This is a genomic window from Nitratireductor rhodophyticola (genome assembly GCF_019891355.1).
Classification (GTDB): Bacteria; Pseudomonadota; Alphaproteobacteria; order Rhizobiales; family Rhizobiaceae; genus Nitratireductor; species Nitratireductor rhodophyticola.
The window spans coordinates 970,499-1,135,733 of the sequence record NZ_JAHSSF010000002.1 but is presented as its reverse complement, the minus strand read 5'-3'; the positions used below and the strand labels follow the sequence as shown (position 1 = coordinate 1,135,733).

The following is a 165,235-nucleotide window of genomic DNA, read 5'->3' as shown; positions in this document are numbered from 1 at the left end:
ACACCATGACCCTGAACCATCAGCAGCCGCCCATTTCCAAGGGCTTCCGCGTGGACATTTCGCGCGGCCAGAACATAAGCCGGATCTCATCAGAATGGTTTTCGCGCCCGGATGATGAGCGGTATCTGTCGCTGACCGAGCTTTATGACGCCGTGAAGTCCCGAGCGGATCGAGCCAAGGCCCGCACCGTGGAGATCCGCGCCGTGCGCGTGGAAGCCAGCCGCGACGATGCGGAACGGCTTTCGCTGATCGTGCCCGGACAGGAGCAGCCTGTCGCCCCGACGCATTGGAGTTTCGGTCAGCTTTGCAACCTTGTCGGCGCACCCGCTCGCTACCTGCGCGATCTTCCCGCACCGCTGGCGGGCATCAACCTGCAACATGGCCTTGTCAGCCATCGCGGTGAATTGGTGAAAACGCTGGAAACCGAGGACGGGCGCGTTGAGCTTCGCGCCGTGACCGGCCCGGACTATGGCCGTATCTGGGACCATGAGCTTGTCGCCGCCGTCATGAACATCGCGGGCGATGGCGTCGGCGATACCATGTGGAAGGTGCCCGGCGTGCTGGATTGGGCGACGATGACGCACAATCCCATTGTGGACGTGACCAAGGATACGACCACGCTTTACGCCAGCGACCGCGACGTTTTCCTGTTTCTGGTGGACGATACGCACCCCATCGAGGCCGGACGCCTGCCGAACGGCGACCCCGACCTTTATTTCCGGGGCTTCTATTGCTGGAACAGCGAAGTCGGATCGAAGACCCTCGGCATCGCCTCTTTCTATCTTCGGGCGGTTTGCATGAACCGCAACCTTTGGGGCGTGGAAGGGTTCGAGGAAATCAGTATCCGCCACAGCAAGTTTGCCGCGCAGCGCTTCGCCCACGAAGCGGCCCCGGCGCTGACCAGCTTCGCCCATTCCTCACCCGCGCCCTTCGTCGCCGGGATCAGGGCGGCGCGGGAGCGGATCGTCGCCCGCACCGACGAGGACCGCGAAACCTTCCTGCGCAAGCGCGGGATCAGCAAGGCCGAGACCGGCAAGATCATCGAAACCGTCTTGCAGGAGGAAGGCCGCCCGCCCGAAAGCATCTTCGATTTCGTGCAAGGCATGACAGCCCATGCCCGCAGCAAAGCCCATCAAGACAGCCGCCTTGAACTGGAGGCGAAGGCCAAGGCCTTGCTGGAGAAGGCCGCATAGCCAGCAGAGCCGCGCAGCCGGAAACCCGGTTGCGCGGCTTCCCGGTTTTCAGGCTTTCAGGGCTCCCAAATTTTCCGCCGATCCGGCGTCGCGGATCGGCGTTGCGGCCATGCCAGAAAACATGGCCGCGCTCGCCGGGCTGCGCCCGGCTCGCAAAATCATGCAAGCACTGTTAATAAGAAAATAACTATAAGTGTTCTGGATATACGAACAACGTTTCAGATCATACAGACTATTTCCCGCATAGGTAGAGACCGAAACTCTTTATTCCGGGTGCCTGCCCAAGCACCTGCGAGTAAAGAGAGGGTGCGCCATGCTGAAGATCAATTGGCGGGCGCCGGCGGCCTACAGGCACACGCAAAAGATTCCTGCCGCCGGATTCGCCTGGGAATATCTCCGTCGTAACGACGATTACCGAGAGGATTTTCAGCTTCTCGTCCGCGCGAAACGCCCGGATGCGACCGAGCTGGAAGCCTTCGCCCGACGCTGGGGTTTGCGATTTCCCGCACGATCCCGACGCCGCGCCTGATCTCGATCCGCTGTTCTGGTCACCGCGGGTCCAGCCGCAAGCCATCAAACTGGTACCGGCCAGTCCAGATGAGACGACAAGCGAGCCGACCGTCGTTCTCGCCCATCTCGGCGGCCTCGATTTGCGCCCGGCCGCCGATGGCTGGCATGGCATCTGGCAGGCAGATGGGTTCGAACACCAATTCTGGCTGTCCGAATCCGTGCCGGATGCGGCGGCGTTCTACGCAGTCAAACTGCCTCTGGACGACTTCATGGAGCTTCGCGCACATGCCGCACGGCGTTTCTGGCGATCCCTCAAAGGCCGAAAGCCTGGCCCCGACTTCCGCAACATGCCCGCCCAACTCCGGCAATGGCATATCCTGTCTCTGCGCGCGCTTGATGCCCGGCTACGCGGCGAGAGCTATCGCACTATCGCCGAAGTCCTGCTTGGCTTTCGGGGCAACAAGGAGGATTTCGAGAGCGACCCGAGCAAGAACAAGGCGCGTCGCCTCGTCGCCCACGGCATCAGGATGATGCGCGGCGGCTACCGGCTTCTGCTGCACTATCCGATCAAGACCGGCAGCGATGGTCTCTGACAGGCGTAGACTCAAAACGACGGTACTGCGACCACCACTTGGCCTACAACTCGTGGACCAAACGCCGAGTCGACCCCCTAGCCGCCATTCGCTCCTGACCGCCCCCTCGTTGCTTCCCGCTTGACCTCACGGAAATAGCGGATAAGCGCTCCGTCGATTTTGGGCTTGTTAATGGCATTGAATAGCCGGTTGATTTCGGCGACGCCAGAGTCCTCAGCCGCCATCCGCAGCGCGTCTTTCCGCATCTGACGATAGTGCTCAAGCAACTCCTGCCTGTCCTCTTCGCTCGCATCGTGAATATCCTCGACGCCCATGAAAAGAGCCATGCAGTGAACCGTGAGGTCTTCGTTCAGATAAAGTCGGTTCTTCTCAGTGAATTCGGCCATTCCGTGAACGACGGTGCCAATTACGTCGTGACGTTGTTCCTCCGTAAAATCGTCTCTTTCGATAACCTCGTTCGCGACTTTGCTGCCTTGATGAATTTGCTCTATCAGTCCTTCATAAGCCGCTAGGCGCTTCTCGAAAATCTTCGGCGCATAGATTTCCCGCCGGTTACGACGACGCATGAATTCGTTGAGCAGCACGCCGACGACCACGCCGACAATGCCGATGACAGGCGCAAAAATTGGGAAGTATTCGTTCATCCGGCGTTCGAATCGGTGGGAAGTGGGTTCCGAGAAATGAGAGACCACATTTCCTTCTCGGTCTTCATAGACCCTCGGGCGTCGATTTCGATCAACAAGGCGCGTGTGGTATCAAGGTCCGCGCCGATGATGTGCGCCAAGGTTTCGACGGACATCCATCCGGTTTTCTCGGCCTCCGCCAGAGTTTTCTTCAGCAAGTCCTTTCGAGCTTTATCTATTCGGGATTGCTTTCGACCGTTGAGATGATGAGTCAGCCATGTGCTTCCCAGTGTCCCCAAGATACCTATGGCCGCACCAGCCACTACCGCCCATTCACCGCCAGCCATACCTAGCCCCTTAGAAACTCAATCAAGAGAACCTTACCATAGTTGGGGCGTTCTTAGTCACTGTTCGCGGGTGACTTGTTGCAATGCACCGCCAACCCAAAAGCCCGGAAGGTTCGCATTCGGGGCCTTGATCGTACACTGGCATCACGCCCTGTTGGCCGCAGCCTGTTCCAGTATCCGCTTGTGACCCTCACGCGAAAGCCATTGCGCCCGTTCGAGATGGCGTTGCCAGCATCGACGTGTCCTGAACTCGTCGCCGACCGGATCGCGGTGCAACACGATCTCGGCCACTTCCTTCCAGTCCGCGCCTTCCGCCTTCGCATCGAGCAGCCGCAGATAAGTCACGAAATGCTGTTCGTCGTAGGGCGTTATGTCGTTTCCCGTTGGCGCTTCATCGTCCACATCGGGATCGAGTTCGACGGGCGTTCGCATCGTCGTTCCCCTCCTACCCGGAAGAGCCGTGGCTTGCGGTGCGCCCCCGCAATTGGCCCCTCTGACCTGGTGATCGGGGAGTTAGTAACCGTGACTAGACGGCCCTATGACCTTTAGGCGAGAAGCCCTGGACATATGCCATAGGCTCCCCGACCATAAGGTTCGAGGATCGTGGTGCTGTCACGGTCGGCACCAACCGCTAGTCAGGGGTTACTAAGCCCCAGAGCAGCGCGTCTGCTCCGTGTTCAGTCTTAACCGACCCGCACGGAATTGTCTTCGCCGAATTGGCGCGACACCGCTGACACGCTGAATCTCTCCGTCTTTTCAGCCTGATCCCGTCCCGAAGGGGGTGCCGCCAGCGCGAGAGCGCAAATGCGGCACGCTACAGGGCGCCGGTCCCTCGCCATGGTTCGCCATAGCGCGCCGCCGTCTTCGGCAGCGCCATCCATTGACGAACCGGAGGTATTCCATGGCAAACCGCCGCAATGCGGACCTGCCGCCGCGCCTTCTGCGCACACAGGAAGCGGCACGCTTCCTCGGCATTTCGATCCGCACCCTCGAAAAACACCGCACCTACGGAACCGGCCCGCTCTATCGAAAGATCGGCGGTCGCGTCCTCTACACACTGCGCGATCTGGAAGCCTGGAGCGCCGTCGGCGCGCGCAAATCCACCAGCGACACAAGTGCCGGCACCGTCTTCGCCGCGCGCCCACTCACCCCCGAAGAGCGGGGTGAGTGCTGAATGCTGTGCGACGACGATGACTGCCCCGCGCAGCCGACCGACACCAGCGAGCGCAGCCGCCTCGACCCCTTCGTGGTCGCGACCGGCGACGCCGCGCCGCGCGATCAACGCGACCTGATGGAACGGCCGTTCTTCTCACTGGCGAAACGCCCGCGCACCACGCCAATTCTCTACCAAGCCGCCGATGTGGAGGTGCAGGTGTTCGCCATGCCCGAGCACGGCATGGCGACGATCTGGGATGCCGATGTGCTGATCTGGGCCGCCAGCCAGATCGTCGCGGCGGAGAATGACGGCTTCGCCACATCGCGCTTCTTCCGCTTCATGCCCTACCAGCTCCTGCGCGCCATCGGGCGGGCGACGGGCAACCGCGACTATCTGTTGCTCAAGGCCGCGCTCACACGCCTGCAATCCACCGTCATCGCCACCACGATCCGCAACGGGAAGCATTGGCGGCGGCGGCAATTCTCGTGGATCAACGAATGGGAGGAAATGACGACGCGCGCCGGCCGCGTCGAGGGCATGGAGTTCGTCCTGCCGGAATGGTTCTACAACAGCGTCATCGACCGCTCGCTGGTGCTGACCATCGACCCAGCCTATTTCCGGCTGACCGGCGGCATCGAGCGATGGCTGTATCGCGTCGCCCGCAAGCACGCCGGACGCCAGCCCGAGGGCTGGGCGTTCGAGGTTTCTCACCTTCACCGGAAATCCGGCAGCGCGGCGCGGCCGTCCGACTTCGCGCTCGACCTGCGCCGACTCGCGGCCCGCCAATCGCTGCCCGGCTACAGCCTCCAAATCGAATGGGAGGACGGGCGCGAATTGCTGCGTTTTCTACCCGAAAACTTATCCACAGTGCCTGTGGAAACCCCTGTGAATCCTATCGGGACATTAGGCGCACGCAGTATCGGGACATTAGGCGCAAATCGCGCGCCTGACTCTATAGAAGAATCTAACAATAAAACTAACTCTTCTTCTTTGACGCGCGCGCACGCGATCCATGGTGCCGGTGCCAGGTCTCCCGGATCGGGGCGAGGTGCGTCGTGATCGTCGCGCTTTTGAACCAGAAGGGCGGCGTCGGCAAAACCACCCTGGCGCTGCATCTCGCGGGAACCTGGCCGGCGCAAGGACGGCGTGTGGTCCTGATCGACGCCGACCCGCAAGGCTCCGCGCTCGACTGGTCGCAGCGGCGCAGCCATGAAGGGTTGCCGAGGCTGTTCAGCACCATCGGCCTGGCCCGCGACACGCTGCACCGTGAAGCCCCGGAGCTGGCCCGCGATGCCGACATGATCGTCATCGATGGGCCGCCGCGTGTCGCCAGCCTCATGCGCTCGGCGCTGCTCGCCGCCGACCTGGTGCTGATCCCGGTGCAGCCATCCCCCTTTGACGGTTGGGCTTCGGACGAGATGCTGGCGCTTCTGAATGAAGCGCGCATCTACCGGCCCGAGTTGGCGGCCCGCTTCGTTCTCAACCGTTGCGGCGCACGCACCGTCATCGCCCGCGAGACCGCCGAGACGCTGGCCAACCATGATCCGCCCTTGCTTGCCGCCACCATCGGCCAGCGCGTCGTCTTCGCCGAGGCCGCGCAGTCCGGCCGGTTGGCATCCGAGATCGACGGCGACAGCCCCGCCGCACGCGAGATCACGGCGCTGGCCGTCGAGATCGACCGGCTGCGTATCGGGAGGGCCGCGCCATGACCGGACGCACCCGCAAGCGCGGTTTCGCATCCCGGCCAGGCAATCCCGAAAGCTGGATCAGGGCGGCCGAAACGCCACCGAAAGGCAAACCCATCAGCGAAGCGTTCACCGCCCGCCTGACCATCGACATCACGCCCGCGCTGCGCGGCCGCATCAAGGTCGCGGCCTTCCGGCGAGGGATCACCGTCACCGACATGCTGCGCGACCTGCTGGCGCGCGAATTTCCACCCTCCGAGGGAGATCAACCATGACCGGCAATGCGGCGCACCGCTTGCATGGCCGTCCGCTACCGGACGGACCCGCGCCTTTCACCACATTGGTCGAACTGACCTTCCAGAAACGCAAGATCGAGCACTGGATACGCTTCGGCCGCAAGAGCTACGAACAGATCCTCGACCGCCGCCGCAGCATCGTCGGCTTCGCGCCGGACAGCATCTTCGCCTTCGTCCGATGGGCGGCCGGCGAGCATGGCACGATCATTTCCCGTATCGACATCGTGCGTGCCATCGGCCGCGGCGAGCCGTTCCAGACGCTGCCTTTCGTCCGTCCCGGCGGCGACGTCCTGTTGCGTCTTGATAGCTGGGCGAAGGTGCAGCGCGCTTTGCAGGCTATCGACGCCGTGGAAGCGCTCGGCCTCGATCCGGCCGACATATCCCCGGAGCACTGGCGGCACGTCCACAACCGTCTGACCGCCGGCCTGGAGCCTCACGCCTATACGCCTGAGCGGCACGCCGCCTGGCTCGGTCGCCAGAAGATCGACCCATAATGCGCTGCCGCATCCTCACGGTAACGGCGCTCGCCGTCACGGGCATTACAGCCGCCAGCGTTGCCGATCTTCCGACAAATCTGATCTGGAACGCTACCGCCAGCGCGCCGGTCGGCTTCTACACCGTCGAACCGGCCGATGCGCTCGACGTGCCGGAGCTGGTCGCCCTCATGCCGCCCGAACCGCTGGAGCGATTCATGGTCGAACGCGGCTATGTCGGGCGCGGCGTGCCGCTCCTGAAGCGCGTCCTCGGCCTGCCGGGACAACGGGTTTGTCGCCTGCGATCCACCATCACGGTGGATGGGATCGAGATGGGCGACGCGCTGGAGCGCGACCGGATCGGCCGCGATCTGCCCATCTGGCAAGGCTGCCGCGTCATCGGCGACGGCGAAATCTTCCTCATGAATTGGGACGTCCCCGACAGTCTCGACGGCCGGTATTTCGGACCCATCCCCGCAAGTTCCGTCATCGGCCGGGCGGTCCCGCTCTGGACCGATGAGGACGGCGACGGCCGCTACGAATGGTGTGCGCCGACGCAATGACCGCTTCCCCATCGGTGGGACCGGTGCCCGCCGATGGTTTTTCCAACCTCACCGCCAAGGAGACTGTCATGCCCCAGATTGGTGAATTCACGCGCGACGAGGCCGGCTTCATCGGAAACCTCGGGACGCTCTTACTGCATCAGGACATCATCATCGTGGCAAACCCGCCCGATGCGGAGAACGCACCAGATTATCGCGTTCACCTCTTCGACGGCATGAACAACGAGGCAGGCCCGGAGGTCGGCGCAGCCTGGAAACGCACCGGCGAGAAGGCCGGCGAATATCTTTCCGTCCTGCTGGACGATCCCACATTCCCGCATCCGATCCGCGCCAACCTGTTCCGCGACGACGATGCGGGCGCGTCGTGGTCGCTGCACTGGAGCCGCCCGAAGCCGCGCGACGAGCGGGACTAAGGCCATGCGATCCTGCGTCATCCTTGCGCTCAAAACCCTCATCCCGTTGTTCGCGGAAAAGCCGCCTCATCCCGTCGTCCCGCTCAGGCGCGAGACGGTCGGGGCGCGCAGCGAAGGTCAGGGGCGGCCATCGGCCGGCGCTTGCGCCTTGCCCTTGACCGCAGCGAGCACGCTGGCAGGCTGGCGGCGTGGCGGAGACAGGGCGGTATGGCGCTATGTCGTTCTGATACTGACCGGCGTGCTGTCGTTCGGCGGCGGATCGGCGGTCGCGGTCGCGCAATCGACGCCGGCCGTTCAATCCGCCGCCCATCCTCGTGCCACTCACATTGCCGAGGCGTCGCAGCGCTTCGGCATCCCCGAGCATTGGATTCGCGCCGTGCTGCGCACTGAGAGCGCGGGCGACGTGCACGCGATGTCATCGGCCGGCGCGATGGGGTTGATGCAGGTCATGCCCGACACCTGGGCGGGCCTGCGTAGCCGTCATCGGCTCGGTCGCGATCCCTTTGAGCCGCGCGACAACATCCTCGCAGGCACGGCCTATCTGCGCGAGATGTTCGACCGCTATGGCAATGTCGCGGCGATGCTGGCGGCCTACAATGCCGGGCCCGGTCGCTACGACGAATACCTTGCGACTGGCCGCGCCTTGCCCGCCGAGACTCGCGCTTATGTCGCCGCGCTCGCGCCGATCCTTGGCGGCGAGAGTTCTCCCGATGCAGCGCGGCCATCGCCCGACTGGCGCGAAGCTCCGCTCTTTGTCAAGCGACCAACCGACACGCAGACTGTCGCCGCGCCGCCATCCGGGGTGCAATCCGGCGACGGAGACGCAGCTGTTCCGGTGCGCGGTCCTGTCGGTGCGGAGCCGGAAATCGGGGGCATTTTCGTGGCCCGCGCCGAGGACGGGGGAACGCCATGAGGACGGCGATCCAGCGCACGGCGCGATCCGTTCCGGTGTCCAGTCGGGCAGGTTTGCGCCTGGCTGGAGTCCCGGCGGGAAGGACGGAAAGTGCGGTAAGAAGGGAGGGCAAGATTGAAGGAACCGGCACCACAAGGGGCCAGTTCTGGAAATTCTTGTTGTCTGCACACTGGCTGGCGGGCCGAATTCGGCACCATGGCCTTGAGCGGCTGAGTGCCGCGATTTCGCGCAACGCCTTGGTCTTTCGGGGTTTCGACCGGCACCATGGCCGCCGATTGCCCGATTTTCCGCGATTTGGGCCGGAGGCGCATCCATGACCGCCGATGACGAAAACCGCTTCCGGCCGAAGCCCGGCCGCATCCGCTCGGACACGCCGCGCGCGGGCAAGACCAAGAGCTTTCTCACGCAAGCCAAGAAGATCGCCCGGCAGCAGCGCCGCACCTCGCCCCGCGTCGGTTTCGGGACGGCGGCGTTCACGCCCGCACCCCCCGCCGGTTCGCATGTGGTCCTGTCGAGCGGCAAGGGCGTGAAGCGCGGGCGTGGCGCGGTCTTCGTGCGCACCCGCAATCTCGGTGGCGGCTGGCATCACCGGCAGCCGGGCGCGCGCCGCGTCATGGTCCAGCAGCGCTACATCCTTCACCCCGGAAAGGGCCGGAAGGCGCAATCCCACCTACGCTATATCCAGCGTGACGGAACCTCGCGCGAAGGCGAGCGCGGCCAAATCTACTCGGGCACCGAGGACCGCGCCGATGGCGACGCTTTCCTTGATCGCGGTCAGGACGACCGCCACCAGTTCCGCTTCATCGTCTCGCCCGAGGACGGCGCCGAGTTGTCGGACCTCACGGCCTATACCCGCGACCTCATGGGCCGGACGGAAGCCGATCTTGGTACTCGGCTCGATTGGGTCGCGGTCAATCACTACAACACCGGTCATCCCCATGCGCATGTCATCGTCCGGGGCAAGGACGAGCTGGGGCAGGATCTGGTCATCAATGGCGACTACATCGTTCATGGTATCCGCGAGCGGGCCAGCGAGTTGGCGACGCTGGAACTCGGTTCCGTCAGCGAGATCGAGCAAACCCGAAAGCTCACCGCAGAGATAGACCAGGATCGTTTCACCCGCATCGACCGGGCCATGGCCGGGGAAGCCGATGGGCGGTTCCTCGACCTGCGCCATGAACCCGGAGAGCCGAAGCGGCAGTTTGAGCGCACGCTTCGCCTTCGCCGGCTGTCCAAGCTGGGCCGGATGGGCCTCGCCACCGAGCACGCGCCCGGCGTCTGGGAATTGAACGAGCGGCTGGAGCCGACCCTGCGCGAGCTGGGCGAGCGCGGCGACATCATCCGCAACATGCAAAGATCGCTCGCCGCCGATGGGATCGAACGCGATCCCATGACCTTCCGTATCCATGAGGGCGCACCCGCAATGCCCGTCACCGGCCGCGTCCTCGACAAGTATCTCGCCAACGAGCTGGGCGACAATCTCACCGTCGTCGTGGACGGGATCGACGGGCGGACGCACCACATCACCAATATCGACCCCATGCAGTTGGAGGATGCCCGGATCGGGAGCGTCATCGAGATCGGCCGCGCCGAGGCGACGGCCCGGCCGTCCGACCGCACCATTGCCGCCATCGCCGAGGACGGCATCTATCGGCCGAGCCGCCATCTGGAGCAGGCGAAGTTCGAGGGCCGCGTTCCGGGCGGCGACTATGAAGGCCATGTCGATGCGCATGTGCGCCGGCTGGAGGCGCTACGCCGCGCGGGGATTGCCGAGCGGATCGACGCCGATCAGTGGCGTATCCCCGAGGACTTCGAGAGCCGCGCCGCCGCCTATGACGCCGGCCGCACCCGGCAGGCGAGCGTTCGCGTCCTGTCGGCCTTCGATCTGGAAAAGCAGATCGGCGCGGACGGCGCCACCTGGCTCGACCGGCGAATGATCCACGGCAAGACCGCCGACTTTGCGCCGACCGGCTTCGGGCAACAGGTCCGCGAAGCCATGGACCGGCGACGCGAGCATCACATTGCACAGGGTGACGCCACAGGCAGCCGGGATGGCCGCATCTTCTATCGGCGCAGCCTTCTCGCCACATTGCGCGAGCGGGAGGTTGCCCGCGTCGGCGCGGAGATGGCCGAGGGCAAGGCGCTGCTGTTCCGCACCGCCACGGACGGAGAGACCATCAGCGGCAAGTTCACCGGCACTAGGCAGCTATCGAGCGGTAAGTTCGCCATCGTCGAGAAGAGCCACGAGTTCACCCTTGTCCCATGGCGGCCAGTCATCGACCGGGAACTTGGCCGCGAGGTCGCGGGTATCGTGCAGGGCGGTTCGGTTTCCTGGCAGTTGGGGAGGCAGCGGGGTCTCGGGCTGTAAACTGTCACCTCCGATCCAGTATCTTCGTTCTGGGCGGCACCGGCCAACTATAACGATGCCGCTAAGACGAACGTGATACGGTCTGTCGAGGCTCTGTCGTCTCGCGACATTCAGGTGTCGTAGCTAGACTCGCCCCGCCTCCCGCACATCGCGAAGTAGCCTCGCTGCATCGCGCGAGGGCGGCAGACCGAAGAAACGGGCGTATTCCCGGCTGAACTGCGTGGCGCTCTCATAGCCAACACCGAAGGCTACAGATGTCGCGTTTCCCTCTCCCGCGATGAGAAGTGCGCGTGCCTGAAGCAGGCGGACGCGCTTCTGATATTGAAGCGGGCTGAGGGCAGTGACAGCCTTGAAATGCCGGTGGAATGCCGACACGCTCAGCGCAGCCATCTCTGCAAGGGATTCCACTCTGAGCGGCTTGGCGAAATTGTGCCTGATCCATTGGATGGCGAGGCTGATACGCGCCAGCGCGGTGTCGGGTGTCGCGATGTCGCGCAACATCCAACCATGAGGGCCTTGCAGAACGCGGTAGAGGATTTCCCGCTCATAGGCGGGAGCGAGCACCGGAATATCGGCGGGCTGCTCTATCAAGCGCAGCATGCGGACCCAGGCGTCAAGGAGTTCTGGCGTAACCGAGGCGACGGAGAAGCCGCTGTCGTAAATACATCCTCCGACAGGTTTGGGCACCTCTGCCAGAAGCGTGGCGACAAGAGTCGGATCGAGTGTCAGGTTGACCGCTAGATAGGGCTCTCCTGATTTGGCCGGATGAACGGCACCGACCGCCGGAAGATCAATGGACATGACGAAATAGGTAGCGGGATCATACCGCAGTGTATGATCGCCAACCGTCATCGTCTTGCTGCCTCGCAGGATCAGGTTGACCATCGGATCATAGACAGCAGCAAGCTCGTGCTCGGGAATCGGTCCCTGCACCATGGCCACACGTGAAATGCCGGTTTCCGTCCGCCAGTTGTTGGCCCGCGACGCGAGCTTCCGGAGTTCGTTGAGTTGCTCTTCCATGAGCGGTCATTTGATACGATCGCTCGCCTTCGCGCAAGGAAGAAGGCAGAAATAGGCAATAATTGAGCAGGATCGGGCGAGTCATCCGCTTGGCCGGGGAATAGGTTCGTGCCAACCCGCAAACGGAGAAGCACATATCCCCATCATCGCCAGCGGAATCGCCCACACGCGGATCGTCAATCTCTGACATCCGCCTTTCCCCTCCGTCCGAACGGCTGCGACCTCGCGATCAGCGGTCTGGGCGCGCGCCCAACAACAAGAATAGCAAGGAACCCGTCATGTCCAACACGCTCACCGAGCTTGACCGACTTCTCGCCGAGCGCGCGATCGAGCGTCTGCTTTCGATCTACGTCCACAATCTCGACGATGGAAAATTCGCCGAGAACGCAGAGCTGTTTTCACACGGCACATTCGAGATTCCGGCGGTCGCCGCGGAGGGACGCGAAGCAGTGGCGCGGTTTCTGGAAAGCAACGTCCAGCGGCATGGCGACGGCACGCCGCGGACTTGGCATTCGGTCTCGAATCCCTTGATCGACATCGATCCGTCCGGCGAGCGCGCTACGTGCGTCTGCTATTTCACGGTGCATCAGGAGTTGGAGGGACTGCCGCTCCAGCCGATCGTGACCGGCCGCTACCATGACGCATTCGAGCGTCACGATGGGAAATGGCGCTTTGCTTCGCGCAAAGTCGTGCCGCACCTGACCGGAGATCTGCGCTTCCACGTTGCCTCTCCCGCCGCCGGGGAGGTGGCGGAATGACGCTGCCCAGGCGAACCGCGCTGATAACCGGCGCCAACAAGGGGATTGGCTTCGCTATCGCCACGGGGCTTGCGCGGGAGGGATTCCAGGTCTGGCTCGGATCTCGCGATCCGGCACGGGGAGAAATCGCCGCTGCGGCTCTCGTCTCGAAGGGCCACGATGTCCGCCCGATCGAGATCAACGTAGCCGATGACGCCAGCGTCGCCGCCGCTGCCGCCCGGCTTGGCGAGGACGTCGAAGCGCTGCATGTCCTCGTCAATAACGCTGGCATCATCGGCAGCCAGACGGCGCCCCCCAGCCTGACAAGCATCGACGATATGAAGGCTGTGTACGAGGTCAACGTCTTCGGCCCGGTTCGCGTCACACAGGCTTTCCTGCCGCTGCTGAAACAGGCTGGTAGCGCGCGAGTGGTCATGATGAGCAGCGGATTGGCGTCGCTCGGGCTCGTGACCGACCCGACATCGATCTACTCCAGCGCCAACCTGCTCGACTACAACTCGTCCAAGACGGCGCTCAACGCCGTGACCGTCTCGTTCGCAAAGGAACTGGAGGATTTCGGCATCAAGGTCAACGCGGTTGAGCCGGGCAACGTCGCGACCGCTCTCAACGGTCATACCGGCGCACTTTCGCCCGAGAAAGGCGCCGAGAGCGCGATCCGGCTGGCCCTGATCGACGATGCCGGGCCGACCGGTGGTTTCTTCGCCGCCCACGGTCGTCAGCCGTGGTGACTCCTGCAAAATCCGATGACCGTGGAAGGAATTAAGATGCGACATGTCCTGTTTTCAAAACTGGGTGGCCCAGAGGTTCTAGAGACCTTGCCTTTCGCATTGCCGCAGCTGGCGCCGGACGAGGTGCGGGTGAAGATCAGCGCGATCGGTCTCAATCGGTTCGACGCCTTGTTCCGAAGGGATCATTACGTCGTATCGCCTGAGTTTCCTTCGGCGATGGGCTCGGAAGCAGTCGGCGTCGTGACTGATGTCGGCGCCAACGTCCATGATTACGCTATCGGTGAGAGGGTGACGATCCTGCCGAGGGTCTCGCCGATCGTCGGGACCGGCACCTATGCGACCCATGCCGACGTGCCGACCTCGGCGCTGGTCCGGTCGATCGACCGCACGTCCGACACAGAAGAGGCCGCTTTATGGATGGCGAGCCTGCAAGCCTACAACATGCTGACGAAACACCCGGTAAAGGCAGGCGATATCGTATTGCTGACGGCAGCGACGTCCGCTGTTGGAACCGCCCTCGTTCAGATCGCCCGCGATTTCGGCGCAACCGTCATTGCAACGTCTCGCCGGAGTAACCGGACCGAGCAACTTCTCACGCTGGGAGCGAACCACGTCATCGCGACCGATGAGGAAGATCTTACCGACCGCGTCCGTGTCATCACGGATGGGCGGGGAGCCTCTCTGGCTTGCGATACGGTCGGAGGACGGCTCCTTGAGAAAGTGGTCCTGTCCGTGGCTGAGGGCGGCCACATCCTGAGCTATGGCGCGCAGACATCGCCGGATATCAAGGCCGCACGGGTCGATGTCCAGTTGGTTGCCCTGGATCGGCGGACGCTGACGTTCGTTGACCTGTTCGAGCTGACGGATGTTCCGGATCGGTTTGCCGCAGCCAAAGCCTATTTTCGGGATGCCGTGGCGCGGGGCGCATTGAAGCCGGTCATCGACCGCGTATTTCCCTTCGATGAGATCGTGGAAGCTCACCGCCACCTTGAGGTCGGAAGCCTGTTCGGAAAGGTCGTTGTAACCGTGGGCTGATCTTTGTGTCGACGGTCTCGGTGCGACAGATCATGCCAAGTGATCGGATGAGACTTCGCGATCCGGTAGAGCTTTTTCTAATCATGGACTGACATATATTGGCATGAGGCGATATTAGACTTGGCATGGGAGCAGGAGAATGCTTTGGGCCGATCCACCCGTCTTCTCGCCCTGCTGCAAGCCCTGCGGCGGCGCCACCAACCGGTAACGGCCGCAACCCTCGCCCGTGAAATGGAGGTTTCGGAGCGCACGATTTATCGCGACCTGTCGGAACTTGCGGCGCAAGGTGCGTCCATTAAAGGAGAGGCTGGGGTAGGTTATGTGCTCCGCTCCGGCTTCTTCCTGCCACCACTCATGCTGACCCAGGACGAGACGGAAGCCGTCCTGTTGGGATTGCGTTATGTCAACCAACGCGGCGACGACGTTCTGAACAAAGCCGCCGAGAACGCCCGCGCCAAGATCGGCTCCGTCCTGTCGGAGGACATGCAAGCGGTTGCGATAGCGCCGATGACGATCCCGGGTCCTGACGGGAAACCGTTTCCCGAGAACAAGGTGTCCCTCACCCTCTTGCGATCTGCGATCCGGATGCAGAAGCGGCTCTTGATCGAATATGTCGATCAGGCCGGGCAGCATTCCCGCCGCGTCGTCTGGCCGATACAGATCGGTTTCATGGATACCGCCCGTGTGCTCTCGGCTTGGTGCGAGTTACGCGATGACTTTCGGTTCTTCCGCACCGATCGGATACTCATCGCCGAGTTGCTTGAACGTTACCCGATACGACGGGACGACCTCGTGCGCACTTTTCAGGACCGGATGCAGGAACGAATGTCTGGGGACCCATCCGTCACGGCTGACGGGAAGGATCGCCGAGTATGAAATACGCGCATGCGGATTTTACACGGTCGGAATTGTGCCGCCGTCGAGGACATAGTCGACGCCGACCGCAAAGCTGGCGCGGTCGGAAGCCAGGAACGCCACCAACTCCGCTATTTCTTCCGGCCGTCCGCCTCGACCGATTGGTATGCCGCCAATCATGCCCATGATCTGCTGACGTGCTGCCTCGGCCGTGCCCCCCGTGTCGTGCTGAATTTCCGCTATCAGCTTCTTTGCGCCGGCGGTCTCGATGAAGCCCGGCGACACCATGTTCACCCGGACACCGCTCGGGGCGACGGCACGGGCCAGGCCCTTGCTGTAAGTCCGAAGCGCTCCCTTCGCGGCGGAATAGGCGAGGATGGACGTGGACGGTGGCATGAGATGTGAGATCGAGCCGATATGGATGACCACACCGTTTTTTCGGGAGATCATCCCAGGAATGAAGGCACGGTCCAGGCGAACCGGAGCAAGCAGGTTCACGTCGAGAATATTTTGCCAGAACTCATCCGTCAGCGCCTCAAAGCCACCTGGGGGAGCGTCGCTGGCGCCAAGGTTGTTGATGAGAACATCAATTCCGCCCCAGGCCGCCTGAATACTGCTCACAACGGCATCCACGCCAGCCCGCGAGCCGAGATCTGCCTTGATGGCGAGCATCCCTTCGACCGGCCTCTCCGGCAACGAGCGGGCCGTGATGGCCACCGATGCGCCAGCCTCACGGAAGCGGTGCGCGATGGCGGCACCGATGCCACGCGTCCCGCCGGTTACGAGCAGACGTTTCCCCCGAAATTCATCGGAGGGGAGTATTGATATCTCGGTCATATTCTGATCGACCTCTTTAATTGGGCATTCAAATCTTCTGGGGTTCCCAGATCGTCTTGTTTAGCAAAATAATCAGTTGGGTAATCTTGCCCGATGTGATGCAGAAGTAGTTGGTCAGGATCAGAGGGTCGGGCAAATTCGTCTTGTCGAAGTCACCCTCATATTTCGCATGCAGGACAATCCCGCCCGGGTGCTCCCACGCGCGCCGGGGTTCGATTTTCAAGTTATCGCCAAAGACCTCCTTGTCGGCCCAAGTCCGAATAGCGTCGTGTCCAATGAACTCCCGCTGCCCGTCGTTCAATAGTGCGTCGGGCGCGAACGTGTCCAGAAAGGCTATCGGATCAGGCTGATTATGAGCCGCGATATAGTCAGCGATGACTGGTGGCAATTCGTTCGTGATGTCTCTCATATTCTGGTCTCCGTTCAACGACGAAAACCTACTACCGCATCGCTCTGACAGTTTCTGTCGGGAGTGTTTGCCGATGTTCCTTCCTTGATACTTGGAAATTGCAGGCCCCGGTCAAGTAAGCGCGGCGAGCAGGTCTGCGAGATCGCGTTTGGTGTTGCGCGCATGTGAAAGGCAGAAACAGGCAAGATTCGAGGAGGATCGTGAGAGCGCCGGCCGCTCGCTCGGCCTATCTCCCCTGTAAGCAATCAACAAAGGAGACGGCCATGAAGATCGTCATCATCACTGGCGGCAGCCGAGGCATCGGCGCCGCGACCGCCAAACACTGCGCGGCGCGCGGCATGGGCGTGATCCTGACCTACAACACTAATCCGCAATCCGCAGAAAAGGTGGTCGAGGACATCGCAAGCAACGGTGGCAAGGCGGTCGCGCTGAAGCTCAACGTCGCCGACAGTCATTCTTTCCCGGCATTCCGCGATGCCGTGCAATCGGCTTTGCAACAGAGTTGGAACCGTGCGGACTTCGACTGTCTGGTCAACAATGCCGGTTACGGCCTCTATGCCCCGATCGCCACCGTCACCGAGGAACAGTTCGACGGGCTGTTCGCCGTGCATCTCAAGGGGCCGTTCTTCCTGACCCAGGCCCTGCTGCCGCTGATGGCTGATGGCGGCCATGTGGTGAACATGACCAGCGCCACGACGCGCGTGGCGACGGCGGGCGTCGCACCCTATGCCGCCTTCAAGGGCGGGCTCGAAGTGCTGACCCGCTACATGGCCAAGGAATTCGGCGAGCGGCGTATTCGCGTGAACTCCATCTCTCCCGGTGCGATCCGCACGGAGCTTGGCGGCGGACTGAACGACGAATTTGAAGCGTTGCTCGCCGAACAAACGGCGCTCGGCCGCGTCGGCGAACCTGAGGAGGTCGGCAGCGTCATCGGCAGCCTGCTTTCCGACGAGAACCGCTGGATCAACGCCCAGAACATCGAAGTCTCGGGCGGCTACATCATCTGAATCCGACGAGGCAGGAGAAACGCCCATGCTCGACCATATCTTCCTGACCGTGAGCGACCTCGCCCGGTCGATCGCCTTCTATGAGGCGGTGCTGCCGAAGCTCGGTATCACCGGGCGGCACGACTACGACGGCAAGGACGGTCCTCCCGGCCACCCGGACCTGAAGGGCTTCGGCACCAACGGGCGGTTCTTCTTCTGGCTGCGGCAAGGCGTGCCACACCCTGATGCGGTCCATGTCGGCTTCATCGCGGATTCCGAGGAAGAAGTCCGCGCCGCCTATGACGCGGCCATCGCTTCGGGCGCCACGGACAATGTAGCGGCAGGTGGCGCACCGGGTGCGCGGCTCCACTACGATCCCCGCTACTATGCCGCCAACGTCCTCGACCCGGACGGCTACAGCCTCGAATTCGTTTACAAGAACTGGCAGCACTGACGATGAAAACCCTGATGATCTATGGGGCGGCGGGCTATACCGGCCGAATGGTCGCCGCGCATGCGAAGGCGGCGGGTCTGAATGTCATCCTCGCCGGACGCGAAGCTACGAAGCTCGCAAAACTCGCCTCGGAACTTGGCATCGACCATCGTGTGTTCGCCCTCGATGACGCCGCAACGGTGGATGCGGCGTTTGCGGGTGTTTCCGTCCTTCTCAACTGCGCCGGTCCCTACATCCGCACTGCCGACCCCCTGATGCAGGCGGCCATTCGAACCGGCACCCATTATCTCGACATCGCGGCGGAGCTGGACAGCTATCGCCTTGCCGAAGAGCTGGATGCGGAAGCGAAGGCGGCGGGCGTGATGCTGCTGCCCGGCAGCGGCGGCAGCGTGGCGATGCTGGGATGCCTGGCCGGCCATGTGGCCGAGCGTGTCGCGGAGCCGCGCGGTATCAGCATCGCGCTGCATGTCTCCGGCTCCATGTCGCGGGGTTCGGCGGTCAGCGCCAGTGAGAACCTGACTACGGAAACGCTTGCCCGTGCAAACGGGACCCTTCAGGGTCGAAGCTCGGAAGACATCCGGAGCTTCAACTTCGGGAAAGGTCCGGTCGACTGCTTCCCCGTCACGCTGCCCGATCTGATCACTATCTGGCGGGCGACGCGCATCCCGGATATCGAGACCTTCGTGCATATCTCCGGCGACGCCTTTCCGGAAGGCGATCTCACGACGCTGCCCGACGGCCCGACCGAAGCGCAGCGGGAGGCCAACCGCTATCAGGCGGCAGTTGAAGTAACCGGAGCGGACGGTTCCGTCGCCCGCGCCATCCTCGATACGGTCAACGGCTACATCTTCACGCCGCTCGCCGCGGCCGAGGCTGCGCGCCGGGTGCTCGGTTGCGAGGTCCGTCCCGGCTTCCAGACGCCGGCTGGTCTCTTCGGCAACGGGTTCGCCGAAACCATCGCAGATACGCGCGTCATAGATCTGTAATAGCCTGGAAGGAGACCGGACATGGGCAGCAAACTCCACTGCTTCCCGGCGGAATGCTATCCGCACATATGGCAATGCCAGGGGCCTCACAGCCGCGCGGGCGCGGCAGTTCAATTCATGGGAGGCGCTTGATCGATGCGGCGGCGATCGCGTCAACGTCTGGAAGCCCGGAAGCCACCCGCATTATTGGGTTCCCGCATTCCCCTTGCGGCGTTGATCCAGACACTGGCTGTCGCCGAGTATCTGAACTTCCGTCACGCGGCGAACGCGCTCGGCATCAGCCTGTCGAGCGTTAGCGCGCGTGTGAAGACGCTGGAGGAAGACCTTGGTGTACGCCTGTTCGAGCGCCATGCGCGAGGCGTCCGGCTGACAGAGGCCGGACGTCTCTTCGTTGAGCAGGTGGCGGCCGGCGTCGAGCAACTGGACCATGCCGTGAAGACGGCCGGCATGGCTTCATCGGGAGAGTGCGGCCGCCTTCGCATTGGCGTGCATGGTATCATTCCCGGCAGCTTTCTCGCGGAGTTGATCGAGCGATACAGGGAAAGCCATCCCTGCATTGAAATCGAGATTATGGAAGGCACAGCCCGCAATGCGCTCATGCAGCTTCGCGCTGACCGGCTAGACATCGTTTTCGCGGCAGGCACGCATGATCTACCCGATTGCCATTCCAGACAGATATGGAGCGAACCACTCGTTGCCGTTTTGCCGGATCGGCATCCGCTGGCCGGTCAGTCAACCGTCACATGGCCTGATCTGGCGGGCGAGACCTTCCTCGTGCGCCACAGCAGCACCGGCCCGCAGGTCCACGACCATATCGTTCTGCGCCTCGCCGGACGCTTGCCGCCACCCTCGATCCAGCGCTTCGTTGTGGGGCGGGGCACGCTATTGTCCATGGTCGGGCAGGGTTTCGGCATCACCATCGTCGGGGCGGCCACCGCGTTGCTGCCGACGACCGGCATCGCGTTCCTGCCGTTCGCGGACGAGCCGGAGCCGGTTCCGTTCTCGGCCATCTGGTCGCCGTTCAGCCAAAGCCCGGCCGTCCGCAACATACTGGTCCTCGCGGGTAAGCTGGGGCGCATCTGCGATTCGGCTCAGGGTGGCATCCAGCACGAGCGTCGCGGGCGCCGGCAATGATGTGACCCGTCCTATTTGCCGCCGATAGTATCCAGCAGCCCTCCCGCATCCGTTTTCCTGTTGCGTATCGTCGATTTGCCTATTCTCTGATCGGCTCCGTCTCTCTTGCCGACTGGAGCCCGTATGCGCGGAGGCCGAATTCTTTGGGGTCAGATTGCTGTCGTCTTCACCATCGTTCTGGTGATGACCTGGGCCGCGACGCAATGGGTCGCCTTTCGTCTCGGCTTCCAGCCCCAGCTTGGCAATCCATGGTTCGCGCTGGCCGGCTGGCCGGTCTACTACCCGCCGGCCTTCTTCTGGTGGTGGTTTTCCTTCGACGCCTATGCGCCGATGATCTTCGTCGAAGGCGCCATCATCGCAGCGTCGGGCGGTTTCATTGCCATCGCCGCCGCCATCTTCATGTCGATCATCCGGGCGCGCGAGTCGAAGAACGTCGCGACCTACGGCTCCGCACGCTGGGCTGAGGATCGCGAAATCCGCAGCGCCGAATTGCTCGGCCCCGACGGCGTCGTGCTCGGCCGCTACGAACGCGACTATCTCCGGCATGACGGGCCGGAGCACGTCCTTTGCTTCGCCCCGACCCGCAGCGGCAAGGGCGTCGGCTTGGTGGTGCCGACGCTGCTGACATGGCCGGGAAGCTGCATCGTCCATGATATAAAAGGCGAGAACTGGACGCTGACAGCGGGCTTCCGCGCGAAGCATGGCCGTGTGCTGCTGTTCGATCCGACCAACGCCGGATCGTCCGCCTACAACCCGCTGCTGGAGGTGCGGCAAGGCGAATGGGAAGTCCGCGACGTGCAGAACATCGCGGATATTCTGGTCGATCCCGAAGGCAGTCTCGACAAGCGCAACCATTGGGAAAAGACTTCCCATAGCCTGCTTGTCGGCGCGATCCTGCATGTTCTCTATGCGGAGAACGACAAGACACTGGCGGGCGTCGCCAACTTCCTGTCCGATCCCCGCCGTCCGGTCGAGGCGACCTTGCGCGCGATGATGGACACATCGCATCTTGGCGAAGCCGGCGTTCATCCCGTCATAGCCTCGTCGGCCCGCGAGCTGCTGAACAAATCCGAGAACGAACGGTCGGGCGTGCTCTCTACCGCCATGTCGTTTCTCGGCCTCTATCGCGATCCCGTGGTGGCGCGGGTGACGGCGCGCTGCGACTGGCGCATTGCCGATCTGGTCGGCAGCAAGGAGCCGGTCAGTCTCTACCTTGTTGTGCCGCCATCCGACATCAACCGCAGCAAACCGCTCATTCGCCTGATCCTCAACCAGATCGGCAGGCGGTTGACGGAAGATTTGAACACCTCCGGCAAGCGCCATCGCCTGCTTTTAATGCTGGACGAGTTTCCCGCGCTCGGCCGGCTCGACTTCTTTGAATCGGCGCTCGCCTTCATGGCGGGTTATGGCCTCAAGTCCTTCCTGATCGCGCAGAGCCTCAACCAGATCGAGCGCGCCTACGGGCAGAATAATTCGATCCTCGACAACTGCCATGTCCGCGTCAGCTTCGCGACCAACGACGAACGCACGGCCAAGCGCGTGTCGGACGCGCTCGGCACTGCGACCGAACTGCGCGATTCCACCAACTATGCCGGCCATCGCCTCGCACCCTGGCTCGGGCATCTGATGGTGTCGCGGCAGGAGACGGCCCGGCCGCTGCTCACGCCCGGCGAGATCATGCAGCTTCCGCCCACGGACGAAATCGTGATGGTCGCGGGCACGCCGCCGATCCGCGCCACCAAGGCGCGCTACTTCGAGGATTCGCGGTTCACGGAACGCCTCCTGGCTCCGCCCGATCCGGCTTCCGATCCCGCTACGAATCCGTCATCCGATGATTGGTCGAGCCGCGTTGTCGCAGCGACGGCCGATACACAGTCCACGGCCGGCGGGACAGAAGGTGATCCGGCCAATGCCGGCATCCGCCGCGAGCCGGAATTGCCCGAGCATGAGGAAATCGTTCCGCCGCCGCCGTCTCCGGCGCGGGAGTTCGACATCCTTGACGACGAACCGGACCTGGACGCGGCCAAGGCCCGCGCCCTACGCCAGCGTATGCGCGCGGTCGCCCGGCAGGCGTCGATGAACCCCGATGACGGGATCGAGCTTTGAGGAAAATGCCCATGACCACACGAACCCGCATGAACGTCTATTTCGATCCCGAGTTGCTGCAACAGGTCGAGATGCTGGCGCTGCGCCGCAATGTCTCCAAATCCGCCATCGTGGAGGCGTCCGTCGCCTCCTTCCTGTCCGGAGACGCGGCCGATCGGCTGGAGGCGGCCATGACGCGCCGTCTAGACAGGCTCGGGCGACAGATGGACGGGCTCGACGAAGATCTCGCCGTGCTCGGTGAGACGCTTTCGCTGTTCGTCCAGTTCTGGCTGACGATCACGCCGCCGATCTCCGACACCGCGCAATCATCCGCCCGCGCGAAAGGCGTGGAACGGTTCGAGGGCTTCATTCAAACCCTCGGCAAGCGGCTCGCCACCGGAGACAGGTTCCTCAAGGAACTGTCGCGCGATGTCGATTCGCTTGAGGACAGTCCCGCGCAGCGGCCGTCCGACGCCGATGGCGGCCGACCCTGAATTTTCAAACCGTCCTATTTGCCGCCGATCACCGCCGATGGCCGCACGCGCGTAAATAGTTGTTGAGTCGGCCAAAAATCAAGTTCTCTTAATCGACCCCGATGCGGGGATCGACTGTCGCGCGCCCCGTCGAAAGCGGGGCCGACATGACTGCCACACATCACAGACCGGAGGCAATCCAGCGCGGCGCGCGGATGTTGCGCACCGCGCTCGGCCCGGCCATTGCCCGGTTTCTGGAAGACCCGGCCGTGGTCGAGGTCATGCTGAACCCGGATGGCCGCATCTGGATCGACCGTCTTTCCGAAGGGCTGGCGGATACGGGCGAAACGATGTCGCCGGCCGATGGCGAGCGCATCGTGCGCCTGGTCGCACACCATGTCGGCGTCGAGGTTCATGCCCGCAGTCCCCGCGTCTCGGCCGAACTTCCCGAGAGCGGCGAACGCTTTGAAGGCTTGCTTCCCCCGGTGGTTTCCTCGCCAGCCTTCGCCATCCGCAAGCCGGCTGTCGCGGTGTTCAGCCTCGATGACTATGTGGCGGCCGGCATCATGTCTGCCGACCAAGCCGCGACGTTACGCGCGGCCGTTTCTTCCCGCGCCAACATCCTCGTGGCGGGTGGCACCAGCACCGGCAAGACCACACTGACCAACGCGCTTCTGGCCGAAGTCGCCAAGGGCGCGGATCGTGTCGTCATCATCGAGGACACCCGCGAGCTGCAATGCGCCGCGCCCAACCTTGTCGCTATGCGGACGAAAGACGGCGTGGCGACGCTTTCCGATCTGGTCCGTTCCTCGCTGCGCCTGCGCCCCGACCGCATCCCCATCGGCGAGGTGCGCGGATCGGAAGCCCTCGACCTTCTCAAAGCCTGGGGAACGGGACACCCCGGCGGCATCGGCACCATCCATGCAGGCACCGGCATCGGTGCGCTCCGCCGTCTTGAACAGCTCATTCAGGAGGCCGTCGTCACCGTCCCGCGCGCGCTGATCGCCGAGACCATCGACCTTGTTGCCGTCCTTTCCGGGCGCGGTTCCGCGCGCCGGCTGGCCGAACTCGCCCGCGTCGAAGGGCTCGGGCCGGACGGCGACTACCGCATCACGCATCTCAGCCCCTTGGCAACCCCCACCAGAACTGGAGACCCCGAATGATCCGTCATGCCATGCGCATCCGTCGCCACGTCGCCACGGCCGCGGCCGTCACCTATGTCAGCCTCTTCATGGCCCCGGCCGCCCACGCCTCGGGGTCGTCGATGCCCTGGGAAGCGCCGCTGCAATCCATCCTCGAATCCATCGAGGGGCCGGTCGCGAAGATCATCGCCGTCATCATCATCATCGTGACCGGCCTGACGCTGGCCTTCGGCGACACCTCGGGCGGCTTTCGCCGCCTGATCCAGATCGTGTTCGGCCTGTCCATCGCCTTCGCGGCCAGCTCGTTCTTCTTGAGCTTTTTCAGCTTTGGCGGCGGGGCGCTCGTCTGATGGCGGGCGGCCTCGAGCAACTCGACGCGGTGCCGGGCTTCACCGTCCCCGTCCACCGGGCGCTAACCGAGCATATCCTGCTCGGCGGCGCACCGCGCTCCATCGCCATCATGAACGGGACGCTGGCCGGGGCCGTGGGCCTTGGCCTGCGCCTCTGGCTGGTCGGCCTTGCGATATGGGCCATCGGTCATTTCGCGGCGGTATGGGCGGCCAAGCGCGATCCCCAATTCGTCGAGGTCGGGCGGCGGCATCTGCGTATCCCGGCTTTTCTGGTGGTGTGAGGGCGCGGCCATGATGAACCTTGCCGAATACCGCCGCACCGCCACCCGGCTCGCCGACTATCTGCCGTGGGCCGCGCTTGTCGGCTCCGGCGTCGTCTTGAACAAGGACGGCTCGTTCCAGCGCACCGCGAAGTTTCGCGGTCCCGATCTGGATTCCGCCGTCGCGGCCGAGCTGGTCGCCGTTGCCGGTCGCATCAACAACGCCGTGCGCCGTCTCGGCTCCGGCTGGAGCATCTTCGTCGAGGCGCAGCGCAGCGAAGCCGCTACCTATCCCGACAGCACCTTTCCCGATCCCGCATCGGCGCTGGTCGATGCCGAGCGCAAGGCCGGGTTCGAGGAGGCCGGCACGCATTTTGTGTCGGGCTATTTCCTGACCTTCCTCTGGCTGCCGCCGTCCGAGGAAGCCGCGCGGGCGGAAAGCTGGCTCTACGAGGGCCGGGAGAAAGCGGGCGTGGACCCGTGGGAGCTGCTACGCGGCTTCATCGACCGCACCGACCGCGTGCTGGCTTTGCTCGACGGCTTCATGCCCGAGTGCCGCTGGCTCGATGACACCGGCACGCTGACCTATCTCCATTCCACGATCTCGACCAACCGCCATCGCGTGCGCGTGCCCGAGGTGCCCATGCACCTCGACGCGCTGCTCGCCGACCAGCCGTTGACCGGCGGGCTGGAGCCGCGCCTTGGCGACGCGCATCTGCGCGTGCTGACCATCGTGGGATTCCCGACCGCGACGACGCCGGGCCTGCTCGACGACATGAACCGGCTGCCGTTCCCCTACAGGTGGAGCACGCGCGCGATCCTGCTCGACAAGACCGATGCGACCCGGCTGCTGACCCGCATCCGTCGCCAATGGTTCGCCAAGCGCAAGAGCGTCGCCGCGATTCTGAAAGAGGTGATGACCAACGAGGCGTCCGCCCTTGTGGACACCGACGCCGCGAACAAGGCGCTCGACGCCGATATGGCGTTGCAGGAGCTTGGGGCGGACGTGGCGGGCATGGCCTACGTCACGGCGACCGTCACCGTATGGGATGCCGACCCGCGCGTGGCGCAAGAGAAGCTGCGCCTGGTCGAGAAGATCGTTCAGGGCCGCGACTTCACCGCCATGCCCGAGAGCGTCAACGCGGTTGACGCATGGCTCGGCAGCCTGCCCGGACACGCCTACGCGAGTGTCCGCCAGCCGCCCATCAGCACTTTGAATCTCGCCCACATGATCCCGCTTTCGGCGGTGTGGGCGGGGCCGGAACGGGACGAGCATTTCGGTGCGCCCCCTTTGCTCTTTGGAAAGACCGAAGGCTCAACCCCGTTCCGGCTAAGTCTTCATGTCGGCGACGTAGGCCACACCCTTGTCGTCGGCCCCACGGGCGCGGGCAAGAGCGTGCTGCTCGCCCTCATGGCCTTGCAGTTCCGGCGCTATGCGGGATCGCAGGTTTTCGCCTTCGACTTCGGCGGTTCGATCCGCGCTGCGTCGCTCGCCATGGGCGGTGACTGGCACGACCTTGGCGGCGGGCTGACAGAAGGGGCCGAGGCGTGCGTCTCGCTCCAGCCGCTTGCCCGCATCCACGACATCTATGAACGCGCATGGGCGGCGGACTGGATTGCCGCCATCCTCATGCGCGAAGGCATCGCCATCACGCCCGAGGTCAAAGAGCATCTTTGGACGGCGCTGACTTCGCTCGCCTCCGCGCCGGTCGAGGAACGGACCATCACCGGCCTTGCGGTGCTGTTGCAATCCAACGATCTGAAACAGGCGCTCCGTCCGTTCTGCGTCGGCGGCGCCTATGGCCGGCTGCTCGACGCCGAGACAGAGCATTTGGGATCGGCGGAGGTGCAGGCGTTCGAGATCGAGGGCCTTGTAGGGACCGGCGCGGCCCCGGCCGTGCTCGCCTATCTGTTCCATCGCATCGGCGACCGGCTCGATGGGCGGCCGACGCTGCTCATCATCGACGAGGGTTGGCTTGCGCTGGACGACGAGGGTTTCGCCGGCCAGCTCCGCGAATGGCTGAAAACGCTGCGCAAGAAGAACGCCAGCGTCATCTTCGCCACGCAAAGCCTGTCCGACATTGACGGCAGCAACATCGCGCCCGCCATCATCGAGAGCTGCCGGACGCGGCTTTTGCTGCCGAACGAGCGGGCCATCGAGCCGCAGATCACGGCCATTTATCGCCGCTTCGGCCTCAATGACCGCCAGATCGAAATCCTCGCAAGGGCCACGCCCAAGCGGGACTATTACTGTCAGTCGCGGCGCGGCAATCGCCTGTTCGAGCTTGGCCTGTCCGAAGTCGGCCTCGCGCTCTGCGCCGCATCCGCCAAATCCGACCAGACGCTCATCGCGCAGATCGTCGCCGAACACGGCCGCGACGGCTTCCTCGCCGGCTGGCTACGCCATCGCGGCGTCGAGTGGGCGGCCGACCTGATCCCGAACCTCACCAATCTTGCCGACCGGCCAGAATCCGCCACGCCGGCCGTGCCGGATACCCACCCCACGCAGGAGATTCTTCCATGACCCATCCCAAGATCGTTGGGGCCTCGGCCCTTGCGCTGGCGCTCGCCGTTCCGGTCGCGCTTTCGCCCATGCTGGCAAGCCCGGCCCATGCGCAATTCGGCTTCGGCCGCATTGTCTATGACCCGAGCAACTATGCGCAGAACGTGCTCACGGCAGCGCGAACGCTGGAGCAGATCAACAACCAGATCACCAGCCTCCAGAACCAAGCGCAGATGCTAATCAACCAGGCGAGGAATCTGGTGAGCCTGCCATACAGCGCGCTCCAGCAGATTCAACAGAACGTCAGCCGCACGCAGCAGCTTCTCGCGCAGGCGCAGAACATCGCGTTCGATGTGCAGAACATCGACCAGGCGTTTCAGCAGCAATACGGCAACGTCTCGCTGTCGGCGACCGACGCCCAGCTTGTCGCCGATGCGCGCGACCGTTGGCAAAATACGGTCGGCGGCTTGCAAGACGCCATGAAGGTGCAAGCCGGTGTCGTCGGCAATATCGACAGCAACCGCACCGAGATGGCCGCGCTCGTCGGCCGGAGCCAAGGCGCGACTGGCGCATTACAGGCCACGCAGGCCGGCAATCAGATCCTCGCCCTCCAGTCGCAGCAGCTTTCCGACCTGATCGCCATGCTCGCCGCCAATGGCCGGTCGGAAGCGCTGATCGAGGCCGAGCGTGCAACGGCCGCCGAACAGGGCCGCGTTCAGCGCGAGCGCTTCCTGACCCCCGGCAGCGGCTACCAGCCGGGCAATGCGCAGATGTTCAACGGCAACAACTGACTCACCGGAGGAGCCGCCCATGGACGGCAAGATGCTGGCCCGGCTCGGGGCTGTCGTATTCGTCGCCATCGCCATCACGGCCACGGTGATCGAGATGACCCGCAAGGACGATCCCGCGCCGGCCAGCACCGCACCGGCGCTGCAACCGCCGGCCGATCCGCTCCGCGCGACGCTTCGCCGGTGCCAGCAGATTGGGGAAGCAGCGACGAGCGATACGGCCTGCCTTTCCGCATGGGCCGAGAGCCGCGACCGCTTTCTTGGCCGGACGCCCGCGCAGACCGCTCCGCGACAGAACGAGGAACAGTGATCCATGGGCGGAACCGGCGTCATCGACTCGTTTCTTGGGGTCTTCGCCAGCTACATAGATTCCGGCTTCGGCCTGCTCGGTGGGGAAGTGGCGTTTATCGCCACCACCCTGATCGTCATCGACGTGACGCTTGCCGCGCTCTTTTGGGCCTGGGGCGCGGATGACGACATTATCGCAAGGCTGGTCAAGAAGACCCTGTTCGTCGGTGTCTTCGCCTACATCATCGGCAACTGGAACAACCTCGCCCGCATCGTCTTCGACTCATTCGCCGGTCTCGGTCTCATGGCGTCGGGCACGGGCTTTTCCGCTGCCGACCTCATGCGGCCAGGCCGGGTGGCACAGACCGGCCTCGATGCCGGCCGACCATTGCTCGATTCAATTTCCGACCTGATGGGCTACTGGTCGTTCTTCGAGAACTTCATCCAGATCGCCTCCCTGCTGTTCGCCTGGGCGCTGGTTATCCTCGCCTTCTTCATCCTCGCCGTGCAGCTCTTCGTCACGCTGATCGAGTTCAAGCTGACCACGCTGGCCGGCTTCGTGCTGATCCCCTTCGGCCTGTTCGGCAAGACCGCCTTCATGGCCGAGCGTGTGCTTGGCAACGTAATCTCTTCCGGCATCAAGGTTCTGGTGTTGGCCGTCATCATCGGCATCGGCTCGACGCTGTTCTCGCAATTCACGGCCGGTTTCGGCGGCGCGACCCCGACCATCGACGACGCCATGGCGATTGTGCTGGCGGCCCTGTCGCTGCTCGGCCTGGGCATCTTCGGCCCCGGCATCGCCACCGGCCTTGTCTCGGGCGGCCCCCAGCTCGGCGCGGGCGCGGCCGTGGGCACCGGCCTCGCCGCCGGCGGCATGGTGCTGGCGGGCGGTGCGGCGGCGGGTGGCGCGGCGATGCTCGGCGCAAAAGGCGGCGCTGCCGCTTTGTCCGGCGGGGCCGCGGCCGTTCGCGGCGGCGCGACGGCCGCAGGAGCCGCTTCCGCAGCCTACAGCCTCGGCTCGCTCGGCCAGACCGGCGCGACCGGCGTCGCCTCCGGCGTTGGCGGCGTCGCTCGCGCGGCAGGATCGGCAGCCGTCTCACCCTTGAAACGCGCTGCCTCCCGCGCGTCCGAAAGCGTCAAGACCAGTTTCTCCGAAGGCGCGAAAGCCGGCTTCGGCGCGAGTGGTGGCACGTCCACCATGGGAACGGTCGGTGGGGCGGCGGAAGCATCCGCCCCTGCCGCGTCCGCCTCGGCCACAGGCGCACCGCCTGCCTGGGCGCAGCGGATGCGGCGCTCGCAGGCCATGAACCACGGCACGACCATGGCCGCGCACGCCGTCCGCTCCGGCGACAGCCACGGCCCCGGCTCTTCCGTCAACCTTTCCGAAAGTGACCGCTCATGAGCATCTTCAAACGACCCGCAGCCCATTACGGCAAGACGCCGGAACCCGAGACCCCGTATCAGAAGGCCGCGCAGGTCTGGGACGAGCGTATCGGCTCGGCCCGCGTGCAGGCCCGCAACTGGCGCTATATGGCCTTCGGTTCGCTGATCCTTTCAACGGGTTTCGCTGCTGCCCTCGTATGGCAATCGGCGCGCGGGACCGTGGTGCCGTGGGTGGTGCAGGTCGATGCGCTCGGCGAAGCCCAGACCGTCGCACCGGCGAACGCCGACTATCGCCCGACTGATCCGCAGATCGCTTTCCATCTCGGCCGCTTCATCGAGCAGGTCCGCGCAATCCCGGCCGACGCGATCATCGTCCGCCAGAACTGGCTTCGCGCCTACGAGTTCACCACCGACCGGGGCGCTGCGGCCCTGAACGACTATGCCCGCGCCAACGATCCGTTCACGCGCGTCGGCCGCCAACAGATCGCCGTCGATGTTTCCAGCGTCATCCGGGCATCGCCGGGTTCCTTCCGCATCGCCTGGACCGAACGCCATTACGAAAACGGCCAGCTTTCCGGCACCGAGCGATGGACCGCGATCCTGACCATCGTGATCCAGCCGCCGCGCACCACCGAGAGGCTGCGCGCCAATCCGCTCGGCATCTACGTCAACGCAATCTCATGGTCGCGGGAGATGAGCCAATGACCCGCACGACGTTCCGTAAAGCCGGGTTTCCGGTTTTCCGTAAACCCGTATTGGCGGCGTTGCTGCTTTCCGCGACCGTGCTGACCGGCTGCGCCACCAACCGGACGCCGCAATTCTCCTATGACGACGCCGTGCCACCGCTGCCGTCGCCGCCTGCCGCTTCGGCAGAGGACACGCCCCGGCCGCTGCATGTTCCGCCCGCCTGGACCGTCGCGCGCGGCGGCGAGAGGGCGGGCACACCGACCGGCCGCGTCGAGAACGCCACCGCCGCCGCCCGCGTCGAGCCGCGCCGCGAAGGCTATTACAACGCCATCCAGATATACCCGTGGTCGGAAGGCGCGCTCTATCAGGTCTATGCCGCCCCTGGTCAGATCACCAATATCGCATTGGAGCCGGGCGAAAGCCTGACCGGCGCAGGACCGATCGCCGCCGGCGACACCGCCCGCTGGATCATCGGCGATACCGAGAGCGGCAGCGGCGCCAACCGGCGCGTCCATATCCTCGTGAAACCGACCCGCGACGACATCTCGACCAACCTTGTCGTGACCACCGACCGGCGCACCTACATGATCGAGTTGCGCGCGCGGGAAGCCCTCTACATGCCTGCCGTCGCCTGGGCCTATCCAGCGCCACCGGCAGGCCAGCGCCGGGCCGTCCCGTCCGCGCCGGTCATCCCGGCCGAGGCGGCGCGGAACTATCGCTATGGATTGCAGGTGCAGGGCGACAGCCCGCCATGGCGGCCGGTTTCCGTCTTCGACGATGGCCGGCGCGTCTATGTCGTCTTCCCGCGCGGGATCGTGCAGGGCGAAATGCCGCCGATCTTCGTGCTCGGATCGGACGGCGAGCCGCAGATCGTCAATTCCCGCATCTACCGGAACGTCCTGATCGTGGACCGTCTGTTCGGGGCGGCCGAACTGCGCCTCGGCAGTGGCAACCGCCAGCAGGTCGTCAGGATCGTCCGTATCGAGCAACGACAGGCCGCCGCTCAGCCCGCAGCCACCGGAGATTCGCCGACATGACAGACAACCCGATCACCGACACCACAGCGCCCATGCGGCTGCGCGCAGAACCGCCTCGCGTCACCCGCCTGTCCCGCAAGATGCTGGCAGGCATTGGCGCTGTCGCGCTTCTCGGCATTGGGGGCGCGCTGATCTACGCGCTCCAGACCCGCGAGGCCGGACCGGGCGGCGAAGAACTCTATTCGACCGAAAACCGGCCCACTGCGGATGGGCTCACGGGTCTGCCCTCCGATTACACCGGCCCGGTGCTCGGTCCCGCATTGCCCGGCGATCTTGGCCGTTCAATCCTCGACGCCGAGAGGCGGGGCCATTCGGTCGCCGCGCCTGCGATCACCACACCCGCCGTCGATCCCGAGGAAGAACGACGCCGCGCCGAGGAGGAAGCCGCGCGCCTGAGCAATGTGTTCTTCCAGACCGGGCCACGCCCCGGAGCGACGCCGGGAACGGCCATGCCCGGCCTAGCCGGTCTCGGCGGGCAACCAGAAGGAACCGCAGGGCAGAATCGTCATGCCGCTTTTCTGAGCGGCCCGGTGGACCGGCAGACCGTCGCGCCGGATCGTGTCACGCCGCCCGCATCGCCTTACATCCTTCAGGCCGGGGCCGTGATCCCGGCCGCGCTCATCACCGGCATCCGCTCCGACCTTCCGGGCCAGATCACCGCGCAGGTAACGGAGAACGTCTATGACAGCCCGACCGGCAGCCTGCTCCTGATTCCGCAGGGCACGCGCATCATCGGTCAATACGACGATGGTGTGACCTTCGGCCAGCGCCGCGTGTTGCTGGTGTGGAATCGCCTCATCCTTCCGGGCGGCCGCTCCATCGTCCTTGAGCGCCTGCCGGGCGCGGACGCATCGGGCTATGCCGGCCTTGAGGATGGCGTCGATTATCACTGGTGGGATCTGATGAAGGCGGCTGGCCTCTCCACGCTGCTCGCGGTCGGCACGGAGCTGGCGACCAGCGACGAGGACCGGCTGATCCGCGCCATCCGCGACGGGGCGCAGGATACCGTCAATCAGGCGGGACAGCAGATCGTCCAGCGCCAGTTGCAGGTCGCGCCCACGCTGACCATCCGGCCCGGCTTCCCGGTCAGGATCATCGTGACCCGCGACCTTGTATTCGAGCCGGCAGGAGGTTGACCATGACCAAGCTGAAACTCGGCCCGCTGCCCGACGACAAGCCGGTGAAAGTGACCCTGGAGCTGCCCGCGCCGCTCCACCGCGATCTGGTCGCCTATGCCGAGGTGCTGGGGCGCGAGACGGGGCAAGCCGTTGCCGATCCCGTCAGGCTGATCGTGCCCATGCTGGAGCGGTTCATCGCCACGGACCGCGGCTTCGCAAAGGCGCGGCGCTCGGCCAGCTAACTCACTGGCGGCATCTCCGCAAGCGAGGGGTGCCGCCAGCGCATCAACGCAAATGCGGCACGCTACAGGCCGCCGATCCCCCTCCATGCTTCGCCTGATCCGGGGCTTCCAGCCCCCGGAAAATCCCGCGAACCACGGAGGATTCCATGTCCACGAAACGCCGTCACAGCAGCGGGGGGCGCCCACGCCAGCCGGTCCCCAATACGCTCCCCGACGATCTCTACGACTATAGCAGCGATCCGACGCCGCGCGTCAGTCCGCGGCGCGGACGCCCGCCCCATATCTTCGATGTCGAGCGGCTGCCGGTCATCGACGACTGGCCCGAGGACGTGCCGATCACCGAGGCCGAGATTCAGGTGTTCGAGCGCTGGTTCGCCGACGTGTTCGATGAGTTGTTCGGCTCGGTCGATCTGCCCGACGACTTGAAAATATTATCTCGTGATGATAAGGATAGGCCATGACGTGAACGACAGGAATTGCCATGACGACGTTGAAAGTCGGGATCGCCGGCCCCGAGGAAATGAAGGCCCGCACCCTTCGGATCGCCACCGGCGAGGAAACACCCAAGCCCGGCGATCCAGCCGTCTGGTTCGCAACCACGGAATCGTTCGCCCGGCTTTTGTCTGCAGGCAATCGTGAGTTGTTGCGCGTCATCCATGAGCAGAAACCCGACTCGCTGGAAGAACTGGCCCAACTCACCGGCCGCGCCACACCTAACATCTCACGCACACTCAAGAAGATGGAGAGTTTCGGCCTCGTTCGCATGGAAAAAGGCCGGGGTCTGAGACTGATCCCCAAGCTCGTTCATGACCGCGTGGAACTGGTCTTGCCCCTGATCGAGCCTCGCAGGAAAGGAACCCGCAAATGAACATCCAAAATCCCAATGTCGCCCTGCGGGCTGCCCTATACTTGCGCGTCTCGACCTCCCGGCAGGCCGAGCATGACGTGTCGATCCCCGACCAGCGCAAGCAGGGCCAAGCATGGTGCGAAGCGAGGGGCTATCAGCTTGTCGAGACCTTCGTGGAGGCCGGCGCGTCGGCCACCAACGACCGCCGCCCCGAGTTCCAGCGCATGATCGAGGCGGGCACGTCCAAGCCCGCACCGTTTGACGTTGTGGTGGTCCACAGCTTCTCGCGCTTCTTTCGCGATCACTTCGAGCTTGAGTTCTATGTCAGGAAGCTGGCGAAGAACGGTATTCGCCTCGTCTCCATCACGCAGGAAATGGGGGACGACCCCATGCACGTCATGATGCGGCAGATCATGGCGCTGTTCGACGAATACCAGTCCAAGGAGAACGCCAAGCACGTCCTTCGCGCCTTGAAGGAAAACGCGCGGCAAGGCTTCTGGAACGGCTCGCTGCCGCCGGTCGGCTATCGCGTCGTCGCAGCCGAGCAGCGCGGCGCGAAGGTCAAGAAGAAGCTGGAAATCGACCCGCTGCACGCCGACACCATCCGCCTGATCTATCGCCTCGCACTGGAAGGCGACGGCGATTCCGGCCAGATGGGCGTCAAGGCCATCGTCAAGCATCTGAACGGCAAGGGCATCTTCACCCGTGACGGCGGCCGTTGGGGCGTCGGCCAGGTTCACCGCATCCTGACCCGGCGCACCTATATGGGCGAGCATCAATGGGGAAAGAACCGGAAAAACAAGACGGACAAGGACGCCGATGAAATCGTCATCGTGCCGGTGCCGCCGATCATCGACCGCGAGACCTTCGACGCGGTGCAGAAGCTCTTGCAGGCCCGCAACCCGAAGACCGAACTGCCCGCGCGCGTTGTGATTGGTCCCACGCTTCTGACCGGCATCTGCTATTGCGGCAATTGCGGGGGCGCGATGACCATCCGCACCGGCAAGAGCGGTCGCTATCGCTACTATGCCTGTTCGATCCGGGCGCGTCAGGGCGAAACCGGCTGCAAGGGGCGCGCAATCCCCATGGACAAGCTCGACACCATGGTTGCCGGTCATATCGAGGAACGCCTGCTTGATCCCGACCGGCTGGAGAAGCTGCTTGGCAGCGTCCTCGGTCGCCGAGAAGATCAGGCCGAGCGCCGCCGCCAGCACATCGCCGAATTGCAGCGCCGGGCCTCCGAATCGGAACTACGCCTCAAGCGTCTCTATGACGCCATCGAGGCCGGGGTTGCCGATCTGGACGATCCGGCGCTGACCGAACGCATCGCCGGCCTAAAGGTCATCCGCGATCAGGCGCGGGCGGACGCCGACCGGGCGCAAGCGCTGCTCGACAGCCCCGGCCACAGCGCTGTCAGCCCGGCGATGATCCGGCAATTTTCGCAGATCGCCCGCGACCGTATCCGGGACCGTGAGGGCGGCTATCGGCGGGATCACCTGCGCGCCCTGGCGCAGCGTGTCGAGGTCGCAGACGACGCAATTCGCATCATGGGATCTAAAACGGAACTGCTGAGGACGCTCGCGGGCGGCCAAGTGCGGCAATCGGCGGCGATTGGCGTGCCCAGAGGCGGACTGAAGTGGCGGAGAGGATGGGATTCGAACCCACGAGACCCTTTTGAGGTCTACTCCCTTAGCAGGGGAGCGCCTTCGACCACTCGGCCACCTCTCCGGCGAAAGGCTGGATAAAGAAAACCGGCCGCACAATCAATACGGCATTCGCGATTCCGTGCTTTATTATAAGGAAATTCTGCATCCCGTCCGGCCCACGATGGGCGGCTGCGTGAATCACCGGAAATCGCGGCAGGGAATCGCCAGGCCCAAAACTGGTGATTCCGTTTCAATTTGACTCGATTCGTCCCCAGACTACCGTAAAACCAACATCCAGAACGCGTTTGTTATGCCGCTATCCGGCTTCCAAGTGTTAAGAAAGACTTACCCGGCGGCTCAGATCGTGTCATTTGTGCAACAGCCATTCCGGATAGACGACCGTCAGGGGGGCTTGCCGCGTAATCGCGGTTGAACCCGGCGCCCCCATGAGTAATGTCAGGCTCGGAAAGGGGGCGCGAAAGCGCGAACTTTTCTTTTCTTGGGGATGGGGCAGGGAACGCTGTCCTTCAGCAAAATACCCAGACCCGCATTTAGAACTTTGACTGGAGGTCAGAACATGAAACTCAAGAGCCTTCTGATTGGCTCCGCAGCTCTCGCAGCTGCTGCAACCGGCGCCAAGGCGGCCGACCCGATCGTCGTCCCCGAGCCGGAGCCGATGGAATATGTGCGCGTTTGCGACGTCTACGGCGCAGGCTTCTTCTACATCCCCGGCACCGAGACCTGCCTGAAGATCAGCGGCATGGTCCGTTACCAGATCGGTTACTCCGACGGTGATTTCGGCGACTCCGAAGGCTGGGACAAGTACGCTCGCGGCGAGCTGAACATCGACGCCCGCTCCGAGACCGAGTACGGCACGCTTGGCGCATGGATCAAGTTCCGTGGCACGAGCGGCAACACCGGCGCTCTTCCCACGGTCGGCCTGAACGACGGCGACGCTTACTCGCACGGCGTGACCAGCTCGGGTGTGAACCTGCAGCAGGCAGTGATCTCGCTCGGCGGCCTCTCCATGGGTATGTCCGACTCGATCTGGGATACGGGTCTCCACGGCGAGCAGGACCGCGGCTTCTTCCCGTACTCGCGCGTTCACTTCATCGGCTACAACTTCGCAGCAGGCAATGGCGTCACCTTCGCCGTCATGCTCGAAGAAGCTGATGACAACTACGACTGGACGCCGAATGTTGTCGGTAAGGTCGGCATCGCTCAGGGCTGGGGCTCCGCAGACCTCTATGCCGCTTACGATGCAACGGCTGAAGAATTCGCGATCAAGGGTATCGTCAAGGCGAACCTCACCGACCGCTTCTTCATCCAGGGTCTTGCCCAGTACGAAAGCGGCGTGAGCTTCTACTCGGCCAACCCGTTCGACGGCATTGCTACCGTGACCTACGGTGGCGTGGCAGTCATGCCAGGTGCAGAATGGTCGCTCGCTGGCGTTATCGGCTTCAAGGCCACGCCGAAGCTGACCGCTTCTATCGGCGCCGCGTACTACAGCGAAGTCGGTCATAACGTTGTCTTCACCGACACCGACGCTTGGAATGTTGGCACGACCATCGACTACGAGATCGTCGAGAACTTCAACGCGAAGCTCGCAGTCAACTACACCCAGTTCGACACGCCGGCTGGCGATGCCGATCAGTTCCACGGCTTCCTGCGCTTCCAGCGCGACTTCTAATCAGAAGAGCCGTATAGCTTGAAGCGGGGCCCGGCAAATGCCGGGCCCCGTTTTTTTGTATTGCGTGTCGCGGTCGAAGACCGCAAAGCGATTTCACACTTGCCGGGCTTGATGTAGGGTCGCCGCGTTCAATCAGAGAAAGCACAGACCAGACACGGCCCATGACACGACGCCCACCGCTTACCCCACTTGCACAATCCCTCCCTTCCACCGTGCCCTTCGTGGGGCCGGAAACGCAGGAGCGCGCCGCGGGGCGCCCATTTCGCGCCCGTCTCGGTGCCAATGAGAACGGCTTTGGCCCCTCGCCCCGCGTGATCGAGGCCATTGGGCGCGCGGCGCATCATGTCTGGAAGTATGGCGACCCGGAGAGTTCCGACCTGCGCGCGGCGCTGGCCAGCGAGCATGGTGTAAAGCCGGAGAACATCGTCGTCGGAGAGGGCATTGACGGGCTTCTGGGCCTGGTCGCGCGCCTTTACATCGAGCCTGGCACGCCCGTCGTGACCTCGCTCGGTGGCTATCCCACCTTCAACTATCATGTCGCCGGCTTCGGCGGCCGGCTGGTGACGGTGCCCTATGCGGGCGATTACGAGAATCTCGAAGGTCTGCGCGAGGCGGCCATCGCCGAAAACGCGCCCCTCGTCTATCTCTCCAACCCAGACAATCCGATGGGCACCTGGTGGGAGGCGGACGAGGTGCAGCGCTTTATCGAATCGCTGCCTGAAACAAGCATGCTCATCCTCGACGAAGCCTATGGCGAGACCGCGCCGGCAAGCGCCCTGCCCCGCTTCGAGCCGGACCGGCCCAATGTCCTGCGCATGCGCACCTTCTCCAAGGCCTATGCGCTGGCCGGCATGCGCTGCGGCTATGTGATCGGCGAGCCCGAGATCATCCGCGCCTTCGACAAGATCCGCAATCATTTCGGCATGCCGGGCGTCACGCAGGCAGCAAGCCTCGCCGCGCTGCAGGACAAGGCGTATCTTCATACAACACTCGAGCGGGTCAGCGCCTGCCGGGATCGCCTCGCGGCAATCGCCGCCGCGAACGGGCTGACCTCCATCCCCTCGGCGACCAATTTCGTGGCCATCGACTGCGGCAGCAGGGCCACTGCCGAGGCCGTGATGCAGGGGCTGCTCGAGCGCGATGTCTTCGTTCGCAAACCGGCAACGCCGGGGCTCGACCGCTGCATACGCGTCAGCGTCGGCCCGGACGATGAAATCGATGTGTTCGAGGCGGCTTTCGCCGAAGCGCTGGCTGCGGCACACAACCGGCGCTGAGGATTGGGGGGCAGGCCGGCGTCGGCACTTCGCGACGCTTCACCGCCCCTCACCACAGCCTCTGTCACGCAGCCAGTGCAGCACGCGTCCTGCCGATCATCAGGGCGGCTTTTGCTGCTTCGCGCCCCTTCTCGACGAAATGCCCGCGATAGATTGCCGTGTGGTGCTCGGTCGGCTGGAAATGATGCGGCGTCAGCGAGACGGAAAGAACCGGAACGCCCGTATCGAGGCCCGCGCGCATCAGCCCGTCGACAACGGCCTGCGCGACGAAGTCATGGCGGTAGATCCCACCATCCACGACGAAAGCGGCGGCAGCGACGGCTGCATAACGGCCAGAGGCTGCAAGATCGCGCGCGACGAGCGGCATCTCGAAGGCGCCCGGCACGTCAAACACGTCAACCTGATCGGCCGGGATAAGCTCGCAAAAGCCTTCGAGCGCGCGGTCGACAATGTCGGCGTGCCAGTTGGCCTTGATGAATGCATAGCGGGTGTGTGTCATCGTGATCTCCTTTCGCAACGGACACGTCACCCAAGGCGATCACGGGCGATGGGCCGCCGCCGAAGAACCGGTACACGGACACCGCGCGTTCTCTTCCATCCGGACTTTCACCGTCGGCCCAGGAGTTTCACCTGATCTGCTGACCCTCTCCGCAGTCTCGCGAAAAGGCGCTCGCGGGCTTGCGGCCAGTGCCGCTTACCGCCGGTGGGGAGTTTCACCCCGCCCTGAGAACGAGGCGAAGATAAGCACGGGACCGGCCCGGGGCAAGACGCAAAATGCGGGTTGACGGTGTGTCTTCAAATGCGGCGGAGATGGTTGTCCCAGGCAGGAGCGGCCGGATCGACGGCGCGAACATTTTCGAGCGGCGCATCCGGGCCGGTGCGGACGATTGCGCCCCGCCCGCTGGTGCCCAGAAGACGATGACTGGAAAGCGGTGCGAGCCCGCAGCCATCCTTCAACGGGCGTTCGCCAAGGCACCGACCTGTTCCGGCATCCCAGAACACGGCGAGCCCGCCGCGCGGCGACGAAGTGGCGACGATCTCGCCGGAAGCATCGGTTGCAACGGAGCCCACGTAATTGTCGAGGGCCTTCAGGGTCGTCTCCGGACCCGTGAAAAGCTCGATCGCCCTGCCGCGGCGGTGACGGCCGACCAGCGGCGGTCGTGCTTCGTCCTCGCCCTGATACTGGGCGCCGAACCAGACGGCGCCGAACCGGTCGAGCGTCATGTGGCGGATGGAGAGTTTGTGCAGCTCGGGTGCGAGCTCCGCCTGCTCGATCATCTCACCGGTTTCAAGGTCGACATAGGAAAGGCTCGGCTTCATCGTCGCCAGATTGAGTTTGACCCGCTCATAGTCGGGATGGGTGAGAATGCCGCCATTGGCGATGCAAAGCGTCCTGCCGTCCGCCAGGAGGATCACCTCATGTGGGCCGATGCCACCGGTCTCGAACTCGCCGATGCGGCGGAACTCGGCAGTCGCGTCGTAAAGACCGGTGATGCCGCGTTCGCCTTCGTAGTCATTCTCCGTGGCCAGAAGCAGCCTGCCGTCCGGGGTAAAGACGCCGTGCCCGTAAAAATGGCGGTCAGGGGGTGGAGCGAAGGCCAGCGGCTCGCCCTTGCCGTCGACCGAGAAGGCAATGGCAAAGCGGCCCGGCGAACGGGCAAAGGCGACGGCGCGGCGGCGCGGTGCATCGATGGCAAAGGAATGCCCACGCGCCTCCAGCGGCAGGACAAGCCGGTCACGCCCGCTCGCGTCGATCACCGCCGCCTCAAAACCGCCCGCGTTGAGCCGGGCACCCAGAAACAGCGCCTCCTCATCCGCCCTGGCGTGCTTTGGGCCGAAAGCCGCTGCAGCGCCCGCCAAGGCCAGAAATGTCCGCCGATCAATCTCCATCGAGCGCATTGAACCCCATCACCAGTCCGAGTGCGCCGGAAAGCTCGCCGTTGAGCGTGTGCTTCGCCCCTTCCATGGCGATGGTCGCGTAGGAGATGCGGCCGCGGTCCGGTTCTTCGGAGAAGGCCTCTTCCGGTGCCGTTTCGACCGCAAGCACGGCCTCCCGGGCGTGCGAGAGATCGAAGTCCATGCCATGACCGTAGGTATTGACGAGGTCGGACGGGCCATCGACAAAGCCTGCCGCGGCGATGAGCTTCTGCACGCCTTCGATCTGGGCTGCGGCGAAGGCGAAGGTCTGGCCGCTGCGCCAGAACGGCGCACGTTTGCCACGGGCTTTCTCGACGGTTTTGCCGAGTGCCGGCAGAAGTTCGGCATTGCGGGCAAATTCCAGCGCCGTGCCGGCGGCCTTGACGATCTCGCCGGCCACTTCCGCGCTCGAACGGTATGGGTCGCGGTCGGCGGCGGGCGCGGTGAAGGCCGCGCGGAAGCTGGTGCCCTCGGCCCATGCCTCCTCCAGCTCCGCGGCAAGATCGGCGATGTTGGCGGAAATTGCCTCAGCGTATGCGCAGCGCCTTGCGTCAGTCGGCAGCGCATCTCCGCCCGCTCCGAAGAGCACATAATCGAGTGCCGGCAGGCCCTGCAGTGCAACGCTCTGGCTGGTAAGATCGTCCGGCAGGGGCTCCTCGGAGGCGAGCAGTCCCTGCACCTGACGCAGGGTGACGCCGCGCGGATCCGGCCAGAAGAAAATGCGTTCGAACCGATTTTCCGCCACCAGTGGCCCGAAGCGCAGGACCGAGACATGCGCAAAGGCCGAAAGCGTGTTGGCAAAGCCCGCATGAACGGCATTCAGATCATCTTCAGGCGTGCCGCTGCAGGCCTTTTCGAGTGCCTCGGACAATGCGCCGCTCGTCTCGCGAAAGCGGGTCAGCGCCGGGGTTACATAGCCCTCAACAACCCTGCTTCCAATGTCGGGGGCGATCGTGTCCGGCGTGTCCTGCGCAAAAGCCGGGACCGTCGAAAGACACAGGATCAGAACAGATCGGGAAAGACGGGCATGCATCAAAGGTCTCCATAGCCGAGTTCTTTGTGCTGGCTGTCGCACCGAGGGGAGAGGAGATGTGCGAGGGCTGGCCGGAAGCCGGAGCTGGCTCCCTTGCTTCCGGCTTAACCCCGACAGGGCGCAGGGACAAGGGCATCAGCCCCTGTTTGGCAAAAGTTGATCGCGCAGGACGGGGAGCCTAAGCCCGTCATAGCCGGTGAGAGGCTCCGCGTTCCAGAGTCCGTTCAGCACCGCCTCTTCCGCCGCCTCCACGGCGGCAAGGAAAAACGGATCGAGCTGCGCCTCGGCCAGCCGCTCGACAGTCTCGATCTCGCTGTCGATGGAAAGCCTGTTGGTAGTGGAAAAGGCCAGAGCCACATCGCCGCTCTGGTCGCCCCAATAGCTTCCAAGCCGACCCAGCGCCGCACCCGCCCGCCGCGCGATGCGGGCAAGCTGGCGTGAATCGAGTGGCGCATCGGTGCCATAGACGATGATGACGGAGCCCCTGTCCTGCGGATCGGCCCGACCTGGATCCGGGGTCTCAATGCGGTTTCCCAGAAGCCTGAGATCGCCCGGCCGCCCGAAATTGGAAAGGACGAGAGCGCCCAGGGTGTGCGTGCGACCGGAAGGCAGCGCGACACGCCGCGACGCGCTGCCTATGGCGCCGGCAAAGCCGAACGTGCGCATGCCGGTGCCGGCTCCCACCGTACCCTGCGCGAATTTCATTTCTGCTGCGGCCATCGCGTCATTCGCCATGGCTTCTGTGACGGCCAGCGCCTGTATGTCGCTGACACGCCCGTCATTGCACTCCAGAACCAGCGGGTTGACCGTCGGGCGGCTGCGGCCGATTTCAGGGTTTTGCGCAATTGCCCGGCGGATCAGCGCCGCGGTGCAGGCGGCAACGCCGAATGTGTTGGTCAAAAGGATCGGCGTTTCAATGCGGCCCAGTTCGGCAAGCTGCATCAGGCCGGTGCTCTTGCCGAAGCCATTGAGCACCGCAAGGCCCGCCGGCACCGGGTTGCGGAACAGGTCGCCATCGTGGGGAAAGATCGCGGTAACGCCGGTGCGCGCGGTCTTCTCCCGATGGGTCCGGTGCCCGACGGTCACGCCCGGCACATCGGCGATGGTGTTGGCGGGGCCCGCCGGCAGGTCCCACCATGAGCCTGCCCTGTCGAAGATGCGATCCGTCATGCCAATGCCGCCGCCATCAGTGAGAAGCCTGAGAGGATGCCAATTGCCTCGGCATGGCTCCCGGCGCCAAAGCGTATATCCAGCGCGCCGGTGCGCTCCGTAAACGGCATGAGCGCTGCAGCGTCCGCAAAGAGCTGCTTGCTGAAACTCACATCAATGGTGAGCGGCGGCCTGCAGGGCGCTTCCACAACGGCATCTGCCGCCCGTTCAACGGCCCCGCACACCTCCTGCTCGATCTTCTCACGCGCCTCGCCCGGCGAAAGGCTTTCGGTGGCCGTCGCGTTGATGCAGCGTTTGACAGTGATCGAGCGGGCGGCGGGAAACTGCTCAGCGATCTCGGTTTCAAGCCGGTCATCGCCGCTGACGGCAAGCAGCGGCACGCCGATTTCAGCGGCATGACCGGCAAAAAGCGTCGGCTCGCCCGCCCGCACACCGTTCACCTCTATGCGGCGGAAAGCAAGACCGCTGATCGTGTGCGCGAGAACACCGAAATTGTCGGCTGCCGCGTGGTAGCCGATCAGCACGGCGCCGGCATGGCCGGCATGAATGCCCTCGATCATCGACAGGGGCCGCGCCCGACCCGACACGACGCGGGCGCGCGGATCGAGCTGATCGACGATCATGTTGCGCATCGGCCCATGCGAATCGGCAACGGTCACCGCATCAGCACCGCCTGCAAACGCCCCGCGAATGGCGGCGTTGGCCTCTTCGGTCATGAGACGCCGCGCCACCTCATATTCGGGGTTGCCGCGCTGGCCCTGAAGAGCCTCGTTGACGCCGGCCACGCCTTCGATGTCGACCGAAATGAAGATGTGCATGTGAAGGTTCCCAAAGTGAATCGCCGGCATTCGACTTGAAAAGCCCGGCGATTTCCAGCCCCACGACCGCACGGAAGCGAGGCCAGGGGCTTGCGGGCCGACCTGTAGCGTGCAAAACAGGAATAGCGTTCGGGCAACCTGCCGCAGGCGGTTCATCCGCGGAACGTCAAAGCACCCTCATTTCCTCCCCCGCCCCCAGCGCAGCACCACTGCGTCTGCTCACCGGTGCTTTCCTCCCCCTTCTTTCCGGCGCTTCGACCGCCATCCTTCATTTCACTCATGGAGAAACTCATGTCTTCACGGCTTTTTCTGCCGGTGCTTGCACTGGCCGTTTTCTTCGTCGGTGCGACGGAATTCATGATCGCGCCAATGCTGAGCCCCATTGGAGCGGCTTTCGGCGCATCGCCTGCCGCTGCCTCCTGGCTCATATCCGGCTATGCGCTTTCCTATGCGCTTGGCGCGCCGCTCATCGGGCTCTTCGCGCACCGGATCGACCGGCGAATGCTCCTGACTGTCGCGCTGGCGCTTCTTGCCGCCGACGGGCTCGCCGTGGCGTTTGCCCCGACGCTTGGCATCGCCATTGCCCTTCGTGTGCTCGGCGGTGTGGCGGCGGCGGCGCTGATCCCCGCCGTTTTTGCCCTGATTGCCGACAGGCTCCCGGAGGCGCGCCATGCTGAGGCCATGGGGCTCGTGATGCTCGGCATGACGGCCGGCATCGCCCTCGGCCCCGCACTCGCGGGCATTCTCACGCAGGTTTTCGGATGGCGTGCGCCGTTTCTGGCAAGTGCCGCCGGCTGCCTTCTGCTGTTGCTCCCGGTCGGCCAGGTTCTCCGGTTCGACGGAGAAACACATGCGATGGCGGTCCGGCCGCGTTTCAGAGGTCCGAAACGCGATGTTCTCACGCTCCTTGCGGCAAAGGCTCTCTGGAACGGGGCAGCGGTCGCGGCCTTCGGTCTCAGCGGTGAAATGCTGCGCCAGCGCTTTGCGACAGACACACTTCAGACCGGCCTCTCGGTCGGCTTCTTCGGTGTTGGACTGGCGATCGGCAATTTTTCAGTCGGCGTTGCAAAACGGGTGCTCCGCGGCGATCTGGGGTTGCTTGTTGCCGCCGTTCTGCTGCTGGTCCTCACTTTCGCCGTGTTCCTGTTCGCACCGCTCCCGCTTGCAGGAGCACTCCTTTGTCTTGGTGGATGGGGCGTGGCGCTGGGTTTTGCCGCACCTGCCAGCACCGCCCTGATCGCACAGAGGGCCGGCGATGCACGGGGACTTGTTCTCGCACTTTCCGAAAGCGCCAACAATCTGGCGCTTCTTGCCGTTCTGTCCGTCGCAGCCTTCACCCTTCAGACCACGGGCCCGATCGCCGCGGGCATGGTGCTTGCGGGCGGGCTTGCGACGGGAACAGCGCTGCTTTTCCTGGACATTTTGGTCCAGAAGCGAGCGGGAAATCGCGGCAATGGCTCTTGTGAGCGGGTCTATAGTCGCTAGGTTCAGGACCAACCAGAAGATAACGTTCAGAGAAATATGCAGGCAATGACTTTCCAGACTGATTTGAATGATGCCGTTCTTCTGCTGGTCGATTTCCAGCAGGCCTTCGATGGCCCTCCCTGGCCGCAACGCTGGAACAATGATGTCGACCGGAATGCCCTCGCCCTGCTCGCGGCGTGGCGGAAGGCACGGCGGCCCGTCATTCACGTGCGCCATGATTCCGTCGAAACCGGCTCCACCCTTCGCCCGGGGGAACCTGGCCATGCGATGCGGCCGGGCTTCGAGCCGCTGCCCGGCGAGCAACTCGTGACCAAGAGCGTCAACTCAGCATTCATCGGAACCGATCTCGACCTCAGGCTGCGCCGGCTTGGCGCGAAAACGGTGGTCACATGTGGCATTTCCACCGACATGTGCGTCTCGACCACAATCCGCACGGGCGCGAATATGGGGTGGGCAATGATGCTGGTGGAGGATGCCTGCGACTGTTTTGCGCTTCCGGATGGCAAGGGAGGCACGGTCAGCGCCGAAGACGTGCACCGCGCCCACGTGGCGACACTCGGCTTCGAGTTCTGCAAAGTCACGTCGACTGACACGCTTCTGGAAGCGCTGTGAACCGAAGCGGGAAAAATTCTGGAACCCCGGCCCGGCAGTCGCGTTCTAACTGCAACGGAGCCGCCCGTGTCAACCGGGCATGACGGTATGGAGAACAGGGCCGATTTTCCCGGTTTCCCGCCCTGGCATCAACGCATTGGCATACGTGCTTCTGTCCCGTCCGCGCGGCTCCGTTTTCTCCCCAAGCGCAAAGACCGCCCTGCCCCGTCATCCCGGATATGAAGTTGACCAAGCTCTCTGTCCGCGTCTCTCCCTTCTTGAATTAATTGAACGTTCGTTTTATTATTGCGGAAAGGGAGGTTCCATGGCGCGAACGACCGGCTCTGACGGTGAAAAGACGGAAGCGGCGATCCGCGAGGCGGCGCTGGAGCTCATCGCGCGGCTTGGCTTCGAAGCGATGTCGATGCGCCAGCTTGCGGGCCAGGTCGGTGTGCAGGCAGCCGCGCTCTACCGCTATTTTCCGACCAAGGAAGAACTGCTCTACGCGCTCATGCGCGAGCACATGGAAAAGCTGATCGCTTCCTGGGGGGAAGTGCGTCCTGCAACTGGCTCCGAAAAAGAAAGGCCGGCAGGACGCCTTGCAGCATTTGTCGAGAACCACATCCGCTTTCATCTTTCGCGCCGCAACGCCACCCATGTGAGCAATCTGGAACTGCGCAGCCTTTCCGAGGAACGCCTCCGGCACATTCTGGGCATGCGCAGCCAATATGAAGGCGAGCTGCGGCGCATTCTGGCAGACGGCCAGCGCGACGGCGTGTTCCGCATCGACGATGTAGCGCTGACGGCGATGGCGATCATTCAGATGATCACGGGCGTGATTGTCTGGTTCCGCCCGGAACTGCGACTTTCCGAAGATGAAGTCGCCGCTAATTACCACACCATGACCATGCGCCTTGTGGGCGCTGAGACGTGACCGGAGGAGACCGATGTACACGGGATCAATGAATTTCGGGCTTGGCGAGGACATCGACGCGCTGCGGGAGATGACGCATCGCTTTGCACAGGAAAAGATCGCACCGTTGGCGGCGCAAATCGACGAGAGCAACGAGTTTCCCGCCCATCTCTGGCAGGAAATGGGGGCGCTCGGCCTGCTCGGCATGACGGTCGATCCGGACTATGGCGGCTCGGGGCTCGGCTATCTGGCGCATGTGGTTGCGATGGAGGAAATTTCACGGGCATCCGCTTCGGTCGGCCTCTCCTATGGCGCGCACTCCAATCTCTGCGTCAACCAGATCCGCCGCTGGGGGAACGACGCGCAGAAGGAAAAATACCTCCCCGCCCTGTGCTCGGGCGAAACCGTGGGCGCGCTGGCCATGTCGGAAACGGGTGCGGGTTCCGACGTCGTCTCCATGAAACTTCGGGCGGAAAAGCGCAACGACCGCTTCGTCCTCAACGGGTCCAAGATGTGGATCACCAACGGTCCGGATGCGGGCACGCTGGTGGTCTATGCAAAAACCGATCCCGCCGCAGGGCCGCGTGGCATCACCGCCTTCATCATCGAGCGCGACATGAAGGGGTTCTCCGTCGCCCAGAAGCTCGACAAGCTCGGCATGCGGGGCTCCAACACGGGCGAACTGGTGTTCGAGGACGTCGAAGTGCCGTTCGAGAACCTGCTCGGCGAAGAGGGCAAGGGCGTCAACGTGTTGATGTCCGGGCTCGACTATGAGCGTGTGGTACTGGCCGGCGGCCCGGTCGGCATCATGGCTGCCTGCCTCGATGTGGCCGCGCCCTATGTGCGCGAGCGCCAGCAGTTCGGCCAGCCGGTCGGTTCCTTCCAGCTTGTGCAGGGCAAGCTCGCCGACATGTACACGGCGATGAACGCCTGCCGCGCCTACGTCTATGCCGTGGCGTCCGCCTGCGACCGGGGCGAGACGACCCGCAAGGATGCGGCCGGCTGCATCCTCTATGCGGCGGAGAAAGCGACCCTGACGGCGCTTGACGCGATCCAGCTTCTGGGCGGCAATGGCTATGTGAACGAGTTCCCCGCAGGACGGCTTCTGAGGGACGCAAAGCTATACGAGATCGGCGCGGGAACGAGCGAGATCAGACGCTGGTTGATCGGGCGCGAGATGATGTCGGAGGCGTGAAATTCCTACCGGGAAAAATCTCGTCCGCCCTCCCTTCAATCTGTTGCATCCGGTGCGCATGATACGCTTCATGGGCGATACAACCGTCCATTCACGAATGTTCACGAGGCGGGACACGGACCCGCAAAGGTCGCAGGAGATCGCATGACCGTCCTTCAATCGCAGCTTTCCCCTTCCTCCGACGCATACAGGGCCAATTTCAACCGCATGCAGGCGCTGGTCGGCGAAATGGCCGAGAAAGCCGCCGTGATCGAGCGCGGCGGATCGGACGAGGCGCGTGAACGTCACGTCAAGCGTGGCAAACTTCTGCCGCGCGAACGGCTTGGGCAATTGCTCGATGTGGGCGCGCCTTTCCTTGAGATCGGCCAGTTCGCCGCCTTCGACATGTATGGCGGGGACATCGCATCGGCCGGCCTGATTGCCGGTGTGGGACGCATCGAGGGGCGCGAATGCGTCATCGTCGTCAACGACGCCACGGTGAAAGGTGGCACCTATTATCCACTGACGGTCAAGAAGCATCTGCGCGCGCAGGAGATCGCGCTCGAAAACAATCTGCCCTGCGTCTATCTGGTGGATTCAGGTGGCGCCAATCTTCCCAACCAGGACGAAGTGTTTCCCGACCGGGATCATTTCGGCCGCATCTTCTACAATCAGGCCAACATGTCAGCGAAGGGCATTCCGCAGATCGCCTGCGTGATGGGGTCGTGCACGGCCGGCGGCGCCTATGTGCCGGCAATGAGTGACGAAACGGTGATGGTGAAGGGAAACGCCACCATCTTCCTCGGCGGACCCCCGCTCGTGAAGGCGGCCACCGGCGAGGTGGTGACGGCGGAGGAACTCGGCGGCGCGGAGGTGCATACACGCGAATCGGGCGTTGCCGACCACTATGCGCTGGACGATGAGCATGCGCTCGCCATCGTGCGGCGCATCGTCAAAAACCTGAATCGAAAGAAGAGCATATCGCTCGATCTTCGCAAACCGATTCCACCGGTTTACGACCCGCACGAGATCTATGGCATCATCCCCGCCGATACCCGCCAGCCCTACGATGTGCGCGAGGTGATCGCACGCGTGGTGGACGGCTCCGAGTTCGATGAGTTCAAGGCCAATTACGGAACCACGCTCATTACCGGGTTTGCCCATATTTACGGGATTCCGGTGGGCATTCTGGCGAACAATGGCGTGCTTTTCTCCGAAAGTGCGCTGAAAGGCGCGCATTTCATCGAATTGTGCTGTCAGCGGAAAATCCCGCTTGTCTTCTTACAGAACATCACCGGGTTCATGGTCGGACGCAAATACGAGGCCGGGGGCATCGCGCGCGACGGCGCCAAGCTGGTGACGGCGGTCGCAACCGCGCAGGTGCCCAAAGTGACGGCGATTATCGGCGGCTCGTTCGGTGCCGGCAATTATGGCATGTGCGGCCGGGCCTATTCTCCCCGCTTCCTCTGGATGTGGCCCAATGCGCGCATTTCAGTGATGGGCGGTGAGCAGGCGGCAACCGTGCTTTCCATCGTCAAGCGCGAAGGCATCGAGCGCAAAGGCGGGCACTGGAGCGCGGAGGAAGAGGCCGATTTTCGCAGGCCCATTCTCGAGAAATACGAGCGTGAAGGCCATCCGCTCTATTCGAGCGCGCGGCTTTGGGATGACGGCATTGTCGACCCCGCAAAGACACGCGAAGTGCTTGCTCTTTCGCTCGGCTCTGCGCTGAATGCGCCGATCGGCGATACGAAGTTCGGTGTTTTCAGGATGTAGGATTTTGGACGGGCGGCGTCAGTTGCTGCGTTGCCTGTCACCATTGATGAACTCCATCACCAGGCGATGGACATTGCCGCCATCGCCCATCTCGACCCGGTCGAATTCGCGGCTGCGCTGACGCTGTTCCTCTGACAGGCGGCCAAGATGCTCCTGCAGTTTCGCCCGCACCTTCCGACACCCCGGATCGTTCTCTGCACGCAGGCCGACGGATACGGTCTCGATCTTCTTCACCATGTCGGTGATGATCTCTCCGTGGACACGCTCGTGGGTTCGCACGCCGTCACTGAAGCGCTCCCACGCCGCCTGCGTCTGCGGGGGAAGGCTGCCTGAAACCTCTGGCAGGCGATAAGTGATGATCAGCTTCGGTTTTGCCGATGCCAGAACGCAGGCACCGTCATCGCGTGGCTGATAGTCCCGGCGCCAGGTCAGCTTGAAATCCGTGTACGCGATCACCCGGCGCACGCCGAGCTTTGGTCCGCGTTCGCCGATGGACCTGTAGAGATCGAGAGCCGTCGAGCCGGAAATCGTGTAGGGCTCGATGCGCTCGACCGGCTTCCAGTCAGCCAGCGCCACACCTGGCAAGAACGCCATTGCCGCGGCTGCATACGCCCAGCGGATATCGACCAAATCCAGTGCCCCCATAATATCCAGCGCTTCCGACCGAATTGCTGCAACTGAAATAACAGACCGCCAGAGCTTCGGAAAGGAAGCCCTGGCGGTTTAGCGTCCCGCGACTTTCGACAGCGACTTTGTCCAAATGAGGACAGGTGCTCTCGCTTTCGGAGATGGAGTGGCGGGCGCCTCCCCCCTCGAGCGACGCCCGCCTCGGGCCTCAGAACTTCCCGACCACGTTCAGGAAGGCTCCGCGGTCGTCCAGCGTCAGATCACGGAGATCGTCTGAGAAGCGCCCGAAATTGTAGCCCGCACCGACCTTGAAGTTGTTGCCAACATGCCGGTAGAGGGCTGCAAGGGCGCCGTAGTCCATGGACTCGATTTCCGGAAGATAGAATGCCCGTCCTTCAATCATTGCATCCCAGTTCTTGACCACATGCAGGTCGGCGCGAAGGATGCCAAGATGAGCCGACGACTTCTCCCAGCTACCCATGGAGTTGCTGCCGTCACGGCTCCTTGCCCGGATTTCGCCCAGACGCATACCGTATTTGCCGCCAATGGAGAGCCATGGCAGGAGATCGTAGGTCAGATCAGCGGAGACAATGTGGCTGCGCTGAAGCGGCCCGCTCGTCGAGCGCGACATACTGCTGATCTGGTCATTGCCGGGAAGGTTGTAGAGATATGTGTACCGCAGCAATGCGTTCAACAGATCGTTGTCCACCGGGCGATAGGCGTACCCCAGCGATCCCTCGATATAGTCTCCGTTGAAATATGTGCCAAATGGCGTCTGTGAGATGACGGCATCGACACTTCCGAGAACCCGACCGTATCCGTCGTGATCCATGGTTGCACCGGCACTCATGACATAGGTGTTGCGGGTTCGGGTCTCGTCGTCGGACCGCTCAAAACGGGCTTCGCCCCGAACGCGTGCGCTGACACCCATCTCTTCATCCTTGAAGCCGACACCCAGCGAACCCGCATAACGTTCGAAATCGGCATATGGCGATCCGGTAGCGTGATTGATGCGCTCATCCTCGATATTGCCGGCTTCGATACCGCCATCAAAGGTCCATGCAACATCCGGCGTGTAGATGACACCATAGCGCTGAGCCAGTGAATTGCGGCGTCCGAAGAGATCGAAATCGGCTTCCGAATAGGCCGAGATCACATCGCTCATGCGCTTTTTCACACCCGCGACCACCGCACCATGGTCACGACCCTGCAGATCATAGCCATAGCTGCCATCGGTCGCGCGATCGGGATCGAGGCGGTAACCGATGTAATAGTGGTCTTCCGGCGTCGGATCGTAGGTCAGGGCTGCGAGACCGCCAATTCCCGACTTACCCCAGGACACTTCACCCTCCGCACCGAGCTTCTCACTCAGGCGTACTTCGGCACCAACGCCGTAGCGGTCATTCTTTGCAATGTTGCCTTTCCGGTCCACCGTACCCTGCACGAAACCGTAGTAGAGGTAGTCGTCATTCTGCCGATAGTCGACGCGCAGACCTGCGTCCAACCGGCTGCCGTCATAACCGGATTTGCCTGATGCGATCGCTGCCGGCGAATGAAGCTTCGAATATGCGATGCCGAATGCGGCCTTCCAGTAGGCGTCAAAGGCGTAGCTGACTTCGAGCTCCGCATCGCTGCGTTCCCGCCCCTCCTCATTCTGATAGTCGTCGTAAGACAGTTTGAGGTTCATATTCGCGCTCAAAGGGATATCGGTTTCGACACCCCAGCTGCGCTCGTCCGCATCCACCTGCTCGGTCACGCTGGAAAATCCGGCTTCCTTCTGCTCGTAGTAGCCGCCAAGCCTGCCGGCAGTACCGAGCCAACGGAAATCCTTGAAGGCCATTTGACCACGCAGGCTCCAAGCTTTCGCCGAGAGACCTTCGCGCCCCGCCGTATCCTGATCGGCCAGGGTCAGGCCGCCATCGGTGGAACGCGACAGACCGAAGCCGGGGCCCTTCGAATAGGCAATCTCACCGTCGATATAGGTATCATCTGAACGCTGGACCCTGAGGTCTGCGCCATAGGCTTTCTGGTCAGACAGTCCCGTTGAGTCCTTGATGCCCGTTGCGCCCAGTCGAACATGTTTTCCAACCCAGGTCTGCGCGCGACCGCCAAAGACGTAGTTTTCCATATCGCCTGCGCGAGCGCGGTACTCGTACTGGGCGACCATATAGGCCTTGAGACCACCCAGTGCGCCATCGCGAACCGCACCGTCATCAATGGAACCGGATGACAGAGGCGCGTCGAGAATGACGACACCCTGCAGGTAGTCGATCGTATAATCTTCGCCATAGACCAGCGCCCGCCGTTCGATGATCCGGCCCGTGACCTTGTCCCGGTATTCGATATGCAGGGTTTCGGAACCCTCTATGATGCGCTGCCGCTTGAGAAAATAGGCTGAGCCGCCGGTCCCCAGGAACTCGTCACGCTGCGGTAGTGTATCAGGTTTGGCGGCAAAGGCCGTTGCTTCGAATTTGGGCTGACCATTCGCGGTGTTGCCCGCCGAGCGAAGGACCATCTCGGCGCCATAGAGGCCGCGATCCACCTGCAGGAACCGCGTGCCTGAAATCTTGGTCTTGTAGTTGCCCCACATCACATGGCTTTCACCACGCTGCAGGCGCACATAGAATTTCCCGTTTGTCGGCGCGTCCTCTACCGACGTGGAATCATCCCCATACACAGGATAATATTTGTCAGGATCAATACGACGGAGGAGTTCCCTCGGGTCTCGGGCATCGAGATCTCTGAAAAGGTTCTTCACCTCGTTTTCCCCGGTATCGGCAGCCGCTGTCAGAAGGAACTTTCCCTTGATCTTGCCCCGGAGATAGAATGCCAGACGGCCTGAATTCCACACCTTGTCGAATTCGCCCGCCCTTACCTCCTCGATTCCGCTGTCACCGGTCCGCTTGCCGACGGTGAAGTCTGCGAGCGCGACATAAAACCAGTCGTTTGTCGGTATGTTGACATCACGGCTGAAGTAAAGACCACCTGCCTTCGAACCGCCGTCGACGGCGACATCGACCACGTGCTGGCCTGGCGGCAGAATGCGCTGGGTGACGAATGTTCCCTTCGGATCAAGTGGCACGAGCTCGTCGAAGGCGACGATCGCATATCCATCGGGAACATTCTTGCCATAGACCGTTATCGCACCGCCATAGACCGGAATATTGCGGAAGGCGGTCCGGTCCTCCGCATTGCCCGGCGCCACGCCATGTCCGGAATCGGAGAGGAATTCGCCGCGCGTGCTGGCGATGGTCATCGGCACCGTTTCATCGAAGCGGCCCTTGGCATCGTAGACACGCAGCACATAGCGGAACTCACGGCCGCTTCGTGCGGGCATGACCCAGGCGGCCTCATCGTTCACATTGATCGGGACGACAGCCACAGGCTTGTTGGCCCAGGCGACATTGTCCTCGTAAATGCGCACTTCCGCCCGGCTGATGAATGCAGGATAATTGGAGGTCGCATAGAAACGGATTGGCTCCCCTTCCCGAAAAATGCGCTGTACGGGCACGGTCGACACGTTGAGCAATGGCTCGGCATCCAGTCCGTCGAACTTGATCTGAATATCCACGGAACTCAGATCGAGATCGGTCTTGCGCTGCTTGTCAACGGAACGTGCATTGGGCGAGACGCCGAACATGCCCTCGTTCGTGATCTGGCCGCTTTCATCGACGACCTGACCATCAACGGAAATCACGAACGGGACGGCTGGCCGGTCACCGGGCCCGGCCCGTTCCGTGTTCTCACCGATCCGCAGCCTGCCAACGGAGCTATTGTCCAGCATCTTTCCCCGCATCGCGGCGGGACAGGCAACACCGCCACAATCGCCCTCGAGGTCGACCAGCGGTGGCAGATCGTCCCCCTTGTATACGGGGGCGCCGTCTCCCGGCACGACCATTGGAGCTCCGCCAACCGTTCCCTGCATGGGCGCGCCTCCGACGATACGGGCGTTCTGCCTCAGGGGTGACGGAGAAAAAAGCGGCGGCTCGGGAATAACCTCCCTCCCCTCCATGTCTGCTGCTAAGAGCGGGCCGATTTGCAGAGTAGCCGAGATTGTTACAAGACTACTCGCGAACAGAAAGCGGGATGGTGAATATTTCATCATGGAATTTCCATCTGTTGTCTGCTGACAAGTTCAGCGAATTGCTCCGCTTCACGCCTCCGAAGGTCCCAAACTCACTGTCGTACGCGCGGCCGCCGCGGTTCACCGGGAGTGCAACCCCACCGGTCCGCTTTTTCTCGCCTGTTGTTTTGCTACCCGCGCGCCGAGAGGCCATACGCTCCCGGTTTCGCAACGCTTCACTACTCGAGCAGCTCAAACGCGCGTACAGAGTTTCAAGATCAAATTACGTCGAACGCGAACGGGCTGTTTTGGAATTCCCCGATCAGACCAGGCAAAAGGCCATCAAAATCAGGCCGTTTCGGGATACACACAGCAGTATTCTCTGCGTCGGAAAACGGGTCATCTAAAGAACGCAAAGCACATGACAGACATGCAAGCCGCATGAACACCCCGACACTTTGGCAAAAACATAATTGAAAGATGCGGTTATGAAGCAGTTGTTTTGGGTATTCTTACCGAATTCCGGGTTCGACGATACTGTATGGATTACCCAGAACCTGAAGCCGGCATGCGCAAGATTGCCCGATTCAGGAGCCGTCCCCCGACATGCAGCGCCGCTAAACTGACAGGCTTCAATGCGGTTCCATGCCGTGGAACTTACAGGCAACCACATGCGGCATCGGTTCCTGCGGAATGAATGATGGCCCAAGCAGATTTCCCGCCACAAAACACGCTCAACGCATTATGGTGTCCCTGCTTCGTAGGAGGAACGCTCTGCATGTTTGAAAAGATTCTGATCGCCAATCGAGGGGAAATTGCTGTCCGGATCATCCGAACCGCCAGGCGCCTGGGGATCGCCACGGTCGCGGTCTATTCCGATGCGGATCGGGACGCGCTGCATGTGCGCATGGCCGATCAGGCGGTGTGCATCGGCCCGGCTCCGGCGTCCGAGAGCTATCTCGATGGCGACAGAATTATCGCTGCCGCGCTTGAAACCGCAGCGCAGGCCATCCACCCGGGCTATGGCTTTCTCTCGGAGAATCCCGACTTCGTCGAGAAGGTGGAGGACGCCGGCCTGATCTTTGTCGGCCCGTCGTCGCAGGCCATTCGCGCAATGGGACTGAAAGACGCCGCAAAACGGCTGATGGAAAAAGCGGGAGTGCCGGTCGTTCCCGGCTATCACGGCGATACGCAGGCGCTTGTCGCGCTCGCTTCCAAGGCCAATGAAATCGGCTATCCGGTTCTGATCAAGGCGCGGGCGGGCGGCGGCGGCAAGGGCATGCGTCTGGTGTCCGATCCCGATGCGTTCCCGGATGCTCTGGCCGCGGCCCAAAGGGAAGCAAAGGCTGCCTTCGGCGATGAGCGCGTGCTGGTCGAAAAGTATATCCAGACACCCCGGCACATCGAGGTGCAGGTTTTTGGCGACAGCCACGGAAATGCCGTCCATCTCTTCGAACGCGACTGCTCGGCCCAGCGCCGTCATCAGAAGGTGATCGAGGAAGCCCCCGCGCCCGGCATGAACGAAGAAACGCGGGCGGCGATGACCGAGGCCGCCGTGAAGGCCGCCCGGGCCATTTCCTACAGCGGTGCCGGCACGATCGAGTTCATCGTCGACGCATCGGAAGGACTGCGGCCGGACCGGTTCTGGTTCATGGAGATGAACACGCGGCTTCAGGTGGAACATCCAGTGACGGAGATGATTACGGGTGTCGACCTGGTCGAATGGCAATTGCGGGTGGCGGCGGGCGAGCCCCTGCCACGCACACAGGACGAAATCACTGCGAGCGGCCATGCGGTGGAAGCCCGGCTCTACGCCGAGGATGCAACGCGTGACTTCCTGCCGGCAACCGGGACGCTGCACCATTTGCGGTTTCCCGATAACATCGAAGCCGCACGATTGCGCATTGATGCCGGCGTTGCGGAAAAGGATGCCATAACCCCGTTCTACGATCCCATGATCGCCAAGCTGATCGTCCATGCGCCCACACGGGAGGAGGCGATTGAGGGGCTCGCCGGTGCGCTCGAGAAGACCGAGATCGCCGGCTCGACCGTCAATCTCGGCTTCCTGACACGGCTTCTGCGCGACGATGATTTCTCTGCCGGGCGGCTGGAGACCGGCTTGATCGGACGCAAGCAGGACGTTCTGACCAAAACTGCCCCTCTTAAGGCGCGGCATCTTGCGGCAGCCATCGCAGCAACGAGCGGAGCCGCATCTTCAGAAGATACATCCGATCCGTTTTCCACAATTTCGGGTTACGGCCATTTCGGGCCGCTCCTTCACAAACGGACGCTGGTAAACGGTGAAGAGGCGGTGGAAGCCCGCGTGGCGGCGCAGGCCGATGGCGCGCTGGCAATTCACCTTGGTGACGATGAAGCCAGTCGGCCAATCATCGTACGCCGCGACGACCCCACTCGGTTCGCCTCATGGCCAGGCCACATCACGGTGTTCGAGGGCGCGGATGCGCTGACGCTCAAGGTGCCAGACCGGCTGCAGGCAGCCGAGGAAAGCGGCAGCGGCGACCGGCTCAGAGCTCCGATGCCCGGGCTGGTGAAGCTGGTGCGCGCTTCGGTCAACGAGACGGTCCAGAAGGGTCAGCCGCTACTGGTGCTCGAAGCGATGAAGATGGAGCACACCATCACAGCGCCGCATGACGGCGTCGTCGCTGAAATCGCGACCGAAGGTCTGCAGGTCAATGACGGCGCGATGCTCGTCCGCTTTCAGGAAGCAGAGTAGACTCGCGCAAGCGTAAAGGCGCCCTGCGTTCAGGACCCGGCCCGTTTCAGACCGGATCCTGAACGTTCCGCCCCCCGCATCAGTGCATCGTCATCCATTCACGGGCATCGCGCAGCGCCCTGGCCAATTCCGGCTTGGACATGCCGGCGGCCAGTTCCGAGCGCAGCTCCGCAGCGCGCTCAGAGCCCTTGATGGCTGCAATGTTGAACCATTTGTGCGCGGCCACCAGATCGACATCGCAGTCGCGGCCGGTCGCATACATCATTCCAAGTTGAAACAGCACGTCGGCCTGGGTGGACGAACCAGCCGTACCGAAGCCTGCTTCCTGAACGTCGTAACGTGCCATAATCCAAGATCCCTGTTTTTCTCCCGAGAGCCTTTGTTCTTGCCCTTCCGGGCCAGCCCTTCGATGCTTTCGAGAATGCAGGGTGCGGCTGAAATCGCCGTTAAATCTTGTGCTTAATTAGAAGAAAACAAAGTTCAAATTTTCAGTAAATGTCTGATTTTGTTAAGCATCGCAAACCCGCAGGGCATCGGGATTTCAGTGGTGGAAGCCAGGCGAATTCGTTAACGCCGTTTGCAAGATTTCGTTAACCACGCCGCACGCTTGAAGAGACAATTTTCTGAAAATTCTAATTGTGCGCGGTGCGGTTTCGTCCCTTGCGATGGGCAGAAAACCGGGTCGGCTACGGGCGTTCTGCGCCGTTTCCCACTGCATTCGTGCGAATGCCGCTGTTCAGTCTCTCGCCCCACGGGCGGAAAGCTTGAAGAGCGCACGCCATGGCGCGGCGGCGATACTGCGGGCACCGTCCACACTGCTTCAGCTTTTGCCACGGTTGCGGCCTGCCACCACAAAAATCGGTTGTATTACGTTTACGTTTGCGTAAGCTGTGCCCGCAACATCATTGGGAGGAAGACTGATGATTGGCAGAGTTGTTTTGAGCGGTGCCGCGCTGCTTCTGGCTTGTGGCGTTGCCATGGCCGACCCCATCGAGGGCAACTGGAAGACGGAATCCGGCGCGACGGCACAGATTGCGCCCTGTGGCGGCTCCTATTGCATCACGCTGAAAAGCGGCAAGCACGCCGGCAAGAAAATCGGCACGTTTCAGGCTGCCGGCAGCAGCAAGTATACGGGCAAGATCACCGATCCGGCCAACGACAAGACCTATTCCGGCAAGGGCACGCTCTCCGGCAACAGCCTGAAGATGGGAGGCTGCGTGCTCGGCGGCCTGATCTGCCGCAACCAGACCTGGTCGCGTCTCTAGACCGGCGTGCGTCCATCCGGACGCACAAAGAACGATCTGAACGATTGGTGGAGCATCGGAACAATCCGAAAACCGGATTCCACTTTTCGGTCCGATGTTCCAGGGTCAGAGCCCTTCCACGCCTGTCCTCCCTGCGGAAGGCGTGGGGACTCAATCTGCGATCAGACCTTCGCTGCGCATCTGTGAGAATGATTTCGTGTGCGCATGATTGCAGCGCGGCTTCGGCCCTGCCCCCGACGGCAAGCGGCTCGCGGCTGCAGACGAAATACGGATACCAGGCTGCACCCAGGCCGTGACTGATCTGTCCTAGCTGCGCATCGTCTTCTTCCGACAACAGGGATTCGGGCACGTAGCCCCAGCCCAGCCCATCGCAGATCGCATCCTTGCCAAGCTCGAAGCTGCTGAGCGCGATGCGCTCGCTGCCCATGGCGTCGAGGTGAAAGCGTTCGCGCTGCGTGCTGTCGAGATAGGTGATCTGCGGCAGGATGGCGAGATCATCGTCGGCGACGTAGCTCATGGAATGAAGCGGATGGCCCCGGGCCACCATCATGCGCATGCCAATCCGCGCAATGACACGACTATAGAGCCCGGATGCCGGGCCGGCCCGGCCCGAAGCAATGAAATAGGCGATATCGAGTTGCCCTTCGCGCACCAGTTCAGGAAGCACATCGCTTTCCGCATAGCGCATGCTGAGGCGCACGTCCGGCCGCGCCCGGCGAATGGCCCGGATCACATGGCGCCAAAAGTTCTCCGACAAGACATCGTCGCGCCCGATCCTCAGTTCCCGGCCTGCAGTCTCACCACCGCGCGCGCAGCGCTCGATGATGCTGTTGGACAACGCGATGATGCGGGCACAGTCATCCAGAATGTGCTCGCCGACCGGCGAGAGAGCAAGGCTGTTGCCGCGCCGCACGAACAACGCGGCGCCAAGCTCATCCTCCAGCGCGGCGATTGCCATACTGACCGTGGAACGGTTGCGCCCAAGCTGGAGCGCGGCACCCGAGATGGAGCCCGCGCGCGCCGCAGCCACGAAATACTCCAGATAATCCAGTCTCACGGCAAAGCTTCTTCGTCAAAAATCCTGTCGCTCAGCGATTTTCCATACGGCAATTGGGCAGATATCTCAATCGAGTGACATAAAACTTGATCTGACAGTATGAGGTCGAAATTGCACTGGTTCTATCTGATCGCTGCGGTCTTTGCAGAAGTGGTCGGGACCACACTCATGAAACTCCTGGTATCCGGCGGCGCGCTTCTTCAGGGAACGCTGGCGGCGATCGCGATGATCGGCATCGCCTATCTCTTTCTGGGACGCGCAACACTGCGCATACCGGTCGCGCTCGCCAATGCGTTCTGGGAAGGGTTCGGCATGGTCCTGATCGCCCTCACCTCCCTCTACCTCCTCGACGAAACGATCTCCCGGGTTCAGGGCATCGGCATCGGTGTGGCGCTGCTCGGGATCGCTGTGATCAACTATGGCCACCACCAGCAGGGTGAGACACGATGAGCATCTATATGGGTTATGTCCTGGGATCGGTGGCGCTCGACATTCTCGCCAATCTGGCGCTGGAGAAGTCGAACGGTTTCGCACGCAGAGGCTGGGGAACCGCTGCCGTCCTGCTCATCATGGCGGCCTTCGCGCTTCTGGCGCTGGCCGTCACCGGCATGGACCTCTTTATCGCCTATGCGGTGTGGGGCGTGCTTTCGATCCTCGGGACGGCGCTGGCCGTCCGGCTCGTCTTCGGCCACCGCCTCAACCTGACGAGTTGGCTGGGCGTGGGCATTCTCATCCTGGCCATCCTGCTGATACGCCTCGGATAGACAAAAGAAGCAGGGCGGGCGCCCGAAGGACACCCGCCCTGCCTGAAACGTTCGGGGCTGACGTCAGCTGGCGCGCTGCCCGAAGAGAACTTTCTGGGCTTCCTTGTCCTCAGCGATATTGCGGCGATGCTCCTGACCGACCTCCAGCGCGCGCACGACCGCCGGCCGCGCCATGATGGTCTCGAACCAGCGCTTGAGGTTGGGGAAATCGTTGAGATCCTGTCCCTGCTGCTCATAGGGCTTCACCCAGCCAACGCTCGCCATGTCGGCAATGGTGTAGTCATCGCCGGCGAGGAACGGCCGGTCTGCGAGGCGCTTGTTCATGACGCCGTAGAGGCGGTTGACCTCATTGGTGTAGCGCTCGATGCCGTAGGGAATCTTTTCCGGCGCGTAATTGCGGAAGTGATGCGCCTGGCCGGCCATCGGGCCGAGACCACCCATCTGCCAGAACAGCCACTGGTCGACTTCAACGCGGGCACGCTCGTCGGTGGGATAGTACTTTCCCGTCTTGCGGCCGAGATACTGAAGGATGGCACCGGATTCGAACACGGAAATGGGCTCACCACCCGGACCTTCAGGGTCCACAATGGCCGGCATGCGGTTGTTCGGCGCGATCTTGAGGAAGGAAGGCTCGAACTGCTCGCCCTTGCCGATGTTCACAAAGTGCACATCGTAAGGCAGCCCGGTTTCCTCAAGAAAAATGGTGATTTTCCAGCCGTTGGGCGTCGGCCAGTAGTGAAGCTCAATCGGCTTGGTCTGGGTGGTCATGTGTCGTTGCCTCCAGGTGTTGGGCGCCGCGCGGTCGGGGGAGGATCGCGGCGATACCCGGGCAGGTAAGCACCATCTGCGCACTTTGCAACGCGCTCTCCGATAAACGATCCGTTATCCGCCCATAATGGGGGTGTTAACACTGCTGAACCCTGGATGAATGTCCCTCTCAGTCTCGGTTCAGTCCGCGTCTGCCACAGTGATGGCGACACTGAGGACGAACCAATGTTGATGCGCCGCTTTTCAATTGTCTGCCTGATCACCGCCCTCTTCGGCATGGGGCTCGCCATACTGGTCGCAGAGGCCGGCAGGCCTTCCGATCCCTGGCAGGACAATCGGCCGTTCTCCTGCTCCGCGGAGCAGGCCGCCCTTTGCGGCAGAACGGCGCTGCGCTGAGCGAAACGAGTTGAGGAACAAGACGATGCGGACGATCACACATATGGCCCGGGGATTGATGTTTGCTGCCCTGATCGGCTCACCGCTGCTTGCGGTCCAGAACGTCCGTGCCGGTAATGAAAACATCATCGAAGGGGATTATGAACGCTCGAGCGGCGCCGGCCTCGTCCTGATGGTCAGCCTGAAACGCTCGCGTTAGATCGGGTCGGGCCTTGAGAAGAAAAAGAATATCCATATAAAAGGCCATGGAACATAGAATATACCCTCAGCCCATTCAGACGATTTCGAGCCCCGAGCCCTTTGCCCGGAAAAGCTTTACCGATGCCCGCGAAGCCGTTGCGGCATTGAAGGCGCTCTATGAGCGCAACACCGCATTCCTGCGCGATGCCTTTGCGCAGGTGGCCAAAGACGGCGAGAGCGACCGCCGCTTTCGCGCATTCTATCCCGAAGTCAGCCTCGCCACCGGCTCCTATGCCCAGATCGATACGCGGCTTGCCTATGGCCATGTGGCGGCGCCCGGCGTCTATGCCACGACGATCACGCGGCCCGACCTTTTCGACGACTATCTGATCGATCAACTGAGCCTGGTCATCCGCAATCACGGCGTCCCCATCACCGTCTCCGAATCGGAAACACCGATACCGCTCCACTTTGCGTTCCTCCAGGACACTTATGTGGAGGGCTCGATAGCCGACCGGCTGAAACGGCCGCTGCGCGATCTTTTCGATGTGCCGGACCTCAACGCCACGGACGACCATATCGTCAACGGCACGCATGAGGCCCCGCCCGGCGAACCGCTGCCGCTCGCGCCCTTTACCGCACAGCGGGTCGACTATTCGCTGCACCGGCTTTCGCATTATACCGCCACCGCACCGGCGCACTTTCAGAACTTCGTGCTCTTTACGAACTACCAGTTCTATATCGACGAGTTCTGCGCGCTTGCCCGCGAGATGATGGCCGAGGGCGGAAACGGCTACACCTCCTTCGTGGAGCCGGGCAATATCGTCACAAAGGCCGGCGAGACGAGCCCGTCCGCCAGCGCCCCTGCCCGCCTGCCGCAGATGCCGGCCTATCACCTGACGCGTGAAGGCCATGCGGGCATCACCATGGTGAACATCGGTGTCGGCCCCTCCAACGCCAAGACGATCACCGACCATGTGGCGGTGCTGCGCCCGCATGCCTGGCTGATGCTCGGCCATTGCGCGGGCCTGAGGAACACGCAGGCGCTCGGCGACTATGTACTGGCACATGCCTATGTGCGCGAAGACCATGTGCTTGACGACGACCTGCCCGTCTGGGTGCCGCTGCCGGCGCTGGCGGAGGTGCAGGTGGCGCTTCAGGAAGCGGTCGCTGAGATCACCGGGCTTTCCGGCTATGAATTAAAGCGCATCATGCGCACCGGCACGGTCGCCACCATCGACAACCGCAACTGGGAACTGCGCGAACAGCGCGGACCGGTGCAGCGCCTCTCACAATCCCGCGCCATCGCGCTCGACATGGAATCGGCCACGATTGCCGCCAACGGTTTCCGCTTTCGCGTCCCCTATGGCACGCTGTTGTGCGTTTCGGACAAACCGCTGCACGGTGAGCTGAAGCTGCCGGGCATGGCCACCGATTTCTACAAGAGGCAGGTTTCGCAACATCTCAAGATCGGCATGCGGGCGGTAGAGAAACTCGCGGCCATGCCGCCGGAACGGCTGCATTCGCGCAAGTTGCGGAGCTTTTTCGAGACCGCCTTCCAATAGCCCGAAAATGCGGTTAGGCGCTGCTGCATCGAGACGGAAACAATGGGCGCGAGGCAATGAAGAGACCGAGAATCGCATCAATGCTGCCGGCCTTTCTGGCCATCGGCGTGGTTCTGGTGTCTTTTCCGCTGGTCGCCGGTTTCTGGGGCAGGCTGCACCCTGCCCTCGATTCCATGGCGCATTTTCGCATTCACCTTGCCGTGCTGATCGCTCTTCTGGCCGCACCGCTGCTCTTTGTGAAAGGCTGGCGTCAGATCGGTGCGGCGGGAACCGTGCTTGGCATCGCAACGCTGAGCGCAACGCTGCTTCCCGTTCAGGCGTCCACCGGCTCGGCAAAAGCCGAAACGACGGATTCGCCTGCCGCGCGCTACCGGCTCCTTCAGCTTAACCTCAGATACGACAACGCCACCCCCAAGCAGGTCTTTTCACTGATCGGCCGCACCAAGCCCGACATCATCACGCTGAACGAAGTCTCGCGCATGTGGGTGGAAGAGCTGAAGTTTCTCGAAGCGGCGTATCCCTATCGCGTGATCTGCCCGCCGCCGGCGCGCATCGGCGGGGTTGCCATTCTCTCGCGCCGGCCCTTTGCCGACCCGTCCGCCTTTGCCTGCTATGACCGCGGCTCGATGGCCGTGGCGACGGTTCGGCTTGGCGCGGATGCGGTGGAGATCGGCACGCTGCATCTGGGCTGGCCCTGGCCCTTTGAACAGCATCGACAGGTGGGGCGTGTGGCGCCCGTACTTGAACGCCTTCCCGATACCGCCATTCTGGCCGGCGACCTGAACGCAACCCCATGGAGCGTGACGGCCCACCGTGTGGCGGCAGCCGGGCGGCTGGATCTCTTGCCGGGGGTCGGTCCCACATGGATGAAACCGATCGTGCCCGAGAGCCTCCGCCGACTCGTGGGGTTGCCGATCGACAATCTGTTCACCAAGGGCCGGATCGTGCCATTTTCGGTCGAGCGGCTGGAGGATGTGGGGTCCGATCACCTGCCCGTTCTGTTTGAGTTCGGCATCATGCCCGACGATGAGCCGGCCGAGGTGATCGAAGTGAAGCTCGCCAGAAACGGAAACTAGGGTCAGGACCTACTAATATGGCCGCAATGGTCGGCCTGATCTGTGCGGATACGCGAAGCAAGGCCGCAGGAAGACTTCATGTCTTTCAAGGCCTTGTGACAAAGTAGCCCGTGCTGATCAGGCCGATCCTAAGGACGCTCGATAGACCGGCGACCTGCCGCGTCAAACCCCTTGACCGGGGGAAAGGCCCCGCTCTGCGGGCTTTTCCTTGCATCTCTTGGTCTATCGAACGCCATTGTGGCCATATTAATAGGTCCTGCCCCTAATCGGCCGGCTTCCTGCGCGCGATGACCAGATGGCCGGGAACCGGCTTTCCCATTTCATGCCGCACCACAATGCCGCCGATGGCGAGCCCCGCAAAGCCGTGCCTGGCGAGCATTTCGGCGAGATAGGTCTCGGAATGGGCGAAGCGCTGATGCGGCCCGACCATGAAGGCGCGCCCGGCGAGCACCTCGTCCGGCAGGGTCTCGCTTGAAAACGCGAGAACCGCGCCGTCCACGGATAGCTCCGCCGCGCCGGCGAAGAACGCATCCAGATCGCCGAGATAGGGCAAAACATCGGTCGCGGTGATCAGATCGAAGGGTTCGACATCCGCGTGATGGAGAAAGTCCACCGCATCGCCCACATAGAGCGCGTCGTAGACCTCTTTCTCGTCGGTGACCTCAATCATGGTCTCCGAAAGATCGATGCCGGTGATGTGGTCCGCGATGTCGCGCAGAACCTCTCCGGCAAGCCCCGTTCCACAACCGAGATCCAGCATGCGGTGGAAGGGCCCCGGCGCCACCTCATCCAGCGCCCTGCGGGTCAGTGCCGGCACGTCGTAGCCAAGCTGGTCGACCAGAATGCTCTCAAACGCGCCGGCGTGCTGGTCGAACAGCGTCGCCACATAGGCCTCCGATGCGCGCGCCGGCGTCTCGCCCCGTCCCATCGAGGCAAGCCGCACCGCGGCACCGCCATGGTCGGCAGGGTCAAGAGCGAGCACCTCCCGATAAGCGGCAGCGGCAGCGTCGAGGTCGCCGGCCTTTTCGAGCGCAAGGGCGCGGTTATAGGCCTCGGCCAGCGCCTCTTCATCGATGGGGCTGGTGGTTCCGCTTTCGGGTTCGGGCTCGGACAATGGCGTTACATCCCGGTATAGACGGGCCCCTCACCGCCCTGCGGCGGCACCCAGTTGATGTTCTGGTTGGGGTCCTTGATGTCGCAGGTCTTGCAGTGGACGCAGTTCTGCGCGTTGATGACGAAGCGGGCATCGGCCACATCGCTGCCATCGGTGAGCGCGTTGCCGTCAGCATCCACCCATTCATAGACGCCGGCTGGGCAATAGCGCGAGGACGGGCCGGCATAGACGGCATATTCCGACGTCTTCTGCAGCTCCATGTCCTTCACCTGAAGATGAACCGGCTGCTCCTCCTCGTGATTGGTGTTGGACAGGAATACGGAGGAAAGACGGTCGAAGGTGAGCACACCGTCGGGTTTCGGATAGTCTATCGGCTTGTGCTTTGCGGCCGGCTCCAGCGATGCCGCGTCGGTCTTGCCATGTTTCAGGGTGCCGAACAGCGAGAAGCCGAACAGCGAGTTCATCCACATGTCGAAGCCGCCAATGCCGACGCCCAGAAGCGTGCCGAAGCGCGACCAGAGCGGCTTGACGTTGCGCACCTTCTTCAGGTCCTTGCCAATGTCCGAGGCGCGCCAGGCGGCCTCATAGCCTTCAAGTGTGTCATTGCCACGCCCCTCGCCCAGCGCTTCCACGACATGCTCGGCGGCGAGCATGCCCGAGAGGACTGCATTGTGAGACCCCTTGATGCGCGGGACATTGACGAAGCCTGCCGAGCACCCGATGAGCGCACCACCCGGAAAGACGAGTTTTGGCACCGACTGATAGCCGCCTTCAGTGATGGCGCGGGCGCCATAGGAGATGCGCTTGCCACCTTCAAACGTCTTGCTGATCGCGGGATGCGTCTTGAAACGCTGGAATTCCTGGAAGGGTGAGAGGAACGGGTTTTTGTAGTTCAGGTGAACCACGAAACCGACCGCCACCTGATTGTTTTCCAGATGATAGAGGAAGGAGCCACCGCCGGTTTTCATGTCGAGCGGCCAGCCGAAGGAATGCTGGACGAGACCCGACCTGTGGCTCTCCGGCTTCACCTCCCAGAGTTCTTTCAGGCCGATGCCGAATTTCTGGGGTTCGCGATCCTCGGAAAGGCCGAATTTCTCAATGAGCTGCTTGGCGAGCGAACCGCGCACGCCCTCGCCGATCAGGACATATTTGCCCAAAAGCGCCATGCCAGGCTGATAGTTGGGACCGTGCGAGCCATCCCGCTCGACACCCATATCGCCGGTGGCGACGCCAATCACGGCACCGTCGTCGTTATAAAGCACCTCGGCGGCGGCAAAGCCCGGATAGATTTCAACGCCCAGCCCCTCGGCATAGCCTGCAAGCCAGCGGCAGACATTGCCGAGCGATACGGCATAATTGCCGTGATTGTTCATCAGCGGCGGCATCAGAAAATTGGGAATGCGCATGGAGCCCGCCGGCCCGAGAACCAGAAACTGATCGTCGGTGACGGGTGTCTTGAACGGGTGATCGGGATCGTCGCGCCACTCCGGCAGAAGCCGGTCGATGCCGATGGGATCGACGACGGCACCCGACAGGATGTGCGCACCGACTTCACCACCCTTTTCGAGAACGACGACGGAAAGCTCCGGGTTCAACTGCTTGAGCCGGATGGACGCGGCCAGCCCCGCCGGACCTGCGCCGACGATGACCACATCGAATTCCATGCTTTCGCGTTCCACTTCGCTCATTCCACCCTCCGCAGTCTTTTTCTCTCGCGCGCCCCTGCTCTCGTTTCGTGCCGGCGCGATCCGGATACCCATCAGTCCCGCATAACGGTTTCAACGCCGGGCTATAGCGCATCCGCGCGCCTGTCGAAACCGGAGATGTTGCATCAATCCATTCCTGTTTGACGCCAACTGATATTACTTTAACGTAAACGTAAATAAATTAGAACGGGCGCGCAGGCAATTCCTGTTTGCCTCCCGGGTCGAATCCGCGCAGTTTCAGCCCGTTTCACGATGGAGGGTGCGGGACATGGGCAGCAACACGGCGCATGCCCAGTTCGACCGTGTTCGATCTTGAGGCGACTTTGTTGTGCGCGGTTTGTGGTTCGACGGGCTCACCATGAGGGTGAGTGCATGACAGCAAAGTCCCGCATTTTTCCTGAGGAACCGGTCAAACAATGCGCCACATCAAAGCGGTGGGGTGTCATCTACCGTGAAGGAAGTGGCTATGAGTGAAAACAGGCTATTGGCGGCGTACAGGCAAAGACCCGTTGCCGTGACCGCTTTCTGCGTGCTTGCGATCCTTGCCATTCAGGCGCTTTTCCTGAAGATCATGGGGCAGACGACGATCTGCGACTGCGGGACGGTGAAGCTCTGGTATTCGGATCCGTCGGGGCCTGAAACCTCCCAGCACATCGGTGACTGGTACACCTATTCCCACTTCCTGCATGGACTGCTTTTCTATGGGCTCATCTGGCTTGTCGCGCCGCGCATGCCGATTGGCTATCGCCTTGCACTGGCCGTAGGACTCGAAGCCGCGTGGGAAATGGCCGAGAACACGCCCATGGTGATCAACCGCTACCGGGAATCGGCGCTCGCCGAGGGTTATTACGGAGACAGCGTGATCAACTCGCTCTCGGACACGTTTGCCACCATCGTCGGCTTTTTCGTCGCGCGCTTATCGCCCCTTTGGCTCAGCATTCTTCTGGTGGTTGCGACGGAGATTTTCATGGCGGTCATGATCCGTGACAATCTCACGCTCAACATTCTCCAGCTGGTCTATCCCTCGCAGGCGATTTCCAACTGGCAGGTGGGCGGCTGAAGCCACCAGCTTTCCCGTTTCTCCAGAACACGAAACGGCGGTATACTGGGGTCAGGAAGGGAGGTGACGTCCTGCCCCGTGCCATGTCCATAGCAGCAGTCCTCCTGCCTGCAGCCCTTCTGGGCGCAGGGCCGGGAGACGACGGACGCTGGCAGGCTGGACAATATTCCTTTTCCGATGAGCTTGGCGGGTTCCGCATCCAGGCGGTTTCGGGGACAGGCTCGCGCAGCGATCCCGTGCTCCTGAGGCAGGAGCTTTACACGGCCTCTGCCGTGGTGCTGGTTATCCGCACCACCGGGGCGGTTCCGCGTTACGCCTATGACGAACGGGCCGGCGCCGGCTACCTGTTCATCGAAATCGAGACGCTCAATGCAAGCAACCTGCCCTGGGTAGAGTTTGAGTTTGAACTGCAGGAACTGCGCGGCATCTCGAGCGTCTACGGGGACGGCCTCTCTTTCGATCAAAGGAACGTCGGCTCCACCCAGATCGGCTCCAGCGCCTTTGCCACCCACGACCGTAAATTCGAGCCCTATGACCGGCTTCTGTTTCAGTCAGGCACGGTCGATGCGGGCCATTCGGTGACATTTCGGCTCCTGATCACCGACCTGACGCCGAAGCCGGTGTTTTATCTGGTGCAGGACCCGCGCATTCCCGCTTCCTGAACTTGCAACCGCGGGCAAAGAAAGAGAAAGTGCCTCTTTCAACATATGCCGACAATCAGGATTTCGGACGCGATGGATTCCGCTGGACTAAGGGAGCTGCTGACCTTCTACGCCGATGCCGGCGTGGATGAGCCCCTTCTGGAGGAAGCGGCGGACCGGTTCGAGGAAACACGCACAGAAGCCGAGAAAAGGGCTGCCCAGCGCCAGCCTGTACAGCAGAAGGCGATTGCGGCCCCGCAGGCCCGGCCAGCCGCTCCCGCTGCAGCCAGAGCAGCGATTCCGGACGATGCGCAGGCCGCACGGGCGCGCGAGATAGCGAAAAGCGCCGAAAGCCTGGAGGTTCTGCGCGAGCAGCTTTCCGCCTTTGACGGCTGCAACCTGAAGACAACGGCAAAAAACACCGTTTTTGCCGATGGCAACCCGCAGGCCGGCGTGATGTTCGTCGGCGAAGCGCCGGGCCGCGACGAGGATATTCAGGGCCTGCCCTTCGTCGGCCGCTCCGGCAAGCTGCTCGACCGGATGCTGGCGTCGATCGGGCTCGACCGCTCGTCCGTCTATATCTCCAACGTGATCCCGTGGCGGCCGCCGGGGAACCGGGACCCCTCCCCTCTGGAGACGGAAATCTGTCGCCCGTTCATCGAACGGCACATCGAGCTTGTTTCACCCAAAATTCTCGTGACGCTCGGGAACCCTTCTACCAAGCTACTCCTGAATACGCAGACCGGCATCATGCGGATGCGTGGCAACTGGGCCGTGCACAGGACCCCGTCAGGCCTCGAAGTCCCAACGATGCCGACGCTGCACCCGGCCTATCTCCTGCGCAACCCGGCACACAAGAAGCTCGCCTGGCATGATTTCCTGGCCATCAAACTCAAGCTGGAAGAAGCAGTCTGAGACTCCAAGTGGACACGAATTAAGGCCGCATTAACGCTGTTGGCGCAAAGTGGCGCATCTCAACAACGTCCCGGAGTCGAGCATGTTTGTTCGCGTCAGTTCCGGGGGGCGCCTGATTTTTCTGTTACCTTTCCTCATTTTTGGACCAAGAGCCGCGGTCGGCGCTGATCTGGTGATCGGCGGTCCGCCTGTGCCACCCAGCGTGGAAAACGCACCCTTGCTGCTCAAATTCGGACCGCGGTTTTCCGGCTTCATTGAAGTGAACTCTGCCCTGGGTAAGGCGAGCCTGGATGAAGATTCTGGCAAAAGCAGCGGCTGGGCACTACGCGGAGCGGTCAACCTGCCAGTCAGGGAGCGCTGGAATGTCCAGCTCGACGGCCAGTTCGCAAAACTAAAGTTCGAAGACCTTTCCGACCAGACCATGGATTTCGGAGCGCATGCCTATTATCGTAGGGAAGACCGGTACGCAGTCGGTCTCTACGCACAATATGAGCGGCTATCCGCCGCGACCCTGTCACTTGGGCCCATGGAAACGTCAGCCGGGCTGGAAGGTGCGGTTTTTCTCAGCCAGTCGACGGTTCTGGGCCAGGTGGGCCTGGGCAAGGGACGTCTGGAAGAGCAGGATGCGTCCAAGCTCAACGGCCTTATCGGCGCACGCTATTATCACACAGACAATCTGCGTTTCGATCTGGATGCCGGATTTGAGCAATTGCTGAGCGACGATGCGGCGCTGAAGACCTACTCCGTGTCTACGGCCGCCAACTATCGGCTCTCGAACAGACCAATCACTGCCTTTGGCGGATATCGCTACCGTTCCTCCTCGCTGACATCGGGCGAAACCCATAGCGAGGATATGACGTCTCACGGCATCGTGGCAGGGTTTCGCTATCATTTCGGCTCCACCAGCCTGAAAGACGAAGAGCGCAACGGCCCGCTCTGGACCGCCGCGCCATATCTCGATTATTGAAAAATGAAGGCCGGGCCGCGCGGTTGCGCGGTCCCGGCCCCTCTTACAGCGCCGCGCGTCTTATAAGACGCGCAAAGGACGCTGTAACACTTTCAAATGATGCATGTTCGTTGTCTTTCAAATGAATTCATTTGAAAGCGACATGCATTAGTTTTGCGCAGCGCGCAGAGCTGCCAGCTGAAGCAGAGCGAACACCGCGACCGCAACGGCCTGAACGCAAACGAACGCTATGCCAAGCGGATTGGGGGCGACCCAGCCGCTTGCGAGCAGGGCGAAGCTTGCAACAACCCAGACGGCGTTGAGCAGAACAATGTCGATCAGCACAAGACGCGGTGTTTTCGCACGCGCTGCAATCACCAGCAGCATCGTCACGAACGGCACCAGCACGACGCCGGCCCAGAACAGAAGCGCTTCAGGCAGGGCGAGAAGACGCGACAGCGGGCCGGCCGCGACAACAAGGAGCAGCGCGGCACCACCACTCATGGCAGCGTCGAACCGGAGCGTTTTCCTCAGTGTGGGTGTAAGAGCGAGTGACATGTTCTTTTCCTTCCTGCAAAGGGTTTGTGGCGAGCCTGCTACGGCGTTGACGCAATGAAGCCTGTCGGATGAACCGCCGCCTGGCGATTACGTGAGAGGTAATGGAAATGTGCGGCGGACAGCTTTAGGGTCTCCGCCATGGAGATCGAAAACACCATCGCATCGAAAAACAATGCCGGTTCCCTGCTCAAAGAATGGCGCGAAAGACGGCGCATGAGCCAGCTTCACCTGGCGCTCGAAGCCGGCATCTCGCAACGCCATCTGAGCTTCGTGGAAAGCGGGCGATCCAACCCGTCGCGCGACATGGTTCTGCTTTTGTCGGAAAGCCTGTCCGTGCCGCTTCGGCAACGCAACCGCATACTGCTGGCCGCAGGCTATGCGCCGGGCTTTTCCGAGCGGGACCTGCATGACCCGACACTGAAGCCGGCGATGGACGCGGTGCAGACCGTGCTCGACGGCCATGCGCCCAACCCCGCCATCGCCATCGACCGCCACTGGACAATGATCGCCGCGAACGGGGCCATCGCGCCGCTGCTCAGGGGCGTAACGAACGCGGAGCTCCTGAAGCCCCCCGTGAACGTGCTGCGCCTCAGTCTGCACCCCGAGGGCCTTGCGCCCAGCATCGTCAATCTCGCTCCCTGGCGGGCGCATGTTCTGGAAAGGCTGCGCCAGCTCATCGACCAGACCGCCGATCCGCAACTGGCATCTCTGGAGAAGGAACTCGCGGCCTATCCCATCAAAAAGAACGGGCCGGAGGCGCGGCCCCGCGCGGCAGACATGATAGCTGTTCCGCTGCGTCTGCGTCTGGGTGAAACCGAACTGTCCTTCATCACCACAACGACCGTTTTCGGCACACCGCTGGACGTGACTCTGTCGGAACTCGCCATCGAAAGCTTTTTCCCGACCGACGCTGCAACCGCTACCTTTCTGCGGCGACTGCACGATGGCGCCTCATGAGGCCGGCGGCACGAAACGACGGGCTGCCACGCGCTTGAGGCCGAGCCGGCGCTCGCGCCAGATGATGAAGAGCCCTGCCCCGATGACAATCATACCGCCCACCAGCGTGTAGAGGGTCGGCACATCACCGAAGGCGAAATAGCCGATGACGATGGCCAGAAGCATGGACGTGTATTCAAACGGCGCGATGGTCGAGAGTTCCGCGTGACGGTAGCACTCTGTCATGAGAATCTGCGCCACACCCCCGCACACACCAGCCCCCGCCAGAGCGAGATATTGCTCACGCGAGAGATCGGCCCAGCCGAAGGGAATGGTAAACAGGGAGAGCACGGTGGCCGTGACCGAGAACCACAGGACGATGGTGGCGGTCTTCTCCGTCTGCACGAGGCGGCGCACGAGGAGCATGGCGACCGCCGAGCCCGTCGCCCCGCACAGGGCTGCGATGACACCCACCGCCTGAGCGGCTTCAAGGCCGGCATCGCCGGTAAGCAGAGTGAGTTTGGGCCAGGCGATGATGATAACGCCAACAAAACCGACGGCGACGGCGCTCCAGCGGTAGATGCGCACGACCTCGCCCATGAAGATTGCCGAAAGCACCACAACGATGAGCGGTTGCGCATAGTTGAGCGTGATTGCATCGGGCAGCGGCAGGCGCGTCAACGCGAAGAAGCCGAGCCCCATGGCCGTTACACCGACAAGGCCGCGCATGATGTGACTGACGGGGTGCGTGGTGCGAAAGGCCGTTGCCAGTTCCCGACGCCAGGCGAGCATGGCGATGATCGGGAATATGGCAAAGAAGGAGCGGAAGAAGACGATCTGGCCGGACGGCACGATCCCCGCCGATTTGATCAGCGAGGACATCATGACGAACACGGAGACCGAAATGACCTTCAGCGCGATGCCCATCAATGGCTGGCGTTCAGCGCCGACTTCGGTCACAGCGGGCATGATCTGGTTTCCTATAAGGCCGGTAAGGACGCAGGACAGTGCATCGAATTGATCGAGCGTGGCTGCATCACGCCGCGTCCCTGGCCTGCCGGATCGTCTCCCACACACGCGATGGCGTGGTGGGCATGTCGATGTGGGCAATGCCATAGGCACGGTAGAGCGCATCCGTCACCGCGTTGAGAACCGCCGGCGTGGCGCCGATCGTGCCGGCCTCGCCTGCCCCCTTTATGCCCATCGCGTTGGTGGTCGAGGGCACGTTGCGGGTCTCGAAATGAATGAAGGGAAGATCGTCGGCACGCGGCATGGCATAATCCATGAAGCTCGCTGTAACGAGCTGGCCATCCTCCGAATATACCGTGTCTTCCGTTAGCGCCTGCCCGAGGCCCTGCGCAACACCGCCATGGACCTGCCCGGCAAGCAGGATCGGGTTTACGGTAGCGCCGAAATCGTCGACGATCCAATAAGCAATGACTTGCGTGCGGCCGGTTTCCGGGTCGATCTCGACTTCGCAGATATGCGTGCCGTTGGGATAGGTCGCCTCTTCCTGCACGAACTCGCCGAAGCCTTCCAAATCCTCAGGCGCTTTTGCGGCCCTGGCGATGGCTGCAAAATCGACCGCGCGGTCCGTGCCGACAATGCGCGCGGCGCCGCCGGAGAGTTCGATGTCATCGACGGACGCTTCCAGTTCGTCTGCCGCCAGCCTGCGGATTTTCTCGGCGAGGTCTTCGCCGGCCCGCGCGGCCGAGACGCCGCCCAGCGGAATGGAGCGCGACCCGCCCGTGCCACCACCGGATGCCAGCTCGTCCGTATCGCCCTGGCGCACGGTGATCCGGTCTATGTCGATATTGAGTTTGTCGGCCACGAATTGCGCATAGGCGGTGGCGTGTCCCTGGCCGTTGGACTGGGTGCCGATCAGAAGCGTGACGGTGCCATCGTCGTTCAGCCGCACATGGGCAGGCTCCGAACCGGCAAAGGCGCAGGCTTCAATATAGGTGGCCATGCCGATGCCGCGCAGTTTGCCGTTGCGCCGCGATTCCTCAAGCCGCTCTTCGAACGTGGCCCAGCCGGCGTTCTCCATGCATTTGTTCATGTGCGCCTCGAACTCGCCGACGTCGTAAAGGCGGCCAGTCTGGGTACGATAGGGAAACTGCTCGGGCCTGATGAAGTTACGGCGGCGGATTTCGTCACGCCCGATGCCAAGATCGCGCGCACAGGCATCCACCAGCTTTTCAAGCAGGAATGCAGCCTCCGGGCGGCCCGCCCCGCGATAGGCATCCACCGGGCAGGTGTTGGTGTAGACGCCGTTGATCGTCACATCGAGCGCCTGAATGTCATAGACGCCGGTCGACATGGAGACGCCTACAAACGGGATGAAGGGACCATATTGCGAGATATAGGCGCCCATATTGGCCGTAAGATCGACCCGCAGGCCAAGGAAACGCCCTTCCCTGTCCATTGCCATTTCGGCAGTCACGACGTTGTCTCGCCCCTGCGCATCGGTCATGAAATGCTCATTGCGGTCGCCGGTCCATTTGACCGGGCGGCCAAGCCGTTTCGCCGCCTCCATGACCATGGCGTATTCACGGTAGACGAAGGTTTTCGGGCCAAAACCGCCACCGACATCCGGCGTGATCACGCGCAGGTTTTCCGGCTCGATGCCGAAGGTTTTGCACAGAATGCCGCGCATGGAATGAACGCCCTGCGAACCGGTGGTCAGCACGTAGCGGTTTTCGTCGTCGCGCCACTCGGCAAGTGCCGCGCGCGGCTCCATATAGTTGCAGACGAGACGGTTGTTCACGAATTCAATGCGGGTGACGTGGTCGGCCCTAGCGAACGCCGCGTCCGCTTTCTCCCTGTCGCCCACATGGTAAAGAAAGGCGCGGTTCGAGCCGAGCTCCGGCCAGACCAGCGGAGCATCCTCGGAAAGGGCAGCGGCGGTCGAGGCTATGGCTTCCTCATCGTCGAAATCGATTTCGATCAGTTCGGCTGCGTCCTGCGCCTGCGCGCGGCTTTCCGCCACCACCAGCGCCACCGCATCGCCCACATACTGCACGCGGTCACGACACAGGATAGGAATGTCGCGCGTGGGGGCGCGTGTTCCGTCGGGCTGTTTCTGCATGGCGCCGGAGCGCAGATCCTTCAGATGCGCCACATCGGCACCCGTGAGCACCAGATGGACACCCGGTGCTGCCCTTGCCTCCTCGACAGACGCGATGGTGAATGTGCCCTTGGCGACAGGCGAACGCACCACATAGAGATGCAGCGTGCCTTCGGGCAGGAAATCGTCCGTGTAGCGCCCACGGCCCGTAATGAATGCCGCATCTTCCTTGCGGCGCACGGAGGCACCCATCCCGAATTTCGGCGTCATCACAGTCATGCGGAATCCCTTCTGGCCAATCGCGAATTGGCCGATGTTCGGTGAGCTGGCTGGAAACAGTCGAGCGACATATGCTGTCTTAGTTTTGTCGAGCCTAATGATTGTGTAAAGAGCAACAATTCGATTTTGTTGGACCAGACAGCCCACAGATTGCCGGCCTGCGCCCGGGGCCCTAGAAAGAGTTGAGATGCGTACAGAAAGCGGCCAGATTTTTCGTCTCGAAGACTACCAGCCGAGCAACTATCTCATTCCGGAGGTAGTGCTGGATTTTCGGCTGAACGCCGAGGAAACGCTGGTAACGGCGAGGCTTCAGGTGGAACGCATCGCCCGCGCTCCTGCCGACGCTCCCCTGATTCTGGATGGCGACGGGCTGGTGCTGGAAGCCCTTGCGGTCAATGGCACCGAGGCAGAGCCTGCCGACTATGATGCCTCTCCCGACCAACTGACGATCAGCCGGCTGCCGGCCTCGCGCCGGTTCGAGCTGACCATCGTGACCCGGATCGCGCCATCGAAGAACACGACGCTGATGGGACTCTACGTTTCCAGTGGTGTTTTCTGCACCCAGTGCGAGGCCGAAGGCTTCCGCCGCATCACCTATTTCCTCGACCGGCCAGACATTCTGTCCGTCTATACCGTGCGCATGGAAGCGGATCGCAAAGACGCGCCGCTTCTCCTGTCGAACGGCAATCCGCTGGAAAGCGGTGATCTCGCCGACGGGCGTCATTTCGCCGTCTGGCACGACCCCTTCCCAAAACCCTCCTATCTGTTCGCTCTCGTGGCCGGCGATCTCGGGGTGGTTAAAGACCGCTTCACGACCGCTTCCGGGCGCGAAGTCGATCTCGGCATCTATGTCGAGCACGGGAAGGAAAAGCGGGCGGCCTATGCGATGGACGCGCTGAAGCGCTCGATGCGCTGGGACGAGGAACGTTTCGGGCGGGAATACGACCTCGACGTGTTCAACATCGTCGCCGTCTCGGACTTCAACATGGGCGCGATGGAGAACAAGGGGCTCAATGTCTTCAACGACAAGTATGTGCTCGCCGACGAGGACACGGCCACGGATGTCGATTTCGCCAATATCGAGGCGATCATCGCGCATGAATATTTCCACAATTGGACAGGCAACAGAATCACTTGCAGGGATTGGTTCCAGCTCTGCCTGAAGGAAGGTCTGACGGTTTTCCGCGATCATGAATTCTCCGCCAACGAGCGCTCGCGCGCCGTCAAGCGCATCGCCGAAGTGCGCGGCCTGCGCGCGCATCAGTTTCCCGAGGATCAGGGCCCGCTGGCCCATCCGGTGCGGCCGCGCCGCTACCGCGAGATCAACAATTTCTACACGGCGACCGTTTACGAGAAGGGCTCGGAAGTTGTCCGCATGCTGCGCACCATTCTGGGCGAGGACGCCTTCCGGGCCGGCATGGACCTCTATTTCGAGCGGCATGACGGGCAGGCGGTAACCATCGAGGATTTCGTAAAAGCCTTCGAGGACGCTTCCGGGCGGGACCTCAGCCAGTTCTCGCTCTGGTACCATCAGGCCGGCACGCCCAATGTGGCGCTTTCATCGCGCTATGACGGCAAGGAAAAAACGCTGACGGTGGATGTCGAGCAATCGGTGCCGCCCACGCCCTCCGAAAGCCGCAAACGCCTGATGCACATACCGCTCGCCTTCGGCCTCGTCGGGCCTGACGGGACAGACCTCGACTATCAGAGCGTGGAGGGGGCGAGCGTCGAGAACGGTGTGATCCACCTGCGCAAGCGCAGACACCAGATGGTGTTCAAGGGGGTAAAGGCGCGCCCCGTCCTCTCGATCAACCGGGGTTTTTCGGCCCCGGTGACCCTTTCGGTTGAAAGCCGGGCCGATGAACAGCTTTTCCTCGCCCGCCACGACAGCGACCCCTTCTCGCGCTGGCAGGCGCTGAACACGCTTCTGACGGATGCGCTGATTGCCGCGAGCAAAGCGGTGCGCGGCGGCAAAAAGCCGGTGTTTGAGGACGAACTCATCTCGGTGACCATCGACCTCGCTGCAGACGAAACGCTCGAAGAGGCTTTCCGCGCGCTGATCCTGAGCGTACCGGGCGAAGCCGATGTGGCACGCGAAATCGGCCGGGACATCGACCCGGATGCGATCCACACCGCACGCGGGGCGCTACTGATGGCCATTGCGCAGGCGGGAAGCCAGACTTTCCGCGCGCTTTACGAGCGTCTGCTCGACAATGCGCCGTTTTCTCCGGATGCGCGCAGCGCCGGCCGCCGTGCCCTGCGCAACACGCTGATCGAGTTTCTGGTGCTGGATTCTTCCAGTCCCGAGGCCGCCTACCGGCAGTTCGAGGACGCCGATAACATGACGGAGCGCGCGGGCGCGCTCACCGTTCTGGCGCAGCATTTCCACGACACCGACGTGGGACGGGCAGCGCTCGCGGCTTTCGAGAAGCGTTACCGTGACAACCCGCTGGTGCTCGACAAATGGTTCCAGATCCAGGCGATGATCCCATCGGCCGCGACGGTTTCCCTGCTTCGCAGCCTGATGGAGCATCCGCACTTCTCGCTTGCAAACCCGAACCGCGTGCGGGCGCTCGTGGGCACGTTCTCCATGGCGAACCAGACGGCGTTCCATAGCGCCGATGGCGAAGGCTATCGTCTCGTCGCTGAGACGGTCGCCGCGCTCGACAGTCACAATCCGCAGGTGGCAGCGCGCCTTGCCACCGCGTTCCGCTCCTGGCGGTCGCTTGAAAAGGGCCGGCGCGAGCACGCACGCAAGCTTCTTGCCGAGATGTCCAAGCGGACGGATCTCTCGCGCGATCTTGCCGACATTCTGGAACGAACGCTCGCCTGAGGGCGGGCGTTAATATCTTTTTTACCAAGACCACTGGACAAGGCGAATCACCTTTGATTCCTTATGGATGATTCGGCAGCAGGCGGAGCCGAATCACCGAGCTTAACGAGGAACGAGGGAGCCCGTCGGATGGCGAAGGCAGGGGGTTGGGCTTTGCCCCTGATTGCGGGCATGGCTGCCGGGCCACGAACCCGACGCGCAAGGCGCATGGGACTGGCAGGCAACGCCAAGATTATTGCAGCTCCGGCCTATGAACGTCTTCTGGCCATAGAGCCCTATCTGCGCCGTTCCATTCCCGTTCTGATCATCATCTTTCTTCTGGTGCTGGCGGCAGCACGGCTTCTCTCGCTCTTCACCTGGCGCGACGACATCGAACGCGACGCACGGACCATGCTCGCGCTGGCGGCGGATTCGCTGGCCGCAAGCGTGGCAATCGACACGACCGAGACCGAGCCGGCACAGAAGGCGCGCATGCTCATCGAAGAAGCGATGCGCCGCGCCGGATCGGAAGACGAACGCGTGCTCGCCATCACCGATGAACACTTTGACGTCCTGGCCACCTCGCCCAACGGACAGAACCTCATCGGTCGCTCGCTCGAAGACGTGTTGACGGGCGGCCAGCCGCTCTTCCTGTTCGGCGCACGTGCCGGAGTGATGAATGTGGAGATTGCCGGTGAGCAGTGGCTTGCGTCGCTTGTCCATGTTGCCGGTCAGGAGGGCGCTGCCGTCGCCCTCACCTCACGCGACGGTCTCTTTGCCGACTGGCGCCGCTCCGTTTCGATGAATGTTTCGCTGTTTGCCCTGACCGCGGGCATCCTGATGGTGATCCTCTACGCCTATTTCAGCCAGGCCGCGCGCGCCCAGGCTGCCGACCGAATTTACATGGAAGCACACCAGCGCATCGACATGGCCATGGTGCGCGGCAAATGCGGCCTCTGGGACTGGGACATGGTGCGCGGCAAGATGTTCTGGTCGCGCTCCATGTTCGAGATGCTTGGCTATGAGACGACCGACGAGATGCTTTCCTTCGGTGAGGTCGCGGCAATCATCCATCCCGAAGATGGCGATCTGTTCGACCTGGCCAACCGCATCATGGCGCGCGAGATCGATCATGTGGATCGCGTCTTCCGGATGAAACGCGCCGACGGTCAGTGGGTCTGGGTGCGTGCGCGGGCGCAGGTGGTAGACCCGAACGCGCCTGAGCTGCACCTGATCGGCATCGCCGTGGATGTGACCGAGCAGCGAACGCTTGTGCAGCAGACGGAAGCGGCCGACCAGCGGCTGCGCACGGCGATCGAGAGCATCGGCGAGTCCTTCGTGCTGTGGGACTATGCCGAGCGGCTCGTCATGTGCAACACCAAATACAAGCAGGATCTGGGCGTCGACCAGAGCATGATCGTCTCCGGCGCGCGGCGCCGCGACATCGAAGCGCTGGCACCGGCCTTCCGCTCAGAACGCAGACTGGCCGTGCCCTCGGGCAATGGCAACGGCGCCACCTATGAGAGGCAGCTTGCCGACGGACGCTGGCTGCAGGTGACGGAACTGAAAACGCGCGACGGCGGCACGGTCTCCGTCGGCACCGACATTACCCAGCTCAAGCAGCACCAGGGCAAGCTTGTCGACAGCGAGCGCCGCTTGATGGCGACCATTCACGATCTGAGCCTCGCGCGCCGCGCCGAGCAGGAGCGCACACGCGAACTCAGTGAGCTGAACCGCAAATACATGCGCGAGACCGAGCGTGCCGAGGCGGCAAACAGGGCAAAATCCGAGTTTCTTGCCAACATGTCGCACGAGCTGCGCACGCCGCTTAACGCGATTATCGGATTCTCGGAAGTGATGGAATCGGGCATGTTCGGGCCGCTCGGGTCGGAGCGCTACGAGGAATATGTGCGCGACATCTGTTCGAGTGGCTCCTACCTGCTCGGCGTCATCAACGACATTCTCGACATGTCGAAGATCGAAGCCGGCCAGTTCTCTGTCGATTGCGAGGAAATCGATCTGTGCCCGCTGATCCGCGAGACGGTGCGGGTGGTGGAGCTCCAGGCGGCGGAGAAATCGATCGCCATGAAGATGGACATCCCCGAGCGGATGCAGGTCTTCGCCGACCGCCGCGCAATCAAGCAGATCGTCATCAATCTGCTGTCCAACGCCGTCAAGTTCACCGGCGAAGGCGGGCATATATCGCTGCGCGCGCGCAAGGTCGGGCCGGCGGTCACGCTTACCATCGAGGATTCAGGCTGCGGCATCCCGCGGGATGCCCTGAAAAAGCTCGGCCGCCCCTTCGAACAAGTTCAGAACCAGTTTTCCAAAAACCACACGGGCTCCGGCCTTGGCCTTGCCATTTCCCGCTCGCTGGCGGAGCTGCATGGCGGCGTTCTGAAAATCCGCTCGACGGAAGGCGTCGGCACCATCGTATCGGTGCGCCTGCCTGCGGAAGAGCGCAAGAAGCCGGCCGTGGCCGCCTGAGTTAAACGACCGAGCCGACAAGTTCTTCGAACAGCCGCCGCACCCTGCCCGCCGTTTCTTCCACATGCGCTTGCAGAATGCCGAGTTCCGGCAGATCGGTCTGCCGCAGCATGAGGTCGGCGAAGCCGGGCGGCGCCTCGTCCGGATCAAAACCGCCTTCAAGGCAAAGCCGTGTGGTCTGCGTGAGCGTCATATAGAGGTGATGCGCATCGACGAGTTCCTGGCGCGCCTGAGGCGCGCAGAACGTCTCTGAAAGAGAGGACAGAACCTCACTGGTGGCAGTCGCTTCGCTTTCGGACGGGGTGTTTCCGGTCAGCACGGCCACCTGGGCGATGAATTCGAGGTCGATGAGGCCGCCTGGAACAAGCTTCAGATCCCAGACGTCGCGGGCAGGCTTCTCCTCTTCCAGTAGCCGACGCATCTCGGCGGCTTCGTTGCGGATCTTCTGCGTGTCCCGTTGCAGGGCCAGGATGTCGTGCACCTCCTTTTCGACACGCTCGATCAGCGCCCTGTCGCCGGCGAAGGCGCGCGCACGCGTGAGTGCCATGTGCTCCCAGGTCCAGGCATCGTTGCGCTGATAGCGCGCAAAAGCATCGATATGCGTGGCGACCGGCCCTTTGTTGCCCGAGGGGCGAAGGCGCAGGTCCAGCTCGTAGAGCACGCCCTCGGCGGTCGGCGCGGAGACGGCAGCAATCAGCCTCTGGGTCAGGCGCGCGTAATATTCCGAAGGCGCCAGCGCCTTTTGCCCGTCCGAATAGTCGGCATCCTCGTCGTGATCGTAAAGCAGGATCAGATCTATGTCGGAACCTGCCGTCAGCTCGCGGCTGCCGAGCTTTCCCATGCCCAGAATGGCGACGCGCCCGCCGGCGATGCGGCCGTGGCGCCCGGCGAAATTCTCAACCACTGCCTCGAGCGCGGACTCAACCGTGAGATCGGCCAGGTCCGAAAACGCCTTGCCGGCGCGCGCGGAATCGATGGCCCCGGTCAGAAGCCTGATACCGATCAGAAACTTCTGCTCGGCCGCAAAGATGCGCAGCCTGTCGAGTATCTCCTCGTAAATCTGCGCGCCAGCCAGAAAGGTCTCCAGCCGCTCGGAGAGATAGGCCCGGTCGGGGAGCTCGGACAGTAGCGCCGGATCGAGAAGTCCGTCGAACACGTGGGGCCGCCTGGTGATGATCGCGGCCAGGCGTGGCGCTGCGCCCATGATGCTCACCAGCATGTTGAGCAGGGCCGGATTGGACTGCAATAGCGAAAAAAGCTGAATGCCGGCCGGCAGTCCTGCCAGAAAGGCATCGAAGCGCAACAGCGCCTCATCGGCGCGCCGCGTGCTTCCAAAAGCCTCGAGAAGGGCCGGTGTCAGCTCGGTCAAACGCTCGCGCGCTTCTGCCGACTGCGTCGCGCGGTAGCGGCCATAATGCCAGCCGCGGATCACGCGGCACATGTCGCTTGGCCGCTCGAAGCCGAGTTCGCTCAGGGTTTCCAGCGTGCCCGGATCGTCCACATCGCCGGTAAAGACCAGATTGCCGACACCGCGCGAAAGCTGCGGTGCGGTCTCGAAGAGATCAGCATAGTGCTGTTCGACCAGGCGCAGGCTTTCACGGAAGGCTTCTGAAAACGCTTCTGCGTCGTCGAAGGCGAGCAGATGCGCGATGCGCTCCAGTTCATCGTCCTCTTCGGGAAGCGTGTGGGTCTGCTCGTCAGCCACCATCTGCAGGGCGTGCTCGACATCCCGCAGGAACCAGTACTGACGCGTCAGCGCCTCCTGCGCCTCCTCGTCAATCCAGCCGCAACGGGCGAGTTCCTTGAGCATGGTGACGGTGCGCCGACCGCGCAGTTCCGGGAAACGGCCGCCGGCGATCAGTTGCTGGGTCTGGACGAAAAACTCGATCTCGCGGATGCCGCCGCGCCCCAGCTTGACGTTGTGGCCGCGCACCGCCACAGCCCCATGTCCCTTGTGTGCATGGATCTGGCGCTTGATGGAATGGACATCGGCGATGGCCGCATAATCCAGGTATTTGCGCCACACATAGGGCTGCAGTTCTTTCAGGAAGCTTTCGCCGGCCACAAGGTCGCCGGCAATCGGGCGCGCCTTGATCATCGCCGCCCGTTCCCAGTTCTGGCCGCGGCTTTCGTAATAGTGAAGCGCCGCCTCGACGGGTATTGCCAGCGGGGTGGAGCCCGGATCGGGACGCAGCCGCAGGTCCGTGCGAAAGACATAGCCATGCTCTGTCCGGTCCTGAAGGATTCGAACGAGCCTGCGTGTCAGGCGGACAAAGAGATCGATGGCCTCATAGGCCTCGATGATGGCCGGCGCGTGCGGATCGACCAGCACGATCAGGTCGATATCGGAAGAGAAGTTCAGCTCATCGGCACCGAGCTTGCCCATGCCAAGCAGGATCCAGCCGCTGCCTTCTGCCGGTCTCGCTCGATCGGGGAGCTTCAGTTTGCCCGCGCGATCGGCATCGAGAAGCAAAAAATTGACGGAGGCGCGAATGCATTTGTCTGCAAGAAGGCTCAGCCGCTCGGTGGTTGTGGCCGTGTCCGCAACATCGGCAAGCCGGCAGAGCGCAATCAGGAAATGCGCCTCCGCCTTCAGATCGCGCAGCGCCTTCATCTGACCGCTTTCGGTCTGTTCCTCGGCAAAGGCACTCGCATCGATGCGCTCGAACAGCATTTTGAGCCGTTCGTCGGCCGACGCGTCGAACAGGGCTTCGAGAGCATGCGGGTTGCGGCGCGCACAATCGCGCAGGAATGGCGAAAGCTCGAACACCGCCGAGAGGAAACCCGTTAAACCGGTGTTGCTCCCGAGGAGGTCGCACAGGCGCGCGCATTGAGCATGCTCGGCAGCTTCACGGACCATCTCAAGCGCTTCGGCGGCCTCGTCGTCATCGACCGGCTTCAGGACAAGAACCGGTGCCCCAAACCAGAGGCTTCCATCAGCAACCGCATCACGCCCCATCAAGGCCCCCTCTCCGGTCAAGCATTTTCGCTCGCCCAGCCCCTCTCAGTCGGAGGCTTCACGCTTCCTGAAAACCGTTTCGACTTTCCGTTTCGGCGCTTCAGCGGGAAACACCATTGTCACGGCGAGACCGGGCTCATTGTCGGCGAATTCGAGACGTCCACCATGGAATGTCATGACAGCCTTGGCAAGGCTGAGCCCCAGACCGGACCCGGGCTGGGTACGGCTTTCCTCAAGGCGCACGAAGCGTTCCGTCACGCGGCGACGGTCCGCGTCGGGAACACCGGGACCGTTGTCGCGCACCGTTAGCCGAATTTCAGAGGCTGCGGTTTCCAGGGAGACCTGCACCGCCGGTGTCTCGCCAGAACCCGCGGAATACTTGATCGCGTTGTCAACGATGTTCGATAGCGCCTGTCCGATCAGTTCACGGTTGCCCTGCAGCGTGACGGCACCGTCAATCTCGGCCTCAAGCGCCACGCCCTGCTCCTCGGCGAGCGGCTCGTAGAGTTCCACCACATCGGCCAGAATGGCGCGCAGATCGATTGTCGACGTGGCTTCCGCGGAGTAACCCGCCTCGAGCCGCGAAATCATCAAAATGGCGTTGAACGTGCGTATGAGCTGGTCGGATTCGGCGATGGTGCGCTCCAGAGCAGCGCGGTAGTCCGCCGTTTTCTGCTTTCCGGCGAGCGCGGCTTCTGCCCTGTTGCGCAGGCGCGTCAACGGCGTCTTCAGATCATGGGCGATGTTGTCCGAGACCTCCCGCAACCCTTCATTCAGGGCCGCGATACGATCCAGCATCTTGTTCAGATTGTCGGAAAGCCGATCGAACTCGTCACCCGCTCCCGAAACGGGCAGCCGGCGGTTGAGATCGCCGCCCATGATGCTGCGGCTTGCCTCGGAGACGCGGTCGATGCGCTTCAGCGCGCGGCGGCCGACAAAATACCAGATCAGCAGGGCGCCTGCACACATGATGGCGAGCGTGACCACAAGGGCACGCTGCATCACGCTGCGGAATTTTTCCGGTTCACCGAGATCGCGCCCGACCATGACGATGATCTGGTTGGGCAGGCGAAAGACCACGGCCATCGCCTTGTGTTCCGCCTCACGCGCTCTTGGATCCAGACGCGCCTCGCCCTCGCCAAAACGGCTATAGGTGAAAGGCCGTTCGGTCCAGCCCATCACGTCGAGCACACCTGGCTGCAGGCTTTCCACATTGCCGGAAAGGATGCGGCCGTTGGCATCGGCCAGAAGATAGAGATTGGCGCCGGGCTGACGCGCGCGCGATTCGATCACCCGCACGAGAAACGGCAGGCCGCCGCGGCGATAGGCGCGGTCGAGGCCGCGCACCTCCTCGTTGATGGCCTCATGTGTCTGCCCGACCAGCATGCGGGCCGACAGAGATGTCATGTAAATGACGAGGAACGTGGCACAGACGGCGAAAAGGATGAGATAGAGCGCAGAAAGGCGCGCTGCCGTTGTGTTGAGGATCGAAAGGAGCCGCGTCATCAGTCCTTCAGCATGTAGCCGGCGCCACGCACCGTGTGAAGCAGCGGCTTCTCAAAGCCCTTTTCGATCTTGCCGCGCAGACGCGAGATGTGCACGTCGATGACATTGGTCTGCGGGTCGAAATGATAGTCCCAGACATTCTCCAGAAGCATGGTCCGGGTCACCACCTGCCCGGCATGGCGCATCATGTATTCGAGCAGTCGGAACTCGCGTGGCTGGAGAACGATTTCCTGTCCCGCGCGTCGCACCGTGTGCGACAGACGGTCCAGCTCCAGATCGCCGACATTGTAGACGGTTTCGACATCCTTGGTGCCGGCCCGCCGGCGCAGGACCTCGATGCGGGCGAGCAGTTCGGAGAAGGCGTATGGCTTGGTCAGATAGTCGTCGCCACCGGCACGCAGGCCGGTCACCCGGTCATCCACCTCTCCCAGTGCCGAGAGGATGAGCGCAGGCGTGTCGTTGCCGCCGTCACGCAGCTCGGCAATGATGGAAAGACCGTCGCGGCGCGGCAGCATGCGATCGATGACGAAGACGTCGTAGCTGCCGGTCTCGGCCATGGAAAAGCCGCTGTCGCCGTCGCGCGCGATGTCTGCCGTGTGGCCTGCCTCGGCAAAGGCGTTCCTGAGATAGTCCGCCGCTTCCCGGTCGTCCTCGATGACAAGAATCTTCATGCGGTCGTTATAACCCGTTCACAGATGAGACGTCTTCCTGAAAGGTCTGGATGACAACCGAACTCCCCCACAGCGACTGCGGAGGAGTCCAAGACCTGCCCGAGAGATCAGCCTTCCCCGGTCGGCAGGGCGACAAAGCGGCTGGCATCGTCGCGCTCGATCTGCACGAGCACGGCCTTGCGACCGGCTTTTACGGCAGCCGAGACGGCTTCCTCGACATCCTTGCCCGACTTCACCGCCTGCGAGTTGACGGTGCGGATAATGTCACCAGGGCGGATTCCGCGGTCATCTGCCGGGCTCCCGGGCTCCACATCCGTCACCACCAGACCATCGCCGTCTTCTGCTGGCGTCACCTTCAGGCCGAACTGGGCATCCATCGTGCTCGACTGCGAACCACCTCGCGCCGATGCCATCGTCTCCACGCCCGGCATTTCGGAGAGCGTCACCGTGACGTTTTCCGTCTCGCCATTGCGCCAGAGCGTGACGTCGACCTCATTGCCCGGCGCGAAGCCGGCGATCAGGCGGGCCAGTTCCTTCGGCGAAGCGACCGGCTTGTCCTCAACGGCGATGATGATGTCGCCGGAGCGGATGCCAGCCTTGGCGGCCGGTTCGCCTTCCTGCGCATCGGCGACCAGCGCGCCTTTCTCCTCATCGAGGCCAACGGATTCGGCGATGTCTTTGGACACCGGCTGAATCTGGACGCCAAGCCAGCCGCGTTCAACCGTACCGTCCTTGATCAGATCCCCGACAACCTCTTTGGCGACCGAGGCTGGAATCGCGAAGGCGATGCCGACATTGCCGCCGGAGGGCGAGAAGATCGCCGTATTGATGCCAACGACCTCACCGGTAAGGTTGAAGGCCGGGCCACCGGAGTTTCCGCGGTTAACGGCCGCATCGATCTGGATGAAATCGTCATACGGTCCGGCGCCGATATCGCGGCCACGGGCGGAGACGATGCCTGCCGTCACCGTGCCGCCGAGACCGAACGGATTGCCGACGGCAACCACCCAGTCACCGACACGCACCTTCTCGTCGTCTGCAAAATCGACATAGGTGAACTTGCGTTCCTCATCGACCTTCAGCACGGCAAGGTCCGTGCGCGGGTCGGTGCCGACCAGCTTTGCGTCGATCTCGGTACCGTCATCCATGACGACGGTGAAGTTGCTGCCGCCATCGACCACATGGTTGTTGGTGACGAGATAACCGTCTTCGGAAATGAAGAAGCCGGACCCCTGAGAAACCGGGCGGGGACGACGACGCTCGGACCGGCGATCCTGCTCAAATCCGCGATCGCCGCGGAACTCGCGGAAGAAGCGCTTGAGGGGATGCCCGTCCGGCAGTTCTTCAAAGCCCGGCATGTCGAAGAAGCCCGAGCCGCCAGGATTCGATGTCATTTTGACATCGGCTTTGACGCGCACGCTGACCACCGCAGGAGAAACCTTCTCGACGATATCGGCGAAGCTCGGAGCCTGAACCGGCTGGTCGAGCCGGACGGCTTCAGCCATGACCGGCGCCGTTCCGCTGGTAACGGCACCCAGGCCAATCGCCCCGGCAATGGCGACGGAAGCGATTGTCGCCATCAGGCGCCCGCGCTTCTTTGTGATGATACCCTTCTCCGGTGCCTTGTTATCCGCGTCCTGGTGCATGGTAACCTATCCTCTTGGAAAATCTCATTTCGGCGCGCAAACGCGTCTTAGGGTGATGAAATAGCGGTGCCTACATTACAACGCCATTTCCAGCCGATGAAATTTTCGTAATGTTCGGGCCCGCTTCGGGTCACTCCGCTCCGCTTTCCTCCCCGCGAACAGCGGTGTGGACATGCGCGACGCTCTCAAGCGTTCTGTGGACCGGACACTTGCCGGCAATTTCGATCAGTTTTTCCCGCAGCTCGGAGGATGCGGGTTTCTCCACTTCGATGACGCGTTCAAATCGGTCGATACGCCCCTGCGCCTTCGCCGCCTCGGAGCAGTCCGCACAATCCCTGGCGTGAACCTTGTCGTGCGAGACGTCGACGCTAATGCGCCCGAGATCCAGCTTTTTGCGATCGGCATAGAGGCGCAGCGTCATCGTGGTACAGGCGCCAAGGGCTATGGACAGAAAGTCATAGGGTGACGGCCCCGTGTCGAGCCCGCCGAAACTCTCCGGCTCATCGGCGAACAGGCGATGCCGGCCGGCCTGTACCGCATTCTGGAACTTGCCCTGCCCCGTTTCCATCACGCGCACATGCTCGACCGGCACCGTGCCCTGCGGTTCGTCGCCGGGAAGATAGCGCGAGAGCCAGCCACACATCGCACTTGCGGCAAAGGAGGCGTCCTCGGGGTCTGTCAACAGATGATCGCCCTGGTCCAGCGATATGAAGCTCTTGGGGTGTTTTGCCGCCAGAAATATCTGCGTGGCGTTGTCGATACCGACGATCTCGTCGAGCGGCGCATGCAGAAGGAGCAGCGGCTTGCGCATGCCGGCGACGGCATCCAGAAGACTGTGCGCCCGGACATCCTCGACAAACTGTCTCTGCACGCGAAACTGTCGACCGCCGAGCGAAACATCCGCTTCGCCTTCCTGCTGGATGCTCTCAAGCGAAGCACCCAGATTTTTCAGCACGTGCGCCGTGTCGGCAGGCGCTCCAATGGTTGCGACCGCCTTTACGGAGGACAAGCGCCCGGCAATGGCAAGAACCGCCGCACCGCCCAGAGAATGCCCGATCAGAACGGAGGGCGCTTCGTAATGCTCTTCAAGAAAGGTCGCCGCACTGAGCAGATCTTCGAGATTGGTGGAGAAATTGGTCGATGCGAATTCGCCCTCGCTGGACCCGAGGCCGGTAAAGTCGAAGCGCAACACGGCGATGCCGGCCCGCGCCAGTTCGGCAGCGATACGCCGTGCAGCGAGCAGATCCTTGGAGCACGTAAAGCAGTGAGCAAACAGTGCGTAGGCTCTGACCGGCCCGTTTGGCAGGTCGAGCCGCGCGGCGAGATCAGCGCCGGAGTGGCCCTTGAACGCAAGCTTCTGTGTTTTCGCCGTCATGGAGTCCCCTTTCGCACGTGCCCGGGCCTGCCAACAGGCAGGCCGGTTTCAGGCTAAGTGGGTGCGGACCCTTCGTACAGGCTTGCGAGGCGCAATTTCAGTCACGGTCGTTCAAAATCTGGTCAAGGCGCTCTTGCTCTTCTGCGCTCAGGCCAGAGACAGCCTCTCCTGTCTTCCTGCGCCGTGCGTTTGCGACAATCAACGCCCCTCCGAACAGCAAGAGTATGACAGGAGCTCCCCAGAGAAGGGCGTTGCGATAGCTGAAGCGCGGTTTCAGGAGGACGAATTCTCCATAGCGATCGACCACATAGGCGATAACCTCTTCGTCGCTGTCGCCCGCCTCCAGGCGGTCGCGCACCAGAACCCTGAGATCACGTGCTAGTTCCGCATCGGAATCGTCGATCGACTGGTTCTGGCAGACCATACACCGCAACTCGGCAGAAAGGTCGCGCGCGCGCGCCTCGAGCGCCGGATCGTCCAGCACTTCGTCGGGTTGCACGGCAAACGCGGACTGAAGCGCCAAAAACACAAGCCCGCAGACTGCGAAGAACGCGCCGGAAATCAACCGCCTCATGACGCCCTGCCCTCTGCAGCCGGTTTTCTGCCCGGTATTCTGCGTGGCATCGGCGCTCCAATCCGCAGCCGGCGGTCAAGCAGCGACACCGTCCCACCAATCATCATGACCAGCGCCCCCAGCCAGATCAGCGTGACCATCGGCTTCCACCAGATTCGCACCACGATCTTGCCGTTCGGGGTCTGGTCGCCGAGGGAAACGTAGAGCTGGCTCAGGCCAAGTGTGCGAATGCCAGCTTCGGTGGTGGGCATCTGACGCGCGGTGTAAAGACGCTTGGAAGACACCACCTCGCCGAGCGGCTTCCCGGTCACACGGGTCAGGATGAACGTTGCCTGATCTTCCGTGTAATTCGGTCCGGTGACGGGGCGCAGGCTGTCGAACCGTAGATTGTATCCCTGTATCTCCACCGTTTCGCCCGGCTGCATTGCCGCGATCTGCTCGGTTTCCAGCGTGGTTACGGAGATGATTCCGATTGTCGTGAGCCCGATGCCGGCATGGGCAAGCGCTGTCCCGAACACCGAGCGCGGCAACCCCCTGAAACGACTGAACGCCACGGACGGCGCTGCCTTGCCGAGCCCGGATTTGATCACGAGGTCGGTCAGCGCGCCGAGCACCAGCCAGACGCCCAGCCCGATGCCGAGTGCCGCCATAACGGAGGCGCGGTCAATCATCAGGACGACGAGAAGCGCAACAGCCAGGGCGCTGCCAAATGCCCCGAACAGGCGTTGCGAAACGCCCCATAAATCACCGCGCTTCCAGGCAAGGAGGGGCCCGAAAGGCACAATCATCAGCAAAGGAAGAATGAGCGGGCCAAAGGTGAGATTGAAGAAGGGCGGGCCGACCGAAATCTTGTCGCCCGTCACGGCTTCAACCAGAAGCGGATAAAGCGTGCCGATCAGCACGGTGGCGGTCGCCGTCGTCAGGATGAGGTTGTTGAGGACAAGCGCGCCCTCGCGCGAAACCGGCTGGAAAAGGCCGCCCGGCGTCAGGGTTGCCGCCCTCCAGGCAAAGAGCGCCAGCGACCCGCCGATGAACAGGATGAGAATGCACAGAATAAAGACACCGCGTGCCGGATCGGTAGCGAAAGCATGGACGGACGTCAGGACACCTGAGCGAACCAGGAACGTTCCGAGCAGCGACAGCGAAAATGTCAGGATTGCGAGCAGGACGGTCCAGATTTTCAGCGCCGAGCGCTTTTCCATCACCAGCGCCGAGTGCAGCAGCGCCGTTCCCCCCAGCCACGGCAGCAGGGAAGCATTCTCGACCGGGTCCCAGAACCAGAACCCGCCCCAGCCAAGCTCGTAATAGGCCCAGTAAGAGCCCATTGCGATGCCTCCTGTCAGAAACATCCAGGCCGCCAGCGTCCAGGGCCGCACCCAGCGCGCCCAGGCCGCATCCAGCCGGCCCTCGATCAGGGCCGCAATGGCAAAGGAAAAGGCAACGGAGAACCCGACATAGCCAAGATAAAGAAGGGGCGGATGAACGGCGAGCCCGATGTCCTGGAGAATGGGGTTCAGATCACGCCCCTCCATCGGCGCCGGGTCGAGGCGCGCAAACGGATTGGAGGTCGCCAGAATGAATATGATGAACGCGCAGCTGATCGCCCCCTGCACCCCCAGCACATTGGCACGCAGCGACAGGGGCAGGTTGCGCCCGAAAACCGCCACCAGTGCACCGAAGAAGACAAGGATCAGAACCCACAGGAGCATTGAGCCCTCGTGGTTCCCCCATGTGCCGGTGATCTTGTAGAGAAGCGGCTTGGCCGAATGCGAATTCTCCCAGACGTTCAAGACGGAGAAATCCGACTGGATATAGGCCGAGGTCAGCGCCATGAAGGACAGCGCCACCAGCATGAAGTTGGTCAGAGCGGCCGGTTCGCCCACGCGCATCAGCGTGTCGTTTTTGAGTTGCGCTCCAATGATCGGCACCGTCATCTGAACCAGCGCCAGCGCAAAAGCCAGGACAAGGGCGAAGTGACCGAGTTCGATGCTCATTCTCTCATGCGCTCCAATCAAGCCGTTTCTGGCCGCGTCCCGACGGGCTCTCGACCAGCGTCAGTTTTCCTGCCAGACACCCTTTTCCTTGAGACTGTCGGCCACTTCGCGTGGCATGTAGTTTTCGTCATGCTTGGCGAGCACCGTATCGGCGACAAAGGTCTGGCTCTCGTCAAACACACCCTCGGTGACCACCCCCTGCTCCTCCCGGAAGAGATCGGGAAGGATGCCGTTGTAGCGCACCGTCACCGTGTCGCTTCCATCGGTCACCGCAAAGCGGACATGGGTATCGTCGGAGCGTTCGATGGACCCCTTTTCCACGAGACCGCCAAGGCGGATGCGCTGGCCCGCAGCAACCGGCTTTTCCACCAGGTCACCGGGCATGTAGAAATAAGAGGTCTGTTCCCCCAGAGCATAGAGGGTCAGCCCGGTGGCGGCACCGAGAAAGCCGATCGCGCCTGCGATGATCGCCAGTCTTTTCTGTTTCCGTGTCACATCAAACCTATTCGATACCGACGCCGAGATCGGCCGCAAATCCCTTGAGGTCGTCGCTTTCAGGAGCCTCCGGGCCGAATGCCGCCACGGCCCGCCCTAAGGCTTCTCTCGCGGCCTCCGGACGCTGCAGCACCATGTATGAACGAATGAGACGCCGCCAGCCATCCAGATCGGCCGGATTTTCACGCAGCTTCTCATCCAATCCTGCGACCATGCCTTCGATCATTTGCTGCCGGTCAGCCCCGGAGAGGTCCGAAGCGGCCGCAACCTCGTCTTCACTGGGCCCCGCGCCGGATTCGGCGGCACCACCCGAACGCGCCATAGCCTGCTCAACCGCCGAGCGCCACGGCGAAGCCTCCGGCAGGTCGTCGAGCATTTCACGCCAGAGCGACCGGGCTTCGTCGGTCGCGCCGTCCTGTGCACGCGCCAGCCCCAGAAAGAAGCGTGCCTTCGGCTCCCTGGGATCAAGAACAAGCGCTTCCTGAAAGACCGCCTCGGCCTCAGCCGTGACCATGCCCTGCGCACTACCGACGATCGCCTCGCCCAATGCCGCTTTCATATCCGCCGTATTGCCTGACAGGCGCATGATGTTGCGCAACGCTGTCTGTGCATCGCCAAAACGCCCCATACGCATGTAAACCGGTGCCAGCACCTGCCAGCCGCGCACATCGTCGGGATTGTCTGCCAGATGTGTCTCGGCCCGTGCAACCAGTTCGTCTATCGGCGCTTCGGCGGGCTCCTCGGTCATCCGCGCGTGCAGGGGCTGCGCGGGCGTGCCCGGCGACCCGGTGAACACATAGAGCCCCCAGCTCACCAGTGGAACGGCGAGCACGGCGATCGCTGCCGTCAGGCGTGTCACGCGCTGGCTTGTCAGATGTTCCTTGTGCCCGCCTGCCGTATCTGAAACCCTCAGAATCCGGCGTCCGATCTCGGCGCGCGCCTGCTCTGCTTCCTGCTGCCCGATCAGCCCACGTTCGGCGTCCCGTTCAACTTCCTCGAGCTGGTCACGATAGACCTCGATATCGTGAGCGCGCGCGTCCTCCGACATCGTGCTGCGCACGGCGAAAGGCCGCAGCACTGCAAAGGCTGCGACGAAGGTCAGGAAAGCTGCGAGGATCCAGAACAACATGGGCTCTAAATAGCGGTCGCGGAAGACGCTGCCAACTCGGCGCACCTGCGGCCATTTGGCAAACCCGTCCCGCCGCAGGGGTTGCCGCCATGGCAGCAGGGCTGCTCCCGGAGCGCTTCCACTTTTCATTAGAGCGCAGAAGCGCTCAACCTTATTGTTCTCACGCAGTTCCGGATGGAGAACCGGCGCCAACGTCTCCTGGGATTGCTCTAACCGAGCAGCATCCAGCTTCCATCCTCATTTCGGCATGCGGTCCCGCGCGCTTCGCGCGGTGTGCCGTTGATCTGGATGGTATGGGTGTATTGCCTACAATCCTGGGAACCAACGCGGTAAGGCTGTGCCGCGCGCACCGTCCCGGCCCGGCTCGAGCCAGTGTCCTGCCAGGAAACATCCTGTCCGGCCGGTGTGTTCTCCAGCGCCTTGTATTCAGCCTCTATTGCAAGGCGCTTTTGCCGGCGCGACAGTGCCTCACCGAATTCACCGCCGATCAGGCCGCCCCCCTCCATACCCAGAATGGCGGAGCTGTCAGCCGCCGCCTGGGACGCCGCGAACTGATTTGGCTCAAGCTGCGAACCCGACATGTCGCTGCTCAGGCAGCCCGACAAAACAGCGGAGAAGGCTATTGCAAAAACTGCTGCGACTTTCATTGATCCCGATGGTCCCCTGAGACACACTTATCGTTTGCAAGGCATTTAAGGCGTCGATTTGGCCCAATTTAGGCAGTTCTCGTCAGCTGGCGCCCTGAGTTTCTGCCCGCGGCAAGGAAACAACGGCCTTTAGCCCGCCAAGCGAGGATCGTTCCAAAGCGAGAGAACCACCATACTCTTCCACCAGGTCTGCGACAATCGCAAGCCCAAGCCCCGTTCCCGGCTTTGTTTCATCGAGCCGCCGGCCACGCTTCAACGCATCGCGCGCCTTTTCCTCCGGAATGCCCGGACCGTCATCTTCGATGAGAATCAGAACGCCATGCCCATCGCCCTGCGTTTCTCCTTCCTCCACGGAAAGAGAAACCCGGCTTCGGGCCCACTTCATGGCATTTTCCATAAGATTGCCGCTGATTTCCTCCAGGTCTTCCCGCTCTCCCGCAAAGATCAACGGTTCATCCGGGAATTGCACCTGAAGGTCGATGGAAGGATTGAGTTTGCCCATCACGCGCGCCATACGCTCCAGCGACGCCTTGACCGGCGTGCGAAAAACGAGACTGTCGCGCTGTGCGGCGGCCCGCGCCCGCTGCAGATAATGATCAAGCTGCTGCTGCAGGGCGGTCGCCTGTGCGGTGATCAGCTTTCCGCGTTCGCCGCCAACGGCATGCCCTTCGTTCATGAGCACCGCCAGAGGCGTCTTGAGAGAGTGCGCCAGATTGCCAACCTGCTTGCGTGAGCGTTCAACGATGCGGCGATTGTTATCGATCAGCGCATTTGTTTCATCAGCGAGCGATTCGATTTCCGTCGGAAACGGCCCCTCCAGACGCTGCGCAGAACCCGCCCGAATATCCGAGAGGGCCTGTTGCACGCGATTGAGCGGGCGCAGACCGTAGAGGATTGCAAAGACGTTGATCGCGATCATGCCAAGACCGAATATGGCGAGGTAGCCATAGAGCTTGCGGACAAACTGACTGACCTCCTCCTCCAGCTCGCTTCGATTGCCCATGACACGAAAACGGGCCACCTGGCCCTGATCTCCCACAACGAGTTCGGCCTCGACCACCTCGATCGTATCGCCGCCGGGTCCCACCGTCATGTAGCTGCGCTGGAACCCCGTATTAAACGGCACCTCACCACTATCCGGCGAAGGGATCGGCGTCGCCATTGAGGGCGAGCGTAGTGCCCCGCCCAGATCGCTGGTCACCGGTTCCACCGCCCAGTACCAGCCCGATTGGGGCTGCAGAAAACGCAGATCGTCGAGATTGGGACTGCCCTGCAGGTCACCGTCTTCAGCGATGCCCACCGAGCCGATTACATTGTTGAGATAAGCAGAAAGAACACTGTCAAAACCACGTTCGGACACCTGTCGAAACAAGGCCGAGATGATCGTCGCGATGACAACCAGCGCGATGACTGCCCAAAAAGATGAAAACGCGATGACGCGCACCGCAAGCGAGCGGGATACGATCCGCCTGAGCCAGGACTGCGTCTTCGGATCAGTCATCACCGGGGCCTAACCGGCCTCCGGTTCGCGCAATCGATACCCCATGCCGCGCACGGTTTCGATCAGGTCCACATCTCCGAGCTTCTTGCGCAGCCGACCGACAAAAACCTCGATTGTATTGGAATCCCTGTCGAAATCCTGATCGTAAAGATGTTCGACCAGTTCCGTCCTTGAGACAACCGTGTCCCGATGGTGCATAAGGTAGGCAAGCAGCCGATATTCGTGGGAAGTGAGCTTCAGCGGGATTCCGTCGACATCGGCCTTGGAGGCCTTTGTGTCGAGGCGCACCGGCCCACAGCGCAGTTCCGTCGAGGCGTGGCCTGCTGCGCGTCGGATGAGCGCGCGCAGCCGTGCGAGCACTTCCTCGATATGAAACGGCTTGGTTACGTAATCGTCGGCTCCCGCATCGATGCCGGCCACCTTGTCGCTCCAGCGGTCGCGTGCGGTGAGGATCAGAACGGGCATTTTGCGGTCGTCCTGGCGCCAGCGTTCCAGCACGCTGATGCCGTCCATCTGCGGCAGGCCAATGTCGAGGACCACGGCGTCATAAGGCTCGGTGTCGCCGAGAAAATGTCCTTCCTCGCCGTCAAATGCCCTGTCCACAACGTAACCGGCGTCGGTCAGCGCCTCGCATATCTGCCGGTTCAGATCCTTGTCGTCTTCGACAACGAGAATGCGCATTAACCCCTCGACCTGGTTCGTTTCACAATTTGGCTTTGTCGCCGCCGCTGCGCGACACTAGAGCAATTCCGGGAAAAGCGAAAACGCTCTAATTTGCGGGTACAACGAATTCGGCGCGCTTCGGGCGTTCCCCGTTGCCCCCCGGAATGACCACCACCACCCTGCAGACGGTCTGTCCTCCCTGTGTCTCCGCAGTTGCCTGAACCAGCGTACCACCGTTTTGGGAAGCGACCCGTGAACCGACAGAGTAGCAATCGACGCCCGCCTGGGCTGGCGATGCCGTGGGCCAGAGCAGCACCGGCAGAAGAGCCAGAGCCGCGAGGAAGCCGGGTTTATGTGCGCGATGCCAGAACATGTATCCGATGTACCCCATCGAGGCTGAATAGGAAATGAACAGCATGTCATTTTACCCCGTTCCCGCCCTTTCGAAGCAGCGGCGCAACCGCCTGCTGCGCCGCTGCTTCGTTGTGTCACCGTATACGGCTACGAGCCTGGATCCTGCCGAAGATGGCGATCAGGCCGGAAATTGCGGTAACCGCCTGCAAAAGCCCTTCGGATACGGCGGAACTGTCGATCTCGCCCAGCGGATAGCCCAGCATGGTTGCCGCCGTCGCTGCAATTGTCACCATCGACGCCCAGATCGTGCGGGACAGGTACCAGGGTTTGCTGTCATTCATCCTTTTTCCTTTCGCTTGTTTGGTGCTCAGCCGGCGACGGAAACTGTCGCCGGTATGCCCGGACCGACCTGCGCGCTTAGCTGACGCACGGTGAATCGGATTTCTGACGGCGCCACGGGAAAATCAGCAGCCCTCATTTCCGGCGTGTAGGTCCAGTCCGTAGTCTCGGAAGTCGCACTGCGGAGCGGAGCGCCATCGTCACCGGCTATGTCGATCCGATAGCGCTCGCTCGCTTCACCAAGCGGCACATCGTCGCCAAGCCAGCTGTCGGCCTCCATCCGTCCGCGTCGTATCCAGGAAAGAACGACCGCACCCGACGAGGCTTCACGGGCCCTGAGATGCACCGGCGACAGGGGCATGAGCGCTCGCAGACCACCCGCCGCTCGCATCTGAAAGAAGCGGGTGCTGCCAAACGCCTCGCCGGCGGGGCCTACGCGCCAATGGCGTTCAAGCCCGATCTCCGCGGCACGCAGCCCTACCGCCTGCACGGCCTGATCGAGCAGGACGAATCCCGCCCCCTCCGGGGCACCGGCCCGCATTGCATCGTCGGTGCCGAGCTGCCCGCGCAGGAGCCCGTCAAGCCGCCACACCGATGGCTCGATCTCTTCTGCGGACGTGAACTGCAGCACTTCCCAGGCTCCGGCCCCGCTGAACACCGCGGCCGCGTTCGCGCCATTGACGAGCTGCGCCGGCGAAACACTCTCCAATCCGCCGGAAAGGAGCTCCACGGTGATTGTCCGGCTCCGGTCCAGCCGGCCTGATACGCCGGCATCCAGTCCCTCTTTCAGGAACCCGATGGTGGCGCGGCGGGCAATCCGGCTCCGCATGTCGAAGCCGCTCTCCTCGGGTGAGGCGAACGCCACGTGGCTGCTCCACGGAGTTGCGTGGGCGGCGATGCGAAACTGCTCTTCCGCTTCCCTTGTTCCCGGTTGCCAGGGCAGGTCCAGCAACAGCGCGAAGGCAGCGCTTTCGCCCTGCTCGCCATCGTCTGCCGGTGGCGTTGAAGCCGATCGTGCCGCAGGCGCGGGATTGGCGTGCACACGCCGCGCCTTCACGCTGCTGAACAGGCCATCTTCGACCTCGGTGACCAGATATCGGGTCGAACCCGAAATCTCCGGAAGACGCAGGATCGAACCCGGCTGCACCCGATCTGCGGAAAACGGCAACGCAAAGCGGGCTTCCTCCCGCGCCGCCCAGTGGCGCAGCAGCCAGTCCTTTGCCTGTCTTTCGGCCTCCGGCGCTGCCAATACGCCCGGGAAACTCAGAAAATGCTTTCGTCGCCCTTTCGCACCGATATGAGCCGCGCGCGTCGTCGCGGCCTGGTGGTCGCGCATCTCATCGCGGAAATCCACATGCAGTTCAGCAGGCAACGCGTGGTCGGGTTCGCGTATCCGCTCAAAAACGGCGCCATCGGCTTCCGTTGCCAGTTCCGCAACCTCCCGCGCCTCCTTCAGGGCCGCTCCCAGCGAGCGGAAAACGAGTTCCCCGTCCCGCTCATGGGCGCCGATCCCGAAGAGATCGACAATCGGCTCGATGGCGGCCCGTGCTGTGGCCGGGTTGGCGACCACATAGCCCGCGATCGCGCCATCGGCATGCATCGTTTCCGCTGGCGCCAGACCATGGTCCTTCAGAATGGCGTTGATCAGGTCCCCGACCGTCATGCTGCTTGCGCGGCCATTGAGCCAATGTCCGCATGCCCAGTTTCCGCCATCTCCCCAGATGTCGCCGCGATTGGGAAATGCCGGGAAGGGCCGTGCATCCCATGCCCAGAGGCTGAACATCTTCGGATCGACCATCGGCCCTTGATAGACGGGCGAAACAGGGTTGTGAGATCCCGTGTGTGCCCAATAGGCATAATGCGCCTCGAGCAGACGATGCTGCGCCAGGTCCGAACGTCCGCCGTTCGAATAGTATGGCAAGGCGTTCTCGGACGACTTGGCATCCGGGAACACGTTCGGCTGGTTCGGCCCCTTGTCGACCGCCGGGCAGCCAAGCTCGGTGAAAATAATCGGTTTTGACGCCGGCACCCATCCGGTAGGCGCGGATTGCTCCACGCCGCCAGGACGGTCGAAATGCTGGTTCGACCACCACGAAACCAGATCCTTGTAGCGGAAAACCCAGGGTTTCCCGTGCGCCCCGTCGGTGATGGGCGTGCGAAGCCGCGCGTGCCGGTCCGCCTCGCTCGCATAGTACCAGTCGTAACCTTCGCCTGCGGAGATATTCGCTTTCAGTCCGGTCGGGTCGTAGGGCCCCGAAAACCCGTCCGGGCTGTCGCCGGCATAGTCCTCGTCGCGCCAGTCTGCGAGCGGCATGTAATTGTCGATGCCCACCGCGTCGATGGCATCGTCCGCCCAGAGCCTGTCCAGGTGAAACAGCACATCACCGCTGCCATCGGCAGGCTGATGCCCAAAATACTCGGTCCAGTCCGCGCCATAGGTGATTGTGGTCTGCGTCCCCAGAAGTCCGCGCACTTCGTTGGCCATCACCCTTAGGCCTTCGACAAAGGGGAATTGACCGTTCTGATCCCGTAGCCCTGTCAGCCCGCGCAGTTCCGAACCGATCAGGAAACCATCCACACCACCGGCCACCGCCGCCAGATGGGCATAATGCAGGAGAAAGCGCCGGTACCCCCAGTCCTCCGCTTCACCGGTGAAATCGACCGTATCACCTGCCTGCGCAAATTCTGCGGTGCCGGCATTGCCGAGCAAAGCGGATACCTGCGCGGCAGCCTCTGCCGTCTTGTCGGCGCTTCCCGGGCGCCCCGGCCCCGGGTAGCACGTGATCCGCCCCCGCCAGGGATAGACCGGCTGATGCGCCTCCCCGTCGGGGCTCGGAAGACTGTTGCCGGCAGGCACATCCATCATGATGAACGGATAGAGCCAGACCTTTAACCCCCGCGCCCTGATTGCCCGGATTGCAGCCACCACCGTATGGTCTGACGGCGTCCCCCCATAAGCGGCACCGTTTTCGGTGAATGAGACGATCGGTGCGTTCCCTCGTAGCAGACCGGAAACCCGCCACCTCTCATTTTCACCGCCGCCAAACAGGTGACTGGAGAACGACGAAGGAACGCCCATGAGCGACCAGATGTTTCCCCAGTGAATCGGAAAAGCACTTCCCCCATGACTGGTCACCATGGGTTTGATCTGGCAGTTGCCTGCCCGCAGATCCGTACCAAACCAGGAAACCACAAGCGATATGCTTTTCAGGTTGGGCAGCAGCGCCTGCAACTCGTCGAGCGAGGCTTCAAGATCGCTTTCCGCAACCAGCGTATTGCGATTGAGAACTTTATGATGCCCGGGTCTTTCATGGATTCTTACCGCACCAGGTGAAAGGCCGAACTCGGTGGAACCGGGAATGAGCGCAACGGAACCGATCTTCCCGTTCAACGCGCCAACCGGTCGAAGAACCTCGAACTGGAGCTGCGGTATGCGCCGCCCATAATCGTCGATCGGCATTCGGTCGATGACGACATAGGCGGTTCCCCTATAGGCCGGCGCGTTGCCCGCCCCCTGTTTCGCCTCGATCAGCGGATCGGGTAGCTGGTCCTCGGTTCCACGATAGATCCGGATGTTGACCTTGCTCTGGTCCACCTCCTGCCCGTCGGCCCAGATGCGCCGCACGCCTGCGATTTCCCCTTCGCAGATCGCGAAGGCAGCATTGGCGAAATACGCGTATGTGGTTACCTTTGGCCCACCCTTGCCCCCCTGGCGCTCCGTGGTGCTGGTTTCTTCGAACCGCGTCGCCCAGATCAGTGTCCCGCCGGTACGCACGGTGCCATAGAGCCTGGGCAATGGCGCGCCTTCTTCCCCGGAAAAGGGCCTTGCCGCCGCGAGACGCGGCCCTTCGTAGTGCTGCGACCCTCCAAAAAGAGCCCGGTCCACAACATATCCGGCCAAGGCTCCTGCGGCGGTTCCGATGGTCGCGCCGACAGGGCCAAGAAGGCCGCCGATGAATGCACCGGCCGCCTGCAAGACGAGTGTAGCCATGGGTTCCTACTTTCCGGGTCTGGAGGATGCAGGCATGGGGAAGGCGAAGACACCCGCAATGCGCCTGCGCCATTGCGGCACGAGTGGCGAAACCACGACTGCACTTCCCTCATAGGCATGCACGAATGCGTCCGCCGCCGTCATAATGCCCACATGCTTTGCCGGGAGGTGCGGGCGCCAGCGAAAAATCACTATGTCGCCCGGCTCTGTTTCTGAATGCGCCCGCTCCAGGCAGTGCCGCCTGGCTGCCGCAAGAAGCCGGTCTTCTACCGTGCATTCGGCCCAGTCAGCGCTGTAAACGCCCGGATCCTCAGCCTCGCAGCCGAAAACGTTCCGCCATACGCCACGGAGCAGCCCAAGGCAGTCACAGCCCACGCCCCTGCGGCTTGCCTGATGACGATAGGGCGTGCCGACCCAGCTCAGCGCCTCGCCCACAATGGCATTCCGCAGGGCCGCTTCTGTCGAAAATTGCCGCTGCATCATTTCACCAGCGCCTTGCCGTCGAAGACACCCTCGTCCCGCACATAACTATAGGCCGCATCGTCGCCGGGAAGATGCGGAAACCCGCGAAAATTCCGCTGATTCATGAACTTCGCCTTGCAGGTGGAAAACCGCTTGTCGCACCCGGCAACAATCGTGAATGCGTCTCCCGCATCTCCAGCCAGCGGCGCTTCCCGCCACAGTGACAGCCGAGCCTCACCACCAGCGTTCACATGGTCGACCACGCGCTCTTTCCGGCCTGAATGCGCACCGCTGGTCCAGGTCAACACCCCGTTGTCAAACCAGCCCGTGTCAAAGGCACCAACCCCCGCAACAACCACGATGCCGCCATCTTCGACGCGAAGAAGCGTGCCGCTACCCGCAAAGCGACCATCGTTCAGGTTCACGCCGCATCGATGGTCCCCAAGTTCGGCGTCGCAACCGCGCCCAATGGTTCGCCCGTTCGGCTGATCAAGCGCCCAGGCCTCGCTTTCCAGCTCGGCAACGAAACTTCCATCCCGCCGCGTCACCTTGCCGATCACGGCAACACGCAGTCTCTGAAACATCGAAGGGTCCTGCCAGTTGACGAGCAGTGTCTCGACCCTTGCTCCGTCATAGAGTCCGGACAGAATGTCCTCCTCCCGGATATCAGAGGCGGAAAGCGCTCCTGCCACGTCCACCGTGTCCACCGAAAGCCCGAACGACGATCTGGCCTCGCTTGCCGTGAAACCCGTCTCCGGCTGGAAATTTGTGCCGTCGCACTGGAGCGCCCTGTCATGATCGGTGAAGCCGAGCACGGCGCCATCGGACCGGCTCAATCGCCAGCAATTGCAAAGGCTGGTGACTTCCCCTTCAATGTGCGCGGCCAATGTTTCGCCTGTTGATGTCATGCAAGTATCTCCACCAGCGGGATCGAGGGGATCTGCCCTGCCCTAAAAGCACTCAGGCTCACAGACAGCCGTTCGATATCGAAGCGCACGGGCACGTCGAAGACGAACCCGGCTGTCACGACTGCACCCACGGCCGGCACGGCCCCGGGCTGGAACACAAGCTCACCGGTCTCACTGTCGACTGCATAATCGAGTGACGTTTCCTTCAGCACACCGTCGACGGCCACGAGCACCGCATCGGCCACGGGGTGGGTGATCGGGCGCCTGACCGCTTCCTGCCCCTCGCCATAGGTTTTCACCAGCGCGAAGCGTTCCGTCACGCCATCGCCCGTACCGATCGTCTGATCGTGCTCTGTCGGGGTCTCCGAGGGCCGGCATGATTTCATGTCGAACGGGTCGCGGAACCGAAAGCCGTGCAGCGAGCCGCGCCGCGCCTCGAAGAAGGCAAGCACTTCATGCACGTCATCGAGCGAGCGCAACCCGGTGCCGGCATCGTAATGCCGCCGCGCCAGCGCCTGTCGCGCATTGCGTTTTTCGCGGCCCGACACCAGTTGCACAATCTCGTTGCGCCGCTCTGGCCCACCCGTGGCCCCAAACGAAATGGCCAGCGGAAACCGTACGTCATGAAAGGCGTTCATGCCGGTTCTTCTCCTGCCTCAAAAGGTTTTGGCGCCACGCGAGACAGCCCGCGCCAACATGCCCGTGATCTGGGCCTCTGATTTGCGAAACGATGCTGCGTCCGGCGTCGACACGTTGAAGACAATGTTCGCCGCCGGGGCGCTGCCGCCCGCCGCCACTCCCAGCCGCCCGTCGGCGCCGCGCTGCAGGGGGAGGATCGCCTCTGCACCCGCCTCACCCATCAATCCCGTGCCGCCGCCCATCGGAAAATAGGTTGGCGAAGAGACCACCCCGCCATCGGCAAACGGCACCACGCCGCCCTTGGCGAAAGGCAGGATGCCGCCGACAACGCCTGAAAACAGCGACGAGCCCAGCGCCGCCAAAGGCTGCAGCGCCTGCGAAAGCGCCATGCTCGCCAGGTTCATGCCGATGTTGCGCAGCACGTCTTCAAACGATTTTCCGCTGACAACCGCGCTTTTCAGTGCACCGGTCATCTGCCGGCCGAAGCCGTCCGCCAGTTTTTCCAGTTCGCCCAGCGCCTCCGCAAACGGCTTGGTATCCGCGCGGATCTCAAAGGTCATGTCTTCCAAGGATTTGCCTCCGCTCAGTCTCGGATTTGACGATCGGGAAACCGTTCCATCAGCTGATCGAGATCGTTGCGTGCCGGCACACCGACAGCGCTGCCGCACACGGCCTCCAGCGCGCAATTCAGTTCGCGCGGCGTCATGGACCAGAACGCATCCGGTGAAAGCCGCAGCACCCCAAAGGCAAACCCCATGACCTCACTCCAGGGAAAGGGCCTCGCGCGGGGTGCTGCGGCGTTCAAGGGTTTTGCGGCGGTTCCTCCACCCCGCCGAAGGTGGCGGTCAGAAGCGCGCTCACAATGCGCGCAAAGCCCGCCGCCCCCTCGTCGCATCGCATCGCCCGCACGTCTTCCTCGCTCACGGCGTGGCCGCCACCGCGGAGACCGGCCGCGATCACGCGCAGCATGTCCCGCGCCGAAAGGCGTCCACTCGAAAACCGTTTTGCAAGTTCCCCCAGATCGTCCGCGGCAAAGGCGTCTTCGAGCTCGGCCAGCGCACCCAACGTCAGGCAAAGCGTGTAGTCCCGGCCGTCGATCCGCGCGGCCACCTCGCCGCGCCTGCGGTTCACGCTGCTCATGGGACCTCCGCAAAGCTCACGGCGCCAGCCGATTCCAGCGCAATCTCGAAGGTCACCTCGCCATCATGATTGCCGCCATATTCCAGGGCAGTGATCTGGAACGGGCCGGCCACCACGCCGAAATCCGGGATCGCCAGTTGCCAGCCGGCGATCTCACCGGCGAAGAACCGGCTGCGGATCGCGGCATCCGACGCCCCGTCCTTGAATATCCCCGATCCGCTTATGGCCGCACGCTGGACGCCGCTGCCGGCCAGCAGTTCGCGCCACCGGCCTGCCGAATCCGCGTCGGTCACGTCCACTGTCTCGCTGTTGAAGGCGAGACGCTTGGCGCGCAGCCCCGCAACGGTCGTGAATGCCCCAGCTCCGCTCGTGTCGAGCTTCAGGAGCAGATCCTTGCCCTTCTTTGCACCCATATTTGTTCTCCAGGGATGTGTTGGTGTGTCAGACCGGCTCGATCACGGCGCGAAAGCGCATCAGGCCGTGATAGGCGATAAGGTCTTCATCGAAGCGGATTTCACTGCCCTCGCGGCGCAGGTTGACCAGTTGATGCCCCGCAACCGGCAGGGACGACCCCTTCAGCAACGTGTCGATCCGGTCCATCAGTTGCAGCGCTTCGCGCCGCCCCTTGCCGTTCGACCAGACATTGACCGTGAAAAAATGCTCGCTGCCCTCTTCAGTATCCGTGCTCCAGTCATGAGCACTGGCCGGTCCGAACGTGACATAGGGATAGGCCGTGCGGGCCGGCGCCAGATCGTAGAGCTTCGCGCCGCCCAGCGCGCCCGTCAGCGCCACATCTGCCGCCAGCTCACCGAACACCGCCTTTTGCAGTTCAAACGCGGCGTCGAGCATCGTCACGCTCCTGCGCTTCCAACCTGGCTTTCTCCTTCAGGCGTGAGGCGCGACGCGCCTCTTCCCCCGCCTCTGCGGCCCTGTGCGCCAGCCGACGCAGCGCGCGGGTCAGTCCCTCGCCAGTCAGTTTCATGCTCATCTTCATGTCTGCTTCTCCTTGGCGAGACAGACCAGGTAACGCCCGGTCTCGTCGGGATCGTGCGCTGTCAGGATGGTGAAAGCCCGTGTTGCGCGCACAAGCCGCATGCCGCCGCTCACGCCGGGTCGAAACCGCAGCGTGATGCGATGCGTTACCTCTTCATGGCGCTGCCCCGCGCCGAACGGTGCCGATGCCCGCACCGGCTCGATGAAACCGAAGACCGTCGCCATCTCGCTCCAGCTTTCGGTGTGCCCGCCCGCCCCGTCCGGAACGAGTGCCGCATGCTGCAGGCTGAGTTCCGTGCGAAACGCACCGGGATCGATAAACTGCACCCGCATCACAGCCTCGGCTTCCGATAGCCCTCGACGAGCCGCTGATAGCCAGCCGGCAGTGAAACCGGTTGATCTTCCGCCCCAAACGAAGTGCGGAATTCGAACCAGTGCGCCACAAGAAGAAGGATGGCGCGCCGCAGAAGGTCCGGCACATCCGTCCCCGCCTCGCCATAGCCGGCCCTGAAATCAATCTCGATTCCGTTCAGCCGCCGGCCCGGAAGCGGCCGCGATGCAATCGCCAGCCGCGCCGGTTGCGCATGCGCGTCGAGTTGGCAAGCGGCGGGATCGACAATCGAGGCCGCACCATCGGCATCGAAGACCGTCACCGAGAGCACTTCGCGCACCGGCGTCCGGTTCAGATAAAGCACATCGCCCTGCGGCCAGTCGTCCAGCGTCAGCCGCCAGGACTGATCGATCAGCGCCTGTCCGGTTGTCTTCTCCACTTCCTGGCGGGCGGCACGGATCAACCCTTCGATGAGCGCATCCTCGCTCAGATGCCCGATCCGCAGATGGGCCTTGGCCTCGGCAAGCGTCACCGGCTCGACCAGCGGATCGACCGTTCGAAATAGCGTCATGCGTGAAACTCCCGTTAAAAAAACGGCCCCGGAACTGCTTCCGGGGCCGCATCGGCATGGTCGTCGAGGGAGGGCTAAACCGTGCCGAATTTCAGCAGCTTGACCGCATCGAAATCCTGAATGCCGCCGCCCACGCGCTTGGTCGTGTAGAACAGCACATAGGGTTTGGCCGAATACGGATCGCGCAGCACGCGAACACCGGCGCGGTCCACCACCAGGTAGAAGCGGCGGAAATCGCCGAACGCGATGGGTGTCGTGTCCGCGCCGATGTCGGGCATGTCCTCGGCCTCCACCAGCGGGAAGCCCATCAGCATGGCGCGGCTGCCCGGCGTGGCCGGCGGCTGCCACATATAATTGCCGTCCGCGTCCTTCAGCTTGCGCAGCGTCGCCTGCGTCTTGCGGTTCATCACCCAGCTAGCGCTCTGGCGATAGCCCGCCTTCAGCGCATAGACCAGATCGATCAGCACATCCGAGGAGTCGGTTGCCGGCAGCGCGCCTGCGGTGCCGGTCACGTTATAACCGACATTGCCCCAGCTCCAGCCGGCATTGTCCACCTGCGCGTAGCTCAGAAAGCCCTTCGGCTTGTTGATCCCGTCACCATTGACGAAAGCCGCGCCCTCCTGCTCAGCGAAGGCGGTCTCCACCTCGCTGGCGATCCACTGGTCGAGATCGACCACCGCATCGTCGAGCAGCATCGCCGTTGCCGCCGGCATGGCGTAGAGCTCGGCCGTCGGAAACTGCAGCTCGTCCAGCGTTCCCGTCGCCGTCTCCGGGCGGGCCGCCGTTTCGGCCACCCAGCCCACCGCCGGGCCGGTCACCGCAAAGGGCTTTTTCAGAACCGCACTCGAAACCTGCCGCACCGAGGCGATGGAGCGGATCGGCGAGAGTTCGGCCAGCCGCGCGCCGATGGCCGCCTCCGTCTCGTCGGGCACCAGATAGCCGCCGTCCGGCGCCGAGCCATAGGACATTGCCTTTTCTTCGAGCGAGCGCATGCCGCGTTCGTCGCCCGAACGCATATAGGCGTCGAACGCCTGTTTTCGCTCCAGGTCATGAAGTGCCGCGCCGCCGCGCCCCAGCACCGGCCGCGTCTTCTTCAAAACCAGCGTGTCCAGCGCCTGCTTCTGCTCGTCGAGCGCCTGCGAAATGCGCTCCACCTTGTCCACCGTCACCACATCGGCGCTGCGCGTCTCAAGCTGTTTCAGCTTCTCGTTGTTGGCTTCCTTGAAGGTCTCGAACGCGTTCATGAATTCATGGAATGCGCCCGTCACATCGCCCTCGTCCAGCGCCGATTTCACCTCCGGCGCGCGTTTTGCCTGTCCTGCCGTCATGTCTTCATCCTCAATCGTTGAACATGCGGGCCGCCTGGCGGATCACCGCCGCAAGCCCGTCATCAAAGCCCCGCGCGGCGTCCCGCTCGCGTCTCAAGGCGCCAAAGCCCTTGGCGATCACCACCCGGGCCTCGCGCCGCGTCAGGCCGGCATCCCGCGTCAGCCAACGCTCAAACTCGCGCGCCGTGGGCAACGGCGCGCCCCTATTCTCCGTCTTCACCTCGTCCACACGCGCCTCCGGCAGCATGGGAAAGGTGACCACGGAAATCTCCCAGAGATCCGCCTCCACGATGCGACGCACGCCGGTCTTCGCCTCCGTCTTCGCCTTCACCGTGCGAAAACCGATGGAAAGCCCGTCGAGCGCCCGGTCGCGCATCAGTTCCCAGACCTCCCGCGCCCTGGCCACACCAAGCGCCAGCCTTCCCCGCACCAGAAGGCCGCGCGCGTCTTCGCGCAGTTCCTCCCAGGTGCCGATAGGCTGGTTCGGGTCGTGCTGGAAAAGCATGCGCACCCCGGCCGCCCCGCGTTTTTCGAGCGAGCGCGCAAACGCGCCCCGCTCCACCGCGTCACGGCCAAGGTCGACCTTCCCGAACAGGCTCGCATAGCCAGAAAACGTCCCGTCCACCTCGACCGTCTCGATATCGAGCCCGGCATATTTGCGCTCATCGGGCATCGGCGCGATCTTTGCCTGCATGCTCTAGCGTCCTTTCTCATCGTGAAGAGTGTCGGTACGGTCATGCGACAGCGGCGCAATCGGGCGCGCCTGAAAATAGCGCAGCGCCAGGCCGATGGCGCTCCAGGCGCAAAGGCTTGCCACAGCCGCTCCCATCAACATGGTTTCGGCCGCCCCCAGCCGTTCCGTCAGCTCCAGAATTTCGGCGAGCTTCAGCCCCGTCGCCCCACCGAAAACCATTCCGCACACCACACCGACCGCAAAGCGGATCGCCGCATCGCGCCGGTGATTGGGCAAGATATAGGCAAGCGAAATCGCGGAGCCGGCCACAGCGCCAGCCCCCTTTGCGAGCCATATCCAGCCCGCATGGGTCATGTCGGTCATCGGAAAAATCCTCGTTCGGGATCTTGTTCAAATATCCGGGCTCAAATGCCCGGCCGCCTACGCAGCATCCAAACGCCAGGCGCCGCTCATGGTGAGCCTGGCGGTCAAATCATCAAACAGGCGCTAAAGCAGTCTTCTTTCACAGCAAAGCAGGCGCTCCCGGCGCTCACGCTTGGCGACAGCCTTCGCCAGATATCGATACGGTTCCGCCTCACTGCCGGTATCCGGGTTGCGGTAGATCACACCATCTCCACTTTTGGCATTGCGCTCAAATCTGTACCCGTTTCGAAAGGGCTCTTTCAGCAACCGCCTGCGTCCCCAGAGAGGATTAAAATGGGGAACCGCCCCGCGGGTCAGCTCGTGAAATCGTTCACGCGCCTGTCGAGCAACAGCTTCGAAATGAAGTATTTCACCGCGTATGGTGGACGTGGCGCTTGTCGATCCGCGCCCCCCGCACCCGAGAGCAACACAACCCGTCATCACACCGATTGCGGGTTCTACCGGTCTTCCGGAATCTCCACTTGCAGCAACTGCCCGGCCAGCCGATCGGTCCTCTTTCGATTCGGCACCAACTCAGGAAGCCTGCGCTCCGCAGCAAGCAGGCGATACTTCAGGTCCTTCGCCGAAACGCCATCTTCCAGCAAGCCGTAAAAAGTCCACATCTGATCGGTGTAGGAGCGGTCGAGCTTTGTAAGATTCTCCACCAGTTCCGGCTTCCACTCCGCCAGAAGAATGCACAGGATGCGGTCCAGCGTCTGGCTGCGCGCGGTCCACCATTCAGTCCCGCGTTCATATTCGAGCTTCTGGCCGATAAGAGCACCCGCCTCCCCGATGACGACCTGCGGAATGTTCATTCTGCCAAAATCGCCCTTGCTGCAGGTCCAGTAGCCGTCATCCGCAAGGACAAACCAGCTCTCCATGGAACGCAGAAACTCCACAGTTTCAGCCTCCGACATGGGAGGACACCTGCCAGGTTTCACCGTATCCCACGAGAACTGCGCAAGTCCTTTCCGGTGCAGAGACCTAACCGCCTCACAAAACTCAACCAGATCACTACGGGAAGGTGGCTCGAACACCGTATTGATCAGGGTAAAAATGTTCTGCTCCCAACTTTCCTCCAGCGTGGCGAGAATACGGTCGCAGATTTCATCGATCGCGGTCATGATCGGCTACACTGGCGGTTCGCAGTGTTCATCATTCATGAATCCACCATTCGAACCCGCGATCATGGACCAGTTTTTCGGCCAGTTCAGCTCCACCGCCTTCGCCGATAAAAAGTTGCGGAATGACGGTGGTACGAATTTCGCCCTTACCACATGTCCAGTTTCCGTCTTCGCCCAGTACAAACCAGTCCTCCAACGATTCCAGCAGGGCGCTGGTCTCGCTTTCAGTTAAACTCGGACAGTCACCGGGACTGAGTATCCTCCACGAGAAACTGACGAGCTCTCTCTGCTTCAAATACCTGATCGCACTGCAGTATTCGATCACATCTGCGCTTGAAGGCGGATGGTACACCGTGTTGATGAGAGTAAAGACATTGTCCTCCCAGCTTTCCTCAAGCGAAGCCAGAATCCTTGCACCGATTTCATCGATCATATTCATGGGTCGCTGCCTCAATCGGTGTCAGGAATGGGTGTGTGCGGCTGCTCCTTGAGGCCATCCCTCATCCTATACCTATAGTAGAATTTTGAAAGGATTTTCGCGTCAACTGTAGTGCGGGAATTCCCCCGGGGGCTTGCCATGATGCGAACCGCCTCGCCGGTACGCTGGTTGCGGTAGATCACACCATTTCCACTTTTGGCATTGCGCTCAAATCTGTACCCGTTTCGAAAGAGCTCTTTCAGCAACCGCTTGCGTCCCCAGAGAGGATTAAAATCGGGAACCGCCCCACGGGTCAGCTCGTGAAATCGTTCACGCGCCTGTCGAGCAACAGCTTCGAAATGAAGTATTTCACCGTGTATGGTGGACGTAGCGCTTGTCGATCCGCGCCAATTCCGATCGAGCCGCCGTACACGGCCCACATGATACCGAGCCTGACTGACAGCAATCTCGAGACGCGTGATCTGCGCGAGCGATGCGCCCGGATAGCGCCGGCGCATTCGCGCAATACGCGATGCCCGCCCGCTTGCCGGCACCACAACGGACCCACCCCCGTCCGTCCACCGCCCGCCACCAGGATTTCCCGCCGGAACGCGCGGCTGAATATGCCATCTGGGGTTGCGCTTCAGTGCCCGTTCCAGCCGCCCTGCAGCAGCCAGCAGCCGGACCCATGCCGCCTCCCCGCGCATTCGGGCGGCAAGCATTTCCGTATCCACCATAAAGCGCCTCACTCGCATGCGGGCCATAGCCCACGGCCCGGCGTTTTTCCTCGTCGCTCAGGAAGTCGGTCGCCCCCACCCGGCTCCACAGCGCCTCCCGATCATCGCCAGTCTACCCGGCGCGCAGTGCCTCCAGGAGCTTCCGATAAAAAAGCTCCGCATACCCTTTGCGAAGGTAGCAATCAGAGCCCGTTTCCGACCAGATTTTCACCAGATCTTCATCGCTCAGCCCGGCCGCCAGCAACCGTTCGATAAAACCGGCTGCAATTTCCTTTTCTTGCGCGGTCAAGGACCGGGCGAGATAGGCTGGCAGTTCGTCATCAGATCGAACGACAAGCTCCACATCGGCATGCATATGGCGCGCCATGCGAGAAAAAGCGTCTGGAACATTCACTGTCTTTCTCCCGGCCGCGTTCTGCGGTCCCCGCAAGGGAGCCAATCAAGGCACTGCCCTATGTGTGCCGGAGAAAATACCGCACGAGACACAAAACCATAGAACTAACGATGAACAAAATTGAGAACGAAGCAAAGAACCAAGACAATACCAATAAAAAAAGACTACCCCACTCTACAAAATCTGACTTCGACACCAAATCATAAATAAAACCAAAACCAACTCCAAATCTGCAATCAAAACCCTCGCGTGAAACACAATATGAAGATTGAGGGTTGTGATCCAGAGCTATATAAGCAATATAAATAGATATCAAAACCGATCCAATAAGGGAAAATATTAAAATTTTCCCAAAAGAAATACTCTTACAAATCCCACCACGGCTCTTCTTCATATATTTTCTGAACACGAGCCCCATAGCCTGAAACCTGCTCCGCTGACAGATTGTTGTACAGCGTTGCAACCTTTGCAACCGTAGGCTCTTTCACCCGCTCTGATATACGCTTCAGCAAAGTCACTCCGGCTCGAATATTGGTCGCCGGAACCTGTAGATCTTCCCGACTCCAGCCAAAGCCCAACCAATATGACACATGGACATTCATCGGCAAAACCGTCTTGGGCCGAGGGTGCAATCGATCATAGTACCCATGCGAGGTCTCCATGCAGACGATGGCCATCACCAATCGATGATCGGCATCTTGTGCCGACGCCTCCTTCAGAATGTCCACGGCACGCTCAAACACCTCGTTCATCTCATGGAGTTCGTAGATTGGTTTGCTGCCGTTTGCTTCTGAGTTCGCCTCACCCGCCGCGCGGGCCATAGCCCACGGCCCGGCGTTTTTCCTCGTCGCTCAGGAAGTCGGCAGCGCCCACCCGGCTCCACAGCGCCTCGCGCTCGGCGGCCAGCCCCTCGATGCCGTCGGCGTCGTACCACAGCCGCACGCCAGCGCCGAATACCGGCTGGAGCCAGGCGGAAAACTCCTTCGCCACCCGCCCCACAAGCGGCAGTACGGTCAGGCGGTAAAAGGCCCGGTTCGCCTCCTGATAATTGGCATAGGTGTTGTCGCCGGGAATGCCCAGCAGCATGGGCGGCACGCCGAGCGCCAGCGCGATGTCGCGGGCAGCGCCATTCTTCGCCGCCATGAAGTCCATGTCGCGCGGCGAAAGGCTCATCGCCTTCCAGTCGAGCCCGCCTTCCAGAAGCAGCGGCCGTCCGGCGCGCGCGGCACCCGCATAGCCCTGTTCCAGTTCCACCTTCAGCCGGTCGAACTGGTCGTCGGAAAGGTTCCCGCCCTCTTTCGGCGCATAGACCAGCGCTCCCGAAGGCCGCGCGGAGTTGTCGAGTAGCGCCTTGTTCCAGCGCGCCGCCTGGTTGTGCGTGTCGAGCGCCATCAGCGCCGCACCCAGCGGCGCGAAACCATAGTGATCGTCGAGTGGATGAAAGAGGGTGAGTTGCAGCGCCGCACCCGCTTCCAGCGGCACACGCTCGCGCGCCTTGCCCTCGCGGTAGTCCAGTGCCACCGGCCAGCCGCCCGCATCCGCCACCACCGACACCCGGTCCGGCCGCAATAGATGCAGTTCGCGCGTGCCCGTCCCCGTTTCCAGCATGCGCAGATAGGCATTGCCCGACAGAAGCAGATGCCCGTAAAGCGCCTCCATGAAGCCGCTGCCCGCCTGGCGCTGGTTGGGCCGCGCCATCATCTCCAGCACAGGATGCGCGTCGTGCTCCCGCGCACCTTCGTAAAGCAGCCAGGGGATCGCCGCCGCCGCCTCCGCCACAAGCCGCACGGCACGATGCGCGATCGGGTTGGCCATAAACCCCTCGCGCGACATCGCGGCATAGTCGCGCCGCGAAAACCGCGCCTCCGCCTCCCGGTGCAACGCGACGAAGCCGCCGGCATGCATCTGTTTGGTTTCAACCGGCGCGACAGCACCTCCCGGACGCTTTGCCCAGGGCCAATACCAAGCCATGTGATTTTCCCGATCCGTGTTTCTTTATCTGCTCAGCCGAGTGCGCGCACGCGCGGCTCCCGCCGGTTCGAAAGCATGAGTTCGCTCAAGGCCCAGACCAGCGCATCCACCCGGTCCGGCGAGTGCCCGCCCGAGAGCCCGTCGAGGCCGAAATCGCACATCTCGTCCTCAAGCTCGGGAAAGCGCGCCGCATGGCGCACCCGCCCCTGCTCATAAAGTGCGGCCACCGGCTCGGCCCGCAGCCACTTGCCCCGCGTTGCCCGCACCGCCTTCACCGGCACGTTTGCATCCACCGTGGCAATGACCGTCGCCACCATTTCGCCGCCCTGGTTCACCTCGGCCACGAGGCAATCGGCCTCAAGCCGATGATAGAGCGCCACCGCGCGTGCAGCCCATTCCTGTGGCTTGGCCCCCTTGACCGTCTCGTCGCACAGAACCACGCCACGGCCTGCCGCATCGAGCCCCGCCGCCACCAGCCCGCAGGCGTCCGAACTGCGACTGGACGCCGCCGGCGGGTCGACCGCAACGACAATGCGTTTCAGTTCACCTGAATGCTCAAAAATCCCGGCCGTCTCCAGCATCGCCCGCGTCCACAGTGCGTCAGGCCGATCCTCGATCAGTTCGCCGTCGAGTTCCTGCCGCCCAAGCCGCGTGCCCGCATAGCGCGCTCTTATCGCCCGGATGAAGCCCGGCGCCAGATTGTCCCGGTTTTCGTCCGTGCGCATGCGCGTCACCGTCACATGCGGATCGTCCATCAGCCTGCGGATCAGCGAGATCGGCTTCGGCGTCGTGGTCAGAAGCTGCTTTGGCCGTTCCCCCAGTCGCAGGCCGAACTGGAGCATGTCGAATGTCGCATCCGCCTGTCTCCATTTGGCCAGCTCGTCGCACCATGCCGCATCGAATTGCGGCCCGCGCAGACTGTCCGGGTCCTCGGCAGAAAAAAGCTGCGCCACCGCGCCATTCTCCCACACGATGCGCCGCCTGCTCGCCTCGAAGCGCGGGCGAGCACGCCGCGAGATCGCCAGAATTCCCGAAGGCCCCTCCACCATCACTTCTCGTGCGTCAGAGAGCGTTTCGCCGATCAGGGCCAGCCGGCCGTATCGCATCCCGCCAGCGAAGGGGGGCAAACCCCGCACCAGCGCATTCACCCATTCCGCGCCCAGCCTGGTCTTGCCGGCGCCACGACCGCCCATAACCAGCCAGCTGTCGAAAATCGAACCGAGCGGATACTGCGCCAATCGCGCAACCCCGAGCCATTCGCGTTCAATGGCGTGTGCCAGCCCTTCCGGCAGGTTCAGCCTTGCCCATCCTTTCTGCAAGCTCTGAAGCAAGGCAGCGGATCCGGTCGTCAATGCGTTCGAGTGCGGCGGCCATTTCTTCATCGCTGGGGGCGTGCTTTCCATTCATGTCCTGCTGCTCGATCGCAATTTCGTTCATCTTTTCCACGATCTTGAGCATCGAACCGAGGCCTTCGATCCGCCCCTTGTCGAAAAGATCGCGATGAACCGCATCCTCGATTGCCCGCTGGAGTTGATTGAAGAGCATCCCGATCATGCTTTGCGTCCGCTCAATCGATGGCGGCAGCGCCGGATCGTCTGGCGACCCCCATTTTTCCTCCTGCGCCCGCTTGCGCAAAAGCCGCTCCGAGCGGCCGCTTGCCAGTGCCAGCAGTTCAAAAGAAGGCGGCGCACCTTCACGAAGCGCGCGCACCGCCATCAGATCGGCCGCACCCATCTTGCCCATAGTGTCCATCCATGTCCGAAAACAAAAAAGGCGCGCCCCCGTCAAAGGACCCGCCTCGAAACGCCGCAACTCTGCGACCATGCATGAACCCTACCGGCGAACCGTTACGCTGTCAAGAATTTTTTCCTATATTTTTCCATACGCAGCCCATCCGTTAGCCATTTCGGCGAAATTCCCTTGCGGAAGCGGCGGAAATGCGAAGAAACTCACAGAGCAATCCGCTAGAATGGCCAATACATGCCGGAAAACGATGTGGGGTCGTGTCCGGCTGGCGGTTCCGCAGGACGGATTCGAACGGGTTGGCCGCGAATGGCCGGACGGGAGTTTGGGTGAAAATGCCGCGCGAAAAACGGCAGAGCAAGGCGCCGCGGGCGACCAGATTGCTGGCGCTCGACGCCTGGATCGATTCCACGCTTTACGAAGCGGGCTTCAAGCTCGCCGAGTTATGGGAAAGCGTGACGATCTTCTTCCGCCGCTTCCGCGTCTACGGTGCCAGGCGCGCCGTGGTCGAAATCTTCAGCGAGGGTGCCACGCTGGGAGCGGTCGGGTCGGTCGTGATGCTGGCGCTCGCCATGCCCGCCTTCGAGGAAACCGCGGGCGACTGGCGCGCGCAGGACGATTACGCCGTCACGTTTCTTGACCGCTACGGCAATGAAATCGGCCAGCGCGGTATCATTCAGCGCGATTCCGTGCCTGTCGACGAGCTTCCCGACCATGTGATCAAGGCCGTTCTGGCCACGGAAGACCGGCGCTTCTTCAACCATTTCGGCATCGATTTTCTGGGCCTTGCCCGTGCACTCACCGAGAATGTGCGCGCCAATTCCGTCGTTCAGGGCGGCTCGACGCTCACCCAGCAGCTTGCCAAAAACCTGTTTCTCTCCAACGAGCGAACGCTCGAACGCAAGGTCAAGGAAGCCTTCCTGTCGATCTGGCTGGAGATGAACCTGTCGAAAACCGAAATCCTGCAATACTACCTCGACCGGTCCTATCTCGGCGGTGGGACGTTCGGCATTTCCGCAGCCGCGGACTTCTATTTCGACAAGCCGGTCAAGGATCTCAGCCTCTCTGAAGCGGCGATGATCGCAGGCCTCTTCAAGGCACCCGCCCGCTACGCGCCGCATGTGAACCTTCCGGCGGCGCGTGCACGCGCCAACGAGGTTCTCACCAACATGGTGCAGGCCGGTTTCATGAGCGAGGGGCAGATTCTCTCCGCCCGCCTGCATCCGGCAACCGCCGTCGACCGTGACGGCGCCGATACGCCCGACTATTTCCTCGACTGGGCCTTTGAAGAGGTCAAACGGGTGGTCCCGCGCAGCGCCACCCATTCCCTCGTTGCCCGCACCACGCTCGATCCCAACCTCCAGAAAGCCGCGGAAGAATCGCTCGAATTTCATCTGCGCCAGTACGGCAAGGACTATGACGTTTCCGAAGGCGCCATCGTGCTCATGGATACGGAGGGCGCGGTGCGTGCCATCGTCGGTGGCCGCGACTATGGCGCGAGCCAGTTCAACCGCGCCACGAAGGCCGAGCGTCAGACCGGTTCGTCCTTCAAGCCCTATGTCTATGCGGTGGCGATGGAGAACGGTTTCGATCCCGATTCCGTCATTTCCGATGGCCCGATCTCATGGGGCAGCTGGTCCCCGCGCAATTACGGGCGTAGCTATGCCGGCCGCGTCACGCTGACGCGCGCTCTGATCAAGTCCTACAACACCGTTCCCGTGCGGCTTGCCCGTGACCATCTGGGCATCGATCCGATCATTTCCCTGATCAAGTCGTTTGGCATCGAATCGCCGCTCAACGGCCACAAGACGATGGTGCTGGGCACGTCAGGCATGACCGCGCTCGATCAGGCAACCGGCTATTCCGTCTTTGCCAATGGCGGTTATGCCGACAGGCGCTTCGGCATTGTCCAGATGATGACCCATTCGGGCAATCTCATCTATGATCATGGCCGCGATGCTCCGCCACCGCGCCGCGTGCTTTCGCAAAAGGCGGCCGCCTCCATGAACCAGATGCTCATCCTGGTTCCCGAACAGGGCACCGGCCGCCGCGCGGCCCTGCCGATGACGCGGTCCGCAGGCAAAACCGGCACCACCCAGTCCTACCGCGACGGCTGGTATGTCGGTTACACCGGAAACTATGTTGCATCCGTCTGGCTCGGTAACGACGACTTCCACGCCACAAGGCGCATGACCGGCGGCTCCCTGCCCGCCATGGTCTGGCAGCGCCTGATGGCCTACGCACATCAAAACGTCGAGATCAAACCCCTGCCGGGCATCGAGGGGCCGATGCGCATCGAGACGGACGCGGTGGAGACCGCCAGCGAAGAAGGCGCCGGGGACCGCCAGGAAAGCGAAACGCTTCCTCTGGCACTCTCGGCGCGAACCTCACTCTTCCTGAAGGGACTTTCAAAGGATTTCGAGGCCGCACCGCGCCTGCGCAAACCCGCCTCCAACGAAACCCTGTCCGCCCTGTAATGCTGCGCAAGGCATACCTCAAAACGCTTGAACCTCCCGTTCGAGTTGAAGTATCCGGAAGCGTCCGTGGCCAGCCGGAACACGTATGCTGAAAACCCTAATCTTCGTGGCCTTCGTATTGCTCATCGCGCTTGGCGGCGGTGCCGGCAGCGCGTGGCTGGCGCTCGAATCGACGCGGACAATCGGCTCCGTGGAAATCGGCCCATGGGTCACCTTTCCCAGGCAGGGCACACACGACGCCGATCCCTATTCCCGGGCGAGAAGCACGCGTCTGGGCCAGCTCAGCCTTGGCCAGGCGGAAGGCATCGTCCTTGTTGCGGGTTCAGACAGCGCCGGGCGCCCTCTCCTGCGCCAGTGCACCTATCAGCTTCAGGGCGATCTCCCGCCCACCCGGTTCTTCACCCTGCATGCCATCGGTGAGAACAGGCAGATCCTTTCGGCGCCCGCCCGCTTTTCTTCGGCGCTTCATTCCCGCAGCCTCCTCTGGCGCCACGGCCCGCCCCTGAAGATCGTGGTTTCGCCCGCCCCCCAGCCTGAAAACTGGCTGGCCGTTGCCGGAACCGGCCCCATGGAACTGGTTCTCACCCTGGTGGATACGCCCATATCCACGGGCGCCCGCGTTGGCGAAACGAGCCTGCCCGGCATCACCCGGATGGAGTGCGATGTTTAGGCTCCTTCATGTGCTCCTGCTTGGCCTGTTCGGCGCCGCCGCCGTTCACATCGCCATCCTGTTCCTGCTTCCCACCTATTCAGAGCGCGATGTCTGGTCGGCGATGGCAGAGGAAGGTGATCCCTACGCATTCATCCGTCTGGGCGAAGGCAATGCCAACCCACTGCTCGCCGAAACGCAAAATCCGTTCTTCGATACGGCAGCCTGCCGCTTTGATCTGGAAAACGGAATGGTCCGCATCACCGCGGACGAGCGCGTGCCGTTCTGGTCGTTCTCGGTATACGACCGGGACGGATTCAACGTGTTCAATGCGAACGACCGGAGCGCCACCAACCGGGGACTGGATGCGCTGATCGTGAACGCCGCCCAGTTGCTGGAGTTGCGCAAGGGGGTTCCCGAAACACTCGCAACTTCGTTGATCGCCCAGACGGATATAGGGGAAGGCATGGTTGTGATCCGCGTCTTCGTTCCTGACGGAAGCTGGCGGATCATCGTGGAGCGGTTCTTTAAGGGTCTTCGCTGCGAGACACTGTAAATCTGTCACGCTCTTCAGCCAGCCGCCTCAACGGCAGCGCACCGGACAATACCAGTGTGCCAGCGGTCGCGTTCCTACGCCAGGGTCCGGACCTGGGCTCTAACCCTTAGTCGAGCGTCGGCGGACATCGTGCGGGCGGTCGTCTCCACCGGTGTCGGGACCACCGTCCGGTCGTCTCTCATAGCGCACGCCGGGAAAAATGATGATCGAAGCGCCGGCAGTCCGTCTTTTTGGTGCAGCCGATGACGATCGTTTCGCTGCCGCTGCAAAGCTCAGTATCGTAGCCATGACATCGCGTCCCTTTCGGTGATGGAGTGGTACGCAACGCCTCCTCCTTCCAGTAAGGCAGCACATGGTTAACGTTTGGTTACCTCCCATCGACAGGCAAACCCATCAACCGGGGCAGAACCGGAGAGTCTGAACGGAAGTCTAAAGAAACCGGTTAACAGCTTGCTAAGGGAATGGGTGTAAATCTCATCAATCATCGGTGCTCCAGGTGCAGCACCGGTGGGGTATCTTGTAACCAGTCGCGTTTCGGAGGTTTTGGTCTGCGTGTCGTCCGCTGTATTCAGGCAACTGGCTTCTGGCGGGGAAGCGCAAAGACCCGAGCGGCTGTTTCGCGCCGCGGTGTCCGCGTTCGTGTCGCTCACACGTCCGACACGGCGCGAAATCGCGCAGCTGGATGATCTTGCCCTTCCCCTCTACCCTTTGATCTCCGCCGAAACGCGCCGCTACGCGGCCGCTGTCCTTTCAGAATGCAGAACCCCGCCGCAGGGCCTGCTCAAGAAGCTCGCAGACGAGCCCGCGGAGATTTCCGCGTCACTTCTGATACGCTCACCGGCCCTGTCGGACGTCGATCTGATCGGTCTTATCGCCCGGCATGGCAAAGCCCATGCCCGTGTCATCGGACGCAGGACGGATCTCAATCCGGCGATTGCGGCGCTCACCCGTGCGCTCACGGCACAGATTGCCGAGACGGACAGCCAGACGGAAACTGGCGACAGTGCCGCTGAAGCGGACGTGCGCAACCGCCTGCGTCTCATCATGCGAGCCGCCAATTCGCAGGCCCCGCTCGGCTGGCAGAGCAACGGCGCTGAACGCCCATCCGCTGGCGATGCCGGGCGGATTCTTCGTGCGGCAGCTCTTTCCGGCGAACAGGATGCATTCGAAAACGCCCTGTCTTCGGTTCTTGGAATTACGCTTCAGGCGGCTCGCGAGATCACCGGTTTTCCAACCTACGGAGAGCTCATCATTGCCCTGAAAGCGCTGGAGCTGGGTGATGCGGAAGCTTTCCTTCTTTCCGCGACGGCTTTTCCCGGACTGTTTTCGCAGCGCAGCGCCATCGGCTTCTTTCTCGAGCGCTACATGGTTCTGTCTCCAGACGCCGCGCGCCAGACGCTGAACGACTGGCGGACAGGTGCCAGCCATCCTGGGCACGCTGGTCAGCCGGCCGCAATCTCGAAATAGCGTTCCGCCTCGTCCAGGTCCGTCACTTCGATCTCGACGAGCCAAAAGTCGGGGTCGAAACGGCGCTCCCGCTCAAGGCGCCTGTTGATGGCTTCCTCATCGTCCCGCGCAATCAATGCAAAGCGCCGCTCATTGGGCCGGGCCTCGTCATAGACCGCCTGCGCTGCAGGACCATAAAGCGCCTGCTGGCCGAGGCGATTGCGCAACAGAATGTATACGGTTCCGGCCTCGCGCGCGCCCTTTTGCAGGACCGTCGCGAACCCGCCCTCGGCGAAGAGCCGCTTTGTCAGGGCTGAAACCCAGAATTCGCTGGTCAGACGCACGCGAAGCGCCTCCTCGGTTCCTGCGGAAAAATGATCTGCCGACGACGTCCGCGCTCACCTCAGTTGGTCAGGCCAACTTCGCGCATCTTGGCCAGAAATGCCTCATCCGGTCGCCCGCTGACCGGAAGACCGAAAAGGCTCTGGAACTCGCGGATGGCGGCCTGGGTGTCCTGCCCGAGAACACCATCAACCTCGATCCCGTCATTGCCGAACGCTTTCAGACCGGCCTGCACGCGCATGATGGTCGGGTCGGCTTCATCCGTATCAAGTGACGCCGTCTGAACACGCGGCTGCGGAACCTCCGCCGCCCGCACCGGCACCTGCGCAGCTTCCCGCTCCACGCTCAGCGGGGTTGCCGCCGGGCGTTGATAGGCCGGTCGCGGCGTCGGCGTCGGCAGCACCTGCGGCATGGAGGGCGCTGCAGACGCGGGCGGCGTGTGGCCGACAGGTTGTACCGCCGCGAGACCGAGCTGACGCAGCAGCGCCTCATCGACCATCGGCGACGGATCCAGATCCACGATACGGCGATAATTGCCAATTGCCGTGCGGGTTGCAGGCCCTTCAAGGCCATCAATCGTGCCGCGGTATAATCCCAGCTCCTGCAGCACTGTCTGCACCTGGCGTATGGTCGGATCGCCTCCCGCCACCTCGTCTGGACGCTCGACCGGGATCGCGCCGGTCGTATCCTGATCGGGCGCCACATCACGTGGCGCCTGGCGGGGTGTTTCGGTGATCACTGCCGGCACCGCTGGCACGGCGGGCCGCTCAGATGCCGGCCCGCTCCGGGTATCCGTGAAGGCGGGCGTGCGCGTTGAAATCAGCGCGCCCGAGTGGAAATGCGGCTGGTACCAGAGCGCGTTTGCCGAAACGAAGGAGAAGGCGACGGCAAAAGCCGTCGCGCCACCGACTGCCACCGGATTGCGCACGATTGCCATTCCGACGCCGGCAAGCCCGGCGCGGAGCAGAGTTCCAAACGTGACCTCCGGTTCAGGCCGTCTTGCGGTATTCTTCATGACTCCACTCATCGTCAGATACCGGTTTGCCACCCCGGCCATTCTCATCCTTTTCCGCGCCAACACCAACCGGCAGCGAAATGCTTACGCGCGTGCCTTCGCCGGGCGCGCTGTCGATCGTCATACCACCGCCCTGCAGGCTCACAAGCCCCTTCACGAGCGCTAGGCCAAGGCCCGTTCCTTCAACATGCCTTGTCTCGTCATTTCGCACCTGGGCGAACGGCTCGCCGATCCGCTCCAGATCATCGGCCGCGATGCCGACACCGTTGTCGGTGACGCTGAAATCCAGGCGATTGCCGGACCGTTCGGCTGTGACCTGGACGCGGCCATGGGCGTGCGAGAATTTCACGGCGTTCGACAGAAGATTTATCAAGACCTGCTGCACCGCACGCCGGTCGCAATAGACGACGCCAACATTCTCCGCAACAGCCACATCGACATCAACGGAACGGGCAGTTGCATCCGCCTTGGCGAACGCCACGCTTGCGTCCACCGCCTCCGAAAAGCTGAACGCTTCCGGGTGCAGCGTATAGGTGCCTGCCTCCAGTTTGGAGATTTCCAGCGTCGAGTTCACGACCGAAAGCAGATGCTCACCGGCCTCATGAATGAGTCGCACATATTCGCGCTGCCGGTCATTGGAAAAGCGCCCGAATATCTCCGTCTGAAGCGTGTCGGAAAATCCGAGGATCGCGTTCAGCGGCGTGCGCAGTTCATGACTGACAGCGGCCAGCATGCGCTTGCTCTCAACCTTTGCGATGCGCGCCTCTTCCCGCGCCCGCGCCACATCATGCTCCAGTTCTGCCCGTTCGCTTTCGTCGCGGACAATGGCGACGATCTGCCCGGCGTCGCCCTCCTTCAAAAGCTCGACACCGAACTGCCTGTAACCGGGAGCACGGAACGCGTCACCCTCGGCGGGCATGCGCAGGCGGATGCTGATCGCGCGCCGGTCGGCACCATCGGTCAATTCCGACACGGCACAGAGATAGGCAACGCGGTCGCCCACATGAATGCGCTCGAAAAAGCCGTTTCCGAGGAGAATGTCGGACCGGACATTCAGGACACGTTCCGCCTGGCACGACGCATCCATCACATCGCCGGTGCCATTAAGGCGCAGCACGAGCGCGTTCATCCGCGCCTCGATGCCTGTCTCTTGTGACGGCGCCTCGAGGCCCTTCTGCGTCGCCCCGGTTGTGCCGAAGCGCAGGGCGAGCGTTGCCGCATAGACAAGGGGGATCAGCCAATGGGCTGCCAGCGGCAGCGATGACTGGAACCCGAAGCTCAATGCCCCGCCGGAGGCGGCCAGCGCAAGGGCCAAAGCGCCGGCAGCGCAGCCCGTGAGGGCAGCACGCCGCGTTCGCGCAATCCAGAAACACTCCGCCGCAAGAGCACCGGCCATGGCCGTCATGGGAGAAGCAACCCCGCCCGAAAGGACGATCACGGCGCTGACGGCAGCAAGCCCCAGACCAAGCGCCAGCCCTTCAATCCACGTCCGCCGCCCGCCGGCAAGCAGACCCGCCGCGGTCAGCCAGCTAACCGCAAATCCCGCGCTGGCGAGCGCCAGCGTCTGGGCGAAGCCGACCGTTCCGGCAAGAAGAAGTGCGACCGCTCCCGCGAACAGGAAGGGTGCCGTAAAGAGCACACCCGCCAGCCGCAACTGGCGCGAACGCTCCACCCCGTGTTCGACACTGGGATGAATCAGCCTTTCGCATGCGGCAGAAAGGGCTGCCGGCCATTCTTGATATGATGCTACTCGTGAACTCAACTCGACGCGCTCTTGCTTTGTCCGTTCGGCGGGTTCTTGTTCCTGCCGAGACTCGCACCGAGCGTTTAAGGAAAGGATAAGCGCAGGCGCCGAGGGGCGGACGACAAGCGCAAAAAAGGAAGAAATCAGCCCGTCAAACGCGGATGAATGTCGTCATGGTTAACGCGCGCTGAACAAAATGGCCGTAGAAACAGTCACGCTGAAAACCGCAGAATTCGGCCATGCCGAAGAAAAAGATCAACCGCACCAATTCATTAGATGCCCAACGAAGCGTAATCGGTATTCCGCGGGTTTGAGACAGGTTTGCTTCAAAGGTCAACATTTCCGAACTTTTAAAAAGTTTGCCTTCAATTTTAGGAAAAATCTCAAGAGCTCCTTGGCATGGCCATGACAGGATATTTGCCAGGGACGCCCCAAGGGGCAGAAAACGGGACTGGACGTCATGGGCTTTCTTATTCGGTCGATCTTCTGGCTTTCACTGGTGCTGCTTTTGCTGCCGATCGGCGGAACCGGCAGCGAGGATGGCACGGAAACACCGCAGGTCGGCGCCCTGCAGGCGCTGGGTGCAGCGCGCGAGGCCATCAGCGACATGGTCGGCATCTGTGAGCGCAAGCCCGAGGTCTGTGCGACCGGACGTGCCGCCCTTCAAACGATCGGCGCGCGCGCCCGCGAAAGCGCCCGTTTTGCCTACGAGATGCTCGAAGAGCCGGCAGAGGGTTCGGCAGAGGCCACTGCAGGCATAACGGACGTGCCCCTGACAACCGGAAGCGTTGCCGAGCACCCCGCCGGTCACGATCAATAGATCATTGGCGGCTTTTGGCGGCAAACAAAGGTTTTCCGTGACGAACGGCCGGACAATCACTATATCCGGCTTAATGAGCATCACGATCGACACCATCTACGACGATTTCGCCTTCCTGGACGACTGGGAAGAGCGTTACCGCTATATCATCGACCTCGGCAACGGCCTGGAACCCTATCCCGAAGCCGCGCGCGACGAGGCCCATCGGGTGCGCGGCTGTGTCAGCCAGGTGTGGCTGCACACCGAGCGAGGAGACGGCGACGACCCCGTGCTGACCTTCAGAGGCGATTCAGACGCCCACATCGTACGCGGTCTCGTCGCCATCATGATGCTTCTGTTTTCCGGCAGGCGCGCCAGCGAAATCCTGGCGATCGACGCTGAAAACGTGATGCGCAAACTCGGTCTTGACGAGCACCTCACACCCCAGCGGGCCAACGGGCTGCGGTCGATGGTTCAGCGCATTCGGAACGAAGCCACCGAAGTCGCGCCCGCGGCAGGCTGATTGCCTGCCCGGGGCCAGGACTTTCAGGCGAGCTTTGGCCGATAGTTCTCCACTCCCCAGTGCAGGATGGGACGAGATTTGTCGCCCCGCACCCCGGCAGATGGTTCGTAATGCCGCGCGAGCGCGCCAAGCGCGGTTTTCAGCACCACCTTGGCCGAGCGAACGGGCCAGCCTCTTTCCGTTTCCACCTGCTCAAATCCCTTCAGGAAGCAGCAGATGTCGACGAGGACACCGGACAGTTCCGGCCCGACGGCATCGAGCGCGCAGTCGACACGCTGACGCGCGGCCAGAGCAGCGTCTGTGAGTTCCACGCCACCCCCGGCCCCCGCACCCCGCTTGCCCGCTGAAACGGTCGCGATCCAGTTCGCGCTCAGCCGCGGCATGATCTGCCCGCGGGTATAATCCGCGCGCAGTTTTTCTCCGGCGTCGAATTCCGCCCGGGTCAGAAAGGGCTCGCCGTTGCGCGTCCGTCGGCGCGCCAGTTGCGCAAGCGGAGATTCGCTGAGTGTCGCCGAAACGATCTCCTTCTCCGATCCCTGCCGCAGAACCCTGCGTTCGATCTCCCAATGCTGGCCCCTGAAGGGATCCCGGCGCGCTGCCAGCCGCCGCGCGCAGGCGACACCTGCGGCACTCAACGCGACCTTACCCTCAGTGCGACGCAGGAGGTCATCCTTCTCCAGCGCTCCCAGCACGGCAAGAGATACCGAAACCGTGCCCCGCTCACCGCCGTCGAGCAGCACGCATCCCCCCTTTGCGCCGCGCTGTTGCCAGGCCGGCCCCTTCTGCAGAAACCGCAGGCAGCGCCGGCGTTCGCGCGCATGGCGCACCTCTTCCTTGAATACAGCCATGTCAACGCAGCTCCATGTTGCGGAACGCAGCGGCAGTGATGCGTTCCGTCATCAAGACAATCCGGTCGAACTCCTCGTCGTCACGCATGTCCTCGATGATATGACAGGCGTACTGGACCGTTGTTCGGTCGCGCCCGAAACCGCGCCCCACCTCGGTCATGTTGAGCCCAAGAACGACATGTGCAGCGTACATGCCGATCTGCCGCACACGCGTTACACTGGTCGACGAGCGCCGTGTTTCGCGCAGCTCACGCCCACTCACGTTGAAGAGCGCGGCAACGATGTCGAGAACACATTCGCAAACCTCCCCGACACGCTCCTCCGCGACCGGACTCAAACGGCGATGCAGCATTGCGGGCGGCTGTTCTCCAGGCGTTGCGATCCGCCCTTCTCTTTGTTCCGATGATTTGGCAGCGTTTGAATGCACAGGCTTTATCCCTTCACAGGAAAGAGGAATAAATTCTTATACCCTACACATCCATACCCGGGAACAAATTACGAACAGATAATTCGTTGAAATCCTGCAAGGGTTTGAAATCACGGAAGAAGTAAAGCCGGCCTGCAATTTTCAACCCCGGTTTATCCCCGCCCCTCCCACGGCCCGCATAGTTGTCGCTCACGACAAAAAGGGTTGAGCATGACATCGATAAAACAGGAGAGCCTGGCCTTCCGCGAAGCCAAGCGGCAGCGCTATGAGAATGCGCGGCAAACAGCAGCGCTGTTCCTGACAGGCGGACTGGATCTGCAAAAGGCGCAGAAAAGCTCGGGCGCTGAGCGCATCAACATTCTTCGTCGCCTGAGACGGCTGATCGAGCGCGAGCGCCTGAAGGGTGCGCGCAACCACTGGAGCTACGACCTCAACCGCCACATAGCTCTCAGCCAGGCGCTCAAGCGCCTGGCGTCGAACGAGGCGCAAAACGCTCCGCGTCACCACTGAACGGGCGACACGCAACCGCACGGCCTGCCCGCATCGCAAACTGTGGGCCCGGATCAAAAAAAAGCGGCGCAGATTGCGCCGCCGATCCAAGGAAACCACGCTGGCGTCACGCGCCAAACGCTATTTTTCCTTGCGCTTGCGCCCTAAGCCCATCTGTTTGGCGAGTTTCGAGCGTGCCACGGCATAGCTCGGAGCGACCATCGGATAGTTGGCGTCCAGCCCCCATTTTTCCCGGTACTGCTCCGGCGTCATACCGTAGTGCGTCATCAGGTGACGCTTTAGCGACTTGAACTTTTTCCCGTCCTCAAGACAGATGATATAGTCTTCATGTACAGAGCGTTTCGGGTTTACAGCCGGCTTCTGCTTTTCAGCAGGCGGAGCCTCCGGAGTGCCGCTCACTCGACCGAGCGCTGCATGAACGTCCGCAATCAAATTGGAAAGTTCGGATGCAGGAACAGGATTGTTGCTGACATAAGCAGCAACGACATCTGCGGTCAGTTCAATAAGAGTATCATCGTTTTTTACAGATTCTTCGTTCATTTCGTTACCTTGCCCCAACGTAAATTCAAAACCACAACCTCATGCCGCCAGTGATGAGGTGTCTGTAGGAATCTTTAGTTCTTCAGGCATTTTTTGATCGATTCCCGACAAGCCGCAATCATATCGTTCTTTTCCTCCTGCCGGTCAACTCACAATTTCAAATTAATACTATCAGAAGGCGAAGTCAGATTGTTTATCCCATCTCAAAAAATCGAAATTCATTCCAAAAATCAGGTGAATTCGATCTTAAACTGGGCGTTAATCTAAGTCGACCTTATCAATTTTTCCGCGCATAGCGTAACAATCGGAGATAGGAGCATGGACAGAGACGCCCGAACCCATGCAAAACTCATGAAATCGCACCGGTCGGCATCTTTCACCCGGCAAGGCATGTCATGCTAAACTGAAAAAGAATATTAGAAGAAAAACTCTTCTCTATTCTTCTTCAGTTCTTTTGTCTTCGCCCGGAAGCGAGGTGGCACCCTCAGGACCTGCCATCTCGTCGTGTACCGACTGCCCCCAGAGCCTGTAGCCTGCCGCGTAGGCGGCCTTGGCCAGAAGATGTGCAGATATCGGCGCGGTAAGCAGAAAGAAAACCACCGCCGCCAGCGCACGCGTCACAATGGCCTGGTCCTGCGCAAAGATTGCCAGTGCGATAAGCATCAGCCCCGATCCGAGCGTCCCCGCCTTGGATGCTGCGTGCATGCGCGTGTACAGATCCGGCAATCTCAATATGCCAACTGCGGCGATCAGCGTGAAGGCTGCGCCAATAATGATGAGCAGGCCTGTGAGTATGTTGAACACGTCGCTCATCACTGCTCCTTGTCGCCGTAAATGCCGAGCGTATCGCGCTTCACAAACTCCTGCTCATAACGCCGACTGAGAACGAAGCGGGCAAACGCCACGGTTGCGAGAAAGCCGACAAGCCCCAGAGCGATGGCGATATCGAGATAAAGCGTGAACCCGGTGCGAATGCCGATCACCGCTATGAAGCCAATGGCGATTGTCACCAGCATGTCGAGGGCGAGAACGCGGTCGGGCAGGCTCGGTCCCACCAGGACGCGAACAACCGTCAGCAGGAAAGACAGGCTCAGCAATGCGAGTGCGATAAACTCGGCAAAGACGAGAAATTCTTCGCTGGCGCTCATCGAAACGCCTCCATGATCTTTCGTTCAAAACCTTCGGCAATGTCGCGCCGCAGTTCCTCAGGGTCAGAGCAGTCAATCGCATGGACATAGAGAAAGCGGCGATCCTCCGAAACGTCGACAGACAGGGTCCCCGGCGTCAGCGTGATCAGGTTTGCCAGAAGCGTAATCTCGAAATCCCTGTCGACCTTGAGCGGATAGGCAAAGATACCTGGCTTCAGGTCCATTTTCGGCGACAGGACGAGAAGAGCGACCCGCCAGGCCGATAGCACCAGTTCGTAGAGAAAAAGAAGCGCGAGCGAGACCACCCGCATGCTGCGCGCAAAATACCCCAGCGACCCGACCTGTTCGCGGATAAGGTAAAGCGCAGCGGCACCGAGGAGAAAACCGAAAATGAAATTCGGCAGGGTGAAGGAACCGCTCACCGCGGTCCAGATCAGCGCCAGGATGATGTTGATCAGGGACAGTCTCATTGCGCTGCCTCCGCGGGGAACACCGCACCAATATAACCCGATGCATCCAGGAGCCCGGCAGCGGCAGCCTCGGCCACCCGGATGAACGGTTCCGGATAAACGCCAAGCAGGACAATCGGGACGCACAGCAGGGTCATTGAAGCGTATCCATAGCCGGGGGCGCCCGCAACCTCATCAGACGGAGCCCCCTGCGGCCTGTTGCGCCAGATCGCCAGGATATAGACGCGCCCGAGGGCGATCGTGGTCAGGAGCCCCGTCAGCAGAATGGCGAAGGAGAGCCAGGGCCAGCCGGCTTCCAGCGAAGCCCGTACAAGCAGCACTTTCGGCCACAGACCGGATGCCGGTGGCAGTCCTGCCACGGCAAGCATGAGAACAAGCGCGAAAGCCCCCATTGCCGGGTAGGCACGGTAGAGGCCGCCCAGTTCATGCAGCGAATAGCTCCCGCCAAGCTCCTTGATCACGCCGGCCAGAAGATAAAGCGCCGTCATCGCCAGAACGGAATGGAACGCATAGAGGATCGTCCCCGTCAGCCCCGTCTCGGTTCCCAATGCGAGCCCCGCAAGCATCATGCCGACGCCGGAAATCACCACGAAACCCAGAACGCGGCGTATATCAGACTGCGCGATCGCGCCCATGATGCCGAGCACCATCGTGCCCGCGGCCACCCAGGCGATGACGCCGGAAAGCTCCGCCCGCTCGACGGGGAACAGCATCACCAGAACGCGCAGAAGCGCATAAACGCCAACCTTGGTCAGCACGCCGCCAAACAGCGCCGCCGTAACGATGCGAGGGGTATGATAGGAGGCGGGAAGCCAGAAATTGACTGGGAAAGCGGCGGCCTTCATGCCGAAGGCAAGCAGGTAGAGGACGGTCAGCGTCATCAGTGGCCCGCTCTCGCGCATGGCACCGGCCCTGCGCGCAATGTCGGCCATGTTGAGCGTTCCGAACGTACCGTAAAGATAGGCGGTCGCGGTCAGGAACAGCGTCGTGCCTACCAGATTAAGAATGGCGTATTTGGTTGCGCCGTCGAGCTGGCGGTCGGTCGATCCGAGGATCAGAAGACCGAAGGACGAGATCAGAAACACCTCGAACCAGACATAGAGATTGAAAATGTCGCCCGTCAGAAACGACCCGCCGACACCCGCCATAAGAAGCATCAGGAACGGGTAAAAGCCATAGCGACGGCCGGTCGCGCCAATGTCCTTCATCGCATAGAGCGCGCAGACAGTTGCGACCAGCGTGGCGACAAAGGCAAGCGAAGCGCCGAGCGCATCCGCGGTAAAGGATATGCCGAAGGGCGGCAGCCAGCGCCCCATGGTCATCACCTGCGGCCCGTCCGCCAGCACCTGCAAAAGGAGTGCCGCATTCGCGGCCAGCGTCAGAAGCAGCCCCGCAATGGCAATGCCCGCATGCAGCCGGGTTTCATGACGAACCATGAGCAGCACTGCGCCGAACAGGATAGGCACCCCGATCGGGGCCACCAGCATCCAGTCGCCCAGCACTGTCGGCTCTGTCACCATTGCGTTGGAAATATCGATCGTTTCAGCGGCCATCGGTGTCTCAGTATCCAAGCGGGGGCATCGGCTCGCCCTCGGGTTCGGCAACGCGCATTCCGTCCGTGTCGTCCGTTCCCAGTTCCTGATAGGCGCGGAATGCCAGAACCAGCAGGAAGGCGAAGAGCGAGAACGAGATCACGATCGCCGTCAGGACCAGCGCCTGCGGCAGCGGATTGGCCGTCGCGACCTCCGGTGTCTGCAGCGCTTCGGGAATGATCGGTGGAACCTCACGCATCAGCCGGCCAGCCGTGAAGATGGACAGGTTCACCGCATTGCCGAAGATCGATACCCCCAGGAGAATGCGAATGATGTGCTTTGACAGCATGAGATAAATGGCAACGGCAAAGAACACGCTGACGACAAAGGAGAGGGCGACTTCCATTATCCATGCTCCCTTTCTTCAAGGGCGAGCGCAATCGAGGTGATCGAGCCAAGGACGACGAGGTAAACCCCGATGTCGAAGAACAGAACCGTGGAGAGGTCCACGGGGACACCGAGAACGCTCACCTTGGCCCAGAGCCCTGTCATGAAGGGTACGTCGAAGGCGAAGGACAGCCAGCCCGAAATCGCCGACACCAGCAATCCGAACCCCGAGATCGCCATGGGGTGGAAATAGAGTGCGCGGCGCACTGGTGAAACGCCGCAGGCGATACCGTAGATCGCGAAGGCCGACGCAGCGATCAGCCCTCCGATAAACCCGCCCCCCGGCTCATTGTGTCCGCGCAGAAGCACAAACACGGAAAACAGGATCATCAGGCTCGTAAGATAGGGGGCGACGGTTCGGAAGATCAGTGTGCGCATCTCACCGCTCCTCTTTGTTGTCGGCCAGCGGCTTCACGCTGCGGATGCGCACCAGGGCCAGAATGGCAAGGCCGGCGATCATCACCACGGCGATCTCGCCCAGCGTATCCGTTCCGCGGAAGTCGACGAGGATCACGTTCACGATGTTGCGGCCATGGGCGATCACGCGGGAATATTGCGAGAAGAAATCGCTGAGCTCGGTGTTGAACGGCACCTGCGTCACGCGCAGCAGCATCAGCCCCAGTGCCGCACCGCACGTTCCTGCCACGGCAATGTCGAGCAGCTTTTCGCCCGTCGGACGATGATCGGTCGGCGACAGGCGCAGCCGCGTCATGACAAGGGCCAGAATGACGACGGACAGCGTCTCCACCATGAACTGGGTGAAGGAGAGGTCCGGAGCGCCAAGCAGCATGAAGATCAGCGCGACCGCAAATCCCTGAATGCCGAGGGAGACAATGGCGGTCAGCCGGTCACGCGCATAAATCACCGCACCAAGCCCGATCAGCGCAATCAGCAGAACTGTCCATTCATAGAACGGCATTCTTGGAAACTGCGGCGCCGCGGGCCATTCATCGTAAAGCCCCATAGGGACCAGAACAGCGACGGTGACAGCGATGAATGTCGCCGTCATGTAGTAGTCGAGGCGGCCATTCTGGATGATGTTGGTGACGCGGAAAGACAGACGCGTCAGGCCGCGCATCACCTGGTCGAAGCCCTTGTCCGGCCCCCAGCCGATGGCGGCGAGAAGGCCGGCCATGGTGGCACGCCCCTGCCCCAGCATGATGAAAACCAGAATGCCCAGCGCCACGGTTAACACCGAGAGTGCGAGCGGCAGGCCGATATGCGGCACGGTCGAGATCGTCACCGTTACGGGTTCGCCGAGAACGGCCGTCGACATCGGACTGCTGACGAGTTCGTGGCTCACGCCTGAAAGCAGGGCCGAGACCAGCCCCAGTCCCGCCAGAACGAGAGGCCCGAGCCAGAGCAGGATCGGCCCTTCATGGGCATGTTTGGGCGTTTCAGCCTTCGCGCCGAGGAACGGTTTCAGCGCCACGGCAAAGCCGATGGCGAACATCAGGCCGTTGCCCGCGAGCGCCACCAGTGTGAGCAGCGTGGTCCAGCCATCGGCAAAACCGAGACCGGCGTAAATTTCCTCCTTGGCGAGGAAGCCGAAAAACAGCGGAACGCCACCCATCGACGAGGCAGCCAGAACCGCAGCGGCAAAGGTGATCGGCATCGCCTTGCGCAGGCCACCCAGTTTCGTGATGTCGCGGGTGCCGGACTCATGGTCCACCAGGCCCGCCACCATGAAGAGCGCGCCCTTGAACATGGAATGCGCCACGAGGTAGAGCACCGCCGCCTCAACAGCCTTCTCCGAGCCGACACCCGTCAGCATGACAAGCAGGCCGAGCGAGGCAACGGTCGTATAGGCCAGCATCAGCTTCAAATCCGTCTGGCGCACCGCCAGAAGCGTGCCGACGAGCAGCGTGGTGCCGCCAAAGACGGGCAGGATCGTCTCCCATGCCGCAGTGTCGCCCAGCACCGGATTGAGGCGCATCAGGAGATAGACACCCGCCTTCACCATCGTGGCCGAGTGCAGATAGGCCGAAACGGGCGTCGGCGCTTCCATCGCGTTGGGAAGCCAGAAGTGGAACGGGAACTGCGCCGATTTCGTAAACGCGCCGCCAAGAATCAGAACCAGCGCGGCCATGTAAAGCGGCGCATCGCGCAGCGCGCTTTCGCTTGCGAGCAGCGCCGACATGGAGGTAACGCCCGTAGCGCTCCAGATCACCAGAAGGCCGGCCAGAAGCGAAAGCCCGCCAAGCCCCGTCACCACAAGCGCCTGCAGTGCTGCACGCCGGGAGGCTTCACGCGAATGGTCGAAGCCGATCAGCAGGAACGAGGTTATCGAGGTCAATTCCCAGAAAACGAACAGGGTCAGGAAGGAATCGGCCACGACGAGGCCCAGCATGGATCCCATGAACATCAGGATGAAGGAGAAAAAGCGTCCCTGATGCTCATGCCCCTTCAGATAACCGCCTGAATAGAGCACGATCAGCGCGCCTATGCCCGTGATCAGCAGCGCAAAGGTGACGGAGAGACCATCGAGAAACCAGGAGAAATCGACCGACAGGCTCGGGATCCACACATAGCCCCCGGCCAATGTCTCTCCACCAGAGATCGTTCCGACAAAGCCTGTGAAATGAAGAAAGATGAGAGCGGGGGCCAGGGCCAGCACCCATGCCGCGTTGTGTTTCAGCGCTTTTGTCAGCACTGGTGCGATGGCGGCGGCTGCAAACGGCAGCAACAGAGCGAGAAATGTCAGCCACTGGCCGTCTGCCGTCATGAACTCTCCCCAATTAAATTCGTGTTTCAGGACACGTTTGAAAAACTTACGGTGACATAAACACTCGCCTCAGGCACCACAAGGCGTAAACCGACCTGTAAAGCGCGATGAAACGCCGCCATTCACAGGAGATTGCACAGCTTAAACCACCCATCACGCCAGATGCAAAACCCGTTCACCGGATATGTCCCGGTTCCCGAAGCCGCACGAAAAACACTCCAGGCCATTGCCATGCCCCATTCGGTCGGGACATGTATGGAGCAATCCCTGCGGCGCATTGCACGCGCCCCCTGCAGATATCCACAAGGTAACCCCATGACTTCCAGACCGTTCGCCACGGACGCAAAAGCCCCCTCGCCCCGCGCGCATCCCGTAAATGACACGCGTCACGGCATCGAGCGCACGGATGAATATGCCTGGATGCGCGCCGAGAACTGGCAGGAGGTCCTGCGTGACCCGAGCCTTCTCGCCGACGACATCCGCGCCCATCTCGAAGCCGAGAATGCCTATCAGGCAGCGCTCATGGCCGATACGGAAGCCTTGCAGAAAACACTCGTTGCCGAGATGCGCGGCCGCATCAAGGAAGACGAAACCTCGGTACCGGCCAGAGACGGCCCCTATGCCTATGCCGCAGGCTTCCGCACCGGCGGCGAATATCCCCGCTTCTTCCGCCTGCCGAGCGCCGGCGGCACTGAGGAGACCCTGCTCGACGGCGACCGGGAAGCCGAAGGCAAAAGCTATTTCCGCGTCGGCGGCGTCGATCATTCGCCCGATCACAGGCGTCTCCTGTGGGGCCATGACGACAAGGGTTCTGAACTCTACACGATCAGCGTGCGCGACCTCGCCACCGGCAAAGACCTTGCCGACACGGTCGCCGAGACCGGTGGCGGCGGTGTGTGGGATGCGGCAAGTGACGGGTTTTTCTACACCCGCCTTGATGAAAACCATCGCCCCTCGAAAGTGTTCTTTCATCGTGTCGGCGCGAACCCCGACGAGGATCGCCTGGTCTATGAGGAGGCCGATCCGGGCTTCTTCGTCGGCGTCTCCGGCAGCCGCACGCAGGAATGGATCTACATTTCCGCCCATGATCACGAAACGTCGGAATGTCACATCCTGCCGGCCAATGATCCCGAAGCCGCGCCGCGCCTGGTCGCGCCACGCGAGACCGGTCTTCAGTATGATCTTGAAGAAGGCGGCGACGTCTTCTTCATCCTCACCAATGCGGACGGCGCCAAGGATTTCAAGATCGTCACCGCGCCGGCCAGCGATCCCTCGCGCGAAAACTGGCAGGATCTCGTGCCCCATGAACCCGGCCGCCTGATCCTCGCAATCATGGCCTTCGCCGGTTACCTCGTCCGTCTGGAACGCCAGGACAGTCTGCCGCGCATCGTCATCCGCGACCGCCACGATGGGTCGGAGCATACCATTGCCTTCGACGAAGAGGCCTATTCGCTGGGCCTTCAGGGGTCCTACGAATATGCCACCGACACGCTCCGCTTCTCCTATTCCTCAATGACCACGCCGGAGCAGGTTTTCGACTATGACATGCGCACCCGCACCCGCATGCTCCTGAAAACGCAGGAAGTGCCGTCCGGTCACAATCCGGATGACTATGTCACACGTCGTCTGATGGCTCCGGCTCCCGATGGCGAACTGGTGCCCGTATCGCTGGTCTATCGCAAGGGCATCGCGCTCGACGGCTCCGCCCCCTGCCTGCTCTACGGCTACGGGGCCTACGGCATGGCCATGCCCGCCTCCTTCAGCACCAACTGCCTGTCGCTGGTCGATCGCGGCTTCGTCTACGCCATCGCCCATATCCGCGGCGGCAAGGAAAAGGGGTACGCCTGGTACGAAGACGGGAAGCGTGAGAAGAAGGTCAACACGTTTACCGATTTCATCGCCGCCGCCCGCCATCTGGTGGCCGAGGGTTACACCAGCCACGACCGCATCGTCGCCGAGGGCGGCTCGGCCGGCGGTATGCTCATGGGCGCGGTTGCCAACATGGCGCCGGAGGCGTTCGGTGGCATTGTCGCCGCCGTGCCCTTCGTCGATGTGCTCAACACCATGCTCGACGACACGCTGCCTCTCACCCCGCCTGAATGGCCCGAATGGGGCAATCCAATTGCCGCGCGCGAGGATTACCACACCATCGCGGCCTATTCGCCCTACGACAATGTGGGCGCGAAGGACTATCCGCCCATTCTGGCGCTTGCCGGTCTCACCGACCCACGCGTCACCTACTGGGAACCGGCGAAATGGGTTGCGAGGCTGCGTGACCGCAAGGGCGGCGACCACCCGGTCCTGCTGAAGACCAATCTCGATGCTGGACACGCCGGAGCCTCGGGCCGCTTTTCGCGGCTCGAGGAAAAGGCGCTCACCTATGCCTTCGTGCTAAAAGTTACCGGGACGATGGATAGCCGTTAGGCCTCGCAGGCACCGCTTTCAGATAGGCAGCAATCGCCTCGCGATCTTCCCTGGAAAGCCGGGCCATGTTCTTCTGGACGGAGACCATGGCCCCGCCAACCGAATCGAACTCCGGCGTGAACCCACTCTCCAGATAATAGGCGATGTCGCCAGCCGACCAGGAATCGATCCCGCCATCGCCCGAGGTGACATTGGGCACGATCCCCTCACCTTCCGCTGACACGGCTCCGGCAAGCCACTGGTCGTAAAGCTGCCCGCCGGCGAAATTCCGCGGCGTGTGGCATTCGCCGCAATGGCCTGCCCCCTCCACCAGATATTGTCCGCGCTTTTCCGCCTCCGAGGCGTCGGAACCAAGCACGAGCACCGGCGCGTCATGCATGAAGGCGAGCTTCCAGAGCCCGATACCCCGGCGCATTGTGAAAGGGAAGGAAAGTTTATGCGCTCCCACATCGCCCTCCACTTCCGGCAGCGTCTTCAGGAAGGCAAAGAGGTCGCTCACATCCTGCCCCGTCATCCTTGCATAGGAAGGATAGGGGAATGCAGGATAGTAGTGCGCGCCCTCAGGAGAAACGCCGTGCAGCATCGCATTGGCGAAATCCATGTCGCTCCACCCGCCAATGCCGTCCTCAGGATGCGGCGAGATGTTGGGTGCGACGAAGGTTCCGAAATCGGACTTCAGTTCAACCCCGCCCGCAAGTTCCAGCCGCGCATCGCCGTCGGCCCCAGGGCGGGCATGGCAAGAGGCACAGCCGCCGGCCCAGAAAACCTGTTCGCCACGCGCCGCGTCCGGCGCTTCAAGCGCGCCAAGCGCCCCGGCCTCCAGCGAGGTCGGGGCGCTCAGCATCCAGAACGCTACTCCACCGCCCGCGATGGCCACGAGAGCGGTGGTCAGCAATGTCTTCTTCATGACAGCACTAAATGTCCCGGGTCAGTTGTTCTGCACGCGGAAATTCTCGTGGCAGCTCTTGCAGTTTCCGAAGACAGGCCCGATCGCAGCCTGGAAGGCAGCAAGGTCGGCAGGACCGTCTTTGCCAGAGGCTTCAACGGCAGCCGCAGTGTCGGCGATGTATTTGTCGAGCGTGGCCTGAAAACCTTCCGCATCCCCCCAGATGGCAGGTGCGGCCGTGGTGTCGCCACCGTCCGAGCCTTCGGGGAAGAAATCACCGAAGGATTTCGCACTCGCGCTCAGTGTCAGGATGGCCGCCTTGGCGATGGCGGGGTTGTATTCCAGTTCCCCCTTCATCATCGCGCCTGCAAGCCCTGCAGAAGCGGCATTCGCCTGCATGATCGCCTTGCGCACGGCAATCGGATCGTCCGCCGCGGCGACAGCAGAAACGGATAAGCAGAGTGCGGAAACGGCAAGCGCAAATTTCTTCATGAGAACCCTCCGGTGATTTGTTCGAACAATACCCCGACCAACGCGCCTGACCCGCATTTATTCCAGAATGCCCACTCACGGTTTCGTGAAGGCGCATACGAACCGGGAAGGTCCGGCGAATCAAAAAGGCCCGGCGCTGGCCGAGCCTTTCGGTACAGCTCGAAACTGTACTGATTGTGAAATCGCCTAGATCGCCGTGCGTCCATCCGGACGCACAAAGGACGATCGAAACCATAAATGGAGCATCGGAACAATCCGAAAACCGGATTCCATTTTTCGGTCCGATGCTCTAACGCAATTACGAAGCCTGCTCGTAAAGCTCCAGCACGTAATCCCAGTTGATCAGGCTGTCGACGAAAGCCTCGAGATATTTCGGGCGCGCATTGCGGTAGTCGATGTAATAGGAGTGCTCCCACACATCCACGCCCAGGATCGGCTTGGCATCATGAATGAGCGGGTTCTCACCGTTCGGGGTCTTCATGATCTCCAGCTTGCCGTTCTTGACGGCGAGCCAGGCCCAGCCCGAGCCGAACTGCGTCGCGCCCGCATTGATGAAGTCGGCGCGGAACTTGTCGTAGCCGCCGAGATCGCTGTCGATCGCCTTGGCGAGCGCGCCCGGCAGGCTGGTGCCGCCGCCGCCCTTCTTCATCCACTTCCAGAAATGAACGTGGTTGTAATGCTGGGCCGCATTGTTGAACAGGCCGGCATTCTTGCCGTGGGACTGCTTGACGACCTCTTCGAGGGACAGGCCGTCCATGCCTGCTTCAGCCGCAAGCTTGTTGCCATTGTCGACATAGGCCTTGTGGTGCTTGTCGTGGTGGTACTCCAGCGTTTCCTTCGACATGAAGGGCTGCAGTGCCTCGTAATCATAAGGCAGATCCGGCAGTTCAAAAGCCATGGTGGTAAACTCCCTCGTACAGGTGGTTGAATTCTGCAGGACGCAGATGGGGGTGCGTCTCCAGTGAGACAATACCCATCGCTCCCGATTGTTCCCGGCGCGTCAGGCGGGCAGCCCGGAATGGGCCCATTCCCAATAGAGGTCACGCGCCTTTTTGGCCACAGGCCCGGCCTGATAATTCTGATCTTCGACCCTGCTCACTGGCACGACCTTGGAATGATTGCCGGAGGAGAAGACCTCATCCGCCTCAAGGAAATCCTTCACCGAAAGCGTTTTCTCGACCACCTCGACACCGGCCTCGCGCAGCAGCGAGATCACGCGGCTGCGCGTGATGCCTGAAAGGAAGGTGCCGTTCGGCGCAGGCGTGAAGACCACGCCGTCCTTCACCATGAAGATGTTTGAGCTGCCGGTTTCGGCGACATTGCCGAGCATGTCGAGCACCAGCGCATTGTCATAGCCGCGGCTGCGCGCTTCCATGATCGCGCGGCCATTGTTGGGATAAAGGCACCCGGCTTTCGCATTTGTCGGCGCGGTTTCGAAGGTCGGCCGGCGGAAGGGCGAGACGGTCACGGAGAACCCGGTCGGTTCCAGCATCGGTGCCTCATACAGACAAAGGCAAAACCGGCTCGATTCCGGATCAGCAGGAACGCCCATATACCCCCCATGCTCACCCCAATACATGGGCCGGATGTAAACCGCCGTCCTGCCGTCGAACTTTTTCAGGCCGTCCTTCGTCAACCCGACGATCTCATCGGCCGAGACTTTCGGCGAGAGGCCGAGATTGGCTGCCGACGCATTGACACGGTTGGCATGAAGATCGAGGTCGGGTGCCACGTTCTCGAACCAGCGAGCACCATCGAACACGGTGGAACCGAGCCACATGGCATGACTACGCGGACCGATGAGCGGTACGTTCCCCTCGTGCCAATCGCCGTCAACATAGGTCCAGGTCGTCGATTGGACTTCGCTCACCACGGTCATGCTGTGTCTTCCTTCCTGTGATTGCGCACGCATCTCGGCAGAGATGCGAATTCTTCAACGCTTCGTGCCATTCATCGAAATGGCTTTATCGGGTTTCGTCAATCGTTCCTGCATCGCTATCGATGGGGCCAGATGGCGTTTCTTGACCAGCGTTGGCAGGTGCGGTCAAGTAGAGAACACACAGAAGGAGTCTTCATGCGCCACGCGGCTTTCGTGTTCGATGCTTATGGCACGCTGTTCGACGTACATGCGGCCGTGCGCCGCCACGCAGGCGAAATAGGCCCGGAAGGACAGCGGTTTTCGGAACTGTGGCGTGCGAAACAGCTCGAATATTCGTGGGTTTTCACACTCATGGGTCAGTATCAGGATTTCTGGACGATGACGGAGCGGGCGCTTGATTACGCCTTCGCCAAAATACCGTCCGTCGATCCGCGCCTGCGGCAGGATCTTCTCGATGCCTATTGGCAACTCGACTGCTACGAGGAAGTGCCGGCGGTTCTCAAAGCATTGAAGGCCGGCGGTGCGCGCCTCGCAATTCTGTCGAACGGTTCCCCGGCAATGCTTGAATCGGCGATCCGTTCATCGGCCCTCGATTCCGTTCTGGACGAAGTTTTCTCGGTGGAGACGGTCCGCCGCTTCAAGACGGATCAGAGCGTCTACGAAATGGTGACAAACACCTGGCGTCTCTATCCGGAGACCGTTTCGTTTCAGTCGTCAAATCGCTGGGATATCGCCGGCGCGCACCAGTTCGGCTTCCGCACGGTCTGGCTCAATCGGACCGGCCAGCCCGATGAATACGAAGATTTCCCGCCCGATCTCATCCTTCCCTCTCTTGACGGGCTGGTGTCGTAGCGGCTTCTCTTCGTCATGCTCTCCTGTGTTATGATGCATCTATAACACACCTGATCGATAACTTGTGTGCGTGAGGCATTTTTCACCTTCAAGTCGAAGTCACTCGGTCTATCAAGCACACTCCGATAACTCTTCGGATCCCAGGGAGGGAAAGTGGGGTTGTCCCAGGGTGAGTGAGCGTTCACATGGAACGTTCGTTCTCACCGGTCCTGACGAAACGCGAGTCTACGAAGAAACCATGTCCAATTCTCCCATTGCCGCACGATCCCTTAATCGGCGCCGCTTCCTGTCCATGAGCGCCGCTGGCGCCGCGTCGCTTGGCCTGTCCGCATGTGTCAGCAGTTCAGGTGACACGCCCAGAATCGTCGAGCGGCCCGAGCCGGAGCCCGGTCCGGTGCAATACAGCTCCATGTATGGAGCCGTCACCGATGCAGGATACGACATTCCCGCCGTGCCGATCGAAAAGATCAACCCGCGCTATTATCGTCAGGAAGTCGCTGATCCGACGGGCGAGCGTCCCGGCACCATCGTCGTCGATACCGCCAATCATTTTCTTTATCTCGTGCGCGAACGTGGCCGTGCCATGCGCTACGGCGTTGGCCTTGGCCGCGCCGGGTTCGAATGGGCCGGTCGCGCCGAGATCAAGTACAAGCAGCAGTGGCCGCGCTGGTTCCCGCCTGCGGAGATGATCGACCGCCGTCCCGACCTCGAGAAGTATCGCGCAGAATACGACAAGGCCAATGACCAGTGGCTTGGCGGCATGCAGCCTGGCGTTTCGAATCCGCTCGGCGCCCGCGCGCTCTACATCTTCGAAGACGGCAAGGACACGCTCTACCGCGTCCACGGCTCGCCTGAATGGTGGACCATCGGCAAATCGGTTTCGTCAGGTTGCGTGCGTATGATCAACCAGGACGTCATCGATCTCTACAACCGCGTCCCGGACGGTTCGCCGATTCTCGTCACCTCCGGCCTGCGCAGCGTTTAAGCCGACAGTCCTTCATGATGGAACTCGAAGGGGCGCTCTCAGCGCCCCTTTTTCAAACTGCCGAGAATGCCCCGCACCAGGGCACGGCCAAGCGACGTGCCCACGGAACGCACCACGGATTTGATCGCCGCTTCCGTCACCGACTGGCGGTTGGATGTGCGACGGCGCGTGGTGGTGGTCTTGCGCCGCGTCTTCGTGCTCGTGCCGCCATTGCCGAAGTCCGGCAGCGACCAGCGCGAACGCTCCTCGACCTCGCCCGCCTCCTCGGCCTTTTGTGCTTCTGCCTCGGCCTTTGCCTTGTCGGCCGCCTTCTTCTGCAGGATTTCGAAGGCCGACTCCCGGTCGACGCTCTCGTCATACTGACCGAAGACAGGGCTTGCCTTCAGTAACCTGTCGCGTTCAGCGTCCGTGATGGGCCCCAGTCTGGATGCGGGCGGGCGGATCAGCGTCCGCTGAACCATGGAGGGAACGCCCTTTGCTTCCAGCGTCGAGACCAGCGCCTCGCCGACCCCGAGCTTGGTGATCGCCTCGAAACAGTCGAAGTCCGGATTGGGCCTGAACGTGTCTGCTGCCGTCTTCACCGCCTTCTGCTCGCGCGGCGTATAGGCGCGCAGCGCATGCTGTATGCGGTTGCCGAGCTGACTCAGCACGGTTTCGGGTACATCAAGCGGATTCTGGGTGACGAAATAGACGCCGACACCCTTTGAGCGAATGAGGCGGACAACCTGCTCGACACGGTCGACCAGAATTTTTGGCGCTTCGTCGAAAAGCAGATGCGCTTCATCGAAGAAGAAGACCAGCCGTGGCCGGTCCGGATCGCCCACTTCCGGCAGTTCCTCGAAGAGTTCCGACAACAGCCAGAGCAGGAACGTCGCGTAAAGGCGCGGATTCATCATCAGCTTGTCGGCGGCGAGCACATTGATGGCGCCCCGCCCATCCGGCGTGGTGCGCATGATGTCGCTAATCTTGAGCGCGGGCTCGCCAAAGAAGAAGTTCGCTCCCTGCTGTTCAAGCACAAGGAGCGTCCGCTGGATCGCGCCCACCGACTGTTTCGACACATTGCCGTAGCGCGCGCCGATCTCGTCGGCGCGGTCGGCCACGTGGACGAGAAGCGCCTGCAGGTCCTTCATGTCCAGAAGAAGGAGACCTTCCTCGTCGGCGATGCGGAAAGCGATGTTCAGAACGCCTTCCTGCGCATCCGAAAGGTTCATCAGCCGCGACAGAAGCAGCGGCCCCATCTCCGAAATCGTGGTGCGGATCGGATGTCCCTTCTCGCCGAAGAGGTCCCAGAATATGACCGGAAATTCCTGGAAGGCATACGGATCGAGCTTGATCGTATCGGCGCGTTTGGAAAGAAAGTCCTTCTCCTCGCCCATCATGGCGATACCCGAAAGGTCGCCCTTCACATCGGCGCAGAAGACCGGCACACCGGCATTGGAAAACCCTTCCGCCAGGATCTGCAGCGTCACCGTCTTGCCGGTGCCGGTCGCCCCGGTGACGAGGCCGTGCCGGTTGGCGTATTTCAACAGAAGGCGCTCGGCCTGTTGGTAGCTGTCGTCGGGATGCCGGCTGGCCCCCAGAAAGATACTGTCTTCCGCCATCTAAATTCCGCCTCGCTTGCCGGTCCCGCTGAAACTTGGTGCTCTTCCGTATAGTCAGCCTCGCATAAAGTCTCAACGCCGTTGTGCGTGAAGTAAAGCGCGGCTTTCCTGCAACGCTAGCCGGCTATTCGGCCTATTGTGCATTGCGGCGTCTCCTGTGGCGTCCTAAACTTGTCCCTCAATGAACGGGTGGTTGCCCTCGGGATCCATTGCCCGCTTTGCGGCATGGGTTTCCGGGCCAACGGCGAATCGGGAGGCATGATGGATCGCGCGATCCTGAAAAAGGTGAAGTTTCCTCAGATCGACCAGGAGCGCTGGCGCGATCTGGTGATCGAATCTCTCAAGGGAGAGGCCGGTCCCGAGGCACTTTCCTGGCAGACGGACGACAACATCTCCATGCGCGCGCTCTATGAGCGCATGCAGGATGCCAAGCCGCTTGCCCGCGGGCGCGACAAGTCGGGCTGGGCCACCGTCCAGCGCATGGACGATCCCGATCCGGTCCGCGCGAACCGTCAGGCAAAGGAAGACATCGCCCAGGGGGCGACCGGGCTCGCGCTCGTTTTCGAAGGCGCCCCCAACGCATTCGGCTATGGCCTTCCCGCCACGCCCGAAGCGGTCGCCAAAGCGCTCGAAGGCATCGACCTTCAGGGGCTGCATCTGCGCATGGATGCCAATCCCAGCAGCCGCGCCATCGTCGACTGGCTGACCCAGATCTTTACCGAGCGCCGCATCAACCCGGCCGCCATGACGCTGTCCTTCGGCATTTCGCCGGCCGCCACCTTCGCCGGCACCGGCAAGCTGCGCATGTCGATCGAGGCGCTGGAAGCGTCCATGCCGCAGTCCTTTGCGGGCTTTTTCGCCATGGACCTGCCCGGCATTCTGCTTGAGGGCGATGGCCGCGTGTTCCACAATGCGGGCGCTTCCGAGGCACAGGAGCTCGGCATCATGCTGGCTTCCGCCGTCTCGCATCTGCGCATGTTCGAGCAGGCCCGTCAGCCGCTGGTCTATGCCGCACCGCATATCGGCTTCTCGCTCTGCGTCGATCAGGATCAGTTCCTGTCGATCGCCAAGATCAGGGCTCTGCGCCGGCTGTGGGCGCGGGTTCAGGAGACCTGCTCCATCGAACCCTCGCTCGCCACGATCCACGCCGAAACCTCCTATCGGATGATGACGGCGAAGGATCCCGAAACCAACACGCTGCGCACCACCATCGCCGCATTTGCCGCCGCTGTCGGCGGTGCCGATTCGCTGTCCGTCCTGCCGCACACCATCGTCCACGGTCTGCCCGACGAAGATGCAAGACGGCTTGCCCGCAACACGCAGCTCATTCTCTCCGGCGAGAGCCATCTCGACCTGATCATCGATCCCGCCGCCGGCGCCGGCGGCATGGAAACGCTCACCGCAGCCCTTTGCGAAAAGGCGTGGGACGAGTTCCGCCGCATCGAGAGCGAGGGGGGCGTGCTGCGCAGCCTGATGAACGGCCACATTCAGGAACGCGTGCTTGAGATGCGCGAGCGCCGCGAGCAGCGCATCAATGATGGCAAGAAGCCCATTGTCGGCACGACGATCTATCCCGCCGCGGAAGAGCGTCCTGTCAGGACGTTGAAGGCCGAATCGCCCGACTTCTCGGGAGAAACGGCCGCCGTGCGCTGTCAGCCGCTCCTGGCGCAGCGTCTGGATGAGACCGGAGGAGGCATCGCATGATTCCGGATTTTGCCAGCATCGGCTGGTCGGATCCGGAAACGTCGCCTCTTCCAGCGAAGACCCCGCCCACGGCCACGCCCGAGGGCATCGAGATCAAATCCTTCTATTCGCAGGACGATCTGAAGGGGCTGGGCTTTCTCGACACCTATCCGGGCGCCGCGCCCTTCATTCGCGGCCCCTACCCCACCATGTATGCGCGCCAGCCATGGACGATCCGCCAATATGCCGGTTTCTCCACGGCGGAGGAATCCAACGCCTTCTACCGGCGCAACCTTGCCGCCGGGCAAAAAGGCCTCTCCGTCGCCTTCGACCTTGCCACCCACCGCGGTTATGACAGCGACCACCCCCGCGTTGCCGGCGATGTGGGCATGGCCGGTGTGGCGATCGATTCCATCCTCGACATGCGCCAGCTTTTCGACGGCATCCCGCTCGATAGAATGAGCGTGTCGATGACCATGAACGGTGCCGTTCTGCCCATCATGGCGCTCTACATCGTCGCGGCGGAAGAACAGGGCGTCGCGCAGAAGGATCTTTCGGGCACCATTCAGAACGACATTCTGAAGGAGTTCATGGTCCGCAACACCTATATCTACCCGCCCAAACCCTCGATGCGGATCATTTCGGACATTTTCTCCTATACGGCGGAGAACATGCCGAAATTCAACTCCATATCCATCTCCGGCTACCACATGCAGGAAGCCGGGGCGACGGCGGATCTGGAGCTTGCCTACACAATCGCCGACGGCATCGAATATGCCCGTGCCGGCATCGCCGCCGGGCTCGACATCGACCGTTTCGCACCGCGCCTGTCCTTCTTCTGGGCCATCGGCATGAACTTCTTCATGGAAGTGGCCAAGATGCGCGCCGCGCGTCTTCTCTGGGCGACACTTCTTCAGAAGAATTTTGCGCCGAAGAAGGAGCGTTCGCTCTCCCTGCGCACCCATTGTCAGACCTCCGGCTGGTCGCTGACGGCGCAGGATCCCTACAACAACATCGTGCGCACCATGGTCGAGGCCATGGCCGCCACGCAGGGCCATACCCAGTCGCTCCACACCAACGCGTTCGACGAGGCGCTGGCGCTTCCGACCGACCATTCCGCGCGCATTGCCCGCAACACGCAGCTTATCCTGCAGCTTGAATCCGGCACGACCCGCATGATCGACCCATGGGGCGGCTCCCATTTCGTCGAACGCCTCACCCACGACCTCGCCCATCGTGCGCTCAAACACATCGAAGAGGTGGAAAGCCTCGGCGGCATGGCTGCGGCCATCGAAAAGGGCGTGCCGAAAATGCGCATAGAGGAAGCTGCAGCCCGCACCCAGGCGCGCATCGATTCAGGCGAACAGACAGTGGTCGGCGTCAACCGCTTCCAGCCCGAGCGCGACACCAAGGTCGACGTTCTCAAGGTCGACAATGCCGAAGTGCGCGCCCGCCAGCTCGCCAAGCTGCAGCAGCTCAAGGGCACCCGCGACGTGGCCGAGACAGAAAGCGCGCTTGAAGCCCTCACGCGCGCAGCCGCAGAAGACGGAAACCTGCTCGAATTCGCCGTGCGCGCCGCACGCGCGAACGCCACGGTGGGCGAGATCTCCACAGCCCTTGAAAAGGCCTTTGGCCGGCATGTGGCGGAGATCCGTACCATTTCCGGCGTCTACCGCAAGGAGGTGGGCGATCTCTCCTCCTTCGAACGCGCCCAGCAGAAAGTGGCAAAATTCCGCAAGAAGACCGGATCCGCCCCGCGCATCCTGATCGCCAAGATCGGTCAGGACGGGCACGATCGCGGCCAGAAGGTCATTGCCACCGCATTCGGCGACCTCGGTTTCGAGGTCACGGTCGGTGCCATGTTCCAGACACCGGAGGAAGTGGCCGAACTGGCCATTGCCAACGACGTCCAGATCGTCGGTGCCTCCTCGCTGGCCGCCGGTCACCTGACCCTCATCCCCGAGCTCAAGACAGCGCTGGAAAAGCGCGGCCATGGCGACATTCTCCTGGTCGCCGGCGGCGTCATCCCGCCCGGCGATTTCGAAGCTGTGCGCGAGGCAGGTGCGGCCGAAATCTTCCCGCCCGGAACGGTCATTCCCGAAGCCGCCGAAAAACTGCTCGACCGCCTGCTGAAAGCAGGCTGACACCCTGATCTTGAAATGGACGGCGCCATGTTATACCTTAAGTTATAACAGACGGAGCCAAAGCCATGAACGTGACCATTCGCAAGATCGGCAATTCGGAAGGTGTCATCCTGCCGAAGGAGGTGCTTGAGCGTTACAATCTGCGTGCTGGCGACACGCTCAACCTTCTTGAGGACGGAACCGAACTGCGCCTTCGTCCTCCCGCGGATGATCCCGAAGAATTCGAGCGAAAGATGAAGATCGCTCGAGAGCGCATGAAGAAATATGAAACGGCTTACCGCGTTCTGGCCAAGTGACAGAGTTTCACTCACGTGACTTCGTCGAAGCGCTGCATGTCGAGCAGTTGCGCCTTCACGGCGGTGCCAGTGGCGTCCGCGATGAAGGTGCGCTGGAATCTGCGCTTCATCGCCCGCTGCAGAAACAGGCCTATGAGGAACCGGATCTGTGCGCGCTCGCAGCAGCGTACCTGTTTGGTATCGTAAAAAACCATCCGTTCGTTGACGGAAACAAGCGTACCGGCCTCGCTGCGGCCGACCTTTTTCTCTTCTTCAACGGGCTCAGCATGGAAGCCGAGCAGGAAGACGTCATTCAACTCGTTCTTCTCGTGGCCGCCGGCGAGATCGACGAAGAAGGTGCGGCCCGTTTTTTCCGCGACCACACCGTCCCGTTCGAAGCCTGATCCTGCGGCACAAAACCTGCATTCAACAGCGGGCAACAGCAGACCAAGTTGGAGTTGTACCAATATGAACCGCCGCCGCCTGTTGAAAGCCACCGCAGGGTTCGCCGTTCTCGGCCTTGCCATGCCGCGCACAGCCTTCGCTGACGCCGCACTGCGACGCGCTGCAACGGGTGCCGCAAACGCAGCCGAATTCGGCCTCACACCCAACGCAGCCCAGAACCAGACTGCAGCCCTCCAGACCCTGCTTGAACGGGCAAGCGCGGAATCCATTCCCATATTCCTGCCGCCGGGTCGTTATCGTCTTTCAAGTCTCGTTCTGCCCCGCCAAGCTCGCCTTGTCGGTGTTCCCGGCGCCACCCTTCTGGAACAGGATGATCTGGGGTCGCTGCTGACTGGGCGAGAGGGCAATCATCTCGCGCTCTCCGGCCTCGCATTCGATGGCAGACTCATGCCGCCTTCCGGTTCAGGCGGCGGCCTGCTCGACATTGACGGTACACTGCACCTTTCCATCGAAGCCTGCACCTTCGCCAACAGCGGCGGCAATGGCCTCTCGCTCCGCCGCACACAGGGCAATATCCGCGATTGCGCCATCACCGACATAACCGACTACGCGCTCTACGCACTGGATTCGATCGGCCTCGATATCATCGAAAACACTGTCTCCGATTGCGGCAATGGCGGCATTCTGATCCACCGCAGCGCTCCAGGCGCGGACGGCAGCCGTGTTTCTGGAAACCGCATCAGCCGTATCCGCGCCGACAGGGGCGGCACCGGCCAGTATGGCAATGGCATAAATGCCTATCGCGCCGACAATCTCCGCGTCACGGACAATGAAATTGCCGACTGCGCCTTTTCCGCCATACGCGGCAACAGCGCCGGCAATCTCCAGATATCCGGCAACACCTGCCTGCGCTCGGGCGAAACCGCGCTCTACGCGGAATTCGCCTTTCAGGGCGCGGTCATCTCGGGCAATCTCGTGGATGGGGCTGCCCACGGCATCTCCATGGCCAATTTCGACAAGGGTGGACGGCTCTGCGCCTGCACCGGCAACATCATCCGCAATCTTTCGGAAGATGGCCCCTACCCCTCACCCATGGCCGGTTTCGGCATCGGCATCAATGTCGAGGCCGACAGCACGGTCACCGGCAACATCATCGAAAACGCACCGCTTGCGGGCATCCGCATGGGCTGGGGCCCCTTCCTGCGCAACGTTACCGCTTCGGGCAACGTCATCCGGAAGGCGAAAACCGGCATCATCGTTTCCGTCGTCGAAGGTTCGGGCGCAGCCGTCATTTCCGGCAATGTTTTCGAGGATACACCCAATGGCGCGGTCGTCGGCCATCGCTGGGCAGAGCCCGCCACCGGCGATCTGCTGCGCTCCAGCAGCGAGACCATCCCGCACCTGACGCTTGCCGGCAATCGGGCAGATTAGGACATTACGGGAGTTTGCCGCGATCGTCTTCGCAGCAGAGAGCATGCAATGATTGCGCGGCCAAGGGCGGTGCGTGGTTCGACAAGCTCACCATGAGGGAGGGCATCGGTCTCTCTCCCGCTGCGCCGCGGTTCCGCCAGCCTTCGTGGCAGCGACCACTTCCCTCATGGTGAACAAAGCCCTCCCTCATGGTGAGCTTGTCGAACCACGCACCACATCAATGCAGGCCGATGCCGTTCACCGTGGGTCCTGTTCTAAACGGATGTGCCATCAAAGCCCTCCCTCATGGTGAGCCTGTCGAACCACGCACCAAGTCAACGCAAACCGGTGCCGTTCACCGTGGGTCCTGTTTTCACCGGGTACGCTCTAAACGCCCTATCCGACCAGCGCTTCCGAGGGCCGCAGCGACCCAACCTCAAAGCCGCGCCGATTGGTAAGAACCGGCCGCGCCATATCACGCAGCGTCTCGGCCAATGCATCACCATCCAGAAGCTGCGCCAGCACTTCGGCGACCATCACTTCTGCGGCTCGCGTGGCCCCATCATCGCATTTGAGCGCGATGCCGATGCCCCTTTCAGGGATTGCAGCACAAAACACACCTTCCGCACCCGTCTTGGTGAAGATGCGCCCCTGGCCCGCTTCCATCATCAGCGTATCGGCGCGCCCGCTGCCTGCCACATAAAATGGCTCCGCCATACAGGCGGCGAAAACGCGCTTTGCGGCTTTCGCGCGTTCGGGCGCGAACCCGGTCCCCGTCGCCATGCGTGCGAACCCATGCGCGAGCGCCTTCAACGGCACGGCATAGGTGGGAATGGAGCAGCCGTCCGTGCCGCAGAGGTCGGTCTCGTGCGCTGCACCCGTCACCGCCTCCATGGCAGCCTTCACGGCGTCCTGCGCCGGGTGCCCAAGCGCCACATAGCCCTGCGGATCATGGCCGAGATGCGCACAGGTGCACAGGAAACCCGCATGCTTTCCTGAGCAATTGTTGTGCGCCGCCGCCGGCTCCGCGAAACTGCGCGCCTGCTCGATCAGCACATGTTCCTGCGAAGACCAGTGGGCACCGCATTCAAAGGCATCCGCTCCAAGCCCGGCACGCTCCAGCATGGCAACCGCCAGCGCCGCGTGCTCCGGCTCGCCCGAATGCGACGAACAGGCAAGCGCGATTTCCCGATTGCCGAAGCCGAACGCATCCGCCGCCCCGCTTTCCACGAAAGGCAGCGCCTGGATGGCTTTCACGGCAGAGCGCGGGAATACGGGCCGATCGACGTCGCCAAGGCTCATCACCTTTCCGCCATCCGCGTCAAACACGGCTATGGCGCCACGGTGCCTGCTCTCGACAACGTTACCGCGCAGCACTTCGACCAGAACCGGATTGCCCATGTTTTCACCGTATTTTGCGGGATTCACTTTCAAATCAAGCCGACCGCAATAGACTGGCCCTCATGCGTTTTTTCAAGCGGACTTTGCTGTTTATCACCCTTGTCTTCATTCTGCCGGCCTTCGCCTCGCTGGCATGGTGGGCCGTGCAGGAGCGGCCGGGCTCGTGGCGCAGCGCCGACTGGTCCGCGAGCGGCGTTCTTCCACACGCAACCGATAACCCAAAGGCAGCGATCTATGTCATGGCCGCGCGCACCGGCGGCATGAAGGGCGCCCTGTCCGTCCATAGCTGGCTCGTGCTCAAGCGCGCTGGCGCTTCGTCCTATGACCGCTATGACAAGGTTGGCTGGGGCAGTCCCGTGCGCCGCAACGCCTATCCGGCAGATGGGCGCTGGTATTCCAACACGCCCTATGTCGTGGCCGCGATCACAGGAGAGGAAGCCGAACGCCTCATGCCGCAAGTGGAAGCGGCCATAGCCAGCTATCCCTTCTCACAGCGTGGAGACTACGGGATCTGGCCCGGGCCGAACTCCAACTCCTTCACCGCACACGTGCTGCGCAATGTACCGGATCTCGACGCTTCCCTGCCACCGACCGCTGTCGGGCGCGATTACCGCCCCGGCCTTTTCGCCTTTGATCACACGCCAGACTGGAGCGATGTGCATGTTTCGCTCGGCGGCCTGGCAGGCATCGCCGCCGGTCTGCGCTCCGGTTTCGAGTTGCATTTTCTGGGGTTGGTCGCAGGCCTCGATCTGCGCCGCCCGGCACTCAAGGTGCCGGGCTTCGGCCGTGTCGAACTGTGGCCCTCAGCGACGGCCGGCGAGAAGGCTGTGCCCGCTACTTGATCCGCTCGAGGATCGACACATAGTTGGCGACCGCCGCGCCCCCCATGTTGAAGATACCGCCCAGCTTCGCGTCGGGGATCTGGATGCCGCCGGCCTCGCCGGTGAGCTGCATCGCCGTCAGCGCATGCATGGAAACGCCGGTCGCACCGATCGGATGCCCCTTGGCCTTCAGCCCGCCTGAGGGGTTCACCGGCAGCCGCCCGTTCTTCTCGGTCTGGCCTTCGAGCGCGATCTTTCCGCCCTCGCCCGGCTTTGCCAGCCCCATCGCCTCATATTCGATCAGTTCGGCAATGGTAAAGCAGTCATGGGTCTCCACGAAGGAGAGATCGTCCAGCGTCACACGCGCGCTCTTGAGCGCACGCTTCCAGGCTTCCTCACACCCCTCAAATTTCAGAATGTCGCGTTTCGACATGGGCAGAAAGTCCTGCACATGCTCGTTTGCCCTGAGCGCCACTGCGCGGCGCATCGAAAGTGCGGTTTGCGTATCCGTCAACACGATCGCAGCCGCACCATCCGAAACCAGCGAGCAGTCGGTCCGTTTCAGCGGACCGGCCACATAAGGGTTGCGCTCACTCTCCTGGCGGCAGAAGTCGAAACCCAGATCCTTGCGCATCTGCGCAAACGGGTTCTCGACACCGTTTTTGTGGTTCTTGGCCGCGAGTGTCGCCAGCGCATCCGACTGGTCGCCATATTTCTGGAAATAGGCATCGGCGATTTTTCCGAAAACCCCGGCAAAACCGCCTGGAATCTCGCCATCTTCCGGTAAATAGGACGCTTTCAGCAGGTTTTCTGCAATTTGCGGGCCGGGTGTTTTCGTCATCTGCTCCGCGCCTACCACAAGCACGATGCGGGCGTCGCGCGCAGCGATGGAACGGGCGCCCTGCCGCACAGCGGCAGAGCCGGTCGCGCAGGCGTTTTCCACCCGTGTCGCCGGCTTGAAACGCAGCCGGTCGTCGGCCTGCAACACCAGACTTGCCGTAAAATCCTGCGGTGAGAAACCGGCGTTGAAATGGCCGAGCACGATCTCGTCCACATCCTCAGGCCCGATACCGGCATGGTCCAGCGCCTCGCGCGCCACCTGAACGATCAGTCCTTCAAGCGTGTCGTCGGTCAGCTTACCGAATTTCGAATGGGCCCAGCCCACAATGCATGCGGTCATCTCGTCTCTCCCGGAGGGCGGCAACTGATGCCGCAGATTAGAGCAAACATGTGGGTGACACCATAAAACTGCCGACGACTTTGTTCAAGCGTGAACTATTTTCCACAAAGCCCCTGTTCACCGTCTGATGCTCCCCGCCACGCGCTTCTTGCCCAGGGTAAAGCCAAAAAAATTCTTGATTGATTAATCAATCAATAATAAATGTGACCCATGCCAAAAATCGGAATGGAACCCATACGCCGCCGCGCCCTCATCGATGCGGCAATCAGTGCGATCGGTGAGCGCGGCGCGCTCAACGTCACCATGTCGGACATTGCCGGCCGGGCCGGCGTCTCGACGGCCCTTGCCCACCATTATTTCGGCGGCAAGGACGATCTTCTGTTCGCCACGATGCGCCATATCCTTGCGAAGCTCGGCGATGAGATCCGCCCGGCCATGGCAGGGCTTGCGGGCGCAGACCGTGTGCGCGCGATCATCGCGGTGAATCTCTCGCCCGATCAGTTCCGCCCCGAAATCATCGCAGCATGGCTCGCCTTCTATGTGGAGGCGCGGCGTGACGCGGCACTCGGCCGCCTCTTCCGCATTTATGTTCACCGCCTTCACAGCGACCTGATGAGCGGGCTTACTGACCTGCCCCGCACAAGCGCCATCCGCACCGCACGCGGCATAGCCGCACTCATCGACGGGCTTTATCTGCGCCGCGCGCTCGGCGAAGGCGTCGAGGATTCCGCCGCAGCCATCGCCCTTGTCGAAGATTATCTCGACATGGCGCTAGCCCCGCACCCGTCCCATGGAAACCAGCCCCATGCATGAGGCCGATTTTGTCATTATCGGGTCCGGTTCCGCCGGTGCCGCACTCGCCTACCGCCTTTCGGAAGACGGCAAAAACTCCGTCATCGTGATCGAATATGGCGGCAGCGATTTCGGTCCGTTCATCCAGATGCCCGCCGCCCTCTCCTTCCCCATGAACATGGCGCGCTATGACTGGGGCTTTCAGAGCGAACCGGAGCCGCATCTGGGCGGCCGCGTGCTCGCCACGCCGCGCGGCAAGGTGATCGGCGGCTCCTCCTCCATCAACGGCATGGTCTATGTACGCGGCCATGCGCGCGATTTCGACCACTGGGCCGATGAGGGTGCGACCGGCTGGGCCCATGCGGACGTCCTTCCCTATTTCAAGCGTATGGAGACGATGGCCGATGGCGAGCCCGGCTGGCGCGGCACCGAAGGCCCGCTCCATGTCCGCAAGGGGCCGCGCGACAACCCGCTCTTTTCGGCCTTCATCGAGGCCGGGCGCCAAGCCGGTTTCGAGACCACGGAAGACTATAACGGCTCGAAGCAGGAAGGTTTTGGCGCGCTTCAGCAGACGATTCACAAGGGCAGGCGCTGGTCCACTGCCAATGCCTATCTGAGGCCCGCGCTCAAGAGAAGGAACGTGAGTCTCGTCAATGGCTTCGCCCGGCGAATTGTCATCGAGAATCAACGCGCAATCGGCGTCGAGATCGAAGCTCACAAAAAGATTCAGCTCGTTAAAGCACGACGTGAAGTCATCGTCGCAGCGTCTGCGGTCAATTCGCCAAAGCTGCTGATGCTCTCAGGCGTCGGCCCTGCGGAGCATCTGCGTGAGAACGGCATCGATGTGGTGGCGGATCGCCCCGGTGTCGGCGGCAATCTGCAGGACCATCTGGAACTCTATATCCAGCAGGAATCGCTTCAGCCGATTACGCTCTACTCAAAGCTCAATCTCCTTTCCAAAGGGTTGATAGGCGTGCAGTGGCTGTTCCTGAAATCGGGCCTCGGCACCTCCAACCATTTCGAGGCAGGCGCCTTCGTGCGCTCGGCCGCCGGGGTCGATTATCCTGACATCCAGTTCCATTTTCTGCCCGTCGCCATCCGCTATGACGGCAAGGCGGCGGCAAAGAGCCATGGCTTTCAGGCCCATGTCGGGCCAATGCGTTCGAAATCGCGCGGCACGATCCGGTTGAAGTCCGGCGACGCCTGGGCGAAGCCGGAAATCCGCTTCAACTACATGTCCCATCCGGACGACTGGCGCGACTTCCGCCACTGCATTCGCCTCACCCGCGAGATCTTTTCGCAGGATGCCTTTACGCCCTATCGCGGCCGCGAGATCGCGCCGGGCGAGGCTATTCAAAGCGACGAGGAACTGAACGCCTTCATCCGCGAACACGCCGAAAGCGCCTATCATCCCTGTGGCACCTGCCGTATGGGTGCGCCTGACGACGCCATGAGCGTGGTGGATGCCGAATGCCGGGTGATCGGGGTGGAAGGTCTGCGCGTCGCGGATTCGTCGATTTTCCCACGCATCACCAACGGCAATCTCAACGGCCCGTCCATCATGGTCGGCGAGAAGGCGGCTGACCATATTCTCGGTCGCACGCCACTCAGCCCGTCCAACCAGGAGCCCTGGATCAACCCGCGCTGGCGGGAAGCCGACCGCTAGAAAACCCATGCGAAAAAATTGAATGGATCGGGAACGCGTTTTCATGAAACGATGTTCCGTTCCGAAACCTGGAGAATTCATGCGCGCGCAGCCAAAAGCATCGCACTACATCAATGGCCGCTATGTCGAAGACGAACAGGGCGAGGTGATCGAGGTCGTCTATCCCGCCACCGGCGAGATTATCGCCCGCGTCCATTCGGCAACGCCCAACATTGTCGAACTGGCCGTGGAGGCAGCCCGCGCCGCCCAGCCCACATGGGCAAAGCTGAAGCCGGTGGAGCGCGGCCGCATCCTGCGCCGGGCGGCAGACCTCCTGCTTGCGCACAATGAGGAACTGGCAAAGCTCGAAACGCTGAACACCGGCAAGGCGCTGCAAGAAACGCTTGTCGCCGATGCGCCCTCCGCTGCCGAGGCGCTCGAATTCTTCGGCGGTGCCGTCGCCGCCTTCAATGGCGAGCAGGTCGAGCTTGGCGGTTCCTTCGGCTATACGCGCCGTGAGCCGCTTGGGGTCTGTGTCGGCATTGGCGCTTGGAACTATCCGATCCAGATCGCCGGCTGGAAGTCCGGCCCTGCGCTTGCCATGGGCAATGCGATGGTGTTCAAGCCGTCCGAGGTGACCCCGCTTTCTGCCCTCAGGCTTGCCGAAATCTTCACCGAGGCCGGCCTGCCCGACGGTCTCTTCAACGTGGTGCAGGGTCTGGGCGATGTCGGCGCCTCTCTTGTCGCCCATCCTGAAGTCGCCAAGGTCTCGCTCACCGGTTCCGTCGAGACCGGCAAAAAGGTGCAGGCGCTCGCCGGCGGCGAGATGAAGTCGGCCACGATGGAGCTCGGCGGCAAATCACCCCTGATCGTGTTCGACGATGCCGATCTGGAAAACGCCATTGGCGGGGCCATGCTCGGCAATTTCTATTCGACGGGCCAGATCTGCTCCAACGGCACACGCGTCTTTGTCCAGAAAGGCATCCATGAGCGCTTCCTGTCGCGCCTCACCGAGCGCACCAGCGCCATTCGCCTGGGCGATCCGCTTGACCCCGAGACCCATCTCGGCCCGCTCATCAGCAAGGCGCAGTACGACAAGGTGCTGAGCTATATCGAGATCGGACGCGAGGACGGCGCAACCCTGCACCATGGCGGTGGCACGCCACGGCTTCAGGGCCTTGAAGACGGTTTTTATGTCGAACCGACCATCTTTACCGACGTCACAGACCGGATGCGCATTGCCCGCGAGGAGATTTTCGGCCCGGTCATGAGCGTTCTGACCTTCGAGGACGAGGACGAGGTGATCGAGCGCGCCAATGACACGCCTTTTGGCCTTGCAGCCGGTGTCTTCACGAGAGATCTCGCCCGCGCCCACCGCGTGATCGGGGCGCTGAAGGCCGGCACCTGCTGGATCAACACCTATAACCTCACGCCGGTGGAACTGCCCTTCGGCGGCGTGAAGCAGTCCGGCTTCGGGCGCGAAAACGCCATGGCGGCACTTGCCCATTATTCACAGGTCAAATCCGTCTATGTGGAAATGGGAGACGTGGAAAGCCCATATTGATGACGGTTTGATCTTGCGCAGTCGAAAGACGGCAGCTATAAGCCCGCCGTCTGGTCACGGAGTGTAGCGCAGCCTGGTAGCGCACCTCGTTCGGGACGAGGGGGTCGCAGGTTCGAATCCTGCCACTCCGACCAGTTATTTCAGATAGCTACAAGCCGACCGCCCTGCCTATAGAGTGCACACGGACCGAAACGGCTTATGAAAGAGCCCCGCATCTCCGCCCGCCTGCGATACGAACCAATCGGCAACCGCTATCAGGTTGTGCGTGATGGCGAGATGATCGGCACTCACAGTTCGAAAGAAACCGCAGCAATTGCGATCCGTGATCGGGGGGCGGGTGGCCGCCAAGTGGGCCGGGCGGATTTCGGCTCCGGCCCGAACATGCCGAGTTCACGTCAGATGTGCTCGGCGAGCGTAGCCCACCATGAAAATGTGACCGCCATCTGAATCCCCCCTTGATCAGATCGAGCGCCTGGATCATCTCGCGGATATTCTCATCAGAGAGTCCGGACATGTGCTCACCTTCGTCACGTTGTTTCACAGCCTCGCTGCGATCGTGTATGAGCCGAAGCGTCCCACAGAGCGCTGCCCGTTCCGCCCCGGCGCGCTGCTAGAGGACATCATCCCGGCAACTGGAAAGAGCAAGGTAGAGATCGCCAATCTTCTCGGCATCCCCCGCCATTGCCGCGCGCCCTGGAACGCTGTTTGGCGACGGCCCCGCCATCTGGCTCCGGATGCAGGCCGCCTATGATGCCTGGCACACTGAACGCGAGGTCGATATAAGCGGGATACCAACGCTCACGGCCGCTTAAGCTATTCCACATACGAGAATCCCCAGCGCATGGCCGGGCCGTTCTGTGCGTTTTTTGCAATGAAGTTTGAGTGACCGGATCGGAGCTAGTTGCCCAGTGTTCCTACGATCTCGCGAGCTGCCAGCACCGCGATCAACACACCGACCATCAGCATCATCGGGCGATCCGGCATGTGCTTTACGACGAGCGCGGCGAGTGGCGCTGCAATAATCCCTCCGACGATCAGGCCCAGTATGATCGGCCAGAGTTCCAGGCCCACGGTCAGAAGGAACGTTCCAGAAATCGCGACTGTGACGAGAAACTCGCTGGCGTTGGTGGATCCAATCGCGGTGCGTGCAACTGCACCCTGCCCGATTATGCTCGACGTCACGATCGCCCCCCAGCCGCCCCCGCCTATCGAATCAAGAAACCCGCCAACCAACCCGAGTGCCGGCAGCATCTTGGGTTCGGCAGGTTCGCGAGGTTTTCGGCTAGCAGCCTTCCAGACGATCCATATTCCCATCGCAGCAAGATAAGCGGCCACGAACGGGCGGATTGTGCCTCCATCGACAGAGGAAAGAAGGAGCGCACCAACGAGGCCGCCCAACGCTCCGGGTATTGCGAGGCGGGCAACCATCCTCCACCTCACATTCCCAAATCTCCAATGGGACAAGGCCGATGCGCCGGTAGTGAACACTTCCGCCGCGTGTACGCTCGCACTGGCTGTAACGGGTGGATAGCCCAATCCCAGCAAGACCGACGTACTGGCAAGGCCGTAAGCCATACCGATGGCGCCGTCTATGAGTTGGGCTGCAAATCCGACCGCAACGAAAAGCACGAAGTCAGACATCGGAGTATAGCTCTCAGGCCAGCGCAACGGCGCCTTGCTGCGATTATACCTTATCAGAAATCGGCACGCCCCTGGTTTTTGTGGTCTTTGCCAACATGGCTTTGCTCTTTCCCTCCAAACGTGTCCGTGGCCGGAATCTGGTTCACACGGCTATATGCTTACAGGAACCAGCGCCCAGAGAGAGCATTAAGGACCAGAGAGAGCATTAAGGAAATGGCAACGCCGGCGCCGATAAGGCCGACCGGTGTTCAGACAGTCAGCCAGAGAGGAACGATATGCTCGGGCTCGCATTTAGAGCTGCAATCCTAGCCTTCGTACTGGCAGGTTTCGCCCATATGGCAGCGGCTATAGTGCTTATGTTCTTCGATGACCATCACTCTTTCGCCGCTACGCTCATACGCTCATTGCTGATAACCGCCTTCTACGCGCCGGCCCTGTTCTTTCTTATGTGGAAGAACAGGGAGGCCCACAAGGATGATCACTGGTAGGGAGGCGGAACCGGCTGCTTGGGGTTACGCCGCCTCCTGCTTCCGCTTCTCTTGGCTTCCCTCTGCCACCGGTCTCAGGTCGCTCACAGACGATCGATATTGTCCGGCCCGTTTAACACGGGATGCTGAAGGTGCTTGTCAGCATTCCTCGTTGGCACCATTGCCGACAAGCGGCGCGGCGCTAATTCTCTTTCCATGGACCAGTATGAGATCACTGCGCGCACCATGTTTGCGGCACTGGAACGCGGAAGCTGGAAGCTGCAGCCTCCATCCGTGCGAGAGGAATGGCTTGCCAAGGCGCGTGCGCTTCACGCCGCCATCGACGCCGGTAAATGGCCTCTCACGACTGGATTATGGCCATGAAAGGCGACAGGAAGCCACTCTGCACCGGCGGGTTTGGCCCGTTATGGCTGGTGTACGACACGGGAGGCCGCAGGGTGCCCGAAGAAGAAGAAGAGCGAAGCCGGGTCTGGTCTGTGTTTCACATCGAGGTCGAGTAGTCCGACAGGCAGTGGCCGGCACCGAACCTACGCGACAATCTCCTGTGGCGGATGGTGCACCACACGGTCACGGCCGCCCTGCTTTGCCTTGTAGAGCAGCGAATCAGCTTCCTTGACAACCGCATCAAGGGACTGCAGGGGGCGATGTACCGCGATGCCGATGCTGACGGTCGTGGAGATGTCTTCGACGCTGGCGCCGCAGCCGACAAGACGGCATGTGATTGCAATGCGTTCGGAAACCATGCGCGCCAGCGGCAGGTCTGCACCTGGCATGAAGACCGCGAATTCTTCGCCGCCGATGCGGGCGCAGATGTCGTCTGCACGAACGCTCTGCCTGATCGCTTCAGCAATGAGAACAAGAACCCTGTCGCCCTCTGCATGACCGAAACGGTCGTTGATGCGCTTGAAGTGATCCACATCGATAAACAGGACCACGCCCGCCGATGCGTCGGTGGCGTCGATGGTTTCGCCGGCAATCCTCATGAAATCCCGCCGATTGCGCAGTCCCGTCAGGAAATCCGTGGCGGCGGCCATGTCCAGTTCTGCGGCCAGTCTGGCAACCGTCGCCGTCTTGCGCAGAAAGACGAAGGAAATGGGATAGGCGATCACGACCGTGATGAACGCGGTCAGGACCAGATCCAGCAAAAGCCGGTCTGAAAAGAAGATGGCGTAGAAAACGAGGGTCAGCGCATCAGCGCCCAGAACGGAAAAAAGCGTGACGAAGCAGGCCTGCTGCCAGATCCGCAATCCATAAAACCTGTCGAATGCTGCCTGAAACCAGCTCATTCCGCGCCCCACTTTGCCGGCATATGAATAATCCGATCTCGTAAAGATGACGTTACCCAGCGGAAGCTAGCATCCGGCCAAATGGCACTGACAAGTGAAAACTGGAGCTTTTCGCTGGAATTTCTTGTAATTTGCCTGCCTTATCATTCATACTGTCAATCAGCTAAAGTAATGGCGGCCTATGCTTTAGGATCAGGACCTAATGCGAAGCCTGCTGGTTTCTGAGGCTGCTTCGGAAGAAGCAGCCATCGGGTTTCCGCCTGAAGGTGAGCGAATTCAAGAGATTGGACTGGCTCGTCATATCCGGCAATGATGAGGCAGTCGGACAGGCTTCCGCGGAGATAGACCTCATGGAAATGGTTTCTCTGGTATCCGAGTTCCTGCAAGGTCTGGGAATTGCCGTTATCGCGGCGCTTCTTTATGAGCGCGCAGCCCGACTGACCATGACATCGCTGCAGCGCAATCTGCTCGTTTCTGTAATGTTTTCGGCCGGCACAATCGGCCCCGCCCTTCTCGCGGCACCGTCGTCTTCCGGCTTTTCCTTCGATATTGGCAATGTCTTCGTCGTCCTCGCCATGGCATATGGCGGCTGGATCACGTTGACCGTCACGACCGCGGTCGCGGTCCTCGGTCGCCTCTGGCTCGGTGGAGCCGCGGTGGCGAGCAGCGTTCTTGCCGTTTTGATCTGCAGTGCCATCAGCCTCGCTTTCGCCCAGATGGTAAAGGGCCGGCGTGTTTCGATACCGGCGCTGGCCGGGGTCGGGCTTCTGGCATCGGTGTCGCTGATCTCGGTGTTCCTGCTGCCGCGGGAAATCGCCATGGAAACCTTGGGCGAAGTCGCATCTGTTGCTATTGTCGCCAATGTCGTTGCCGCCGTGGTCATCGGTCGCATTCTCGAATTGCAACGCTCGCATTTCGGCACCCCACGCCTGAAGGAGGCACCATTGGGAACCACCGACACCGCAACCGGGCTTTTGAACAGACGGGTGTTTGACAAGCTGGGGCCGGAACTCGCGGCCGCCATGAATTGGGCAGGACAGCCCTACTCCATGGCGCTGATCGACATCGATGAGTTCGATCAGGTGGTTGAAGCGCATGGGCATGCCGCCGGCGAGCAGACATTACGCCATGTTGCTTCGGTCGTTCAGTCCGCCGTCCGCCAGACTGACATGGTGGCGAGCTTTGGCGGCCAGGCCATTGCCCTGGTGCTGCCGGCCTATGACGCTGAACGCGCCTTCGGGCTCGCCGAGCGCATCCAGAACGCGGTTGCCGACACCCCGTTTCATCTCGACGGGATCGAGATTCCGCTGACCGTCAGCGTCGGGCTACACACACCGCTGCCGCGCAAGGAAAGTTTCTGGATCGCGCTGGGGCAGGCCGACACGGCGCTCAACCGTGCCAAGTCCACCGGCGGCAATCGGCTTGAAGTGGCTGTCTGAAGCCGGAAATTCTTCCCTGTCATAGAAGCGATGACCTGCCTGCATTGTGGGCAGGATGCCTGCCTTCGTGTCACGATGACCGCAAAACGTTTTGCACGAAACCGGCGATGGTGCGGGCAACCCCATGAAAAGGCGTGAAAAAGCCGGAACAAACATATTTGGCACGTTTGATGCTTCTCTTCCTCGAGTCCGGAGGGGGCTCTCCAGGAAAACGCCGCAAGAGCGCTGGAGTGAGCCGTCAGACTGATCGTGCCTGCCGTGGGGCCGATCGTCTGGCGGCTTTTCATTTCTGCACACAGTCCCGTCCGGGATCACGGAACGATTGATTTGTTCCCTTTTTGTTCTTATTGTGCAGGAATGCAATACACCCTGCCCCTTGTGCCATTCGACCGGATGGCAAGCCTTCACCAGCGCTTGCTGGCTGTCTTCGGACCGCCAGCGGATTTCGTGCGTCTAGACGCGGTCAGCCAGATGGTTCTGGCGATGCTTAGCGCCAGAACGCGCAACGAGGCGGCATTGAGTGTCTTTGCCAGGCTTGTCGAACATTTCGAAGTGGCAAAATTCAGGGGCTCCTGGACACGGCTGGCCGAGGCTTCTTTCCACGAAATAGACCCGCTGCTCGAAGGCATTACCCATCCGGAGCGCAAGGCTGTTGCCCTGCCCCGCGCCCTGCAGGAGATCGCCAGCCTGAGCGGCGGGCTCAGCCTCGATTTCCTTCACGGCTGGCCTGTCGATGACGCTTTGTCCTGGCTGGAGCGCATTTATGGTGTCGGCCCCAAGACCAGCACTGCCACGCTCAACATGAGCACATTGCGCAAGCGCGTTCTTGTCGTCGACACGGCCCATTGGCGCGCCGCGCGCTGTCTTGGACTTATCCCCGGGCAGACCACGCCCGAGCGTTCGGTTCGCCTTCTCAACCGTCAGGTTCCCGACCAATGGGGCGCGGCAGATACCGAGCAGCATCACATCCTGATGCAGGAGCTCGGGCGAAATTTTTGCGCCCGCAAAAACAGAACCGCCTGCCCTTTCACCAGGGTCTGCGCTCATGGCGACAGCGGCCCGGCGCCCCGGCGCGACCGTCTGCTGGAAGAGTTTCTGCATGCGCCGGCCAGGGGCAGCGGGAAAGGAAAAAAGACGAGTCCGATCAGGCTTCTGGGAGGGGAAGCTGAAAACTTGAATCAGGATAGATCGACTGCGGCGCCAATGGCGCAGAGTTCCATGGCGCCTGCCGCGTCTTTGTGGTTGCGTTCGGAGGCTGCATCATGAAACAGGCCATTGAAATGAAGCCGGTTCAGCGTACCGGAAGGGAAATATCTGCCACTACGGCCCCCGAAAAAACGGGCAGTGTTCTTGATGCCCTGCGCAGTCGCATCGCCCCCCAGGAGAGGTTTGCTTCAGCACCCCGCCCCTCTTTTTCGCTCGGGTCCGAAGCCCTCGATGCCGCCCTGCCCGGCCATGGCCTCAGAACCGGCGTGCTGCACGAAATCCTGCCCGCCGGCCACGGCGATTTTGCCGCCGGTCTCGGCTTCGGCATCTGTCTTCTGGCGCGCCTTCTTTATCAGCGGCCAGGGTCTCTGTTGTGGGTGTCTCCGGCACACCTTGCCAGCCGCGAAGGCGCGCTCTACCCGCTCGGGCTTGCAGCCCTCGGGCTTGATCCGAACCGCCTGATCCAGATCCAGGCGCGCAAGCCGATCGATGTTCTGTGGGCGCTGGAGGAAGGGCTTTCCCATGCACCGATCGCCGCCGTCGCCGGCATCCTGCCGGACAGCGCCCGCGCCTATGATTTCGCCGCCAGCCGCCGCCTTGCCCTGCGCGCCGCGCGCCATGGCGTCACCGCGCTCATCCTGCGCGGGCGGCAGGCTTCAAAAGAGAGCACAGCCGCCGAAACCCGCTGGTCCGTCGCATCGCTGCCCGCAGCGTCCGCCGGGACGGGCGCACCGCGCTGGCGGCTTGCTCTTATCAAATCAAGGCAAGGGATGTCCCGCCATTTCTCAAGCGGCTGGGATGTCGAGTGGGATCATGACACGCTTTCTTTCCGTCTTCCTGCCCCGCTGGCCGATCGAGCGCCGGGTCACACGCCCTGGCGACGCGGCATCGACCATGCATGGGCGGAAGCCTCATGAGGTCGAGCCGCTGGTGCTCGTCACCACCACGGACAATGGCCAGCACATCACCGCACTCAACCAGCCAGCCGAGGCGCTCGGCTTTTCACCAGGCATGGCGCTGGCCGATGCGCGCGCCATCCACCCCGCCCTCAGGGTCGCCCATGCCGACCTTCCCGGCGACGAGCGCGCGCTCATCCGTCTGGCGCTCTGGTGCCAGTGTTTTTCGCCCTTCACGCGGCCCGACTTTCCCGACGGGGTGAGCCTCGACATTGCCGGCTGCGCGCATCTTTTCGGCGGTGAGGCGAAGCTTGTCGACACGCTGGCGCAAAGGCTTGGCGGCTTCGGCCTCACCGCGCGGCTGGCGCTCGCGCCCACCATTGGTGCCGCCTGGGCGCTGGCCCGCCATGCGCCGTCCGGCAGGCTCATCGTTTCGCGCGAAGCACTCCACAGGCATATGGCGCCGCTGCCCGTCTGCGCCCTGCGGCTGGAGCAGAACACGACCGAGGCAATGGAGAAACTCGGCCTCAAACATGTCGGCGACCTGATCGGCAAGCCGCGCGCGCCGCTAGCGTCGCGCTTCGGCCCGCTGGCGCTGCGCCAGCTGGATGAAGCCCTTGGTCACGAGGAGGAAAGCTTTCGTCCGCTCAATCCGCCCCATCTTCACGCCGCGCAATGCCGTTTTGCCGAACCCCTCGTCACACAGGAGGCAATCGAAATCGCCATCGGACGCCTTTCGCGCGACCTGTGTGCGATGCTGGAGAAGGCGGGCAAGGGTGTGCGCCAGGTGGAACTGCGCCTGTTTCGCGTCGATGGCTGGTTCGAGGCCCTGCCGCTTGCCACCAGCACCGCCACGCGCGATGCCGGACACCTCGCCCGCCTGCTTGGCGAGCGGCTCGACCGCATCGAGGATCGCGCGGGCTTCGGCTTCGAGGCCGCCAGTCTCACCGCCTTTTCCGTGGAAACGCTTGCCATGCGGCAGGAAGATCTGGGCGACGACGCCCTGACCACGCGCGATGGCGACATCGCCCCGCTTCTCGACCGGCTGGTCAACCGGTTCGGCGCGCGCAACGTCACCCGCGCCGAGCCCCATGCGAGCTTTTTGCCGGAGCGCGCCGCGCGCGCCGTCTCCGTGCTCAAACCGGCGCAAAGCCACGATTGGCAGGCGCATGCCCGCTGCATTCAGGATGGCGCGGCCTTTGCCCGGCCGCTGTTTCTCTTTGCCGTGCCGGAACCGGTCACCACCCTTGCCGGCGTGCCCGATGGCCCGCCCACCCGGTTCGAATGGCGGCGCGTGGCCCACCGGGTGGTGCGCGCCGAAGGGCCGGAACGCATCGCGCCCGAATGGTGGCGCGCGCCGCTTGGGGCCAGCCGCAAGACGCGCGATTATTTCCGCATTGAGGACGAGGCCGGCCGCCGCTTCTGGCTTTTTCGCGACGGGCTCTATGAACGCGATGAGGAAACGCCGCGCTGGTTCATCCATGGGGTTTTCGCATGAGCGCGCAATCGCCAAACCCCATCCCTCTCGACAGCGGCTCAAAGGCCGACACGCCTGCAAAACCGCGCCCGGCGCCGCCGGAACCGGCCTTTGCCGAGCTCGGCGTCACCAGCAATTACAGCTTTTTGCGCGGCGGGTCGCATCCGCGCGAGCTGGTTGCAGAAGCCGCCCGGCTTGGCCATGCGGCCATCGGCATCGCCGACCGCAACACGATGGCTGGCGTCGTGCGCGCGCATGTGGAAGCCAAGGCGCAGAAAATACGCCTCGTCATCGGCGCGCGGCTGGTCATGCGGGACGGTTTCGAGACGCTTTGCTTCCCGACCGACAAGCATGCCTATGGCCGGCTGACGCAGCTTTTGACCGATGGCAACCGCTACGCGCCGAAAGGCGAATGCCACCTTCATCTGGAGAACCTCGAAAAACTTGGCGCGGACCAGCGCTTCATCGCCATGCCGGCTTATGATTTCGGCACCGATTTCGAGGAAAACCTGCGCCGCCTCGCCGCTCTTTTTCCCGGCAATGTGTTTCTGGCGCTCACGCCCCATCGCCGGGCCAATGACGGCGCGCGTCAGCAGCGCCTTGCCGCGCTCGCCGCCGCCTGCGGCACGCCGCTCATCGCCACCAATGACGTGCTCTACCACACACCGGCCCGCCGCCCCTTGCAGGATCTCCTCACCTGCATCCGCGCGCACTGCACCATAGACGAAGCCGGTTTCCGGCTGGAGCGCAATGCGGAGCGGCACCTGAAAGCGCCTGCGGAGATGGCCCGTCTGCTGCGCGGGCACGAAGACGCCATCGCCCGTTCCGTGGCGCTCATGGACGAATGCCGCTTCTCGCTCGATGAGCTGCGCTTCGACTATCCGAGGGAATCGAGCGGTGAGAGCGCCACCCCGCAGGAGGAGCTTGAGCGCCTCACCTGGCTTGGCGCAAAAGACCGTTTCAACGGCATGGTTCCACCGAAGGTCGCAGGCATGATTTCCCATGAGCTGAAGCTCATCGGCCAGCTCGGCTATGCCGCCTACTTTCTCACCGTGCACGACATTGTGCGCTTCGCCCGCACGCAGAAGCCACCCATCCTGTGCCAGGGGCGCGGCTCGGCGGCCAATTCGGTCGTTTGCTTTTGCCTTGGCGTCACCTCGGTCAATCCCACCGAGATCGATCTTCTGTTCGAGCGTTTCATCTCCGCCGAGCGCGGCGAGCCGCCGGACATCGATGTCGATTTCGAGCATGAGCGGCGCGAAGAGGTGATGCAATATGTCTACGCCAAATATGGCCGCCACCGCGCCGGGCTTGCCGCCACCGTCATTTCCTATCGCACGCGCAGCGCCGTGCGCGAGGCCGGCAAGGCCATGGGCCTGTCGCCCGATGTGGTGGCCGCCATGACCGGGCTTGTCTGGGGCCATTCGGAAAAAACGCCGGCCCGCGATCAGGTACGCGAAGCCGGGCTCGACCCCACCGACCCGCGCCTGCGCCAGACCCTCGTGCTCGTCGGCCAGTTGATCGGCTTTCCCCGCCACCTTTCCCAGCATGTGGGTGGTTTCGTGCTCACCCATTCGCCGCTCAGCGAGATCGTGCCCATCGCCAACGCCGCCATGAAGGACCGCACCATGGTGGAATGGGACAAGGACGACCTTGACGCCCTCAATATCCTGAAAGTGGATGTGCTCTCGCTCGGCATGCTCACCTGCCTGCGCAAGAGCTTCGATCTTTTGCGCGATCACTATGGCGAAGAGCGCACGCTCGCCACCGTGCCCCGCGACGATGACCCCACCTATGCCATGATCCAGCGCGCCGACACGATCGGCGTTTTCCAGATCGAAAGCCGGGCGCAGATGTCCATGCTGCCGCGCCTGCGACCGAAGAATTTCTATGACCTCGTGATCGAGATCGCCATTGTCCGGCCCGGTCCCATCCAGGGCGACATGGTGCATCCCTATCTGCGCCGCCGCAATGGTGAGGAGGATGTGGACTATCCCTCCGAGGAGCTGCGTGCGGTGCTCCAGAAGACCCTCGGCGTTCCGCTCTTTCAGGAACAGGCAATGAAGATCGCCATCGTGGCCGCCGGCTTCCCGCCGGAAAAGGCCGACCGACTGCGCCGCGCCATGGCCTCCTTCCGCCGCACCGGCACCATCGACCAGTTCCGCGAGGATTTCATCAACGGCATGCTCGCCAACAATTATACGCCCGATTTCGCCGAGCGCTGTTTCAACCAGATGAAGGGTTTTAGCGATTATGGCTTTCCCGAGAGCCATTCGGCCAGTTTCGCGCTGCTCGCCTATGCCTCCTCCTGGCTCAAATGCCATTATCCGGATGTTTTTGCCTGCGCCCTTTTGAATTCGCAGCCCATGGGGTTTTACTCCGCCTCCTCCATCGTGCGCGATTTCCGCGATCACGGTGGCGAGACGCG

General features: G+C 62.3%; 165 protein-coding genes, 2 tRNA genes, 3 pseudogenes and 1 riboswitch (1 of these 171 only partly in view). Of the genes and pseudogenes, 87 read left to right on the top strand and 83 right to left on the bottom strand.

What is annotated here, in order from left to right; genetic code table 11:
• Positions 1 to 5: 5 nt before the first annotated feature.
• From KUG85_RS11040 to KUG85_RS11030, 3 genes are all read left to right on the top strand, one after another.
• Positions 6 to 1,193, top strand: a complete 1,188-nt coding sequence (locus KUG85_RS11040; RefSeq protein ID WP_223005277.1) for a DUF932 domain-containing protein — start codon at positions 6 to 8, stop codon at positions 1,191 to 1,193.
• A gap of 313 nt (positions 1,194 to 1,506) precedes the next feature.
• Entirely contained in the window at positions 1,507 to 1,722 is a 216-nt protein-coding gene (locus tag KUG85_RS11035; RefSeq protein ID WP_223005204.1) for a transcriptional regulator domain-containing protein, read from the top strand.
• Positions 1,649 to 2,296 carry a DUF2285 domain-containing protein gene (locus KUG85_RS11030; RefSeq protein WP_223005203.1) on the top strand — a complete coding sequence of 216 codons (648 nt, stop codon included), beginning with the start codon at positions 1,649 to 1,651 and terminating at the stop codon, positions 2,294 to 2,296. Before KUG85_RS11035 ends, KUG85_RS11030 begins: the two co-directional genes overlap by 74 nt.
• Positions 2,297 to 2,373: 77 nt before the next feature.
• Here KUG85_RS11030 and KUG85_RS11025 read toward each other — a convergent pair whose 3' ends face one another.
• The 3 genes from KUG85_RS11025 to KUG85_RS11015 all read right to left on the bottom strand — a co-directional run bounded on the left by KUG85_RS11025 (position 2,374) and on the right by KUG85_RS11015 (position 3,698).
• Positions 2,374 to 2,940 (bottom strand): hypothetical protein, encoded by a 567-nt coding sequence (locus KUG85_RS11025; RefSeq protein WP_223005202.1) that lies wholly within the window; start codon positions 2,938 to 2,940, stop codon positions 2,374 to 2,376.
• Entirely contained in the window at positions 2,937 to 3,266 is a 330-nt protein-coding gene (locus KUG85_RS11020) for a hypothetical protein (RefSeq protein WP_223005201.1), read from the bottom strand. The genes KUG85_RS11025 and KUG85_RS11020 overlap by 4 nt, the downstream gene beginning before the upstream one ends.
• Positions 3,267 to 3,410: 144 nt before the next feature.
• A complete protein-coding gene (locus KUG85_RS11015) occupies positions 3,411 to 3,698 on the bottom strand; it encodes a DNA -binding domain-containing protein (protein WP_223005200.1) in 288 nt (95 codons plus the stop codon).
• Positions 3,699 to 4,167: 469 nt separating this feature from the next.
• Between KUG85_RS11015 and KUG85_RS11010 the strand changes: the two genes are divergently transcribed.
• The 9 genes from KUG85_RS11010 (at position 4,168) to KUG85_RS21215 (ending at position 11,133) form a co-directional block, all read left to right on the top strand.
• Positions 4,168 to 4,440, top strand: a complete 273-nt coding sequence (locus tag KUG85_RS11010) for a helix-turn-helix transcriptional regulator (RefSeq protein ID WP_223005199.1) — start codon at positions 4,168 to 4,170, stop codon at positions 4,438 to 4,440.
• Positions 4,441 to 5,481: a replication initiator protein A gene (locus tag KUG85_RS11005; RefSeq protein ID WP_223005198.1), complete on the top strand. Its 1,041-nt coding sequence runs from the start codon at positions 4,441 to 4,443 to the stop codon at positions 5,479 to 5,481.
• Positions 5,478 to 6,131 carry a ParA family partition ATPase gene (parA, locus tag KUG85_RS11000; protein ID WP_223005197.1) on the top strand — a complete coding sequence of 218 codons (654 nt, stop codon included), beginning with the start codon at positions 5,478 to 5,480 and terminating at the stop codon, positions 6,129 to 6,131. The genes KUG85_RS11005 and parA overlap by 4 nt, the downstream gene beginning before the upstream one ends.
• Complete coding sequence (locus KUG85_RS10995; RefSeq protein WP_223005196.1) at positions 6,128 to 6,382, top strand: hypothetical protein; 255 nt, start codon at positions 6,128 to 6,130, stop codon at positions 6,380 to 6,382. The genes parA and KUG85_RS10995 overlap by 4 nt, the downstream gene beginning before the upstream one ends.
• Positions 6,379 to 6,897 carry a DUF2840 domain-containing protein gene (locus KUG85_RS10990; protein ID WP_223005195.1) on the top strand — a complete coding sequence of 173 codons (519 nt, stop codon included), beginning with the start codon at positions 6,379 to 6,381 and terminating at the stop codon, positions 6,895 to 6,897. Before KUG85_RS10995 ends, KUG85_RS10990 begins: the two co-directional genes overlap by 4 nt.
• Complete coding sequence (locus tag KUG85_RS10985; RefSeq protein ID WP_223005276.1) at positions 6,894 to 7,439, top strand: S26 family signal peptidase; 546 nt, start codon at positions 6,894 to 6,896, stop codon at positions 7,437 to 7,439. The genes KUG85_RS10990 and KUG85_RS10985 overlap by 4 nt, the downstream gene beginning before the upstream one ends.
• Before the next feature lie 68 nt (positions 7,440 to 7,507).
• Positions 7,508 to 7,852, top strand: a complete 345-nt coding sequence (locus KUG85_RS10980; protein WP_223005194.1) for a DUF736 domain-containing protein — start codon at positions 7,508 to 7,510, stop codon at positions 7,850 to 7,852.
• 4 nt (positions 7,853 to 7,856) lie between these two features.
• A complete protein-coding gene (locus KUG85_RS10975; RefSeq protein WP_223005193.1) occupies positions 7,857 to 8,765 on the top strand; it encodes a lytic transglycosylase domain-containing protein in 909 nt (302 codons plus the stop codon).
• Between the two features lie 313 nt (positions 8,766 to 9,078).
• Positions 9,079 to 11,133 (top strand): relaxase/mobilization nuclease domain-containing protein, encoded by a 2,055-nt coding sequence (locus KUG85_RS21215; protein WP_322098564.1) that lies wholly within the window; start codon positions 9,079 to 9,081, stop codon positions 11,131 to 11,133.
• Positions 11,134 to 11,256: 123 nt separating this feature from the next.
• Here the strand turns inward: KUG85_RS21215 and KUG85_RS10965 are convergent, their stop codons facing one another.
• Positions 11,257 to 12,153 carry an AraC family transcriptional regulator gene (locus tag KUG85_RS10965; protein WP_223005192.1) on the bottom strand — a complete coding sequence of 299 codons (897 nt, stop codon included), beginning with the start codon at positions 12,151 to 12,153 and terminating at the stop codon, positions 11,257 to 11,259.
• A 278-nt stretch (positions 12,154 to 12,431) separates the two neighbouring features.
• Here KUG85_RS10965 and KUG85_RS10960 point away from each other — a divergent pair, with 278 nt between their 5' ends.
• The 4 genes from KUG85_RS10960 (at position 12,432) to KUG85_RS10945 (ending at position 15,550) form a co-directional block, all read left to right on the top strand.
• Positions 12,432 to 12,911 carry a nuclear transport factor 2 family protein gene (locus KUG85_RS10960; RefSeq protein ID WP_223005191.1) on the top strand — a complete coding sequence of 160 codons (480 nt, stop codon included), beginning with the start codon at positions 12,432 to 12,434 and terminating at the stop codon, positions 12,909 to 12,911.
• Complete coding sequence (locus tag KUG85_RS10955) at positions 12,908 to 13,639, top strand: SDR family NAD(P)-dependent oxidoreductase (RefSeq protein WP_223005190.1); 732 nt, start codon at positions 12,908 to 12,910, stop codon at positions 13,637 to 13,639. Before KUG85_RS10960 ends, KUG85_RS10955 begins: the two co-directional genes overlap by 4 nt.
• A 15-nt stretch (positions 13,640 to 13,654) precedes the next feature.
• Entirely contained in the window at positions 13,655 to 14,674 is a 1,020-nt protein-coding gene (locus tag KUG85_RS10950; RefSeq protein WP_223005189.1) for a zinc-dependent alcohol dehydrogenase family protein, read from the top strand.
• A gap of 144 nt (positions 14,675 to 14,818) precedes the next feature.
• Positions 14,819 to 15,550, top strand: coding sequence for a helix-turn-helix transcriptional regulator (locus KUG85_RS10945; protein WP_223005188.1), 732 nt, complete (start codon positions 14,819 to 14,821; stop codon positions 15,548 to 15,550).
• An 18-nt stretch (positions 15,551 to 15,568) separates the two neighbouring features.
• Here KUG85_RS10945 and KUG85_RS10940 read toward each other — a convergent pair whose 3' ends face one another.
• Together KUG85_RS10940 and KUG85_RS10935 are read right to left on the bottom strand one after the other, a co-directional pair.
• The gene (locus KUG85_RS10940) at positions 15,569 to 16,366 is read right to left on the bottom strand and encodes an SDR family oxidoreductase (protein WP_223005187.1); all 798 of its coding nucleotides are present in this window, start codon (positions 16,364 to 16,366) and stop codon (positions 15,569 to 15,571) included.
• 28 nt (positions 16,367 to 16,394) lie between these two features.
• A complete protein-coding gene (locus tag KUG85_RS10935) occupies positions 16,395 to 16,775 on the bottom strand; it encodes a nuclear transport factor 2 family protein (RefSeq protein WP_223005186.1) in 381 nt (126 codons plus the stop codon).
• A gap of 263 nt (positions 16,776 to 17,038) precedes the next feature.
• Here KUG85_RS10935 and KUG85_RS10930 point away from each other — a divergent pair, with 263 nt between their 5' ends.
• The 20 genes and pseudogenes from KUG85_RS10930 to KUG85_RS21235 form a co-directional block, all read left to right on the top strand.
• Positions 17,039 to 17,782, top strand: a complete 744-nt coding sequence (locus KUG85_RS10930) for an SDR family NAD(P)-dependent oxidoreductase (RefSeq protein WP_223005185.1) — start codon at positions 17,039 to 17,041, stop codon at positions 17,780 to 17,782.
• 25 nt (positions 17,783 to 17,807) lie between these two features.
• Positions 17,808 to 18,215 carry a VOC family protein gene (locus KUG85_RS10925; RefSeq protein ID WP_223005184.1) on the top strand — a complete coding sequence of 136 codons (408 nt, stop codon included), beginning with the start codon at positions 17,808 to 17,810 and terminating at the stop codon, positions 18,213 to 18,215.
• A gap of 2 nt (positions 18,216 to 18,217) precedes the next feature.
• Positions 18,218 to 19,201 carry a saccharopine dehydrogenase family protein gene (locus tag KUG85_RS10920; protein WP_223005183.1) on the top strand — a complete coding sequence of 328 codons (984 nt, stop codon included), beginning with the start codon at positions 18,218 to 18,220 and terminating at the stop codon, positions 19,199 to 19,201.
• A gap of 135 nt (positions 19,202 to 19,336) precedes the next feature.
• Positions 19,337 to 20,335 (top strand): LysR family transcriptional regulator, encoded by a 999-nt coding sequence (locus tag KUG85_RS10915; protein WP_223005182.1) that lies wholly within the window; start codon positions 19,337 to 19,339, stop codon positions 20,333 to 20,335.
• Positions 20,336 to 20,458: 123 nt separating this feature from the next.
• Positions 20,459 to 22,441 carry a conjugal transfer protein TraG gene (locus KUG85_RS10910; RefSeq protein ID WP_223005181.1) on the top strand — a complete coding sequence of 661 codons (1,983 nt, stop codon included), beginning with the start codon at positions 20,459 to 20,461 and terminating at the stop codon, positions 22,439 to 22,441.
• Positions 22,442 to 22,452: 11 nt separating this feature from the next.
• A complete protein-coding gene (locus tag KUG85_RS10905) occupies positions 22,453 to 22,914 on the top strand; it encodes a ribbon-helix-helix domain-containing protein (RefSeq protein ID WP_223005180.1) in 462 nt (153 codons plus the stop codon).
• A 146-nt stretch (positions 22,915 to 23,060) separates the two neighbouring features.
• Positions 23,061 to 24,056 (top strand): P-type conjugative transfer ATPase TrbB, encoded by a 996-nt coding sequence (gene trbB / locus KUG85_RS10900; RefSeq protein ID WP_043869662.1) that lies wholly within the window; start codon positions 23,061 to 23,063, stop codon positions 24,054 to 24,056.
• Positions 24,053 to 24,385, top strand: a complete 333-nt coding sequence (locus KUG85_RS10895; protein WP_043869663.1) for a TrbC/VirB2 family protein — start codon at positions 24,053 to 24,055, stop codon at positions 24,383 to 24,385. The genes trbB and KUG85_RS10895 overlap by 4 nt, the downstream gene beginning before the upstream one ends.
• Positions 24,385 to 24,666 (top strand): VirB3 family type IV secretion system protein, encoded by a 282-nt coding sequence (locus KUG85_RS10890; protein ID WP_223005179.1) that lies wholly within the window; start codon positions 24,385 to 24,387, stop codon positions 24,664 to 24,666. Before KUG85_RS10895 ends, KUG85_RS10890 begins: the two co-directional genes overlap by 1 nt.
• A gap of 10 nt (positions 24,667 to 24,676) precedes the next feature.
• On the top strand, positions 24,677 to 27,169 hold the full coding sequence (gene trbE, locus KUG85_RS10885) for a conjugal transfer protein TrbE (RefSeq protein ID WP_223005178.1): 2,493 nt from the start codon (positions 24,677 to 24,679) through the stop codon (positions 27,167 to 27,169).
• Complete coding sequence (gene trbJ, locus KUG85_RS10880; RefSeq protein ID WP_223005177.1) at positions 27,166 to 27,939, top strand: P-type conjugative transfer protein TrbJ; 774 nt, start codon at positions 27,166 to 27,168, stop codon at positions 27,937 to 27,939. The genes trbE and trbJ overlap by 4 nt, the downstream gene beginning before the upstream one ends.
• A 19-nt stretch (positions 27,940 to 27,958) precedes the next feature.
• Positions 27,959 to 28,246, top strand: a complete 288-nt coding sequence (gene trbK-alt / locus KUG85_RS10875) for a putative entry exclusion protein TrbK-alt (RefSeq protein ID WP_223005176.1) — start codon at positions 27,959 to 27,961, stop codon at positions 28,244 to 28,246.
• A 3-nt stretch (positions 28,247 to 28,249) separates the two neighbouring features.
• Positions 28,250 to 29,626, top strand: coding sequence for a P-type conjugative transfer protein TrbL (gene trbL, locus KUG85_RS10870; protein WP_223005175.1), 1,377 nt, complete (start codon positions 28,250 to 28,252; stop codon positions 29,624 to 29,626).
• Entirely contained in the window at positions 29,623 to 30,312 is a 690-nt protein-coding gene (gene trbF, locus KUG85_RS10865; protein ID WP_223005174.1) for a conjugal transfer protein TrbF, read from the top strand. Before trbL ends, trbF begins: the two co-directional genes overlap by 4 nt.
• The gene (trbG, locus tag KUG85_RS10860) at positions 30,309 to 31,331 is read left to right on the top strand and encodes a P-type conjugative transfer protein TrbG (protein WP_223005173.1); all 1,023 of its coding nucleotides are present in this window, start codon (positions 30,309 to 30,311) and stop codon (positions 31,329 to 31,331) included. The genes trbF and trbG overlap by 4 nt, the downstream gene beginning before the upstream one ends.
• The gene (locus tag KUG85_RS10855) at positions 31,328 to 32,467 is read left to right on the top strand and encodes a TrbI/VirB10 family protein (RefSeq protein WP_223005172.1); all 1,140 of its coding nucleotides are present in this window, start codon (positions 31,328 to 31,330) and stop codon (positions 32,465 to 32,467) included. The genes trbG and KUG85_RS10855 overlap by 4 nt, the downstream gene beginning before the upstream one ends.
• A gap of 2 nt (positions 32,468 to 32,469) precedes the next feature.
• Complete coding sequence (locus KUG85_RS10850) at positions 32,470 to 32,691, top strand: DUF2274 domain-containing protein (protein WP_043869341.1); 222 nt, start codon at positions 32,470 to 32,472, stop codon at positions 32,689 to 32,691.
• Positions 32,692 to 32,837: 146 nt separating this feature from the next.
• The gene (locus tag KUG85_RS10845) at positions 32,838 to 33,152 is read left to right on the top strand and encodes a hypothetical protein (RefSeq protein WP_223005171.1); all 315 of its coding nucleotides are present in this window, start codon (positions 32,838 to 32,840) and stop codon (positions 33,150 to 33,152) included.
• 20 nt (positions 33,153 to 33,172) lie between these two features.
• Entirely contained in the window at positions 33,173 to 33,559 is a 387-nt protein-coding gene (locus tag KUG85_RS10840) for an HVO_A0114 family putative DNA-binding protein (protein WP_223005170.1), read from the top strand.
• Positions 33,556 to 35,205 (top strand): annotated as a pseudogene (locus KUG85_RS21235) (recombinase family protein); the annotation flags it as partial. The gene KUG85_RS10840 and the pseudogene KUG85_RS21235, both read left to right, overlap by 4 nt.
• Here KUG85_RS21235 and KUG85_RS10830 read toward each other — a convergent pair.
• Positions 35,176 to 35,266, bottom strand: a tRNA-Ser gene (locus tag KUG85_RS10830). The pseudogene KUG85_RS21235 and the gene KUG85_RS10830 sit on opposite strands and share 30 nt — an antisense overlap.
• 495 nt (positions 35,267 to 35,761) lie before the next feature.
• On the opposite strand from KUG85_RS10830, the gene KUG85_RS10825 reads away from it, so the two are divergent.
• Together KUG85_RS10825 and KUG85_RS10820 are read left to right on the top strand one after the other, a co-directional pair.
• Entirely contained in the window at positions 35,762 to 36,874 is a 1,113-nt protein-coding gene (locus tag KUG85_RS10825) for a porin (RefSeq protein ID WP_223005169.1), read from the top strand.
• A gap of 161 nt (positions 36,875 to 37,035) precedes the next feature.
• Positions 37,036 to 38,148, top strand: a complete 1,113-nt coding sequence (locus tag KUG85_RS10820) for a pyridoxal phosphate-dependent aminotransferase (protein ID WP_223005168.1) — start codon at positions 37,036 to 37,038, stop codon at positions 38,146 to 38,148.
• 64 nt (positions 38,149 to 38,212) lie between these two features.
• Here the strand turns inward: KUG85_RS10820 and KUG85_RS10815 are convergent, their stop codons facing one another.
• From KUG85_RS10815 to KUG85_RS10795, 5 genes are all read right to left on the bottom strand, one after another.
• Positions 38,213 to 38,647 (bottom strand): 6,7-dimethyl-8-ribityllumazine synthase, encoded by a 435-nt coding sequence (locus KUG85_RS10815; protein ID WP_065818364.1) that lies wholly within the window; start codon positions 38,645 to 38,647, stop codon positions 38,213 to 38,215.
• 83 nt (positions 38,648 to 38,730) lie between these two features.
• A riboswitch (FMN riboswitch) is annotated at positions 38,731 to 38,883 on the bottom strand.
• A 60-nt stretch (positions 38,884 to 38,943) separates the two neighbouring features.
• On the bottom strand, positions 38,944 to 40,008 hold the full coding sequence (locus KUG85_RS10810; protein WP_255606365.1) for a DUF1513 domain-containing protein: 1,065 nt from the start codon (positions 40,006 to 40,008) through the stop codon (positions 38,944 to 38,946).
• A 19-nt stretch (positions 40,009 to 40,027) separates the two neighbouring features.
• Entirely contained in the window at positions 40,028 to 41,098 is a 1,071-nt protein-coding gene (locus KUG85_RS10805; RefSeq protein ID WP_223005166.1) for an imelysin family protein, read from the bottom strand.
• Between the two features lie 135 nt (positions 41,099 to 41,233).
• The gene (locus KUG85_RS10800) at positions 41,234 to 42,268 is read right to left on the bottom strand and encodes a P1 family peptidase (protein WP_223005165.1); all 1,035 of its coding nucleotides are present in this window, start codon (positions 42,266 to 42,268) and stop codon (positions 41,234 to 41,236) included.
• Positions 42,265 to 43,086 (bottom strand): M55 family metallopeptidase, encoded by an 822-nt coding sequence (locus KUG85_RS10795; RefSeq protein WP_255606364.1) that lies wholly within the window; start codon positions 43,084 to 43,086, stop codon positions 42,265 to 42,267. Before KUG85_RS10795 ends, KUG85_RS10800 begins: the two co-directional genes overlap by 4 nt.
• A gap of 291 nt (positions 43,087 to 43,377) precedes the next feature.
• On the opposite strand from KUG85_RS10795, the gene KUG85_RS10790 reads away from it, so the two are divergent.
• The 5 genes from KUG85_RS10790 (at position 43,378) to KUG85_RS10770 (ending at position 49,022) form a co-directional block, all read left to right on the top strand.
• A complete protein-coding gene (locus KUG85_RS10790; protein WP_255606363.1) occupies positions 43,378 to 44,571 on the top strand; it encodes an MFS transporter in 1,194 nt (397 codons plus the stop codon).
• A 45-nt stretch (positions 44,572 to 44,616) separates the two neighbouring features.
• Complete coding sequence (locus KUG85_RS10785) at positions 44,617 to 45,183, top strand: cysteine hydrolase family protein (protein WP_223005162.1); 567 nt, start codon at positions 44,617 to 44,619, stop codon at positions 45,181 to 45,183.
• A 304-nt stretch (positions 45,184 to 45,487) separates the two neighbouring features.
• Positions 45,488 to 46,096 (top strand): TetR/AcrR family transcriptional regulator, encoded by a 609-nt coding sequence (locus KUG85_RS10780; RefSeq protein WP_223005161.1) that lies wholly within the window; start codon positions 45,488 to 45,490, stop codon positions 46,094 to 46,096.
• Positions 46,097 to 46,109: 13 nt separating this feature from the next.
• The gene (locus KUG85_RS10775; RefSeq protein ID WP_223005160.1) at positions 46,110 to 47,270 is read left to right on the top strand and encodes an isovaleryl-CoA dehydrogenase; all 1,161 of its coding nucleotides are present in this window, start codon (positions 46,110 to 46,112) and stop codon (positions 47,268 to 47,270) included.
• 144 nt (positions 47,271 to 47,414) lie between these two features.
• A complete protein-coding gene (locus tag KUG85_RS10770) occupies positions 47,415 to 49,022 on the top strand; it encodes a carboxyl transferase domain-containing protein (RefSeq protein ID WP_223005159.1) in 1,608 nt (535 codons plus the stop codon).
• Positions 49,023 to 49,040: 18 nt separating this feature from the next.
• Here the strand turns inward: KUG85_RS10770 and KUG85_RS10765 are convergent, their stop codons facing one another.
• On the bottom strand, positions 49,041 to 49,616 hold the full coding sequence (locus tag KUG85_RS10765; protein ID WP_255606362.1) for a DUF922 domain-containing Zn-dependent protease: 576 nt from the start codon (positions 49,614 to 49,616) through the stop codon (positions 49,041 to 49,043).
• A gap of 241 nt (positions 49,617 to 49,857) precedes the next feature.
• A complete protein-coding gene (locus KUG85_RS10760; protein WP_255606361.1) occupies positions 49,858 to 53,574 on the bottom strand; it encodes a TonB-dependent receptor in 3,717 nt (1,238 codons plus the stop codon).
• Positions 53,575 to 54,490: 916 nt separating this feature from the next.
• On the opposite strand from KUG85_RS10760, the gene KUG85_RS10755 reads away from it, so the two are divergent.
• Positions 54,491 to 56,446, top strand: coding sequence for an acetyl/propionyl/methylcrotonyl-CoA carboxylase subunit alpha (locus tag KUG85_RS10755; RefSeq protein WP_223005157.1), 1,956 nt, complete (start codon positions 54,491 to 54,493; stop codon positions 56,444 to 56,446).
• Between the two features lie 79 nt (positions 56,447 to 56,525).
• Here KUG85_RS10755 and KUG85_RS10750 read toward each other — a convergent pair whose 3' ends face one another.
• Entirely contained in the window at positions 56,526 to 56,792 is a 267-nt protein-coding gene (locus KUG85_RS10750) for an SEL1-like repeat protein (protein WP_007008458.1), read from the bottom strand.
• 574 nt (positions 56,793 to 57,366) lie between these two features.
• Between KUG85_RS10750 and KUG85_RS10745 the strand changes: the two genes are divergently transcribed.
• Positions 57,367 to 57,711, top strand: coding sequence for a DUF2147 domain-containing protein (locus KUG85_RS10745; RefSeq protein WP_065818374.1), 345 nt, complete (start codon positions 57,367 to 57,369; stop codon positions 57,709 to 57,711).
• 382 nt (positions 57,712 to 58,093) lie between these two features.
• On the opposite strand, the pseudogene KUG85_RS10740 reads toward KUG85_RS10745, so the two are convergent.
• Positions 58,094 to 58,741, bottom strand: a pseudogene (locus KUG85_RS10740) (LysR family transcriptional regulator); the annotation flags it as partial.
• A gap of 126 nt (positions 58,742 to 58,867) precedes the next feature.
• On the opposite strand from KUG85_RS10740, the gene KUG85_RS10735 reads away from it, so the two are divergent.
• On the top strand, positions 58,868 to 59,218 hold the full coding sequence (locus KUG85_RS10735) for a DMT family transporter (protein ID WP_065818376.1): 351 nt from the start codon (positions 58,868 to 58,870) through the stop codon (positions 59,216 to 59,218).
• Positions 59,215 to 59,532 carry an SMR family transporter gene (locus KUG85_RS10730; protein ID WP_223005156.1) on the top strand — a complete coding sequence of 106 codons (318 nt, stop codon included), beginning with the start codon at positions 59,215 to 59,217 and terminating at the stop codon, positions 59,530 to 59,532. The genes KUG85_RS10735 and KUG85_RS10730 overlap by 4 nt, the downstream gene beginning before the upstream one ends.
• A 63-nt stretch (positions 59,533 to 59,595) precedes the next feature.
• Here KUG85_RS10730 and KUG85_RS10725 read toward each other — a convergent pair whose 3' ends face one another.
• A complete protein-coding gene (locus KUG85_RS10725) occupies positions 59,596 to 60,300 on the bottom strand; it encodes a glutathione binding-like protein (protein WP_223005155.1) in 705 nt (234 codons plus the stop codon).
• 225 nt (positions 60,301 to 60,525) lie between these two features.
• Here KUG85_RS10725 and KUG85_RS10720 point away from each other — a divergent pair, with 225 nt between their 5' ends.
• The 4 genes from KUG85_RS10720 to KUG85_RS10705 are packed head-to-tail and all read left to right on the top strand — an operon-like array spanning position 60,526 to position 63,517.
• On the top strand, positions 60,526 to 60,696 hold the full coding sequence (locus KUG85_RS10720; RefSeq protein ID WP_007008452.1) for a hypothetical protein: 171 nt from the start codon (positions 60,526 to 60,528) through the stop codon (positions 60,694 to 60,696).
• A gap of 25 nt (positions 60,697 to 60,721) precedes the next feature.
• Complete coding sequence (locus tag KUG85_RS10715) at positions 60,722 to 60,895, top strand: hypothetical protein (protein WP_157776520.1); 174 nt, start codon at positions 60,722 to 60,724, stop codon at positions 60,893 to 60,895.
• Between the two features lie 46 nt (positions 60,896 to 60,941).
• Positions 60,942 to 62,441: an AMP nucleosidase gene (locus tag KUG85_RS10710; protein WP_223005154.1), complete on the top strand. Its 1,500-nt coding sequence runs from the start codon at positions 60,942 to 60,944 to the stop codon at positions 62,439 to 62,441.
• A 56-nt stretch (positions 62,442 to 62,497) separates the two neighbouring features.
• Positions 62,498 to 63,517 carry an endonuclease/exonuclease/phosphatase family protein gene (locus tag KUG85_RS10705; protein WP_255606360.1) on the top strand — a complete coding sequence of 340 codons (1,020 nt, stop codon included), beginning with the start codon at positions 62,498 to 62,500 and terminating at the stop codon, positions 63,515 to 63,517.
• Positions 63,518 to 63,779: 262 nt separating this feature from the next.
• Here KUG85_RS10705 and KUG85_RS10700 read toward each other — a convergent pair whose 3' ends face one another.
• Both KUG85_RS10700 and KUG85_RS10695 read right to left on the bottom strand, forming a co-directional pair.
• Positions 63,780 to 64,631 carry a class I SAM-dependent DNA methyltransferase gene (locus tag KUG85_RS10700; RefSeq protein WP_083213139.1) on the bottom strand — a complete coding sequence of 284 codons (852 nt, stop codon included), beginning with the start codon at positions 64,629 to 64,631 and terminating at the stop codon, positions 63,780 to 63,782.
• A gap of 5 nt (positions 64,632 to 64,636) precedes the next feature.
• Positions 64,637 to 66,319 carry an electron transfer flavoprotein-ubiquinone oxidoreductase gene (locus KUG85_RS10695; RefSeq protein WP_223005153.1) on the bottom strand — a complete coding sequence of 561 codons (1,683 nt, stop codon included), beginning with the start codon at positions 66,317 to 66,319 and terminating at the stop codon, positions 64,637 to 64,639.
• Positions 66,320 to 66,803: 484 nt separating this feature from the next.
• Between KUG85_RS10695 and KUG85_RS10690 the strand changes: the two genes are divergently transcribed.
• The 4 genes from KUG85_RS10690 (at position 66,804) to KUG85_RS10675 (ending at position 69,920) form a co-directional block, all read left to right on the top strand.
• Positions 66,804 to 67,397, top strand: a complete 594-nt coding sequence (locus tag KUG85_RS10690; RefSeq protein WP_255606359.1) for a DUF2585 family protein — start codon at positions 66,804 to 66,806, stop codon at positions 67,395 to 67,397.
• Between the two features lie 83 nt (positions 67,398 to 67,480).
• On the top strand, positions 67,481 to 68,059 hold the full coding sequence (locus tag KUG85_RS10685) for a hypothetical protein (RefSeq protein WP_223005152.1): 579 nt from the start codon (positions 67,481 to 67,483) through the stop codon (positions 68,057 to 68,059).
• Between the two features lie 72 nt (positions 68,060 to 68,131).
• Positions 68,132 to 68,953 carry a uracil-DNA glycosylase gene (locus KUG85_RS10680; RefSeq protein ID WP_223005151.1) on the top strand — a complete coding sequence of 274 codons (822 nt, stop codon included), beginning with the start codon at positions 68,132 to 68,134 and terminating at the stop codon, positions 68,951 to 68,953.
• A 259-nt stretch (positions 68,954 to 69,212) separates the two neighbouring features.
• Entirely contained in the window at positions 69,213 to 69,920 is a 708-nt protein-coding gene (locus KUG85_RS10675; protein ID WP_223005150.1) for a hypothetical protein, read from the top strand.
• A gap of 147 nt (positions 69,921 to 70,067) precedes the next feature.
• On the opposite strand, the gene KUG85_RS10670 is transcribed toward KUG85_RS10675, so the two are convergent.
• Positions 70,068 to 70,457, bottom strand: a complete 390-nt coding sequence (locus KUG85_RS10670; protein ID WP_007008444.1) for a hypothetical protein — start codon at positions 70,455 to 70,457, stop codon at positions 70,068 to 70,070.
• A gap of 138 nt (positions 70,458 to 70,595) precedes the next feature.
• Here KUG85_RS10670 and KUG85_RS10665 point away from each other — a divergent pair, with 138 nt between their 5' ends.
• Complete coding sequence (locus KUG85_RS10665) at positions 70,596 to 71,414, top strand: helix-turn-helix domain-containing protein (RefSeq protein WP_223005149.1); 819 nt, start codon at positions 70,596 to 70,598, stop codon at positions 71,412 to 71,414.
• Here the strand turns inward: KUG85_RS10665 and KUG85_RS10660 are convergent.
• Together KUG85_RS10660 and KUG85_RS10655 are read right to left on the bottom strand one after the other, a co-directional pair.
• Positions 71,409 to 72,362, bottom strand: a complete 954-nt coding sequence (locus KUG85_RS10660) for a DMT family transporter (RefSeq protein ID WP_223005148.1) — start codon at positions 72,360 to 72,362, stop codon at positions 71,409 to 71,411. The genes KUG85_RS10665 and KUG85_RS10660 overlap by 6 nt on opposite strands.
• A gap of 67 nt (positions 72,363 to 72,429) precedes the next feature.
• Positions 72,430 to 74,739: a xanthine dehydrogenase family protein molybdopterin-binding subunit gene (locus tag KUG85_RS10655; RefSeq protein WP_223005147.1), complete on the bottom strand. Its 2,310-nt coding sequence runs from the start codon at positions 74,737 to 74,739 to the stop codon at positions 72,430 to 72,432.
• Positions 74,740 to 74,926: 187 nt separating this feature from the next.
• Here KUG85_RS10655 and pepN point away from each other — a divergent pair, with 187 nt between their 5' ends.
• Both pepN and KUG85_RS10645 read left to right on the top strand, forming a co-directional pair.
• Positions 74,927 to 77,572: an aminopeptidase N gene (gene pepN, locus KUG85_RS10650; RefSeq protein WP_223005146.1), complete on the top strand. Its 2,646-nt coding sequence runs from the start codon at positions 74,927 to 74,929 to the stop codon at positions 77,570 to 77,572.
• A 129-nt stretch (positions 77,573 to 77,701) separates the two neighbouring features.
• Complete coding sequence (locus KUG85_RS10645; protein ID WP_065818388.1) at positions 77,702 to 80,038, top strand: PAS domain-containing sensor histidine kinase; 2,337 nt, start codon at positions 77,702 to 77,704, stop codon at positions 80,036 to 80,038.
• Between the two features lies 1 nt (position 80,039).
• Here the strand turns inward: KUG85_RS10645 and KUG85_RS10640 are convergent, their stop codons facing one another.
• The 37 genes from KUG85_RS10640 to KUG85_RS10460 all read right to left on the bottom strand — a co-directional run bounded on the left by KUG85_RS10640 (position 80,040) and on the right by KUG85_RS10460 (position 113,737).
• Complete coding sequence (locus tag KUG85_RS10640) at positions 80,040 to 82,997, bottom strand: bifunctional [glutamine synthetase] adenylyltransferase/[glutamine synthetase]-adenylyl-L-tyrosine phosphorylase (protein WP_223005145.1); 2,958 nt, start codon at positions 82,995 to 82,997, stop codon at positions 80,040 to 80,042.
• 45 nt (positions 82,998 to 83,042) lie between these two features.
• Complete coding sequence (locus KUG85_RS10635) at positions 83,043 to 84,503, bottom strand: sensor histidine kinase (protein ID WP_065818390.1); 1,461 nt, start codon at positions 84,501 to 84,503, stop codon at positions 83,043 to 83,045.
• Positions 84,503 to 85,174 carry a response regulator transcription factor gene (locus KUG85_RS10630; RefSeq protein WP_007008437.1) on the bottom strand — a complete coding sequence of 224 codons (672 nt, stop codon included), beginning with the start codon at positions 85,172 to 85,174 and terminating at the stop codon, positions 84,503 to 84,505. Before KUG85_RS10630 ends, KUG85_RS10635 begins: the two co-directional genes overlap by 1 nt.
• Before the next feature lie 107 nt (positions 85,175 to 85,281).
• The gene (locus KUG85_RS10625; RefSeq protein WP_025029949.1) at positions 85,282 to 86,820 is read right to left on the bottom strand and encodes a DegQ family serine endoprotease; all 1,539 of its coding nucleotides are present in this window, start codon (positions 86,818 to 86,820) and stop codon (positions 85,282 to 85,284) included.
• Between the two features lie 130 nt (positions 86,821 to 86,950).
• Complete coding sequence (locus tag KUG85_RS10620; RefSeq protein ID WP_223005144.1) at positions 86,951 to 88,195, bottom strand: bifunctional alpha/beta hydrolase/OsmC family protein; 1,245 nt, start codon at positions 88,193 to 88,195, stop codon at positions 86,951 to 86,953.
• A 97-nt stretch (positions 88,196 to 88,292) separates the two neighbouring features.
• Positions 88,293 to 88,769 carry a cytochrome c-type biogenesis protein gene (locus KUG85_RS10615; RefSeq protein ID WP_065818392.1) on the bottom strand — a complete coding sequence of 159 codons (477 nt, stop codon included), beginning with the start codon at positions 88,767 to 88,769 and terminating at the stop codon, positions 88,293 to 88,295.
• Positions 88,766 to 90,763, bottom strand: a complete 1,998-nt coding sequence (locus KUG85_RS10610; protein WP_223005143.1) for a heme lyase CcmF/NrfE family subunit — start codon at positions 90,761 to 90,763, stop codon at positions 88,766 to 88,768. Before KUG85_RS10610 ends, KUG85_RS10615 begins: the two co-directional genes overlap by 4 nt.
• A gap of 60 nt (positions 90,764 to 90,823) precedes the next feature.
• Positions 90,824 to 91,258, bottom strand: coding sequence for a cytochrome c maturation protein CcmE (gene ccmE / locus KUG85_RS10605; RefSeq protein ID WP_223005142.1), 435 nt, complete (start codon positions 91,256 to 91,258; stop codon positions 90,824 to 90,826).
• 7 nt (positions 91,259 to 91,265) lie between these two features.
• Positions 91,266 to 92,387: a c-type cytochrome biogenesis protein CcmI gene (gene ccmI, locus KUG85_RS10600; protein ID WP_223005141.1), complete on the bottom strand. Its 1,122-nt coding sequence runs from the start codon at positions 92,385 to 92,387 to the stop codon at positions 91,266 to 91,268.
• Positions 92,388 to 92,596: 209 nt separating this feature from the next.
• The gene (locus tag KUG85_RS10595) at positions 92,597 to 92,968 is read right to left on the bottom strand and encodes an RT0821/Lpp0805 family surface protein (RefSeq protein WP_081784658.1); all 372 of its coding nucleotides are present in this window, start codon (positions 92,966 to 92,968) and stop codon (positions 92,597 to 92,599) included.
• Positions 92,969 to 93,116: 148 nt separating this feature from the next.
• On the bottom strand, positions 93,117 to 94,535 hold the full coding sequence (locus KUG85_RS10590) for an ATP-binding protein (protein ID WP_090329735.1): 1,419 nt from the start codon (positions 94,533 to 94,535) through the stop codon (positions 93,117 to 93,119).
• Between the two features lie 9 nt (positions 94,536 to 94,544).
• Positions 94,545 to 95,216, bottom strand: coding sequence for a response regulator transcription factor (locus KUG85_RS10585; RefSeq protein WP_065818396.1), 672 nt, complete (start codon positions 95,214 to 95,216; stop codon positions 94,545 to 94,547).
• Between the two features lie 88 nt (positions 95,217 to 95,304).
• Positions 95,305 to 95,616, bottom strand: coding sequence for a hypothetical protein (locus KUG85_RS10580; protein ID WP_007008428.1), 312 nt, complete (start codon positions 95,614 to 95,616; stop codon positions 95,305 to 95,307).
• Between the two features lie 70 nt (positions 95,617 to 95,686).
• A complete protein-coding gene (locus KUG85_RS10575) occupies positions 95,687 to 95,893 on the bottom strand; it encodes a hypothetical protein (RefSeq protein ID WP_065818397.1) in 207 nt (68 codons plus the stop codon).
• 26 nt (positions 95,894 to 95,919) lie between these two features.
• Positions 95,920 to 99,882 (bottom strand): baseplate multidomain protein megatron, encoded by a 3,963-nt coding sequence (locus KUG85_RS10570; RefSeq protein WP_223005140.1) that lies wholly within the window; start codon positions 99,880 to 99,882, stop codon positions 95,920 to 95,922.
• A gap of 6 nt (positions 99,883 to 99,888) precedes the next feature.
• Entirely contained in the window at positions 99,889 to 100,362 is a 474-nt protein-coding gene (locus KUG85_RS10565; RefSeq protein WP_223005139.1) for an NlpC/P60 family protein, read from the bottom strand.
• Positions 100,362 to 101,252 carry a DUF2163 domain-containing protein gene (locus KUG85_RS10560; RefSeq protein WP_223005138.1) on the bottom strand — a complete coding sequence of 297 codons (891 nt, stop codon included), beginning with the start codon at positions 101,250 to 101,252 and terminating at the stop codon, positions 100,362 to 100,364. Before KUG85_RS10560 ends, KUG85_RS10565 begins: the two co-directional genes overlap by 1 nt.
• Positions 101,249 to 101,890: a DUF2460 domain-containing protein gene (locus KUG85_RS10555; RefSeq protein WP_223005137.1), complete on the bottom strand. Its 642-nt coding sequence runs from the start codon at positions 101,888 to 101,890 to the stop codon at positions 101,249 to 101,251. The genes KUG85_RS10560 and KUG85_RS10555 overlap by 4 nt, the downstream gene beginning before the upstream one ends.
• Before the next feature lie 18 nt (positions 101,891 to 101,908).
• Positions 101,909 to 102,451: a phage tail tape measure protein gene (locus KUG85_RS10550; protein WP_223005136.1), complete on the bottom strand. Its 543-nt coding sequence runs from the start codon at positions 102,449 to 102,451 to the stop codon at positions 101,909 to 101,911.
• Positions 102,452 to 102,474: 23 nt separating this feature from the next.
• Positions 102,475 to 102,696 carry a rcc01693 family protein gene (locus tag KUG85_RS10545; RefSeq protein WP_255606357.1) on the bottom strand — a complete coding sequence of 74 codons (222 nt, stop codon included), beginning with the start codon at positions 102,694 to 102,696 and terminating at the stop codon, positions 102,475 to 102,477.
• Positions 102,693 to 103,031 (bottom strand): gene transfer agent family protein, encoded by a 339-nt coding sequence (locus KUG85_RS10540; RefSeq protein WP_223005134.1) that lies wholly within the window; start codon positions 103,029 to 103,031, stop codon positions 102,693 to 102,695. The genes KUG85_RS10545 and KUG85_RS10540 overlap by 4 nt, the downstream gene beginning before the upstream one ends.
• Complete coding sequence (locus tag KUG85_RS10535; RefSeq protein ID WP_065818404.1) at positions 103,028 to 103,444, bottom strand: phage major tail protein, TP901-1 family; 417 nt, start codon at positions 103,442 to 103,444, stop codon at positions 103,028 to 103,030. The genes KUG85_RS10540 and KUG85_RS10535 overlap by 4 nt, the downstream gene beginning before the upstream one ends.
• A 28-nt stretch (positions 103,445 to 103,472) precedes the next feature.
• Positions 103,473 to 103,880 carry a DUF3168 domain-containing protein gene (locus KUG85_RS10530; RefSeq protein WP_223005133.1) on the bottom strand — a complete coding sequence of 136 codons (408 nt, stop codon included), beginning with the start codon at positions 103,878 to 103,880 and terminating at the stop codon, positions 103,473 to 103,475.
• A complete protein-coding gene (locus KUG85_RS10525; protein ID WP_155983519.1) occupies positions 103,861 to 104,025 on the bottom strand; it encodes a hypothetical protein in 165 nt (54 codons plus the stop codon). The genes KUG85_RS10530 and KUG85_RS10525 overlap by 20 nt, the downstream gene beginning before the upstream one ends.
• The gene (locus KUG85_RS10520; protein ID WP_223005132.1) at positions 104,022 to 104,357 is read right to left on the bottom strand and encodes a phage head closure protein; all 336 of its coding nucleotides are present in this window, start codon (positions 104,355 to 104,357) and stop codon (positions 104,022 to 104,024) included. Before KUG85_RS10520 ends, KUG85_RS10525 begins: the two co-directional genes overlap by 4 nt.
• Entirely contained in the window at positions 104,357 to 104,926 is a 570-nt protein-coding gene (locus tag KUG85_RS10515; RefSeq protein ID WP_223005131.1) for a head-tail connector protein, read from the bottom strand. The genes KUG85_RS10520 and KUG85_RS10515 overlap by 1 nt, the downstream gene beginning before the upstream one ends.
• A 74-nt stretch (positions 104,927 to 105,000) precedes the next feature.
• Positions 105,001 to 106,254 (bottom strand): phage major capsid protein, encoded by a 1,254-nt coding sequence (locus tag KUG85_RS10510; protein ID WP_223005130.1) that lies wholly within the window; start codon positions 106,252 to 106,254, stop codon positions 105,001 to 105,003.
• A 10-nt stretch (positions 106,255 to 106,264) separates the two neighbouring features.
• The gene (locus KUG85_RS10505) at positions 106,265 to 106,948 is read right to left on the bottom strand and encodes an HK97 family phage prohead protease (protein ID WP_223005129.1); all 684 of its coding nucleotides are present in this window, start codon (positions 106,946 to 106,948) and stop codon (positions 106,265 to 106,267) included.
• Positions 106,949 to 106,951: 3 nt separating this feature from the next.
• Positions 106,952 to 107,311 (bottom strand): DUF6107 family protein, encoded by a 360-nt coding sequence (locus KUG85_RS10500; RefSeq protein WP_223005128.1) that lies wholly within the window; start codon positions 107,309 to 107,311, stop codon positions 106,952 to 106,954.
• Positions 107,312 to 107,808: 497 nt separating this feature from the next.
• Complete coding sequence (locus tag KUG85_RS10495; protein WP_223005127.1) at positions 107,809 to 108,474, bottom strand: hypothetical protein; 666 nt, start codon at positions 108,472 to 108,474, stop codon at positions 107,809 to 107,811.
• 31 nt (positions 108,475 to 108,505) lie between these two features.
• Positions 108,506 to 108,913 (bottom strand): hypothetical protein, encoded by a 408-nt coding sequence (locus KUG85_RS10490; RefSeq protein ID WP_223005126.1) that lies wholly within the window; start codon positions 108,911 to 108,913, stop codon positions 108,506 to 108,508.
• A gap of 11 nt (positions 108,914 to 108,924) precedes the next feature.
• A complete protein-coding gene (locus KUG85_RS10485) occupies positions 108,925 to 109,629 on the bottom strand; it encodes a hypothetical protein (protein WP_223005125.1) in 705 nt (234 codons plus the stop codon).
• Positions 109,630 to 109,741: 112 nt separating this feature from the next.
• Positions 109,742 to 110,023: a hypothetical protein gene (locus KUG85_RS10480; protein WP_223005124.1), complete on the bottom strand. Its 282-nt coding sequence runs from the start codon at positions 110,021 to 110,023 to the stop codon at positions 109,742 to 109,744.
• A 365-nt stretch (positions 110,024 to 110,388) separates the two neighbouring features.
• Complete coding sequence (locus tag KUG85_RS10475; RefSeq protein ID WP_223005123.1) at positions 110,389 to 110,844, bottom strand: hypothetical protein; 456 nt, start codon at positions 110,842 to 110,844, stop codon at positions 110,389 to 110,391.
• The gene (locus KUG85_RS10470; protein WP_223005122.1) at positions 110,825 to 111,994 is read right to left on the bottom strand and encodes a phage portal protein; all 1,170 of its coding nucleotides are present in this window, start codon (positions 111,992 to 111,994) and stop codon (positions 110,825 to 110,827) included. The genes KUG85_RS10475 and KUG85_RS10470 overlap by 20 nt, the downstream gene beginning before the upstream one ends.
• Positions 111,995 to 112,026: 32 nt before the next feature.
• Positions 112,027 to 113,313 carry a DNA-packaging protein gene (locus tag KUG85_RS10465; RefSeq protein ID WP_255606352.1) on the bottom strand — a complete coding sequence of 429 codons (1,287 nt, stop codon included), beginning with the start codon at positions 113,311 to 113,313 and terminating at the stop codon, positions 112,027 to 112,029.
• The gene (locus KUG85_RS10460; protein ID WP_223005120.1) at positions 113,258 to 113,737 is read right to left on the bottom strand and encodes a hypothetical protein; all 480 of its coding nucleotides are present in this window, start codon (positions 113,735 to 113,737) and stop codon (positions 113,258 to 113,260) included. The genes KUG85_RS10465 and KUG85_RS10460 overlap by 56 nt, the downstream gene beginning before the upstream one ends.
• A 335-nt stretch (positions 113,738 to 114,072) precedes the next feature.
• Here KUG85_RS10460 and KUG85_RS10455 point away from each other — a divergent pair, with 335 nt between their 5' ends.
• From KUG85_RS10455 to KUG85_RS10440, 4 genes are all read left to right on the top strand, one after another.
• On the top strand, positions 114,073 to 116,214 hold the full coding sequence (locus tag KUG85_RS10455) for a transglycosylase domain-containing protein (RefSeq protein ID WP_223005119.1): 2,142 nt from the start codon (positions 114,073 to 114,075) through the stop codon (positions 116,212 to 116,214).
• Positions 116,215 to 116,299: 85 nt separating this feature from the next.
• Positions 116,300 to 116,884, top strand: a complete 585-nt coding sequence (locus tag KUG85_RS10450; RefSeq protein WP_223005118.1) for a DUF1214 domain-containing protein — start codon at positions 116,300 to 116,302, stop codon at positions 116,882 to 116,884.
• A complete protein-coding gene (locus tag KUG85_RS10445; protein ID WP_223005117.1) occupies positions 116,877 to 117,419 on the top strand; it encodes a DUF1254 domain-containing protein in 543 nt (180 codons plus the stop codon). Before KUG85_RS10450 ends, KUG85_RS10445 begins: the two co-directional genes overlap by 8 nt.
• A gap of 552 nt (positions 117,420 to 117,971) precedes the next feature.
• Positions 117,972 to 118,886, top strand: a complete 915-nt coding sequence (locus tag KUG85_RS10440; protein ID WP_141686071.1) for a hypothetical protein — start codon at positions 117,972 to 117,974, stop codon at positions 118,884 to 118,886.
• On the opposite strand, the gene KUG85_RS10435 is transcribed toward KUG85_RS10440, so the two are convergent.
• From KUG85_RS10435 to KUG85_RS10420, 4 genes are all read right to left on the bottom strand, one after another.
• On the bottom strand, positions 118,862 to 119,209 hold the full coding sequence (locus KUG85_RS10435) for a DUF1491 family protein (protein WP_007008420.1): 348 nt from the start codon (positions 119,207 to 119,209) through the stop codon (positions 118,862 to 118,864). The genes KUG85_RS10440 and KUG85_RS10435 overlap by 25 nt on opposite strands.
• Positions 119,210 to 119,268: 59 nt before the next feature.
• A complete protein-coding gene (locus tag KUG85_RS10430) occupies positions 119,269 to 120,222 on the bottom strand; it encodes a peptidoglycan-binding domain-containing protein (RefSeq protein ID WP_223005116.1) in 954 nt (317 codons plus the stop codon).
• Positions 120,197 to 121,894 carry a sensor histidine kinase gene (locus KUG85_RS10425; RefSeq protein WP_255606351.1) on the bottom strand — a complete coding sequence of 566 codons (1,698 nt, stop codon included), beginning with the start codon at positions 121,892 to 121,894 and terminating at the stop codon, positions 120,197 to 120,199. The genes KUG85_RS10430 and KUG85_RS10425 overlap by 26 nt, the downstream gene beginning before the upstream one ends.
• A 223-nt stretch (positions 121,895 to 122,117) precedes the next feature.
• Positions 122,118 to 122,306: a hypothetical protein gene (locus tag KUG85_RS10420; protein ID WP_223005115.1), complete on the bottom strand. Its 189-nt coding sequence runs from the start codon at positions 122,304 to 122,306 to the stop codon at positions 122,118 to 122,120.
• A 120-nt stretch (positions 122,307 to 122,426) separates the two neighbouring features.
• On the opposite strand from KUG85_RS10420, the gene KUG85_RS10415 reads away from it, so the two are divergent.
• Positions 122,427 to 122,786, top strand: coding sequence for a DUF5330 domain-containing protein (locus KUG85_RS10415; protein WP_223005114.1), 360 nt, complete (start codon positions 122,427 to 122,429; stop codon positions 122,784 to 122,786).
• Positions 122,787 to 122,859: 73 nt separating this feature from the next.
• Complete coding sequence (locus KUG85_RS10410; protein WP_223005113.1) at positions 122,860 to 123,288, top strand: SufE family protein; 429 nt, start codon at positions 122,860 to 122,862, stop codon at positions 123,286 to 123,288.
• A gap of 23 nt (positions 123,289 to 123,311) precedes the next feature.
• Here the strand turns inward: KUG85_RS10410 and KUG85_RS10405 are convergent, their stop codons facing one another.
• The 3 genes from KUG85_RS10405 to KUG85_RS10395 all read right to left on the bottom strand — a co-directional run bounded on the left by KUG85_RS10405 (position 123,312) and on the right by KUG85_RS10395 (position 124,756).
• Positions 123,312 to 124,136 (bottom strand): DUF6456 domain-containing protein, encoded by an 825-nt coding sequence (locus KUG85_RS10405; protein WP_223005112.1) that lies wholly within the window; start codon positions 124,134 to 124,136, stop codon positions 123,312 to 123,314.
• A 1-nt stretch (position 124,137) separates the two neighbouring features.
• Positions 124,138 to 124,488, bottom strand: coding sequence for a helix-turn-helix domain-containing protein (locus tag KUG85_RS10400; RefSeq protein WP_007008414.1), 351 nt, complete (start codon positions 124,486 to 124,488; stop codon positions 124,138 to 124,140).
• Positions 124,489 to 124,606: 118 nt separating this feature from the next.
• The gene (locus KUG85_RS10395; RefSeq protein WP_223005111.1) at positions 124,607 to 124,756 is read right to left on the bottom strand and encodes a hypothetical protein; all 150 of its coding nucleotides are present in this window, start codon (positions 124,754 to 124,756) and stop codon (positions 124,607 to 124,609) included.
• A 17-nt stretch (positions 124,757 to 124,773) separates the two neighbouring features.
• Here KUG85_RS10395 and KUG85_RS10390 point away from each other — a divergent pair, with 17 nt between their 5' ends.
• Entirely contained in the window at positions 124,774 to 125,073 is a 300-nt protein-coding gene (locus KUG85_RS10390) for a cytoplasmic protein (protein ID WP_065818424.1), read from the top strand.
• Between the two features lie 120 nt (positions 125,074 to 125,193).
• On the opposite strand, the gene KUG85_RS10385 is transcribed toward KUG85_RS10390, so the two are convergent.
• The 8 genes from KUG85_RS10385 to KUG85_RS10350 form a co-directional block, all read right to left on the bottom strand.
• Positions 125,194 to 125,613 carry a MucR family transcriptional regulator gene (locus tag KUG85_RS10385; protein ID WP_065818425.1) on the bottom strand — a complete coding sequence of 140 codons (420 nt, stop codon included), beginning with the start codon at positions 125,611 to 125,613 and terminating at the stop codon, positions 125,194 to 125,196.
• Positions 125,614 to 126,048: 435 nt separating this feature from the next.
• Positions 126,049 to 126,426 carry a monovalent cation/H(+) antiporter subunit G gene (gene mnhG / locus KUG85_RS10380; RefSeq protein WP_065818426.1) on the bottom strand — a complete coding sequence of 126 codons (378 nt, stop codon included), beginning with the start codon at positions 126,424 to 126,426 and terminating at the stop codon, positions 126,049 to 126,051.
• Positions 126,426 to 126,761 carry a cation:proton antiporter gene (locus KUG85_RS10375; protein WP_025030603.1) on the bottom strand — a complete coding sequence of 112 codons (336 nt, stop codon included), beginning with the start codon at positions 126,759 to 126,761 and terminating at the stop codon, positions 126,426 to 126,428. Before KUG85_RS10375 ends, mnhG begins: the two co-directional genes overlap by 1 nt.
• Positions 126,758 to 127,231, bottom strand: a complete 474-nt coding sequence (locus KUG85_RS10370; protein ID WP_065818427.1) for a Na+/H+ antiporter subunit E — start codon at positions 127,229 to 127,231, stop codon at positions 126,758 to 126,760. The genes KUG85_RS10375 and KUG85_RS10370 overlap by 4 nt, the downstream gene beginning before the upstream one ends.
• Positions 127,228 to 128,784, bottom strand: a complete 1,557-nt coding sequence (locus KUG85_RS10365) for a Na+/H+ antiporter subunit D (RefSeq protein ID WP_223005269.1) — start codon at positions 128,782 to 128,784, stop codon at positions 127,228 to 127,230. The genes KUG85_RS10370 and KUG85_RS10365 overlap by 4 nt, the downstream gene beginning before the upstream one ends.
• Before the next feature lie 7 nt (positions 128,785 to 128,791).
• Positions 128,792 to 129,169, bottom strand: a complete 378-nt coding sequence (locus KUG85_RS10360; RefSeq protein WP_065818429.1) for a Na+/H+ antiporter subunit C — start codon at positions 129,167 to 129,169, stop codon at positions 128,792 to 128,794.
• Entirely contained in the window at positions 129,169 to 129,588 is a 420-nt protein-coding gene (locus tag KUG85_RS10355; RefSeq protein ID WP_025030605.1) for a Na+/H+ antiporter subunit B, read from the bottom strand. Before KUG85_RS10355 ends, KUG85_RS10360 begins: the two co-directional genes overlap by 1 nt.
• A 1-nt stretch (position 129,589) precedes the next feature.
• Positions 129,590 to 131,935, bottom strand: coding sequence for a putative monovalent cation/H+ antiporter subunit A (locus KUG85_RS10350; protein WP_223005110.1), 2,346 nt, complete (start codon positions 131,933 to 131,935; stop codon positions 129,590 to 129,592).
• Between the two features lie 315 nt (positions 131,936 to 132,250).
• Between KUG85_RS10350 and KUG85_RS10345 the strand changes: the two genes are divergently transcribed.
• Positions 132,251 to 134,359: a S9 family peptidase gene (locus KUG85_RS10345; RefSeq protein ID WP_223005109.1), complete on the top strand. Its 2,109-nt coding sequence runs from the start codon at positions 132,251 to 132,253 to the stop codon at positions 134,357 to 134,359.
• Here the strand turns inward: KUG85_RS10345 and KUG85_RS10340 are convergent.
• From KUG85_RS10340 to KUG85_RS10325, 4 genes are all read right to left on the bottom strand, one after another.
• The gene (locus KUG85_RS10340) at positions 134,334 to 135,266 is read right to left on the bottom strand and encodes a c-type cytochrome (RefSeq protein ID WP_223005108.1); all 933 of its coding nucleotides are present in this window, start codon (positions 135,264 to 135,266) and stop codon (positions 134,334 to 134,336) included. The genes KUG85_RS10345 and KUG85_RS10340 overlap by 26 nt on opposite strands.
• A gap of 21 nt (positions 135,267 to 135,287) precedes the next feature.
• Entirely contained in the window at positions 135,288 to 135,737 is a 450-nt protein-coding gene (locus KUG85_RS10335) for a c-type cytochrome (protein WP_223005107.1), read from the bottom strand.
• A gap of 298 nt (positions 135,738 to 136,035) precedes the next feature.
• Entirely contained in the window at positions 136,036 to 136,635 is a 600-nt protein-coding gene (locus tag KUG85_RS10330) for a superoxide dismutase (protein ID WP_065818434.1), read from the bottom strand.
• A gap of 102 nt (positions 136,636 to 136,737) precedes the next feature.
• Positions 136,738 to 137,616, bottom strand: a complete 879-nt coding sequence (locus KUG85_RS10325) for a branched-chain amino acid aminotransferase (protein ID WP_065818435.1) — start codon at positions 137,614 to 137,616, stop codon at positions 136,738 to 136,740.
• Positions 137,617 to 137,811: 195 nt separating this feature from the next.
• Between KUG85_RS10325 and KUG85_RS10320 the strand changes: the two genes are divergently transcribed.
• On the top strand, positions 137,812 to 138,468 hold the full coding sequence (locus tag KUG85_RS10320) for a haloacid dehalogenase type II (protein ID WP_065818436.1): 657 nt from the start codon (positions 137,812 to 137,814) through the stop codon (positions 138,466 to 138,468).
• Between the two features lie 238 nt (positions 138,469 to 138,706).
• Positions 138,707 to 139,453: a L,D-transpeptidase gene (locus KUG85_RS10315; RefSeq protein WP_065818437.1), complete on the top strand. Its 747-nt coding sequence runs from the start codon at positions 138,707 to 138,709 to the stop codon at positions 139,451 to 139,453.
• 38 nt (positions 139,454 to 139,491) lie between these two features.
• On the opposite strand, the gene KUG85_RS10310 is transcribed toward KUG85_RS10315, so the two are convergent.
• Positions 139,492 to 141,054 carry a helicase HerA-like C-terminal domain-containing protein gene (locus tag KUG85_RS10310; protein WP_065818438.1) on the bottom strand — a complete coding sequence of 521 codons (1,563 nt, stop codon included), beginning with the start codon at positions 141,052 to 141,054 and terminating at the stop codon, positions 139,492 to 139,494.
• 258 nt (positions 141,055 to 141,312) lie between these two features.
• On the opposite strand from KUG85_RS10310, the gene KUG85_RS10305 reads away from it, so the two are divergent.
• The 5 genes from KUG85_RS10305 to KUG85_RS10285 all read left to right on the top strand — a co-directional run bounded on the left by KUG85_RS10305 (position 141,313) and on the right by KUG85_RS10285 (position 146,992).
• Positions 141,313 to 142,758: a methylmalonyl-CoA mutase family protein gene (locus KUG85_RS10305; RefSeq protein WP_223005268.1), complete on the top strand. Its 1,446-nt coding sequence runs from the start codon at positions 141,313 to 141,315 to the stop codon at positions 142,756 to 142,758.
• Positions 142,755 to 144,881 carry a methylmalonyl-CoA mutase gene (gene scpA / locus KUG85_RS10300; protein ID WP_223005106.1) on the top strand — a complete coding sequence of 709 codons (2,127 nt, stop codon included), beginning with the start codon at positions 142,755 to 142,757 and terminating at the stop codon, positions 144,879 to 144,881. Before KUG85_RS10305 ends, scpA begins: the two co-directional genes overlap by 4 nt.
• A gap of 65 nt (positions 144,882 to 144,946) precedes the next feature.
• Positions 144,947 to 145,177 carry an AbrB/MazE/SpoVT family DNA-binding domain-containing protein gene (locus tag KUG85_RS10295; RefSeq protein ID WP_025030611.1) on the top strand — a complete coding sequence of 77 codons (231 nt, stop codon included), beginning with the start codon at positions 144,947 to 144,949 and terminating at the stop codon, positions 145,175 to 145,177.
• A complete protein-coding gene (locus tag KUG85_RS10290) occupies positions 145,174 to 145,560 on the top strand; it encodes a type II toxin-antitoxin system death-on-curing family toxin (protein ID WP_065818440.1) in 387 nt (128 codons plus the stop codon). Before KUG85_RS10295 ends, KUG85_RS10290 begins: the two co-directional genes overlap by 4 nt.
• Before the next feature lie 64 nt (positions 145,561 to 145,624).
• Positions 145,625 to 146,992, top strand: a complete 1,368-nt coding sequence (locus KUG85_RS10285; RefSeq protein WP_223005105.1) for a TIGR03808 family TAT-translocated repetitive protein — start codon at positions 145,625 to 145,627, stop codon at positions 146,990 to 146,992.
• A 375-nt stretch (positions 146,993 to 147,367) separates the two neighbouring features.
• Here the strand turns inward: KUG85_RS10285 and KUG85_RS10280 are convergent, their stop codons facing one another.
• Entirely contained in the window at positions 147,368 to 148,372 is a 1,005-nt protein-coding gene (locus KUG85_RS10280; RefSeq protein WP_223005267.1) for an asparaginase, read from the bottom strand.
• Positions 148,373 to 148,434: 62 nt separating this feature from the next.
• Here KUG85_RS10280 and KUG85_RS10275 point away from each other — a divergent pair, with 62 nt between their 5' ends.
• Positions 148,435 to 149,214: a DUF3750 domain-containing protein gene (locus KUG85_RS10275; RefSeq protein ID WP_223005104.1), complete on the top strand. Its 780-nt coding sequence runs from the start codon at positions 148,435 to 148,437 to the stop codon at positions 149,212 to 149,214.
• Here KUG85_RS10275 and KUG85_RS10270 read toward each other — a convergent pair.
• On the bottom strand, positions 149,207 to 150,373 hold the full coding sequence (locus KUG85_RS10270; RefSeq protein ID WP_223005103.1) for an acetyl-CoA acetyltransferase: 1,167 nt from the start codon (positions 150,371 to 150,373) through the stop codon (positions 149,207 to 149,209). The genes KUG85_RS10275 and KUG85_RS10270 overlap by 8 nt on opposite strands.
• A gap of 210 nt (positions 150,374 to 150,583) precedes the next feature.
• Between KUG85_RS10270 and betI the strand changes: the two genes are divergently transcribed.
• The 6 genes and pseudogenes from betI to KUG85_RS21090 all read left to right on the top strand — a co-directional run bounded on the left by betI (position 150,584) and on the right by KUG85_RS21090 (position 155,186).
• Positions 150,584 to 151,186, top strand: coding sequence for a transcriptional regulator BetI (betI, locus tag KUG85_RS10265; protein WP_065818445.1), 603 nt, complete (start codon positions 150,584 to 150,586; stop codon positions 151,184 to 151,186).
• Positions 151,179 to 152,831: a choline dehydrogenase gene (betA, locus tag KUG85_RS10260; protein WP_223005102.1), complete on the top strand. Its 1,653-nt coding sequence runs from the start codon at positions 151,179 to 151,181 to the stop codon at positions 152,829 to 152,831. The genes betI and betA overlap by 8 nt, the downstream gene beginning before the upstream one ends.
• Positions 152,832 to 152,910: 79 nt before the next feature.
• Positions 152,911 to 154,374 (top strand): betaine-aldehyde dehydrogenase, encoded by a 1,464-nt coding sequence (gene betB, locus KUG85_RS10255; protein WP_223005101.1) that lies wholly within the window; start codon positions 152,911 to 152,913, stop codon positions 154,372 to 154,374.
• Between the two features lie 57 nt (positions 154,375 to 154,431).
• Positions 154,432 to 154,508, top strand: a tRNA-Pro gene (locus KUG85_RS10250).
• 64 nt (positions 154,509 to 154,572) lie between these two features.
• The gene (locus KUG85_RS10245) at positions 154,573 to 154,821 is read left to right on the top strand and encodes a hypothetical protein (RefSeq protein WP_223005100.1); all 249 of its coding nucleotides are present in this window, start codon (positions 154,573 to 154,575) and stop codon (positions 154,819 to 154,821) included.
• Positions 154,822 to 154,927: 106 nt separating this feature from the next.
• Positions 154,928 to 155,186 (top strand): annotated as a pseudogene (locus KUG85_RS21090) (helix-turn-helix transcriptional regulator).
• A gap of 85 nt (positions 155,187 to 155,271) precedes the next feature.
• Here KUG85_RS21090 and KUG85_RS10240 read toward each other — a convergent pair.
• On the bottom strand, positions 155,272 to 156,015 hold the full coding sequence (locus tag KUG85_RS10240) for a sulfite exporter TauE/SafE family protein (protein WP_223005099.1): 744 nt from the start codon (positions 156,013 to 156,015) through the stop codon (positions 155,272 to 155,274).
• 683 nt (positions 156,016 to 156,698) lie between these two features.
• Between KUG85_RS10240 and KUG85_RS10235 the strand changes: the two genes are divergently transcribed.
• A complete protein-coding gene (locus KUG85_RS10235) occupies positions 156,699 to 156,866 on the top strand; it encodes a hypothetical protein (protein WP_223005098.1) in 168 nt (55 codons plus the stop codon).
• Positions 156,863 to 157,003 (top strand): hypothetical protein, encoded by a 141-nt coding sequence (locus KUG85_RS10230; protein ID WP_223005097.1) that lies wholly within the window; start codon positions 156,863 to 156,865, stop codon positions 157,001 to 157,003. Before KUG85_RS10235 ends, KUG85_RS10230 begins: the two co-directional genes overlap by 4 nt.
• A 27-nt stretch (positions 157,004 to 157,030) precedes the next feature.
• On the opposite strand, the gene KUG85_RS10225 is transcribed toward KUG85_RS10230, so the two are convergent.
• The gene (locus tag KUG85_RS10225; protein WP_065816033.1) at positions 157,031 to 157,789 is read right to left on the bottom strand and encodes a GGDEF domain-containing protein; all 759 of its coding nucleotides are present in this window, start codon (positions 157,787 to 157,789) and stop codon (positions 157,031 to 157,033) included.
• A 266-nt stretch (positions 157,790 to 158,055) separates the two neighbouring features.
• Here KUG85_RS10225 and KUG85_RS10220 point away from each other — a divergent pair, with 266 nt between their 5' ends.
• From KUG85_RS10220 to KUG85_RS10200, 5 genes are all read left to right on the top strand, one after another.
• Positions 158,056 to 159,228 (top strand): GGDEF domain-containing protein, encoded by a 1,173-nt coding sequence (locus KUG85_RS10220; RefSeq protein WP_255606350.1) that lies wholly within the window; start codon positions 158,056 to 158,058, stop codon positions 159,226 to 159,228.
• Positions 159,229 to 159,621: 393 nt separating this feature from the next.
• On the top strand, positions 159,622 to 160,494 hold the full coding sequence (locus KUG85_RS10215; protein ID WP_255606349.1) for an endonuclease III domain-containing protein: 873 nt from the start codon (positions 159,622 to 159,624) through the stop codon (positions 160,492 to 160,494).
• Positions 160,491 to 161,351, top strand: a complete 861-nt coding sequence (locus tag KUG85_RS10210; protein ID WP_255606348.1) for an ImuA family protein — start codon at positions 160,491 to 160,493, stop codon at positions 161,349 to 161,351. The genes KUG85_RS10215 and KUG85_RS10210 overlap by 4 nt, the downstream gene beginning before the upstream one ends.
• Positions 161,248 to 162,828: a DNA polymerase Y family protein gene (locus KUG85_RS10205; protein ID WP_255606347.1), complete on the top strand. Its 1,581-nt coding sequence runs from the start codon at positions 161,248 to 161,250 to the stop codon at positions 162,826 to 162,828. Before KUG85_RS10210 ends, KUG85_RS10205 begins: the two co-directional genes overlap by 104 nt.
• A protein-coding gene (locus KUG85_RS10200; protein ID WP_223005095.1) for an error-prone DNA polymerase crosses the window boundary here: on the top strand, positions 162,825 to 165,235 show its 5' portion. Its footprint extends 904 nt past the window's final position; the window shows 2,411 of its 3,315 coding nt (coding positions 1-2,411); its start codon is at positions 162,825 to 162,827; its stop codon lies beyond the right edge, outside the window. The genes KUG85_RS10205 and KUG85_RS10200 overlap by 4 nt, the downstream gene beginning before the upstream one ends.

Bases quoted from the DNA above. Each gene is read 5' to 3' on its own strand.
- KUG85_RS11040 (WP_223005277.1), top strand. From the start codon at position 6: ATGACCCTGAACCATCAGCAGCCGCCCATTTCCAAGGGCTTCCGCGTG.
- KUG85_RS11035 (WP_223005204.1), top strand. From the start codon at position 1,507: ATGCTGAAGATCAATTGGCGGGCGCCGGCGGCCTACAGGCACACGCAA.
- KUG85_RS11030 (WP_223005203.1), top strand. From the start codon at position 1,649: ATGCGACCGAGCTGGAAGCCTTCGCCCGACGCTGGGGTTTGCGATTTC.
- KUG85_RS11025 (WP_223005202.1), bottom strand. From the start codon at position 2,940: ATGAACGAATACTTCCCAATTTTTGCGCCTGTCATCGGCATTGTCGGC.
- KUG85_RS11020 (WP_223005201.1), bottom strand. From the start codon at position 3,266: ATGGCTGGCGGTGAATGGGCGGTAGTGGCTGGTGCGGCCATAGGTATC.
- KUG85_RS11015 (WP_223005200.1), bottom strand. From the start codon at position 3,698: ATGCGAACGCCCGTCGAACTCGATCCCGATGTGGACGATGAAGCGCCA.
- KUG85_RS11010 (WP_223005199.1), top strand. From the start codon at position 4,168: ATGGCAAACCGCCGCAATGCGGACCTGCCGCCGCGCCTTCTGCGCACA.
- KUG85_RS11005 (WP_223005198.1), top strand. From the start codon at position 4,441: ATGCTGTGCGACGACGATGACTGCCCCGCGCAGCCGACCGACACCAGC.
- KUG85_RS10995 (WP_223005196.1), top strand. From the start codon at position 6,128: ATGACCGGACGCACCCGCAAGCGCGGTTTCGCATCCCGGCCAGGCAAT.
- KUG85_RS10990 (WP_223005195.1), top strand. From the start codon at position 6,379: ATGACCGGCAATGCGGCGCACCGCTTGCATGGCCGTCCGCTACCGGAC.
- KUG85_RS10980 (WP_223005194.1), top strand. From the start codon at position 7,508: ATGCCCCAGATTGGTGAATTCACGCGCGACGAGGCCGGCTTCATCGGA.
- KUG85_RS10975 (WP_223005193.1), top strand. From the start codon at position 7,857: ATGCGATCCTGCGTCATCCTTGCGCTCAAAACCCTCATCCCGTTGTTC.
- KUG85_RS21215 (WP_322098564.1), top strand. From the start codon at position 9,079: ATGACCGCCGATGACGAAAACCGCTTCCGGCCGAAGCCCGGCCGCATC.
- KUG85_RS10965 (WP_223005192.1), bottom strand. From the start codon at position 12,153: ATGGAAGAGCAACTCAACGAACTCCGGAAGCTCGCGTCGCGGGCCAAC.
- KUG85_RS10960 (WP_223005191.1), top strand. From the start codon at position 12,432: ATGTCCAACACGCTCACCGAGCTTGACCGACTTCTCGCCGAGCGCGCG.
- KUG85_RS10955 (WP_223005190.1), top strand. From the start codon at position 12,908: ATGACGCTGCCCAGGCGAACCGCGCTGATAACCGGCGCCAACAAGGGG.
- KUG85_RS10950 (WP_223005189.1), top strand. From the start codon at position 13,655: ATGACCGTGGAAGGAATTAAGATGCGACATGTCCTGTTTTCAAAACTG.
- KUG85_RS10940 (WP_223005187.1), bottom strand. From the start codon at position 16,366: ATGACCGAGATATCAATACTCCCCTCCGATGAATTTCGGGGGAAACGT.
- KUG85_RS10935 (WP_223005186.1), bottom strand. From the start codon at position 16,775: ATGAGAGACATCACGAACGAATTGCCACCAGTCATCGCTGACTATATC.
- KUG85_RS10930 (WP_223005185.1), top strand. From the start codon at position 17,039: ATGAAGATCGTCATCATCACTGGCGGCAGCCGAGGCATCGGCGCCGCG.
- KUG85_RS10925 (WP_223005184.1), top strand. From the start codon at position 17,808: ATGCTCGACCATATCTTCCTGACCGTGAGCGACCTCGCCCGGTCGATC.
- KUG85_RS10920 (WP_223005183.1), top strand. From the start codon at position 18,218: ATGAAAACCCTGATGATCTATGGGGCGGCGGGCTATACCGGCCGAATG.
- KUG85_RS10915 (WP_223005182.1), top strand. From the start codon at position 19,337: ATGCGGCGGCGATCGCGTCAACGTCTGGAAGCCCGGAAGCCACCCGCA.
- KUG85_RS10910 (WP_223005181.1), top strand. From the start codon at position 20,459: ATGCGCGGAGGCCGAATTCTTTGGGGTCAGATTGCTGTCGTCTTCACC.
- KUG85_RS10905 (WP_223005180.1), top strand. From the start codon at position 22,453: ATGACCACACGAACCCGCATGAACGTCTATTTCGATCCCGAGTTGCTG.
- trbB (WP_043869662.1), top strand. From the start codon at position 23,061: ATGACTGCCACACATCACAGACCGGAGGCAATCCAGCGCGGCGCGCGG.
- KUG85_RS10895 (WP_043869663.1), top strand. From the start codon at position 24,053: ATGATCCGTCATGCCATGCGCATCCGTCGCCACGTCGCCACGGCCGCG.
- KUG85_RS10890 (WP_223005179.1), top strand. From the start codon at position 24,385: ATGGCGGGCGGCCTCGAGCAACTCGACGCGGTGCCGGGCTTCACCGTC.
- trbE (WP_223005178.1), top strand. From the start codon at position 24,677: ATGATGAACCTTGCCGAATACCGCCGCACCGCCACCCGGCTCGCCGAC.
- trbJ (WP_223005177.1), top strand. From the start codon at position 27,166: ATGACCCATCCCAAGATCGTTGGGGCCTCGGCCCTTGCGCTGGCGCTC.
- trbK-alt (WP_223005176.1), top strand. From the start codon at position 27,959: ATGGACGGCAAGATGCTGGCCCGGCTCGGGGCTGTCGTATTCGTCGCC.
- trbL (WP_223005175.1), top strand. From the start codon at position 28,250: ATGGGCGGAACCGGCGTCATCGACTCGTTTCTTGGGGTCTTCGCCAGC.
- trbF (WP_223005174.1), top strand. From the start codon at position 29,623: ATGAGCATCTTCAAACGACCCGCAGCCCATTACGGCAAGACGCCGGAA.
- trbG (WP_223005173.1), top strand. From the start codon at position 30,309: ATGACCCGCACGACGTTCCGTAAAGCCGGGTTTCCGGTTTTCCGTAAA.
- KUG85_RS10855 (WP_223005172.1), top strand. From the start codon at position 31,328: ATGACAGACAACCCGATCACCGACACCACAGCGCCCATGCGGCTGCGC.
- KUG85_RS10850 (WP_043869341.1), top strand. From the start codon at position 32,470: ATGACCAAGCTGAAACTCGGCCCGCTGCCCGACGACAAGCCGGTGAAA.
- KUG85_RS10845 (WP_223005171.1), top strand. From the start codon at position 32,838: ATGTCCACGAAACGCCGTCACAGCAGCGGGGGGCGCCCACGCCAGCCG.
- KUG85_RS10840 (WP_223005170.1), top strand. From the start codon at position 33,173: ATGACGACGTTGAAAGTCGGGATCGCCGGCCCCGAGGAAATGAAGGCC.
- KUG85_RS10825 (WP_223005169.1), top strand. From the start codon at position 35,762: ATGAAACTCAAGAGCCTTCTGATTGGCTCCGCAGCTCTCGCAGCTGCT.
- KUG85_RS10820 (WP_223005168.1), top strand. From the start codon at position 37,036: ATGACACGACGCCCACCGCTTACCCCACTTGCACAATCCCTCCCTTCC.
- KUG85_RS10815 (WP_065818364.1), bottom strand. From the start codon at position 38,647: ATGACACACACCCGCTATGCATTCATCAAGGCCAACTGGCACGCCGAC.
- KUG85_RS10805 (WP_223005166.1), bottom strand. From the start codon at position 41,098: ATGCATGCCCGTCTTTCCCGATCTGTTCTGATCCTGTGTCTTTCGACG.
- KUG85_RS10800 (WP_223005165.1), bottom strand. From the start codon at position 42,268: ATGACGGATCGCATCTTCGACAGGGCAGGCTCATGGTGGGACCTGCCG.
- KUG85_RS10795 (WP_255606364.1), bottom strand. From the start codon at position 43,086: ATGCACATCTTCATTTCGGTCGACATCGAAGGCGTGGCCGGCGTCAAC.
- KUG85_RS10790 (WP_255606363.1), top strand. From the start codon at position 43,378: ATGTCTTCACGGCTTTTTCTGCCGGTGCTTGCACTGGCCGTTTTCTTC.
- KUG85_RS10785 (WP_223005162.1), top strand. From the start codon at position 44,617: ATGACTTTCCAGACTGATTTGAATGATGCCGTTCTTCTGCTGGTCGAT.
- KUG85_RS10780 (WP_223005161.1), top strand. From the start codon at position 45,488: ATGGCGCGAACGACCGGCTCTGACGGTGAAAAGACGGAAGCGGCGATC.
- KUG85_RS10775 (WP_223005160.1), top strand. From the start codon at position 46,110: ATGTACACGGGATCAATGAATTTCGGGCTTGGCGAGGACATCGACGCG.
- KUG85_RS10770 (WP_223005159.1), top strand. From the start codon at position 47,415: ATGACCGTCCTTCAATCGCAGCTTTCCCCTTCCTCCGACGCATACAGG.
- KUG85_RS10765 (WP_255606362.1), bottom strand. From the start codon at position 49,616: ATGGCGTTCTTGCCAGGTGTGGCGCTGGCTGACTGGAAGCCGGTCGAG.
- KUG85_RS10760 (WP_255606361.1), bottom strand. From the start codon at position 53,574: ATGCAGGGAACGGTTGGCGGAGCTCCAATGGTCGTGCCGGGAGACGGC.
- KUG85_RS10755 (WP_223005157.1), top strand. From the start codon at position 54,491: ATGTTTGAAAAGATTCTGATCGCCAATCGAGGGGAAATTGCTGTCCGG.
- KUG85_RS10750 (WP_007008458.1), bottom strand. From the start codon at position 56,792: ATGGCACGTTACGACGTTCAGGAAGCAGGCTTCGGTACGGCTGGTTCG.
- KUG85_RS10745 (WP_065818374.1), top strand. From the start codon at position 57,367: ATGATTGGCAGAGTTGTTTTGAGCGGTGCCGCGCTGCTTCTGGCTTGT.
- KUG85_RS10735 (WP_065818376.1), top strand. From the start codon at position 58,868: ATGAGGTCGAAATTGCACTGGTTCTATCTGATCGCTGCGGTCTTTGCA.
- KUG85_RS10730 (WP_223005156.1), top strand. From the start codon at position 59,215: ATGAGCATCTATATGGGTTATGTCCTGGGATCGGTGGCGCTCGACATT.
- KUG85_RS10725 (WP_223005155.1), bottom strand. From the start codon at position 60,300: ATGACCACCCAGACCAAGCCGATTGAGCTTCACTACTGGCCGACGCCC.
- KUG85_RS10720 (WP_007008452.1), top strand. From the start codon at position 60,526: ATGTTGATGCGCCGCTTTTCAATTGTCTGCCTGATCACCGCCCTCTTC.
- KUG85_RS10715 (WP_157776520.1), top strand. From the start codon at position 60,722: ATGCGGACGATCACACATATGGCCCGGGGATTGATGTTTGCTGCCCTG.
- KUG85_RS10710 (WP_223005154.1), top strand. From the start codon at position 60,942: ATGGAACATAGAATATACCCTCAGCCCATTCAGACGATTTCGAGCCCC.
- KUG85_RS10705 (WP_255606360.1), top strand. From the start codon at position 62,498: ATGAAGAGACCGAGAATCGCATCAATGCTGCCGGCCTTTCTGGCCATC.
- KUG85_RS10695 (WP_223005153.1), bottom strand. From the start codon at position 66,319: ATGAGCGAAGTGGAACGCGAAAGCATGGAATTCGATGTGGTCATCGTC.
- KUG85_RS10690 (WP_255606359.1), top strand. From the start codon at position 66,804: ATGAGTGAAAACAGGCTATTGGCGGCGTACAGGCAAAGACCCGTTGCC.
- KUG85_RS10685 (WP_223005152.1), top strand. From the start codon at position 67,481: ATGTCCATAGCAGCAGTCCTCCTGCCTGCAGCCCTTCTGGGCGCAGGG.
- KUG85_RS10680 (WP_223005151.1), top strand. From the start codon at position 68,132: ATGGATTCCGCTGGACTAAGGGAGCTGCTGACCTTCTACGCCGATGCC.
- KUG85_RS10670 (WP_007008444.1), bottom strand. From the start codon at position 70,457: ATGTCACTCGCTCTTACACCCACACTGAGGAAAACGCTCCGGTTCGAC.
- KUG85_RS10665 (WP_223005149.1), top strand. From the start codon at position 70,596: ATGGAGATCGAAAACACCATCGCATCGAAAAACAATGCCGGTTCCCTG.
- KUG85_RS10660 (WP_223005148.1), bottom strand. From the start codon at position 72,362: ATGCCCGCTGTGACCGAAGTCGGCGCTGAACGCCAGCCATTGATGGGC.
- KUG85_RS10655 (WP_223005147.1), bottom strand. From the start codon at position 74,739: ATGACTGTGATGACGCCGAAATTCGGGATGGGTGCCTCCGTGCGCCGC.
- pepN (WP_223005146.1), top strand. From the start codon at position 74,927: ATGCGTACAGAAAGCGGCCAGATTTTTCGTCTCGAAGACTACCAGCCG.
- KUG85_RS10645 (WP_065818388.1), top strand. From the start codon at position 77,702: ATGGCGAAGGCAGGGGGTTGGGCTTTGCCCCTGATTGCGGGCATGGCT.
- KUG85_RS10640 (WP_223005145.1), bottom strand. From the start codon at position 82,997: ATGGGGCGTGATGCGGTTGCTGATGGAAGCCTCTGGTTTGGGGCACCG.
- KUG85_RS10635 (WP_065818390.1), bottom strand. From the start codon at position 84,503: ATGACGCGGCTCCTTTCGATCCTCAACACAACGGCAGCGCGCCTTTCT.
- KUG85_RS10630 (WP_007008437.1), bottom strand. From the start codon at position 85,174: ATGAAGATTCTTGTCATCGAGGACGACCGGGAAGCGGCGGACTATCTC.
- KUG85_RS10625 (WP_025029949.1), bottom strand. From the start codon at position 86,820: ATGCACCAGGACGCGGATAACAAGGCACCGGAGAAGGGTATCATCACA.
- KUG85_RS10620 (WP_223005144.1), bottom strand. From the start codon at position 88,195: ATGACGGCGAAAACACAGAAGCTTGCGTTCAAGGGCCACTCCGGCGCT.
- KUG85_RS10615 (WP_065818392.1), bottom strand. From the start codon at position 88,769: ATGAGGCGGTTGATTTCCGGCGCGTTCTTCGCAGTCTGCGGGCTTGTG.
- KUG85_RS10610 (WP_223005143.1), bottom strand. From the start codon at position 90,763: ATGAGCATCGAACTCGGTCACTTCGCCCTTGTCCTGGCTTTTGCGCTG.
- ccmI (WP_223005141.1), bottom strand. From the start codon at position 92,387: ATGTTGTTCTGGATCCTCGCAGCTTTCCTGACCTTCGTCGCAGCCTTT.
- KUG85_RS10595 (WP_081784658.1), bottom strand. From the start codon at position 92,968: ATGTCGGGTTCGCAGCTTGAGCCAAATCAGTTCGCGGCGTCCCAGGCG.
- KUG85_RS10590 (WP_090329735.1), bottom strand. From the start codon at position 94,535: ATGACTGATCCGAAGACGCAGTCCTGGCTCAGGCGGATCGTATCCCGC.
- KUG85_RS10585 (WP_065818396.1), bottom strand. From the start codon at position 95,216: ATGCGCATTCTCGTTGTCGAAGACGACAAGGATCTGAACCGGCAGATA.
- KUG85_RS10580 (WP_007008428.1), bottom strand. From the start codon at position 95,616: ATGCTGTTCATTTCCTATTCAGCCTCGATGGGGTACATCGGATACATG.
- KUG85_RS10575 (WP_065818397.1), bottom strand. From the start codon at position 95,893: ATGAATGACAGCAAACCCTGGTACCTGTCCCGCACGATCTGGGCGTCG.
- KUG85_RS10570 (WP_223005140.1), bottom strand. From the start codon at position 99,882: ATGGCTACACTCGTCTTGCAGGCGGCCGGTGCATTCATCGGCGGCCTT.
- KUG85_RS10565 (WP_223005139.1), bottom strand. From the start codon at position 100,362: ATGCAGCGGCAATTTTCGACAGAAGCGGCCCTGCGGAATGCCATTGTG.
- KUG85_RS10560 (WP_223005138.1), bottom strand. From the start codon at position 101,252: ATGACATCAACAGGCGAAACATTGGCCGCGCACATTGAAGGGGAAGTC.
- KUG85_RS10555 (WP_223005137.1), bottom strand. From the start codon at position 101,890: ATGAACGCCTTTCATGACGTACGGTTTCCGCTGGCCATTTCGTTTGGG.
- KUG85_RS10550 (WP_223005136.1), bottom strand. From the start codon at position 102,451: ATGACCTTTGAGATCCGCGCGGATACCAAGCCGTTTGCGGAGGCGCTG.
- KUG85_RS10540 (WP_223005134.1), bottom strand. From the start codon at position 103,031: ATGAGCAGCGTGAACCGCAGGCGCGGCGAGGTGGCCGCGCGGATCGAC.
- KUG85_RS10535 (WP_065818404.1), bottom strand. From the start codon at position 103,444: ATGGGTGCAAAGAAGGGCAAGGATCTGCTCCTGAAGCTCGACACGAGC.
- KUG85_RS10530 (WP_223005133.1), bottom strand. From the start codon at position 103,880: ATGCTCGACGCCGCGTTTGAACTGCAAAAGGCGGTGTTCGGTGAGCTG.
- KUG85_RS10525 (WP_155983519.1), bottom strand. From the start codon at position 104,025: ATGAAGATGAGCATGAAACTGACTGGCGAGGGACTGACCCGCGCGCTG.
- KUG85_RS10520 (WP_223005132.1), bottom strand. From the start codon at position 104,357: ATGCGGGTGCAGTTTATCGATCCCGGTGCGTTTCGCACGGAACTCAGC.
- KUG85_RS10515 (WP_223005131.1), bottom strand. From the start codon at position 104,926: ATGACGCTATTTCGAACGGTCGATCCGCTGGTCGAGCCGGTGACGCTT.
- KUG85_RS10510 (WP_223005130.1), bottom strand. From the start codon at position 106,254: ATGACGGCAGGACAGGCAAAACGCGCGCCGGAGGTGAAATCGGCGCTG.
- KUG85_RS10505 (WP_223005129.1), bottom strand. From the start codon at position 106,948: ATGCAGGCAAAGATCGCGCCGATGCCCGATGAGCGCAAATATGCCGGG.
- KUG85_RS10500 (WP_223005128.1), bottom strand. From the start codon at position 107,311: ATGACCGACATGACCCATGCGGGCTGGATATGGCTCGCAAAGGGGGCT.
- KUG85_RS10495 (WP_223005127.1), bottom strand. From the start codon at position 108,474: ATGACCGCGATCGATGAAATCTGCGACCGTATTCTCGCCACGCTGGAG.
- KUG85_RS10490 (WP_223005126.1), bottom strand. From the start codon at position 108,913: ATGAATATGATCGATGAAATCGGTGCAAGGATTCTGGCTTCGCTTGAG.
- KUG85_RS10485 (WP_223005125.1), bottom strand. From the start codon at position 109,629: ATGGTGGATACGGAAATGCTTGCCGCCCGAATGCGCGGGGAGGCGGCA.
- KUG85_RS10475 (WP_223005123.1), bottom strand. From the start codon at position 110,844: ATGGCCCGCGCGGCGGGTGAGGCGAACTCAGAAGCAAACGGCAGCAAA.
- KUG85_RS10470 (WP_223005122.1), bottom strand. From the start codon at position 111,994: ATGGCTTGGTATTGGCCCTGGGCAAAGCGTCCGGGAGGTGCTGTCGCG.
- KUG85_RS10460 (WP_223005120.1), bottom strand. From the start codon at position 113,737: ATGGGCAAGATGGGTGCGGCCGATCTGATGGCGGTGCGCGCGCTTCGT.
- KUG85_RS10455 (WP_223005119.1), top strand. From the start codon at position 114,073: ATGCCGCGCGAAAAACGGCAGAGCAAGGCGCCGCGGGCGACCAGATTG.
- KUG85_RS10450 (WP_223005118.1), top strand. From the start codon at position 116,300: ATGCTGAAAACCCTAATCTTCGTGGCCTTCGTATTGCTCATCGCGCTT.
- KUG85_RS10445 (WP_223005117.1), top strand. From the start codon at position 116,877: ATGTTTAGGCTCCTTCATGTGCTCCTGCTTGGCCTGTTCGGCGCCGCC.
- KUG85_RS10430 (WP_223005116.1), bottom strand. From the start codon at position 120,222: ATGAAGAATACCGCAAGACGGCCTGAACCGGAGGTCACGTTTGGAACT.
- KUG85_RS10420 (WP_223005115.1), bottom strand. From the start codon at position 122,306: ATGTTGACCTTTGAAGCAAACCTGTCTCAAACCCGCGGAATACCGATT.
- KUG85_RS10415 (WP_223005114.1), top strand. From the start codon at position 122,427: ATGGGCTTTCTTATTCGGTCGATCTTCTGGCTTTCACTGGTGCTGCTT.
- KUG85_RS10410 (WP_223005113.1), top strand. From the start codon at position 122,860: ATGAGCATCACGATCGACACCATCTACGACGATTTCGCCTTCCTGGAC.
- KUG85_RS10405 (WP_223005112.1), bottom strand. From the start codon at position 124,136: ATGGCTGTATTCAAGGAAGAGGTGCGCCATGCGCGCGAACGCCGGCGC.
- KUG85_RS10400 (WP_007008414.1), bottom strand. From the start codon at position 124,488: ATGCTGCATCGCCGTTTGAGTCCGGTCGCGGAGGAGCGTGTCGGGGAG.
- KUG85_RS10390 (WP_065818424.1), top strand. From the start codon at position 124,774: ATGACATCGATAAAACAGGAGAGCCTGGCCTTCCGCGAAGCCAAGCGG.
- KUG85_RS10385 (WP_065818425.1), bottom strand. From the start codon at position 125,613: ATGAACGAAGAATCTGTAAAAAACGATGATACTCTTATTGAACTGACC.
- mnhG (WP_065818426.1), bottom strand. From the start codon at position 126,426: ATGAGCGACGTGTTCAACATACTCACAGGCCTGCTCATCATTATTGGC.
- KUG85_RS10375 (WP_025030603.1), bottom strand. From the start codon at position 126,761: ATGAGCGCCAGCGAAGAATTTCTCGTCTTTGCCGAGTTTATCGCACTC.
- KUG85_RS10370 (WP_065818427.1), bottom strand. From the start codon at position 127,231: ATGAGACTGTCCCTGATCAACATCATCCTGGCGCTGATCTGGACCGCG.
- KUG85_RS10365 (WP_223005269.1), bottom strand. From the start codon at position 128,784: ATGGCCGCTGAAACGATCGATATTTCCAACGCAATGGTGACAGAGCCG.
- KUG85_RS10360 (WP_065818429.1), bottom strand. From the start codon at position 129,169: ATGGAAGTCGCCCTCTCCTTTGTCGTCAGCGTGTTCTTTGCCGTTGCC.
- KUG85_RS10355 (WP_025030605.1), bottom strand. From the start codon at position 129,588: ATGCGCACACTGATCTTCCGAACCGTCGCCCCCTATCTTACGAGCCTG.
- KUG85_RS10350 (WP_223005110.1), bottom strand. From the start codon at position 131,935: ATGACGGCAGACGGCCAGTGGCTGACATTTCTCGCTCTGTTGCTGCCG.
- KUG85_RS10345 (WP_223005109.1), top strand. From the start codon at position 132,251: ATGACTTCCAGACCGTTCGCCACGGACGCAAAAGCCCCCTCGCCCCGC.
- KUG85_RS10340 (WP_223005108.1), bottom strand. From the start codon at position 135,266: ATGAAGAAGACATTGCTGACCACCGCTCTCGTGGCCATCGCGGGCGGT.
- KUG85_RS10335 (WP_223005107.1), bottom strand. From the start codon at position 135,737: ATGAAGAAATTTGCGCTTGCCGTTTCCGCACTCTGCTTATCCGTTTCT.
- KUG85_RS10330 (WP_065818434.1), bottom strand. From the start codon at position 136,635: ATGGCTTTTGAACTGCCGGATCTGCCTTATGATTACGAGGCACTGCAG.
- KUG85_RS10325 (WP_065818435.1), bottom strand. From the start codon at position 137,616: ATGACCGTGGTGAGCGAAGTCCAATCGACGACCTGGACCTATGTTGAC.
- KUG85_RS10320 (WP_065818436.1), top strand. From the start codon at position 137,812: ATGCGCCACGCGGCTTTCGTGTTCGATGCTTATGGCACGCTGTTCGAC.
- KUG85_RS10315 (WP_065818437.1), top strand. From the start codon at position 138,707: ATGTCCAATTCTCCCATTGCCGCACGATCCCTTAATCGGCGCCGCTTC.
- KUG85_RS10310 (WP_065818438.1), bottom strand. From the start codon at position 141,054: ATGGCGGAAGACAGTATCTTTCTGGGGGCCAGCCGGCATCCCGACGAC.
- KUG85_RS10305 (WP_223005268.1), top strand. From the start codon at position 141,313: ATGATGGATCGCGCGATCCTGAAAAAGGTGAAGTTTCCTCAGATCGAC.
- scpA (WP_223005106.1), top strand. From the start codon at position 142,755: ATGATTCCGGATTTTGCCAGCATCGGCTGGTCGGATCCGGAAACGTCG.
- KUG85_RS10295 (WP_025030611.1), top strand. From the start codon at position 144,947: ATGAACGTGACCATTCGCAAGATCGGCAATTCGGAAGGTGTCATCCTG.
- KUG85_RS10285 (WP_223005105.1), top strand. From the start codon at position 145,625: ATGAACCGCCGCCGCCTGTTGAAAGCCACCGCAGGGTTCGCCGTTCTC.
- KUG85_RS10280 (WP_223005267.1), bottom strand. From the start codon at position 148,372: ATGGGCAATCCGGTTCTGGTCGAAGTGCTGCGCGGTAACGTTGTCGAG.
- KUG85_RS10275 (WP_223005104.1), top strand. From the start codon at position 148,435: ATGCGTTTTTTCAAGCGGACTTTGCTGTTTATCACCCTTGTCTTCATT.
- KUG85_RS10270 (WP_223005103.1), bottom strand. From the start codon at position 150,373: ATGACCGCATGCATTGTGGGCTGGGCCCATTCGAAATTCGGTAAGCTG.
- betI (WP_065818445.1), top strand. From the start codon at position 150,584: ATGCCAAAAATCGGAATGGAACCCATACGCCGCCGCGCCCTCATCGAT.
- betA (WP_223005102.1), top strand. From the start codon at position 151,179: ATGCATGAGGCCGATTTTGTCATTATCGGGTCCGGTTCCGCCGGTGCC.
- betB (WP_223005101.1), top strand. From the start codon at position 152,911: ATGCGCGCGCAGCCAAAAGCATCGCACTACATCAATGGCCGCTATGTC.
- KUG85_RS10245 (WP_223005100.1), top strand. From the start codon at position 154,573: ATGAAAGAGCCCCGCATCTCCGCCCGCCTGCGATACGAACCAATCGGC.
- KUG85_RS10240 (WP_223005099.1), bottom strand. From the start codon at position 156,015: ATGTCTGACTTCGTGCTTTTCGTTGCGGTCGGATTTGCAGCCCAACTC.
- KUG85_RS10235 (WP_223005098.1), top strand. From the start codon at position 156,699: ATGGACCAGTATGAGATCACTGCGCGCACCATGTTTGCGGCACTGGAA.
- KUG85_RS10230 (WP_223005097.1), top strand. From the start codon at position 156,863: ATGAAAGGCGACAGGAAGCCACTCTGCACCGGCGGGTTTGGCCCGTTA.
- KUG85_RS10225 (WP_065816033.1), bottom strand. From the start codon at position 157,789: ATGAGCTGGTTTCAGGCAGCATTCGACAGGTTTTATGGATTGCGGATC.
- KUG85_RS10215 (WP_255606349.1), top strand. From the start codon at position 159,622: ATGGCAAGCCTTCACCAGCGCTTGCTGGCTGTCTTCGGACCGCCAGCG.
- KUG85_RS10210 (WP_255606348.1), top strand. From the start codon at position 160,491: ATGAAACAGGCCATTGAAATGAAGCCGGTTCAGCGTACCGGAAGGGAA.
- KUG85_RS10205 (WP_255606347.1), top strand. From the start codon at position 161,248: ATGACACGCTTTCTTTCCGTCTTCCTGCCCCGCTGGCCGATCGAGCGC.